The 218,044-nt window shown below is 64.9% G+C and carries 235 protein-coding genes, 3 tRNA genes, 3 pseudogenes and 1 CRISPR repeat array (1 of these 242 cut by a window edge); of the genes and pseudogenes, 119 read left to right on the top strand and 122 right to left on the bottom strand.

Annotation, left to right across the window (positions count from 1 at the left end; genetic code table 11):
• Positions 1 to 370, top strand: the 3' portion of a protein-coding gene (gene mobA, locus P2G62_RS05560; protein WP_275733886.1) for a molybdenum cofactor guanylyltransferase MobA. The gene continues 221 nt to the left of window position 1, outside the view; the window shows 370 of its 591 coding nt (coding positions 222–591); its start codon lies beyond the left edge, outside the window; the stop codon is at positions 368 to 370.
• Positions 367 to 951 (top strand): GNAT family N-acetyltransferase, encoded by a 585-nt coding sequence (locus tag P2G62_RS05555; RefSeq protein WP_275733885.1) that lies wholly within the window; start codon positions 367 to 369, stop codon positions 949 to 951. The genes mobA and P2G62_RS05555 overlap by 4 nt, the downstream gene beginning before the upstream one ends.
• A gap of 1 nt (position 952) precedes the next feature.
• Here the strand turns inward: P2G62_RS05555 and P2G62_RS05550 are convergent, their stop codons facing one another.
• Together P2G62_RS05550 and greA are read right to left on the bottom strand one after the other, a co-directional pair.
• A complete protein-coding gene (locus tag P2G62_RS05550; protein WP_275733884.1) occupies positions 953 to 1,933 on the bottom strand; it encodes a hypothetical protein in 981 nt (326 codons plus the stop codon).
• A gap of 87 nt (positions 1,934 to 2,020) precedes the next feature.
• Positions 2,021 to 2,491 carry a transcription elongation factor GreA gene (gene greA / locus P2G62_RS05545; RefSeq protein ID WP_275733883.1) on the bottom strand — a complete coding sequence of 157 codons (471 nt, stop codon included), beginning with the start codon at positions 2,489 to 2,491 and terminating at the stop codon, positions 2,021 to 2,023.
• 222 nt (positions 2,492 to 2,713) lie between these two features.
• Between greA and P2G62_RS05540 the strand changes: the two genes are divergently transcribed.
• From P2G62_RS05540 to P2G62_RS05530, 3 genes are all read left to right on the top strand, one after another.
• Positions 2,714 to 4,360, top strand: coding sequence for an electron transfer flavoprotein-ubiquinone oxidoreductase (locus P2G62_RS05540; protein ID WP_275733882.1), 1,647 nt, complete (start codon positions 2,714 to 2,716; stop codon positions 4,358 to 4,360).
• A 134-nt stretch (positions 4,361 to 4,494) separates the two neighbouring features.
• Complete coding sequence (locus P2G62_RS05535; protein ID WP_275733881.1) at positions 4,495 to 6,207, top strand: tetratricopeptide repeat protein; 1,713 nt, start codon at positions 4,495 to 4,497, stop codon at positions 6,205 to 6,207.
• Positions 6,194 to 7,072 (top strand): 4-(cytidine 5'-diphospho)-2-C-methyl-D-erythritol kinase, encoded by an 879-nt coding sequence (locus tag P2G62_RS05530; RefSeq protein ID WP_275733880.1) that lies wholly within the window; start codon positions 6,194 to 6,196, stop codon positions 7,070 to 7,072. The genes P2G62_RS05535 and P2G62_RS05530 overlap by 14 nt, the downstream gene beginning before the upstream one ends.
• Positions 7,073 to 7,142: 70 nt before the next feature.
• Here the strand turns inward: P2G62_RS05530 and P2G62_RS05525 are convergent, their stop codons facing one another.
• A complete protein-coding gene (locus P2G62_RS05525; protein WP_275733879.1) occupies positions 7,143 to 8,144 on the bottom strand; it encodes a polyprenyl synthetase family protein in 1,002 nt (333 codons plus the stop codon).
• Positions 8,145 to 8,206: 62 nt separating this feature from the next.
• On the opposite strand from P2G62_RS05525, the gene P2G62_RS05520 reads away from it, so the two are divergent.
• The 3 genes from P2G62_RS05520 to P2G62_RS05510 all read left to right on the top strand — a co-directional run bounded on the left by P2G62_RS05520 (position 8,207) and on the right by P2G62_RS05510 (position 9,479).
• Positions 8,207 to 8,419, top strand: coding sequence for a DUF2007 domain-containing protein (locus P2G62_RS05520; protein ID WP_275733878.1), 213 nt, complete (start codon positions 8,207 to 8,209; stop codon positions 8,417 to 8,419).
• Entirely contained in the window at positions 8,419 to 9,192 is a 774-nt protein-coding gene (locus P2G62_RS05515; RefSeq protein WP_275733877.1) for a methyltransferase, read from the top strand. Before P2G62_RS05520 ends, P2G62_RS05515 begins: the two co-directional genes overlap by 1 nt.
• 119 nt (positions 9,193 to 9,311) lie before the next feature.
• The gene (locus P2G62_RS05510) at positions 9,312 to 9,479 is read left to right on the top strand and encodes a DUF465 domain-containing protein (protein WP_275733876.1); all 168 of its coding nucleotides are present in this window, start codon (positions 9,312 to 9,314) and stop codon (positions 9,477 to 9,479) included.
• Positions 9,480 to 9,516: 37 nt separating this feature from the next.
• Here the strand turns inward: P2G62_RS05510 and P2G62_RS05505 are convergent, their stop codons facing one another.
• From P2G62_RS05505 to P2G62_RS05485, 5 genes are all read right to left on the bottom strand, one after another.
• Entirely contained in the window at positions 9,517 to 10,395 is an 879-nt protein-coding gene (locus tag P2G62_RS05505) for an EamA family transporter (RefSeq protein ID WP_275733875.1), read from the bottom strand.
• Positions 10,373 to 11,314 carry a transcriptional regulator GcvA gene (gene gcvA / locus P2G62_RS05500; protein WP_275733874.1) on the bottom strand — a complete coding sequence of 314 codons (942 nt, stop codon included), beginning with the start codon at positions 11,312 to 11,314 and terminating at the stop codon, positions 10,373 to 10,375. Before gcvA ends, P2G62_RS05505 begins: the two co-directional genes overlap by 23 nt.
• Before the next feature lie 282 nt (positions 11,315 to 11,596).
• A complete protein-coding gene (locus tag P2G62_RS05495) occupies positions 11,597 to 12,319 on the bottom strand; it encodes a beta-ketoacyl-ACP reductase (RefSeq protein WP_275733873.1) in 723 nt (240 codons plus the stop codon).
• A gap of 107 nt (positions 12,320 to 12,426) precedes the next feature.
• Positions 12,427 to 13,602 (bottom strand): acetyl-CoA C-acetyltransferase, encoded by a 1,176-nt coding sequence (locus P2G62_RS05490; protein WP_275733872.1) that lies wholly within the window; start codon positions 13,600 to 13,602, stop codon positions 12,427 to 12,429.
• A gap of 289 nt (positions 13,603 to 13,891) precedes the next feature.
• The gene (locus tag P2G62_RS05485) at positions 13,892 to 14,731 is read right to left on the bottom strand and encodes an EAL domain-containing protein (protein ID WP_275733871.1); all 840 of its coding nucleotides are present in this window, start codon (positions 14,729 to 14,731) and stop codon (positions 13,892 to 13,894) included.
• Positions 14,732 to 14,911: 180 nt separating this feature from the next.
• Between P2G62_RS05485 and P2G62_RS05480 the strand changes: the two genes are divergently transcribed.
• Complete coding sequence (locus P2G62_RS05480; protein ID WP_275733870.1) at positions 14,912 to 16,147, top strand: PAS domain-containing protein; 1,236 nt, start codon at positions 14,912 to 14,914, stop codon at positions 16,145 to 16,147.
• Between the two features lie 6 nt (positions 16,148 to 16,153).
• Here P2G62_RS05480 and P2G62_RS05475 read toward each other — a convergent pair whose 3' ends face one another.
• Complete coding sequence (locus tag P2G62_RS05475; protein ID WP_275733869.1) at positions 16,154 to 16,696, bottom strand: TlpA disulfide reductase family protein; 543 nt, start codon at positions 16,694 to 16,696, stop codon at positions 16,154 to 16,156.
• 25 nt (positions 16,697 to 16,721) lie between these two features.
• Here P2G62_RS05475 and argH point away from each other — a divergent pair, with 25 nt between their 5' ends.
• From argH to P2G62_RS05450, 5 genes are all read left to right on the top strand, one after another.
• A complete protein-coding gene (argH, locus tag P2G62_RS05470) occupies positions 16,722 to 18,122 on the top strand; it encodes an argininosuccinate lyase (protein ID WP_275733868.1) in 1,401 nt (466 codons plus the stop codon).
• The gene (locus P2G62_RS05465) at positions 18,119 to 18,271 is read left to right on the top strand and encodes a hypothetical protein (protein ID WP_275733867.1); all 153 of its coding nucleotides are present in this window, start codon (positions 18,119 to 18,121) and stop codon (positions 18,269 to 18,271) included. Before argH ends, P2G62_RS05465 begins: the two co-directional genes overlap by 4 nt.
• A gap of 96 nt (positions 18,272 to 18,367) precedes the next feature.
• The gene (locus tag P2G62_RS05460) at positions 18,368 to 18,634 is read left to right on the top strand and encodes a DUF2834 domain-containing protein (protein WP_275733866.1); all 267 of its coding nucleotides are present in this window, start codon (positions 18,368 to 18,370) and stop codon (positions 18,632 to 18,634) included.
• A complete protein-coding gene (gene lysA / locus P2G62_RS05455) occupies positions 18,634 to 19,899 on the top strand; it encodes a diaminopimelate decarboxylase (RefSeq protein ID WP_275733865.1) in 1,266 nt (421 codons plus the stop codon). Before P2G62_RS05460 ends, lysA begins: the two co-directional genes overlap by 1 nt.
• 33 nt (positions 19,900 to 19,932) lie before the next feature.
• The gene (locus P2G62_RS05450; protein WP_275733864.1) at positions 19,933 to 22,455 is read left to right on the top strand and encodes a DUF4175 domain-containing protein; all 2,523 of its coding nucleotides are present in this window, start codon (positions 19,933 to 19,935) and stop codon (positions 22,453 to 22,455) included.
• Positions 22,456 to 22,476: 21 nt separating this feature from the next.
• Here P2G62_RS05450 and P2G62_RS05445 read toward each other — a convergent pair whose 3' ends face one another.
• Positions 22,477 to 23,568, bottom strand: a complete 1,092-nt coding sequence (locus tag P2G62_RS05445; protein ID WP_275733863.1) for a zinc-ribbon domain-containing protein — start codon at positions 23,566 to 23,568, stop codon at positions 22,477 to 22,479.
• 146 nt (positions 23,569 to 23,714) lie between these two features.
• On the opposite strand from P2G62_RS05445, the gene P2G62_RS05440 reads away from it, so the two are divergent.
• The 3 genes from P2G62_RS05440 to P2G62_RS05430 are packed head-to-tail and all read left to right on the top strand — an operon-like array spanning position 23,715 to position 26,037.
• The gene (locus P2G62_RS05440) at positions 23,715 to 24,386 is read left to right on the top strand and encodes an ATP-binding cassette domain-containing protein (RefSeq protein ID WP_275733862.1); all 672 of its coding nucleotides are present in this window, start codon (positions 23,715 to 23,717) and stop codon (positions 24,384 to 24,386) included.
• Complete coding sequence (locus tag P2G62_RS05435; RefSeq protein ID WP_275733861.1) at positions 24,386 to 25,282, top strand: cell division protein FtsX; 897 nt, start codon at positions 24,386 to 24,388, stop codon at positions 25,280 to 25,282. Before P2G62_RS05440 ends, P2G62_RS05435 begins: the two co-directional genes overlap by 1 nt.
• The gene (locus tag P2G62_RS05430; protein ID WP_345799263.1) at positions 25,282 to 26,037 is read left to right on the top strand and encodes a lysophospholipid acyltransferase family protein; all 756 of its coding nucleotides are present in this window, start codon (positions 25,282 to 25,284) and stop codon (positions 26,035 to 26,037) included. Before P2G62_RS05435 ends, P2G62_RS05430 begins: the two co-directional genes overlap by 1 nt.
• 12 nt (positions 26,038 to 26,049) lie before the next feature.
• Here the strand turns inward: P2G62_RS05430 and P2G62_RS05425 are convergent, their stop codons facing one another.
• The 3 genes from P2G62_RS05425 to P2G62_RS05415 all read right to left on the bottom strand — a co-directional run bounded on the left by P2G62_RS05425 (position 26,050) and on the right by P2G62_RS05415 (position 28,459).
• A complete protein-coding gene (locus tag P2G62_RS05425) occupies positions 26,050 to 26,364 on the bottom strand; it encodes a multidrug efflux SMR transporter (RefSeq protein ID WP_275733860.1) in 315 nt (104 codons plus the stop codon).
• Positions 26,361 to 27,323 (bottom strand): acetyl-CoA carboxylase carboxyltransferase subunit alpha, encoded by a 963-nt coding sequence (locus tag P2G62_RS05420; RefSeq protein WP_275733859.1) that lies wholly within the window; start codon positions 27,321 to 27,323, stop codon positions 26,361 to 26,363. Before P2G62_RS05420 ends, P2G62_RS05425 begins: the two co-directional genes overlap by 4 nt.
• Before the next feature lie 179 nt (positions 27,324 to 27,502).
• The gene (locus P2G62_RS05415) at positions 27,503 to 28,459 is read right to left on the bottom strand and encodes an L-malyl-CoA/beta-methylmalyl-CoA lyase (RefSeq protein ID WP_275733858.1); all 957 of its coding nucleotides are present in this window, start codon (positions 28,457 to 28,459) and stop codon (positions 27,503 to 27,505) included.
• A 269-nt stretch (positions 28,460 to 28,728) separates the two neighbouring features.
• Between P2G62_RS05415 and dgcN the strand changes: the two genes are divergently transcribed.
• The 3 genes from dgcN to P2G62_RS05400 all read left to right on the top strand — a co-directional run bounded on the left by dgcN (position 28,729) and on the right by P2G62_RS05400 (position 31,633).
• Positions 28,729 to 29,730, top strand: coding sequence for an N-acetyltransferase DgcN (dgcN, locus tag P2G62_RS05410; RefSeq protein ID WP_275734091.1), 1,002 nt, complete (start codon positions 28,729 to 28,731; stop codon positions 29,728 to 29,730).
• A gap of 66 nt (positions 29,731 to 29,796) precedes the next feature.
• The gene (dgcA, locus tag P2G62_RS05405) at positions 29,797 to 30,759 is read left to right on the top strand and encodes an N-acetyl-D-Glu racemase DgcA (RefSeq protein WP_275733857.1); all 963 of its coding nucleotides are present in this window, start codon (positions 29,797 to 29,799) and stop codon (positions 30,757 to 30,759) included.
• A gap of 13 nt (positions 30,760 to 30,772) precedes the next feature.
• Positions 30,773 to 31,633: a D-amino-acid transaminase gene (locus tag P2G62_RS05400; RefSeq protein WP_275733856.1), complete on the top strand. Its 861-nt coding sequence runs from the start codon at positions 30,773 to 30,775 to the stop codon at positions 31,631 to 31,633.
• A 72-nt stretch (positions 31,634 to 31,705) separates the two neighbouring features.
• Here P2G62_RS05400 and P2G62_RS05395 read toward each other — a convergent pair whose 3' ends face one another.
• The 3 genes from P2G62_RS05395 to P2G62_RS05385 all read right to left on the bottom strand — a co-directional run bounded on the left by P2G62_RS05395 (position 31,706) and on the right by P2G62_RS05385 (position 34,920).
• On the bottom strand, positions 31,706 to 32,077 hold the full coding sequence (locus P2G62_RS05395) for a hypothetical protein (RefSeq protein WP_275733855.1): 372 nt from the start codon (positions 32,075 to 32,077) through the stop codon (positions 31,706 to 31,708).
• Positions 32,078 to 32,306: 229 nt separating this feature from the next.
• The gene (locus P2G62_RS05390) at positions 32,307 to 34,019 is read right to left on the bottom strand and encodes a calcium-binding protein (protein WP_275733854.1); all 1,713 of its coding nucleotides are present in this window, start codon (positions 34,017 to 34,019) and stop codon (positions 32,307 to 32,309) included.
• Positions 34,020 to 34,176: 157 nt separating this feature from the next.
• Positions 34,177 to 34,920, bottom strand: coding sequence for an N-formylglutamate amidohydrolase (locus P2G62_RS05385; RefSeq protein WP_275733853.1), 744 nt, complete (start codon positions 34,918 to 34,920; stop codon positions 34,177 to 34,179).
• Positions 34,921 to 35,054: 134 nt separating this feature from the next.
• On the opposite strand from P2G62_RS05385, the gene pyk reads away from it, so the two are divergent.
• The 8 genes from pyk to P2G62_RS05345 all read left to right on the top strand — a co-directional run bounded on the left by pyk (position 35,055) and on the right by P2G62_RS05345 (position 43,328).
• Positions 35,055 to 36,500 (top strand): pyruvate kinase, encoded by a 1,446-nt coding sequence (pyk, locus tag P2G62_RS05380; RefSeq protein ID WP_275733852.1) that lies wholly within the window; start codon positions 35,055 to 35,057, stop codon positions 36,498 to 36,500.
• 39 nt (positions 36,501 to 36,539) lie between these two features.
• Positions 36,540 to 36,773 (top strand): hypothetical protein, encoded by a 234-nt coding sequence (locus P2G62_RS05375; protein ID WP_345799262.1) that lies wholly within the window; start codon positions 36,540 to 36,542, stop codon positions 36,771 to 36,773.
• Between the two features lie 133 nt (positions 36,774 to 36,906).
• Positions 36,907 to 37,107 (top strand): 50S ribosomal protein L35, encoded by a 201-nt coding sequence (rpmI, locus tag P2G62_RS05370; protein ID WP_275733851.1) that lies wholly within the window; start codon positions 36,907 to 36,909, stop codon positions 37,105 to 37,107.
• Between the two features lie 16 nt (positions 37,108 to 37,123).
• Positions 37,124 to 37,489 (top strand): 50S ribosomal protein L20, encoded by a 366-nt coding sequence (gene rplT, locus P2G62_RS05365; protein WP_275733850.1) that lies wholly within the window; start codon positions 37,124 to 37,126, stop codon positions 37,487 to 37,489.
• Between the two features lie 157 nt (positions 37,490 to 37,646).
• Positions 37,647 to 38,729 (top strand): phenylalanine--tRNA ligase subunit alpha, encoded by a 1,083-nt coding sequence (gene pheS, locus P2G62_RS05360; RefSeq protein ID WP_275733849.1) that lies wholly within the window; start codon positions 37,647 to 37,649, stop codon positions 38,727 to 38,729.
• Complete coding sequence (locus P2G62_RS05355; RefSeq protein ID WP_275733848.1) at positions 38,729 to 39,241, top strand: hypothetical protein; 513 nt, start codon at positions 38,729 to 38,731, stop codon at positions 39,239 to 39,241. Before pheS ends, P2G62_RS05355 begins: the two co-directional genes overlap by 1 nt.
• A complete protein-coding gene (gene pheT, locus P2G62_RS05350; protein ID WP_275733846.1) occupies positions 39,238 to 41,646 on the top strand; it encodes a phenylalanine--tRNA ligase subunit beta in 2,409 nt (802 codons plus the stop codon). The genes P2G62_RS05355 and pheT overlap by 4 nt, the downstream gene beginning before the upstream one ends.
• A gap of 68 nt (positions 41,647 to 41,714) precedes the next feature.
• Positions 41,715 to 43,328 carry a GMC family oxidoreductase N-terminal domain-containing protein gene (locus P2G62_RS05345; RefSeq protein WP_275733845.1) on the top strand — a complete coding sequence of 538 codons (1,614 nt, stop codon included), beginning with the start codon at positions 41,715 to 41,717 and terminating at the stop codon, positions 43,326 to 43,328.
• On the opposite strand, the gene P2G62_RS05340 is transcribed toward P2G62_RS05345, so the two are convergent.
• Positions 43,325 to 44,056 (bottom strand): rhomboid family intramembrane serine protease, encoded by a 732-nt coding sequence (locus tag P2G62_RS05340; protein ID WP_275733844.1) that lies wholly within the window; start codon positions 44,054 to 44,056, stop codon positions 43,325 to 43,327. The genes P2G62_RS05345 and P2G62_RS05340 overlap by 4 nt on opposite strands.
• Before the next feature lie 30 nt (positions 44,057 to 44,086).
• Positions 44,087 to 47,446: a bifunctional proline dehydrogenase/L-glutamate gamma-semialdehyde dehydrogenase PutA gene (gene putA, locus P2G62_RS05335; RefSeq protein WP_275733843.1), complete on the bottom strand. Its 3,360-nt coding sequence runs from the start codon at positions 47,444 to 47,446 to the stop codon at positions 44,087 to 44,089.
• A gap of 115 nt (positions 47,447 to 47,561) precedes the next feature.
• On the opposite strand from putA, the gene P2G62_RS05330 reads away from it, so the two are divergent.
• Positions 47,562 to 48,041 (top strand): Lrp/AsnC ligand binding domain-containing protein, encoded by a 480-nt coding sequence (locus P2G62_RS05330; protein ID WP_275733842.1) that lies wholly within the window; start codon positions 47,562 to 47,564, stop codon positions 48,039 to 48,041.
• On the opposite strand, the gene P2G62_RS05325 is transcribed toward P2G62_RS05330, so the two are convergent.
• The gene (locus tag P2G62_RS05325; protein WP_275733841.1) at positions 48,025 to 48,432 is read right to left on the bottom strand and encodes an META domain-containing protein; all 408 of its coding nucleotides are present in this window, start codon (positions 48,430 to 48,432) and stop codon (positions 48,025 to 48,027) included. The genes P2G62_RS05330 and P2G62_RS05325 overlap by 17 nt on opposite strands.
• A gap of 72 nt (positions 48,433 to 48,504) precedes the next feature.
• Positions 48,505 to 49,332 (bottom strand): MerR family transcriptional regulator, encoded by an 828-nt coding sequence (locus P2G62_RS05320; RefSeq protein ID WP_275733840.1) that lies wholly within the window; start codon positions 49,330 to 49,332, stop codon positions 48,505 to 48,507.
• 110 nt (positions 49,333 to 49,442) lie between these two features.
• Here P2G62_RS05320 and P2G62_RS05315 point away from each other — a divergent pair, with 110 nt between their 5' ends.
• The 12 genes from P2G62_RS05315 (at position 49,443) to P2G62_RS05260 (ending at position 61,954) form a co-directional block, all read left to right on the top strand.
• Complete coding sequence (locus P2G62_RS05315) at positions 49,443 to 50,726, top strand: 4-aminobutyrate--2-oxoglutarate transaminase (RefSeq protein WP_275733839.1); 1,284 nt, start codon at positions 49,443 to 49,445, stop codon at positions 50,724 to 50,726.
• A gap of 3 nt (positions 50,727 to 50,729) precedes the next feature.
• Entirely contained in the window at positions 50,730 to 51,194 is a 465-nt protein-coding gene (locus P2G62_RS05310; protein WP_275733838.1) for an Lrp/AsnC family transcriptional regulator, read from the top strand.
• Between the two features lie 225 nt (positions 51,195 to 51,419).
• A complete protein-coding gene (locus P2G62_RS05305) occupies positions 51,420 to 53,384 on the top strand; it encodes a heme lyase CcmF/NrfE family subunit (protein WP_275733837.1) in 1,965 nt (654 codons plus the stop codon).
• Between the two features lie 4 nt (positions 53,385 to 53,388).
• Complete coding sequence (locus P2G62_RS05300) at positions 53,389 to 53,850, top strand: cytochrome c-type biogenesis protein (protein WP_275733836.1); 462 nt, start codon at positions 53,389 to 53,391, stop codon at positions 53,848 to 53,850.
• Between the two features lie 93 nt (positions 53,851 to 53,943).
• A complete protein-coding gene (locus tag P2G62_RS05295; protein ID WP_275733835.1) occupies positions 53,944 to 54,720 on the top strand; it encodes an enoyl-CoA hydratase-related protein in 777 nt (258 codons plus the stop codon).
• Between the two features lie 46 nt (positions 54,721 to 54,766).
• Positions 54,767 to 54,852 (top strand) — tRNA-Leu (locus P2G62_RS05290).
• Positions 54,853 to 54,954: 102 nt separating this feature from the next.
• The gene (locus tag P2G62_RS05285) at positions 54,955 to 56,742 is read left to right on the top strand and encodes an ABC transporter transmembrane domain-containing protein (protein ID WP_275733834.1); all 1,788 of its coding nucleotides are present in this window, start codon (positions 54,955 to 54,957) and stop codon (positions 56,740 to 56,742) included.
• 145 nt (positions 56,743 to 56,887) lie between these two features.
• Entirely contained in the window at positions 56,888 to 57,331 is a 444-nt protein-coding gene (gene lysM / locus P2G62_RS05280) for a peptidoglycan-binding protein LysM (RefSeq protein ID WP_275733833.1), read from the top strand.
• A gap of 200 nt (positions 57,332 to 57,531) precedes the next feature.
• On the top strand, positions 57,532 to 59,421 hold the full coding sequence (locus P2G62_RS05275; RefSeq protein ID WP_275733832.1) for an acyl-CoA synthetase: 1,890 nt from the start codon (positions 57,532 to 57,534) through the stop codon (positions 59,419 to 59,421).
• A 96-nt stretch (positions 59,422 to 59,517) separates the two neighbouring features.
• Complete coding sequence (locus P2G62_RS05270; protein WP_275733831.1) at positions 59,518 to 60,051, top strand: alkylphosphonate utilization protein; 534 nt, start codon at positions 59,518 to 59,520, stop codon at positions 60,049 to 60,051.
• Between the two features lie 140 nt (positions 60,052 to 60,191).
• Complete coding sequence (locus P2G62_RS05265; protein ID WP_275733830.1) at positions 60,192 to 61,127, top strand: methyltransferase domain-containing protein; 936 nt, start codon at positions 60,192 to 60,194, stop codon at positions 61,125 to 61,127.
• 68 nt (positions 61,128 to 61,195) lie between these two features.
• Positions 61,196 to 61,954 (top strand): DUF4239 domain-containing protein, encoded by a 759-nt coding sequence (locus P2G62_RS05260; protein WP_275733829.1) that lies wholly within the window; start codon positions 61,196 to 61,198, stop codon positions 61,952 to 61,954.
• Positions 61,955 to 62,130: 176 nt separating this feature from the next.
• Here the strand turns inward: P2G62_RS05260 and ettA are convergent, their stop codons facing one another.
• Entirely contained in the window at positions 62,131 to 63,786 is a 1,656-nt protein-coding gene (ettA, locus tag P2G62_RS05255) for an energy-dependent translational throttle protein EttA (RefSeq protein ID WP_275733828.1), read from the bottom strand.
• A gap of 558 nt (positions 63,787 to 64,344) precedes the next feature.
• On the opposite strand from ettA, the gene P2G62_RS05250 reads away from it, so the two are divergent.
• Entirely contained in the window at positions 64,345 to 64,824 is a 480-nt protein-coding gene (locus tag P2G62_RS05250) for a hypothetical protein (protein WP_275733827.1), read from the top strand.
• 72 nt (positions 64,825 to 64,896) lie between these two features.
• Here the strand turns inward: P2G62_RS05250 and P2G62_RS05245 are convergent, their stop codons facing one another.
• On the bottom strand, positions 64,897 to 65,103 hold the full coding sequence (locus tag P2G62_RS05245; protein ID WP_275733826.1) for a cold-shock protein: 207 nt from the start codon (positions 65,101 to 65,103) through the stop codon (positions 64,897 to 64,899).
• Between the two features lie 201 nt (positions 65,104 to 65,304).
• On the opposite strand from P2G62_RS05245, the gene P2G62_RS05240 reads away from it, so the two are divergent.
• Positions 65,305 to 66,066: an ion transporter gene (locus P2G62_RS05240; RefSeq protein ID WP_275733825.1), complete on the top strand. Its 762-nt coding sequence runs from the start codon at positions 65,305 to 65,307 to the stop codon at positions 66,064 to 66,066.
• A 13-nt stretch (positions 66,067 to 66,079) separates the two neighbouring features.
• On the opposite strand, the gene rimO is transcribed toward P2G62_RS05240, so the two are convergent.
• The 3 genes from rimO to P2G62_RS05225 are packed head-to-tail and all read right to left on the bottom strand — an operon-like array spanning position 66,080 to position 68,764.
• Positions 66,080 to 67,474 (bottom strand): 30S ribosomal protein S12 methylthiotransferase RimO, encoded by a 1,395-nt coding sequence (gene rimO, locus P2G62_RS05235; RefSeq protein WP_275733824.1) that lies wholly within the window; start codon positions 67,472 to 67,474, stop codon positions 66,080 to 66,082.
• Positions 67,475 to 67,528: 54 nt separating this feature from the next.
• Positions 67,529 to 68,101 carry a hypothetical protein gene (locus P2G62_RS05230; RefSeq protein ID WP_275733823.1) on the bottom strand — a complete coding sequence of 191 codons (573 nt, stop codon included), beginning with the start codon at positions 68,099 to 68,101 and terminating at the stop codon, positions 67,529 to 67,531.
• Positions 68,102 to 68,122: 21 nt separating this feature from the next.
• Positions 68,123 to 68,764, bottom strand: coding sequence for a GcrA family cell cycle regulator (locus P2G62_RS05225; protein ID WP_275733822.1), 642 nt, complete (start codon positions 68,762 to 68,764; stop codon positions 68,123 to 68,125).
• Positions 68,765 to 69,100: 336 nt separating this feature from the next.
• On the opposite strand from P2G62_RS05225, the gene P2G62_RS05220 reads away from it, so the two are divergent.
• Entirely contained in the window at positions 69,101 to 70,279 is a 1,179-nt protein-coding gene (locus P2G62_RS05220) for an aspartate aminotransferase family protein (protein ID WP_275733821.1), read from the top strand.
• A gap of 66 nt (positions 70,280 to 70,345) precedes the next feature.
• Entirely contained in the window at positions 70,346 to 71,272 is a 927-nt protein-coding gene (gene argF, locus P2G62_RS05215) for an ornithine carbamoyltransferase (RefSeq protein ID WP_275733820.1), read from the top strand.
• Positions 71,273 to 71,563: 291 nt separating this feature from the next.
• Here argF and hrpB read toward each other — a convergent pair whose 3' ends face one another.
• A complete protein-coding gene (gene hrpB, locus P2G62_RS05210; RefSeq protein WP_275733819.1) occupies positions 71,564 to 74,020 on the bottom strand; it encodes an ATP-dependent helicase HrpB in 2,457 nt (818 codons plus the stop codon).
• A gap of 6 nt (positions 74,021 to 74,026) precedes the next feature.
• Positions 74,027 to 74,767, bottom strand: a complete 741-nt coding sequence (locus P2G62_RS05205) for a DUF3108 domain-containing protein (RefSeq protein WP_275733818.1) — start codon at positions 74,765 to 74,767, stop codon at positions 74,027 to 74,029.
• A gap of 122 nt (positions 74,768 to 74,889) precedes the next feature.
• Between P2G62_RS05205 and meaB the strand changes: the two genes are divergently transcribed.
• Positions 74,890 to 75,879 (top strand): methylmalonyl Co-A mutase-associated GTPase MeaB, encoded by a 990-nt coding sequence (gene meaB / locus P2G62_RS05200; RefSeq protein WP_275733817.1) that lies wholly within the window; start codon positions 74,890 to 74,892, stop codon positions 75,877 to 75,879.
• Positions 75,880 to 76,163: 284 nt separating this feature from the next.
• Here meaB and P2G62_RS05195 read toward each other — a convergent pair whose 3' ends face one another.
• The 4 genes from P2G62_RS05195 to P2G62_RS05180 all read right to left on the bottom strand — a co-directional run bounded on the left by P2G62_RS05195 (position 76,164) and on the right by P2G62_RS05180 (position 78,364).
• Positions 76,164 to 76,691: a copper chaperone PCu(A)C gene (locus tag P2G62_RS05195; RefSeq protein ID WP_275733816.1), complete on the bottom strand. Its 528-nt coding sequence runs from the start codon at positions 76,689 to 76,691 to the stop codon at positions 76,164 to 76,166.
• A gap of 38 nt (positions 76,692 to 76,729) precedes the next feature.
• Entirely contained in the window at positions 76,730 to 77,080 is a 351-nt protein-coding gene (locus P2G62_RS05190) for a hypothetical protein (RefSeq protein WP_275733814.1), read from the bottom strand.
• Positions 77,081 to 77,230: 150 nt separating this feature from the next.
• Positions 77,231 to 77,518, bottom strand: coding sequence for a 50S ribosomal protein L28 (gene rpmB / locus P2G62_RS05185; RefSeq protein ID WP_275733813.1), 288 nt, complete (start codon positions 77,516 to 77,518; stop codon positions 77,231 to 77,233).
• Positions 77,519 to 77,674: 156 nt separating this feature from the next.
• Positions 77,675 to 78,364 carry an NAD-dependent deacylase gene (locus P2G62_RS05180; protein WP_275733812.1) on the bottom strand — a complete coding sequence of 230 codons (690 nt, stop codon included), beginning with the start codon at positions 78,362 to 78,364 and terminating at the stop codon, positions 77,675 to 77,677.
• Between the two features lie 27 nt (positions 78,365 to 78,391).
• Between P2G62_RS05180 and P2G62_RS05175 the strand changes: the two genes are divergently transcribed.
• Positions 78,392 to 78,841: a low molecular weight protein-tyrosine-phosphatase gene (locus tag P2G62_RS05175; protein ID WP_275733811.1), complete on the top strand. Its 450-nt coding sequence runs from the start codon at positions 78,392 to 78,394 to the stop codon at positions 78,839 to 78,841.
• Here the strand turns inward: P2G62_RS05175 and P2G62_RS05170 are convergent.
• Positions 78,826 to 79,128 carry a hypothetical protein gene (locus tag P2G62_RS05170; protein WP_275733810.1) on the bottom strand — a complete coding sequence of 101 codons (303 nt, stop codon included), beginning with the start codon at positions 79,126 to 79,128 and terminating at the stop codon, positions 78,826 to 78,828. The two genes, P2G62_RS05175 and P2G62_RS05170, sit on opposite strands and share 16 nt — an antisense overlap.
• 177 nt (positions 79,129 to 79,305) lie before the next feature.
• Positions 79,306 to 79,494 carry a heavy-metal-associated domain-containing protein gene (locus P2G62_RS05165; RefSeq protein WP_275733809.1) on the bottom strand — a complete coding sequence of 63 codons (189 nt, stop codon included), beginning with the start codon at positions 79,492 to 79,494 and terminating at the stop codon, positions 79,306 to 79,308.
• 277 nt (positions 79,495 to 79,771) lie between these two features.
• Between P2G62_RS05165 and lepA the strand changes: the two genes are divergently transcribed.
• From lepA to P2G62_RS05145, 4 genes are all read left to right on the top strand, one after another.
• Complete coding sequence (gene lepA, locus P2G62_RS05160; protein ID WP_275733808.1) at positions 79,772 to 81,571, top strand: translation elongation factor 4; 1,800 nt, start codon at positions 79,772 to 79,774, stop codon at positions 81,569 to 81,571.
• A gap of 188 nt (positions 81,572 to 81,759) precedes the next feature.
• The gene (locus P2G62_RS05155; RefSeq protein WP_275733807.1) at positions 81,760 to 82,377 is read left to right on the top strand and encodes an XRE family transcriptional regulator; all 618 of its coding nucleotides are present in this window, start codon (positions 81,760 to 81,762) and stop codon (positions 82,375 to 82,377) included.
• Positions 82,378 to 82,387: 10 nt separating this feature from the next.
• Complete coding sequence (locus P2G62_RS05150) at positions 82,388 to 83,647, top strand: FAD-dependent oxidoreductase (protein WP_275733806.1); 1,260 nt, start codon at positions 82,388 to 82,390, stop codon at positions 83,645 to 83,647.
• 6 nt (positions 83,648 to 83,653) lie between these two features.
• A complete protein-coding gene (locus tag P2G62_RS05145) occupies positions 83,654 to 84,589 on the top strand; it encodes an ornithine cyclodeaminase family protein (protein WP_275733805.1) in 936 nt (311 codons plus the stop codon).
• Between the two features lie 3 nt (positions 84,590 to 84,592).
• Here P2G62_RS05145 and P2G62_RS05140 read toward each other — a convergent pair whose 3' ends face one another.
• From P2G62_RS05140 to P2G62_RS05120, 5 genes are all read right to left on the bottom strand, one after another.
• Positions 84,593 to 85,507, bottom strand: a complete 915-nt coding sequence (locus P2G62_RS05140) for a LysR family transcriptional regulator (RefSeq protein ID WP_275733804.1) — start codon at positions 85,505 to 85,507, stop codon at positions 84,593 to 84,595.
• Positions 85,508 to 85,582: 75 nt separating this feature from the next.
• A complete protein-coding gene (locus P2G62_RS05135; protein WP_275733803.1) occupies positions 85,583 to 86,248 on the bottom strand; it encodes an amino acid ABC transporter permease in 666 nt (221 codons plus the stop codon).
• Positions 86,249 to 86,258: 10 nt separating this feature from the next.
• Positions 86,259 to 86,927 carry an amino acid ABC transporter permease gene (locus P2G62_RS05130; RefSeq protein WP_275733802.1) on the bottom strand — a complete coding sequence of 223 codons (669 nt, stop codon included), beginning with the start codon at positions 86,925 to 86,927 and terminating at the stop codon, positions 86,259 to 86,261.
• Between the two features lie 3 nt (positions 86,928 to 86,930).
• Positions 86,931 to 87,692: an amino acid ABC transporter ATP-binding protein gene (locus tag P2G62_RS05125; protein ID WP_275733801.1), complete on the bottom strand. Its 762-nt coding sequence runs from the start codon at positions 87,690 to 87,692 to the stop codon at positions 86,931 to 86,933.
• A 57-nt stretch (positions 87,693 to 87,749) separates the two neighbouring features.
• Positions 87,750 to 88,583 (bottom strand): transporter substrate-binding domain-containing protein, encoded by an 834-nt coding sequence (locus P2G62_RS05120; RefSeq protein WP_275733800.1) that lies wholly within the window; start codon positions 88,581 to 88,583, stop codon positions 87,750 to 87,752.
• A gap of 526 nt (positions 88,584 to 89,109) precedes the next feature.
• Here P2G62_RS05120 and P2G62_RS05115 point away from each other — a divergent pair.
• Genes P2G62_RS05115 through P2G62_RS05100 form a run of 4 tightly spaced genes read left to right on the top strand, consistent with a single transcriptional unit; the run spans position 89,110 to position 94,591 of the window.
• Positions 89,110 to 90,393 carry an FAD-binding oxidoreductase gene (locus tag P2G62_RS05115; protein WP_275733799.1) on the top strand — a complete coding sequence of 428 codons (1,284 nt, stop codon included), beginning with the start codon at positions 89,110 to 89,112 and terminating at the stop codon, positions 90,391 to 90,393.
• Positions 90,394 to 90,400: 7 nt separating this feature from the next.
• Positions 90,401 to 91,825, top strand: a complete 1,425-nt coding sequence (locus P2G62_RS05110; RefSeq protein WP_275733798.1) for a hypothetical protein — start codon at positions 90,401 to 90,403, stop codon at positions 91,823 to 91,825.
• Positions 91,826 to 91,845: 20 nt separating this feature from the next.
• Complete coding sequence (locus P2G62_RS05105; RefSeq protein ID WP_275733797.1) at positions 91,846 to 93,357, top strand: aldehyde dehydrogenase family protein; 1,512 nt, start codon at positions 91,846 to 91,848, stop codon at positions 93,355 to 93,357.
• 7 nt (positions 93,358 to 93,364) lie between these two features.
• Positions 93,365 to 94,591 (top strand): pyridoxal phosphate-dependent aminotransferase, encoded by a 1,227-nt coding sequence (locus P2G62_RS05100; protein WP_275733796.1) that lies wholly within the window; start codon positions 93,365 to 93,367, stop codon positions 94,589 to 94,591.
• Between the two features lie 69 nt (positions 94,592 to 94,660).
• Here the strand turns inward: P2G62_RS05100 and P2G62_RS05095 are convergent, their stop codons facing one another.
• The 4 genes from P2G62_RS05095 to P2G62_RS05080 are packed head-to-tail and all read right to left on the bottom strand — an operon-like array spanning position 94,661 to position 97,770.
• The gene (locus P2G62_RS05095; RefSeq protein WP_275733795.1) at positions 94,661 to 94,900 is read right to left on the bottom strand and encodes a FeoC-like transcriptional regulator; all 240 of its coding nucleotides are present in this window, start codon (positions 94,898 to 94,900) and stop codon (positions 94,661 to 94,663) included.
• A gap of 9 nt (positions 94,901 to 94,909) precedes the next feature.
• Positions 94,910 to 97,240 (bottom strand): Fe(2+) transporter permease subunit FeoB, encoded by a 2,331-nt coding sequence (gene feoB / locus P2G62_RS05090; protein WP_275733794.1) that lies wholly within the window; start codon positions 97,238 to 97,240, stop codon positions 94,910 to 94,912.
• Positions 97,240 to 97,488 (bottom strand): FeoA family protein, encoded by a 249-nt coding sequence (locus tag P2G62_RS05085; RefSeq protein WP_275733793.1) that lies wholly within the window; start codon positions 97,486 to 97,488, stop codon positions 97,240 to 97,242. The genes feoB and P2G62_RS05085 overlap by 1 nt, the downstream gene beginning before the upstream one ends.
• A 27-nt stretch (positions 97,489 to 97,515) precedes the next feature.
• On the bottom strand, positions 97,516 to 97,770 hold the full coding sequence (locus P2G62_RS05080) for a FeoA family protein (protein WP_275733792.1): 255 nt from the start codon (positions 97,768 to 97,770) through the stop codon (positions 97,516 to 97,518).
• Between the two features lie 243 nt (positions 97,771 to 98,013).
• Between P2G62_RS05080 and P2G62_RS05075 the strand changes: the two genes are divergently transcribed.
• The 5 genes from P2G62_RS05075 (at position 98,014) to P2G62_RS05055 (ending at position 101,739) form a co-directional block, all read left to right on the top strand.
• Positions 98,014 to 98,481, top strand: a complete 468-nt coding sequence (locus P2G62_RS05075) for a hypothetical protein (RefSeq protein ID WP_275733791.1) — start codon at positions 98,014 to 98,016, stop codon at positions 98,479 to 98,481.
• Position 98,482: 1 nt separating this feature from the next.
• Positions 98,483 to 98,839, top strand: coding sequence for a hypothetical protein (locus tag P2G62_RS05070; RefSeq protein WP_275733790.1), 357 nt, complete (start codon positions 98,483 to 98,485; stop codon positions 98,837 to 98,839).
• On the top strand, positions 98,836 to 99,084 hold the full coding sequence (locus tag P2G62_RS05065; RefSeq protein WP_275733789.1) for a hypothetical protein: 249 nt from the start codon (positions 98,836 to 98,838) through the stop codon (positions 99,082 to 99,084). The genes P2G62_RS05070 and P2G62_RS05065 overlap by 4 nt, the downstream gene beginning before the upstream one ends.
• 3 nt (positions 99,085 to 99,087) lie before the next feature.
• Entirely contained in the window at positions 99,088 to 101,256 is a 2,169-nt protein-coding gene (locus P2G62_RS05060) for a heavy metal translocating P-type ATPase (RefSeq protein WP_275733788.1), read from the top strand.
• Between the two features lie 78 nt (positions 101,257 to 101,334).
• Positions 101,335 to 101,739, top strand: coding sequence for an HMA2 domain-containing protein (locus P2G62_RS05055; protein ID WP_275733787.1), 405 nt, complete (start codon positions 101,335 to 101,337; stop codon positions 101,737 to 101,739).
• A 60-nt stretch (positions 101,740 to 101,799) separates the two neighbouring features.
• Here the strand turns inward: P2G62_RS05055 and P2G62_RS05050 are convergent, their stop codons facing one another.
• Positions 101,800 to 102,468: a hypothetical protein gene (locus P2G62_RS05050; protein ID WP_275733786.1), complete on the bottom strand. Its 669-nt coding sequence runs from the start codon at positions 102,466 to 102,468 to the stop codon at positions 101,800 to 101,802.
• Between the two features lie 296 nt (positions 102,469 to 102,764).
• Here P2G62_RS05050 and P2G62_RS17780 point away from each other — a divergent pair.
• The 8 genes and pseudogenes from P2G62_RS17780 to cas2 all read left to right on the top strand — a co-directional run.
• Positions 102,765 to 103,496: pseudogene (locus P2G62_RS17780) on the top strand (CRISPR-associated endonuclease Cas3''); the annotation flags it as partial.
• 237 nt (positions 103,497 to 103,733) lie between these two features.
• On the top strand, positions 103,734 to 105,269 hold the full coding sequence (gene cas3, locus P2G62_RS05040; RefSeq protein ID WP_275734089.1) for a CRISPR-associated helicase Cas3': 1,536 nt from the start codon (positions 103,734 to 103,736) through the stop codon (positions 105,267 to 105,269).
• Positions 105,270 to 105,503: 234 nt separating this feature from the next.
• Positions 105,504 to 106,202: a type I-C CRISPR-associated protein Cas5c gene (gene cas5c, locus P2G62_RS05035; RefSeq protein WP_275733785.1), complete on the top strand. Its 699-nt coding sequence runs from the start codon at positions 105,504 to 105,506 to the stop codon at positions 106,200 to 106,202.
• Positions 106,199 to 107,998 (top strand): type I-C CRISPR-associated protein Cas8c/Csd1, encoded by a 1,800-nt coding sequence (cas8c, locus tag P2G62_RS05030; protein ID WP_275733784.1) that lies wholly within the window; start codon positions 106,199 to 106,201, stop codon positions 107,996 to 107,998. The genes cas5c and cas8c overlap by 4 nt, the downstream gene beginning before the upstream one ends.
• The gene (gene cas7c, locus P2G62_RS05025; protein WP_275733783.1) at positions 107,995 to 108,945 is read left to right on the top strand and encodes a type I-C CRISPR-associated protein Cas7/Csd2; all 951 of its coding nucleotides are present in this window, start codon (positions 107,995 to 107,997) and stop codon (positions 108,943 to 108,945) included. Before cas8c ends, cas7c begins: the two co-directional genes overlap by 4 nt.
• Positions 108,945 to 109,595 (top strand): CRISPR-associated protein Cas4, encoded by a 651-nt coding sequence (gene cas4, locus P2G62_RS05020; protein WP_275733782.1) that lies wholly within the window; start codon positions 108,945 to 108,947, stop codon positions 109,593 to 109,595. Before cas7c ends, cas4 begins: the two co-directional genes overlap by 1 nt.
• Positions 109,592 to 110,626 (top strand): type I-C CRISPR-associated endonuclease Cas1c, encoded by a 1,035-nt coding sequence (gene cas1c / locus P2G62_RS05015; RefSeq protein WP_275733781.1) that lies wholly within the window; start codon positions 109,592 to 109,594, stop codon positions 110,624 to 110,626. Before cas4 ends, cas1c begins: the two co-directional genes overlap by 4 nt.
• Before the next feature lies 1 nt (position 110,627).
• A complete protein-coding gene (gene cas2, locus P2G62_RS05010; protein WP_275733780.1) occupies positions 110,628 to 110,918 on the top strand; it encodes a CRISPR-associated endonuclease Cas2 in 291 nt (96 codons plus the stop codon).
• Between the two features lie 178 nt (positions 110,919 to 111,096).
• A CRISPR array of direct repeats spans positions 111,097 to 112,879; the repeat unit is 32 nt; unit sequence GTCGCCCTCCCCACGAGGGCGCGGATCGAAAC.
• A gap of 281 nt (positions 112,880 to 113,160) precedes the next feature.
• Here the strand turns inward: cas2 and P2G62_RS05005 are convergent.
• Positions 113,161 to 113,234, bottom strand: a tRNA-Cys gene (locus P2G62_RS05005).
• Between the two features lie 309 nt (positions 113,235 to 113,543).
• Between P2G62_RS05005 and P2G62_RS05000 the strand changes: the two genes are divergently transcribed.
• A complete protein-coding gene (locus tag P2G62_RS05000; protein ID WP_275733779.1) occupies positions 113,544 to 113,795 on the top strand; it encodes a hypothetical protein in 252 nt (83 codons plus the stop codon).
• Positions 113,792 to 114,013, top strand: a complete 222-nt coding sequence (locus tag P2G62_RS04995; protein ID WP_275733778.1) for a helix-turn-helix transcriptional regulator — start codon at positions 113,792 to 113,794, stop codon at positions 114,011 to 114,013. The genes P2G62_RS05000 and P2G62_RS04995 overlap by 4 nt, the downstream gene beginning before the upstream one ends.
• A gap of 268 nt (positions 114,014 to 114,281) precedes the next feature.
• Here the strand turns inward: P2G62_RS04995 and P2G62_RS04990 are convergent, their stop codons facing one another.
• From P2G62_RS04990 to P2G62_RS04800, 38 genes are all read right to left on the bottom strand, one after another.
• Positions 114,282 to 114,527 (bottom strand): hypothetical protein, encoded by a 246-nt coding sequence (locus tag P2G62_RS04990; protein WP_275733777.1) that lies wholly within the window; start codon positions 114,525 to 114,527, stop codon positions 114,282 to 114,284.
• Complete coding sequence (locus P2G62_RS04985) at positions 114,524 to 114,724, bottom strand: hypothetical protein (RefSeq protein ID WP_275733776.1); 201 nt, start codon at positions 114,722 to 114,724, stop codon at positions 114,524 to 114,526. The genes P2G62_RS04990 and P2G62_RS04985 overlap by 4 nt, the downstream gene beginning before the upstream one ends.
• Entirely contained in the window at positions 114,721 to 115,434 is a 714-nt protein-coding gene (locus tag P2G62_RS04980) for a glycoside hydrolase family 19 protein (protein WP_275733775.1), read from the bottom strand. Before P2G62_RS04980 ends, P2G62_RS04985 begins: the two co-directional genes overlap by 4 nt.
• Entirely contained in the window at positions 115,431 to 115,934 is a 504-nt protein-coding gene (locus P2G62_RS04975) for a hypothetical protein (protein WP_275733774.1), read from the bottom strand. Before P2G62_RS04975 ends, P2G62_RS04980 begins: the two co-directional genes overlap by 4 nt.
• Complete coding sequence (locus P2G62_RS04970; protein ID WP_275733773.1) at positions 115,921 to 116,289, bottom strand: hypothetical protein; 369 nt, start codon at positions 116,287 to 116,289, stop codon at positions 115,921 to 115,923. Before P2G62_RS04970 ends, P2G62_RS04975 begins: the two co-directional genes overlap by 14 nt.
• Before the next feature lie 168 nt (positions 116,290 to 116,457).
• Positions 116,458 to 117,954: a hypothetical protein gene (locus tag P2G62_RS04965; RefSeq protein ID WP_275733772.1), complete on the bottom strand. Its 1,497-nt coding sequence runs from the start codon at positions 117,952 to 117,954 to the stop codon at positions 116,458 to 116,460.
• Positions 117,955 to 117,960: 6 nt separating this feature from the next.
• Complete coding sequence (locus P2G62_RS04960) at positions 117,961 to 118,173, bottom strand: hypothetical protein (protein ID WP_275733771.1); 213 nt, start codon at positions 118,171 to 118,173, stop codon at positions 117,961 to 117,963.
• Between the two features lie 4 nt (positions 118,174 to 118,177).
• The gene (locus tag P2G62_RS04955; RefSeq protein WP_275733770.1) at positions 118,178 to 118,435 is read right to left on the bottom strand and encodes a hypothetical protein; all 258 of its coding nucleotides are present in this window, start codon (positions 118,433 to 118,435) and stop codon (positions 118,178 to 118,180) included.
• A 40-nt stretch (positions 118,436 to 118,475) separates the two neighbouring features.
• Entirely contained in the window at positions 118,476 to 118,952 is a 477-nt protein-coding gene (locus tag P2G62_RS04950) for a hypothetical protein (protein WP_275733769.1), read from the bottom strand.
• Positions 118,953 to 118,963: 11 nt separating this feature from the next.
• A complete protein-coding gene (locus P2G62_RS04945) occupies positions 118,964 to 120,124 on the bottom strand; it encodes a hypothetical protein (protein ID WP_275733768.1) in 1,161 nt (386 codons plus the stop codon).
• On the bottom strand, positions 120,124 to 122,775 hold the full coding sequence (locus tag P2G62_RS04940; protein ID WP_275733767.1) for a hypothetical protein: 2,652 nt from the start codon (positions 122,773 to 122,775) through the stop codon (positions 120,124 to 120,126). The genes P2G62_RS04945 and P2G62_RS04940 overlap by 1 nt, the downstream gene beginning before the upstream one ends.
• Positions 122,772 to 123,173: an NlpC/P60 family protein gene (locus tag P2G62_RS04935; protein ID WP_275733766.1), complete on the bottom strand. Its 402-nt coding sequence runs from the start codon at positions 123,171 to 123,173 to the stop codon at positions 122,772 to 122,774. The genes P2G62_RS04940 and P2G62_RS04935 overlap by 4 nt, the downstream gene beginning before the upstream one ends.
• Positions 123,173 to 123,679, bottom strand: coding sequence for a DUF1833 family protein (locus P2G62_RS04930; RefSeq protein ID WP_275733765.1), 507 nt, complete (start codon positions 123,677 to 123,679; stop codon positions 123,173 to 123,175). The genes P2G62_RS04935 and P2G62_RS04930 overlap by 1 nt, the downstream gene beginning before the upstream one ends.
• Positions 123,676 to 124,314, bottom strand: a complete 639-nt coding sequence (locus P2G62_RS04925) for a hypothetical protein (protein ID WP_275733764.1) — start codon at positions 124,312 to 124,314, stop codon at positions 123,676 to 123,678. The genes P2G62_RS04930 and P2G62_RS04925 overlap by 4 nt, the downstream gene beginning before the upstream one ends.
• Positions 124,311 to 126,566, bottom strand: a complete 2,256-nt coding sequence (locus tag P2G62_RS17775; protein WP_345799261.1) for a phage tail length tape measure family protein — start codon at positions 126,564 to 126,566, stop codon at positions 124,311 to 124,313. The genes P2G62_RS04925 and P2G62_RS17775 overlap by 4 nt, the downstream gene beginning before the upstream one ends.
• Position 126,567: 1 nt before the next feature.
• Positions 126,568 to 126,759, bottom strand: coding sequence for a hypothetical protein (locus P2G62_RS04910; protein WP_275733763.1), 192 nt, complete (start codon positions 126,757 to 126,759; stop codon positions 126,568 to 126,570).
• Positions 126,760 to 126,779: 20 nt separating this feature from the next.
• The gene (locus tag P2G62_RS04905; RefSeq protein WP_275733762.1) at positions 126,780 to 127,301 is read right to left on the bottom strand and encodes a hypothetical protein; all 522 of its coding nucleotides are present in this window, start codon (positions 127,299 to 127,301) and stop codon (positions 126,780 to 126,782) included.
• Between the two features lie 10 nt (positions 127,302 to 127,311).
• Complete coding sequence (locus P2G62_RS04900) at positions 127,312 to 128,268, bottom strand: phage tail tube protein (protein ID WP_275733761.1); 957 nt, start codon at positions 128,266 to 128,268, stop codon at positions 127,312 to 127,314.
• A 24-nt stretch (positions 128,269 to 128,292) separates the two neighbouring features.
• Positions 128,293 to 128,751, bottom strand: a complete 459-nt coding sequence (locus P2G62_RS04895; protein ID WP_275733760.1) for an acyl-CoA transferase — start codon at positions 128,749 to 128,751, stop codon at positions 128,293 to 128,295.
• Positions 128,744 to 129,400 carry a DUF6441 family protein gene (locus P2G62_RS04890; protein ID WP_275733759.1) on the bottom strand — a complete coding sequence of 219 codons (657 nt, stop codon included), beginning with the start codon at positions 129,398 to 129,400 and terminating at the stop codon, positions 128,744 to 128,746. Before P2G62_RS04890 ends, P2G62_RS04895 begins: the two co-directional genes overlap by 8 nt.
• Positions 129,390 to 129,707 (bottom strand): hypothetical protein, encoded by a 318-nt coding sequence (locus tag P2G62_RS04885; RefSeq protein ID WP_275733758.1) that lies wholly within the window; start codon positions 129,705 to 129,707, stop codon positions 129,390 to 129,392. Before P2G62_RS04885 ends, P2G62_RS04890 begins: the two co-directional genes overlap by 11 nt.
• 4 nt (positions 129,708 to 129,711) lie before the next feature.
• Positions 129,712 to 130,041, bottom strand: a complete 330-nt coding sequence (locus P2G62_RS04880; protein WP_275733757.1) for a DUF2190 family protein — start codon at positions 130,039 to 130,041, stop codon at positions 129,712 to 129,714.
• Between the two features lie 73 nt (positions 130,042 to 130,114).
• Positions 130,115 to 132,082: a prohead protease/major capsid protein fusion protein gene (locus P2G62_RS04875; protein ID WP_275733756.1), complete on the bottom strand. Its 1,968-nt coding sequence runs from the start codon at positions 132,080 to 132,082 to the stop codon at positions 130,115 to 130,117.
• Positions 132,069 to 133,592, bottom strand: coding sequence for a phage portal protein (locus P2G62_RS04870; protein ID WP_275733755.1), 1,524 nt, complete (start codon positions 133,590 to 133,592; stop codon positions 132,069 to 132,071). The genes P2G62_RS04875 and P2G62_RS04870 overlap by 14 nt, the downstream gene beginning before the upstream one ends.
• Before the next feature lies 1 nt (position 133,593).
• Positions 133,594 to 133,800, bottom strand: a complete 207-nt coding sequence (locus P2G62_RS04865; protein WP_275733754.1) for a hypothetical protein — start codon at positions 133,798 to 133,800, stop codon at positions 133,594 to 133,596.
• The gene (locus P2G62_RS04860) at positions 133,797 to 135,824 is read right to left on the bottom strand and encodes a terminase gpA endonuclease subunit (protein ID WP_275733753.1); all 2,028 of its coding nucleotides are present in this window, start codon (positions 135,822 to 135,824) and stop codon (positions 133,797 to 133,799) included. The genes P2G62_RS04865 and P2G62_RS04860 overlap by 4 nt, the downstream gene beginning before the upstream one ends.
• A complete protein-coding gene (locus P2G62_RS04855) occupies positions 135,824 to 136,459 on the bottom strand; it encodes a hypothetical protein (RefSeq protein WP_275733752.1) in 636 nt (211 codons plus the stop codon). The genes P2G62_RS04860 and P2G62_RS04855 overlap by 1 nt, the downstream gene beginning before the upstream one ends.
• A gap of 237 nt (positions 136,460 to 136,696) precedes the next feature.
• The gene (locus P2G62_RS04850) at positions 136,697 to 137,407 is read right to left on the bottom strand and encodes a hypothetical protein (RefSeq protein WP_275733751.1); all 711 of its coding nucleotides are present in this window, start codon (positions 137,405 to 137,407) and stop codon (positions 136,697 to 136,699) included.
• 412 nt (positions 137,408 to 137,819) lie between these two features.
• A complete protein-coding gene (locus tag P2G62_RS04845; protein WP_275733750.1) occupies positions 137,820 to 139,631 on the bottom strand; it encodes a DNA primase family protein in 1,812 nt (603 codons plus the stop codon).
• Complete coding sequence (locus P2G62_RS04840) at positions 139,624 to 140,748, bottom strand: hypothetical protein (RefSeq protein ID WP_275733749.1); 1,125 nt, start codon at positions 140,746 to 140,748, stop codon at positions 139,624 to 139,626. The genes P2G62_RS04845 and P2G62_RS04840 overlap by 8 nt, the downstream gene beginning before the upstream one ends.
• Positions 140,745 to 141,065 carry a hypothetical protein gene (locus P2G62_RS04835; protein ID WP_275733748.1) on the bottom strand — a complete coding sequence of 107 codons (321 nt, stop codon included), beginning with the start codon at positions 141,063 to 141,065 and terminating at the stop codon, positions 140,745 to 140,747. Before P2G62_RS04835 ends, P2G62_RS04840 begins: the two co-directional genes overlap by 4 nt.
• Positions 141,062 to 141,751, bottom strand: a complete 690-nt coding sequence (locus P2G62_RS04830; protein ID WP_275733747.1) for a hypothetical protein — start codon at positions 141,749 to 141,751, stop codon at positions 141,062 to 141,064. Before P2G62_RS04830 ends, P2G62_RS04835 begins: the two co-directional genes overlap by 4 nt.
• Positions 141,751 to 141,990, bottom strand: a complete 240-nt coding sequence (locus tag P2G62_RS04825; protein WP_275733746.1) for a hypothetical protein — start codon at positions 141,988 to 141,990, stop codon at positions 141,751 to 141,753. Before P2G62_RS04825 ends, P2G62_RS04830 begins: the two co-directional genes overlap by 1 nt.
• Positions 141,990 to 142,439, bottom strand: a complete 450-nt coding sequence (locus P2G62_RS04820) for a DUF1937 family protein (RefSeq protein ID WP_275733745.1) — start codon at positions 142,437 to 142,439, stop codon at positions 141,990 to 141,992. The genes P2G62_RS04825 and P2G62_RS04820 overlap by 1 nt, the downstream gene beginning before the upstream one ends.
• Positions 142,436 to 142,777, bottom strand: coding sequence for a hypothetical protein (locus tag P2G62_RS04815; protein ID WP_275733744.1), 342 nt, complete (start codon positions 142,775 to 142,777; stop codon positions 142,436 to 142,438). The genes P2G62_RS04820 and P2G62_RS04815 overlap by 4 nt, the downstream gene beginning before the upstream one ends.
• A gap of 270 nt (positions 142,778 to 143,047) precedes the next feature.
• Positions 143,048 to 143,374, bottom strand: coding sequence for a hypothetical protein (locus P2G62_RS04810; RefSeq protein WP_275733743.1), 327 nt, complete (start codon positions 143,372 to 143,374; stop codon positions 143,048 to 143,050).
• Positions 143,364 to 143,723, bottom strand: a complete 360-nt coding sequence (locus tag P2G62_RS04805) for a hypothetical protein (protein WP_275733742.1) — start codon at positions 143,721 to 143,723, stop codon at positions 143,364 to 143,366. Before P2G62_RS04805 ends, P2G62_RS04810 begins: the two co-directional genes overlap by 11 nt.
• Position 143,724: 1 nt before the next feature.
• Complete coding sequence (locus P2G62_RS04800) at positions 143,725 to 143,937, bottom strand: hypothetical protein (protein WP_275733741.1); 213 nt, start codon at positions 143,935 to 143,937, stop codon at positions 143,725 to 143,727.
• Positions 143,938 to 144,020: 83 nt separating this feature from the next.
• Between P2G62_RS04800 and P2G62_RS04795 the strand changes: the two genes are divergently transcribed.
• From P2G62_RS04795 to P2G62_RS04695, 21 genes are all read left to right on the top strand, one after another.
• On the top strand, positions 144,021 to 144,650 hold the full coding sequence (locus P2G62_RS04795) for a S24 family peptidase (RefSeq protein WP_275733740.1): 630 nt from the start codon (positions 144,021 to 144,023) through the stop codon (positions 144,648 to 144,650).
• 22 nt (positions 144,651 to 144,672) lie between these two features.
• On the top strand, positions 144,673 to 145,131 hold the full coding sequence (locus P2G62_RS04790) for a hypothetical protein (protein ID WP_275733739.1): 459 nt from the start codon (positions 144,673 to 144,675) through the stop codon (positions 145,129 to 145,131).
• Positions 145,132 to 145,181: 50 nt separating this feature from the next.
• Positions 145,182 to 145,604, top strand: a complete 423-nt coding sequence (locus P2G62_RS04785; RefSeq protein WP_275733738.1) for a hypothetical protein — start codon at positions 145,182 to 145,184, stop codon at positions 145,602 to 145,604.
• 43 nt (positions 145,605 to 145,647) lie between these two features.
• Positions 145,648 to 145,974, top strand: a complete 327-nt coding sequence (locus P2G62_RS04780; protein WP_275733737.1) for a DUF2628 domain-containing protein — start codon at positions 145,648 to 145,650, stop codon at positions 145,972 to 145,974.
• Positions 145,975 to 146,190: 216 nt separating this feature from the next.
• A complete protein-coding gene (locus P2G62_RS04775) occupies positions 146,191 to 146,397 on the top strand; it encodes a hypothetical protein (protein WP_275733736.1) in 207 nt (68 codons plus the stop codon).
• Positions 146,394 to 146,900 carry a helix-turn-helix domain-containing protein gene (locus P2G62_RS04770; protein ID WP_275733735.1) on the top strand — a complete coding sequence of 169 codons (507 nt, stop codon included), beginning with the start codon at positions 146,394 to 146,396 and terminating at the stop codon, positions 146,898 to 146,900. The genes P2G62_RS04775 and P2G62_RS04770 overlap by 4 nt, the downstream gene beginning before the upstream one ends.
• Positions 146,887 to 147,318, top strand: coding sequence for a hypothetical protein (locus tag P2G62_RS04765; RefSeq protein ID WP_275733734.1), 432 nt, complete (start codon positions 146,887 to 146,889; stop codon positions 147,316 to 147,318). Before P2G62_RS04770 ends, P2G62_RS04765 begins: the two co-directional genes overlap by 14 nt.
• A 182-nt stretch (positions 147,319 to 147,500) precedes the next feature.
• Positions 147,501 to 147,668: a hypothetical protein gene (locus P2G62_RS04760; RefSeq protein WP_275733733.1), complete on the top strand. Its 168-nt coding sequence runs from the start codon at positions 147,501 to 147,503 to the stop codon at positions 147,666 to 147,668.
• A gap of 6 nt (positions 147,669 to 147,674) precedes the next feature.
• Positions 147,675 to 147,752 (top strand) — tRNA-Met (locus P2G62_RS04755).
• Positions 147,753 to 147,804: 52 nt separating this feature from the next.
• Positions 147,805 to 148,026 carry a hypothetical protein gene (locus P2G62_RS04750; protein ID WP_275733732.1) on the top strand — a complete coding sequence of 74 codons (222 nt, stop codon included), beginning with the start codon at positions 147,805 to 147,807 and terminating at the stop codon, positions 148,024 to 148,026.
• Positions 148,027 to 148,084: 58 nt separating this feature from the next.
• Positions 148,085 to 148,993, top strand: coding sequence for a DHHA1 domain-containing protein (locus P2G62_RS04745; protein WP_275733731.1), 909 nt, complete (start codon positions 148,085 to 148,087; stop codon positions 148,991 to 148,993).
• Positions 148,990 to 149,373 (top strand): DUF2312 domain-containing protein, encoded by a 384-nt coding sequence (locus tag P2G62_RS04740; protein ID WP_275733730.1) that lies wholly within the window; start codon positions 148,990 to 148,992, stop codon positions 149,371 to 149,373. The genes P2G62_RS04745 and P2G62_RS04740 overlap by 4 nt, the downstream gene beginning before the upstream one ends.
• Complete coding sequence (locus P2G62_RS04735) at positions 149,373 to 150,215, top strand: phosphoadenosine phosphosulfate reductase family protein (RefSeq protein WP_275733729.1); 843 nt, start codon at positions 149,373 to 149,375, stop codon at positions 150,213 to 150,215. Before P2G62_RS04740 ends, P2G62_RS04735 begins: the two co-directional genes overlap by 1 nt.
• Complete coding sequence (locus P2G62_RS04730; protein ID WP_275733728.1) at positions 150,215 to 150,925, top strand: hypothetical protein; 711 nt, start codon at positions 150,215 to 150,217, stop codon at positions 150,923 to 150,925. Before P2G62_RS04735 ends, P2G62_RS04730 begins: the two co-directional genes overlap by 1 nt.
• Positions 150,918 to 152,000, top strand: a complete 1,083-nt coding sequence (locus P2G62_RS04725) for a phage Gp37/Gp68 family protein (RefSeq protein WP_275733727.1) — start codon at positions 150,918 to 150,920, stop codon at positions 151,998 to 152,000. Before P2G62_RS04730 ends, P2G62_RS04725 begins: the two co-directional genes overlap by 8 nt.
• The gene (locus P2G62_RS04720) at positions 151,993 to 152,205 is read left to right on the top strand and encodes a hypothetical protein (protein WP_275733726.1); all 213 of its coding nucleotides are present in this window, start codon (positions 151,993 to 151,995) and stop codon (positions 152,203 to 152,205) included. Before P2G62_RS04725 ends, P2G62_RS04720 begins: the two co-directional genes overlap by 8 nt.
• 2 nt (positions 152,206 to 152,207) lie before the next feature.
• A complete protein-coding gene (locus P2G62_RS04715) occupies positions 152,208 to 152,540 on the top strand; it encodes a hypothetical protein (protein WP_275733725.1) in 333 nt (110 codons plus the stop codon).
• Positions 152,537 to 152,920 carry a hypothetical protein gene (locus P2G62_RS04710; protein WP_275733724.1) on the top strand — a complete coding sequence of 128 codons (384 nt, stop codon included), beginning with the start codon at positions 152,537 to 152,539 and terminating at the stop codon, positions 152,918 to 152,920. The genes P2G62_RS04715 and P2G62_RS04710 overlap by 4 nt, the downstream gene beginning before the upstream one ends.
• Entirely contained in the window at positions 152,917 to 153,210 is a 294-nt protein-coding gene (locus P2G62_RS04705; protein WP_275733723.1) for a hypothetical protein, read from the top strand. The genes P2G62_RS04710 and P2G62_RS04705 overlap by 4 nt, the downstream gene beginning before the upstream one ends.
• On the top strand, positions 153,207 to 153,383 hold the full coding sequence (locus P2G62_RS04700) for a hypothetical protein (RefSeq protein WP_275733722.1): 177 nt from the start codon (positions 153,207 to 153,209) through the stop codon (positions 153,381 to 153,383). Before P2G62_RS04705 ends, P2G62_RS04700 begins: the two co-directional genes overlap by 4 nt.
• Entirely contained in the window at positions 153,373 to 154,353 is a 981-nt protein-coding gene (locus tag P2G62_RS04695; protein WP_275733721.1) for a site-specific integrase, read from the top strand. The genes P2G62_RS04700 and P2G62_RS04695 overlap by 11 nt, the downstream gene beginning before the upstream one ends.
• Positions 154,354 to 154,564: 211 nt before the next feature.
• On the opposite strand, the gene P2G62_RS04690 is transcribed toward P2G62_RS04695, so the two are convergent.
• Genes P2G62_RS04690 through P2G62_RS04650 form a run of 9 tightly spaced genes read right to left on the bottom strand, consistent with a single transcriptional unit; the run spans position 154,565 to position 158,046 of the window.
• The gene (locus P2G62_RS04690) at positions 154,565 to 155,578 is read right to left on the bottom strand and encodes a tyrosine-type recombinase/integrase (protein ID WP_275733719.1); all 1,014 of its coding nucleotides are present in this window, start codon (positions 155,576 to 155,578) and stop codon (positions 154,565 to 154,567) included.
• Positions 155,572 to 155,775: a hypothetical protein gene (locus P2G62_RS04685; protein WP_275733718.1), complete on the bottom strand. Its 204-nt coding sequence runs from the start codon at positions 155,773 to 155,775 to the stop codon at positions 155,572 to 155,574. The genes P2G62_RS04690 and P2G62_RS04685 overlap by 7 nt, the downstream gene beginning before the upstream one ends.
• Positions 155,776 to 155,781: 6 nt before the next feature.
• On the bottom strand, positions 155,782 to 156,330 hold the full coding sequence (locus P2G62_RS04680) for a hypothetical protein (protein ID WP_275733717.1): 549 nt from the start codon (positions 156,328 to 156,330) through the stop codon (positions 155,782 to 155,784).
• A 50-nt stretch (positions 156,331 to 156,380) separates the two neighbouring features.
• Positions 156,381 to 156,605, bottom strand: a complete 225-nt coding sequence (locus P2G62_RS04675; protein WP_275733716.1) for a hypothetical protein — start codon at positions 156,603 to 156,605, stop codon at positions 156,381 to 156,383.
• Entirely contained in the window at positions 156,602 to 156,814 is a 213-nt protein-coding gene (locus P2G62_RS04670) for a hypothetical protein (protein WP_275733715.1), read from the bottom strand. Before P2G62_RS04670 ends, P2G62_RS04675 begins: the two co-directional genes overlap by 4 nt.
• A complete protein-coding gene (locus P2G62_RS04665) occupies positions 156,811 to 157,005 on the bottom strand; it encodes a hypothetical protein (protein ID WP_275733714.1) in 195 nt (64 codons plus the stop codon). The genes P2G62_RS04670 and P2G62_RS04665 overlap by 4 nt, the downstream gene beginning before the upstream one ends.
• Positions 157,002 to 157,241, bottom strand: coding sequence for a hypothetical protein (locus P2G62_RS04660; protein ID WP_275733713.1), 240 nt, complete (start codon positions 157,239 to 157,241; stop codon positions 157,002 to 157,004). The genes P2G62_RS04665 and P2G62_RS04660 overlap by 4 nt, the downstream gene beginning before the upstream one ends.
• A gap of 18 nt (positions 157,242 to 157,259) precedes the next feature.
• Positions 157,260 to 157,412 (bottom strand): Arc family DNA-binding protein, encoded by a 153-nt coding sequence (locus P2G62_RS04655; RefSeq protein ID WP_275733712.1) that lies wholly within the window; start codon positions 157,410 to 157,412, stop codon positions 157,260 to 157,262.
• Positions 157,413 to 157,422: 10 nt separating this feature from the next.
• Entirely contained in the window at positions 157,423 to 158,046 is a 624-nt protein-coding gene (locus P2G62_RS04650; RefSeq protein ID WP_275733711.1) for a hypothetical protein, read from the bottom strand.
• Positions 158,047 to 158,200: 154 nt separating this feature from the next.
• On the opposite strand from P2G62_RS04650, the gene P2G62_RS04645 reads away from it, so the two are divergent.
• Together P2G62_RS04645 and P2G62_RS04640 are read left to right on the top strand one after the other, a co-directional pair.
• Entirely contained in the window at positions 158,201 to 158,395 is a 195-nt protein-coding gene (locus tag P2G62_RS04645) for a hypothetical protein (RefSeq protein WP_275733710.1), read from the top strand.
• Entirely contained in the window at positions 158,385 to 158,681 is a 297-nt protein-coding gene (locus P2G62_RS04640; protein WP_275733709.1) for a type II toxin-antitoxin system RelE/ParE family toxin, read from the top strand. Before P2G62_RS04645 ends, P2G62_RS04640 begins: the two co-directional genes overlap by 11 nt.
• A 316-nt stretch (positions 158,682 to 158,997) precedes the next feature.
• Here the strand turns inward: P2G62_RS04640 and P2G62_RS04635 are convergent, their stop codons facing one another.
• The 5 genes from P2G62_RS04635 to P2G62_RS04615 all read right to left on the bottom strand — a co-directional run bounded on the left by P2G62_RS04635 (position 158,998) and on the right by P2G62_RS04615 (position 162,684).
• Positions 158,998 to 160,260, bottom strand: coding sequence for a phage major capsid protein (locus tag P2G62_RS04635; protein ID WP_275733708.1), 1,263 nt, complete (start codon positions 160,258 to 160,260; stop codon positions 158,998 to 159,000).
• Positions 160,250 to 160,522 (bottom strand): hypothetical protein, encoded by a 273-nt coding sequence (locus tag P2G62_RS04630; RefSeq protein WP_275733707.1) that lies wholly within the window; start codon positions 160,520 to 160,522, stop codon positions 160,250 to 160,252. The genes P2G62_RS04635 and P2G62_RS04630 overlap by 11 nt, the downstream gene beginning before the upstream one ends.
• Positions 160,523 to 160,525: 3 nt before the next feature.
• Positions 160,526 to 160,873, bottom strand: a complete 348-nt coding sequence (locus tag P2G62_RS04625; protein WP_275733706.1) for a head-tail connector protein — start codon at positions 160,871 to 160,873, stop codon at positions 160,526 to 160,528.
• Positions 160,874 to 161,058: 185 nt separating this feature from the next.
• Entirely contained in the window at positions 161,059 to 162,336 is a 1,278-nt protein-coding gene (locus tag P2G62_RS04620) for an AAA family ATPase (protein WP_275733705.1), read from the bottom strand.
• A gap of 153 nt (positions 162,337 to 162,489) precedes the next feature.
• Positions 162,490 to 162,684, bottom strand: a complete 195-nt coding sequence (locus tag P2G62_RS04615; protein ID WP_275733704.1) for a hypothetical protein — start codon at positions 162,682 to 162,684, stop codon at positions 162,490 to 162,492.
• Between the two features lie 541 nt (positions 162,685 to 163,225).
• On the opposite strand from P2G62_RS04615, the gene P2G62_RS04610 reads away from it, so the two are divergent.
• The 3 genes from P2G62_RS04610 (at position 163,226) to P2G62_RS04600 (ending at position 166,600) form a co-directional block, all read left to right on the top strand.
• Positions 163,226 to 163,876, top strand: a complete 651-nt coding sequence (locus P2G62_RS04610) for a protein-L-isoaspartate O-methyltransferase (RefSeq protein WP_275733703.1) — start codon at positions 163,226 to 163,228, stop codon at positions 163,874 to 163,876.
• Between the two features lie 120 nt (positions 163,877 to 163,996).
• The gene (locus P2G62_RS04605) at positions 163,997 to 165,373 is read left to right on the top strand and encodes a TolC family outer membrane protein (RefSeq protein ID WP_275733702.1); all 1,377 of its coding nucleotides are present in this window, start codon (positions 163,997 to 163,999) and stop codon (positions 165,371 to 165,373) included.
• Positions 165,374 to 165,508: 135 nt separating this feature from the next.
• Positions 165,509 to 166,600: a hypothetical protein gene (locus P2G62_RS04600; protein WP_275733701.1), complete on the top strand. Its 1,092-nt coding sequence runs from the start codon at positions 165,509 to 165,511 to the stop codon at positions 166,598 to 166,600.
• Between the two features lie 74 nt (positions 166,601 to 166,674).
• On the opposite strand, the gene P2G62_RS04595 is transcribed toward P2G62_RS04600, so the two are convergent.
• Positions 166,675 to 166,995, bottom strand: a complete 321-nt coding sequence (locus P2G62_RS04595; protein ID WP_068765522.1) for a DUF6280 family protein — start codon at positions 166,993 to 166,995, stop codon at positions 166,675 to 166,677.
• A 214-nt stretch (positions 166,996 to 167,209) separates the two neighbouring features.
• Here P2G62_RS04595 and efp point away from each other — a divergent pair, with 214 nt between their 5' ends.
• Positions 167,210 to 167,773 carry an elongation factor P gene (gene efp, locus P2G62_RS04590; RefSeq protein ID WP_275733700.1) on the top strand — a complete coding sequence of 188 codons (564 nt, stop codon included), beginning with the start codon at positions 167,210 to 167,212 and terminating at the stop codon, positions 167,771 to 167,773.
• A 55-nt stretch (positions 167,774 to 167,828) separates the two neighbouring features.
• On the opposite strand, the gene P2G62_RS04585 is transcribed toward efp, so the two are convergent.
• Entirely contained in the window at positions 167,829 to 168,560 is a 732-nt protein-coding gene (locus P2G62_RS04585) for a folate-binding protein (protein WP_275733699.1), read from the bottom strand.
• A gap of 33 nt (positions 168,561 to 168,593) precedes the next feature.
• Positions 168,594 to 170,294: an ABC transporter ATP-binding protein gene (locus P2G62_RS04580; RefSeq protein ID WP_275734088.1), complete on the bottom strand. Its 1,701-nt coding sequence runs from the start codon at positions 170,292 to 170,294 to the stop codon at positions 168,594 to 168,596.
• 332 nt (positions 170,295 to 170,626) lie between these two features.
• Between P2G62_RS04580 and P2G62_RS04575 the strand changes: the two genes are divergently transcribed.
• Positions 170,627 to 171,838, top strand: coding sequence for an aminotransferase class V-fold PLP-dependent enzyme (locus P2G62_RS04575; protein ID WP_275733698.1), 1,212 nt, complete (start codon positions 170,627 to 170,629; stop codon positions 171,836 to 171,838).
• Between the two features lie 18 nt (positions 171,839 to 171,856).
• Here P2G62_RS04575 and P2G62_RS04570 read toward each other — a convergent pair whose 3' ends face one another.
• The 3 genes from P2G62_RS04570 to P2G62_RS04560 all read right to left on the bottom strand — a co-directional run bounded on the left by P2G62_RS04570 (position 171,857) and on the right by P2G62_RS04560 (position 173,936).
• Complete coding sequence (locus P2G62_RS04570) at positions 171,857 to 172,150, bottom strand: DUF305 domain-containing protein (protein WP_275734087.1); 294 nt, start codon at positions 172,148 to 172,150, stop codon at positions 171,857 to 171,859.
• Between the two features lie 212 nt (positions 172,151 to 172,362).
• Positions 172,363 to 172,755 (bottom strand): DUF6858 family protein, encoded by a 393-nt coding sequence (locus tag P2G62_RS04565; RefSeq protein ID WP_275733697.1) that lies wholly within the window; start codon positions 172,753 to 172,755, stop codon positions 172,363 to 172,365.
• 62 nt (positions 172,756 to 172,817) lie between these two features.
• A complete protein-coding gene (locus P2G62_RS04560) occupies positions 172,818 to 173,936 on the bottom strand; it encodes a pyridoxal phosphate-dependent aminotransferase (protein WP_275733696.1) in 1,119 nt (372 codons plus the stop codon).
• Positions 173,937 to 174,055: 119 nt separating this feature from the next.
• Between P2G62_RS04560 and P2G62_RS04555 the strand changes: the two genes are divergently transcribed.
• Entirely contained in the window at positions 174,056 to 174,841 is a 786-nt protein-coding gene (locus P2G62_RS04555; RefSeq protein WP_275733695.1) for a crotonase/enoyl-CoA hydratase family protein, read from the top strand.
• Positions 174,842 to 174,990: 149 nt separating this feature from the next.
• On the opposite strand, the gene P2G62_RS04550 is transcribed toward P2G62_RS04555, so the two are convergent.
• Positions 174,991 to 178,047 carry a valine--tRNA ligase gene (locus P2G62_RS04550; protein ID WP_275733694.1) on the bottom strand — a complete coding sequence of 1,019 codons (3,057 nt, stop codon included), beginning with the start codon at positions 178,045 to 178,047 and terminating at the stop codon, positions 174,991 to 174,993.
• A gap of 204 nt (positions 178,048 to 178,251) precedes the next feature.
• A complete protein-coding gene (locus P2G62_RS04545; RefSeq protein ID WP_275733693.1) occupies positions 178,252 to 178,683 on the bottom strand; it encodes an Lrp/AsnC family transcriptional regulator in 432 nt (143 codons plus the stop codon).
• 222 nt (positions 178,684 to 178,905) lie between these two features.
• On the opposite strand from P2G62_RS04545, the gene P2G62_RS04540 reads away from it, so the two are divergent.
• Positions 178,906 to 180,051 carry a type III PLP-dependent enzyme gene (locus tag P2G62_RS04540; RefSeq protein ID WP_275733692.1) on the top strand — a complete coding sequence of 382 codons (1,146 nt, stop codon included), beginning with the start codon at positions 178,906 to 178,908 and terminating at the stop codon, positions 180,049 to 180,051.
• 118 nt (positions 180,052 to 180,169) lie between these two features.
• Positions 180,170 to 181,357 carry a DUF2235 domain-containing protein gene (locus tag P2G62_RS04535; RefSeq protein ID WP_275733691.1) on the top strand — a complete coding sequence of 396 codons (1,188 nt, stop codon included), beginning with the start codon at positions 180,170 to 180,172 and terminating at the stop codon, positions 181,355 to 181,357.
• On the opposite strand, the gene P2G62_RS04530 is transcribed toward P2G62_RS04535, so the two are convergent.
• A complete protein-coding gene (locus tag P2G62_RS04530; protein WP_275733690.1) occupies positions 181,259 to 181,750 on the bottom strand; it encodes a PaaI family thioesterase in 492 nt (163 codons plus the stop codon). The two genes, P2G62_RS04535 and P2G62_RS04530, sit on opposite strands and share 99 nt — an antisense overlap.
• A gap of 151 nt (positions 181,751 to 181,901) precedes the next feature.
• The gene (gene metF / locus P2G62_RS04525) at positions 181,902 to 182,768 is read right to left on the bottom strand and encodes a methylenetetrahydrofolate reductase [NAD(P)H] (protein ID WP_275733689.1); all 867 of its coding nucleotides are present in this window, start codon (positions 182,766 to 182,768) and stop codon (positions 181,902 to 181,904) included.
• Positions 182,769 to 182,860: 92 nt separating this feature from the next.
• Here metF and P2G62_RS04520 point away from each other — a divergent pair, with 92 nt between their 5' ends.
• The 3 genes from P2G62_RS04520 (at position 182,861) to P2G62_RS04510 (ending at position 185,423) form a co-directional block, all read left to right on the top strand.
• Positions 182,861 to 183,766 (top strand): LysR family transcriptional regulator, encoded by a 906-nt coding sequence (locus tag P2G62_RS04520; protein ID WP_275733688.1) that lies wholly within the window; start codon positions 182,861 to 182,863, stop codon positions 183,764 to 183,766.
• Positions 183,767 to 183,858: 92 nt separating this feature from the next.
• Positions 183,859 to 184,650, top strand: coding sequence for an inositol monophosphatase family protein (locus tag P2G62_RS04515; protein WP_275733687.1), 792 nt, complete (start codon positions 183,859 to 183,861; stop codon positions 184,648 to 184,650).
• Between the two features lie 137 nt (positions 184,651 to 184,787).
• A complete protein-coding gene (locus P2G62_RS04510) occupies positions 184,788 to 185,423 on the top strand; it encodes a hypothetical protein (RefSeq protein ID WP_275733686.1) in 636 nt (211 codons plus the stop codon).
• 13 nt (positions 185,424 to 185,436) lie between these two features.
• Here the strand turns inward: P2G62_RS04510 and P2G62_RS04505 are convergent, their stop codons facing one another.
• Complete coding sequence (locus P2G62_RS04505) at positions 185,437 to 186,132, bottom strand: glutathione S-transferase N-terminal domain-containing protein (protein ID WP_275733685.1); 696 nt, start codon at positions 186,130 to 186,132, stop codon at positions 185,437 to 185,439.
• A gap of 131 nt (positions 186,133 to 186,263) precedes the next feature.
• Between P2G62_RS04505 and P2G62_RS04500 the strand changes: the two are divergent.
• A pseudogene (locus P2G62_RS04500) lies at positions 186,264 to 186,350 on the top strand (MscL family protein); the annotation flags it as partial.
• 52 nt (positions 186,351 to 186,402) lie between these two features.
• Here the strand turns inward: P2G62_RS04500 and P2G62_RS04495 are convergent.
• Positions 186,403 to 187,335: an IS5 family transposase gene (locus P2G62_RS04495; protein ID WP_096807325.1), complete on the bottom strand. Its 933-nt coding sequence runs from the start codon at positions 187,333 to 187,335 to the stop codon at positions 186,403 to 186,405.
• A gap of 68 nt (positions 187,336 to 187,403) precedes the next feature.
• Here P2G62_RS04495 and mscL point away from each other — a divergent pair.
• Positions 187,404 to 187,748 (top strand): annotated as a pseudogene (mscL, locus tag P2G62_RS04490) (large conductance mechanosensitive channel protein MscL); the annotation flags it as partial.
• 47 nt (positions 187,749 to 187,795) lie between these two features.
• Here the strand turns inward: mscL and ald are convergent.
• Positions 187,796 to 188,914 carry an alanine dehydrogenase gene (gene ald, locus P2G62_RS04485; RefSeq protein WP_275733684.1) on the bottom strand — a complete coding sequence of 373 codons (1,119 nt, stop codon included), beginning with the start codon at positions 188,912 to 188,914 and terminating at the stop codon, positions 187,796 to 187,798.
• Between the two features lie 149 nt (positions 188,915 to 189,063).
• Between ald and P2G62_RS04480 the strand changes: the two genes are divergently transcribed.
• Positions 189,064 to 189,522, top strand: a complete 459-nt coding sequence (locus tag P2G62_RS04480) for an Lrp/AsnC family transcriptional regulator (RefSeq protein WP_275733683.1) — start codon at positions 189,064 to 189,066, stop codon at positions 189,520 to 189,522.
• On the opposite strand, the gene P2G62_RS04475 is transcribed toward P2G62_RS04480, so the two are convergent.
• Positions 189,519 to 190,967, bottom strand: a complete 1,449-nt coding sequence (locus P2G62_RS04475) for a TrkH family potassium uptake protein (protein WP_275733682.1) — start codon at positions 190,965 to 190,967, stop codon at positions 189,519 to 189,521. The two genes, P2G62_RS04480 and P2G62_RS04475, sit on opposite strands and share 4 nt — an antisense overlap.
• A 124-nt stretch (positions 190,968 to 191,091) precedes the next feature.
• Positions 191,092 to 191,298, bottom strand: a complete 207-nt coding sequence (gene rpsU, locus P2G62_RS04470; protein ID WP_011748553.1) for a 30S ribosomal protein S21 — start codon at positions 191,296 to 191,298, stop codon at positions 191,092 to 191,094.
• Positions 191,299 to 191,403: 105 nt separating this feature from the next.
• On the opposite strand from rpsU, the gene P2G62_RS04465 reads away from it, so the two are divergent.
• Positions 191,404 to 192,075 carry a COQ9 family protein gene (locus tag P2G62_RS04465; protein WP_275733681.1) on the top strand — a complete coding sequence of 224 codons (672 nt, stop codon included), beginning with the start codon at positions 191,404 to 191,406 and terminating at the stop codon, positions 192,073 to 192,075.
• Positions 192,072 to 193,064: an NAD(P)H-quinone oxidoreductase gene (locus P2G62_RS04460; RefSeq protein ID WP_275733680.1), complete on the top strand. Its 993-nt coding sequence runs from the start codon at positions 192,072 to 192,074 to the stop codon at positions 193,062 to 193,064. The genes P2G62_RS04465 and P2G62_RS04460 overlap by 4 nt, the downstream gene beginning before the upstream one ends.
• Positions 193,065 to 193,152: 88 nt before the next feature.
• Here P2G62_RS04460 and P2G62_RS04455 read toward each other — a convergent pair whose 3' ends face one another.
• The gene (locus P2G62_RS04455) at positions 193,153 to 193,788 is read right to left on the bottom strand and encodes a ribonuclease T2 (RefSeq protein ID WP_275733679.1); all 636 of its coding nucleotides are present in this window, start codon (positions 193,786 to 193,788) and stop codon (positions 193,153 to 193,155) included.
• A gap of 132 nt (positions 193,789 to 193,920) precedes the next feature.
• On the opposite strand from P2G62_RS04455, the gene P2G62_RS04450 reads away from it, so the two are divergent.
• Entirely contained in the window at positions 193,921 to 194,673 is a 753-nt protein-coding gene (locus tag P2G62_RS04450; protein ID WP_275733678.1) for a cell cycle transcriptional regulator TrcR, read from the top strand.
• Between the two features lie 93 nt (positions 194,674 to 194,766).
• Here the strand turns inward: P2G62_RS04450 and P2G62_RS04445 are convergent, their stop codons facing one another.
• The 7 genes from P2G62_RS04445 to P2G62_RS04415 form a co-directional block, all read right to left on the bottom strand.
• A complete protein-coding gene (locus P2G62_RS04445; RefSeq protein ID WP_275733677.1) occupies positions 194,767 to 196,245 on the bottom strand; it encodes an NAD-dependent succinate-semialdehyde dehydrogenase in 1,479 nt (492 codons plus the stop codon).
• A gap of 130 nt (positions 196,246 to 196,375) precedes the next feature.
• Positions 196,376 to 197,368 (bottom strand): P1 family peptidase, encoded by a 993-nt coding sequence (locus P2G62_RS04440; RefSeq protein WP_275733676.1) that lies wholly within the window; start codon positions 197,366 to 197,368, stop codon positions 196,376 to 196,378.
• Positions 197,369 to 197,446: 78 nt separating this feature from the next.
• Positions 197,447 to 198,187, bottom strand: coding sequence for an SDR family oxidoreductase (locus P2G62_RS04435; RefSeq protein WP_275733675.1), 741 nt, complete (start codon positions 198,185 to 198,187; stop codon positions 197,447 to 197,449).
• Between the two features lie 20 nt (positions 198,188 to 198,207).
• Complete coding sequence (locus P2G62_RS04430; protein ID WP_275733674.1) at positions 198,208 to 199,650, bottom strand: aldehyde dehydrogenase family protein; 1,443 nt, start codon at positions 199,648 to 199,650, stop codon at positions 198,208 to 198,210.
• On the bottom strand, positions 199,631 to 201,310 hold the full coding sequence (locus P2G62_RS04425) for a dipeptide ABC transporter ATP-binding protein (protein WP_275733673.1): 1,680 nt from the start codon (positions 201,308 to 201,310) through the stop codon (positions 199,631 to 199,633). Before P2G62_RS04425 ends, P2G62_RS04430 begins: the two co-directional genes overlap by 20 nt.
• On the bottom strand, positions 201,307 to 202,122 hold the full coding sequence (locus P2G62_RS04420) for an ABC transporter permease (RefSeq protein WP_275733672.1): 816 nt from the start codon (positions 202,120 to 202,122) through the stop codon (positions 201,307 to 201,309). The genes P2G62_RS04425 and P2G62_RS04420 overlap by 4 nt, the downstream gene beginning before the upstream one ends.
• A complete protein-coding gene (locus P2G62_RS04415; RefSeq protein WP_275733671.1) occupies positions 202,119 to 203,063 on the bottom strand; it encodes an ABC transporter permease in 945 nt (314 codons plus the stop codon). Before P2G62_RS04415 ends, P2G62_RS04420 begins: the two co-directional genes overlap by 4 nt.
• Positions 203,064 to 203,351: 288 nt before the next feature.
• Here P2G62_RS04415 and P2G62_RS04410 point away from each other — a divergent pair, with 288 nt between their 5' ends.
• The 3 genes from P2G62_RS04410 (at position 203,352) to P2G62_RS04400 (ending at position 207,988) form a co-directional block, all read left to right on the top strand.
• Complete coding sequence (locus P2G62_RS04410) at positions 203,352 to 204,557, top strand: aminopeptidase P family protein (protein WP_275733670.1); 1,206 nt, start codon at positions 203,352 to 203,354, stop codon at positions 204,555 to 204,557.
• Between the two features lie 219 nt (positions 204,558 to 204,776).
• Positions 204,777 to 206,942 (top strand): esterase-like activity of phytase family protein, encoded by a 2,166-nt coding sequence (locus P2G62_RS04405; protein ID WP_275733669.1) that lies wholly within the window; start codon positions 204,777 to 204,779, stop codon positions 206,940 to 206,942.
• Positions 206,943 to 207,124: 182 nt separating this feature from the next.
• The gene (locus P2G62_RS04400; protein ID WP_275733668.1) at positions 207,125 to 207,988 is read left to right on the top strand and encodes a L,D-transpeptidase; all 864 of its coding nucleotides are present in this window, start codon (positions 207,125 to 207,127) and stop codon (positions 207,986 to 207,988) included.
• 80 nt (positions 207,989 to 208,068) lie between these two features.
• Here P2G62_RS04400 and P2G62_RS04395 read toward each other — a convergent pair whose 3' ends face one another.
• Together P2G62_RS04395 and P2G62_RS04390 are read right to left on the bottom strand one after the other, a co-directional pair.
• On the bottom strand, positions 208,069 to 208,410 hold the full coding sequence (locus P2G62_RS04395) for a cupin domain-containing protein (protein WP_275733667.1): 342 nt from the start codon (positions 208,408 to 208,410) through the stop codon (positions 208,069 to 208,071).
• A 98-nt stretch (positions 208,411 to 208,508) separates the two neighbouring features.
• A complete protein-coding gene (locus P2G62_RS04390) occupies positions 208,509 to 209,981 on the bottom strand; it encodes an ABC transporter substrate-binding protein (RefSeq protein ID WP_275733666.1) in 1,473 nt (490 codons plus the stop codon).
• A 198-nt stretch (positions 209,982 to 210,179) separates the two neighbouring features.
• Here P2G62_RS04390 and panB point away from each other — a divergent pair, with 198 nt between their 5' ends.
• Together panB and panC are read left to right on the top strand one after the other, a co-directional pair.
• Entirely contained in the window at positions 210,180 to 211,004 is an 825-nt protein-coding gene (panB, locus tag P2G62_RS04385; RefSeq protein ID WP_275733665.1) for a 3-methyl-2-oxobutanoate hydroxymethyltransferase, read from the top strand.
• The gene (gene panC / locus P2G62_RS04380; RefSeq protein WP_275733664.1) at positions 211,001 to 211,840 is read left to right on the top strand and encodes a pantoate--beta-alanine ligase; all 840 of its coding nucleotides are present in this window, start codon (positions 211,001 to 211,003) and stop codon (positions 211,838 to 211,840) included. The genes panB and panC overlap by 4 nt, the downstream gene beginning before the upstream one ends.
• 117 nt (positions 211,841 to 211,957) lie before the next feature.
• Here the strand turns inward: panC and P2G62_RS04375 are convergent, their stop codons facing one another.
• On the bottom strand, positions 211,958 to 213,244 hold the full coding sequence (locus P2G62_RS04375; protein WP_275733663.1) for an acetylornithine deacetylase/succinyl-diaminopimelate desuccinylase family protein: 1,287 nt from the start codon (positions 213,242 to 213,244) through the stop codon (positions 211,958 to 211,960).
• Between the two features lie 148 nt (positions 213,245 to 213,392).
• Between P2G62_RS04375 and P2G62_RS04370 the strand changes: the two genes are divergently transcribed.
• The 4 genes from P2G62_RS04370 (at position 213,393) to P2G62_RS04355 (ending at position 217,920) form a co-directional block, all read left to right on the top strand.
• Complete coding sequence (locus P2G62_RS04370) at positions 213,393 to 214,469, top strand: hypothetical protein (protein ID WP_275733662.1); 1,077 nt, start codon at positions 213,393 to 213,395, stop codon at positions 214,467 to 214,469.
• A gap of 33 nt (positions 214,470 to 214,502) precedes the next feature.
• Entirely contained in the window at positions 214,503 to 215,615 is a 1,113-nt protein-coding gene (locus P2G62_RS04365) for a hypothetical protein (RefSeq protein WP_275734086.1), read from the top strand.
• 62 nt (positions 215,616 to 215,677) lie between these two features.
• Positions 215,678 to 217,612: an ATP-binding protein gene (locus tag P2G62_RS04360; RefSeq protein ID WP_275733661.1), complete on the top strand. Its 1,935-nt coding sequence runs from the start codon at positions 215,678 to 215,680 to the stop codon at positions 217,610 to 217,612.
• Positions 217,609 to 217,920 (top strand): hypothetical protein, encoded by a 312-nt coding sequence (locus tag P2G62_RS04355; protein ID WP_275733660.1) that lies wholly within the window; start codon positions 217,609 to 217,611, stop codon positions 217,918 to 217,920. The genes P2G62_RS04360 and P2G62_RS04355 overlap by 4 nt, the downstream gene beginning before the upstream one ends.
• The last annotated feature ends 124 nt before the right edge of the window (positions 217,921 to 218,044 follow it).

Genomic DNA, 218,044 nt, shown 5'->3' with positions numbered 1-218,044 from the left:
GGGGCCGCTGGCCGGGGTTCTGGCCGGGCTCGACTGGGCGGCGGGGCAGGGGGCCGCGGCGCTGGTCACCGCTTCGGTCGATACGCCGTTCCTGCCGCGCGATCTGGTGGCCCGGCTGCGCGATGCCGCGCAGGGGGGCATGGCGCTGGCGGTCTCGGGCGGGCGTCTCCATCCGACTGCGGCGCTTTGGCCGGTGGCGGGGTGCGATCGGCTGCGGGATCTGTTCGACACGGGCGAGCGGCGGATGCGTCTGGCCTTGCAGGGCGCGGCAGAGGCCGTCTTCGACGCTGCCCCCGATCCGTTCTTCAACATCAACACGCCCGAAGATCTGGCTCGGGCCGAAACCCTGTTTGCGGGGCGCGCGTCATGAGCATCTGGGTCGGCCACGGGCTGCGCCCCGAACATCGCGCCCCGGCCGCGCAGCTTTACTGGCAGGCGTTCGGCGGCAAGCTGGGGCGGGTCATGGGCCCCGAAGCCAAGGCGCTGCGCTTCATCGAGCGGGTGATGTCGGACCGTCACGTCATCAGCGCCTTCGACAGCACGGGGCAACTGGTGGGGGTGATCGGATTTCGCACCCATGGCGGGTCTTTCGTGGGGGGCGATCGCAGCGATCTGGTCGCGGTCTATGGCCGTTTCGGTGCGGTCTGGCGCAACGCCTGTCTGGCGGTGTTGGCAACCGATCAGGAGGCCAGCGTGATGATCGTCGATGGTCTGGCGGTCAGTTCCGCAGCCCGCGGCGCGGGCGTCGGTGCCGCGCTGATCGAGGCCCTGTGCATCGAGGCCCGGGCCCGCGGCTTTCGCGAACTGCGGCTGGATGTGGTCGGGGAAAACCTGCGGGCGCGGGCGCTGTATGAGCGGATGGGCTTTCAGGTGCAAAACCGCAGCACCAGCCGCCTGACCGCGCTGATCTTTGGCTTTCACACGGCTTTCGTGATGGCGCGCGTGCTGTGACTCAGTCGAAGGTGCCGGTCACGCGGCCCAGCAGCATGAAGGCGCGCGCGGTGCGGGTTTCAGCCAGTTCGGCCACTTCCTGATCGGAGGCGTTCTTTTCGAATTCGGCAAAGGTCTTGTCGAACTGCCGCAGGAAGTGGTGCGCGGCATCGCGGAAGATCGTGTCGTTGCGCATCCGCCCGGCGGTCAGCGCCAGCGAGGAACGGTCACGCACCCCGCCCAGGGCCGCCACCTCGCGGCCGCGTTCACCCTGCGCAAAGCGGCGCCACAGCTCGGGGCGGGCGCGGTCGGGTTTCAGATCGTCCATATAGATGCCGTCCTGCGCCAGCAGGTTCAGCACGTCCTGCGCGGCGCGGATCAGTTTGGCCATGGTGCGATCTTCCAGCGCGCGGCGCAGCGCGCGGAAGCCGTCGCGATCTTCGGCATTGTCGGGGAAGTTCATCGCGCGCACGAAATCGGCGACCGAGACCGGCATGGCCAGCGCATCGGCGGGCGTGCCCAGGGCCAGCGCGGGCTGATCCTCGCCCGCAGGGGCGGGGCGCGGCGCGGCCAGCGCGGCCTTGCGGTCGGCCGAGGGCTGCGTGGCCTGCACATCGCGGCGCGAGGTGAAGGTGGCAATCGCGGTTTCCGCTTGTCGCGCCGCCTGCGCGATCTCGTCCAGCTTCTTTTCGACGTTCTGCCCGCTGCGCACCTGGTTCTGGTTCAGCCAGGCGCTGCGCATCGCCTCGACCGAGGCTTTCAGCGCCTGCGCTTCGGCGCGCATCTCGCGCGCGGTGCGGGCGGTGACCGCCGCGACCCAGATCATCACGACGGGCAAGATGATGCCCACCACGGTCATCACGGATGACAGCGCACTGCCGCCAGAGGCATCGCCCGGTATCAGCGCCCAGAACACCGCCACCAGCACCAGCCAGGCCGCGCTGAGCGTCAACGCGATCGCCTCGGTCCGGCTCAGGCGCGGGGCGCCGCCGGCGGGGGGCACCAGGCCGCCCGTCGCTGCAGTATCTGTCTTGGTCCGGTCCGGTCTTGCCACGCGCATTCCGGGGGGAACCTTTCTGGCCATGGCCCGTCAGAGATAGCGGACCGAAAGAATTTCGTAGGCTTTCGAACCGCCGGGGGTGCGCACTTCGACGCTGTCGCCTTCGTCCTTGCCGATCAGCGCGCGCGCCAGCGGCGCCTTCATGTTCAGCAGGCCACGCTCCAGATCGGCTTCGGCCTCGCCGACGATCTGATAGGTGCGCTCTTCCTCGGTGTCCTCGTCGACCAGCGTCACGGTCGCGCCGAACTTGACCGAGCCAGACAGCCGCGCGGTGTCGATCACCTCGGCCCGGCCCAGAATCGACTCCAGTTCCTTGATCCGGCCTTCCACGAAGCTCTGTTTCTCGCGGGCGGCATGATATTCGGCATTTTCCGACAGGTCGCCATGTTCGCGCGCCTCGGCGATCGCCTTGATAACGGTCGGACGTTCGACCGATTTCAGGGTTTTGAGTTCTTCGTCGAGCACATCATACCCGGCGCGCGTCATCGGTATCTTTTCCATGGGAGGCCCTGGTCTGAACGGATCTTGTTTCTTCGTGTAAATCCGCGATGCAGGGCAGGTGTCAAGGGTCGGCCGCATTTTCGCACGGATCGGCGCCGCCTGATTTGCTGCAAAGGCGAAAGAATATTGCGCCGGATCGCTGCGTCACAATTGCTTCGTTCCGTCAGGTAAGCTAGTCACGAGGCCGAGAGCACGCGCGACGCAAGCCGAAGGAGCCGAGGGATGTCCGAGATCGAACGCGAGTCGATGGATTATGATGTTGTGATCGTGGGGGGCGGGCCTTCGGGGTTGTCCGCGGCGATCCGGCTGAAACAGATCGACCCCGATCTGAACGTCGTGGTGCTGGAAAAAGGGTCCGAGATCGGGGCGCATATCCTGTCGGGTGCGGTGCTTGATCCCTGTGGTCTGGATGCGCTGATCCCCGACTGGAAAGAGAAGGGCGCACCGGTCAAGACCGAAGTCAAGACAGACAACTTCTATATCCTCGGGCCGGCGGGTCACATCCGTATTCCGAACTGGCCGATGCCGCCCCTGATGTCGAACCACGGCAAATACATCGTCTCGATGGCGAATGTCTGCCGCTGGATGGCCGAACAGGCCGAGGAACTGGGCGTCGAGATCTTCCCGGGCATGGCCGCCAGCCAGATCGTCTGGGACGGCAATCGCGTGGCGGGCGTCGTCGCGGGCGAGATGGGGCTTGAATCCGACGGCACCCCGGGCCCGAACTACGAGCCGGGGATGGAGCTGCGCGGCAAATATGTCTTCCTGTCCGAAGGCGTGCGCGGCTCGCTGGCCAAGGAAGTGATGGCGAAATTCGATCTGTCGAAAGGCCATTGCCCGCAGAAATTCGGCCTGGGCATGAAGGAAATCTGGGAAATCGACCCCGCGAAACACCGCGAGGGCACGGTGACCCACACGATGGGCTGGCCGCTTGGTGGCAATGCTGGTGGTGGCAGCTTTATCTACCACCTTGAAAACAATCAGGTTTTCATCGGTTTCGTGGTGCACCTGAACTACGAGAACCCCTATCTCTATCCCTATATGGAATTCCAGCGCTTCAAGCATCACCCGATGGTGGCCGAGCTGCTGGAAGGCGGCAAGCGCGTGGCCTATGGCGCGCGTGCGATTTCCGAGGGCGGCTGGCAGTCGATCCCGAAACTGGTGGCGCCGGGTGTGGCGTTGCTGGGCTGCTCGGCCGGTCTGGTGAACGTGCCGCGGATCAAGGGCAACCACAACGCGATGCTGTCGGGGATTGCCGCGGCCGAAGCGGCGGCGGCGGCGATCAAGGCCGGGCGCGAGGGCGACGAGCTGACGGCCTATGAGGCCGATCTGCGCTCGGGCCCGATCGCGAAAGATCTGAAGAAGGTGCGCAACGTCAAGCCGATGTGGTCGCATTGGGGGATGATCCCCTCGCTGATCCTGGGCGGTCTGGACATGTGGACCAACAACCTGTTCGGCTTCTCGTTGTTCGGCACGCTCAAGCACGGCAAGAACGACGCCGCGCATACCGGCGAGGCCAAGAATTTCAAGCCGATCGACTATCCCAAACCCGATGGCAAGATCAGCTTCGACCGGCTGACCAACGTCGCGTTTTCCTTCACCAACCATGAGGAAAGCCAGCCCTGTCACCTGAAGCTGAAAGATCCTTCGATTCCGATCTCGGTCAACCTGGCGAAATATGCCGAACCGGCGCAGCGCTATTGCCCGGCAGGGGTTTACGAGGTGCTGGAGGGCGACAATGGCCCGCGCTTCCAGATCAACTTCCAGAACTGCGTGCATTGCAAGACCTGCGACATCAAGGACCCGAGCCAGAACATCACCTGGACGACCCCGCAGGGCGGCGACGGCCCGAACTATCCGAACATGTGATCGGTGGTCCGGCGCGAAGTCTTGCGTCAAATCAGCGTGTAAAGCGATCTGCGGGGGGTGCTTGGGGCGCCCCCCGCATTGCTTTGGCCGGACGCGGCGGATAGTTTCGACGAAACGACAAGAAGGAACAGCCCGTGCCGCTTCGCCTCACGACCGTCCGCCCCGCCTTGCTGGCCGTTTTGCTGGGGACTGCGCTGGCCGCACCCGCAGCGGCGGATCTGGCGGGCCCCTATCTGGCGGCGCGCATCGCGTCCGGTCTGAACGACTATACGGCGGCTGCGGGCTATTATGCGCGGCTGTTGCAGTCGGACCCCGACAATCTGGGCGTTCAGGAATCCGCGTTGATTGCGGATCTGGCACAGGCCGATTTCGAAACGGCGGTGGCATTGGCGGCGAAGATGGGCGCGCCTGCGGGTGGCAGCCAGGTCGCGGCGTTGACGCTGCTTGCCGATGCCGCGCAGCGCGAGGATTTTGCCGCTGTCGTCAAGCTGCTGGACGACGGGGCAGAGCCGGGCCCCCTGGTCGCGGGTCTGGCACGTGCCTGGGCGCTGGCCGGGCTTGGCCAGATGTCCGAGGCCACGCGCGCCTTTGACGAGATGGCGAAGGAACCGGGCGTGGCGGCCTTTGCGGCCTATCACAAGGCGCTCGCGCTGGCCTCGGTCGGTGATTACGAGGGCGCGGATCAGATCTTTTCGGGCGCAACCGGACAGGTCTTGCGGGCATCGCGGCGCGGCGTTCTGGCCCATGCGCAGATCTTGTCGCAGCTGGAACGCGATGTCGACGCCGTGGCGCTGATCGACGCGGTGTTCGGTGCCGATCTCGACCCCGAACTGAGCGCCCTGCGGGCGCGGCTGGAGGCGGGAGAGGCCCTGCCTTTCTCGTTGATCGGCGGCGCGCGCGACGGCATTGCCGAAGTCTATTTCACGCTGGCCTCGGCGCTGTCGAACGATGCCCCCGACACGTTCACGCTGATCCACGCGCGTCTGGCGCATTACCTGCGCCCCGATCATGCCGATGCCATCCTTCTGACCGCTGCGATCTTCGAGAAGCAGGAGCAATACGATCTGGCCATCGAAACCTATACGCTGATCGCCCCCGACAGCCCGGTTTTCACCGCTGCCGCCCTAGGGCGCGCCGAGGCGATGGTGCAGGCCGGCCGGACCGAAGCCGCGATCGAGGCGCTGGAGCAGATCACCCGCGCCGCCCCGGATCAGCAGGGCGGCTGGGTTGCCTTGGGCGATACCCTGCGGCGGGAAAACCGTTTCAAAGAAGCCGCCGCCGCCTATGACAAGGCGATCGCACTGGCAGGCACGCCGCAGCCGCGCGACTGGTTCGTATGGTATGCCCGCGCGATCGCTCAGGAACGCTCTGACCAGTGGGACAAGGCCGAGCCGGGGTTCCGCAAGGCGCTCGAACTCAGCCCCGATCAGCCTGCGGTGCTGAATTATCTTGGCTATTCCTATGTCGAGAAGGGCACCAATCTGGACGAGGCGCTGGACATGATCCAGCGTGCCGTCCTTGCGCGTCCCGATTCCGGCTATATCGTCGACAGTCTGGGTTGGGCGCTCTATCGGCTTGGGCGCTATGAAGAGGCCGCCGTGCAGATGGAGCATGCGGTCGAGCTGGAAGCCGTGGATCCGCTGGTGAACGACCACCTGGGCGATGTCTACTGGGCCGTGGGGCGCAAGCGCGAGGCGGAATTCCAGTGGCGTCGGGCGCTGAGCTTCGGCCCCGGCGACGATCTGGATATGGAGCGGGTGCGGCGCAAGCTGGACGTCGGGCTCGATCAGGTGCTGAAAGAGGAAGGCGCGCCGCCGCTGAAGGCCAAAGGCGATGCCGGAAATTGAGGTTCTGGCCCCGGCCAAGATCAACCTGACGCTGCATGTCACGGGCCAGCGGGCCGATGGCTACCATCTGCTCGACAGTCTGGTGACCTTCGCGCCGGTGGGCGACCGGCTGCGGATCGCCCCGGCTGATGCGCTGTCGCTTGCCGTCGACGGCCCCGAAGCTGCCGGTGTGCCCGCGGATGCGCGCAACCTGGTGCTGAAGATGGCGGCCCTGTTGCCGGCAGGGCGCGGCGCGGCGCTGCACCTGACCAAGACCCTGCCCGCGGCCTCGGGGATCGGCGGCGGATCGTCCGATGCTGCGGCGGCCTTGCGCGGGCTGGCCGCCTTCTGTCGCCTCGGCCCCGGCGATCTGCCGACCGCCGGACAGCTTGCCGCGCTGGGGGCCGATGTTCCGATGTGTCTGACGCCCGAACCGTTGCGCGCGCAGGGTATCGGCGCCGATTTGTCCCCGGTTGCCCTGCCGCCCTTGCCCGCGATCCTGGTCAATCCGCGGGTCGAGGTGCCGACGCCCGCGGTGTTCAAGGCGCTGACACAGAAGGAAAATCCGCCGATGCCCCCGGCGCTGCCGCATTTTGCAGATGCCGCTGCACTGATCGGATGGCTGGCACAGCAACGCAACGATCTGCAACCCCCGGCCCAGACTGTTCAGCCGCTCATCACCACTGCACTGGCTGCGCTGCAGGCTTTGCCCGGGGCGCGTCTGGCGCGGATGTCAGGCTCGGGCGCAACCTGCTTTGCGCTCTTCGCCACCCTGCCCGAGGCCGAGGCCGCGCATCGCATCCTTAGCGCCGCCCATCCCGACTGGTGGAGCGCCTGCACCTGTCTGGGCGATCAGCGTGCTGCCGCCGTCCCGCAGGCGATCTGATCTTCACTTTGGCAGAAATATCCTCGGGGGTCCGGGGGCAGACAGCCCCCGGCGCCGGTCTCTGGCGCGCTCAGCGCACCCGCGCGACGACGAAATCCGCCAGATCGTCCAGCATGCCGCGCAGAGGATGCGCGGGCAGGGGCGCCAGCGCGGCGCGGGCACGATCGGCCCAGGCAATTGCCTCGGCGCGCGTCGCTTCCAGCGTGCCATGCGCCCGCATCAGCGCCATTGCCTGTTCCAGATCGCCCTCGGCCTGCTGGCCCTTCTCGATCGTGCGGGTCCAGAAGGCGCGCTCTGTGGCATCGGCCCGGGCGATCGCCTTGATCACCGGCAGCGTCAGCTTGCGTTCGCGGAAGTCATCGCCAACGTTCTTGCCGATCACCTCGGTCGCGCCGCCATAATCCAGCAGGTCATCGACCATCTGGAACGCAATGCCCAACGCATCGCCATAGTCGAACAGCGCGCGTACCTGATCCTCGGGTGCCCCTGCGATCACGCCGCCCACTTCGGTTGCGGCGGAAAACAGCGCGGCGGTCTTGCCGCGGATCACCTTGAGGTAGATCTCTTCGGTGGTGCCCAGATCCTGCGCCGCGGTCAGTTGCAGCACCTCGCCTTCGGCAATCACCGCCGAGGCATTGGCCAGGATATTCAGCACCCGCATGTTGTCGGTTTCGGTCATCAGCTGGAAGCTGCGGGCAAACAGATAATCGCCCACCAGCACGCTGGATTTGTTGTCCCACAGCAGGTTTGCCGTGGGGCGCCCGCGGCGCTGCTTGCTTTCATCGACCACGTCGTCATGCAACAGCGTCGCCGTGTGGATGAATTCGACCGTGGCGGCCAGGTGCACATGATAGGGGCCGTCGTAGCCCAGCAGGCGGGCCGCGGCCAGCGTCAGCATCGGGCGCAGGCGTTTGCCGCCCGCTTCGACCAGATGCGCGGTGACTTCGGGAATGCGCGGCGCATGTTCCGAGGCCATCCGGTCCCGGATCAATGCGTTCACGGCATCCATGTCGGTGGCCAGTGCAGCGGCCAGGCGGTCGTGCGGTTTTGCGGCCTTGTCGTCGAGGCTCATCATTCTTCCTTCCCGATCCCCTCATCTCGACAGAGCGTCAGCTTGCCCCTAAGTGAAGGATTATGAAAGAGCTTCTGCGCACCACCGACCCGGTCAAAATGGCCTTCGCAACCGCCCTTCTTGCGGGCGAGGGTATAACGGCCTTTCAGATGGACGTCCACATGAGCGTGCTGGAAGGCAGCATCGGCATATTGCCGCGCCGCCTGATGGTGCATCCGCGCGACATGTTCATGGCGCAGGCGATTCTGGCTGACAATGAAATCGGGTCCGACTGATGTTCGGGCCCGGGGATCTGACGCTGGACAAGTTTCTGGACGGGCGGCTGATGGTGGCACAACCGCGGCATGGCTATCGTGCGGCGATGGACCCGGTTTTGCTGGGTGCGGCCTGTCCTGCACGGCCGGGCGAAAGCGTGCTGGAGCTGGGCTGTGGCGCGGGGGTTGCCAGTCTGTGTCTGGGCTGGCGCGTGCCGGATCTGGCGCTGACGGGGCTGGAATTGCAGCCCGCCTATGCCCAACTGGCGCGCGACAACGCGGCGCGCAACGGGATCGCGTTGCAGGTGGTCGAGGGCGATCTGGCGCAGATGCCCGCGGGGCTGCGGGCGCAGAGTTTTGATCATGTCATTGCCAACCCCCCCTATTTCGCGGCGGGCGGTGGCACGGCGTCCACCGATCCCGGACGGGAAATCGCGCAGCGCGAGGCCACGCCGCTGGCGCTTTGGGTGCAGCAGGGGTTGCGGCGGTTGCGGCCCGGCGGCTGGATCACGCTGATCCAGAATGCCGATCGGCTGCCGGATTTGCTGGCCGGGCTGGCGCAGGGCGGTGACAAGGCCGGCGGCAGCATTTCCGTCCTGCCGATCACGCCGCGTGCCGGGCGCCCGGCGGGCCGGGTGCTGGTGCAGGCGCGCAAAGGGGGGCGTGGGCCGTTCAGATTGCTGGCGCCGCTTGTGCTGCATTCTGCCCCGGATCATGCTGCGGATGCCGAAGACCTGACGGATATTGCGCAAAGCGTGCTGCGGCGCGGCGGAAACTTGCGCATATCAAATTAAATGTTTCGCAATATTTCGTGCGCCAATCTGAAATTGTGACTCTGGTTTGCGACAAACCCGTGACACGACTCAAAAACTGTGCTGCAATCAGCTTATTCGAAACAGGAGAGGAGACTGCCATGTCGCTGAGTTCGCATATCACCGAACTTCGCAAGAAACATGAGGCATTGTCGGTCGAGGTCGAAAAGGCGACCCGTAGCCCCGGCTTTAGCGATCTTCAGATCTCGAGTCTGAAGAAGCAGAAACTCCGCATCAAGGAAGAAATCAGCCGTCTGCAACAGGCCTGAATCGCCAATCTTCGCCCTGCCTGAAGGCAGTCGTTCATTAGCGCGATCTGCTTGCCATGGCGGCAAGAAAGGCCCCGGCAGCAATCATCGCGGCCGCCAGCGCCAGTTTCAGGCTGGCGGTCGCCACGCCCGCTCCGACCAGAGCCAGGGTCGAGAGCAACGGCGCGGCATAAGAGGCCGTGCCCAGCATCTGGATATCGCCGCGTTTGACGCCAATATCCCAGGTGTAGAAGGCGAGCCCGACCGGCCCCATTCCCAAAGCCAGAACCGACAGCCAACCCAGGGTGTCTTGCGGCCAGATCGTCGGCTCCAGCGCGACATGGGCGATGGCTGACAGTAACGCGGTGGCCAGGCAATAAACCGCGACCGCCGCCGTGGGCACCGTGCCCAGCCGCCGTGAAATCAGCGAATAGCCTGACCAGGTCAGCGCGCACAGAAACGCCAGCCCATAGCCGGGCAGGGCCTCGGCCTGGGCGTTCAGCCCGCTGCCCGCAACGATCAGCGCAGCCCCGCCAAAGGCCAGCAGCGCGCCCAGAATGTGCAGCGGGCGCAGATGTTCGCCCGGCAAGAGCCCGGAAAACAGCACGATCAGCAGCGGCCAGAGATAGGCGATCAGCCCGGCTTCGGCCGGAGGGGCCAGCCGCAGCGCCGAGAAATACAGCAGGTGATAGCCGAAAAGCCCTGCCGTGCCAAAGGTATAGACTTTCCACGACACAGCGCGCAGCGCGCCGAACTCACCCGTGCGCACGACCCAGATCACCCCGATCGTGCCGCCGATCGCAAAGCACAGCGCATTAAGCAAGAGCGGCGGCACAGGGGCCGAGCCCACCGTGAACAGGGCCAGCAGCGACCAGAGCGCGACGGCGGAAAAGCCGATCAGTGTTGCGCGCAGCCTACCATTCGGTTCTGAAGTCACGCCCGGCCTCCTGTTCGGCCAGCGGTGCGGCCTCGTCTTGCAACCAATCCAGAAATGCGCGCACGGGCGGGCGGGTTTCTGCCCCCGGCGCGCACAGAAATCTGTAGCTTTCCCGTGGCATGAGCGAAAGCGCAAAAGGCGCGATAAGCCGCCCGCTGCGCAGGGCGTCCTGGGCCAGCGTATAACGCCCCAAAACCACGCCAGCGCCGCTTATCGCCGCATCAAGCGCATGATCGGCTTGTGAAAACTGCACCCCGGCGGCGGGTGGGGGCGGCAGTCCGGCGGTGCGAAACCACGCCGCCCAAACCACAGGGGGATGCATGAACGCGGTTTCATCGTGATGCAGCAGGGGCGCCTGGAGCAGGCTTTCCGGCGTCGGATAGGCGGTGGCGAGTTCGGGCGTCATCATCGGGGTCAGCCATTCGCGCAGCAAGACCCCGCTGAAAAAGCCTTCCGCGCGATCCGGGCCGAAGCGCAACGCAACGTCGACATCGTCATGGCGCAGATCCAGCAATCGCAGCGTCGCGGTGAAACGCAACTCGATGTCCGGGTGGGCACGGGCGAAGTTGAACAACCGCGGCGCCAGCCATTTCGAGGTGAAGGCCGGGCCCGCAGTGATGCTGACGGCGCGATCCTGTGCCTGCCGCTGCGCCGCCCGCCAGGCGCTGCGCAGGCTGTCGATCCCGTCGCGCACCCCGGGCAGTAGGCGCCGGCCTGCATCGCTGAGGCTGACGGTCCGGTGCGCGCGTATGAAAACCTGCTCTCCCAGGGCCTGTTCCAGTTGCCGGATCTGAAAGGACAACGCGGCTGGTGTGACGTTCAGCTCCGCCGCCGCCTGCTGGAAGGACAGGTGGCGGGCGGCGGCCTCGAAGGCGCGCAGGGCGGTCAGGGGCAGGTGATCGGCCATCTTTTCAGACAAGTATTTCTTTTTATTCTGCGAAATATTACGCGTTTGTCGCGCAAATAGATAGCTGCGATCCTTTATGGGAAAGAAATTCAAAAGACAGGTGTGCCATGCTGCAAATCCCCACCTCGGCCCGTCAGGAACAGGCTTTCGCACGGGCGCATGCCCTGCGGCGCGCGGCTTTCGCCCAGCTCTGGCGACAACTGATGCACCCGCTCCGCTGGCGCGGGCATAAAAGCGGGCATAAAAAAAGGGCCGCCCCCCTGCGGGAACGGCCCGGATGCTGTTAGGCGCCGATCAGGTCAGATACTGGCCGCCGTTCGCGGTGATGGTCGAGCCGGTGATGAAGCTCGCCGCGTCCGAGGCCAGGAAGACGACGCAGCGTGCGATGTCTTCGGGCTCGCCCAGGCGGCCGACCGGGATCGTGGCGATGATCGATTCGCGCACCTTTTCCGGCACCGCCATGACCATTTCCGTGGCGATGTAGCCCGGGCAGATCACGTTCACGGTGATGCCCGCGCGCGCGCCTTCCTGCGCCAGCGCCTTGGTGAAGCCGATGTCGCCCGCTTTCGCCGCCGAGTAGTTGGCCTGACCGAACTGGCCCTTCTGCCCGTTGATCGACGAGATGTTGATGATGCGGCCGAATTTGCGTTCGCGCATGCCGGGCCACAGCGGGTGGGTCATGTTGAACACGCCCGACAGGTTGGTGTCCATGACCTGTTGCCACTGCTCGCGGGTCATCTTGTGGAACGGCGCGTCGCGGGTGATGCCGGCGTTGTTGACCAGCACGTCGACCGGGCCCAGCTCGGCCTCGACCTGCGCGATGCCGGCGGCGCAGGCGTCGTAATCGGCAACCGACCATTTGAAGGTCTTGATGCCGGTTTCGGCGGTGAATTTTGCTGCCGCTTCATCATTGCCAGCGTAGTTCGCGGCCACGGTGTAACCCGCGTCTTTCAGGGCCATCGAAATGGCGGCGCCAATACCGCGGGTGCCGCCGGTGACGAGTGCAATTCTGGACATGATTCCTCCTCTGGATCGGATGTCTTTGAAATCCTGTTACCGAAAAGAACAAGGGCGAGCAACATTGTTGCGCGCCCCTTTTTTGCTTTTGCAGAAAAAAGCGCGCGTCAGAGCCCTTCGAGGCACATCGCAACGCCCATGCCGCCGCCGATGCACAGCGTTGCCAGGCCTTTTTTCGCGCCCGAGCGTTTCATCTCGAACAGCAGGGTGTTCAGGATGCGCGCGCCCGAGGCGCCGATCGGGTGACCGATGGCGATGGCGCCGCCGTTCACGTTAACCTTCGAGGTATCCCAACCCATGTCCTTGTTCACGGCGCAGGCCTGCGCGGCGAAGGCTTCGTTGGCTTCGATCAGGTCCAGATCGGTGGCTTTCCAGCCGGCCTTTTCCAGCGCCTTGCGCGAGGACGGGATCGGGCCGCAGCCCATGATCGACGGGTCAAGCCCGGCGGTCGCATAGGAGGCGATCCGCGCCAGCGGCGTCAGCCCGCGCTTGGCGGCCTCTTCTTCCGTCATCAGCAGCACGGCAGCGGCGCCGTCGTTGATGCCGCTGGCATTGCCCGCCGTGACCGAGCCGTCCTTGGTGAAGGCCGGGCGCAGTTTTTGCATCGATTCCAGCGTTGCGCCATGACGGATGTATTCGTCGGCATCGACCACGGTCTCGCCCTTGCGGGTCTTGATGACGAAGGGCACGATCTCATCGGCGAACTTGCCGGCTTTCTGGGCGGCTTCGGCCTTGTTTTGCGAGGCCAGCGCGAATTCGTCCTGCATCTCGCGCGAGATCTGCCACTGGTTGGCGACGTTTTCGGCCGTGATCCCCATGTGATAGCCGTTGAAGGCATCCCACAGACCGTCCTTGATCATCGAGTCGATCATCTTCATGTCGCCCATTTTCTGCCCGGCGCGCAGATGTGCGACATGGGGGCTCAGCGACATGCTTTCCTGACCGCCCGCGATGACGATACCCGCATCGCCGCAAATGATGTGTTGAGCGGCCAGCGCGACCGAGCGCAGACCCGAGCCGCACACCTGGTTGATCGACCAGGCTGCGGATTCAATCGGCAGACCGGCGTTGATATGCGCCTGACGCGCCGGGTTCTGGCCTTGGCCCGCAGTCAGAACCTGCCCGAGAATGGTTTCAGAGACCTCCGCCTTGTCGATCCCGGCACGCGCGACGACCGCTTCCAGCACAGCGGCGCCCAGCTCGTGAGCGGGCGTATTGGCGAACGCTCCGTTGAAACTGCCGACAGCCGTGCGAGCTGCCGAAACGATCACAACATTGGTCATGGGGTCCTCTCCTCATAGGGTTCTGGGGCGTCAAGCCGCCCCTATGCCGCTGGGCAGCATGCCCTAAGGAAAGGTCAGGTCAAGCACAATCGCCAAGGCCATAACGAATGTGGCGCAATTATCTTTCGTGTCGAAGGCGGTATGATCCGCTGCACGACCCGGCGCTGAATTCCGCGTCAAAGATGCTGTCCGGGGCATCTGATTGCATGGGGAAGTGTCGGTTTTTGCCGCGCCGCAGCATGACGCCATGGCTGTTTTTGCCAGGCAAGCCGCACCTTTGTCGTGCTGTTCAGGCGCGCAGGGCGGTTTGCGGGGTTTTCCAGGGGGGCATGATCGTGGGTGCCCCGAAATAGAACCCCTGCATGCAATCCACGCCCAGACCGGTCAGGAAGGCCGCGTCTTCGGCGTTTTCGATGCCCTCGGCGACGGTATACATGTCAAAATGCCGCGCCACCGACAGCAGGGCCTGGGTCAGCACCTGATTGTCGGGGTTGCTGGCGATGCCGCTGATGAACTGGCTGTCGATCTTGAGGATGTCGAAAAAGAATTCGCGCAGATAGCGGAACGAGGTGTAACCCGCCCCAAAATCGTCCAGCGCGAAACTGACCCCGCGGGCCTGCAGATCCTGCATGAACACGATGACGAGTTCGGGCATCATCATGGCGGAGCTTTCGGTGATTTCGAGAATCAGCCGTTCCCCGATCGTGTCGTCCAGCGCCAGCCCCCTGTTCAGGGTCGTGAGCCAGTGCGGATAACCGATCGAACGCGCCGACATGTTGATGGCCAGACGTAAAGTGGGGTCTTCGGCAAGTGAGGTCAGCCCCATTTCCAGGGCCAGGCAATCCAGCTGACGGCCAAGTTCGCTGGTTTCGGTCGTCTGGATGAAGTCTTTCGCCGGAATGATCCGTCCGTTTTCATCCAGAACCCGGATCAGCCCCTCGTAAAATGCGGGGCGTTCGGGCCGTGCTGTCTGCATCACCGGCTGGAAGGCCAGAACCACGTCGTGCCGTGCCACCGCACGCCGCACCATCGACATGGTTTCGCGGTCACGCTGAGCGACGGCGAAATCAAGCGGGCTGGCCATGTCGCGATCAACCGGCTCCGCCTTGGGAAATTGGCGTTTCGACATCTCTCTTCTCTCCTGCACGGACATCCCGAGAATGCGGCAAAGCAGCTAAGAAGCGGTAAAGCGTGCCAATTTCTTGCAGGAATGGTTAACGCGCCGCGGTGCAAATTCAGGATCGGCGTAAACCTTGAAGTAAGATTGAGTCCGTAGCCTGCGCACTGCCAATTCCGCTATGGAGTCACGATGAACGCGCAGCTTGGGTTCGCCCGTCAACAAAGCGGTGAAGCCGCCTTCTCCTTCGAGGAGCTGTTTTATTCCCGCACCGACGACCGGGGCGTGATTCGCGCGGGTAATGATGTGTTCCAGCGTATCTCGGGCTTCGACTGGGCCGAGCTGATCGGCGCGCCGCACAGGATCGTGCGCCACCCCGATACGCCGCGGGCGGTGTTCCGTATCCTGTGGGATGCGTTGAAAAAGGGCAATCCGATGGGGGCCTATGTCAAGAATCGCACGAAGTCTGGCGAATTCTACTGGGTGTTCGCGGTCGTTCTGCCGGTGGAGGACGGTTATCTTTCGGTGCGGATCAAACCCTCCAGCCCGCTGTTCGAACGTGTGCGCGGCTATTACGAAAGCTTCAGCGAGCGGGAACGTGTCGAAAAGATCGAGCTGGAACAGGGCGCCGACGAGTTGCGCGGGCTCGCGGCGGCGAGCGGATTTTCAAGCTACACCAGCTTCATGGCTTTCGCGCTAGGCCAGGAACTCGCGGCCCGGGATGCCCGCTTGCGCCGCCCGGCCGACGGGCGGACGGGGATGCTTGTCGAGATGAACGGGGCGCTGGAAAAGGCCACCAGGGAACAGGTCGGCCTGCTGCGCAGCTTCGAGGCGCTGCAATCGATCCCCAACAACATGCGCATCGTCGCTTCGCGACTCGAACCCTCGGGCGGCCCCGTCTCGGCGATTTCCGAGAACTACAAGGCGTCGTCGCTGGTCATCTCGGATCGGTTGCGCAGCTTTGTCGCGGGCAAGGGAAACCTGTGCGATCAGATGTCACGAGAGGTTGCGCGGGCGTTGTTTCTGCTGGGCTGTGGCCGGGTGATCGCCGAGATGAACCGCAACTTCGTCCAGGTGCGACCCGTCGAAGGCATCGACTGGGAGGTGGAGCGCGAATTGCTGGCGCGGCTGGAAAGCTCGTGTGCGGCAATGGCGCGCGATGCGATGCTGCAGGCGGCGGAACTTGCAACCGCCCTCAACCGTGCCAGTGCGGAAATTCGACGTCAGATGCTGGGGCTCGACACGATCCGCGTTCTGGGCCGGGTGGAATGCGGCCGTATGCGCGACACCAACGGCGGGCTTTCTGCCACGATCGACCAGCTGGATTCGTTCCATGCCGACATCAAGGCGCGCCTCGAAGCGATCATGCGCCTGTCTGAAGTGATCGGCACCGCGATGACGAACTATCTGCGGGTCGAATTGCGCTGAACGCACTCACCCGTCGATCACGGCCTGCAGCAGAGCTTTCGCCTCGGGGGCATCCCAGGCCGCCTCGCCGATCAGCCGGGCGACCTCGTTTCCGTCGGCATCCAGAATCACGCTGACCGGCAGGCCGACCACGCCCATCGCGCGGGCGATATTCTGGCGTTCGTCCTTGAATTTCGGCAGGCTGCTCACGCCGGCCTCGGCAAAGAACTTCTCGATTTTCGGCAACGGGTTACGCCCGGTCGCCAGGGTAACCACCTGAAACGCCTCGCCGCCCATATCGGCCTGCAACCGTTCCAGCGCGGGCATCTCTGCGCGGCAGGGGGCGCACCAGGTGGCCCAGAAGTTCAGCAGCACGACCTTGCCGCGAAACTCGGTCAGGCTGCGTTCGGCGCCGGTTTCATCGACGAACGGCAGGGCGGGTGTCGGCAGCGGTTCTTCGTAGACCACCAGCTTGCGCATGTCGCCCGCCTTCAGCGCCTCCAGATCGGCGGCGGCGGCGGTATTTGCACTGAGCCCAAGGGCCGTATAAAGGACGAGAAACCGTAGCATTTTGCCTCCGACAAAGGGCCAGACCATGACCGACAGCAAGGATAAAGCCTCCAACGCGATGTGGGGCGGGCGTTTCGCCGCAGGACCGGACGCGATCATGGAGGCGATCAATGCCTCGATCGGATTCGACAAGCGGCTTTACGCCCAGGATATCCGCGGCAGCCGGGCCCATGCGGCGATGCTTGCTGCACAAGGCATCATCAGGGATAGCGACGCCGAGGCGATCCGGGAAGGGCTTCTCACGGTCTTGTCAGAGATCGAGGCCGGAAACTTCCCGTTCCGCACCGCGCTGGAAGACATCCACATGAATGTCGAGGCGCGGCTGAAGGAAATCATCGGCGAACCGGCGGGCCGGCTGCACACGGCGCGCTCGCGCAACGATCAGGTGGCGACCGATTTCCGGCTGTGGGTGCGTGACCAGTGCGATGCGGCGATTGCGGGGCTTGACGCGCTGATCCGGGCGATGCTGGGCCAGGCCGAGGCGGGCGCCGATTGGGTGATGCCGGGCTTCACCCATCTGCAGACCGCGCAGCCGGTGACCTGGGGCCACCACATGATGGCCTATGTGGAAATGTTCGCGCGCGACAAGTCGCGCTTCGAGGATGCGCGCAAGCGGATGAACGAATGCCCGCTGGGCGCGGCCGCGCTGGCCGGCACCGGCTTTGCCATCGACCGTTTTGCCACCGCCGCGGCGCTGGATTTCGACCGCCCGATGGCCAACAGCCTTGATGCCGTGTCGGATCGCGATTTCGCGCTGGAATTCCTGTCGTCGTCGTCGATCTGCGCGGTGCACCTGAGCCGCCTGGCCGAAGAGCTGGTGATCTGGTCCTCGGCGCAGTTCCGCTTCGTCGCGATGTCGGACAAGTGGTCGACTGGCTCCTCGATCATGCCGCAAAAACGCAACCCCGATGCAGCCGAGCTGATCCGCGCGAAAATCGGCCGGATTCTGGGGGCGACGGTGGCGCTGTTCACGGTGATGAAGGGGCTGCCGCTGGCCTATTCCAAGGACATGCAGGAAGACAAGGAACAGGTCTTCGATGCGGCCGACAGCCTGATGCTGGCGCTGGCCGCGATGGCGGGGATGATCGGCGATCTGACCGTCAACACCGACAAGCTGGAAGCCGCAGCCTCGAGCGGCTTTTCCACCGCGACCGATCTGGCCGACTGGCTGGTGCGCGAGGCGGGCCTGCCGTTCCGCGATGCCCACCACGTTACCGGCACGCTGGTGGCGATGGCCGAAGCGAAGGGCTGCGATCTGCCCGATCTGAGCCTGACCGAGATGCAATCGGTCAATCCGGCGATCAACCAGGAAATCTATTCGGTTCTGGGGGTTCACAACTCGGTCGCCTCGCGGCAATCTTACGGCGGCACCGCACCCGATCAGGTGCGCGCCCAGATCGCCCGCTGGAAGGAACGCCTTGCGTGAAACTCGTCCCGTTGCTTGCCCTGGCCCTGATGGCCGCCTGCACGAACCCCAGCCTGAATGCCGGCATCGGGATTTCGGAATCCGGTGTGCGGGTCTATCCGTCGGTTTCGGGCACGGTCGGCGGCGCGACCGTTTCGGTGTCGCCATGATCCGCGCGGCATTGATCGCGGGTCTGCTGGCGCTGGCGGCCTGCGGGGTCGACGGGCCGCCGGTGCCGCCCGATCAGGTTCAGGCGCGCTGACGCCGTGTCCGGGCTGCGCCTGAGCTACCTTTTGGCCGCTTTGCTTGCTGCGGGGTTTGCGGTTGCCGACGGAGGCTTGCCCGCTTGGGCAGGGCTGACGGCGGCACCCGAGCTGGTCTGCGCGGGTGTGGCCTTCGTGCTGTGGGTGCTGGCCGAAGTCATGGTGCGGCGCAACTGGATTGCGCTTGTGGTCTTGCCCGTCGGCCTGTTACTTGGGCTCGGCCCGGCCTTGCCGCTTTACCTTTTCATTCGCACCCGGAAGATCAGCTGATGGACCATTTTCTGTATCGTGACGGCGTCCTGCATGCCGAAGACGTGGCGATCCCCGAGATTGCCGCCGCCGTCGGCACGCCGTTCTATGTCTATTCGACCGCCACGCTGGAACGCCATTTCAAGCTGTTCGACGAGGCACTTGCGGGGACCGATCATCTGGTCTGCTTCGCGATCAAGTCGAATTCCAACCTGGCCGTGTTGCGGGTGCTGGGCAATCTTGGCGCGGGCATGGATGTGGTTTCGGGCGGCGAATACCTGCGCGCGAAAGCCGCCGGTGTGCCGGGCGATCGCATCGTGTTTTCGGGCGTGGGCAAGACCCGCGACGAAATCCGCATGGTGCTGCAAGGCGGTATCCGGCAGTTCAACGTCGAGAGCGAGCCGGAACTGCGCGCGATTTCCGAAATCGCCAGCGAGCTGGGCCTGAGCGCGCCGATCGCGCTGCGCGTCAACCCGGACGTCGATGCCAAGACGCACGAGAAAATCGCGACCGGAAAATCCGAAAACAAGTTCGGCATTCCGATTGCCAAGGCCCGCGCGGTCTATGCCGAGGCGGCCGCGCTGCCCGGTATCGCGGTGGTCGGTGTCGACGTGCATATCGGCAGCCAGTTGACCGAACTGGCGCCGTTCGAGGCCGCCTTCACCAAAGTGCGCGAACTGACGCTGGCGCTGCGCGCGGACGGCCACGCCATTACCCGCCTCGATCTGGGCGGGGGCTTGGGCATTCCCTACGAACGTTCGAACTCGGCGCCGCCGCTGCCGGTGGAATATGCCGGGGTCATCAAATCCGTGCTGGGCGATCTGGGCTGCGAGATCGAGATCGAGCCGGGGCGCCTGATTTCGGGCAATGCCGGGATCATGGTCAGCTCGGTGATCTGGGTAAAAGAGGGCGAGGGCCGCGATTTCCTGATCCTCGATGCGGCGATGAACGATCTGGTGCGCCCCTCGATGTATGGCGCGCATCACGACATCATCCCGGTGATCGAACCCGCGCCGGGGACCGAGGGGCAGCCGTTCGACATCGTGGGCCCGGTCTGCGAAACCGGCGATACCTTTGCCAAGGCGCGCGTGATGCCACCGGTCGGCCAGGGCGATCTGGTGGCGTTCCGCTCGGCCGGGGCCTATGGCGCGGTGATGTCGTCGGAATATAACTCGCGCCCGCTGATCCCCGAAGTTCTGGTCAACGGGGATCAATTCGCTGTCATTCGGGCACGTCCGAGCTTTGAGGAAATGCTGGGCCGCGATAGCATCCCGGAATGGCTCTGACGCATATGCCGCGCCCGGGGCCGGAAAGGACCGATGCTGCATCGCACGCGCCCCCAACCTGCCACGCCGCTTGACGCGCTGGCCCGTCCGATCGCGCTGACCCGGGCGGGGATGGTGCTGGAACGGGCCTTGCGCGCGTTCTGGCCTGCGCTGTCGGTGCTGGCGCTGATGTTGGCGGCGCTTGCCTTCCGGTTGCCAGATGTGATGCCGCAGCTTTGGCTGCGGGGCGCAGCGGCGGGCGTGCTGCTGGTGCTGATCGTCACGCTGGGGCTGGGTCTGCGGCGGTTCCGCTGGCCTGCACGGGCCGAGGCAATCGCGCGTCTGGACATGACCCTGCCGGGCCGTCCGCTGACCGCGCTGACCGATCAAATGGCCCTTGGCGGGCAAGACCCTGCCACGCAGGCCCTGTGGGCCGCGCATTTGCGCCGCATGGCCGAGCGTGCCGCGGGCGCGCGCCCTGTTGCCCCCACCCCCGACCTGTCGCGCCGCGATCCCTTTGCCCTGCGGCTGAGCGCGCTGACCGCGCTGGTGGTTGCGCTGCTGTTCGGCGCGCCTGCGCGGATGCTCGACCCGGGGGCGAGCGTGGGCGGCGCTGGCCCGGCCGAGGCGGCGATGGGCCCCAGTTGGGAAGGCTGGGCCGAGCCGCCGCGCTATACCGGCAAGCCGGGGATCTATCTCAACAGTCTGACATCGGATGACCTGGCCGTGCCCGAGGGCACGCGCCTTGCCTTCCGCTTCTACGGTGCCCCGGGTGCGATAGATTTCGACGAAACGGTGTCGAGCCCGGCGGCACAGCCCCTAGCCGAGGCCGCAGCGGATGTGCAGCGGCGCGATTTCGATGCCGTGCGATCCGGCGTGATCGAGATCGGCGGCGCGGCGGGGCGGCGCTTTGCGGTGACGATCCTGCCCGATGATGCGCCAGCCGTGGAACTGGTCGGTCTGGCCGAGCGGCGCGCCGACGGCAAGCTGAGCCAGCCGTTCCATGCCACCGACGATTACGCAGTCACGGCGGGGCGGGCCCGGATCACGCTGGATCTGGCCGCCGTGCCGCGCCGCTACGGGTTGGCCCTGTCGCCCGAACCGCGCGACGATCTGGTGTTCGACCTGCCGCTGCCGATTTCGGGCAATCGCGCGGATTTCACCGATGCGCTGGCCGAAGACGCCGCAAAACACCCCTGGGCCAACCTGCCCGTCCGCCTGACGCTGGAGGTCGAGGACGGGCGCGGCCAGACCGGCACGACGGGGGCGCAAAGCCTTGATCTGCCGGGGCGGCGGTTCTTCGACCCGCTGGCGGCCAGCCTGATCGAGGCGCGGCGCGATCTGCTGTGGTCGCGCGAGAACGGCCCGCGCGTGGCGCAATGGCTGCGCGCCGTGGTCAACCGCCCCGAGGGCTTTGTCACGCGCCCCGGGATGGCGGGTCTGATCACGCTGGTGTCGCGCCGGATCGAGGCGGCGTCGCTGACGCCCGAAGTGCGCGATGAGCTGGCCGAAGACCTGTGGCAGATGGCCGAGATGCTGGAAGATGGCGGGCTGGCAGATGCGCTGGCCGCGATGCAGCAGGCGCAGCAACGGCTGTCCGAGGCGATCCGCAACGGCGCCTCGAAGGACGAGATCGCCAAGCTGATGGCCGAGTTGAAAGAGGCCACCGACCGCTACATCCAGATGCTGGCCGAACGCGCAGAGGCACAAGAGGAAGGCCCGCAATTCGGGCGCGAACAGCAAAGCCAGCAGATCACCGGCGACCAGATCCAGCAGATGATGGATGAGATCCAGAGGCTGATGGAAGAGGGCCGGATGGCCGAGGCGCAAGAGTTGCTCGATCAACTGGCGCGGATGATGGAAAATCTGCAGGTTCAGCAGGGGCAGGGCGGTCAGGGCGACACGCCCGGCGGCAAGACGATGCAGGATCTGGCCGACACGCTGCGCGACCAGCAGCAACTGTCAGATGACGCCTTCCGTGACATGCAGGAAGGTCCTTCGCAGCGCGGCAATCAGGGCGGCGCGCAAGATCAGGCGCAAGAGCCGCAGGACGGCGGCCAAAGTCTGGCGGATCGTCAGCGCGCGCTGCGCAAGGAGCTTGGGCGCCAGCAGGGGCTGATGCCGCGTCTGGGCAACGAGGCGGGCGATGCCGCGCGCCAGCGGCTGGACGATGCAGGCCGTGCGATGGACGAGGCTGAGCAGGCGTTGCGCGACGGGGACACCGGGCGCGCGATCGACCGGCAGGCCGATGCGATCGAAGCGCTGCGCGAGGGCATGCGCAATCTGGGCGAGGCCTTCGCACGCGAACAGGGGCGTCAGCAGGGCCAGCCGGGGCAACAGGGCGCCGAGCAGCAAGGCCAGGCCGGCGGTCGCGGATCGCGCGAGCTGCCGCGTGACCCGCTGGGCCGCAATCTTGGCGATGGCGGGCGTCTTGGCGCGACCCAGAACATGCTGCAGGGCGAAGACATCTATCGCCGGGCGCGCGATCTGCTTGATGAAATCCGGCGCCGTTCGGCCGAACGGCTGCGCCCCGAGGCGGAACTGGACTATCTGCGCCGTCTGTTGGATCAGTTCTGACCGAACCCCGCAATCCGCGCGTCAGGTGTCGGGTTTTTCCTGCACGCTGACGATGATCGCCTGCAATTGCGCGTCCAGCCAGATCCGGCCACGGTCCACCGTGTTGACATAGGACGACAGGGCAGGCGTCAGCGCGGGGGCGATCTGAACCAGCCGCGGCGCGGTTGCATAGACGGTCATCGCCGCGATCCCCAGCGTCAACACCGACACGAACCCGAGCCGGAACCCCGAGCGTTGCCGCGCAAGCGTCTGCGGCGCATCCTTGGCGGCGGCATGCTCTGCCCGGTCCGAGGTGGCACGCAGGGTCGAGTTGATCTCTTCGATGTCCGGCAGCCGTTCGCGGCGCGACACCTGCGGTGCGGCGGGTTCGTCCTCGCCATCGTCATGCAGATGGGCGACGCGGTCGGCGGCTGGCGCGTCCTCGGTCGTTTCGGAGGCACGTTGCAATGCGGCCAGCTTGGCGGCGGCACGGCTTGCGGCACGGCTGGCCGCAGGCTCCAGGTTCAACTCTTCCTGGGTTTCAAGCGTGCTGCCCTCGGCCCGGCGGGCCGAGGCCTCGCGCTCGGCCTCTTCACGCAGGATTGCGAGCAGGCTGTCGTCGAGCGCGCGGCGCGGTGTGCTGCCCGCAGCCGGTGCGGGAGCAAGGCCGGGGCCGTCGTCACTGGCCTGCGTGGACGGTGGCTGAACCGGCGCCGGGGGGGCTTGGGCGGCCACCATCGCCGCCACAGTGGCGGTGATCGTGTCATCTTTGCCGTCGTCTTCCGCGTCTTCCTGCTCTGCGGTCGGGGGCTCCGCCGGTGGAGTTGCGGGGGCGGTTTCCTCGGTCAGGTTCTGAGCGGGCGGGGGGGCTTCTGCCACCGCCTCCTCGGTCTCGGGCGATGTCTCGTCCGGGGTTGCGTCGGCAAAGGCGGTCGTGAGCGCGTCGGCGGGAACTTCCCACTCCTGCGGGTCGGGGGCGATCGTCTGTGCGGCGGCTTCGGCCTGCAGCATCAGGGCACTGGGCTGAAACCATGTCTGCCCGCAGTTCGAACATTGCACATCGCGGCCTGCGTCGGGGATGACGCTTGCATCAACCTCGTATTGCGCGGCGCAATTCGGGCAGATCAGCCGCATCCCATTCCTCACCCTCAGACCCTCGATCGCCGATCTGGCAATTCTCTTGCACATGTTGTAGCAAGCGCCAAACCAATATCCAAGGGTTTGCGTTGTCCGGGCGGGGTCTGTCTGCTCAAACACTCACCAGATGAAGGGGCTGCGCAGTGATTGAGCTGCAAAATGTCGCAATGAGCTACGGCGGGAGCGAGTTGCTTTCGGAAATGACGCTCAAGCTGGTGCCGGGGTCGTTCCATTTCCTGACGGGGCCGTCGGGTGCGGGCAAGACCACGTTTCTCAAGCTGTGCTATGCCGAACTGCTGCCCTCGGCGGGGCATCTTGCGCTGTTCGGGCGTGATGTGCGGGGGCTGGGGCGCGACGATATTGCCGGACTGCGGCAGAAAATCGGCGTCGTGCATCAGGATTGCCAGTTTCTGGACCATCTGCCCGTGGCCGAGAATGTCGCCCTGCCGCTGAGCGTGGCGCATCGCCCGGTCGATCCTGCCGAACTGCGCGAATTGCTGGGCTGGGTCGGGCTGAAGACGCAGGCCGGGGCCTTGCCGCCGCAGCTGTCGGGGGGCGAACGGCAACGCGCCGCGCTGGCCCGTGCGGTGATGATGTCGCCCGACGTGATCCTGGCCGACGAGCCGACCGGCAACCTGGATTGGGAAATGTCGCTGCGGCTGCTGTCGCTGCTGGTCGAGCTGAACAAGATGGGCAAGACGGTGGTGATCGCGACGCATGACCTGAACCTGATCCGCACGGCGAAAAGTCAGGTCGCGGCGCGGGTGCTGCGGATTGCGAACCGGCGGCTGCAACTGGCGGGGGCGGATCTGTGATGCGCGCGCTGCTGGCCCTGTTTCCCGCCGATCTGAGCGGTGCCGACCGGGTGGTGCCGCCCACCGGCTTCACCGCGCGGCTGACCTTGCTGACCGCGGCGGCGATGGCGTTTCTGGCGGTGTTTGCGCTGTCGCTGTCGCTGGCGACCGGGCGGCTGGCTGAGCGCTGGTCCGAGGCGCTGGCACGCTCTGCCACGATCCGCATTTCCGCGCCCGCCGAGCAGATGCAGGGGCAGACCCGCGCGGTGCTGGAGGTGTTGGCGACGACGCCTGGCGTGGCCAGCTATCGCGCGCTGGAAAGTGCCGAGATGGAGGCCCTGCTGCAGCCGTGGTTCGGCCCCGATCTGCCGATCGACAGCCTGCCGCTGCCGCAACTGATCGAACTGACCGAGACCAGCGCCGGAATGGATGCCGAGGGGCTGCGGCTGCGGCTGTCGGCCGAGGCGCCCGGCGCGGTGCTGGACGATCACACGCGCTGGCGGCGTCCGCTGGTGTCGGCCGCGGGGCGGCTGCGGCTGCTGGGGCTGTTGTCGCTGGTGCTGATCGGCGGCGCGATGGCGGGAATGATCACACTGGCCGCGCAGGCAGCGCTGGCCGCCAATGTGCAGGTGATCCGGGTGCTGCGACTGGTCGGGGCGCGCGACGATTTCATTGCCGGGGCCTTCGTGCGCCGGTTCACGGTGCGCGGCCTGGCGGGCGCGGCCCTAGGCACGGTGCTGGCGATGCTCGCAGTCGCCGCGCTGCCTGCGACGGATGAGGCCGGCGGTTTTCTGACGGGTCTGGGCTTTGCCGGTGCCGGCTGGCTCTGGCCTCTGGTTGTTCCGCCGCTTGCGGCTGCCGTGGCCTGGCTGGCCACCCGCGCGGCTGCGCTGCGCATGTTGAAGGGAATTCGCTGATGTCGGTTCTGCAATTTATCCGGTCCTATATCTTCGTCGCGCAGATGTATCTGATGCTGGCGGTCATCGCGATCGGCTTCCTGCCCGTGGGCGTATTGGGCGGGCGTGCCGGGGCGGTCTGGGTGTGCCGGCTGTATTGCCACTGGGTGCGCTTCTCGGCGCGCTGGATCATCGGGCTGCGCAGCGAAATTCGCGGCACGCCGCCCACCGGCGATGTGCTGATCGCGGCCAAGCATCAAAGCTTCTTCGACATCCTGATGATCTATTCGGCGGTGCCGCGGGGCAAGTTCATCATGAAGAAGGAACTGGTCTGGACCCCCTTCGTCGGCTGGTATGCTTGGCTGATCGGGTGCATTCCGGTCGACCGCGCCAAACGCGGGCAGGCGATCAAGGGCATGGTCGAGCAGGCCCGGAGCGAGCGTCAGCACGGCGGTCAGCTGATCATCTTCGCGCAGGGCACGCGCGTAGCACCGGGCGCAAAGCCGCCCTACAAGATCGGTCCGGCGATGCTGTATCGGGATCTGGGTTTGCCCTGTGTGCCTGCGGCAACCAATGTTGGTGTGTTCTGGCCGCGCCGCTCGATGCTGCGCAAGCCCGGGCTGGCGGTGGTGGAATTCCTTGATCCGATTGCGCCGGGTCTGGAAACCGCCGAGTTCATGGCGCAGGTGCCCGCGTTGATCGAATCCCATTCCGACAAGCTGATGGCCGAGGCGGGGTTCGACGTGAACGATCCGGCCAACCGCGTGGGGGGCTGAGGCGGCGGCGCCTCAGGCCAGTTTCAGCGCCGCGATCCCGGCCACGATCAGCGCAACCCCGGAAACGCGCAGCGCGCTCACCGGCTCCGCGAACAGGAAGATGGCCAGAATGGCCGTGCCAAGCGCGCCAATCCCCGTCCAGACCGCATAGGCGGTGCCTACCGGCAGGCTGCGCATCGCCTGCGCCAGCAGGAAGAAGCTGGCCGTGGCGCCGATCAGTGTCAGCGCCGAGGCCAGCGGTTTGGTGAAGCCTTCGGAATATTTCAGCCCCAGTGCCCAGGCGACTTCGAGCAGGCCCGCCAGCGTCAGCAAGACCCAGGGGTTCAAGCCGCCAGCCCTTTCGAGCCCATATCGAGGTATTTCTTGCGGCGATCCTTGATCAGCTCGGCGGGTTTCCGGCCCGACAGCTCACCCAGCATCAGCGCGATTTCCGACCCGACCGAGGCAATCGCCGCGGCGCGGTCGCGCTGCGCGCCGCCCAGCGGTTCCTTGATGATGCGGTCGATCACGCCCAGCTTCTTGAGGTCTTGCGCGGTCAGGCGCAGTGCCTCGGCGGCCTCGCGCATCTTTTCGGCGTCTTTCCACAGGATCGAGGCGCAGCCCTCGGGCGAGATCACCGAATAGACCGAATGTTCCAGCATCGCGATGCGGTCGCCCGTGGCGAACGCGACCGCGCCGCCCGAACCGCCCTCGCCGATGATGACCGAGATCAGCGGAACGCCGATCGTCAGGCATTTCTGGGTCGAGCGGGCGATCGCCTCGGACTGGCCGCGTTCTTCCGCGCCCTTGCCCGGATAGGCGCCGGGCGTGTCGATCAGCGTCACCACCGGCAGGCCGAAGCGGTCGGCCATGTCCATCAGCCGGATCGCCTTGCGATACCCTTCGGGGCGCGCCATGCCGAAATTGCGCGCGATACGCGAGGTGGTGTCATGGCCCTTTTCATGGCCGATCACCATCACCGGCTGATCGTTCAGCCGCGCGATCCCGCCCATCACGGCGTGGTCGTCGGCGAAATTGCGATCCCCCGCCAGCGGCGTGAATTCGGTGAACAGCGCTTCGATGTAATCCTTGCAATGCGGCCGGTCGGGATGGCGTGCCACCAGACATTTGCGCCAGGGCGACAGATCCTTGTACAGATCCTTCAGCAGTTGCGCGGCCTTCTTGTCCAGCGCGGCGGCTTCCTTTTCGACATCCATCTCTTCGTTGGTGCGCGCCAGGGCACGCAGTTCTTCGGCCTTGCCTTCGATTTCGGCGAGCGGCTTTTCGAATTCGAGATAGGTCGTCATCGGAACCCTCCGTTGCGGAATGCTGCCTATATGAATGCGGCGGCGCGGAAATGCAACTGACCCAAGGGGACGGGGCGGCGCAAATGGAAACGCCCCGATCCGTGATCGGGGCGTCCCTGTTCCCTCATGCCGCCGGGCCTCCCCTCCCTGCCGCTCCGGGATTCGATTCTGCCGGAAATTTAACCCTTAATCATTTCCGACTGTCTGACAATAACTTCGGCTTGTTTGATCGACGCAATATCGACCAGACGGCCCTTGTAGACGGTTGCGCCTTCGCCGCGGGCCTTGGCATCTTCCATCGCGGCCAGAATTTCGCGGGCTTCGGCGACGGCGGCGTCCGAGGGGGTGAAGACCTCGTTCGCGAGCGCGATCTGCTTCGGGTGGATCGCCCATTTCCCGACCATGCCCAGCGTGGCCGAGCGCAGCGCCTGTGCGCGGAAGCCCTCGTCATCGCTGAAATCGCCGAACGGGCCGTCGACCGGCAGGATGCCATGGGTGCGGCAGGCCGCGACGATGGCGGTCTGCGCCCAGTGCCACGGGTCCGACCAGTATTTCGCGCCCTCGCGCAGCATGTAATAGTTTTCCTGCGTGCCGCCGATGCCGGTGGTCTGCATCCCCATCGAGGCGGCGAAATCCGCGGCGCCTAGGCTCATCGCCTGCAGGCGCGGGCTCGACGCGGCGATTTCCTCGACATGGGCGATGCCGGCGGCGGATTCGATGATGACCTCGAGCGAGACCTTCTTGGTGCGGCCCTTGGCGGTCTCGATCGCGGTGATCAGCGCGTCGACGGCATAAACGTCGGCGGCGCAACCCACTTTCGGGATCATGATCTGGTCGATGCGCTCGCTGCCTTCTTCCAGCAGTTCGACGACATCACGATACCAATAGGGCGTGTCCAAGCCGTTGATCCGCACCGACAGGTATTTGGTGTTCCAGTCGATCTCGTGGCTGGCCTGAATGATGTTGCGGCGGGCCTGCGCCTTGTCATTCGGCGCGACCGAGTCTTCGAGGTCGAGGTTGATGACATCGGCCGCCGAGGCGGCCATTTTCGCGAACAGCTTGGTATTCGAGCCGGGGCCGAACAGCTGGCAGCGATTGGGACGGGCGGCGGGGGTCGGCTGGACGCGGAAGCTCATGGTTGTCTCGCAATGATGTTTCGAGTTTTGCTGCTGGCGGGATATAATATTGCGCACTTCCTTTCAAGTCCATTTCGCGCCCGCAGAATCGGTGCCCGGCGGCGCGCGATCATGCTGCACTTGCAGCGTGATGCGCACATTTCTGCGGAAAATTTCTGCATATGGCGAAGAATCGCCTGATATGTCTATTTTGAAGGCATGAATTCCCCAGAAAATCCTCTGCGGGCGCTGTAATCTACGGGAAAATCCAACAGGAGGCCCCCATGGCGCTGATCGAGACCCCCTATCTGCTGTTTCTGGGCGATGCGCCCGACCAACTGGCCGCCAAGGTGGCGCAGGGCATCAAGGATTGGCGCCCGGAATTTGCCGTGGGCCAATACCGGATGGAGGGCTGCAAGGCCGATATGGGGCTGGTTGACATGAACCTTGCGACCGCCAAGGCGGCGGGCTGCAAGACGCTGGTGATCGGCGTGGCGAACCGTGGCGGGATCATCAGCCCGGCCTGGAAGAAGGTTCTGGTGCAGGCGCTGGAAGAGGGGTTCGATCTGGCCTCGGGGCTGCACAACCTGCTGCGTGACGAGCCCGATCTGGTCGCCGTCGCCGCCGCCTGCGGGCGCCAGCTGCACGACGTGCGCGTGCCCAGCGTCGACTACCCGATCGCCAACGGGATCAAGCGCACCGGCAAGCGGATGCTGGCGGTGGGCACCGATTGTTCGGTCGGCAAGATGTACACCGCGCTGTGCATGGAACGCGAGATGCGCGAGCGCGGCCTGAAGGCCACGTTCCGCGCCACCGGCCAGACCGGCATCCTGATCACCGGAGACGGCGTGCCGCTGGATGCGGTGATCGCCGATTTCATGGCCGGCTCGATCGAATGGCTGACGCCCGACAATGACGCCGATCACTGGGATCTGATCGAGGGGCAGGGCAGCCTGTTCCACGTTTCGTATTCCGGGGTGACGCTGGCGCTGGTGCATGGCGGTCAGCCCGACGCGCTGGTGCTGTGCCACGAACCGACCCGCCCGCACATGCGCGGCCTGCCGGGCTATACCGCGCCCAGCCTGGAAGCGCTGCGCGATGTGGCGCTGACGCTGGCGCGGGTGGGCAACCCGGCCTGTCAGGTGGTCGGCATCTCGGTCAACACCCAACACATGCCCGAACCCGAAGCGCGCGCCTATCTGGCCAAGCTGGAGGCCGATATGGGCCTGCCCGCCACCGACCCGTTCCGCTTTGGCGCGGGCAAGCTGGTGGACGCGCTCGCCGCGATCTGATTGCATGAGCCCGCCGGGGGATGCCTCCGGCGGGAGTATTTTTGCCAAGAAGAAACGGGGGCGCGGATGATTTCTGTGCAGGCAGATGTGTTCCGGCTGGCCGAGGTGTTCACCATCTCGCGCGGGTCGCGGACAGAGGCGAAGGTTCTGACCGTGACGGTCAGCCGGGGCGGTTACACAGGCTGGGGCGAATGTGTGCCCTATGCGCGCTATGGCGAAAGCCTGGACAGCGTGACTGCGCAGATCGAGGCCCTGCCCGCCGGCATCTCCCGCGCCGAGCTGCAAGAGGCGCTGGAGCCCGGCGCGGCCCGCAATGCGGTGGATTGCGCACTGTGGGATCTGGAGGCCAAGGCCGCAGGCAAACGCGTGTGGGAGATGGCCGGGCTGGCCGCACCGGGGCCGATGGTCACGGCCTATACGCTCTCGCTCGATACGCCCGAGCGGATGCAGGCGGCGGCGGCAAAAAATGCGCATCGTCCGTTGCTGAAGATCAAGCTGGGCACGCCGGACGACATGGCGCGGCTGGAAGCGGTGCGTGCGGGCGCGCCGAAAGCGCGGATCATCGTCGACGCCAACGAGGGGTGGAGCGCCGAAGTCTATGCCGATCTGGCGCCGCATCTGGTGCGGCTGGGCGTTGCGCTGGTGGAACAGCCGTTACCCGCTGCGGATGACGCGGCCCTGATCGGGATCGACCGTCCGGTGCCGGTTTGTGCCGATGAAAGCTGCCATGACCGCGCGAGCCTGCCGCATCTGGTGGGCAAGTATGACATGGTCAATATCAAGCTGGACAAGACCGGCGGGCTGACCGAGGCGCTGGCGCTGCGCAACGCGGCGCGGGCGGCGGGCTATCAGGTGATGGTCGGCTGCATGGTCGGGTCGAGCCTGGCGATGGCGCCTGCGGTGCTGCTGGCGCAGGGCGCGGAATATGTGGATCTTGACGGGCCGCTTTTGTTGGCAGAAGACCGCAGCACGCCCTTGGCCTATGCCGATGGCATGGTTTACCCCCCCGAAGCGGGGCTTTGGGGCTGAGAAGGAGAGACGAATGAGCCGGATTGTCTATCTGAATGGTCAGTATCTGCCCGAGGAAGAGGCCAGCGTCTCGATCTTCGACCGTGGCTTCGTGATGGGCGACGCGGTGTACGAGGTGACCTCGATCCTGGACGGCAAGATCCTGGAATTCGAAGGCCATATCGCGCGGCTGAACCGTTCGCTGTCCGAGCTGGAAATCACCTGCGACATCACCCCCGAAGAATGGCTGGAAATCCACCGCGAGCTGATCGCGCGTAACGATCTGGTCGAAGGGATGATCTATCTGCAGGTCAGCCGCGGCAATGCGGGGGATCGCGATTTCCACTATCCGCCCGCCGGCACGCCGCCGACCGTGGTTCTTTATACCCAGTCGAAGCCCGGGCTGGCGGACGACCCGAAGGCGAAAAAGGGTATCACCGTGATTTCGGTGCCCGATCTGCGCTGGCACCGCCGCGACATCAAGACCGTGCAGCTGCTTTATGCGTCGATGGTCAAGATGGCGGCCGAAAAGGCGGGCAAGAACGATGCCTGGTTCGTCGAGGATGGCTTCGTCACCGAGGGATCGTCGAACAACGTCTATATCGTCAAGAACGGCAAGATCATCACGCGGCAGCTGTCGAATGACATCCTGCACGGGATCACCCGCGCCTCGCTGCTGAAATACGCCGCGGAATCGCAGATGGAGATCGAAGAACGGCTGTTCACCATCGAAGAGGCGCAGGGCGCGGATGAGGCGTTCTATACCTCGGCCTCGGCTTTCGTGATGCCGGTCGTCGAAGTGGATGGCGTGGCAGTGGGCAGCGGCAAGCCCGGTCCGGTCGCCACCCGCCTGCGCGAAATCTATCTGGAAGAAAGCCGCAAGGCCGCGATCTGATCGTTCAGACAGGACGCGCAAAAGCCCCGGTCCGGTTCGGCCCGGGGCTTTTTGTTGCGCCGCGTGTCGGGGTCATGCGGTGGGCAGGCGGCGGAAACGGAAGATTGCGGGCGAGAGGGTCGCGGCATCCACGCCGGAAAGGATCAGCACATCCTCTCCGGCGATCTGAACCCGGGTATCGCCGCTGGGCAGGGGCATGAAACGGATGTCTTCCGGGTGCGGGGCGGGGCCGGGCAGCTCCAGCTCGATCAGATCCCCGGGGGTGAAATCGGTCAGGCGCAGCGGCGGTTCGGAAGGGGTGTGCCTGCGACCCGGGCGCCGCAAGGGCGCCGGTGCGGGCATCTGGGGTGGGGCCGGAGCCACGGTCACCGGGCGCGGGGTGTCGATCTCGCCCCAGACCAGCAGGGCAAGCGCCACGCTCAGAGTGAGAAACAGGGCAAGCATCAGGACATCCTTTTCATTGGTGACAAGATGCGGGGCATGCGGGCCTTGTGCAACGGGTTTGAGCGGGGTCGACGGTGGCACTGTCCGGGCTTTGCGGACCAATCCGGCGCCGGGGCGCGGATTGGTTCGAGCAAGCGGAAAGTGGACAGTAACACATTGTCAAGAAAGGCAAAACATCGACTGTTCATCGGGGTTTCGTCATCTCGGCCCACAGGTGATTCGGGTGCGGTCAGGCCGCGCTCAGGGTGATCGCGCTGAGTGGCACATCGGCGGGTTTCACGCCTTGCAACACCATCACGTTGAGCCCGTCGACCAGGATCTGGCTGCCCAGACCGTCGGCCGTTGCCGTCACCGACACCGTCGCGCTGGTATTGGCGATGATCTCGATCATGTCTTCGCCCGGGGTGAAGTCGAGCACGACGACCGCCTCAGAGGTGGTGTCGTAGCTCGTCGCGAACAGATCCGCACCGGTGCCGCCGGTCAGTTCGTTCCCGTCGGAGCCATAGATCACGTCATCGCCCGCGCCACCATCGACCGTGGTGATCAGATCGTCGTCGAGCGTGTTCGAGGCGACGATCGTGTCGTTGCCATCGCCACCATAGACGGTGTCGAGCGTGCCGCCCGCCGCGATGATGTCATCGCCTGCACCGCCGTCGATCAGGTTGCGCCCGAGGCCGCCGGACAGGCTGTCATTGCCATCCTCGCCCAACAGCGTGTCGTTGCCCGCGCCGCCCAGCATCATATCGTTGCCGGCCCCGCCGATCAGGTGGTCGTAGCCCGCGCCGCCATCCATTACGTCGTTCTGCGCCCCGCCGACCAGCGAGTCGTCGCCGTCATTGCCCATCAGCGTATCGGCGCCATAGCCGCCCAGAAGGGTGTCGTCGCCCTCGTTGCCGGTCAGGCTGTCGGCGCCAAGGCTGCCATACAGCCGGTCATCGCCTTCGCGCCCGGTCAGCACGTCATTGCCGTCCGTGCCGATCTGGGTATAGCCCGGATAGGTGGGGATGTAAGACGTATCGGTCGCGACATCATACAGATAGACGCCGTCGCCATTCAGATCGACCAGCTTCAGCCCCTCCAGCACGGCCGCGGTTTCGCCGTTAATCAGAACATTCAGCCCGGTGTCGGTCTGTTCCATCGAGAAGGTCGACCCTTCCGGCCAGTTCTCGACCTGGATCACGAGCGCCTCTTGGTCATATTCGGTCGAGGTCGGGTCCGCGGTCACGTCCTTGTTCATATCGGTAATGACCACCGGGTCGTCGCCCGGCTGCCAGTTGATCGCGAACATATCAATGCCCGCCCCGCCGGTCATCGTGTCGCCGTCGTCGCCCCACAGCGCATCATCGCCGACGCTGCCATCCATCACATCGGCCCAGGGGCTGTCGTCTTCGTCCAGCGCGATCAGCTGGTCATCGCCATAGCCGCCGTGCATGCTGTTGGCGCCGCGGGTGTCGATCAGCAGATCGTCGCCCAAGTTGCCGCGCAGCGTGTCGTTGCCCGGTCCGCCGGTGATCGCGTCATCGCCGTGGCCACCGTCGATATAGTCGTCGCCGGTGCCGCCCTCGGCACCAAACAGCCCCTCGTCCGAGAAGGTCTGCATCATCGCGCCCAGATCGCCGAACGTGCCCATCGCACCCGTGGCGACGGCGATGTCTTCGGTGAGCGGGCCGCGGTCATCGCCAGCGCCCAGCCAGATCCTGTCTTCGCCCGCGCCGCCCGAAACGGTGTCGTTGCCGTCGGTGCCATAGATCGTGTCATCGCCCGAGGTGCCCTCGGTCGCGGCGCCGTCGCCGGTCAGGGTGATGCTGGCGCCTTCGCCGCTTTCCGGGTCTGCATCGCGTTCGGGTTCGTCGGATTTGTCGTCGTCGTCATCATGGTTGTTCTGGTAGATGCCGACCATCAGGGCCAAGGGCAAAAACGACATCATCAACAGCGTAAACATGGGACCCTCGACTCGGATAACGGGATTAAGAATAGTTAACCAAAGTCCCAAAGCTCGGCGGCTGTCAAACGCTTTGGCGGGGCGTCATGGCGGCTTTGCGATGCGATTGAAACAATCGCACCCCACTAGCCCGGATTGTTTCCGGTCCGCCCCGGGCTCACAGCCCGCTTTGCATCAGCACCCGCTCCAGCACCGGCGCGATTCGATCCGCCCAGGCAATTTGCCCATCCGCCTGTGCAATCAAATCGTTACGCAATTCGATCAACACATTCGGGCGGCCCGGCACAAGGGCGTGCCGGTCGATACTGTCACCATCAAGATGGCCAGAATAAGGCTCGTTGTCGCCAACACAAAGGCCCTCGGCGGCCAGTGCGGCAACCAACGGCTTTCCAAGACGTTCGTCGCGGTGCGAATACAGCACGCCGACCTGCCACGGCCGCGGCGGGCGCCCGCGCAGGCAGGGCGTGAACGAATGCATCGCGCAGATCACCGTATCGGGCCTGCGCCCGGCCAGATCGGCCAGTGCGCCGTGATAGGGGCGGTAAAGCCGCGCCAGACGATGTTCGACCTCGGCGGCATCGACATGGCGGTTGGCCGGAATGATCGTGCCGTCATACAGCTTCATCACCAGTGTCGGGTCGTCCTCGCCGCGGTTCGGGTCGATCACCAGCCGCGAGAAATCGGTCGCGATCAGCGGCGCATCCAGCCGTTCGGCCAGCCGCTGCGCCAGTCCCAGAGCGCCCACGTCATAGGCGATGTGGCGGGCCATATCCGCAGGCGCGATCCCCAGATCGCCGCCGGCCACCCAGTCGGGCACGGTATTAGTCGCATGATCGACAGTCACCAGCCAGCGCGAGGGCCGGTCGGCGCCGATAATCTGATAGGCAGGGTGGTGCGTCATGGTGTCGTTGCTCAGTGCGGTCACAACAGGTTTACGCCACCGGCCGCGGTTGTGCCAGTTGCTCTGAGCGACATTTTGCGTCATAGCTGACGGCGGCCCATATATAATGAACCAACAGGGGGGAACGAGGACGTATGAGACGCCTTCGCAACGTCAAGATCGTGGCCACACTGGGCCCGTCTTCCTCGGATTATACGACGATCCGCGCCTTGTTCGAAGCCGGGGCCGACGTGTTCCGCCTGAACATGAGCCATGGCACCCATGAGGAACAGCAGGCGCGCTACGACATTCTGCGTCAGGTCGAGGCCGACACCGGGCGCCCGGTCGCCGTGCTGGCCGACCTGCAGGGGCCCAAGCTGCGCGTGGGGGTATTTTCCGCCGGCGCCGCCGATCTGGAAGAGGGCGATCTGTTCCGGCTGGATCTGGACCCGACCGAAGGCGACGGGCACCGTGTCTGCCTACCCCATCCCGAGATTTTCGCGGCGCTGGAGCCGGGCGCGCGTCTGCTGGTCAATGACGGCAAGATCCGCCTGCGGGTCGACCGCTGCGGCCCCGATTTCGCAGATTGCATCGTCACCACCGGCGGCACGATTTCCAACCGCAAGGGCGTGAATGTGCCCGATGTGGTGCTGCCGCTGGCGGCGCTGTCGCAAAAGGACCGCAAGGATCTGGAATTCGCCTGCGAGCTGGGCGTCGACTGGCTGGCGCTGAGCTTCGTGCAGCGCCCCGAAGACGTGCTTGAGGCGCGCGATCTGGCGCGCGGGCGGGCGCAGGTCCTGTCCAAGATCGAAAAACCCGCCGCGGTCAGCGCCTTTGACGAGATCCTCAAGGTTTCCGACGGGATCATGGTGGCGCGCGGCGATCTGGGGGTCGAATTGCCGGTGCATGCGGTGCCGCCGATCCAGAAGCGGTTGATCCGCAAATGTCGCGCGGCGGGCAAGCCGGTGATCGTGGCGACGCAGATGCTCGAAAGCATGATCGAAAGCCCGATGCCGACCCGCGCCGAAGTGTCCGACGTGGCCACCGCGATCTATGAAGGCGCCGATGCGGTGATGCTGTCGGCGGAATCCGCCGCAGGCCGCTATCCGGTCGAGGCGGTGGCGACGATGAACAACGTCGCCGAAAGCGTCGAAAGCGACCCGACCTATCGCGACATCATCGAGGCCTCGCGCACCGCGCAGCGCCAGACCATTGCCGATGGCATCGTGGCAGCGGCGCGCGAAATTGCCGAAACTACCGATATTTCCGCGATCTGCTGCTACACCCAGACCGGCAAGACCGTGGCGCTGGTGGCGCGCGAACGGCCCCGCGTGCCGATTGTCGCGCTGTCGCCGATCACCACCACGCTGCGCAAGATCTGCCTGTACTGGGGCGTGCATTCGGTGCGCTGCGAAAAGGTCGAGCGGTTCAAGATGGCGGTGGTCAACGCCGCCCGTGCCGCGCGCGACTATGGTTTTGCCGATGAAACCAACCAGATCGTCGTGACCGCGGGTGTGCCCTTCAACGTGCAGGGCACAACCAACATCCTGCGGGTGGCGCCCTGTGACGAAAGGTTGATCTTCCGCACCGACCCGGAGTAATCTTGCCGTGGGGTAACCTTTCGCCGAGGAGGCAAAGGTATGATGGTGATAGACAGCGATCTGTTTCTGGTGATGGGCATCATCGTCGGTGCCTTCGCCGTGCCCGCCGTCATTGCGGCCTTCGCGGATTCGCGCCCGCCCCGGGCCGCCGCGATCGCGGTGCTGGTGGGGGGCGGGCTGATCCTGCTGGCCTTCCTGTCGAAACCCGGCGGCTATGTGCCCGGCCAGATCCCCGAGGTCTTTGCCCGCGTTCTGGCCCGGATTCTGAACTGACGCCCCGGTTTTTTGCCGCTTCCCCCCTTGCCAATTGTCCGGGGCGCGTCTATCAGGCGCGCTCTATCAACCGCGCGGCCGGCCTCGAGGCATGCCGAGTCGCGTGAATACCCACTCGAAAGAGGAGATGGAAATGCCCAAGATGAAGACGAAATCCGCTGCGAAAAAGCGGTTCACCTTCACCGCGTCCGGTAAGGTGAAGTCGGGTGCCGCTGGCAAACGCCACGGCATGATCAAGCGCTCGACGAAGTTCATCCGCGACGCCGCGGGCACGATGGTTCTGGCTGATTGCGATGCCAAAATCATCAAGAAATACATGCCCTACAATCGCTGAACTGGAGGCTTGAAACATGTCCCGCGTTAAATCCGGCAAGGTTACCCACGCCTCGCACAAGAAAATCCTGAAGGCAGCGAAAGGCTACTACTCGGCCCGTTCGCGCAACTTCCGCACCGCCACCCAGGCCGTCGACAAGGCCAACCAGTACGCGACCCGCGACCGCAAGGCCCGCAAGCGCAGCTTCCGCGCGCTGTGGATCCAGCGGATCAACGCCGCTGTGCGCGCCTTCGACGCCGAAATGACCTATTCGCGTTTCATCAACGGTCTGGCGCTGGCCGGGATCGAGGTGGACCGCAAGGTTCTGGCCGATCTGGCCATCCACGAGCCCGAAGCCTTTGGCGCGATCGTCGAACAGGCGAAAGCCGCCGCGGCTGCGTAATTCCCGCAAGGGACTGCACTTCAGACCCCCGCGACGGTTTCGCCCGTCGCGGGGGTTTTTCTTTGACCCGTCCCGGACCGGGGCGCTTGAAATCGGGGCGGGCGGCGGCTAGCACAGGCCCAATCGGCTTTGGCCCGACCAGACAGGAGACACAGGCATGAACGCGCTCGACGTGCTCAAGGCAAACTATCTCGACCGGATCGCGGGCGCCGCCGATGAGGCGAGCCTGGAAGAGATCCGCCTCGCGGCGCTTGGCAAGAAGGGCGAAATCAGCCTGAAGATGCGCGAGCTGGGCCAGATGTCGCCCGAGGAACGCCAGACCACGGGCGCCGCGCTGAACCTGCTGAAAACCGAAATCGACGCGGCGCTGCGCGCGAAAAAGGAAGGCCTGGCCGATGCGGCGCTGGATGCGCGGCTGAAATCGGAATGGCTGGACGTGACGCTGCCGGGCCGCCCGCGCCGCATGGGCACCATCCACCCGGTCAGTCAGGTGATGGATGAGGTCACCGCGATCTTCGCCGACATGGGCTTTGCCGTGGCCGAGGGGCCGCAGGTGGAATCCGACTGGTATAACTTCGACGCGCTGAACATCGCGCCCGAACACCCCGCGCGGCAGGAGCATGACACCTTCTTCATGGCCCGCGATGCCGCCGATCCGCGCCCGCCGCATGTGCTGCGCACCCATACCAGCCCCGTGCAGATCCGCGCGATGCAGGAACGTGGCGCGCCGATCCGCGTGATCGCGCCGGGCCGCGTGTATCGGATGGACATGGACCAGACCCACGCGCCGATGTTCCATCAGGTCGAGGGCATGGCGATCGGCCGCGACATTTCCATGGCCAACCTGAAATGGGTGCTGGAAGAATTCTGCAAGGCCTTCTTCGAGGTGCCGAACGTCGAGCTGCGCTTCCGCGCCAGCCACTTCCCCTTTACCGAACCTTCGGCCGAAGTGGACATCCGCTGTTCGTGGGAAGGCGGCCAGCTGAAGATCGGCGAGGGCAATTCCTGGCTGGAAATCCTCGGCTCCGGCATGATGCAGCCCAAGGTTCTGGCCGCGGGCGGGATCGACCCGAACGAATGGCAAGGCTTTGCCTTCGGCATGGGCATCGACCGGATCGCGATGCTGAAATACGGCATCCCGGATCTGCGCGCGTTCTTCGAGAGCGACCTGCGCTGGCTGAAACACTACGGCTTCGCGCCGCTGGACCTGCCTACGGTGTTCGGGGGGTTGAGTAAGTAATGGGTGATGGCTGGCAGCTGGCGGCCACCTTTTTGGTCCCGCTTCTGACAATCGTCGGAGGTGGCTTTGTCTATGCTTGGCAAAGAAAGACGGATCGAATTTCTGAGTTGCTCCGTGCAAGGCAAGAGCTCTATCGCGCCTATCTCTTTTCACAGCAAAGAGTTCTTACGAGTTGTGTCCGCACAGATCATGAAATGCGGAGGGCAGCGATTGACGAATTTCGGTCAGTTGAAGCAATGCTCTATGTTGCGGCCCCGCACAGTGTTGCTACACGGCTTGCTGAACTCCACGCGGCATTCTTTTCGTACACAAGATGTGTGCGATGTATCTACGAGCCGCGGCACAACCAGAAGTTTGGCGACGAATATCCTCCAACTCGCTTGCTCGAATTTGAGACAGAGTTTGAGGACAAATATCAAAATATGCTGCGCGTAATGCGGGCAGACACCCTCGGGCGCGACGACGACATCAAAGTTGAAATCAGTCTCGCGAGTAAGGAGATTCACCAATGAAATTCACCCTCTCCTGGCTGAAAGACCATCTTGACACCGACGCCTCGGTGGACGAGATCGCTGACGCGCTCACCGACCTTGGCCTTGAGGTCGAGGAAATCGTGAACCCGGCGGCCAAGCTCGCGCCCTTCACGCTGGCCAAGGTCCTGCATGCCGAAAAGCACCCCGATGCCGACAAGCTGCGGGTCTGCAATGTGCTGACCGACGAGGGCGAAAAGACCATCGTCTGCGGTGCGCCCAATGCCCGCGAAGGCATCACCGTGGTGCTGTGCAAGCCGGGCGATTATGTGCCGGGCATCGACGTGACGCTGGGCGTGGGCAAGATCCGCGGTGTCGAAAGCCACGGCATGATGGCCTCGGAACGCGAGCTGGAACTGAGCGACGAACATAACGGCATCATCGAGCTGCCCTCGGGCGAGGTCGGGCAGAAGTTCATCGACTGGCTGGCCGAAAACCGCCCCGAGGCGGTGGACCCGATGATCCACATCAAGATCACCCCGAACCGCCCCGATGCGCTGGGCGTGCGCGGCGTTGCGCGCGATCTGGCCGCGCGGGGCCTGGGGCGGTTGAAACCGCTGGAAATCGAGCCCGTGCCGGGCGGGTTTGATTGCCCGATCAAGGTCAGCATCGACGCGGGGCTCAAGGAAAAGGGCTGCCCGCTGTTCGCCGGGCGCCTGATCCGCGGCGTGACCAACGGGCCCAGCCCCGCCTGGCTGCAAAGCCGGCTGATGGCGATCGGTCTGCGGCCGATCTCGGCGCTGGTCGATATCACCAACTTCTTCACCTATGATCTGAACCGCCCGCTGCACGTCTTCGACGCGGCCAAGGTCAAGGGCGATCTGCGGATCGTGCCCGCGCAGGGCGGCGAGGAGCTGCTGGCGCTGGATGGCAAGACCTACGCCCTGCGGGCGGGTCAGATGGTGATCGTCGACGATCAGGGGCCCGAAAGCCTGGCCGGTATCATGGGCGGCGAGCTGTCGGGTTGCACCGAGGAGACCGTCGATGTCTTCGTTGAAAGCGCCTATTGGGACCCGATCACCATTGCCGCCACGGGCCGCGCGCTGAAGATCAACTCGGACGCGCGCTATCGGTTCGAACGCGGCGTGGACCCGGAATTCACCCTGCCCGGGCTGGAACTGGCCACGCAGATGGTGCTGGACCTGTGCGGCGGCGAGGCCTCGAACGTGGTGATGGATGGTGCGGTGCCCGACACGACGCGCGCCTATAAACTGGACCCGGCGCGGGTGATTTCGCTCGTGGGCATGGACATTCCCGAAGCCACGCAGCGCGAAACGCTGGCCGCGCTTGGGTTCACGCTCGACGGCGACATGGTCACCCCGCCCAGCTGGCGCCCCGATGTGCTGGGCGAGGCCGATCTGGTCGAGGAAGTGGCGCGGATCGCCTCGTTGACGAAGCTGGTGGGCCGCCCGATGGCGCGCGAAACCAGCGGCGTGCCCGGTCCGGTGCTGACGCCGATGCAGGTGCGCGAACGCATGGCGCGGCGCACGGCGGCGAGCCTTGGGTACAACGAATGCGTGACCTACAGCTTCATCGACGCGAAATCGGCCACGCTGTTTGGCGGCGGGGCCGAGGCGACGCGGATCGAAAACCCGATCTCGAGCGAGATGACGCATCTGCGCCCCGATCTGCTGCCCGGTCTGTTGCAGGCCGCGGCGCGCAATCAGGCGCGCGGCTTTGCCGATATGGCACTGTTCGAGGTGGGCCCGGCCTTCCACGGCGGCGAGCCGGGCGATCAGCATCTGCAACTGGCGGGCCTGCTGGTCGGGGCCAGCGCGCCGCGTGATCCCTGGGGGTCGCGCCGCCCGGTCGATCTGTATGATGCCAAGGCCGATGCCGAGGCGGTGCTGGCGGCGATCGGCGCGCCGGCGAAGACGCAGATCAACCGCAAGCTGGCAGGCTGGTGGCATCCGGGCCGCGCAGGCGTGATGGCGCTGGGGCCCAAGGCGCTGTGCGCCTTTGGCGAGGTGCATCCCAAGGTGCTGCGCGAAATGGGCGTGAAGGGCCCGGCGGTGGCCTATACGATCTGGCTGGAAAACGTGCCCTTCCCGAAGGCCAAGACGCCTACGCGCCCGGCACTGGCAACCTCGGATCTGCATGCGGTCGAACGCGATTTCGCCTTCGTGGTGGATGCGGGCACCGAGTCGCTGGTGGCGGTGAATGCCGCGATGGGGGCCGACAAGGCGCTGATCGAGGCGGTTACGGTGTTCGATCAGTTCACTGGTCCCAAGGCCGAGGAACAGATGGGCGCGGGCAAGAAGTCGATCGCGCTGGCGGTCCGGCTGCAACCCAGCGGCAAGTCGCTGACCGATGCCGAGATCGAGGCGGTTTCCGCCAAGATCGTCGAAAAGGTCACCAAGGCGACCGGCGGCAGCCTGCGCAGCTGACCTGACACCACGTCACGCTTTGCGGGTGGCGGAAAACGGATAGGCTCCTCCCAAACGGGGGGAGCCGTATGATTTTCGACTATGTGATCCTGGGCGGGGGCTCCGCCGGGGCCGTGCTGGCCGCACGGTTGAGCGCGGATGCGCGGGTGCGGGTGTGCCTGGTCGAGGCGGGCGATCAGGCGCGCGATATTCTGGTGCGCGCGCCCGCGATGGTGGCGGCGATGGTGCCGGGGCGCCCGCCGGTGCACAATTGGGCGCTGCACACCGTGCCGCAGCCGGGCCTGAACGGGCGGCGCGGGTTTCAGCCGCGCGGGCGCGGGCTGGGCGGCAGTTCGGCGATCAATGCGATGCTGTATGTGCGCGGTCACCCTGCCGATTACGACGATTGGGCCGATCAGGGCGCCGAGGGCTGGGACTGGGCCAGCTGCCTGCCGCATTTCATCGCGGCCGAGCGGAACATGTGCGGCGCGGATGCGCTGCATGGCGCGGCAGGGCCCCTGCAGGTCGGCGATCAGCGCCGCCCGCGCCCGATTTCGCGCGCCTTTGTCGAGGCCTGCGGTGCGGTGGGCTGCGCGCCTAACGGCGATTTCAACGGGGCCGAGCAAGAGGGCGCGGGGCTTTATCAGGTCACGCAATTCTGGGACGGGCCGCGCAAGGGCGAGCGGTGTTCGGCGGCGGCGGCCTATCTGCATCCGCTGATGAACCGCCCCAATCTGACCGTGCTGACCCGCACCCGGGCCGAGCGCGTGCTGATTGCGGACGGGCGCGCGACCGGGGCGCTGGTGGCGCGCGGGCGGCGGCAGATCCGGCTGGAAGCGCGGCGCGAGGTGATCGTGTCGGGCGGGGCCTTCGGCTCGCCGCAGTTGTTGTTGCTGTCAGGGGTGGGGCCGGCCGATCACCTGCGCGATCTGGGTATACCGGTGCGCCACGATCTGCCGGGCGTGGGTGGCAATCTGCACGACCATCTGGATTACACGATCAGCTACACCTCGCCGCGGCGCGATGTGGTGGGGCTCAATCCGCGTGGCCTGCTGCGGATGGCGCGGGCGGCGGCGGGTTGGCGGCGTCATGGCGAGGGGCTGTTTGCCTCGCCCATGGCCGAGGGGGGCGCGTTCCTGCGCTCTGACCCCGGGCTTGCGCGGCCGGACCTGCAGATCCATTTCGTCGTCGGTATCGTCGATCAGCACATGCGCCGCCCGCATCTGGCCGATGGCTGGTCGGCGCATATCTGCGTGCTGCGGCCCTGGTCGCGCGGCACCGTGCGGCTGGCGGGGACGGACCCGTTCGCCGCGCCGCTGATTGACCCGGGGTTTCTGGCCGATCCGCGCGATGCCGATCTTCTGTTCAAGGGCGCGCGCCTGCTGGAGCGGATCACCGAGGCCCCCGCGCTTGCGCCCTGGCGCGGGCGGCGGCTTTATGCGCCCGACGGCAGCGATGCGGGGCTGATGGCCGATATTCGCGCGCGCGCGGACACGATCTATCACCCGGTGGGCACCTGCCGGATGGGGCAGGACGATCTGGCCGTGGTCGATCCGCAGCTGCGGGTGCGGGGTGTGGCGGGGCTGCGGGTGGTCGATGCCTCGGTCATGCCCACGCTGATTGGCGGCAACACCAATGCGCCCACCATCATGATTGCCGAACGCGCGGCGCAGATGATCCTGCGCGATGCGGACGCGGCTTAGCGGCGGCGGCGGCGCACGACGGGGATATTAGAGCGGGAATAGTCGATTTCGGGATGGGGCGGGCGGCCATGGGTTTGGCCCCAGAACAGCACACCGCCCATTCGCCGCCAGTGCGGCACCATCAGCAACAGTCCGGCGACGAAGCCGCCCGCATGCGCCCAATAGGCCACGCCGTCAGCCATGCCCGCGGTGGTGCCGTTCAGCAGTTGCAATGCGAACCAGATCCCCAGAACGACCCAGGCCGGGATCGGCAGAACCTTGAAGAACACGATGAAGATCAGTAGCACATCGACCCGCGCGCGCGGAAACATCAGCATGTAGCCGCCCATCACGCCCGCGATCGCGCCCGAGGCGCCGACCATGGGCACCGTGCTGGACGGATCGGTCAGGATCTGCGCCGCCGCCGCCGCCAGCCCCGCCGCCAGATAGAACAGCGCAAAGCCGATGTGCCCAAGCTGGTCTTCCAGATTGTCGCCAAAAACCCACAAAAACAGCATGTTGCCCGCGATATGCAGCAGGCCTGCATGCAGGAACATATGCGTCACCAACCCCTGCAGATAGGCGCCATGCGTGATCGCGGCGGGATACAGGGCCCAATCCGCCCAAAGTGACTCCATCCCGCCGACGCCGGGCATGGTCAGCACGAACAGGATGACGTTCAGCGCAATGATCCCCCAGGTGACATAGGGGGTGCGGCTGGACGGGTTATGGTCGCGGATTGGAAACATGGCGCGAGTGTGCCGATCCGCGCCGGGGCGTCAAGCGCTGCCTGCACCGGCCAGCAGCTGGGCGTTGCCGCCCGCAGCCGTGGTGTCGATGCAGATATGGCGTTCGTGGAAGCAATGCGCGGCATCGGGCAGGCCGGTAATCAGCGGCAGGATCGGACCCGACCGTGCCGCCAGGGCACAGGCATAGGCGCGGGCTGCCGCGGCTTCTCCCCAGTAAAGTGCGGCCGAAAAATCCTGACTTTGGGTCAGGCTTTCGGGCGCGGCATCCGGGGCCAGCCGGGCCGTTCCGCCAAGCGCCTGCACGGCGGCGGCCTGTGCTGCGGCCTGTTCGGCGCCCGGCCCAAGGCACAGGATCGGCGCGCGCGGATGCAGCGTCAGACGGTTCGATTCGCCGGTGGGACCGGGCAGGCTGCGCTGCGGGGCGGGGGCATGTGTCGGCGGTGTGGCGCCGAAACGCACCAGATATTCCGGACCGCCCGCCTTTGGCCCGGTGCCCGACAGCCCCTCGCCGCCGAAGGGCTGCGCGCCCACGACCGCGCCGATCTGGTTGCGGTTGACGTAGATATTGCCGACATGCAGCGCCTCTGTCACCGCCTGCACGCGGCTGTCGATCCGGCTGTGCAACCCGAAGGTCAGGCCATAGCCGGTGGCGTTGATGTCGGCGATCACCTGGCCCAGATCCTCGGCGGCGAAGGTCGCGACATGCAGCACGGGGCCGAAGATCTCGCGCCCGAGCGCGGCGATGCCCGGCACGCGGATCAGGGTGGGCGGGATGAACAGGCCGTCCTTCGGCGCCGCGATCTGGTGGATCACCTCTGTGCCCGCTGCCGCGATATAGTCGGCGATGTTGCCGAAGGCCTCGGCGTCGATCACCGGGCCCACATCGGTGGTCAGATCCCAAGGCGTGCCCAGCCGCAATTCATCCATCGCGCCGATCAGCATCTCGATCACATGCGGCGCGATATCTTCTTGCAGATAGAGGCAACGCAGGGCCGAGCAGCGCTGGCCCGCCGACTGGAAGGCCGAAGCCAGAATGTCGCGCACCGCCTGTTCGGGCAGGGCGGTGGAATCGACCACCATCGCATTCAGCCCGCCGGTTTCCGCGATCAGCGGCGCGCCCGGGTCCAGATGTTCGGCCATCGCGCGGCGGATCGCCTGCGCGGTCTCGGTCGCGCCGGTGAAGGCCACGCCCGCGACCCGCGGATCGGAGGTCAGCGCGGCGCCCACCGTCGGCCCGTCGCCCGGCAGCAATTGCAACGCAGTCGCGGGCACGCCCGCCTGATGCAGCAGCCGCACCGCCAGCGTGGCGATCAGCGGTGTCTGTTCGGCCGGCTTGGCCAGCACGCCGTTGCCCGCCGCCAGCGCCGCCGCGATCTGCCCGGTGAAGATCGCCAGCGGGAAATTCCACGGGCTGATGCAGGTGAAAATGCCGCGCGGCTGGGCGGCCTCGGGGGCCTGCGCCGCATAGTAGCGCAGGAAATCCACCGCCTCGCGCAATTCACCCACCGCATCGGGCAGGTTTTTGCCCGCCTCGCGTGCCAGTGTCGCGAAGATCTGGCCGAAGTTTTCCTCATACAGATCGGCGGCGCGGTCCAGCGTGGCGGCGCGGGTCGCGGCATCGGCGGCCCAAGGGCGCGCGGCATCCAGCGCTGCGGCGACGTCGACGCCCGAGGCCATGCGCACCTCGCCCACCGGCGCGCCGCTGGCCGGGTCGGTCACCGGCACGGGCGGGCAGGGGGCACAGGGCGCGGCCAGCAGCGGTTCGGCCCCGGGCAGCAGGCCTGTGGCGAAGGGGGCGCGTGCGGTCTCGATCATGGCCAGCGTGCCGGCATCGGTCAGGTCGAACCCGCGCGAATTGACTCGCCCGGGGAACAGCGCGACTGGGCGCGCCAGCGCGGGGTTTTCGATCTGCGCGCAGGTCTCGATCGCGGCAAAGGGGCAGGCGGCCACCAGTTCGGGCGGCACGGTTTCATCGACGATCTGGTTGACGAAGCTGGAATTGGCGCCGTTTTCCAGCAGCCGCCGCACCAGATAGGCCAGCAGGTCGCGATGTGCGCCCACCGGCGCATAAATCCGGCAGCGCGTGCCATTGCCCCGCAGCACCAGATCGTGCAGCGCCTCGCCCATGCCATGCAGGCGCTGGAATTCGAAACCGCGCAGATCGGGCGCCATTTCCAGGATGGCGGCGACGGTATGGGCATTGTGGCCGGCAAATTGCGGATAGATCCGGTCGCTCATCCCCAGCAGCTTGCGCGCCAGCGCGATATAGCTGACATCGGTCGCCTGCTTGCGGGTGAACACCGGGAAATCGGCCAGCCCCAACACCTGCGCGCGCTTGATCTCGGCATCCCAATAGGCGCCCTTGACCAGCCGCAGCATGATCTTGCGATCCAGCCGCGTGGCCAGCGCATGCAGCCAGTCGATCACCGCGCCAGCGCGTCGCCCATAGGCCTGCACCACCACCGCAAATCCGTCCCAGCCGGCCAGATCGGGGCAAGCCAGCACCGCCTCGATCACCCGCAGCGACAGGGTCAGGCGGTCGGCTTCCTCGGCGTCGATGGTGAAGCTCATGTCGGCCGCCGCCGCCATCCGCGCCAGCCGGGTGACCACGGGCACGAGTTCCGCCATCACGCGGGCCTCTTGCGCCACCTCATAGCGCGGATGCAGCGCCGAGAGTTTCACCGAAATGCCCGGGTTGTCGCGCAGCGCGCCCGGTTTGCAGCGCGCCGAAATCGCGGTGATCGCCGCGGCATAGGCGGCCTCATACCGCTGCGCATCGGCGGCGGTGCGCGCGGCTTCACCCAGCATGTCATAGCTGTAGGAATAACCCTGCGCCTCGCGTTTCGCGGCGCGCGTCATCGCGGCGGAAATGGTTTCGCCCAGCACGAACTGGCGCCCCATTTCCTTCATCGCGCGGCCCACCGCCTTGCGGATCACCGGCTCTCCCAACCGCCGGATTGCGGCGCGCAGATGGCCCGCCATGCCCGGCGCGCGCGGGTCCAGCACCCGACCCGTCAGCATCAGCGCCCATGTCGAGGCATTGACCAGCGAACTGGCCGATTGCCCCAGATGCCGACCCCAGTCCGAGGGCGCGATCTTGTCCTCGATCAGCGCATCCATCGTCTCGGCGTCGGGCACGCGCAGCAGCGCCTCGGCCAGGCACATCAGCGCGATGCCCTCGTCGGTCGACAGCCCGTATTCGGCCAGAAACACCTCCATCAACCCGGGGCGGGCATCGGCGCGGATCGCGCGCACCAGATCGGCGCCCCGCGCTGCGATGCGGGCGCGGGTGGGTGCATCCAGCGCCGCCTCGGCGATCAGGCGGTGCAGCAGCGGCGCCTCGGGCTGCAGGGTCTGCGCGTCGATTTGGGCAAGCGTGGGGGCGGGCATCTGGGAACTCCTTGCCAGATTGGGGCGATTGCACCAGATTACGCCAGGCCTGCGCGGCGTTTCGCCCGATTATCACGACAAGGCAGGCGATTCGACCAAAGAATGGATAATATTCATGCCAAACGACCTTCCCGAGCTGGACCGCTATGACCGCAAGATTCTGGCCGAGCTGGTCGATGAGGGGCGGCTGAGCATGGCCGAACTCGCCCGCCGCGTCGGGCTGACGAAAACCCCGGTGCAGGCGCGGGTGAAACGGCTGGAGGAGCTGGGCGTCATCATCGGCTATCGCGCGGTGCTCAGCCCGATCCGCATGGGTCTGGCGCATGTGGCCTTTGTCGAGCTGCGCCTGTCAGACACCCGCGAGGCGGCGCTCAAGGCGTTCAACCGCGCGGTGCGCGCCCTGCCCGAGGTTGAGGAATGCCACATGATCGCGGGTGGTTTCGATTATCTGCTGAAGGTGCGCACCCGCGACATCGCCGATTATCGGCGGGTGATGGGCGAGAAGATTTCCGCCCTGCCGCATGTCGCCGCCACCTCGACCTATGTCGCGATGGAGGCGGTGGTCGAGGCGGTGGGGGCTATTTCCGTGCCGTGATCAGCACGGCGCCGGCCTGCGTCAGTTCCAGCGTGTCGCCGGAAATCCGCACGCCATCGACCCGACCGATGGTCGAATGGAAGGCCTGTTCGACCCGCATCACCTCGGGCGCGCACATCATCCGCGTGCCCGCCAGCGCGCCGATCTTCAACCGCGTACCCGCCGGTTCGATCCGCGCGTTATAGCGGTTGCAGCCCGACGACCCGGCCAGCAGCGCCTCTTGCGCGCGGGCGACCGTCACGCTGACCTCGGCGGGCACCGGCGTTTTGGCGATCTGCGTCACACGCCATTCTTCCCCCAGCGGCAGCGCGGCCAGCGGGTTCGCGGTGTTTTCCTCGCGGCAGGCGGTCAGGGCCAGCAGGGCAAGGGCGACAAGGGGCAGACGAGGCATGAAGCATCCTTTCAGGTTGGCGCCACCTTGCGCCGGGGGGCGGGGCAGGGCAACGCACCTCACGCAAGCGTGTCAGAAGCTGGGCGGCGTGTTGACCCAGATCAGGACGGTCTGGCCATCGGCGGCATTGGCCCAGGCATGCGGACGGCGGCTTTCGAAATAGATGGAATCGCCGGGGCCCAGCTCGTGCATTTCGTCGGTATCCAGCGTGATGCGGAAGCGCCCCTCAAGCACGGTGATGAATTCCTCGCCCTCGTGGTCATAGCCCCCCTGCGAGGTGGCGCCGGGCGACAGGATGAAACGGTGACAGTCCATCTGCCGGCGGCCCTCGGCCAGCACCTCGACGCGCACGCCTTCGACGGGCATCGGCCAGATCCTCGCGGCGCCTGCGCGCACCACCGCCCCCCCGGGTTCGTCCTGCCCTGACAGCCGCGAGACGGTCGTGCCGTAATATTGTGCCAGATCGGCCAGCACCTTGAAGCTGACGCCGGCGCCGGTGCGTTCCAGCGTGGACAGGGCCGAGGCCGAAATCCCCATCGCCAGCGCCACATCGTCCAGCCGCTCGCCCCGGGCCTGCCGGATCTGACGCAGCGCGGCGCCCAGCGGTTCGTTGGTGATGGCTTCGGCAGCCGGGGTCGTGCCCTCGGATTCCAGTGTGGCACGGATCGCCGCCGGGTTCAGACCCGCTTCGCGGCGCAGGAAGGCCACGCGCTGCAACCGCGCGACATCCGCCGCCGAATAGAGCCGCTGCCCCGAGGCACGCCGGGCCGGGCTGACCAGGCCCTGCGTCTCCCACAGGCGCAGGGTCGACGGCGCCACACCCGCCGCGCGCGCAGCTTCGGTCACCCGGAACAGCGGTTCGGGCTCTGCCTGCGGGATCGGTTCGGGTGAGTCGCTCATATTTTCAGCCATATACCGACAGGCTGCATCTTGCCACGCGCCGGGTAAAGAAATTTCTTGCAGAAAAAATGCAAAGTGCGATGGTGAAGCATCTCGAATCGGAGCATCCCATGACCGTGCAAACCTCGCCTGAGCTGACCACCCGCAAGAATACCGCCATCGCCAAGGGTGTCGGCATGTCCACCCAGATCTACGCCGCGCGCGCGGAAAATGCCGAGATCTGGGACAAGAACGGCACCCGTTACATCGACTTCGCGGCGGGGATCGCGGTGGTGAACACGGGGCACCGCCACCCCAAGGTGATCGAGGCGGTCAAGAAGCAGCTCGACAGCTTCACCCACACCTGCCACCAGGTCGTGCCCTATGAAAACTATGTCGAACTGGCCGAGCGGCTGAATGCCAAGGTGCCGGGCGATTTCGCGAAGAAGACGATCTTCACCACCACCGGCGCCGAAGCCGTTGAAAACGCAATCAAGATCGCGCGCCACTACACCAGCCGCGCGGGCGTCGTGGCCTTCGCGGGCGGCTTCCATGGCCGGACCTTCATGACCATGACGATGACCGGCAAGGTGCAGCCCTACAAGGCCGGCTTCGGCCCGATGATGAACGACGTGTGGCACCTGCCCTATCCGAACGCGCTGCACGGCGTGTCGATGGATGACGCGATTGCCGCGCTTGACCGTCTGTTCAAGGCCGATATCGAGCCGACCCGCGTCGCCGCGATCATTCTGGAGCCGGTGCAGGGCGAAGGCGGCTTCGTGCCCGCGCCCGATGGCTTCATGCAGAAGATCCGCGAGGTCTGCGACCAGCATGGCATCGTGATGATCGCCGACGAGGTGCAGACCGGCTTTGCCCGCACCGGCAAGCTGTTCGCGATGGAACATCACGGCGTGGCCGCCGACATCACCACCATGGCCAAGGGGCTGGGCGGCGGTCTGCCGATTTCGGCGGTGACCGGCCGTGCCGAGATCATGGACAGCCCGAACCCCGGCGGTCTGGGCGGCACCTATGCGGGCAACCCGCTGGGTGTGGCGGCGGCGCATGCCGTGCTGGACGTGATCGAGGAAGAAGGTCTGTGTGCCCGCGCCGAACGCATGGGCGCGCGGCTGAAGCAGCGTCTGGCGGCGATCGCCGACAGCGTGCCGGAAATCGCCGAGATCCGCGGCCCGGGCTTTATGAACGCGGTCGAGTTCAACGTCGCGGGCAGCGCCACGCCGAACCCCGAGTTCGTCAAGCGCGTGCTGGCCGAGGCGCTGGACCGCGGGCTGATCCTGCTCAGCTGCGGTGTCTATGGCAACGTCATCCGCTTCCTGGCGCCGCTGACGATCCCCGAGCCGGTGTTCGAAGAGGCGCTCGACATCATCGAGGCGTCGATCCTCGCCGCGAAGGGCTGAACCATGTGGGGCGAGGGGCCGCGGGCCGAGCGACTGGATGACACCGATCAACGTCTGATCGCGGCCCTGCGCCGCGACGGGCGGGCGGCGGTGTCGGATCTGGCTGCCCAGCTCGGCCTCTCGCGGGCCACGGTGCGGGCGCGGATCGAACGGCTGATGACCCGGGGCGAAATCTCGGGCTTCACGGTTCTGACGCGCTCGGATGTCACCGCGGCGCCGGTGCGCGGGCTGATGATGCTGACCATCGAAGGCCGGGGCACCGAACGGATCGTGCAGCGCCTGCTGGGCTTGCCCGCGGTGCAGGCGGTGCACACCACCAACGGCCAATGGGATCTGATCGTCGAGCTGGGCACGCGCAGCCTGCCCGAGCTGGACGAGATCCTGTTGCAGATCCGGCGGATCGAGGGCGTGCTGCGGTCAGAGACCAACCTGCAACTGTCGAGCCGCCGCCCCTCGGCACGGCTGTAGCCGGGGCGCCATAACAGGCGGGGCAGGGGGCGCTGCCCCCTCTTTCCCTGCGGGAAATTCACCCCCGGGATATTTTTGCCAGAAAGAAGGCCGGGTTGCCCGTTCCGGCCTGTGAGGGCGGGCGTTTGCATCACCATCGCGTGCCCCCCGCGACAATGGCGCGCATCCACCTTGGCCCGGGGCGTTTCCCCCTCTATGATCGCGCCGCGAACAGGAGGACCCCCAATGATTGCAGAGCTTGGCCATTTTGCCCTGATCCTCGCCTTTTTCGTGGCGATCGTTCAGGCAAGCGTGCCGTTGATCGGTGCCCAGAAAGGCTGGCGTGGCTGGATGGCGGTGGGGGAACCCGCGGCGACGGCGCAGTTCCTGCTGATTGCGGTGTCCTTCGCGGCGGTGACACATGCCTTTGTCACCTCGGATTTCTCGTTGCAGCTGGTCTACGAGAATTCGCATACCGACAAGCCGATGCTTTACAAGGTCTCGGGGGTGTGGGGCAACCACGAGGGGTCGATGCTGTTGTGGGTGCTGATCCTGTCGCTGTTCGGCGCGGCGGCGGCCTGGTTCGGGCAGGCCCTGCCGCCGACCTTGCGGGCGCGGGTGCTGAGCGTGCAGGCCTGGATCGGCGTGGCCTTCCTGGGCTTCATCCTGTTCACCTCGAACCCGTTTACCCGTCTGGCTGAGGCGCCGTTCAACGGGCGCGACCTGAACCCGCTGCTGCAAGACCCCGGTCTGGCCTTCCATCCGCCGTTCCTTTACCTCGGCTATGTCGGGCTTTCGATGGCGTTTTCCTTCGCCGTGGCCGCGCTGATCGAGGGCCGCGTCGATGCGGCCTGGGCCCGCTGGGTCCGGCCCTGGACGCTGGCCGCCTGGATCTTTCTGACCATCGGTATCGCGCTGGGGTCGTGGTGGGCCTATTACGAGCTGGGCTGGGGCGGGTTCTGGTTCTGGGACCCGGTCGAGAACGCGTCCTTCATGCCCTGGCTTCTGGCTGCGGCGCTGCTGCATTCCGCGATCGTCGTGGAAAAGCGCGAGGCGCTGAAAAGCTGGACGATCCTGCTGGCGATCATGGCTTTCGGTTTCTCGCTGATCGGCACGTTCATCGTGCGCTCGGGCGTCATCACCTCGGTGCACAGCTTTGCCAACGATCCCGAACGCGGCGTGTTCATCCTGGCGATTCTGGCGTTCTTCGTGGGCGGTGCGCTGACGCTGTTCACGGCGCGCGCGGCGTCGATGCAGGCCAAGGGCGTGTTTTCGATGGTCTCGCGCGAGACGGCGCTGGTGATCAACAACATCCTGCTGGCGGTGGCGGCGCTGGTGGTCTTCGTCGGCACCGTCTGGCCGCTGGTGGCCGAGATGCTGTGGGGGCGCAAGCTGTCGGTCGGCGCGCCGTTCTTTGAAAAGGCCTTCACGCCCTTCATGGTGCTACTGGCGATCTTGCTGCCGATCGGCGCGATGATGCCGTGGAAGCGCGCGCGGCTGGGGGCGCTGGTGCGGCCGCTGGCGCCGGCGCTGGTGCTGGCACTGGCCTGTGCGGGGTTGGCCTGGACGCTGGAAACCGGGCGTTCGCTGCTGGCTATGGTGGCCTCGGGGCTGGGCGCCTGGCTGGTCTTTGGCGCGATGGCCGAGCTGTGGGTGCGCGCCGGGCGCACGCCCGCACGTCTGACGCGCCTGCCGCGGGCCGACTGGGGCAAGGCCTGTGCGCATTCCGGGCTTGGCATCGTCTTTGCCGGGATCGGATTGTTGATGGCGGGGCAGGTCGAGGATATTCGCGTGGCCCAGGTGGGCGTGCCTTTCGAGGTCGCGGGATACGAGATCACGCTCGACAAGGTCGAGGAAGTGCAGGGGCCGAACTATGTGTCCAACACCGGCACGATGAGCGTGCGCCGTGACGGCAAGCTGATCGCCACGCTGCACCCCGAGAAACGCGCCTATCCGGTGCAGGCGATGCCCACGACCGAGGCCGACATCGACAACGGTTTCCTGCGTGACATCTATCTGGTGATCGGCGACGCACAACAAGGCGGCGGCTGGGCGGTGCGCACCTATATCAAACCCTTCGCGAACTGGATCTGGGCGGGCTGTCTGCTGATGGCCTTCGGCGGTCTGCTGAGCCTGACCGACCGGCGTTATCGTGTGGCCGCGGGGGCGCGCAAGGCGGTTGCCCCGGCGGTGGCCACCCCTGCGGAGTAAGAGCATGCTGAAACATCTGATCCTGTGCGCGGCGCTGCTGCTGCCGCTTGGCCCGGCCTTCGCCGTGCAACCCGACGAGGTATTGCCCGATCCGGCGATGGAAGCGCGCGCCCGCACGATCAGTCAGGTGCTGCGCTGCCCGGTCTGCCAGGGCGAGAATATCGACGAATCGAATGCCGAAGTGTCGCGCGATCTGCGGCTTCTGGTGCGCGAACGGCTGGTTGCGGGCGACAGCGACAGCGAGGTGCTGGACTACATCACCAACCGTTACGGCGAATATGTGCTGTTCGAGCCGGAAAAGACCGGCGCCAATCTGGTGCTGTGGTATTTGGGGCCGGCGGCGCTGATCGTCGCGCTTGGCGGTGCGCTGATCTATCTGCGCAGCCGCAGGCGGGATCTGAACACCCCCGTCGCGGGGTTGAGCGCCGATGAAGAGGCGCGGCTCAAGGAACTGATGGGCGACTGATCCTCTCACCGCGTTTCGCGTGACGCACGGTTTTGCTTCCGTCGCCGCGCAGGCGCGGTAATCTGGTGCGAATGCATCAGGGAGGAACCAACCATGCCGTATCAGGCGATCCGCTACGAAATTTCCGAAGGCATGGCGGTGATTACGCTCAATCGCCCCGAGGTGATGAACGCGCTCAGCAGTCAGATGCGCGCCGAGTTGCTGGAGGCGTTGAAGCGCGCTGCGGGCGAGGCGCGGGTGATCGTGCTGACCGGGGCAGGGCGGGCGTTCTGTTCGGGGCAGGATCTGGGGGATGGCGCGATGGCGGCGGGCCTGGATCTGGAGCGGGTGCTGCGCGACGAATACGAACCGATGCTGAAGGCGATCTACGAATGCCCGATTCCGGTGATCGCAGCGGTCAATGGCGCGGCGGCGGGGGCGGGGGCGAACCTTGCGCTGGCGGCGGATGTGGTGATCGCGGCGCAATCGGCGGCCTTCATGCAGGCCTTCACCCGGATCGGGCTGATGCCGGATGCGGGCGGCACCTACTGGCTGCCGCGTCAGGTCGGATTTGCGCGGGCGATGGGGCTGGCGCTGTTTGCCGACAAGATCGGCGCCGAACAGGCCGCGCAATGGGGTCTGATCTGGGAAGCGGTGGCCGATGTCGATTTCGAACATCACTGGCGCGCCCGGGCCGCGCATCTGGCCAAGGGGCCGACGGCGGCCTACGGGGCGGTGAAGCGGGCCCTGCGCGATGGCTATGGCAATGATCTGTCGCAGCAACTGGAACTTGAAGCGCAGCTGCAGGGCGGGCTGGGCGCCACCCGCGATTTCCGCGAAGGCGTGATGGCCTTCCTGGAAAAACGCGCGCCGCATTTCGAGGGGCGCTGAGCCGCCCCCTTGCCCCGCGCGGTCCTGCGCGCTAGCCAAGGGCTGTGCGGGCGTGGCGAAATGGTAGACGCATGGGACTTAAACTCCCTCGGGCGCAAGCCCATGCCGGTTCGAGTCCGGCCGCCCGCACCAACTTGCCGGCTCTGTGATGATCGTGCTGCGGTGCGGGCGGATTCCACCCTTGCCCCAGCCCGAGCCTGCCCCTAAACCCGTGGGCAACGAAGGGGGGACCGTATGGCACGCAGACCGCAGGCACCGATCGAGGATCGGCCGACGACCAAACGCATCGGCGCACTCAAGGGTCTGGCGCCGTTTGTCGCGCCCTACAAGCTGACCGCGATCGCCGCGCTGGCGGCGCTGGCGCTGACCGCCTCGATCAGCCTGATCCTGCCGCTGGCGGTGCGCCGCGTGGTCGACGGTTTCCAGCAAGGCGCGCAGCTGCTGGACGAATATTTCACCGCGGCGCTGGTGATCGCAGGCCTGCTGGCCCTGGGCACGGGTGCGCGCTACTACCTTGTCACCCGGTTCGGCGAACGGGTCGTGGCCGACATTCGCAAGGCCGTCTTCGACCGCGTTCTGGGCATGAGCCCCGCCTTTTTCGAACGCATCCTGACCGGCGAGATCATCAGCCGGATCACCACCGACACCACGCTGATCCTGTCGGTGATCGGCTCGTCGGTGTCGGTGGCGCTGCGCAACGTGCTGATCCTGCTGGGGGGCATGACGATGTTGCTCATCACCTCGGCCAAGCTGACCGGGCTGGTGCTGCTGGTGGTGCCTGCTGTCGTCGTGCCGATCATTGTGCTGGGCCGCCGCCTGCGGGTTCTGTCGCGGGAAAACCAGGACTGGATCGCCAATTCCTCGGGCGCGGCGTCCGAGGCGCTGTTGTCGGCGCAGACCGTGCAGGCCTTCACCCATGAACCGCAGACCCGCGCGGCCTTTGCCGATGTGACCGAGAAAAGCTTTGCCTCGGCGCACAAGCGGATTTCGACGCGCGCGGTGATGACGGTGATCGTGATCTTCCTGGTCTTTGCAGGGGTCGTGGGGGTGCTGTGGGTCGGCGCGCGCGATGTGCGCATGGGCCAGATGTCGGTGGGCGAGCTGGTGCAGTTCGTGATCTATGCGGTGATGGTTGCGGGTTCGGTGGGCGCGCTGTCGGAAATCTGGGGCGAGATCCAGCGCGCCGCCGGGGCGACCGAACGTCTGGTCGAACTGCTGTCGGCCGCGGACAGCGTGAAGGACCCCACGCATCCGGTGCCGCTGCCGATGCCCGCGCGCGGCGAGCTGCGCTTCGAAGATGTCAGCTTCCACTATCCCTCGCGGCCGGAAACCTCGGCGCTGGATCATGTCACGCTACATATCGCGCCGGGCGAGACGGTGGCGCTGGTCGGGCCTTCGGGCGCGGGCAAGACCACGGTCATTCAACTGATCCAGCGGTTCTGGGACCCGGAGACGGGCCGCGTGACGCTGGACGGCTACGACCTGCGCGATCTGGCGCGGCACGATTTCCGCCATGCCATCGCGCTGGTGCCGCAAGACCCGGTGATCTTTGCCGCCTCGGCGCGCGAAAATATCCGCTTCGGCCGCCCCGATGCGACCGATCATCAGGTCGAAGAGGCCGCGCGCGCCGCGCATGCCTATGACTTCCTGGCGGCGCTGCCGCAGGGGTTTGATACCTATGTCGGCGAGCGCGGCGTGATGCTGTCGGGCGGGCAAAAGCAACGTATCGCGATTGCGCGGGCGATCCTGCGCGATGCGCCCGTTCTGCTGCTGGACGAGGCGACCTCGGCGCTGGATGCGGCGTCCGAACGCGAAGTGCAGGCGGCGGTCGAGCGGCTGGCCGTGGGGCGCACCACGATCATCGTCGCACACCGCCTGGCCACGGTGAAGAAGGCCGACCGCATCGTCGTCTTCGACGAAGGCCGCATCATCGCGCAGGGCACGCATGATGCGCTGGTTGCCGAAGGCGGGCTTTACGCCGAACTCGCGCGGCTGCAATTCACCGACGGCGCCGCCGTCTGAGCGGCGTCGGCACGACAGGACGCAGGAGGGAAAGCCCGAAGATTTTCCCCTGTCCCATGTCATTCGAATGATGCACCCTGTGCCTATGGTGTCGCTGGCCCGCCCGGGCCGGTCGCACGATCTGGTGCATTGGAAGGAGTGAAACATGGGTCTGTGGAATTTCGTCAAGGGTGCGGGCAAATCTTTGTTCGGCTCGAAAGCCGAAGCCGCCGAGGCGCCGAAGGAAGAGGTGCTGAAAGCCGAGCTGAAAGACCTTGGTCTGAACACCGAAGGGGTCGAGCTGACGGTCGAGGGCGACAAGGTCGTCGTATCGGGCAAGGCGGTCGACGCCGAGACCAAGGAAAAGATCATTCTTGCGGTGGGCAACGTCGATGGCGTGGCCTCGGTCGAAACCTCGCATGACGACGACACTGCCGATGCGGTGTTCCATACCGTCGAAAAGGGCGACACGCTTTCGGCGATTGCGAAAAAGACGCTGGGCAATGCCAACCGCTACATGGAAATCTTTGAAGCCAACAAGCCGATGCTGACCCACCCGGACAAGATCTATCCGGGGCAGGTGCTGCGCATCCCCGGTGGCAAGGCCTGATCCGTCGGCCATAGAAGTTTGCAGGGCGGCACGTATCCCGGGCCGCCCTGTGCATTTCCGGGGGGCGCGGCGGTCCCCTTTCCAAACGTCAACCGGGCTGTGACGTGACGTTTCAGCTCTGCCCTACCCTTGCCGCCACGGGGCCTTTTGCCGCATGGTGAGGGCCAGGTTCGCGGAGGAACGAGCCGAGGGAGGGACTTATGCCGACATTTGCATCCATCGCGGATCGCGATGCTGTTGAAGCTGAAATGCCGTGGGAAGCGCGCGAGCGGGCAACCACGATGTATGATTTTCTGTCGCGGGCCAAGGCCGCGCATGGTGCCCGTCCGGCACTGTCCTTCCAGATCACCTCGGGGCCCAAGGACCGGGCCGAGACCCTGACCTGGGCGCAGCTGCATGCGCGGGTCACGCAGGTTGCGAACCTGCTGCGCAAGCTGGGGGTGGGCGAGACCGACACGGTCGCCTATCTGCTGCCGAACTGCCTGGAAACGGCGGTCACGCTGTTGGCCGGGTCGGTCGCGGGCATCGTCAATCCGGTCAACCCCTTGCTGGAAGCCGAACAGATCGCCGCGATCCTGCGCGAAACCAAGACCAAGGTTCTGGTCACGCTGAAAAGCTTTCCCAAAAGCGATATCGCCCAGAAGGCGGCCGAGGCGGTCAAGCACGCACCCAATGTGCAGACCGTGCTGGAAATCGACCTCAACCGCTATCTGAGCCCGCCGAAAAGCCTGATCGTGCCCTTCATCCGGCCGAAAACGCCGCTGAAGCATCATGCCGATGTGTTCAACTTCAACACCGAAGCGGCCAAGATGCCGGGCGACAAGCTGATGTTCGCGGATTCGACGGGCGACCGTGTGGCCGCCTATTTCCACACCGGCGGCACCACCGGCATGCCGAAGGTGGCGCAGCACAAATATTCGGGGATGATCTATAACGGCTGGCTGGGCGGCAAGCTGCTGTTCGACGAGAGCGACGTTATGATCTGTCCGCTGCCGCTGTTCCATGTGTTCGCGGCCTATCCGATCCTGATGTCGGCGATCGACGCGGGCGCGCATGTGGTGTTGCCGACGCCCGCGGGCTATCGCGGCGAAGGGGTGTTCGACAATTTCTGGAAACTGGTCGAGCGCTGGCAGGTCACCTTCCTGATTACCGTGCCCACCGCGATTGCCGCGCTGATGCAGCGCAAGGTCGATGCAGACATCTCCAGCCTGCGCACGGCGATTTCCGGTTCTGCGCCGCTGCCGGTCGAGCTTTACAACCGCTTCAAAGAGGCGACCGGGGTCGAGATCTGCGAGGGCTACGGGTTGACCGAGGCGACCTGTCTGGTCGCGGTGAACCCGGTCGACGGGCATAAGAAAGTGGGCTCGGTCGGGATTCCGCTGCCCTACACCCATGTCCGCATCCTGCGCAAAACCAATGGCGCCTTTATCGAATGCGACGTCGACGAGGTGGGCGAGATTTGCGTGGCCAACCCCGGTGTGTTCGAAGGGTCGACCTATACCGAGGCTGACAAGAACCACGACCTGTTCGCCGAAGACCGCTTCCTGCGCACCGGCGATCTGGGGCGGATCGACCCGGACGGCTATTTGTGGATCACCGGGCGCGCCAAGGATCTGATCATCCGCGGCGGGCATAACATCGACCCCGCCGAAATCGAAGAGGCGCTGCTGATCCATCCGGCGGTGGCCTTCGCAGGTGCCATCGGCCAGCCCGACAGCTTCGCGGGCGAATTGCCCTGCGTCTATGTTGAACTGATCGCAGGGGCCACGGTCAGCAGCGAAGAGCTGGCCGCCCATGCGAAACGGCACATCCATGAACGCGCCGCGATCCCCAAGCATATCGAGGTGATGGACGAATTGCCGAAAACCGCGGTTGGCAAGATCTTCAAGCCCGATCTGCGCAAGCGTGCCATCACCCGGGTGCTGGATGCGGCGCTGGCCGAAGCGGGTATTCCGGCGCATGTCGTGTCCGTGGTCGAGGACAAGAAACGCGGTCTGGTTGCGCAACTCGCGACCACCGGCACGGTGGATGACGATGCGCTCAAGCACAAGCTGGGCGAGTTCACCGTGGCATGGGACTGGGCGAAGTAAGCTGCGGGCCGCGCCCTTATGGGCGCGGCTTGTGCTGACGCGCGGCTTGCCTTTCCCTCTGCCGGCTCCTAAGCCGGAGCAAAGATGGAGGGACCGATGGCGGTAATTGATGATCTGAAAGCCCGCGCGGGCGGCGTTTGCGAATTCTGTGGCGCGACCGAGGGGCTGGCGGCGCAGGATCTGGCGGGCACGGACGAGCAGCTTCTGCTGTGCGAAACCTGCCGCTCGGACGACGCCCCCGAGGCGCATTGGCGCTGCCTTGAAGGGGCGGCGTGGTCGGCGATCCCTGCCGTTCAGGCCGCTGTCTGGCGCAAGCTTGGGCAGATCGACGCGCCCTGGGCGCAAGAGGCGCGCGACGGCATGATGCTGGAGCCCGAGGTGCAGGCTCTGGCCGAAACCGGACAGGCGGCGGCAGGCGTGGTGCATCGCGACAGCAACGGTGCCATTCTGGCGCAGGGCGATACCGTCACGCTGATCAAGGATCTGCCGGTCAAGGGCGCAGGCTTCACCGCCAAGCGCGGCACCGCTGTGCGCGGGATTTCCCTTGTGACCGACAATCCCGCGCATATCGAAGGCCGTGTCGAAGGCCAGCGCATCGTGATCCTGACCGAGTTCGTCAAGAAACGGTGATCTGGTCAGGCACGCAGGGGGATTGACGAAACCGTTGCCACGGATCATCTGGCAACGGTTCCCTAGTCTGGTCAATCATGCGTCAACCTCTGTCGTAACCCGCTCCTGAACGGCGGCATTTCTCCAGTTCAGGACATCACATGATACCCCTTCAGTTTTCTTCCGGCGATCTGATCGCCGATCGTCGCGCCGACTATGCCGAGGGCCTGTTGGCGGCGGGCGAGGCGGCGGCTGCCGCCGATCTTTATGCGCAGGCGCTGGAAATCGCACCGCAGTGGGGCGCCGGCTGGTATCGGCTGGGCGAGATCCGGGCCGATCACGGGCTGGATGGGGCGGCGGACGCGCTGGAGCGCGCGCTGCAGCTTGATCCCGCCGATCCGTTCGGGGCGGCGCTGCGCCGCGATCTGCTGCGCGGTCAGCCCCTGGCCGACACCATGCCCGCAGCCTTCGTCGAGGCGCTGTTCGACCAATATGCCGCGCATTTCGATCATGCGCTGGTCGAGACGCTGGACTACCGCGCGCCACAACTGCTGCGTGCCGGGCTGGCGGGGCGGTTCGCCCGGGTGCTGGATCTGGGCTGCGGCACCGGGCTGATGGGGGCGGCATTGCGCGATCTGGCCGACCATCTGGAAGGGTGGGACATCTCGGCCGAGATGCTGCGCGAGGCCGGGGCCAAGCAGATCTACGACCGGCTGGCGAAGGCCGATCTGGGGCGCCTCGATCTGCCCGTGGAAAGCTGGGATCTGGTCACTGCGGCGGATGTGTTCCTGTATCTGGGCGCGCTGGAGCAGATCGTGGGCTGGGTCGCGCAGGCGCTGGTGCCGGGCGGCATTTTCGCCTTCACGGTGGAGCTGAGCGAGGACGCCCCCGTCCTCCTGCGCGAAAGCCGCCGTTACGCCCATTCCGAGGCCTATATCCGCGATCTGCTGGCGCAGGCCGGGTTCACCCCGCAGATCACGCGCGCGGTGCTGCGGATGGACCGGGGCGCCGCAATCGAAGGGCTGGTGGTGCAGGCCACCCGCAGCGCACCGGGCCTGCGGCGCCAATCGGATGGCGAGGATATGGCGGTGGCGTGAGGCAACACGCGCGGTTTTCCTGACCGGAGTTTGCGCTATGCTGGGGCATCGCGACAACGGGGGCAGGGATGAACTGGCTGGCTTATGAGCATTATTCCTATGCGGCGCTGGCAGTTCTGGGCACGCTGGCGGCCGTGTGGCTGGTACATTGGCTTGCGCATCACGGCATGCTGGCCGGGCGGCTGGAGCGGTTCCGGGGCGTGGCACCGCCGTTTCTGAACGTGAATGCGATGCTGTTTGGCCTGACGCTGGCCTTCATTGCGAATGATACCTGGTCGGCGCGCGACCGGGCGATGGATGCGGTGCTGCGCGAAGCTGACAATCTGCGCAGTTTGCTGGTGCTGGCCGAGGTGCTGCCCGCGCCGCAGCAGGCTGCGCTGACGGGGGCGGTGTGCGACTATGGCACACAGGTGGCGGCGGAGTTCGGCGCATTGCGCACGCGCGAGGTGGCGCCTGGTGCGTCGGTGGCTGCGGATGCCATGCTGCGACTGGTCGCGGGGCCCGGGTTGGCGCAAGCGGCGGGCGACGTGCTGCAGGCCGAGATGCTGCGCAAGGTGATGGTGCTGCGCGACGACCGCGATCTGCGGGTCTCGTTGTCGCGCACGCATCTGAACCCGTTGAAATGGCTGGGAATGGCGGCGCTGGGGTTTCTGACCATCCTGTCAATCGCGGTGGTGCATCTGGAGACGCCCCGCGCCGGGATGCTGGCGATTGCGCTTTTTGCACTCGCCGCCGCACCATCCGCGGCAATCGTTCTGGTGCAGGGAAATCCGTTTCAGCAACCTGCCGCGATTTCAGCCGAGGCGATTGTAGAGGCGGTGCGCTAGGGGCGCTGCCCCTCTTGGCCTGCGGCCAATTCACCCCGGGATATTTTTGCCAAAGAGAAAGCGGACGGGGGCCGTGACCTGCGGAGCGGCGGCCGGGGCTGGCGGGCGGAGGCGTTGATCACGCAGACATGGCCGTGTCGGAAAAAGAAAGGCCGGGGAAGCCCCGGCCTTTTGCTTTACCGCGTGAACTTCTTGTATTTCACGCGCTTGGGTTCGACCGCATCCGGGCCCAGACGGCGGATCTTGTCTTTTTCGTAATCCTCGAAGTTGCCCTCGAAGAATTCGACATGGGCGTCGCCCTCAAACGCCAAGATATGCGTGCACAGGCGGTCGAGGAAGAAGCGGTCGTGCGAGATGATGATCGCGCAGCCGGCGAAATCTTCGATCGCGGCTTCCAGCGCCTGCAGGGTTTCGACGTCCAGGTCGTTGGTCGGTTCGTCGAGCAGCAGCAGGTTGCCGCCGGATTTCAGCAGCTTGGCCATATGCACGCGGTTGCGTTCACCGCCCGACAGCAGGCCCACTTTCTTCTGCTGGTCGCTGCCCTTGAAGTTGAACGCGCCGACATAGCTGCGGCTGGCGATGGTCGCGTCGCCCAGCGTGATCAGTTCGGCCCCGCCCGAGATTTCTTCCCAGACGTTCTTGTCCGGGTCGAGCGCGTCGCGCGACTGGTCGACGAAGGACATCTTCACGGTGTCGCCCACCTCGATGGTGCCTTCATCGGGTTTCTCGTCGCCGACGATCATCTTGAACAGCGTCGATTTGCCGGCGCCGTTCGGGCCGATCACGCCGATGATGCCGCCCGGCGGCAGGCTGAACGACAGGTTCTCGATCAGCAGCTTGTCACCCATATGCTTCTTCAGCCCGTTGACCTCGAGCACCTTGGAGCCAAGGCGCGGGCCGTTCGGAATGACGATCTGGGCCTTGCCGACCCGGTCCTTGACGCTTTCGTCGGCCATTTTCTCGTAGGCCGAGATCCGGGCCTTGGATTTCGCCTGACGGGCCTTGGCCCCGGCGCGGATCCATTCGAGTTCCTTTTCCATGACCTTCTGCTTGGCCTTGTCTTCGCGGGCCTCTTGCTCCAGCCGCTTGGCCTTCTGTTCCAGCCAGGCGGAATAGTTGCCCTCGTAGGGGATGCCGCGGCCGCGTTCGAGTTCGAGAATCCAGCTGGTGATGTCATCCAGGAAGTAACGGTCGTGGGTGACGCACAGGATCGTGCCCTTGTAGTCGATCAGGTGCTTTTGCAGCCAGGCGATGGTTTCGGCGTCCAGGTGGTTGGTCGGTTCGTCCAGCAGCAGCATGTCGGGCGCTTCCAGCAGCAGCTTGCACAGTGCGACGCGGCGGCGTTCGCCCCCCGACAGGCTGGCGACGTTCGCGTCGTCGGGCGGGCAGCGCAGCGCTTCGAGCGCGATGTCGACCTGGCTGTCCAGATCCCACAGGTTTTCGGCGTCGATCTCGTCCTGCAGGCGGGCCATTTCCTCGGCGGTTTCATCCGAGTAGTTCATCGCCAGTTCGTTATAGCGTTCCAGCTTGGCCGTCTTGTCGGCCACGCCTTCCATGACGTTTTCGCGCACGGTCTTGCTGTCGTCCAGGTTCGGTTCCTGCGCGAGGTAGCCGACCTTGGCGCCCTTGGCGGCCCAGGCTTCGCCCTGAAAATCCTTGTCGATCCCGGCCATGATCTTGAGCAGGGTGGACTTACCCGCGCCGTTGACGCCGACAACACCGATCTTCACGCCGGGCAGGAAGTTCAGCCGGATATTTTCAAAGCACTTCTTGCCGCCGGGATAGGTCTTCGAGACACCATCCATGTGGTAGACATATTGATAGGACGCCATCGGAAAACCTCGTTCGCGGATATGTGGAGTTGGCGCCTATGTAGGCGAATTAGGGGGGCAGGGGAAGGGGCGGGCGGCACAGTTCGGGCCGGATCGGGCCGTGGCGGCAGGGTTGCGGGGCCTTCGGCGTTCGGGCACGGCGGCATGGGGGCGCAAAGCGACAGGTAACGCCGGGTGCCGCAATGGCGATTCTGTGCCGGTGCCTGCTGTGCGAGGCTGATTCCCGCTTGCGGCACCTGTCTTCGGTCGGTTGGTGTTCACGCACCCCCCCCCCCGATCCTCACGGTTGATCGCAAACATCTGATCGGAGGGTCCGTGGCGACGGCGGGCATGCGTGGTTCCCCGGGGTGGCGGGGACGGTTTCAGGGCCAATGCTGCTTGGCTAAAAGTGAACGCTATAGCGCCCAGATGAATTTCAACACTGCAAAAATGCACAATAACAGGATAATTCTGGGGGATGTCTTATCTGAGCGCGCAGGTCTAACTCTGCCTCATCGAAGGTCGAACGGGCCCGATGCCCGGACCACGAACCAGATACCAAGTGCATAGGAGATAGACATGCGTAACCCGACCATCACCCTGAGCCTGATTGCCCTGCTTGCCGGGGGCGCCGCTTCGGCGCAGGCCATCAGCCCCGCGCAACTGCAACTGGCGGCCCGCCTGGGCGTCGATGCCTCGCAGTATTCGACCAGCCAGCTTGTCGCGCTCGAAGCCGTCAAGAGTGACAATGAAAGTGCCGCCCCGTTCAGCCTGGTTCCGGTCGGCAAGGTGGCAGGTCCGACCGCGGGCGACCGTCAGCTGGCTGCACAGGCTGGTGTGAATGCCGAAGACTACACCACCGCCGAGCTGGTTTCGCTGAACGAGGCGCTGCGGGCGGGCAAGTTCGAAGTGGCCGAGGCGATCATCTCGCATGGTGGCAAGAACCGCACCGATGCGATCACCGCCGGGCGGGCACAGCTGGCCGCACAAGCCGGTGTGAATCCCGCCGACTATACGGTGCCTCAGCTGGTTGCGCTGAACAATCGCAGCGACGACTGATCGAGACATGACCGGAAACGGAAAAAGGCGGCCTTTCGGCCGCCTTTCAACCATTCGAAAATCCGAAAAGGATCAGGCCAGCGCCAGGTTGGTCGCCGACTCGCGGCCGTCACGGCCTTTTTCCAGATCGAAGGTCACAGCTTGACCGTCGTTCAGGCCACGCAGGCCCGCACGCTCAACCGCCGAGATGTGAACGAAGATGTCTTTGCCGCCGTTTTCCGGGGCGATAAAGCCGAAGCCTTTGGTGGTGTTGAACCATTTCACGGTGCCGTTGGCCATCGTGTGTCTCCTTTGATATGCTGCCCGCGAGAGTGCGGCAGCCCGGCTCAGTCACGTCAAAATCGCGAACTGAAGCCCAAAGGAGCAGATCGTCGAAAGATAGCGTCTCGCGCCACTCATATGCCCCCGAATGACGCAAATTGCAAGGGTGAGCTTGGCCGGAGCCTGGAAAAGCGGTAAATCGAACAAAAAGGGTTCGTGATGTTACAGCGGCTGCGGCATTTTTACGAAGGCGACAGCAGGGACGCGCAGATTTTTCGTTATGCGATCCTGGTTTTCGATCTGATGACGATCGGATTCGTCATCGTGACCTCGTTTTTCGCGCGCCACGACTGGATCGAGGTGGTCGATGCGCTGATCGGTCTGGTGATCGTGGCCGATTTCACCGCCCGCTTCGCCATAGCCGGGCGCAAGCTGAAGTTCTGGACCCGTCCGGCCACGCTGGCCGATGTGGTGGCGATGGTGTCGTTTCTGGCGCCGATCACGGGCGAAAGTTTTGGCTTCCTGCGGATATTGCGCACGCTGCGGCTGTTGCACACCTATCAACTGATGGCCCGGCTGCGGCAGGATTTCACGCTGTTTCGCAAGCATGAAGAGATCATACTGGCGGCGATCAATCTGGGCGTGTTCCTGTTCATCATGACCGGGCTGATCTATGCCACGCAATACGGCCATAATGCCGACATCCGCAATTATGCCGACGCGCTCTATTTCACGGTGACGACACTGACGACCACCGGCTTTGGCGACATCACGCTGCAGGGCACGACCGGGCGGCTGTTGTCGGTCGCTGTAATGATCTTTGGGGTGACGCTGTTTTTGCGGCTGGCGCAGGTGCTGTTTCGCCCCACCAAGGTGCGCTACGAATGCCCCAAATGCGGGCTGAGCCTGCATGACGCCGACGCGGTGCATTGCAAGCACTGCGGCGAGGTGGTGCATATCGACACCGAGGGGCTGTATTAAGCCCCTGCGGCGGTCAGACGATGCGGCCCCAAAGATCGTATTCGCTGGCCTCTTCGACCTCGACGGTCAGCATGTCGCCCGGCGCCAGCCCCTCGAACCCTTCGTCGATGAACAGGTTGCCGTCGATTTCGGGCGCATCGGCGCGGGTGCGGCAGGTGGCGCCCTGATCGTCGACCTCGTCCACGATCACCTGTTGCAGGCTGCCGACCTTGGCCGCAAGCTTCGCCTCGGAAATCGCCTGCGCCTTTTCCATGAACCGGTCCCAGCGTTCCTGCTTCAGTTCGGCGGGCACATGGTCGGGCAGGTCGTTGCTGCGCGCGCCGGCCACGTTTTCATACTGGAAGCAGCCGACGCGATCGAGCTGCGCCTCGTCCATCCAGTCCAGCAGGGTCTGGAACTCGGCCTCGGTCTCGCCGGGATAGCCCACGATGAAGGTCGAGCGCAGCACGATGTCCGGGCAGGCCGCGCGCCAGGCCGCGATTTCGTCCAGCGTCTTTGCCGCCGCCGCAGGCCGCGCCATGCGCTTGAGCGTATCGGGGTGGGCGTGCTGGAACGGGATGTCCAGGTAAGGCAGGATCAGCCCGTCGGCCATCAGCGGGATCAGATCGCGCACATGCGGGTAGGGGTAGACGTAATGCAGCCGCACCCAGGCGTCGGTGCCCTGCGCCAGCTTGCCCATCTCGCGCGCGAGGTCCGTGATATGGGCGCGCACCTCGCCGCCCTTCCAGGGGCTCAGGTCATGCTTGCGGTCGACGCCGTAAGCCGAGGTATCCTGCGAAATCACCAGCAGTTCGCGCACGCCGGCATCCAGCAGCTTTTCCGCCTCGCGCAGCACGGCATGGGCCGGACGGCTGACAAGTTTGCCGCGCATGTCGGGGATGATGCAGAACTTGCAGTGGTGATTGCAGCCTTCGGAAATCTTCAGATAGCTGAAGTGGCGGGGCGTCAGCTTGACCCCGGTCGCGGGCATCAGGTCGATGAACGGATCGGGCGCGGGCGGCACCGCGCCATGCACCGCGTCCAGCACCTGTTCGTATTGGTGCGGGCCGGTGACGGCCAGAACCTTGGGGTGGACCCCGGTGATGAATTCGGGTTCGGCGCCCAGACAGCCGGTCACGATGACCCGGCCGTTTTCCTGCAAGGCCTCGCCGATCGCCTCCAGACTTTCGGCCTTGGCGCTGTCCAGAAAGCCGCAGGTGTTCACGATCACCGCATCGGCGCCGGTGTAATCGGGGCTGATCGCGTAGCCTTCGGCGCGCAGCCGCGTCAAGATCCGCTCGCTGTCGACCAGCGCCTTGGGGCAGCCCAGACTGACCATGCCGATGGTCGGCTGGCCGGGGCGCGGCGCATCATCAAAGCGCGCCTTGGGCGCGAGATCGGGGCGGAGGGAGGGCGGATTCTGGCTCATGGGGCGCATATACACTGCGGGCAGGCGGCGGGGAAGGTGGGGAATCGAGGCCGCCTAGTTCAGATCCAGCCACAGCTGCCCGTTGCGAAAGCCGCCGCGGATCAGGTGCCCGGGGTTGTTTATCTCGGGATAGGTCTCGATCCAGTCGCGGTAGCGGTCATTGGTGACGATCCGCGCGTTCAGATCGCGCGCTGCGGTCAGGATCATCGGATCGGCGGGCGTGCCCCGGGGCACCACCATCACCCGGTCCTTCGGCAGGCCAAGTTGCCGGCCCAAGGCACCGTCATGCAAATATTGCCCGGCCAGCTTATAGCCTGCATTCGCATCGAACATCACGCCGGGGCTGAACCCCAGCTCCCGCAGATGCGCCAGCACTGCGCGCAGCGTGCCCAGATCCGCCGTGCCGTCTTTCCAGTGCATCACGTTGGAGCCATCGACCACGATCCAGCGTTTGCTTTTGCCGGGCTTGCCCCCCGACGGGCCGCGCAGCCATTCGCGCAGCAGCAAGAACAGGCTGGCCAGCGCCGCGGGGCCGGCCAGAAGGATCAGGTCGGCCGATGCGGGCCAGACCAAGGCACCGCCCAGACCGAGCAGTGAAATCACCAGCAGGATCAGCGGCGTGCGCATGGATCAGCGGGCAGGCGGTGCTTACCGGCGCCGGTCGCGCCGCGCGCTCATCGGCTGGAAGGCCACGCCGACATGGGCCTCGCAATAGGGTTTGCCGGGCTGGCTCGGCAGGCCGCAGAACCAGAAATGTTCGGTCGCGGGGTCGCCGATCGGCCATTTGCAGGTGCGCTCGGTCAGTTCCATCAGGCTGATCTTGCGGGCGCGTTTCTCCACCTCGCCGACCTTGGCCAACGCCTCGGGGCTGATTTCATTGGCCGAGGGCTGCGGCGGCAGCGGCTGGCCCGCGGGGATGATCTGCTTGCGCAGCGCAGGCGCGGCCGGGGTTGCGGGCGCCGGCGCAGGTTCGGGGCGCGGCGCGGCGCTGGCGGCGGGGGCCGCAGGCGCTGCGGCGGCCGGTTGCGGCGCGGGTTTCGGGGCCGGGGCGGGTTCCGGCTCGACGCGCGTGGCGGTGGTGGTGGCAGGTTGCGGCGCGGCGGCCGCGGGTTCGGGCCGCTCGGCCGGGGCGTCGCCGCCGGTGGCCCGGTTCGACAGGCCCAGACGATGCACCTTGCCGATCACCGCATTGCGGGTCACCCCGCCCAGTTCCTTGGCGATCTGGCTGGCGGACTGGCCCTCAGACCACATCTTTTTCAAAGTCTCGACGCGTTCATCGGTCCAGGACATGGGCCATCCTTCCACTAAGCGCCGCGGTGCCCCGCGCGCAGGTTCTGCTTGCCCCTATTCTAATCGGGACGGGCCGAGATACAAGCTCCGCCCCCTGATTTCAAGCGCTGACGCAAGAAGGCTTTGACAGAAAACCGCGCCCGGGCTAAAGCGCGGGCATGATCACCCGGACCGCCCTTATTGCCCGTCCCCGACGTCGCCGCACCCTGCGCTGACGACCGATCACCCGTGGCTTCGTGCCACATCCTGCCAAAACCCCCGCGTCACACCGCCCAAAACCGTTGACAGCCCTCTGGGCCTGTTGCACCCCTTGGCCTTCCCTATTGGAGACATGCGATGATCGCTTCCATTCTGCCGACCTACAACCGCGCCCCTCTCGCCTTCGTCAAAGGCGCAGGCTCCTGGCTCGAGACGGCGGATGGCAGCCGATACCTGGACATGGGCGCGGGCATCGCGGTGAACGCCCTGGGCCACGCCAACCCCGAGCTGACCGCGGCGCTGACCGAACAGGCCGGCAAGCTGTGGCATGTCTCGAACCTGTATCAGATCCCTGAACAGCAAAAGCTGGCCGATCTGCTGGTCGAACATACCTTCGCCGATACCGTTTTCTTCACCAACTCGGGCACCGAGGCCTGCGAGCTGGCGGTGAAGATGGCGCGCAAATACTGGTATGACAAAGGCGAGGACCGGACCGAGATCGTCACCTTCGAAGGCGCCTTCCATGGCCGGTCTTCGGCGGCGATCGCCGCGGCCGGGTCGGAAAAGATGGTCAAGGGCTTCGGCCCGCTGCTGCCGGGCTTCACCCATGTGAAATGGGCCGATCACGAAGGCCTGCGCGCCGCGGTGACCGACAAGACCGCCGCGGTCCTGATCGAGCCGGTGCAGGGCGAAGGCGGTATCCGCCCGGTGCCCGACCAATGCCTGAAGGGGCTGCGCGATCTGTGCGACGAAACCGGCGCGCTTTTGATCTTCGACGAGGTGCAATGCGGCGTGGGCCGCACCGGCAAGCTGTTCGCGCATGAATGGGCGGGTGTCACCCCCGACATCATGATGGTGGCCAAGGGCATCGGCGGCGGCTTCCCGATCGGTGCCGTGCTGGCGACCGAGGACGCGGCCTCGGGCATGGTCGCGGGCACCCATGGCTCGACCTATGGCGGCAACCCGCTGGGCTGTGCTGTGGGCGCCAAGGTGATGGAAATCGTCGCCGACCCCGCCTTCCTGGACGCGGTGAACGCCAAGGCGGGCTTCCTGCGGCAAAAGCTCGAAGGTCTGGTCGCCGCCCATCCCGATGTGTTCGAGTCGGTGCGCGGCCAGGGGCTGATGCTGGGGCTGAAATGCAAGATCGCCCCCGCCGATGTGGTCAAGGCCGCCTATGCGCAGAACCTGCTGACCGTGCCCGCCGCCGACAATGTGCTGCGCCTTCTGCCCGCGCTGAACATTTCCGAGGCTGACATGGCCGAGGCTGTCACCCGCCTCGATGCCGCCGCCACGCAGCTTGAAAACGCCAAGGCCTGAGTTTCCCGGGCAAAAATATTCCGGGGATCAGGGCACGCCCCTGACCCGGATACGAAAGACAAACCGATGAACCATTTTCTCGACATCCATAAAACCAGCCCCGAAGCCCTGCGCGGCATGATCGACAACGCCCGCGCGATGAAAGACGCGCGCGCCGGTCGCCCCAAGGGTGCGCTGGATGACGACCAGCCGCTCAAGGGGCACATGGTTGCGCTGATTTTCGAAAAACCCTCGACCCGGACGCGGGTGTCCTTTGATGTGGGCGTGCGGCAGATGGGCGGGCAGACGATGGTGCTGTCGGGCTCCGACATGCAACTGGGCCATGGCGAGACGATTGCCGACACGGCCCGGGTGCTGTCGCGCTATGTCGATCTGATCATGATCCGCACCTTCGAGGAAGAAACCCTGCTGGAGATGGCCGAACACGCCACCGTGCCGGTGATCAACGGGCTGACCAACCGCACCCATCCCTGCCAGATCATGGCCGATGTGATGACCTATGAAGAACACCGCGGCCCGATCGCCGGCAAGAAGGTGGTCTGGTCGGGCGACGGCAACAATGTCTGCGCCAGCTTCCTGCATGCCGCCGGACAGTTCGGGTTCGATCTGACCTTCACCGGCCCGCCGACGCTCGACCCCGAGCGGGAGTGGATCGAATTTGCGCGCTCCAAGGGCGTGAAAGCCGAGATCGAGCGTGACCCGTTCAAGGCCGTGCAGGGCGCCGATCTGGTGGTCACCGATACCTGGGTCAGCATGCATGACCCGGAATCCGCCAAGGAACGCCGCCACAACCAGCTGCGCGGCTATCAGGTGAACGAGGCGCTGATGGCCGAGGCGAACCCCGATGCGCTGTTCATGCACTGCCTGCCCGCGCATCGCAATGACGAGGCGACAAGCGCGGTGATGGATGGCCCGCATTCGGTGATCTTCGACGAGGCCGAAAACCGCCTGCACGCGCAGAAGGCGGTGATGCGCTGGTGTCTGGGCAAGTAAGCCTGGGCCGCCGTGGGGAAGGGGGCGCTCGCGCCCCCTCTGGCCTGCGGCCATTCACCCCCTGAGGATATTTTTGCCAGAAAGAATGGCAAGGGGGGGCAAACAGACGCCCGGCTCGGGCCGCAGAGGGGCGGATAAGCCGGGCGCCTGTGACGGGGACGGGAGGACGCGTCCACGCCTGCACCTGGCCTCCAGACTGACATCTTCTGGTTAACAGAAGCTTTCCATCTTTCTGTCTGGCTGAAATATCCCGGGGGTGAGGCCCGTTCGGGCCGAGGGGGCAGCGCCCCCTTATGTGCCGCGGGGCTTGGCGCGGGTCGTGGGGTCGGCCTCGCGCGGGTTTTCCGGCCAGGGGTGGCGCGGGTAGCGGCCGCGCATTTCCTTGCGCACCTCGGCATAGCTTCCATCCCAGAAGCCCGGCAGATCCATCGTCACCTGGATCGGCTTCATCCCGGGGCTGAGCAGGCTGATCCGCAGCGGGTGGCGTTTGGGGCCTACGGTCGGGTGCGTGGTCACGCCATACATCTCGGGCAGCTTGACCTCGATCGCCGGGGCCTCGCCGTCATAATCAATCGGCACGCGGCGGCCCAGCGGGGTTTCGAAATGGCTGGGCGCCAGACGGTCAAGCAGGCTCATCTGCTCCCAGTCGAGTTGCGCGCGCAGCGCCTCGGTCAGGTCCATGCCGCGCAGATCGGCCTCGCTCCGCTTGCCGCGCAGGAAGGGCAGCAGGGCCTCGCCCGCCAATAGGGCCGCATCCGACAGGTCGGGCAGATCGGCGCCATCGGCGCGCAGGATGTCGACGCGGGCCCGGAACCGGCGCGCAGCGGGGGTGAGCGTCAGGCCGATCTGGCGCAGCCCGTCGAGCGCGCCACGAGCCAGTGCCTCGGGCGGGGCATCGGGCCAGTGCCGGTCGTCCAGCACCAGCGCGCCAAAGCGTTCCTGCCGGCGCGCCACCACGCGGCCCTCGCGCCGCGACCATTCGCAGACATCGACCCAGCCGATCTGATCGCCATAAAGCGCGCGCAATTCCGCATCGGCCAGCGCGATGCCCTGCCGCACCCGCGCCTCGCGCGGGTCGCCATCCAGATCACTCGCCACGATCAGCCGCGATTTGCCCAGCGGGTCGGCGGCATCCACCACCGCGCCCTTGCCGCCCGACAGCACATAGCGCGCGTCATCCCCCTTGCGGCGCAGCCCGATCCGGTCGGGATAGGCCAGCGCGGCCATTTCGGCCAGGCTGAAGCGGCGCGCGGCGGGCTGCACCATCCGCGCCAGGCGCTTGGCTTCGGTGCGGATGCGCTCGACCGTGCTGCGATGCACGGCGTGCGGATGCTCGGCTTCATAGCGGCCCGGGTTGGCCACAGCGGCGATGCGCAGCCCCAGATCGGCGGGCGCGCCGCGGATCGGGTCGCGTTCGGCCAGGGTGGCGGCCAGGGTCGCGGCCTCGGGGCCTGCGGTGACCAGCATGTGCCCCAGTCGCGGGTGCAGCGGCAGCGCGGCCAACGCTCGCCCATGGGCGGTGATCCGGCCCTGCGCATCCAGCGCGCCAAGCCCCGTCAGCAGTGCGCGCGCTTCTGCCAGTGCCGGCGCGGGGGGCGGCGTCAGAAAGGCCAGATCGGCCCCGTCCGACCCCCAGAGCGCCAGTTCCAGCGCCAGCCCGGCCAGATCGGCCACGGCGATTTCGGGCGGCGCAAAGGCGGGCAGCGCGCCCTCTTCGCCCTTGGTCCAGAGCCGGTAGCACAGGCCTTCGGCGACGCGCCCGGCGCGACCGCGGCGTTGTTCGGCCTCGGCCCGGCTGACCCGTTCGGTCACCAGCCGCGCCATGCCAGAGCCGGGATCGAAGCGCAGGCGCCGGGCGCGGCCGGCATCCACCACCACGCGAATATCCTGAATCGTCAGCGAGGTTTCGGCAATCGAGGTGGCCAGAACGATCTTGCGTCCGGCGGGGGCGGGGGCGATGGCGGCACGTTGCGCGGCGAAATCCATTGCACCGAACAGTGGACGGATCGCCACCCCGGGTGGCAGCCGTCCGCTGAGCAGGGCCTCGACCCGGCGGATCTCGCCTTCGCCGGGCAGGAACACCAAAACCCCGCCGCCAAGGCCGGTTTCGGCGCTTTCAAGAACGGCCTGTTCGATCAGAGCGGCCACGGCGGGTTCCAGCCGCATCCCCGCAGGGACAGGACGGGGCAGCCAGCGGGTTTCGACCGGATAGGCGCGCCCTTCCGAACGCACCACCGGCGCGTCCCCCAGCAGGGCGGCCACGGGTTCGGCATCGAGGGTGGCGGACATCACCAGGATCTGCAGATCCTCGCGCAGCGCGCCGCGCGCCTCCCATACCAGCGCCAGGCCCAGATCGGCGTTCAGGCTGCGTTCGTGGAATTCGTCGAAGATCACCAGTCCGATGCCGGTCAGTTCGGGGTCGGACTGGATCATCCGGGTCAGGATACCCTCGGTCACCACCTCGATCCGGGTTGCGCGCGAGGTTTTCGCCTCGCCCCGGATGCGGTAGCCGACGGTCTGCCCTACCGGCTCGCCCAGGGTTTCGGCCATCCGTTCGGCTGCGGCGCGGGCGGCCAGACGGCGCGGTTCGAGCATCACGATCCGCCCCGTCACCTGCCCCAGCAGCGCCAGCGGCACGCGCGTCGTCTTGCCCGCGCCGGGGGGCGCCATCAGCACGGCACGACCCGCCGCAGCCAGGGCGGTTTTCAGCGCGGGCAGCGCGTCATCTATGGGCAAGCGGTCGGTCACACCGCCTTATCGCCGTTTCAGCCGACCTTTTCCATAGATCGTGTCGGTCGAAATCTCGACCACGCGCAGGCGGCCATCGCCGGTGGGCGCATAGGTCAGAACGAAGGGGAAGCGCGTCTTTTCGGCCATGTCCTTTTCCGAGAACCCTTCGAGGCGGCGGTATTCGCCTGCGCATTTCACGCCCTCGCCCGCCGATTGCGGTGCGGCCAGCGCGACCTGCGAACGCCGCGCGCCGTCATACATCGTGACCTTGAGCTTGCAGGCTTCTTCACGCGGCACATCGCGCAACACCGCATAAAGCGCGGTCAGCGGGTCGATCGTGCCGCCTTGCTGGTCGGGGGCCACGTCGCGGTCGCGCGGGGTGCGCGGTGGGTTCCGGGTAACGGAAACCGGCTTGCCGTTCTTGTAGACAATGCCATGTTCGACCGTATTGCCCGAGCGCAGCGCGGTTTCTGCAAATTGCAGCGGCGTGAAAACCCCGTCCACATAGCCACCCGAAACGCGGGCATCATAGCGGATGGTTTTCAACGCGCCGACAAGACCTGCGGTCTTCATCACGCCGTTGGCACCGTAGGAATTGCCTTCGATCTTGCCGTCGATGGTCAGGCGCCCGGCGGTGATCCCCTTGAGCACCACGTCAAAGTCGATCCGGTCGGTCTGATCGGCGTGCAACGGCTGCGCAAGCGACAGCGCGGCAGCAAGGGCCAGTGGCAGGCTCCGGCGCAGGGTTTGGGTCAGCGAAACCATGTTACTCCTCACGAATTCTGCCTTCGCTCTGGACATACACTGCCGCGAGGGGGCAAGAAACCGAAACCGTTTCACGTTTTCTGACGGTTTCGTCAGAAGCCCCCGACCCGAAGGCCTTTTCGATGACCGCTCAGACGCCCGCCGCCGATCTTGCTCCGAAAATCCTGCAAGGCGACCGCCGCGCTTTGGCCCGGGCGATCACGCTGGTCGAATCCGGTCGGGCCGATCATCGCGCGCAGGCTGCGGCGCTGCTGGAGGCGCTGGCGCCCTGTGGCCGTCAGGCGTTGCGCATCGGTCTGTCGGGCACGCCGGGCGTCGGCAAGTCGACGTTCATCGAAAGTTTCGGGATGATGCTGACGGCGCAGGGGCTCAAGGTCGCGGTGCTGGCGGTCGATCCCAGTTCGGCGCGCTCGGGTGGCTCGATCCTTGGTGACAAGACCCGGATGGAGCGGCTGTCGCGCGATCCGATGGCCTTCATCCGGCCGTCGCCCAGTCAGGCGCAGCTGGGCGGCGTGGCGCGCCGCACCCGCGAGGCCGTGTCGCTGTGCGAGGCCGCGGGCTTCGACGTGGTGCTGATCGAGACCGTGGGGGTGGGCCAGTCCGAAACGCTGGTGGCCGAGATGACCGATCTGTTCATCCTGCTGATGGCGCCCGCAGGCGGCGATGAACTGCAGGGCGTCAAACGCGGGATCATGGAAATGGCCGACATGATTCTGGTGAACAAGGCCGATGGCGATCTGAAGCCCGCGGCGATGCGCACGGTTTCGGATTATGCCGGCGCCTTGCGCCTGTTGCGCAAGCGCCCGCAGGACCCCGAAGGTTTTCCCAAGGCGCTGCCGGTGTCGGCGCTGGCCGAGGACGGGTTGGCGAAGGCCTGGGACGAGATGAGGACGCTGGCCGAATGGCGGCGCGAAAACAGTCATTTCGCACGACGCCGGGCCGAGCAGTCGCGCCATTGGTTCGAAACCGAGGTGCGCGAAGGGTTGCTGGCACGGTTGACCGCCGATGCGGCGGTGCGCGCGAAGTTGCAGGCGCTGGGCGATGCGGTGGCGGCGGGGCAGGCGGCCCCTGCGGCCGCGGCGGCCGAGATGCTGGCGGTGCTGAACGGCTGAGCCGCACGCGGGTTCATCCAAAATGACAAAGCCCCGGCCATCTGCCGGGGCTTTTGTTATCCGGGTCAGGTCTCTGTCCCCGCCGACCCGCAAGGGCATGTGGGCGGCAGGGACAGACCTTGACCTGCGGGCGGACCATCAGGGAGAGCGGCCACCCTCATTTCAAGACACCGCATCCAAGCTCGGGAAAACCTGATGGCGGTGGCCCACCCCGCGGCAAGGGACGCGTTACGGGGTGGGAGAGATTTCGAAGACGCGCAGTCGGGAAACCCGCGCGGCCCCGCTCAGTTGTTCGGCATATGCATCGGCATCGTGCCGTCCGGGGCGCCATGCATCATCTGCATTCCGCCCATCGGCATGTTCGCCATGCCTTGCCCGTCACGTTTCAGATCGACGGGCACGTCGACAGCCACATCGCCCGCATGTTCGAAATGCAGCACCAGGTGCAGCACGTCGCCATCGGCAACGGCGTCTTTCAGGCCAAGGAACATCACATGATCGCCGCCACGCTGCAGCGCGTGCGTGCCATGCATCGGGATCGAGAAACCCTCGGGCACTTCGACCATCTGCATCACCCCATTGCCATCGGAAATATGGGTGTGCAGCTCGGTCCGGTCCGCCACATCCGAGCTGACGCTCACCAGCCGGTCGGCCTGGGCGCCATGGTTTTCGATCACCATGAACGCCGCACCCGATTTCGACATCGTGGTAGAGACCCGTGCATAGGGATCGGTGATCACGATATCACCGGCCACTGCAGGGAGCGCAAACGCAACCGCAGTCGCGGCGAGAATCAATTTGAAGGGGGACATGCCGTCTCCTGTCTGGTCTGAAATCTGAAACGAAGGAATCAGACCAGGGCAGGCGGCCCGCGCGCCCGCGCGACCGGCGCGGACTGAGCGCTCAGGCGGACAGGCTCCGGCGTCTCGATCCGCTCCACCCGTCCTTCGGGACGCGTGACGACAGGCGGAGGGGTATCGAGCGCGGCCATCAGGCCAAGCACCATGTCGGGGCACAAATGAACCGGGCCAACGGGGTTGCCGTTCGCATCTACCGAGATCGTTGTCACCCCGTAGCCGGTGCAGATCACGACCTCTCCGGCCACACGCGTCTGTCCCCGGGCAACGGCCATGGTCAGGCTCGTCGCCGCAAGGATTGCCGCCAGAACAACGGCGGCCACGATGCGAAGGTTCCGGTTCATGCCGCAAATCTAGCGCGGCGATTCGGGTCGCGCCAGTACTTAGGTCAAGTCGGGCGGGGTGCAGCGAGAAATAATTCGGCGCGTCGAAACGGGCGCCAGATATGCAAAAGCCCCGCAAAAGCGGGGCCTTTTCATCAGCTTGCGCTAGAATCAGGCGGCAGCCTGAGCCTTGGCGATCGCTTTTTTGATTTTCAGCGCCGAAGCCGACAGCTCTTCGTCCTTGGCTTTCGCCAAGAAGGCGTCGAGCCCGCCACGGTGGTCGACCGAGCGCAGGCCAGCGGCCGAAATACGCAGTTTGAACGACTGACCCAGCACGTCCGAGATCAGGGTCACTTCGTTCAGGTTCGGCAGGAAGCGGCGACGCGACTTGTTGTTCGCGTGGCTCACGTTGTTGCCCGTCATCGGGCCTTTGCCGGTCAGTTCGCAGACGCGCGACATGGCATCAATCCTTCGTTTCCTCGGGGCGTGATCGCCCGTCTTTCCTAACACCAACGGGCGCCGTCAAGCAGCGCCCGGAAATCCGTTTGCGGGGGATAGGGGCAAACGGGCCCTTCGTCAAGCGATTCATTGCGCCCTTGTGGCGGGTTTTGCGCCTCAGGCCAGCATCTCGCGCACCCAGGCGGGCACGATTTCCGTGGCCGGGCCGTGGCGGGCCGTGTCGAACCAGCGCGTGCCCGACGAACGCTCGAGGTTCAGTTCCAGCGTTTCGACACCGGCGCGCACCGCATCCTGCACGAAACCCGCCGCCGGATAGACATTGCCCGAGGTGCCGATGGACACAAACAGGTCGGCCGCGCGCAGGGCGGTCCAAATCTCTTCCATCCGATAGGGCATTTCGCCGAACCAGACGATGTCGGGGCGCGTCGCAGGCACGCCGCAGGACGGGCAGGAATCGGTTCGGTGCATCACGGCAGGGGCGGGCCAGCGGTGCCCGCACGCCGCGCAGAGTGCCCCGTTCAATGTGCCGTGCATGTGGATGACGTGGCGCGAACCGCCCCGTTCGTGCAGATCATCGACGTTTTGCGTGACCACCAGCACCTCGTGGCGGCCGTCCGCTTCCAGATCGGCCAGGGCGCAATGGGCGGCATTGGGTTCGGCGGCGGTGACGGCGGCCCGGCGCGCGTTGTAGAAACGGTGCACCAGATCGGGGTCGGCGGCAAAGCCCTCGGGCGTGGCCACATCTTCGACCCTGTGTTCCTCCCACAGCCCGTCCTCGGCGCGGAAGGTGCGAATCCCGCTTTCCGCAGAAATCCCCGCGCCGGTCAGTATCACGATCTTGGCCATCGCCGCCCCCTTCGTTATTACCGCCCTATGCGTATCCTGTTTCTCTGCCTTGGCAATATCTGCCGGTCCCCCGCCGCCGAAGGTGTGTTTCGCAAACTGGCCGCCGAGGCGGGCCTGCGGGCCGAGGCCGACAGTGCGGGCACCGGCGGCTGGCACGCGGGCGAACCGCCCTATGGCCCGATACAGGCCGCCGCGCGGGCACGGGGCTATGACCTGAGCGCGCTACGCGCGCGGCAACTGATGCGCGCCGACTTCGCGGCTTTCGATCTGATTTTGGCGATGGACGGGCAGAACCTGCGCGATGCGGCGCGGCTGGCGCCAGCGGGCGCGCGCGCCGAATTGCGGCTGTTTCTGGATGGGGCGCCGGGCACGCAGGATGTGCCCGACCCCTATTACACGCGCGACTTCGACGGGTGCCTGCGTCTGATCGAACAGGGCGCGCAGGCGCTGATCGCCCGGCTTCAGCCGCCGCAGTAGGCCTCGGCCGTGCTGGCGAAGGATTTGTAGCGCAGCCAGAAATCCTCGTCCGATTTGCGGTCGGACTGGCGCACTTCCTGGGCCTTGTGCGGGTCTTTGAAGAAACCCGAGGCCCGGCGTTGATCGGCCCGCGACAGGGTCATGTCGGCGACCTGCTGGATGCAGCCGCACAGCTGGCGGTTCGCGGCCGAGCGCCCGGCGTTCAGACAGGCGTTGTCGATCGGGCCGGCATGGGATTGGGTTGCGCCCAAGGCCACGAACGCCACCGCAAGGAGGGAAGTCTTCATTGCTCTGCCTCTTTGATTCCGGCGGGGTCATGGCCCCGGCCTGTTATTTGCACCGCATTATACGAAAAATCGCAAGAATTCACAATGTCGCGCGCGAAAATCCGCCGGTCCAGGCGCCCGGGGCATGCGGCCCACCATGGCTGGTGGGCGGCAAAATCAGGCCCGCAAGCTCTGGCGTCAGGCGATGACCTCGGCTTCATACCCTGCGGCTTTCAGAGCGGCCAGCACCGTCGCTTCGGGCAGGCCGTTCACCTCGATTTCGCGGTCTTCGAGACTCACCAGCGCCTTGCCGCCGACCTCGGTGATCGCGGCTTCGACGGCGGCCTTGCAGTGGCCGCAGGTCATGTTGGGAACGGACAGGATCATGGCATCTTCCGGATTGAGTGTGGGAATCGATGGCGCATATTCCTACCATCTCGGTGCGGGGGCAATCGCAGATGGACGAGGGGGCCGGAAAGGGACGCGGTTTCATCGCCGGCGTTCCCCGGGGGATGATTGGCATGCCATGCGCGTGGCGCAGGCCGGTTTTCTGGAAGATGCGATAAGGGCCTGTGCCGGGCGCGCCATTGATGTCTTTCTCAAGGCGTAGCACGCCCCTTCAATCCCCCTTCCCGGCCTCTGTTTTTATCGCTATATCGCGCCCATGACCCAGCTCGATCACATCCGCAATTTCTCCATCGTGGCGCATATCGACCACGGCAAATCCACCCTCGCCGACCGGCTGATCCAGCTCACCGGCACGGTGGCTGCGCGCGACATGAAGGCGCAGATGCTCGACTCGATGGATATCGAGCGCGAGCGGGGCATCACCATCAAGGCCAACACGGTGCGGATCGAATATCCCGCCAAGGATGGCCAGACCTATATCCTGAACCTGATCGACACCCCCGGTCACGTCGACTTTGCCTATGAGGTCAGCCGCAGCATGCGCGCGGTCGAAGGCAGCCTGCTGGTGGTGGATGCCAGCCAAGGCGTCGAGGCGCAGACCTTGGCCAACGTCTATCAGGCGATCGACGCGGGCCATGAAATCGTGCCGGTGCTGAACAAGATCGACCTGCCCGCGGCCGAGCCCGACCGGGTGAAGGAACAGATCGAGGATGTGATCGGCATCGACGCCAGCGATGCGATTCCGATTTCGGCGAAATCGGGCTTGGGCATTCCCGATGTGCTGGAGGCCATCGTCACCCGCCTGCCGCCGCCGAAAGGCGACCGCGACGCCCCCCTGAAGGCGATGCTCGTGGACAGCTGGTATGACAGCTATCTGGGCGTCGTCGTGATGATCCGGGTGATGGATGGCGTCATCCGCAAGGGCGACAAGATCAAGATGATGCAGACCGGCGCGGTCTATGGCATCGACAAGCTGTCGGTGCTGAAACCGCAGATGGTCGATATTGCCGAACTGGGGCCCGGCGAGATCGGTGTGTTCACCGCCTCGATCAAGCAGGTGCGCGACACCCGCGTCGGCGACACGATCACGCATGAGAAGAAACCCTGCGCCGCCGCGCTGCCGGGGTTCAAACCGGCGCAGCCGGTGGTGTTCTGCGGGCTGTTTCCGGTCGATGCGAATGATTTCGAACCGCTGCGCGACGCGATCGAGAAGCTGGCGCTGAACGATGCCTCGTTCAGCTATGAAATGGAAACCTCGGCCGCGCTTGGCTTCGGCTTCCGCTGTGGCTTCCTTGGCCTGCTGCACCTCGAGGTGATCCGCGACCGTCTGGAACGCGAATATGACCTTGATCTGATCACCACTGCGCCGTCGGTCGTGTTCAAGCTGCATATGAAGGACGGCGAGGTGCGCGACCTGCACAACCCCGCCGACATGCCCGACCTGACGCTGGTCGACCATATCGAAGAGCCGCGGATCAAGGCCACGATCATGGTGCCCGACGAATATCTGGGCGATGTTCTGAAACTGTGTCAGGACCGGCGCGGCATCCAGATGGACCTGACCTATGCGGGCAGCCGCGCGATGGTGGTCTATGACCTGCCGCTGGCCGAAGTGGTGTTCGACTTCTACGACCGGCTGAAATCGGTCACCAAGGGCTATGCCAGCTTCGATTACCAGATCTCGGGCTATCGCGAGGATTTCCTGGTGAAAATGTCGATTCTGGTAAACGACGAGCCGGTCGATGCGCTGTCGATCATGGTGCACCGCGACCGGGCCGAGGCCCGGGGCCGCGCGATGGTCGAGAAGCTGAAAGAGCTGATCCCGCGGCACATGTTCAAGATCCCGATTCAGGCCGCCATCGGCGCCCGCGTGATCGCGCGTGAAACGCTGTCGGCGATGCGCAAGGACGTGACCGCGAAATGCTATGGCGGTGACGCGACCCGGAAGAAGAAGCTGCTGGAAAAGCAAAAGGCCGGGAAGAAGAAGATGCGCCAGTTCGGCAAGGTCGAGATCCCGCAGACCGCGTTCATCTCGGCGCTGAAAATGGATAACTGAGACTTTCGCCCCGCCGTTGTGCGGGGCGATTTCTTTCTTGCCTGTGTATTGTGCAGGGCAAGGCATCCCCCTGAAATCTTGCGTAAGTTTGTGGCGCCGCTGGTTTTCCGGCGCGCTTTGGCTGAAATTAATTTGCGTATACGCAAATTTTCCTCACATCTGCTGGAAACCCCGGAGCGGAGCCCGCCATGTGGAAGACGATCCAGCAAGACATACCCGACAGCCTGCCTGGCCCCGCGGAGCCGTTGGCGCTCGGCGATAACCTACGGGCGATCCGGCTTGACCGGGGCCTGACGCTGACTGCACTTGCCGCGCAAAGCGGGGTGTCGGCGGCCAGCCTGTCGCGGATCGAGGGGGCGCAGTTGTCGCCGACTTTCGATGTGCTGGTGAAGATCTGCAAAGGTCTGGATTTGGCGATCCCGGAACTGCTGAACTACCGCCGGATGCAACGGCTTTCGGGCTGGCGTTCGCTTGCGCGGGCGGGGCAGGGGCGGGTGATCGAAACCCCGCAGTATCGGCTTGAACCGCTGTGCGACGACGTTGCGGCCAAGCCCTATCTGGTGTTTCGCGCCACAATTCTGGCGCGCAGCCTTGAGGCTTTCGAAGCGCTGCAAAGCCACCCGGGCCAGGAACAGATCGTCGTGCAAAGCGGGCGTGTGCGGGTTCACACCGAACATTACGCCCCCGTCGATCTGGGCCCCGGCGACAGTTTCGCCTTTGACAGTGCGATGGGCCATGCGCTGATTTCCCTCAGCGATGCCCCGGCCGAAGTTCTGTGGGTCTGCGACCTGCACGAGACCCCCTGAGGAGAGACAGATGCAAGACGATCCGATCGTGGTGATCGGCGCGGGGGTCATCGGCACGATGACAGCGCGCGCCTTGGCGAAACGGGGCAGGCGGGTGACCGTGATCGAGCGGTTGCCGGGCCCCGCGCAGCTGTGTTCGCGCGGCAATGCCGGGATCATGGCGGTGGGCCATGCCAAGGCCTGGGCCGAGCCCGCGGCGATTCCGGCACTGGGGCAGGCGCTGCTGGGGCGGGCGCCGGGCATTCGGGTGACGCGGCTGATGGACCCGGCACTGTGGCGCTGGGGGGTGGAATTCCTGCGCCACTGCACCACCGCTGCGAACAAGGTGAATACCGACAAGGAGCGGCGGCTGAGCCGCTATAGCCGCGACATGTTGCAGGCCGCCGAGGCCGAGATGGGCCTGCCTGCCGCAACCTGGCATGCGGGCGCGCTTTATCTGTTTCAGGATGCCGCGCAGTTTCGCAACTATGCCGCCAAGGTCGGCGCGGGGGCCGAAATCACTGCGCTGAGCCGCGACGATCTGATTGCGCGCGAACCCGGGCTGGCGGCGATGCGCGACCGGTTGGCGGGGGGCTTGCTCAGCCGGATCGATTCTGTCGGCGATTGCCATCTGTTCACTGGGCGCACCGCGGCTTGGGCGGCCGAAAACGGCGTCGAGTTTCGCTATGACACCGATGTCACCGGGTTTGCCCGCGCGAATGGCCGGATCACGGCGGTGCAGACCGATGCGGGGCCGATTGCCTGCGCGGGGGTGGTGCTGGCGACCGGGGTCGAGACGCCGGATCTGACCCGGCCGCTGGGCTTTGCGCCGGCGATCTATCCGGTCAAGGGGTATTCGGGCACCTGGCGGATCACCGACCCCGCGGGCGTGCCGAAGCTGCCCTTCGTCGATGAAACCGAATTGCTGGCAGTGGCCAATTATGGCGACCGGCTGCGGGTCACGGCGATTGCCGAATTCGCCGGGCGCGACCGCAGCCTGCCTGCCGACCGCGTGAAGCTGCTGGATGCGTATGTGCGGCGCAGTTTTGGCGCGGCGGTCGATCTGGACCACCCGGAATTCTGGACGGGCCTGCGCCCGACCACGCCCGCCGGACCGCCCTATCTGGGGCGGGTGCGTCGGTTCGAAAATCTTTGGATCAATGCCGGTCATGGCCAGCTTGGCTGGACGATGAGCCTGGGCGCCGCAGAAACTCTGGCGCAGGCGATGGCTGGTGAACCCCCGGCGCTGCGCGATGTGTCGTCGCGCGCGCGCTGGCTTGAGGCTCTGTGAGGTGACATGCAGGTTTTGACGCTGGAAGAGACACGCGCCGCGCTGCCGTTCGGGCCGCTGATCGACGCGCTGGATGCAGGATTTCGCGCGGGCGCGGAGGTGCCGCTGCGCCACCATCACCCGATGGTCAACCCCGGTGCCGCCGATGACATGCTGCTGCTGATGCCCGCGTGGCAGGCGGCGGGCTGGGGCGGGGTGAAAATCGTCAATGTCCATCCCGGCAACGCCGGGCGCGGGCTGCCCGCGATCGCGTCGAGCTATATCCTGTTCGATCGGGTGACCGGCGCGCACAAATTGCTGCTCGATGGTGGCGAATTGACCGCGCGGCGCACGGCGGCGGCTTCGGCGCTGGCGGCGCGCAGGCTGGCGCGACCCGACAGCCGGCGTCACCTGATCGTGGGGGCGGGGCGTGTCGGCGCCAATCTGGCACAGGCCTATCGCGCCGCGCTGCCCATCGAGGCGGTGGAAGTCTGGAGCCGCACCGCGGCTTCGGCCGAAGCGCTTGCCGCCGATCTGCGTGCGCAGGGTATTCCCGCGGTGGCCGCGCCCGATCTGCAAGCCGCCGTGGGCCGCGCCGATATCGTGTCCTGTGCGACGTTGTCGAGAACGCCGCTGATCCATGGTGACTGGCTGCATCCGGGTCAGCATATCGACCTGATCGGATCGTTCACCCCCGAGATGCGCGAGGCCGACGACAGGGCGCTGCAACGTGCGCGGATCTTTCTGGATACCGATCATGCGCGCATCGAAAGCGGCGATATCGCGCTGCCGCTGGCCGCGGGCGCGATCACCGAGGCGGATATCGAAGGCACGCTTGAAGCGTTGTGCCGTGACAACAGGCACCCGCGCCGCGGCCCCGGCGAGATAACGCTGTTCAAGGGGGTAGGCTCGGCCGTCGAGGACCTGAGCGCGGCCATTCTGGCCTGGAACAGTCTGGCGTGAAGATCAGCCTGCCGCCCGCGCCGCTTCGAAGGCGCGGGTCTCGGCGCTGAGCCAGGTGCAGAACAACCGCAGCGGTTCATAACTTTCCTGATCGCGGGGCCAGCACAGGTAATAGGCCTCGTCCGAGCGCATCGGCGCATCAAGCGCGCGCACCAGACGCCCGGCCGCGATTTCATCTTCGATCAGAAAGGTCGGCAGCAGAGCCACGCCCATGCCCGCCGCGGCCGCTTGTGCGGCGGTGGCAAACTGGTCGAACAGCATGCCGTGGACATTTTGCGCATCGACACCGTTGCGCAGGAAATACTTCTCCCACGCGTCCGGGCGCGAGGTCAGGTGCAACAGCGGTGCGGCGCGCAGATCGGCCGGTGTGGCAAAACCAAACCGCGCGGCCATTTCCGGCGCACAGGCCGGCACCACATCTTCGCCCATCAGATAGGCGGAATCGGCACCGGGCCAGTCGGTGCGGCCGAAATGGATTGCCGCATCCACCGCCTCGGTCGAGAAGTCGAACTGCGTCAGCCGGGTCACCAGATTGATCGTGATGCCCGGATTTTCGGCCAGAAACGCGGGCAGCCGCGGCGCCAGCCAGCGCGTGCCGAAGGTGGGCAGGATCGCCAGCGACAGCGTGCCGCCATGGGGATTGGCGCGCAGGTTCATCGACGCCTGCGAGATTTTCTGCAACGCCTCGCGCACCTCTCGGGCGTAAGACACGCCGCCCAGCGTCAGCCGGATCGTCTGTTTCTCGCGGTGGAACAGGGTTGTGCCCAGCTGTTCCTCCAGCGCGCGGATCTGCCGTGACACCGCGCTTTGCGTCAGCGACAGCTCTTGCGCGGCGCCGGTGATGGATTGCAGGCGCGCCGCCGCCTCGAACGCCTGCAACAGCGACAGCGAAGGCAGAAAGCGACGCGGGGTTTTCATCAGCAGGGCTCCGATCTGGTCGCGCCTGATGTCGCCCGGGTGTCGCGCCGAGACAAGCATTTTCTGTGCCTCTTTTCAGACCGCCAGCCGCCGCAGGATGCGGGTTTCGACACGGCCGACGATGCGGGTCAGCGGGAAGGCCACGGTGAAATAGATGATCGCGATGGCGGTCAGCATCTCGACCGGGCGCCCGGTGCGGTTGGCGATCGACGAGCCGATGAACATCAGATCCGCCATCCCCACCGCCGAGATCAGCGCGCTTTCCTTGAACAGCGCAACCGCATTCGACAGGAGCGTGGGGATCGCCCGCAGCAGGGCCTGCGGCAGCACCACCCAGATCGCAAGCCGCAGTCCGGTGATCCCCAAGGCACGACAGGTGTCATATTGCTCGCGCGGGATGGATTTCAGCGCCGCACGGAAGGTCTCGGACGTGATCGCCCCGGCATAGAGCGACAGGCTCAGCACGGCCGAAATGAAGTTCCCGGGTTCGGCCCCGATCAGCATCGGCAGGCAGTAGAAGATCCAGAACAGTTGAATCAGAACCGGGGTGCCGCGGAACAGTTCGACATAGAAAATCGCCACCGCGCGCACCGGCATCAACCGCGAGCGCCGCGCCTGCGAGGTCACGAACCCAAGTGCGACGCCGATGGCCAGACAGATCAGCGTCAGCCGCAGGCTGGTGCCCAGCCCGATCAGCAGTGCATCCCAGTATTTGAACGGGATCGTCGGATCGAAATGCATGCTGCTCTCCTCAGGCCTGAACGCGGTCGAACCGCGCCTCGATACGTTGCACGATCAGCGAGATCGGCGCCGAAATCGCGAAATAGATCGCCGCGACCACGGTATAGGTCTCGATCGGGCGGTAGGTTTCGGTGGCCAGCATCTTGCCCTCGTACATCAGGTCCGGGATCGCCACGAGCGCGACCAGCGCGCTTTGCTGAAAGATGGTGATGCCGTTGGTCATCAGCACCGGCAGGGCCGCGCGCAGGGCATGGGGCAGCACGACGTGGCGCACCCGGGTCCAGCCACCAAGCCCCAGCGCCGCGCAGGCATCATATTGTTCGCGCGGCACCGACTGGATCGCGGCACGGTATCCTTCGGCATTGAACGCCGCCAGGTTCAGCCCCAGAGCCAGCACGCCCATCACCATCGGATCGACGAACAGGTTGAACAGGATCGGCACGCAGTAAAAGAACCAGACGACCTGGATCAGCACCGGCGTGCAGCGGAACAGCTCGACCAAGGCCGTGGCAGGCACACGCAGCACCGGCATCCGGGCGCGCAGCATCAGCGCAATCGCGAACCCTGCGGTCAGCCCGATCAGATTGGCCAGCCCGGTCAGCTCCAGCGAGACCAGCAAGCCTTGCCCCAGCTTGTCGAGATTTTGCCAGACATAGAAAAACTGCAGCTCGTAACCCATGGCTCATTTCTTCCTGGCAAAGACGCGCTCGACGAATTCGCGGGTGCGGGCGACCTGCGGATTGTCCAGCACCTGTTCGGGCGGGCCATCCTCGACCACCACGCCACCCGCAGCAAACACCACGCGGCTGGCGATGTTGCGGGCGAAATGCATATCGTGGGTCACGATCATCATCGGCATGCCCTGATCGGCCAGTTCCATCATCACCGCCTCGACCTCGGCCACCAGTTCGGGGTCGAGCGCCGAGGTCACTTCGTCGAACAGCAGCAGGTCGGGGTCGAGCATCAGTGCCCGGGCAATCGCCACGCGCTGTTTCTGGCCGCCCGACAGCTGCGCGGGATAGGCGCGCGCTTTCGCCGCCAGCCCGAACCGTTCCAGCAGCGCCATCGCCTTGGCCTCGGCCTCGGCGCGGGGTGTGCCGCGGGTCTTCACCGGCGCCAGCGTCAGGTTGCGCAGGATGTCCAGATGCGGAAAGAGCGTATAGTGCTGAAACACCATGCCGACCCGGGCCTGCAATTTGTGGTCGATCTTGGTCTTGCCGCCATCGCGCAGAATATAGGGTTTGCCATCCAGATAGACATCGCCGCCGGTGATGTCCTCCAGGCCCATCACGATGCGCAGAAGCGTCGATTTGCCCCCGCCCGAGGGGCCGATGATGACCAGCCGGTCGCCCCGGTCCATCGCAAGGCTGAGCCCCTTGAAGATGTCCAGATCGCCATAGGATTTGTGCAGATTGTGAATTTTAAGGAGCTTGTCCTGAACCATCGTCTTCGTCGCTTTGCGCCAAGGGTGAAGGCGGGGGGCAGGCCCCCGCCGCCGGGATCACTGGCCCTCGGCCAGAACCTGTTGCACGGCCTTGTCGACCAGCCGGTCGACCTGACCTGTCGCCACCTTCTCTTCGATGAAGATGTTCAGCGCGGCCACGTCCTTGGCCGGGAAGGCCGCGTTCAGGCCAAAACCCACGCCCTGTTTGGCAATTGCGGGCGTCGGCGCCATTGCCACGGCCCAATCCTTGTTCGCCTCGACGAACAGGCGGTTGGTGTCGGACGGATCGGCCAGCACATCGGCGCGACGCGACATCACCGCAAGGCGCGCCTCGTCCGAAGACGGCAGGCGCAGGATCGTGGCGTTCTGGATCAGCGGCGAAACCGATTTGTCCATCGCGGTGCCCGACGCCACGGCGATCGTCATGCCTGCGACATCGAAATCGGCCAGGCCCTTGGCATCGGCGGGCACTTTCGGATTGGCCTTGTTGTAGACCAGCGTGACCTCATAGGGCACGGCAGGCTCCGAAAAGGTGACGGCCAGCGCGCGGGTCGGCGTGCGGTTCAGCGCCAGCGACATATCCCATTTGCCCGCCTGCAGCCCGGCCACGATGTTGTCCCAGGTGGTGTCGACGAATTCGACCGGGACATTCAGCACCTCTTCGCCGAACTGGCGGCACAGGTCGGCGAAGAAGCCGGAATAGTCGCCCGTCACAGGGTCGCGCATGACATAGGGCGGATAGACGGCGGCGCCGCAGCGCAGCTTGCCCGCAGCCTGCACACCACCCCAGCCGTCCTCGGGCGATCCGGCGATGGCGGGGGTTTGCAGGGCTGCGGCAAGGGCCAGCCCAAGGGCAAGGCTGCGAAGCGGGAATTGGAACGGGTTGATCACGGGCGGTCTCCCTGTTGGGGTGTTATGGGTCTCGCCCGGGCCGGTGGGCGGCGGGCTTGGCATCAGAACGGGGCCGGAAAAGGGGTGGGGACAATCAACCGATAGGCAAAAGATCATTCTTTTTTGGAATGATCTTTTGGCGGTCCCTTGAAAGGCAGAGGTTTTTTGCTGCGTTGCGGCGTTCCGCGCGCAGGCATTGTTTTCATGGATTTTCCCGGCGCATGATTTTTGGGCGGATTTTGCGCGGGAATGATTGTTTCCCGATCTCTTGCTGAAAACCGATGTTTTGCATGGGTATGGGCGTCCGAGGGGCCTGTGCATGGCTGGTGTCCCCGTTTCTGGGCATGTTGCGGGGAGGCGTGCGCGCGGGAAGGCCCTCTCGGTTTCTGCGGGTCTGGCACGGGGCGTCTTCGCATTCCGCAATGGAATGATGTCAGGCGCACACGGAACTGGCCTTCCTGCGCGTTTTGGGGCACTTCAAAAAGGCGCGGCACTGTCGCCGCATATTTCTTGTCGGAGCCCGATGATGCGCAACGATCCCCGCAGCCATGGTCTTTGGGAGCTGTCCGCCCCCGCCGCCCCCTCGCTGCCGCCGCTGAATGGCGCGGCGGAAACCGAGGTGGCGATCATCGGTGCAGGCTATACCGGGCTGTCGGCGGCGCTGCATCTGGCCGAGGCCGGCGTTTCGGTGACGGTGCTGGAGGCGGTCGAGCCGGGGTTCGGCGGCGCAGGGCGCAACGTCGGGCTGGTGAACGCCGGCATGTGGGTGATGCCGCAGGAATTGCCCAACGTGCTGGGCGCCGACTATGGCGCGCGGCTGCTCGACTTTCTGGGCAACGCCCCTGCCGAGGTCTTCGGGATCGTGCGCCGCCACGGGCTCGACTGTCAGGCGGTGCATAACGGCACGCTGCATCTGGCCGTCGGCGCGTCCGGTTTGCGGGAAATCACCGACCGCATGACGCAGTGGCAAGCCTGCGGTGCGCCTGTCGAGTTGCTGGATGCCGCGCAGACCCGGGCGCGGGTGGGCGGCGGGCGCTATACCGGCGCGTTGCTGGACCATCGCGCGGGCACGATCCAGCCGCTGGCCTATGTGCGGGGGCTGGCCCGCGCGGCGCTGCAGGCCGGGGCGGTGATCCATGCCAATTCGCCGGTGACCTCGGTCGCGCGCGATGGCAATGACTGGCGGTTGCGCACCGAGGCCGGCACGCTTCGGGCGAAATGGCTGATCCCGGCCTCGGACGCCTACACTCAGGCGGTATTCCCAGAAATCGTGCGCGAACAGGTGATCCTGCCCTATTTCAACATGTCCACCCCGGTTCTGCCCGACGATGTCCGCGCGACGATTCTGCCCGGGGGCGAAGGGTGCTGGGATACGCCCGAGGTGTTGTCGTCCTACCGGATGGATGCGGCGGGGCGGCTGATTTTCGGGTCGGTCGGGCGGCTGGGCGGGATCGACCGCGCCACGCACCGGGCCTGGGCGCTGCGCGCGATGCACCGGATCTTCCCGCAGTTGCGCGGGATCGGGTTCGAAACCGAATGGTGGGGCCGGATCGGCATGACCTCGGACAACTTGCCGCGTCTGCATGTCTTTGGCGAGCGCGCGCTGGGATTTTGCGGCTATAACGGGCGAGGCATTGCGCCGGGCACGGTGTTCGGCAAGGCATTGGCACGACATATTCTGGGCGATCTGCCGCCGGATGCGATGCCGCTGCCGGTGACGCGCTCTGAAGCGGCCAGTCTGCGCGACGCGAAATTCGCCTGGTATGCGGCGGGTGCGGGGCTGGTGCATTTCGTGTCGGATCGGATCTGAGGCGGGAATGACGGACAGGCATGTGAATGGCGGCATGGGGCTGACGCGCGGGGATGTCATCGCGCGTGTGGCCGGGCTGCTGGCGGTGGTGATGATCGGGGCGCTGGTCGCCGGGCAGATCGGCATGCGCATCGCGCCGGGCTGGGGCGCGTTGAACTGGGTCGCGGCGGCGGCGGCGGTGATGCTGGCGCTGATCCGGCTGCCGCATGTGCAGCGGATCGCGCGGATCTTTGCCATCGCGGCCCTGGGGGTGGCGGCGCTGGTCGCGCTGGCCGCGCCCGAGGCACTGCCCGCGATGACCCGGGCGTTGTTTCAGGGCACTGCGTTTTCCGCCTTTCTGACCACGCTCGGGCTGATCCGGGCGCCGGTGCGCGCCTCGCGCGTGATCGGCGTGGCGGCGGCACGCCTGTTTGCCTACCCCGCCCGGATGCGCAGTGCGGCGATGACCTTCGGCGCGCAGTTCCTGTCGGTGTTGTTCAATATCGGCACGATCGGGATGATGTCCGACATCGCGACCGACCATGCCGCCCGCGCCCGGGCCGAGGGCAAGCCGGGCATCGACCCGGCGCCGGTGACGCTGGCGGCGCTGCGCGGCACGATCCTGATGACGGTCTGGAACCCGATCGGCGTGGGCTTTGCCATCGTCACCTCGGCGATCCCGGGGCTGGACCCGGTGCGTTTTCTGGCGCTGAGCTTCGGTGCCGCGATGCTGGTGTCGGCGGGCAGCCTGCTGATCGGGCGCACCGCGGCCACCGCCGACCCGGAAAGCACCGCCACCGTGCAGGGCGGTCGGGCGCTGGCGGCAATTCTGGCCGCCGTGGCCGGGCTGATCGCGGTGACGCTGGCGCTGCATCGCGGGCTCGACATCAGCTTTCTGGTCGCGGCCTGTCTGGTGCTGCCGCTTCTGGCCGTTCTGTGGCCGCGGATCGAACCTGCCGCACGCGCCCCCAAGGGCACCAGCCCGCTGGCCGCGCTGTCCGAGGCCTCGGCCGTGATGGCGAACGAGGCGACGATCTTTCTGGCGGCCGCTGTGATCGGTGCCGGGGCGTCGGTGGCGCTCAATGCACTGGGCATCGGTGCGCTGATCGAAAGCGGCGCATTGCCGGCGCTGGCGATCATTCTGGGTTGCCTGGTGCTGATCCCGCTGGCGGGTGCGCTGATGATCCCGCATTCGATTGTCATGGTGATGGCCGCGCAACTGTTCGGTGCGGGGCCGGTGGGTGCGGCCCATCCCTTTGCGCTGGCGCTGGCGCTGTGCTTCGCCTGGGCGCTGGCGATTTCGGCCTCGCCGATTTCGGCCATGTCGATCATCACCGGACGGCATCTGCACATGCCGCCGACCCGCGTCACTTTCGCTGTCAACCGCGCCTTCACCCTATATGGGCTGGCCGCGTCGGCGGCGCTGATCACCCTCATCTATTTTCTCGAATAAGCCCCAAGGAAGGACACTCCATGTCGCTTGCAACCGAAACCCGCACCCTGCTTGACACGCTTGGCGTCGATGCGGCCCGTTATACCAGCGGCACAATGGCCAGCTTCAGCCCGGTGACCGGCGAGCAGATCGGTGCGCTGGTCGCGGACACGCCCGACACCGCCGCTGCCGCCATTGCCCGCGCGAAAACCGCGTTCAAGGCCTGGCGCATGGTGCCCGCGCCCAAACGTGGCGAACTGGTGCGCCTGCTGGGTGAAGAGTTGCGCGCCTCGAAAGAGGCATTGGGCAAACTTGTGTCGATCGAGGCCGGCAAAAGCCCGTCCGAAGGCCTGGGCGAAGTGCAGGAAATGATCGACATCTGCGATTTCGCCGTCGGCCTGTCGCGGCAGCTTTACGGCCTGACCATCGCCACCGAACGCCCCGGGCACCGGATGATGGAAACCTGGCATCCGCTGGGCGTCGTGGGCGTGATCTCGGCCTTCAACTTCCCGGTTGCGGTCTGGTCGTGGAATACGGCGCTGGCCCTTGTCTGCGGCGATCCCGTGATCTGGAAGCCGTCGGAAAAAACCCCGCTGACCGCGCTTGCGAGCCAGGCGATCCTGGAGCGGGCACTGGCGCGCTTCGGTGCCGCGCCCGCGGATCTGTGCCAGGTGCTGATCGGCGCGGGGGATGTCGGCAATGTGCTGGTCGAAAGCCCGGATGTGGCGCTGATCTCGGCCACCGGCTCGACCCGGATGGGGCGGATCGTCGGGCCCAAGGTGGCGGCGCGCTTCGGGCGCACGATCCTGGAGCTTGGCGGCAACAATGCGGGCATCGTCTGCCCCTCGGCCGATCTGGACATGGTGCTGCGCGCGGTCGCATTCGGGGCGATGGGCACGGCGGGGCAGCGCTGCACCACGATGCGGCGGCTGTTCGTGCATGACAGCGTCTATGACGCGCTGGTGCCGCGGCTGATCAAGGCCTATGCGAGCGTTTCGGTGGGCAACCCGCTGGAAACCCAGGCGCTGGTCGGGCCGCTGGTCGACAAGCTGGCCTTCGACGCGATGCAGGATGCGCTGGCCGCCGCGCGCGCCGCGGGCGGCACGGTGCATGGCGGCGAACGCGAGGCTGTCGCCTCGAACGCGGCCTATTATGTGCGCCCGGCGCTTGTCGAGATGCCCGCGCAGCTGGGCCCGGTGCTGGAGGAAACCTTCGCGCCGATCCTTTATGTGATGAAATACGGTGATTTCGATGCGGTGATCGAAGACCACAACGCGGTCGGCGCGGGCCTGTCCTCGTCGATCTTCACGCTGGACATGCGCGAGATGGAAACCTTCCTGTCGGCGCGCGGGTCTGATTGCGGGATCGCCAACGTCAATATCGGCACCTCGGGCGCGGAAATCGGCGGCGCCTTCGGGGGCGAGAAGGAAACCGGCGGCGGGCGTGAAAGCGGCTCGGATGCGTGGAAAGGCTACATGCGGCGGGCGACCAACACGATCAACTTCTCGCGCGAGCTGCCGCTGGCGCAGGGCGTGACCTTCGACATCGACTGAGGCGAACATGACCGCAGATCTTCCTGAAACGGCCGGGTTCGTCCCGGCCGACCGGATCGCCGCGCTTGGCGTGTCCGAAATCCTGCAGATCGGTGCGCGGGCCGCGGCGATGAAGCGTGCAGGCAAGCCGGTGATCATTCTGGGCGCGGGCGAGCCCGATTTCGACACGCCCGACTGGGTGAAGAATGCCGCCACGCAGGCCATGGCTGCAGGGCAGACGAAATACACCGCGCTGGATGGCACGCCCGAACTGAAGGCGGCGATTGCCGGGAAATTCCGGCGCGAAAATGGCGTGGACTATACGCCGGCCGAAATCACCGTGGCGACGGGTGCCAAGCAGGTTTTGTTCAACGCGCTGATGGCGACGCTGAACCCCGGGGACGAGGTCATCATTCCGACGCCCTGCTGGACGTCCTATTTCGACATCGTGCGGATTGCGGGGGGTGTGCCGGTCGCGGTGGCCTGTGACGGTGCGCAGGGCTTCCGCCTGAGCGCCGCCGACTTGGCTGCGGCGATCACCCCGCGCAGCCGCTGGGTGATCCTGAACTCGCCCTCGAACCCCACGGGTGCGGCCTATTCCGAGGCCGAGTATCGCCCGTTGCTCGAGGTGCTGCTGGCCCATCCGCAGTTGTGGCTGATGGTCGACGACATGTATGAACATATTGTCTATGACGATTTCCGGTTCGTCACGCCCGCCGCGTTGGAACCACGGCTGAAATCGCGCATCCTGACGGTGAACGGCGTGTCCAAGGCCTATGCGATGACCGGCTGGCGGATCGGTTACGCCGGCGGACCCGAGGCGCTGATCCGGGCGATGGCGGTGGTGCAAAGCCAGTCGACCTCCTGCCCCAGCTCGATTTCTCAGGCGGCGGCGCTGGCCGCGCTGAACGGGCCGCAGGATTTTCTGGCCGCCCGGACCGAAAGCTTCCGCCGTCGCCGCGATCTGGTGGTCGCCGCGCTGAACGCGATCCCGGGGATCAGTTGCCGGGTGCCGGAAGGTGCGTTCTATACCTTCGCCTCCTGCGCGGGGCTGATCGGCAAGACTACGCCCTCGGGCCGGGTGATCGGATCGGATCGCGACTTCTGCGCCTGGCTGCTGGACGAGGCCGATGTGGCGATGGTGCCGGGCGCGGCCTTCGGCCTGTCGCCGTATTTCCGCATCTCCTATGCGACCTCCGAGGCGGAACTGACCGAGGCGCTGGCCCGGATCGCGACGGCCTGCGCGACGCTTTGAAACCAATGTGCCCGGCCTGCAATCGGGCCGGGCACATCCGTTCGCCTGTGGGGCGCCTGCCCCGGTTGGTTACTGTGCTGCGGGCGTGGCCTGTGGCGTCGTATAATACTCGGCCAGTGCGCAGGCCGTGGCCGCGCCGCATTTGGTGCATTGCGCCCGCAAGACATGCCGTTCAAGCCGCCCCTTACGCACCAGCCGGTCGGTCATGTCGCGCATCGTATCGAGCGAGGTGTCGAAGCGCAGGCTCAGATCGCTCAGCGTCACCCGGCCATGGGTTTCGACATAGGCCTGCACGTCGCGAAGTGCCATCTGCGCCTCCTATTCGGCGATCTGCATCACAAGCGCGTCGCGCCGCCGCGCCGACCACATGCGCAGCGCAAGCAGCATCAGCACGAGCGTGGCCGCCATCGCGGCAAGCCAAGCGCCCGAGCTGGCCGGATGCATCGGCAGCCGCGCGCCCTGATAGAAGAGTGTCGCCGCGATATAGGCCACCGATGTCGTCCAGCCCGCCACAAACAGCGTCCAGCCACGCCCGGCCTCGCGGTAGATCGCCGCCAGCGCCGCCGTGCAGGGGAAGTAGAGCAGGATGAACAGCAGATAGGCAAAGGCGCCTGCCGCACCGTCGAAGCGCGCCTGCATGGCCTGCCCGGTCGGGGTCAGTTCTGCGCCCGCCGCGCCCTCGATCTCGCTTTCGAACCCGAGCGGGTCGGCCCAGCCGCCCAAGGCGTCGGCAAGGTTCGCGGGGATGGTGGCCAGCGCTTCGGAAAGCGCGGCGCCAAGGCTGAACGCCGCGGCGTCCTCTTGCGCGGCCTCGGTGCCGGCATCGGCACGCCCGGCCTCGGCATAGAGCGCGTCGAGTGTGCCGACCACCGCCTCTTTCGCCAGAACGCCGGTGAAGATGCCCACCGCGGCGGGCCAGTTCTCTTCGGTCATGCCCATCGGTGCGAAGGCGGGCGTGATCGTGCGCCCGATGGCGCTGAGCACGGAATTGCGGCTGTCGCTGTGGCCATAGCTGCCGTCGGTGCCCAGAGAGTTGAGCACGTTGAGCACCAGAACCATCGGCACGATCACCCGGCCTGCGCGCAGGATGAAGCCGCGGGTGCGTTCCCAGGTCAGGGTCAGGATGCCGCGCAATGTGGGCAGGTGATAGGGCGGCAGCTCCATCACGAAGGGCGTCACCGGCCCCGCCAGCAACGAGGATTTCAGCGCAAGCCCGGTCAGCACCGCCACTGCGATGCCGATCAGGTAAAGCGCGAACACCACCAGATGCCCGCTTGCGGGGAAGAACACCGCCGCAAACAGCGCATAAACCGGCAGCCGCGCGCCGCAGGACATGAAGGGCGCCATCACGATCGTCAGGATGCGGTCGCGGTGCCGTTCGATTGTGCGCGTCGCCATCACGGCGGGCACGGTGCAGCCGAAGCCCACGATCAGCGGCACGAAGGCCTTGCCGGGCAGGCCGATCGCGCGCATCGCCCGGTCCATCACGAAGGCCGCGCGCGCCATGTAGCCCGAATCCTCCAACACCGAGAGGAACAGGAACAGGAAGGCGATCACCGGAATGAAGGTCGCCACGACCTGCACCCCCCCGCCAAGACCGCCCGCCACGATCTCATGCAGCCAGGCGGGGGCGCCCAGCCGGTCCAGCACCTGGCCAAGCCCGTCCACCATGATTGCGCCCGTGGCCATGTCGAAGAAGTCGATCAGCGCGCCGCCGATGCTGATGGTGAACAGGAACATCAGATAGATCACGGCCAGGAAGATCGGGACGCCCAGCACCCGGTTCAGCACCACGCGGTCAAGCCGGTCGGACAGGGTTTCGGACAGGCGGCGGCTGTCGTGCATCGCTGCCGCCATCACCCTGGCCACGAAACGATAGCGTGCATCGGCAAAAGCGATGTCGATATCCTCGTCGAGTTCGGCCATCAGAGCCGCGCGCAGCGGCTTCAGCTCTGCCGCGATTGCCTTGCGTTGCTCGGGGTCGGCGCCGGTGAGCAGGCTGTCGCTTTCGAGTAATGACAGGGCCGCCCAGTCCGCATCGACCCGGCGTGCCTGCGCCAGCGGCGTGATTGACGGGCGCAGCGTGGCGACAGCGCGGCGCACGGCGGCATCCTGCAACAGATCGACCCGGGGCAGTGCCGGCGCGGCCGCCTGCGCCGCAAGCGCCGCCTTCAGTGTGGCGACGCCCCGCCCTTCGGAGGCGACGACGGCAAAGACCGGACAGCCGAGTGCGCGGCCGAGCGCATCCAGATCGAGCTTCATCCCCCGGCTGGCGGCGATATCGACCATGTTGACCGCCACCACCATCGGCACCTTCATCTCCAGCAACTGCGTCGTGAGATAGAGGTTGCGTTCCAGGTTGGAGCCATCGACGATGTTGAGCACCAGATCCGCCTCGCGCGCGGCGACGAAATCCCGCGCGATCCGCTCGTCGGGGGACAGATCGCCCTCGGCCGCGTCAAGCGAATAGGTGCCCGGCAGGTCGATCAGTTCGATCGTCGTTTCGCCCAGCCGGAACCGGCCGCTTTTGCGTTCGACGGTCACGCCGGGCCAGTTGCCGACCTGCTGGCGCGATCCGGTCAGCGCGTTGAACAATGTGGTCTTGCCGCAGTTCGGGTTGCCGACGACCCCGATCACGAAATGGCGCATCAGTTCCGCTCCTCGTTCAGGCGCTCGACGTCAAGCGCGTCTGCCTCGGCCTTGCGCAGCGTCAGGCGAAAGCCCCGCAGCGTGATCTCGACGGGGTCGCCCATCGGCGCCACCCGCTGCACCGCGAATTCGACCCCCGGGGTCAGCCCCATCGAAAGCAATTTCGCCCGATACCCCCCGGAACCCGGGCGCAGGCTGACGACGCGGCCGCGCTCTCCGATCTTCATGTCCTTCAGCAACACCGGCATCGGCGCCTCCTTCTTCGCGAATTCCGTCTATCCGACCGCAGCCACCAAGATTTTCTGGGCGATCCCCCGGCCCAGGGCGAGGCGGGTTTCCCCGACGATCACCACCATCTGGCCGCCCTCGCGCTGGGATACGCGCAACCGCCGCCCCGGCCCGAGCCCCATGGCCAGCATGCGGCGCTCGAAATCTCCGCCGCCGCGCAGCTGGCGCACCTCGCATTCGGTCCCGGGCGAGGCCATCGCCAGTGGCATCTGCGGAAGGCCGGGGGGGAGCGGGAAGCTCATGATTTGCTGCGCCACTTATTCCTGATAAATATTGTCGCCTTTATACAGGGGGGCCGCCTCCGCACAAGGGGTCAGATTGTCCCGGCCCTCGTTTTTCGCGCGAACTGGCCGCTCGAAATATTTTTTGACAAAAATAGTCAATTAATGCCTTGACCCGAAAACGGGCACGATGTGAAAGTCGGCCGCGTCAAACGGGCGGCCCATTTTGAACCGGGCCGCTAGGATCGTCGGAAGGAAGTGCAGATGAGCAAATGCAAGCACGGCAGGGGCGGTGAGGCGCAGGAGTCCGAAGGCGGACGCCGCGATTCGTCGGTCGAAACTGCTGCGCCGCCGGTGGGTTGGTACTATTTCGGCCCCGAGCCGCCCTGGGCCACGCCCGCTGGGACGCCGCAGCAGGCGGACCCGCAGGCAGGGTATGGTGCGCAAATGCAGGGCGGGGCCGACAACGCCGATCTGATGCAGGCCTTCGACCGGCTTGCGCGGGGCGATCTGAGCGCCGAGACCCTTGGTGCGCTGTTCAATATCCGGGATCGCGATTTCTGGAAGGGCGCCGTCGCGGGGTCGATCGCCGCGCTGGCATTGGCCAACCTGCCCACGATCAAGGCTTTCGCGTCGATGGTCGGGGCGCAGGCTTTCGCTGCGGCACGCCCTGCGCCGCCCGCCGCGGCCGCCGAAGCGTCAGGCGACGCGCAGAACGACAAGGAGATCTGAGATGAGCCAGAACCAGAACAAGACCTTCTCCGCCACGGCCCCGCAGGCGGGCATGTTTCCCGCGACCGACACGATCGTGCGCGCGGGTCTGAACGGCGCCGCGATCACCGGGGCCTGGACCGCGATCAACGAGGTCATCCGCCTGCGCAACAACGAGATCACCGCCGACGAAGCGCTGCGCAGCACCGGCAACAGCGCGGCAATCGGCGCGGGGGCGGGCGCAGTGGCGACGATCGCCTCGCATGTGGCGCGCAACGCCCCCGTGCTGGGGCTGGCGCTGCTTGCCGCCGGGGTGTTCTTTTTCGCCAATAGCGCGAAGAAGGCCGCCGAAGCGCCCGCCGAGGGAGGTGCGAAATGACGCCCGATCCGCGCAATTCCGGCCCCGGCCTGCAACCCGTGTCCGGCCTTCTGGGCAATCCGCGTTTCGTGACCGGCGCGGCGATCGGCGGGCTTGTCACCTATCTGATGACCAACGAGCGCGCACAGCGTGCGGTTATCAACGGGCTTGCCCATGTCTGGCTGAGTCTGCAGGGCGGCGTGGAGGAGGCCAAGGAACGCTTCCGCGACGCTGAATCAGAGATCCGATCCGCGCGTGGCAAGTGATCCATGCGTGCAGAACTTCCCGTTCCGGCCGCGCAGGTGCCCCTACCCGAGGGGCGTGCGGCCAGGCGGTCGCAGATCGCGCATGAAATCCCCGGGCGGCTGCGGCTGCGGTTGCCGCTGCTGGGGTTGCCCGGTCTTGACACCGATCATCTGAACCGGCTGTTGCGCGCCACGCGGGGGGTGTCTTCGGTGCGGATCAACCCGGCGGCGATTTCGGTGGTGGTCTGCCATGATGGCCTGCCCGGAACGCGGAAACGGGTTCTTGATCGGCTTGCGGGGCTCGACCACGGACAGTTGCGCCTGCGTCGCCCCGGCGAGGTTTCGGCCCCTTCGGTCCTGCCGCTGGCGGGGCGGCTTGCGCTGCTGGCCGCAATGCCGATCCTTCCTGCGCGCGTGGCGCAGGCGGCGACCCTGGCCGCGATTGCGCCGCGCATTTTGCGCGGGGCGCGGTCGCTGCTGACCGAGGGCGTCACCGTCGAGGTGCTGGATTCCCTGGCGGTCTCGCTTGGGGTGGCGCGCGGCAGCTTTGCCACCGCGCTGACCACCGACATGATGATGGAGACCGGAGAATATCTGGAGGAAACGACGATCCGGCAGTCCGGCGCGTTGCTGCAGGAATTGCTGATGCCGAACCCCGACACCGCCTGGGTCGAGCGCGGGGGGGAGGTTGTCGAACTGCCCTTTGCGCAGGTGTGTGAGGGTGACATCGTTGTCGTCCATGCCGGTGAACTCGTTCCCGTCGATGGTGTGGTGCGTGCGGGTCACGCGCAGATCAACCAGGCGTCGATCACCGGCGAAAGCCTGCCCGAGGCAAAGGCGCCCGGCGATCCGGTCATTGCCGGCAGCCTGATCGAAAGTGGCACGCTACGCATCGAGGCGCAGCAGGTCGGTCCCGAAACCACCACGGCGCGCATCGCCGCGCTGATCCGTGACGCGCTTGACCAGCCTTCCGAGACCGAGAAGCGGGCCGAGCGTCACGCCGACCGGCAGGTTTACATGACGCTGGGTCTGGGGGCCGCGACACTTGCCGCCACGCGCGACCTGCGTCGGTTGAGTTCGGTTTTCCTTGTCGATTATGCGTGCCCGATCAAGCTTTCGGCGCCTGTTGCGGTGCGCGCGACGATGTCCAGGGCGGCGGCGCGGGGCATCCTCATCAAGGGCGGGCCGAGCATCGAGAAGCTGTCAGAGGTGGACACGTTCGTCTTCGACAAGACCGGCACGCTGACCCGCGGCGAGGTGATGGTGACCGATGTGGTGCCGCTGGGGCGGGGCGGATCGGACGCGGGGTTGCTGGCGCTGGCGGCGTCGGTCGAGGAACACTCGCAACACCCGCTTGCCCGTGCCATCGCGGCCGAGGGCCGGTTGCGCGGGATGCCGCATGTTGCCCATGGCGATGTCAGTTTCGAGACCGGCCACGGCCTGCGCGCCGAGGTGGACGGGCAAACGGTGATGATTGGCAGCCGCCATTTCCTGGAAGATCTGGCGGGGGTGGGGTTCGCGCGTCACGAGGATCGGATTGAAACCCTCGTCAACGAGGGCAAGATGGTGCTGTTCGTCGCGATTGGGGGGCGGCCCGCTGGCTTGATCGCGTTGCGCGATGAGTTGCGTGCTGACGCACGCTGCACTGTCGACCGGCTGCGCAACGCGGGGGTGCGTCGGCTGGTGATGCTGACCGGGGATCGCCGCAATCGTGCCGAGGGCTTCGGGGACGTGCTCGGGTTCGACGAGGTCCACGCAGAACTGCGCCCCGAAGACAAGGCAGGTATCCTGCGCGGATTGCAGGCGCAGGGATGCAAGGTCGCCTTCGTGGGGGATGGCATCAACGACGCCCCGGCGCTTGCCACGGCCAATGTCGGCTTCTCTATGGCACAGGGCGCCGACATCGCCCGCGCCGCGGCCGACATCACCCTGCTGGAGGACCGGATCGGCGCCGTTGCCGATGCGCGGGATGCCGCAGATCGCGCGATGCAGATCATTCGCACCAACACCGATCTGGCACTCGGCATCAACACCGGGCTTTTTGTGGCCGCTTCGACCGGGTATCTGCCGCCGGTCGCCGCCTCGGTGATGCACAATGGCACGACATTCGGGCTGTTGCTTGCGGCATTGGCGCGCGCGGGGTTGCCTCGGTCTGCTGCGCGTCCGCTGTCTGCGCCTGTCGACGCTTCGTGAATGGAAAAGATGCGAGAAGTGCGCAGGATATTCTTGACTGAAAAGCTAAGTTTATAGAAGGTCACGCCTGAAGACCCCATGACGGAGCCCGATGACATGGTTTGCTGCGTGCATCACATTCCCGGCCGCGCCCGGTTCAAGATCGAAGCGCTGCGTCGCGACGCCGTGTTGGCCGAGACCATCGAGGTGAAGGTAACCGCCCTGCCGGGCGTGCGCGCGGTCGAAATCAACCGCCGCGCCGCCTCGGTCATCGTGCATTACCAGACCGGGCAGGGCGAGGTCGGGGCGATCATGGATCACATCTGCATCCATTGCCCGAAAGCGGCGCTCAGCGGGCGGGGGGCGGTCGGTTTTCCGGCGGTGCCGAGAACCGGGGCTCCGCGCAGGCCGATCTCGCCGGAATTTGCGCATGCGATGACCACCGCGATGAGCAAGGCGGTGCTGAACACCTTCATCAATCGCCTCGTGGCCGCTGCGATCTGATCCGCCCCTGCCGGAAGGGCCGTGCCGCCGCGCCAGCAGGCGCGGCGTCGTTTTGGGCGCTCAGCCGCGGCGGCGCGTCAGGAGCCAGACCAGCGCGGCCCCTGCCGCGACCCCGAGCAGCAGCGGTGCAAGCGCCGCTACGGAAGACCCCGCGCGTGCCGTACGCAAGGCTGCAACGCCAGTCGTGGCGACAAGCGGGGTACCCGCCGGGGGGACGGGGCGTCCTGTGCCGGGCCGCATCGTAAAGGTGGCATGACCTGCCGCGCGCCGGGCGCCCCCGGCATGGGCGGCTGCGACAGGGGCGGTTGCCGTGGATGTGGTGCCGGTTGTCCCCGCGCAGGATTGGAACGCCGCGAGGTGATTGTCGCCCGAGGCCGAAGCCAGCCTGGCGAAGACCGCACGCGCATCCGGGTCCTGCACGTTTGCGCTCAGGCGTTCATACATGGCGGCGTTGCGGATCTCGGCGTCCACACCCAACTGGCAGGTTGCCTCAATCGTCTCGGGGATCTGCACCTGCCCGGCGAAACGGTCGGCGGGCACGGGCAGCCCGTGTTTTGCGAACAGGGGCACCAGCGCCGCCGCATGCCGGGCCTCGGCGTCGGCGATGCGGCTGAAGGGGGCGATCGGACCGAACTTCGCGATTGCCGCCTGATAGACCGCCTTTGCACGATATTCGTCTTCGATGGCCTCGATCAGGGCGGCTTCGATCCCTTGGGGCGTCCGGGTCATCCAGTCTTCTCCATGCGTGATATATGTCTTGTCCTGCGGCTGCTGCCCCCGCGCCAGGCGCGCTTTTGCCCTCTGGGATTGAGAATGGAGCGTGCCATGGTCTGCGCACCAGAACCCGCCGGACGGCGGTGCCTGAATCTGTGACGGGACGGAAAACGCACAGGCGACCTCTTGCGATGGGGCGATTGGCTGGCGTGTGCGGCTGGCTAGGTTCTGTCTAACAGCTGAACCGCGCGGGTAAAGTGCGCACGCCGCCGCAGGGGCATTCAGCCACGCCTGATGTGGCGGGGCGCGGAATGCCCGGTCATCGGGTCGACCGCAGGCGCGTAGGGCAATGCCGTGAAGTGGCGTTTTCGGCCTTGGCCCTTTGCCGAAACACAGATCGCGACGGCGGGCGGCTTCTGATGGGATCGCAGCCAAGGGATATGCCGAAAGCGGAGATTGCCGTCATGGTGCAATTTGCAGCGCCAATGGCCATTGCCAGCAGCTTCCATAATTCCGTTGAATGTGACCAGAATGCGGAACTGGAAATCAGGAGCGTTGATTTGCCTCGCTACGCACATTCCGGGACACAGGCTGACCGGGCGGACTGGCAGCTTCTGGGGGACCATCTGGAAGCGGTCGAAAAAATGGCGCGTGACCGGGCTGCGCCCTTCGGTCTGGCCGCTGCGGCAGGTGTTGCCGGACGCTTCCATGATCTTGGAAAATACGACCCCGAGTTCGACAGGGTGCTGCGCGGCGAGGCCGTGCGGGTCGATCATTCGACGGCAGGGGCGCGCGTCCTGAGCGAGCACGCACCGCCGGGAATGGCGCCGGTCGCGCAGGCGCTTGCCTATGCGGTCCTTGGGCATCACGCCGGCCTGCCGGACAAATCCGGTGCCGAGCCCGGCTGCCTTGAGCGGCGCCTCGAACGACCGCTCCCACCGCTGGACCCGGCGTGGCAGGCGCATCTTCCGGTCGACTACCAGGGGGTAGGCGCGGAATTGATTGCGCGCATGCGCCGCGATCCGCAAAAGCAGGCGTTTGACCTTTCCGTGGCGGTGCGGATGCTGTTCTCGAGCCTGGTCGATGCCGATTTTCGGGACACAGAGGCCTTTTACAGCGCGCTTGAAGGCCGCAATCCCGACCGTGTCTGGCCTGACTTGCAACATCATCTTGCAGATCTGCGCGCGCGGTTCGAGGCATATATGGCGGGGCTCGACGCCTCTTCTGAGCTGAACGCGTTGCGCCGCGATATCCTGGATCATGTGCGGGGGAAGGCGCAGATGCCTGCCGGTCTGTTCACGCTTTCGGTGCCCACGGGCGGTGGCAAGACCCTCGCATCGCTGGGCTTCGCGCTGGATCATGCCGCGCGACACGGGCATCGCCGGATCATCTATGCCATCCCCTACACCTCGATCATCGATCAGACCGCCGAGACGTTTCGCAGGGTGCTGGGGGACGAGATGGTCCTGGAACATCACAGCGCGATGGATGTCGAACCCCGGGGCGAGGCGGGTGTCGACCGCAAGGACGCAAGCCGTGACAAGGTGCGTCTGGCGATGGAGGATTGGGCCGCGCCTGTGGTGGTGACGACCAATGTCCAGTTGTTCGAAAGCCTGTTCGCGGCGCGCCCGTCACGGTGCCGCAAGCTGCATCATATCGCCGGGGCGGTGATTGTTCTCGACGAGGCGCAATGCCTGCCGCGCAAGCTTTTGATGCCGACGCTGGCGATGATCGACACGCTGGCGGCGCAGTATGGCTGCACGATTGTCCTGTGCACGGCGACGCAGCCTGCCTTCGACAGTGGAAACCTGAAGGACGGGGGGCTTGCGCTTGCTGGCCGCGAGTTGGCGCCCGATCTGGACGTGCTCAGCGCGCGCTTGCGACGGGTGCGGATCGTGCAGGGAGGGGAGATGGCGGATGCGGGCTTGCTGGATGCGCTGGGGGCAGAGCCACAGGCCTTCGTGATCGTCAACAGCCGCAAGCATGCCCTGGCACTGTATCGTGCGGGGCAGGCGGGCGCGCTGGATGGACTGGTCCACTTGACGACCCGGCAATATCCCGCGCACCGCCGCAGGGTCCTTGCGCAGATCAGGGAGCGGCTCGCATCCGGCGCGCCTTGCCGTCTGATCGCGACCAGTCTGATCGAGGCGGGGGTCGATCTGGATTTTCCCTGTGGCTGGCGCGCGGCGGCGGGACTCGACAGCGTCATTCAGGCGGCGGGCCGGGTTAACCGCGAAGGCAAGCGGGGGCTGGAGCGATCGGTTCTGACGGTGTTCACCGCGCCGGATGACCCGCCGCCGGCCGAGATCGGTTTGTTGGCCCAGGCGATGCAATCGACGGCCGCGCGGTTCGAGGATCTGTTTGCGCCCGCCGCGATCCGCGACTGGTTCGAGGCTGTGTATTGGCGCGCGGGTGTCAAACGGCTCGACCCGCTGGGTCTGAAGCGGCGGTTCCAATTCGACGGGATTAGCACGGATTTCGCGTTCCGCGACGTGGCGACCAAATATCGGATGGTCGACAGCCTGATGGTGCCGGTGATTATCGCCCGCGAGACTGCCGCGCGCGATCTGGTCGATCAGCTTGAGGCGCCCTGGGTTCCCTCCGGCAAGCTGGCGCGGGCCTTGCAGGTCTATACGGTGCAAATCCCGATGCAGGCGCGCGAGTTGTTGCGCGTCAATGGCAAGGGTGACTTCCGTGCCCGCGAATTGCGCGGAGATCAGTTCTTCGTTCTCGATGATCTGTCACTCTACCATGACGTGTTTGGGTTGTGGTGGGAGCAGGCGGACTATCTGAGCGCGGATCAGGAGGTGATTTGAAAGGCCGTCCCTCGGTAGTGGAGGTGATTGCGGCCAGCCAATTCCGTCTGAATCTCGCAATGCTATCAAGACAGAAGTTTTTCAAAGGGCGTTCCGAAGAAAATGCGAGGAGGGCGTAAACAGCCCTGCACGCCGGTGCAATCGCCGCCCGATTTTCAGGGGATCGCCAGGCTAAGCTTTTCCTTGCACGACACAACCCAAGGCGTAGTCTGGCTGTGATTTGGGGGAATTGATATGTCGTATGGCATTAAACTGCTGGTCTGGGGCGAGAATGGGCTTTTTACCCGCCCTGAACTGAAGGTAGAGCGCGTCACCTATGATGTGATGACCCCATCCGCCGCGCGTGGCATTTTGGAAGCGATCCATTGGAAGCCTGCAATCCGTTGGGTGGTCGACCGGATTCATGTTCTGGAACCGATCCGGTTTCAGCAGATCCGCCGCAACGAGGTGGGGCACAAGGCGCCCGCAGGCACCATCAAATCGGCGATGAAGCGGGGCGATCTGGGCGGGCTGCAACTGCTGGTTGACGAAGACCGCCAGCAGCGCGCCTCGACCGTTCTGGTGCGTCCGCGATATCTGATCGAGGCGCATTTCGAGTTGACTGCCCGAGCCGGGGCCGATGAAAGCGAAGGCAAGCATCTGGACATTTTCAACCGGCGTGCCGCCCGGGGGCAGTGCTTTCACCAGCCCTGTCTTGGAACCCGCGAATTTGCGGCGCATTTCGAACTGGTGCCGCCCGACGCGCCCTTGCCCCAGTGCGCGCCCGAGGCGCAGACGGCTGATCTGGGCTTCGGTGCGCCGCGCGATCTGGGGCTGATGCTGTGGGACATTGACCACGCCGCAGCGGGGCGTCCGTCGATGTTCTTCCGGGCAAGGCTGGTGGATGGGGTGATGGAGGTGCCGGCGCCGGGCAGCGCAGGGGTGTTGCGATGAGCCTGCTTGCCGCGCTGGTCCGGGCCTGTGAGCGGCTGCCCGATGCGCCGCCTCCCGGCTATTCCACCGAAAAGATCGGCTTTTGTCTGGTGCTCGACCTCGATGGCTCTGTGGTTGAGGTGATCGACCTGCGCGACACGGATAAAAAGCGCAGCCCGCGGCTGCTGGAAGTGCCGCAGGCGGTGAAGCGCACGGTAGGGGTCGCCCCGAATTTCCTGTGGGACAAAAGCTCTTATGTGCTTGGTGTCACCTCGCAAAAAGACATTGCCGTGCGGGACGAGGACAGCCCCGAAGAGGCCACGGCGCGGGCCCGCGCGCGGGCCAAGCGCCTGGCGCGGGTCGCCGACGAGCATGCCGTATTCCGAAGCCGTCATCAGGCCTGGCTGGAGGCATCGCAGGACGCGGGGCTGATCGCGCTGCGCCGGTTCCTTGAAACCTGGAGCGCCGAGGCCGTTCCCCTTCCGTCCTGGGTTGAGGAGGTTCTGGACCAGAACATTGTGTTCCGGCTCGTCGGGGAACAGGTGTTCTTGCATGACCGCCCGGCAGCGCAGAAGCTGTGGGCGCAGCTTGGCAAAGAGGGTGGGTCTGATCCGCAAATTTGCCTCGTGACGGGGCGGGCGGCCCCCGTCGCAAGGCTGCACCCGTCGATCAAGGGTGTCTGGGATGCGCAATCCTCCGGTGCCAGCCTGATATCGTTCAATCTCGATTCCTTCACCTCTTACGGCCATGCCCAGGGCGATAACGCCCCAGTCTCCGAGGCGGCGGCCTTCGCCTACACGACGGTGCTCAATCGGTTTTTGGAAAAGGACAGCGGCCACCGCATCCAGATCGGCGATGCATCGACGGTGTTCTGGGCGGACGCGTCGGACGCCGCCGCCCGCGCCGCAGAGGCGTTCTTCGGGGCATTCTTCGATCCCGCCAATGCGGAAGCTCTGGAAGGGACAAGGCTGGCCTCGCAACTGGAGCGCATCCGGCAGGGGCAGCGGCTGGAACAGGTCGCCCCCGAGCTTGCGCAGGGGGTGCGGTTTTGCGTTCTGGGGCTGGCCCCCAATGCGGCGCGCCTGTCGGTGCGGTTCTGGTGGGAGAACGATTTCGGCACGCTGACCACCAATTATCAGCGCTACCTTGATGACATGCGCCTTGATCCCCCGCCGCGTGAAGGGTGGCCGCCGCTGTGGCGCTATCTGGGGGAACTCGCTAGTCAGGGCAAGCGCGAGAATGTGCCGCCGCTGGTCGCGGGGGAATGGATGCGTTCGATCCTGACCGGCGCGCGCTATCCGATGACACTGCTGTCGACCGTGCTCATGCGCATCCGCGCCGATGGTCAGATCAACGCCCTGCGTGTGGCGATGCTCAAATCCGTTCTTGTCCGCAATTTTGGGAAGGAGGTTCCCGTGGCGCTCGACCCGGAAAATACCAACAAAGGTTATATCCTCGGGCGGCTTTTTGCCGTCTACGAAGAGGTGCAGCGCGCGGCCCTCGGGGGCAATATCAACGCGACGATCAAGGACAAGTTTTATGGCGCGGCTTCGGCCGCCCCGCAAAAGGTGTTCCGCACGCTGGATGCGGGGGCGCAAAATCACTTCTCCAAGCTGCGCAAACAGAACATTGGCCGCGCGGTGAACCTTGAAAAGCTGCTGTCCGGCATCATCGACCTGATGGACCCGGGCAGCGACCCGATCCCCGCGTCGCTCAATTCCGCAGAGCAGGCGCTGTTCGGCATCGGCTATTACCACCAGCGCAGCGACTTTTTCCGCAAGCATGACGATGCGCCCCACACGGAGATTTCCGAATGACCACGCTTTCCCGCCGCCACGATTTCGTGCTGATTTTCGATGTGACCGATGGCAACCCCAACGGCGACCCGGATGCCGGCAATCTGCCGCGGCTTGATCCCGAAACGAACCATGGTCTTGTGTCCGATGTCAGCCTCAAGCGGAAGATCCGCAACTATGTGGATCTGGCGCGGACGGGGCAGGAGGGGCATCATATCTATGTGCAGGAAGGCGCGATCCTGAATGAAAAGCACCGGCAGGCCTATGTCGCGCTACGCGGGGACGAGAAGTCGAAGAAAGATGCCAAGCTGAACCCCAAGAACGACGATGAGGCGAAAGCTCTGCGCGACTTCATGTGCGCGAACTTTTTTGACGTGCGCACCTTCGGGGCGGTGATGTCCACCGGCATCAATTGCGGGCAGGTCAAGGGGCCGGTGCAGATGACCTTCTCGCGCTCGGTCGAGCCGATCCTGCCGGTTGAGGTGTCGATCACGCGAATGGCGGCGACCAACGAGGCCGAGCAGAAGAAACGGGCCGAGGGCGACGACAGCGACGCGCGCACCGAGAACCGCACCATGGGGCGCAAGCATATCGTGCCCTATGGCCTTTATGTTGCGCATGGCTTCGTCTCTGCCAAGTTCGCCGAGCAGACAGGGTTTTCCGAAGCGGACCTCGATCTGCTGTTCGAGGCGCTTTCGACGATGTTCGAGCATGACCGCTCTGCGGCGCGCGGCGAGATGACCACGCGCAAGCTGATCGTCTTTGCGCATGACAATGCGCTTGGGAATGCGCCCTCGCACAAGCTGTTCGAGCGGGTTCGGATCGGGCGGAATGTCGACGGGGAGTTGCGTGACCTTGACGACAAGGGGCTGGGCAATCTTGGCCCGGCCCGGAAATTCTCGGACTATCTGATCGAGATCGACCGGGCGGACCTGCCCGCAGGGGTCGAGATCCGCGAGATCGTCTGATGCCGGATGCGCCCGCCGAGGACGAGGCGATCCCGCTCTCGGCGGTGCAGCATGCCGTCTATTGCCTGCGTCAGGCGGCGCTGATCCATCTTGAACGTCTGTGGGCGGAAAACCGGTTTACCGCCGAGGGCGATGTGTTCCATGCGGTCGCCGACAAGGGCGGGACACGCAGGGGCAGGGGTGTTCGGCGGGTGCTGTCCCTGCCTTTGGGGTCGGCGCGGCTGGGGCTGTCGGGGATCGCCGATCTGGTCGAATTTCATCCGCTGGCCGGGGGCGGTGAACGCCCCTTTCCGGTAGAATACAAGCGCGGCAAACCCAAGTTGCATCGCGCGGACGAGGCACAGCTCTGCGCGCAGGCGCTGTGCCTTGAAGAGATGACCGGCCAGCCGGTGCCCGAGGGCGCATTGTTCTATGCGCAGACGAAGCGACGCGTGAATGTGCCCTTCGACGCCGAATTGCGCGCGCTGACCGAGGCGACCATTGCCGATCTTTCAGCGGTTCTGCGCGCCCGCATCACGCCCCCGCCGACACCGCATAGATCCCGGTGCCGGGCGTGTTCGCTTCTGGATCTGTGCCGCCCCGAAACCGTTGCGCGGCCGGTGCGTCGCTGGCGGGATCAGATGCTGGACCGGATGCTGGAGGCGCCATGAGGAAACTTCTCAACACGGTCTATGTCACCACCGAAGGCGCGGCGCTGCGCAAAGAGGGCGAAACGCTTCTGGTCGAGTTGGACGGGGCTGAAAAGACCCGTGTGCCGCTGCACATGCTGTCCTCGATCGTGGTGTTCGGCGCGGTTCTGGTGACCCCGGCGCTGATGGCCGCCTGTGCAGAGCGGGGCGTGGCCCTGGCCTTCATGGGGCGCAACGGGCGTTTCCAGGCCAGGGTCGAGGGCCCGGTTTCAGGCAACGTTCTGTTGCGGCGTGAACAGTATCGTCGCGCCGATACGGCAGAGGATATTGTGCGTTCGATCGTGATCGGCAAGATCGCCAATCAGCGCGCCGTCATCCGCCGCGCCCAGCGTGACTATGGCAGCGAGATGGAGCCGCCCGCGCGTGCGGCACTGCAGGCCGCCACGGATCGCATGGCACAGATCCTGCGCCGGGTGCAGCTTTCCGATGCCGGTGTCGACGAGATGCGCGGGTTCGAGGGCGAGGCGGCCACGCTGTATTTTTCGGTTTTTGACCATCTGATCCGCACGCCGGATGCGGAATTGCGCTGGACCTCCAGATCGCGGCGTCCGCCGCGCGATGCGATGAATGCGCTGCTGTCATTCCTTTACACCTTGCTCACGCATGACTGCCGCGCGGCCTGCGAGGCGGTTGGTCTGGATCCTGCGGTTGGTTTCCTACACCGTGATCGCCCCGGTCGCCCCAGCCTCGCCCTTGATCTGATGGAGGAGTTGCGCGCACCACTCGCGGATCGTCTGGCGCTTTCGCTGGTCAATCGGCGTCAGCTGCGGGCCCGCGATTTCCAGCAGATGGAGGGAGGCGCGGTCCTGTTGGGCGACGAGGCGCGCCGCACCGTGCTGACCGCGTGGCAAGAGCGCAAACGCGAAGAGCGCTTGCATCCGTTCCTTCAGGAAAAAGCCCCCTTCGGTCTGGTCCCGTTCCTTCAGGCGCAACTGCTGGCGCGCCATCTGCGCGGCGACATTGATGCCTATCCACCCTGGTTCTGGAGCTGAAATGCTGGTCCTGGTCACCTATGACGTGAATACACTTGAAGCGGGCGGGCGAAAACGCTTGCGGCAGGTGGCGAAAGCCTGTGAAGATTTCGGCCAGCGGGTGCAGTTCTCGGTCTTCGAGATCGAGGTGGATCCGGCGCAATGGACCAAGCTGAAGGCACGCCTGGAGGCGATCATCCATCTCGATCACGACAGCCTGCGGTATTATTATCTGGGGTCGAACTGGGAGCGGAAAGTCGAGCAGGTAGGTGCAAAGCCCGCGATGGATCTGAACGGACCGCTGATTTTGTGACCCTGCGAAGGCCAAGCGTGCCCCTGAACCCCGCAGGGTTCGCAGATCTGTAGCTCTTTGAAATTGTTTGGAAAGGAATATACCTGACGCTTGGGCGGGCCGGTGTGCGTGTCATTCTGCGCGCCTTCGCAGATCCGGGGCAATTTACTCATTGTTCCGATAGGTCTACGAGTTGGGAGTCGCCCTCCCCACGAGGGCGCGGATCGAAACCCCATCCCGGTTCCCAATGGCGATTTTTCCGAAGGGTCGCCCTCCCCACGAGGGCGCGGATCGAAACAGCGCATCACCAATCCTGCGGCCTGTCGTGTGCGTCGCCCTCCCCACGAGGGCGCGGATCGAAACCTACTCCTTGCGCCTCCGTAGATGAGCCGCAGGATAGTCGCCCTCCCCACGAGGGCGCGGATCGAAACAGCATATGCATTGCCATGCAGAAGCTTGGAAGCGGTGGTCGCCCTCCCCACGAGGGCGCGGATCGAAACAACAGAAGACCTATTTGAGACAGATGCGCGAGAGGTCGCCCTCCCCACGAGGGCGCGGATCGAAACACCAGTTACGGCATCGGGCACAGGATGTGCGATGCCGTCGCCCTCCCCACGAGGGCGCGGATCGAAACCTGCCGCTATGCACCAGCGTCAAAACGCCGGTAATAGCTGGTCGCCCTCCCCACGAGGGCGCGGATCGAAACGGCTTGAGGCGCGCGAGATCGGCGCGAATATGGCGCGAGTCGCCCTCCCCACGAGGGCGCGGATCGAAACAACAGACATACCAGAACGCGCTAACCCGCTACCTGTGGTCGCCCTCCCCACGAGGGCGCGGATCGAAACAATAACTTAGATGATTTTTGCAGATATTTTCAGTGTCGCCCTCCCCACGAGGGCGCGGATCGAAACGATGCACCATCAGTGAAGCGCGCCACATCCACCCCGGTCGCCCTCCCCACGAGGGCGCGGATCGAAACATGGGCGGTATCCAGCAATTCCTGGAACAGCATCGCGTCGCCCTCCCCACGAGGGCGCGGATCGAAACGCCTTGGCTTGCGCCTGGATCACGGCATACCCGACGGTCGCCCTCCCCACGAGGGCGCGGATCGAAACTTGATCCAAAACCCCTACTTGGCGGCAGATCAGGGGTCGCCCTCCCCACGAGGGCGCGGATCGAAACAAATGAAACATGGCGAAATAATTCGCCTCGGAAAACGTCGCCCTCCCCACGAGGGCGCGGATCGAAACAGCAAAATAAGGCGCGCAGTCTCGGGGGTGAGAGTCGCCCTCCCCACGAGGGCGCGGATCGAAACTGGCCACATCAATCCGCGCCTCGCTCACCGCCTGCGTCGCCCTCCCCACGAGGGCGCGGATCGAAACTCCGTGGAATACGCTATCCATCAGCGCGCCTCCATGTCGCCCTCCCCACGAGGGCGCGGATCGAAACGCAGAGCCACCTCCCACCCATCAATCCCGCCACACGTCGCCCTCCCCACGAGGGCGCGGATCGAAACGTGGAGTTGTCGATAAGCATGCCGCGAACGCACGGTCGCCCTCCCCACGAGGGCGCGGATCGAAACGTCGGGGTTGATTGCAGCAGGTGATACCCATTGCCGTCGCCCTCCCCACGAGGGCGCGGATCGAAACGCAGCGATCGCTCACCTGCCAGTTGCGCGCACCGGGTGTCGCCCTCCCCACGAGGGCGCGGATCGAAACAGCGCTGGCGCGATGAGGGCCTGCTGATCCAGACGGTCGCCCTCCCCACGAGGGCGCGGATCGAAACTACCATGCCAGAGGCTGGCGGCGGAGGCGGAACGTCGCCCTCCCCACGAGGGCGCGGATCGAAACCACAGCAAGGTCGCGAACGTGCGCGACCGCTCGCGTCGCCCTCTCCACGAGGGCGCGGATCGAAACCACGAGATCGGCCGCGCCTACCATTGCGCGCGCTGTCGCCCTCCCCACGAGGGCGTGGATCGAAACAAAGTGGTGAAGCGATCAGGTGTACCCGAGCCGGGACGGCTGTAACGCGGCTGCTCAATGCGGACCTTTCGCTGCGTCAGATTGCGACACTGATGGGGGGGCGGTGCGCTATGCCTCTCAAATCATCGAAATCCACGCGCGGGTCCGTGCGGACGAAAGCGATACGGTCCTTGCGCGGCTGGAAGCCGCGAAGCGGCGCCCGGAAGGCTGAGAATGTAAACGCAACTGTAAACGGTCAAACCGTTACACTGAGGAGGATCACTTAAGTGCTTGGAAAGATCTGGAGGCGGGTACCGGAATCGAACCGGTCTTCACGGATTTGCAATCCGCTGCGTAACCTCTCCGCCAACCCGCCTCGCTGTTGGGTTTATTAGGTTTTTCGCGATGATCGGTCAAGCGCGTTTTTCGCTCTCAGCGCACTTCTCAACATTCGCGATTCGTGCTTTGTTCGTTCCGAGCGCCACCTGATGGGCAGCGCGTCAATCAACAGCGGCAATCAGCGCCTCGAGATGACCACCACACGGACGAGACGTGGCGCGTCGTCGATCGCGGCCGAAAATAAAGTGCGCTTACCGCACATTTTATCCTTGCGCACAATGTGCGGTAACGCTACATTTATCACATGAGGCGAGGCGATCATGCCAGCCAAGATGGAGATACAGAGATGAGCCGCAACTACGAAACTCCCGCCGTCGCTGCAGAATGGTTCCAAACCCGTGAGACTGATGAGGCGGTCGCGATGGCGATCCACGCGATCGCCGACACCGCTCGCTCGGCCGATGCGATCTGGGAAGCCCCGACCGCTGCAGAGTGGGATCATGTCCTGATGGCTCTGAATGAATACTGCGCCTGCGGCGACATCGAGCCTGGCACCTATTGCTGGGGCCAAGAGACGGTTGAGGTTGCGGGCAAATGACCCCCGCCAAATTCCGCGCGGCCCGGCAGACGCTGGGCCTGCGTCAAGATCAGCTCGGTGACGCGCTAGGATTATCTCGCACGACGATCAGCCGTATCGAGAGCGGATCGCACCCGATCGAACCGCGCACGGCGCTGACCCTGCGCGCGATGGTGATTCTCGGCGCCGACCCTGATCACTGGCCTGACCGAATAGACCCAGCCAGCCCCATAATCTGACCGCCACACGCCCGCAGCGCTGACCGATCCCGGCCCCACAACACCTCGACTTCGGCGCCAGTCAGATCCCGCGCCGGGAGCGCCACCGGGTCAGCGCACAGCACCAGCAGAGAGGCTGGAGGGGTGGGAGGCGGCAGTTCGACTTTTGCAGCATCACCACCCGCAGATGCGAGCTCCAGTCTCGTTATGCGCCAATATCTGCCGCGCCGTGCCGTCCGTCAGCACATCGGCGCGGCTTGGCGAGATTGGCTGCGCCCAGCTGCACGGGTCAGTCACGCATCCAGCGGTCAAGAGCAGACCGAACATCAGCGTCAGATTTCTGATCCACCTCATTGCGCACCTCCAGTGCATCCTGTTTTGCCTCGGCGTCTTTTCGCAGAGCCTCAGATTTCGCCGCCTGACGCCCGTCCTTTCGGCCAGCAACCCACGCGCCAAGAAGCGCGAGAACGGCAGCAGCGGACCATGCCAGAGCGCGCTTGATTGGCTCCGGGATGATGGTGAGAAGCCAACTCACGTCATCCACCCCTTGCGCTTTGCCAGCGCATAGGCGCCCTCGACTGCGGCAGAGATTGCAACGGCAAGAAGCGTGACCAGGTCAGGGTCAACACCGATCTGCGCGGCAGTATCCGGCGAGAGAGTGCCGACTGCGATCATGGCGCCGGACAGATACCGCAGGATGATCCGGGCGATGACGGGGGAAAGAGTGCTCATTTGCGTTCTCCGAAGATTGCCTTAAGGATTGCTGCGAGTGCTGCGATCATGGCAGCAAAAAGCCCGCTCTGGGCGGGCTGCGTGACTTCCGGCTGTTGCACAGGTGGCAGCGGTCCAGAACCCCACCTGCCTGCGGTCAGCGCCGCCTCGAACTGGCGCGCATATCCGGCGATCAGCGCGGCCCGGTCAGTGCCATTGATGATCCGGCGCGCGCCTGCGTAATCACCGGGAAGATAGTCAGCAAGACTCTTTCCAGTGAATATGCCGCGCACCGACCCTTCGACCAGCACCTTCGCGGCGATGCTTGGCTGCATGGCGAGGCTTGGATCTGCCACCAGATCGACGCCGACCAGATCAGACGCTTTGGCATAGTTGTCGCGGTGTGTGAGTTGAACATAGCCACGCCCAATCCACGTCTTTCCAGTCGCATCAAAGCGCCAGTAAGGCGTGCGCACCCATTTCAGACGGCCAGCCTTCCACGCCGATTCCAAGCGGTTCACTGCACTTTCATCGCTCTCTGCCAGCGTCTCGCGCACGGGCTGCATTGTGCTTGCTGTTTCGTGCAGAGCGGTGGCCAGCAGATATGCGACCCAGCTGATCGGAAGGCCTCTGCACGCTGCCATAATGACTTCGCACCCATCAACCTGCGCCTGCGTCATGCGCCCGCCGAACAGATTTCTGGCGCCGTCATAGAATGCCTGCTTGTTCATTCATTGCCCTCCTTCGGCCACGGGATATCGAAAACGCGGCTGGTGAAAATCTTGCCGTCGCAGTTGTGCCTGCGATACATCACGGCGCGGTCTGGCCACGGCTCTGGTGACGTGATTATCCACCCATCGAAAGCCTGCGGTAGGTTTGAAGCCGGGCGGCTATCCGGCGTGCCTAATGGCTCGTCTGCGCGGAAATCAGCCGCCAGAACGATGCCGTCCATCACCACCTGCGCCAGTGGTGCGCCTACCGTCTGGCAGTCTCTGGGCTTGACCAGAGTGCCGGAGACGCGGATTTCCAGCGCCGTTGCGCTGACCGTCAGCACACGCACATCGCGCACCGGGCTTTGCATGGTGATGTCGCGCCACCACTGCGTGCCACCGATCACACCCATGATGGGCGCGATCACGGCGACATAGAGCAGGATCAGCGGCACGGCGGATTTCCAGATCTCGACCTCTCCACGCAGCGCGCAGGCGACACGAGCTTTAACCGTTGTCATCGTCGCCACCCCAACGCTGCACGCGGCTCTCAAATGCCGCGATGGCAATTTTCGCCGTGCTCATTCCAAGCATCCCGGTCGTAAACGTGGCAGCGTCCTGTGCGCCGTCTCCAAGCTGGCCCAGCATTTTTTCCAGCAGTGCCAGCGTGACCGGGGCGAAATAGGCAGCAAACACCGCGCCACCGATGGCGGCCGTGATTCCATCCACGACCCGCCGTCTCCCGCGCCCGATCAGCCACCAGCGCACCAGTCCGCCGGTGGCCCCGGCGACATACGCCCGACCCGCCTCGCCGCCGAGCCATACCAGCCCGGCGGTGGCATAGAGGATCAGAGACCCCCAGAAATTGTCAGACATTTGATACCACCGCCCACACTACAGCAGGTGTTTCAGGCTCCGGCCGGCATAACGCAGGCAGGGCCTCGATTGCGGCCATCACCTCTGGATTTCCGGTCATGACGTTCCCTCTCTGATCGGCATGAAAAAGCCGCCCTCAGTGGGGCGGCTGTGGGTTTTTGGAGGATATTATAATGATGCCACAAACCGCTGCGCGAGCAGGTCATATCCTGCTCCGAGCGTGTTAACGAGATGCAGGCCGTCGATATACGATGATGTCGATGATAGCTCGGCCTCCGACACCAGCGCGGCGGAATCGACCACGGATGTGCGGGGCAGCGCCGCCCCGAGCGTCGTCATGATTTGACGATACCCTGTCATTTCGGCGTCATCGCCGCCCTGCGGAGGATGATCAACCCAGAACAGATAGGTCACCTCTCTCACATCCCACCCCTGAGAGCGCCACAGATCGTCAATGTGCCGCTGCAAAGCCTCGAAGTTGTCCAGCAGTGCAAGCGGCCCGTCAGAATCAGTGATCGCGCGTCGCCCGAGAGACGGTTGCAGCGTCTCGTTGCGCTGGTTGTGCCCCTCGTTGCACCCGATAACGATGTTCGGGGTCTGCCCGCGCGCAATTTGCAGCCGCCGCAACTCCGCGAAGTAGTTGATCTCCGCATTGTCGTCTTTGGCCAGCACCGAGGTCACGATGTAATAGAGGCTATAGCCGCCAGCCGTAAACCCGGTGTTGAAACTGACGCCGTGCGTCGCGTCACGGTCCTCGACCCGCAGCATCGTGGCCATAAACGGCCCGGTGATGGTCTGTCCGCTGGGGTTGATCATCACCCCATAGTAGCCCGTGCGCCCGGCTGATGCGGCCAGATCGTAGTGACCCATCAGCATAGTATCGCCAGCGGCAGAGACGGTCGAAATGGCGTCGCTCGTGAAAATCGGCGTCCACGGGCTCTCTTGTTGTCTCATCCCGATCTTGAAAGACCCCGCTCCAGCGGCAAACCCGGCATACTGATAGTGCACCCGAAGGTTGTGCGTCGGGTCAACAAAACTGCGGGTCGCAGCGGCATTATCCACAATAGTGCCAGGGGCCAGAAAAGTTGCGCCACTGGTCCACGATCCGGCCAGCGTTGCTCCGTTAGCAACATAGGCCGCCGGGAATGTGTCAATTACAAATTTCCCGAGGTCTGCGGACCATCCTGACGCGCCGATACCTGACTGATTAAAGTAAACATCAATCGGCGTTGCCCACCCACCAAATTGCTGCGCCAGCCTCGCGGCCAGAGCCTTGCGCAATCCCTTTCCGTCCTTGACCACATGGCTGTTGCCATACCACACCACATCCATCACCTGCGACGCAGCGCGCTTTATCGCATCGAGACCGTTTTTCGGGTAGCTGTCAATTGCTGCCACCGCCGCCGCAGTCGGAAACCTCCCAACCTCAGTCGCGACATCACCCGTGTCATGGCGATAGCGGATAAATTCATCGCCGGACAGAACCTGAAACTGATCGCCCTCTGCCGTTGCAGCAAGACCGGCAGCCGTGTCTGCATAGATGTCAGCATTCACAAATGCCGCATCGCGCGCAGCCTCAGCACCAGCCTGCGCGGCCTGCGCGTCAGCGACCTTCGAGTTAATCTCTGCGAGAGACGCGCCTTTAACGAGTGTGAAATTCGCCATGTTGTTTTATGCCTCCAGCGTGACGCTCTCGGCGTCGGTTGAGATGATTTGATCGGGCGGCAAGTCCAGCGTTACGGCCCATGCCGATTGATCAACGATCAGGGTTGGGTCTATGCGGAAGTCAGCTGTGTCGTCTGTCTGTGCCCCGGCGTAGGACAGGCCAGGTGGGAACGCACCGTTGCGCAAATGGGTAATGCCAATTCCAAGACCGATCCGCATCACGTCACTCCAACCCGATGACGGTTGCAGTGGTGCCGGTGGCCAGCACGCGCACGACGCGGATCGGGATGAATGCGCCCTGGATGACGTAAATCACTACCTCGGTCCCTGCAGCATCACGGATCGCCAGATCACCACTTGCCTGCACCCACAGCGCGCGCGGGATGACCGGCAGATCTGCGTCATCATTCGGCGTGATCAGGTGCATACGCGATGCCGGAGATTCCAGACTTTCCGGGTGGTTTTTGAACTTGTCCGCCATGATTGGCTCCTGTTTTCATGGTGTTTCGAAATCTGACGGGTTAGGCGCCTGCGCCGATCCCGAACAGCGTGTCGGCCTGCGCCTCAGTCACAACGCCCATTGAGATCATCGACAGGATCAGCCAGTGCATGCGCTCGACATTCGCGCAGGACGCCCACTCGATCCGCGCGGCCCTGGCCTGTGCAGCGGTCAGGTAGCCCAGGAAAAACTCCATGGACGCTGGCCATTCACCGCGCGCTGCCGCAATGGCCTCATCGTCCGACAGGATCGCCAGATCGGCCAGACCGTTGCAGAAATCGCCGCGCCACAGCCGCGCCGATGTGCGACGCGCCGCCAGCACATCAGCCGGGTCAGGATCGGCCTGCGCGGGCGGCACGAATGCCTGCCCGTCATAGGCCCACCCCGGCCCGGCATCGTCTGCCAGCATGGGCCATCCGCGCGCCCAGTCCGGGATATTGTCAGGATCAACCGCGATGACATTCGCCACCACGCCGCCCTCGATCTGCGCCAGTTTCATTGTCACCTCCATCAGCACGACACGATGACACGACCGGCGGCGCCCGGTGCGTTGCGCCCGCCGCCACCGCCCGGGGCAATCCCGGGCATGTTCTGGTCACCGCCATTGCCGCCGTATTTGGATTCGCCGCCATAGTTGGTGCCGGTGCCTGATTTCCCGCCGCCACCGCCGCCGCCATAGACGGAGCGGCCGCCGTTAAGGCCGGTCGTGTTTGCGCCGGTCCCACCACCGCCGCCGCCGCCGCCATAGTAACTGTCGCCGCCACGATATTTCGACGCTGTCAGGTTGCCTGATCCACCGCCGCCGCCCGCCTCTGGCAGTCCGGCATCTTCACCAGCCAGCCCGCCACCGCCGTTGTCATTCTCGCCGCCAGCATTCGCGCCAGCGCCAAACTGACCGCCGCCCTGCCCGGCATAGTCTCCGCTCGTCGAGGGTGACGCATTGCCACCGACGCCACCACTGCCACCCCCGCCGCCACCGTTGTAGGTGCGCCCGAATCCGCCGCCATAGGCCGCCGCCAGCGTGCCAAACCATGACGCGCCGCCAGCCGCGTTGACGCCGCCGCCTGCGCCGACCGTGATCGACACGCTGGATGCGAGGTCACCAAGACGGAAAAAGCGGCGGACATATGCCCCGCCGCCACCGCCGCCTGCATAGGTGTCGCTGCCACCGCCGCCGCCACCGCCCCAGATGTCAACCATGACGATTGTGTCCGGGTCCAGATCGGTTGGTTTTGTCCACGTCCCGGAAGCGTCGAATTGCTGTCGATAGCGCGCCGCGATGCCACCGCCAGACCCGCTCGACGCATTCAGCAGGCGCCACGACCCGCCGACATATTCCAGCAGCGCGCGCTGCCCGGTATCGACCGATGCCGCCGCCATGGCATCGCCGTTTACATCGACAATCGGCGTCGCAGCGCCGCCATTCAGCGCCAGCGTCATCGCGCCCGTGTTGGCGGCAGGCCACGACAACGTGACCTTCATGCCATCGACAAGGCCCGCCAGAAGCACCGGGTCCAGTGTGGCGGTCACGTCATTGACGCCAGCGACAGAGGTCAGCGCAAACGCGGCCGCATCATAGAGGCGCCCGATATGCGCGCCCACATTGTCCATGAAATCATCGCCAGTGATCGCGCCAACCGTCGCGCTGCCATAGGTCACCCGATCCGCCATTATGCAAACAACTCCTGTCCCTCATCGACCAGCGTCAGGCTGGCCTGAAAATCTGCCCGCGGCGTCACGCCGAACACGATCAACCGCAAGAACTCGCGCCCGAGCGCGCCGACCGTGACCAGCACGCCGTCATCGATCCCACTGTCCGAAATCGGTGGCGAGAACTCGATGCGGTCTGTCTCACCCGATGCATTGGCGACCGGATGCACGGTGATCGACCCGGTCTCGCGACGGATCGCCACGCCGGTCTTGCGCCCGACCAGGTGCATGTCGGTGATCGCATGCATGTTGGTGACCGCGTGCATGTCGCCCTCGGCCCAGACCGGAACGGGGCTGTCGAGGCTGAGCGCCGACACATCGCTTCCGTCATATTCGACCCACACCACGCGCCCGGCCCCCGCCTGATCGGTCAGCATGTCGTGCTGCACGCCGACCAGATCACCGCGGCGGCAGACGATGGCCTCGGCGGGCATATCGAGGTTATAGAACACCCCGCGCACGTCCGGCTGCGCTAGGTCATAGCGCGCCTTGGTCACCACATCCGCCTCGTGGACAGGGCCGTCATATGCCACCTGCTCTATCAGCCCGGAATCGTCGGAATAGCCGGGCCGCATGACCGTGATCTGCCTGGTGTCATAGTCGCGATCGGCATCGCGAAAACTGACGCGGAACCCCTCTGGCAGGCGCGGGAACGCCTTGGTCCACTGGAACCCGCTGGAATTGCGCGGCGTGAATATCTGCACCGGCGCCTCAGCCGATCGGTCATAATCCCGCGCAACGCCCCAGGTGTCCGTCATGCGCGGCTTGGCATATCCGCACGACGCCACGATCTGTGCGGCATCCTCGACGGTCTGGCCTTCCATGATGGCGTTGCAGGTATAGCCCGCCGCGATGCAGGCCGCGCGCCATGCCACCAACTCTGCATCGTCGATCAGATCCACAGGCACCGGGTCGCGGTTTTGCTCTGCCGTCCAGATTGCGCGCAGATGCGGGGCAGGGTTGTCCGTGACGGTCCATTCCGCCCAGGATGATCCGTCCCAATCGCGCACCCAGCCCGACGCCATGCAGGACACCGCGTCCAGCGCCCGGTTGCGCGCCCGCACCGCGACGATGGCCAGCGCATCGCTCGGCACCGGATGTGCGTTCCAGATGCTGACGGACCGCAGCAGATAGAGGCTGTCAACGACGCCGTTGCGGCTCATAACGATCTGATCCGCGCCCTGATATCCGAACAGATCCCAAACCGTGCCGCTATAGGTATAGGCCGAGGACGACCAGTTCGCATCGCGGACCGCCGCGCCGCGCTGCACCTCGATCTCGTAGCGCCCGCGCGGGAATTGCGACGCATCCAGATAGATCTCGGCCTTGTAGCGGTTCAGGATGACATGCTGCACCCCGGTCGATCCGATGTTGGCCGCAGACAGGTATTGGTCTGAGCTGCCATCGTAGAAATACGAATCCGCCACCCAATCGTCTGTTGCTGGCGCCGCGGTCTGACCTGGGCTCAGCGTGCGCGCCTCGCACCAACCCTCACTGGCCGCAGCACCAGGGGCCGTGGTCGCGTCGTCCGTCCAGATCAGGCGGATCGTGCTGCGCAGCTGGCGCAGGTTCGCGCCCCGGAAGTGCAGTTCCGGCAGGTTGATCCAGTCGCCGCCGATCTGCCGGATGCGCAGCCGCACAGGCACGCGCAGCAGGTCTGTATCGCTGCCGTTTTTATGCAGGCCCTGCGCGAAAATGACCTGCAACTGGTGTTCGTCCGGCTCGTCGCGCGTGGCAAACGTCTGGATCTGCGGCAGGGCCAGTGTCTGTTCACCAAGGCTCGTGTCCAGCGTAACGCCGTCATCGGCCACCAGATGCGCGCGCAGCTCTGTCTGCACGGATTCCGTGCGCGATTGACGCGACAGCAGACCGATCCGGCTATCCCCGGGCCATCCCTCGCGCGTCTCGAATTCCACATCGCGCAGGCTGCCGATTGCCGCGGCCCCGATGCGGATATCCCCGATCTTATGCGGGCCTGCCAGCACATAGGCGGCTTCAACCACCTCGTCCGGCCCGTCAAAATAGGTCAGCGGTTCGCAGGCCAGTGGCGGATAGATTTTCATCGTGCCGACGACGCGCGGCACAGATCCGTTCGGTTCCAGCACGTTGCCTTCGGCCGAGGCCGTGCCAAGGTTGTTGACGCTGTCACTGCCACCAATCGTGGTCGGCGGCGGCACCAGCGCGGACAGCAGCAGCGATCCGGTCAGCGAGACGCCAGCGGCCAGCAGTGAGGCCGACATGGACCCAGCCCTGAACAGCCCGCCAGCAGTCGCGAATTTCCCGGCGCCGATGAAACCTGTAACCGCGACAAGCGCGATTGAGGCTACCAGCGCCAAAACGTTCTTGCCGCCGTTGTCACCGCCACCGCGGGGCGCGGCATGGAAGGTAACCTCTACAGGCACGCCATTTGCCACTGGCTTAGGCTTGACCATGCCCCATGCCGCGCGCGGCACCACATGGCCGTTGATGCAGATCACCCCCATCGCGTCAAAATCATCCGGCAGGCCATGCATCTGCGCACGCATCGCGGCCAGCGTCACGCCCGGCGCCATCCTCTGCACGCGCGGCTCGAATCCGAACGGCTCGCGATAGGTCGCAATGATCTGCGTCATGCGCAGCGCCTCCGATATCCCAAAATCCGCCCTGCCACGCTGAAATGCGTGATCGGAATCACCGTGACGCCCGTCGCCAGCTCGGCGTGCATCATCCGATGCGCATCGACCATCACGCCGACATGCACCGTGCGCTCACCGCCGCCACGCCCGGACCGCATCAGCACAACGTCAAAAGCCTGCGGCGCCGCCACTGCGGCCCAGCCGTCATCCTGCGCGGCCCCCATCGCGCGGGCCACGCGCACCAGATCGCGCGCGCTGATCTCGCCGTAGCTGGGCAGGTCGATGCCCAGATGATCGGCATAGACAGCCCGCACCAGACCCCAGCAGTCATAGGCATCAGGGCCCCGCCCGCCGTCACGAAACGGCAGGCCGACATAGCGCGACCACCAGTCCATCAGCGGAACAGCCCCGGGCAGACAGATTGCGTGGCAGACTGCCCGGGCCACGGCTCCTGACTGTAATCGCGCAGCATCAGCGTCCCGGTGATCTCTGTCACCGTCGCGGTCACGTCGATCAGCTGGAAATGCCGGATCGCATAGATCGGCGCCAACGCGCCAAGCGGAACGCGCGGATTGGCGCTCAGGTCGAAATCAGCGCTCGACAGCACCTCAAGCTGCACCGTGGCGCGGTCCGGCATCGTGCGAAGGGCCTCACCGATCCGGCGATCCACGTTTTGCACCGTCAGCTGGGTGACGGGCGCGCGCTCCTCGTCCGTCACCGCGACGAATCCGAACGGCAGTCCGACGAACGTCTGCCCATCGCGCAGATAGTCGAACACGTCCGACACCAGCCTGATCGGCTCGACCAGCCGCGGATGCGTCACGGTCAGAAACGCCAGCAGGGCATCCGGGGATGCCTCGCGCTCCAGACCGGCGCGAACGGCAGCGCTGATCGGTCTCATGGCGTGAATGCCAGGATGCGCGAGACATCAACAGGCGCCGTCGCCGGGATATCTCCGGCCAGCACGGTATGCGCCAGCTCCCAGGTCTCGACACCAAGATCAGACACCGTCAGCACGTCATAGGTTCCAGCGATGGCTGCGACGCTGGACGCAGGAACACTCACCCCGTCGATCAGGAAAACGCCAGCGTCGTAATCCGCGACAACATATGGCGCACGCAGGCTGCCGTCTGCCTGCACAATGACATATGGCGCAACGGCGGCATTGCCCGGCATCCGCAGCAGCGTCATCGACAGGTCATGCAGATCCGCACCGTTCGCCCGATAGCTATAGGGCCGACCGTTTCCACCCGGGATCATCCAGCGCGCAACGTCGCCGCGCACCGGGTCTCGGAACAGAAACGGCAGCGATCCATTCGCCAGATCGTCCTGAAACCACGCCTCAAATGCAGCGACCTGGGCCGCGCGCAGTTTCGGAAATGTCGCCGAGAACTCCGATGTGACACCAGTTACGCGGCGACGCAGGATTGGCGGCCCGGACTCTGGCTCGAAAATGGCCCGATCGTCGCGCGGGCCACCATCCCAATCGCCGCGCTGCGGCAGTTGCCGGATGGATGTAGGCCAGATCGCAATCATCGCTTCACAATCCGATCCTTGGTGGCATATCGACTCGCCATTTGCTTCGAGAATGCCCCCTTTCCGATCTCTTCACCGACAATCATGCGCACGATCTCTCGCCCATCAGCTCCGGTCTGACGCTCCTCGCGCACGGGCTGGCCGGTCTTGTTGATGACCTGCACCACAGTTCCGCCGCCACCCTTTGCATGCACGCCCAGCTTTCCACCGATGCGTGTCAATGGCAGGATTCCCTCGGGCCCGGCCTCGCCCATCAGACCGGCCCCGTTCGCCATCGGAAACAGCGTCGGGCTCGATACGACGCCGCCTGTCGCAAATGCGGTCACACGCCCACCAGAGAAGGCATTACCGACAGCATTGGCCGTCAGATCGATGAACCCGCCAGCGCCGAATGTGCCCGGCATGAACCTTGCCAACATCTGAAACACCGACTGTTGCAGCGCCATGGACGCAAGTTTTTTGCCCAGGTTTCCAAGCGCCTCTGCTGCTTTTCCGCCACCCTCCCAGATCGTATCGAACAGGCCGCTCATCGCGTCCTTGATCGTGCCTGCCATAGATGCGGCGAACTTTCCTGCCTGCGTATACTGCTCTTTCAGCTGCACCATCTTTCGATCATAGATTTCCTGATCGATCACGCCCGCCTTCAGCAGCTCATTCAGATGCGCCTGTTCGATGGCGTATTTCTCGGCCGCCGTGCGGGTTTCGTCATAAAGCTTCTGACGTTCGCGTAGCTGATCGTTCGTCCGGGCCCCGCCGCCCCCAACATCCTTGTCCTCTTTTTCTTGCCGCTTTTTGGCATTCGCCCGCGCGCGCCCCGTGACTGCATCGAAATAGTCCCCCATCTGGTCCTGCGCTGCGATGCGCGCAGCCTCCGACCCGAACGCGTCCATTGCGCCGCGGACGGCATCCTTGGCAGCCATGATCTTTGCGCTGGCGGCCGCGACGGCAGCATCAGCCGAGGCGCCCATACGATCCGCAGCGACATCATTCGCGCTGGCCTGGGCGACGTTCGACATGCCGGCACCCATCAGGTAGCCGGACACTTCGTCCCCGATGCCGGGGATCTTGCTGGCCTGACCCGCAATCGAGATCAGGAATTCGCCCCACTTGTTCTGCATCCAGGACAGCGCTGACCAGAACCCGCTCTTGATCCGCTCCCAGATTCCGGTCAACGCGTCTGGCAGGGCCGATGCCATTGTCGGAATCGCGGAAAATGCCGCCCCACCTACCGTTGTGACCGCCTCGAAGGCGATCGTGAACCCATTGACGATCATGTTTCCAGCCCACTTAACGCCATCGACAACGGCGTCCCATGCACCAGAAAACCACTCTCCAAACTTTTCCGTGACCGGTGCCAGAAGCGCAGACAGGCCATCAATAAAGCCCTGCCAAACTGCCAGAGCTGTGTCACCGAAGCTGACCTGAGCGCCACCGAGCCCATTTATTTCATTCGTAAGGCCTCCAATCGCGACAGCACCAATTCCAGCTGCGATGCCAACAGCCTTCAGTGGCCCAGGAATCCGCATGATCATCCCGAAGACATCCTTGAATGCCCCGGCCACGCCACCATTCCCGAAGCCATAGATCTGCTGGATCTGCGTTCCTTGCTGGGCCATGACCATCAGCGGGTTCATTCCGCCGGCCAGCGAAACCCCGATATCATTCAACTGGAACGCCATCATCTGCATGCGCCGCGCCGATCCATCAGCCGAGCGCGCAAATTGCGTGACCTGGCCATTCATGGCCTTGTAAGCCGTGATGCTGCCAAGCGCCGCCTGCCGCGACCGGCTGATTGCAGACGCCATCTCATTGGCCGAGATCGCACCTTCCAGGTGCGCCGAACGGATTGACGCAACCTCTTGCCGATACTGCCGGATCACACCGAAGACCGGGTTGTATTTTGCGCGAAGCGTATCGAGTGCCTGCCCCTGCCGCAGGATCTCGGCTGCGGACTGTCCGGCGGAAACACCCGTTGCTGCGTTGATCTGCGCCTGCAGCGGCGTCACAGATGTAGCGGCAGAGCGAAGGGCCGCAGCAGAGTTAGCCGCCTTAGCGGCCATGGCCTCAAGCGCCATACGGGTGCGATCGACGCTTTGTCCGACAGTTTCCATGCCCGCGGACGCAGGCGCCGTGCTGGCGGCCACCTGGTTCATCGCATCGCGACCGGCCACACCGATGCCCCGCATCTCGCCCTTGACCGCATCACCGCCAACCGCGGCAAAACGCACAGCGATGCTTTTTTCGCGCCCCATCTCAATCCTGCCTGTTCTGATCGTTTATCTTCTGGACGGCGACTGCCTCGATCGCCGGCAGAAAGACGGCGACGGCCATTCGGTCGATCCCAAGGGCCTCCGCCATCGCAAAGGCCGCGTTCATGTCGATCCCGGTAACGACCGCCCCGAGGCCAGACGAAACCCGGAACTGGCCGCCAAGCTGCTTGACCAACGACCAGACCTGTTTTCCCTCTATACTTTCCGGGCGGTTTTTCCGCTGCGGGCACTCCGGGCAGGTCTTCCCGCAGGCACGGCAGTATTCCGCGCCGCCGCCGAAGTGCCATTCGGCGAGGGCGCAGAGCCTTTTTTTTCGGTTTGCACGGTCAGCCAGCGCGACAGATACTGCGCCGTGAATGCATCGTAGATCACCGGGATATCCAGAAAGGCATCGACGCGATCGGGGGTCACGGGCGCAACGCTCCCGTCAGGATCTTCGACGCCATCCCAGCCTTCGATCACCAGACGCGCAATGGCCTTGGTGAAAAGCAGCCCGAACTTGCCCTTGGCCTTCAGCAGCGCCGGGGTGATGTCATGATCGTCGGATGCCTCCATTGCGCGCAGGTCATCCACGAACCCAAGCATTGCCGCATCGGCCTTGGCCTCCTCCAGCACCTCGGAAAGTGCCGGGCGCGCCATGATGGCGATACCGGCATCTTGATCCTGACCCTGAATGAGAACGTAACGTTCGGTCTTTGGCGAAAGGTTCAGACGCATGGGCGCTCCGTTATGCCGGGTTGTTGAAGTCTGCCATGTCGTTGACCAGCGTCACGGTCGCCATGCGACCGGTGACGCTGTCAAGCGCGGCCTGCCAGGCAAACGTTGCCTGCATCCCGCCGGGCCCCTCGATCGGCAGCCGCGGCTTTGGCAGGAACACCGAATGCGCGGTCAGGATCAGGCTGTTGTTTGCGTCGAGCGGATAGCCGAAAGACAGCTCGCAATCCGTTCCGGCCGTGGCCTGGTCAAGCAGCGTGGTGTTCGCGAAGCGCACCACGATCTCGCCGGACAGCGCCGCGATCGACGGGTCCGCATCCTCGATCTTGCCATCCGAACGGATCGTCTCCACACGGTCGAGGTTGTTCGTATAGGTCACACTGCCAGAGACCACGGACCCGAGAAGCGACCCGTTCCGCTTGATCTCGCCATTGAACGACCCGAAGCGCGTCAGCGCCAGCTCATCCATGGTGCCAACTGCGCTCGATCCCGCCGGAGTTTCCCCCTGAGCGATGCAGTTCACCGTGGCCGTGACAAGGCCCGAGCGCTGCATGTTCCAGCTGATGCTGTTGACACGAACACCTGCCACCATGCGATAGGACGGCACATCCGGGTTGCCAAGTTCGATCGCCATGCTGGGCAGCGTCCAGCCGCCGGACCGGAATTCATGGCTGTAAGGCGCGCTCGCGCCAGTGGTGACGGGATCGCCAAACAGGCCCTTGAGCCAGAGGCCGAGGTAGCGGCTATCCAGCGGGATGACCACATCACCATCCGTGGTGATCGCATCCTTGATCGGCGCCAGCGGATCGCGGCCGAAGCCCAGCAGATCCGAGTTCAGCAGCGGCTGTTCGCTGCCAAGCGTCGACGATACGAACGGCACCTTCCAGAAGTTGCCGGATGCAGGTGGGGTGCCATAGACCGACTCGAAGCCCAGAGCCATCTGGGCGCGGGCGCCTTGCGCGCGTGCCATGCTGATATCCTTTCGTGATGAGGGTCAGGCCAGAGGGTCGCTCGAGCCGTAGGTAAGAACGATGCCGATGGTGGCCGCCTTCAGGTATTCGGCCCCATCGACGGGGATTTCGACAGGCGTCGGCGCTTCACCGATGACATAGTCGCACAGACCGCCAAGCGTGCGATCCGCGGCAATGGCAGTGCCGATGGCCCGCTTGATTTCGTCAAAGCGTGCCTCGCGCACATCCGTGCCGAAATTTTCCAGCGCCGACCCCATTTCGACGACAACATCAACTTCGGCGCGGTGCTCATAGATGTAGAGCGGCGGCGACAGCAGAACCTCTGGCTGGCCAGGGTCTCCATCGCGCAGGCATATCCAGCCACCATCAGGGATGCGCGTCGGAAGTGTGGCATTGCGCACGACAGATGCACCAACCGGGGCGCCATCCTCGATCACGGAAAGCAGGGCCTTGATGACCTCTTCGCTCTTGCTGTCAGGCACGACCAGATTCCTTCCAGTTGTCGACGATCAGCCCCGGCAGGCGCTCCGACCAGGCAGTGGCAGCCTTGTTCAGATCGAGGCGCTTGCGCAGCCTGACCTGCGGCACCAAGATGAAGGCCACGACATTTGCCTCGCCAGTAAGGATGCCGTCCTTGCGGCGACGGCCCCGCTTCATGGCAGCCGTCCCCTTCGTGTTGACGCGCGCCTGGTCGGCCACCAGCAGACCGCTTTTTCCGGGTCGATAGACAAAACGCAGCCGAAGGCCTGTTCTTTGCTCGAAGATGTGCGGCGTGACGCGCTTGTTTCCAGCGCCACGCAACCGCGCTGCGGCCTCGGTCGGGATCGCCAGCCAGAACCCGTTTTTGGATCGGATCAAGGAGCCGCGATCATGCGCATCCAGAATTTCCGATGCATTGCTGAACACGAGCGAAGCCGCCCCGATGCTCTCACCGGTTCCAGGGTAATTGCGGGCCCGGATGCTGTTCGCAAGACGCTTTCCAAGACCCGATCCGATCACGTCTGCGCGCCATTGCGCCTTGAGGCCAGCACCAGCCGCCCGGACGCCGCGCGTTACAGCAACCTCGGCAGACCGAACCTCGGCTTCCATCATGGCCTCTGGATCACCGGTTGATCCGAAATCAAACCGCAAGTTTGACCTCCGCCGACCAGACAAGGCGCTGGCTATCTCGCTCCGGAGCCCCGATCACCACATATGTGTCGGTCCCGATGATGAACATGTCATCGACGGCCAGCTCGGGCGCGTCCGCGACGCGGACCTCAAGCCCGACGCTATCGACCACGAACCGCCCGGACGAAAACTGCGCGACCCGATCCGGAGAACTCAGGATCACGCGCACATTCGTTTGCAGCCCCGCGCCGCCGACCTGGTAGATGGCATCCGATGCGATATCCACATTGCGGAAGGCCGCATCGACGGCACGGGAAAAGGCGCTCATTGGATCAGATCGACCCGTTCAGGCGCAGACGGCCGGTCGCGTCCGCCGCGCCCGCCGCGGCAACCGCAACACCGACCTTGGTGTTGTCGGTCGCGGTGGTGGTGGCGACCTTGGCCGTATCGTCCCAGTAGATGTCAGCGCCCACCGTCCAGGCTTCGGAACCGGCCTTCGCCAGATCGATGACACCGGTCGTGACCAGCACGAGACTGTCGCCGATCGCAGCCGTGTTCTGCGCCACACCGAAAAGCGATCCGATCTTCACGCCAGCGCCGGATGCTACGGCAGCCGCAGCCGTCACGGCGATCAGATCGCCGCCTTGCACATAGTTCTTCATCTGATTTCTCCTGAATCAGGGAATGGAAACGGCCAGCTCCCGCAGGCCGTCAGTTCACCATGCCAGCGGCGGATTACGCGCCGGGGTTCTTGTAAAGGGTGCGGAAATCGAGCGGGGCAACCCCGGCATCGATGCGCACCTTCAGCTCGGCACCATCGGTCGTCCAGGCGTCCTTCTGCTCGATGTAGGGTTCCTTGATGCCATCGAGGTAGGCCACTTCGATGGTATCGAAGATGTTGCCGTTCGCAGCCAGATACCACGACACCGCCGAAGCCGCATCGAGACGCGCATCGGTGACGACTTCGGCCATGCCGGCCACCGGGTTGGTGGCGTGGCCCTTGTTGGCAGTGGGGTCCACGATCGAGTTCATCAGCTGCACCGCCATGGTTTCCAGCGCGGACGGCACAACCAGGTAGGCCGGGGCGATATTCAGCGCCGGGCTGTCAGCCTTGGTCGGGTCTTCCTTCTGGGTCCGCATAGCCGTGCGCGCAGCCGACAGGCTGGTGACGCTCAGCGCCGCCCCGGATGCAGCCAGGTTTTTGTGATTGGAATGGAACAGGGCCGTTCCGTCCGACATGGTCGGGTTGCCGGTCAGGATCGCATAGACCAGGTTTCCGATCGTGCGCTTGGCCGCCATGCCCATCTTGCGCGGCACCTCGGTAAGCAGCGACAGATCGTCGTTGATGATCGCCTGGCGGGTGATTTTCAGCATCTTGCCATAGGTCGCAAGCGCGATGGTCTCGCCGCGATCACCGATGGTGCCGTAGCTGTAGTTGGCGCCCTCGGCGACGCTCGGCAGCGACTCGATCAGACCAAGGCCAACGCGCTTGGTCGCCTTGAAGTCGGTCAGGGTGCCGGAACGGGTCCATTTTTCGAAGGTCTCCACAGCGGCTTCCCAGCCCTGCAGCGCACCCTTGCCCATGACATTCGCCAGGATATTGGCAAAGTCGCTGGTGGTATGCGAACCGGCCTGGGTGAAAGCAAGGCCGATCATCTGCATCCGGTCGGCGCCGGGCTTAGCCCCGCGCAGAACCAGCGACTGGCGCGCCAGTTCGGCCATGGTCATGCCCGAGAACTCGTTGCGCTCGCCATTCTTCAGCCCGCCCTTGGCCATCAGGGCAAGCGTCGCCCCCTGCACGAAGCGCTCGGTGGCATCCGCCGTCACCACAGCAGCCGCCGTCGCACCGCCGATCCCGGCCGTTGCGGCCTGACCACGTGCTGCGAACTGCTTGATGGCGTCAGCGCGGAACGCATCGACGGTCACGTCGCTCTTTTCAGCCGCCTGGATAACCGACTCTTCGATCCCAAGCGACGTTCCCGCCTCACGGATTGCAGCAACGCGCTCGCGCTCCTGCCTCAGGATGGCCGAGGCGTCGGGCGCCTGAACCAGCGTGGTCTGGGCCGCAACCGTCGACGAAGCGGCACCCTGCGTGTTTTCCTTCGACATGGAATTCTCCTCTGCGTCGATGGTTACATTTTGGCCGGCGTCGCGCGCCTGCACCTTCGCACCGGAATCTGCACCGATCGGCACCATCGAAATTTCGAAGGGCTCGACTTTGGTCAGGTTCCAGATCTCAACCGGGCCATTCGGCCCGTCCTCCATCACGGCCTCTGCCGCGCGGATCGCAAACCCCAGCGAACAGTTCCGCAGGATCTTCTCTTCGATGCGCTTCCAGGTTGTCGCGACATCATCCGCAGCGCTGAAGCGCAGGCGGGCGAAGCCCTTGCCATCCTTGACCCACGCCTCTTCGATGACGCCGATCACCTGGCGCGCCGAATAGTCCATGTGCGAATCCAGCACCGGCTGGCCCGGCATCTTGTCAAGCATGATGGTGTCTTCGCCCACCATGATGCGGGTCAGCACGCGCTCGCATCCGCGCGGCGTCTGGATGTAGTGCGGGATGATCTCGCCCGTGGTGAACACGACCTCGATCGTGCGCGCCTCCACATCGATTGAGTTCACGGTATTCAGATCGACCCGCTGGACGATCCGCGCACTCTCCAGATCAGCCGCAGTCAGCGCGCGCTCATGCTTTGCCATTGTTCTCTCCGTTGCTATCGAGGCGGCGTTCAGAACGGGCCTCTTTCCATGCCGCTTGTTCATCCAGCACGGCCATCGGGTCGCGCCCCTTGCGGGCAATCACTTCCTGATGGCTGGAAAGGCCTGCCTCGATCTCCTTGATCGATGCGGTCACGTCCTTCTGCGGATCGACCCACGGACGCTTCGGGCGCGTCCATTCCGTCGCAACCATCGGCATGTCTTGAACCGTGCCGTTCTGCTGACCCGCAAACATCACGCGGCGCCACGCCGGTCGCCCCATCTGCATGATCATCAGATCGTCCTGCCAGACATCGACAAGTCGTTCGAACTCGATCCGGCCTTCGCGCATGGATGAATAATTCGCCTGCGAAACATCGCCCGTGATCTGCATGTAGGTTGCGCCGATCCCCGCCGCGATCGCGTGCAGCCGCTCGCGCATATGTTCCGTCAGACCGGGCGATGCAGGCGGCGCGTTGAACTCGACGCCCCAACCGGGCCGTGCCTCGACGATCATGCCGGGCTGCATCCGCTCGATCGGGTTTCCGGATGCGTCCTTGACGATCGCCCCGGCATCGTCCGTCATTGGCGACAGGCTGCCGCCAGTGCCTTCGCCATCATCGTGCGAATTATTGATGACCATGCTGATGCAGGCTTCCAGCTTCTTGCGCACCAGCTCGGCCTCGGCCAGCCCTTCGACATCGTGCATCAGCGTCGCGACCGGTGCGAACCACGGAATTCCGCGCGCCTGCCCGGGCCGCATCATCTCGAAGATATGATCCACGAACTGCGCCGGAACACGACGCGATTCCAGGCCGCGCATCCCGGTGAAACGCTCTCCCGGGTGACCGTTGAACAGCCAGTAGGCGACGCGCTCGCCCCACTTGTTGAACTCGACACCCTGGACGATCCGACCACCTCCGGTCACGTCGCCGTTGCGGTTGTGGTCGAGGTAGTCGCCCTCAACCACGGTGCAGCGCCAGCGCATCCGACCGCCAATTTCCCGCGGCGTCCAGATCACCAGCGCCTCGCCGCCTTCCACCACGGATTTTGTCACCAGCCGCTGCAGCCCGTAGAAATCCGTTCTGCCGGTCGGATCGCAGTTCTCGACGAACTGGTCCCACTGTTCCTTGGTCTGCAGCGATACGGCCTTGCGGTCCCTCTCTTCCAGCCGCGACAGGTCTGCACGCGGACGAACGCCAGTGCCGGCCACATGCGCCGAAAGAACACGCAGCGCGCGGGAGGCGAACGGATTGTTGCGCGACAGATCCCGCGACGTTGCGCGCAGGAAAGGAAGTGCTGCCTGCAATTCTGTATTGGCCGATGTCTGAGGCCGTGACCATGCTGCGAACCGCCCACCAGTTGCTGCCGCATTGAACTTGTCGCGCCGCACATCACCAAGCAGGCGCTGCACATGAACAGATCGCGCTTCTGCGATCTGCAGGCGAAGCATGTCTTCAGCGCGCGTGGCGGCGACGCCAGGCGCGATTGCCTTCATCAATTGCTGGAACACATCAGCCCCCGAATGCGCCGATGCTCACGCGCACACTCGTGCCACGAGACTGGCTGCTCTTTACCCCGCGAAAATAGTTCAACGAGGTCATCAGCTCCTGCGTGCTGCGGTAGGTGATCCGCTTCCCGTCATACTCGACGGTCAGCTCCCCACTCGCCAACGCCTCCTCAAGGGCTGCGATTTTCTCATCTATGGTCGTTGCCATCACCAATCGCTCCCTCGTCCACCAAGCCAATCATCCGCTTGTGATTTGCGTTGTTTCTCTACCGTCACATTCCGGGCTGCTGGCACGGTCTCGGCCTTAACAGCAACGACCTGCGCCGTTGCGTCGAACAGGTCACCCTGCGGCTCTTGCGGCGCCGCTCCGCGCTCAGCCGCCAGCTGATCCCAAGCCGCATCCGTCATGTGCGACCAGCCTTTGCGACGCGCCGCAGCTTCGGCGTAAAGCATGGTGTCCAGGCCTTCGTTGCGCCTGGTGGGCTCGACCAGTTCCCAGGAACTTGTCACCACCCCGGATCGCGAGCGCTTCAGGACACGGACCTCCGAACTGATCATCCGGAAATACTCGTCCCCAAGCCCTTTCGCAAAGCTGCAGAACCCGCGCTCAGCAGGGTCCTCCTTCGGCAACCAGCCGTAGAAATCTGCCTTCAGCTGCGACACGTTCAGCATGTAAGCCCGCTTCTGCGAGCGCTTCGCCTTGCCGTCCTTGCGCCGCTCGAATTTCATCGGCGCCATCACCGGCCCAGATTGGCTTGGACTGCCCTTTACCAGGATCACCCGTGACCACGGATGACGCTTCGCAAATGACCAGACATCATCCGTGAACGTGCCGACGTCGATCGCCATCACGTCGAGCGGAAGCTTCAATCCAAGCTCTGTCCGCCACGTCGCCTTGAGTAGCGCATCGAGCGCTTCCCAGCACTCCCGTTCGCCAATGTGATGCGGGATCACGATGTAATCTACGCCCCACCGACGCATGTTCCGACCGAAAGCGGCGATATGAACTTCGGTTCGATCAGCCTGGCAGTCTACGCCGGCCGTCACGATCACGCCCGTCGCCGGAAGAACCGAACGCGGAAGGATCTCTCCATCTGGCGCATTCTCGACGCGATCGCGCAGCAGCTCCCAGTCAGGGCCCTTGGTCGCCTGTTCATATGGCAGCCCAAGGACATCGTTCCAGAATGTCTGTTCCGTCTCGGCTTCGACCTGCGCCTTGACCGCCTCTTCCGACTGCTGCGACACTTCCAGCCGCGTCCACCCCATCACCTGCGCATACTCAACCGCGATCGATGCCCAGTCCCGCTGCGGGGCATAGGCGCGCCACAGGTGAAACCCGGGATGGTCACCACGCGGATTGCGCGGCACCCATTTCCCGGCGCGCACTATGCGCTCCTTGTCGGAGTGCTCTATGGCAGTTCCGCAGGCCTCGCAGGTGAAATGCGCCGCGTGCAACCGCTCAGGGTCGATCGAGGCCTTGAAGTTCTCCCAGGTCAGCGGCGCCATGTTGCCACAATGCGGGCACGGAACATGGTAATATCTCTGGTCTGATCGCATGAATGCCCGCGTGATGCGGCATGTTCCCTTGATCAGTGATGTCGAGACCCGGAATATCTTGGCATCCTCGAAACCGGATGCACGGCTGACAGCAAGAGCCTCCGGGTCGCCCTTGTCTGTCATCTCGTACTTTGAAAGGTCGTCCATGACGACCAGGCGCCGCGACGTTCCAGTCAGGTCTGCCGGGGAACCGGCCGAAGCGACCTTGAGAGAACCATTCCGGTTCAGCGTCTCCTGGTTGAACTTCGCGTCCTTGTTGTCTCCTCCACGGCCATCGCCAAAGATCGCACGCAATCCAGGCGCCTGACGACGCATCGGTAACCACTTGTTATCGACCCATTCCGTCGCCGACGACATCGTGGGATGCACGACCAGAGAGTCGAGCGGCGTGTATTCATGCCACGCTCCGATGGTCGGCTGTATCAGCGAAACCGTCTTGCCCCACTGCGCAGATCCGCGAACTGTCACTTCCCGGCTCGGATGCTCCGGGCTCAGGCATTCGTGGATCTCGCGCAGGAACGCGAACCGGTCGATGTTGAACTCCCCAGGCATTGGCGAGCGCTCGTCGAAGACGATGTTCTCTTCGCACCAGCGCGTGATGTCAGGCGGCGGTGGCGGAAACATCGCGGCCGCCGCGGCGCGGGCCACGACAGCAGATGCCGATGACAGGAACCCCATCAGATATCCGCGTCACGCTCTACATCAGACATTTCCGATGCGTCTGCCTGATGACCAAGAACCACAGAGCGCTTTGTCCGGTGATCACGCCATGCATCGACCATGATCTTCCTGACAGCCTTGAAGTCCACACCCAGGCGATCTGCTACCATGCGCGATCCATCCCGCAGAACGACCTCGAATTCCGCAATCTCTTGCGCAAGTATTTTTGCAACATTGCGCTCCACCTCTGAGGCCAGAACATAGTTGCCTTCTTCCAGTTCATTTCGTCGACGAAGCGAACGCGCCTCTTCCTCGGCCTTGAGCGTCCGAGCCATCTCGTAACGATCTGGATCGTTCGTCAGCAGTTCTGTTGCTCCGGCGCCAGTCCTGCGCGCATCATCCCTAATCTGTTTCGACTGGTTGTTCTCGACGATCTCTGAAATGGCCTTCCGGGTATCTGCCCCGTTTCCAAGCATCTGCCCCTTATCGAGGACGCGACCAAGAGCATTTGCCACGCGCGCCAGGTCGAACCGACGGGCACGGCCATCACCAGAATAACACCCGTCCAGTTTGCCCTCCGAAACATACTGGCTGACCCGCCCCTTGCTGACGCCCAGATGGTTCGCAAGCTCGGTGGTGGTTAGGTTAGGCATGGCCTCAGCTTTGTTTAGGTTTTCGGTTTAGGCTTCCCAATTGGTTTAGAGATGCGAAACACATGCCCTTTGCGCCCCCGCATAGACTCGAATTTCAGGAAGGACCCAATTCATATGGGCTGGCATGATGCACCAATTTAAAGCGCCCGGTCGGGTCTGTTCCCGCCGGGCGCTATTCGTGATCATGGCAATGAATGTGCCCGAGACGGACTTAAGCGTCAATACCCTTTGTCCACATCACCGCAAATTCCCCTGCATCCGATCAAGGGCCGCACTCAGCGCGCCGCGCAGGGAATCTCTGTGCTCACCCTTGCATGCCCATCCATAGGATCTCAGCACCTCACTGAACGTCAGCCCACCAAGGCAAACGGCGTCGACCAACGCGCGATCCATGATGATGCCGCGCGCCGCACCGCCACGCTTTGATGGCCGCACACGCCTGACCTCCATTGCCACGCCAGCACCGATCCGCTTGCGCAGCGTGTCCAGCTCGCGCGCTTCGCTCAGCCGCACATCCATGATATCGCGCGCACCTCCACCACTGCCACTGCGCCCGGCTTCAAGCGATGACAGCTTGATGCCACCGGAATCGTGTCGCTCGACCAGGTTGCGATAGTGCCGCCCGATGGCGATCTGGCCCGGCGTGAGCGGAGGCACCTTGTCACCACGACGCCGCGCACTCTCCATCATGGCATCGAACACGTCAGCCGCGGCAAGCGCATCGCGGCCACGATATCCGGCAGGGTGCGCCTCCCAACCATCCACCCCCTTCGGCATCAATTCGACCGGCTGGAACACCCAAAACGCACCTCGCGCTGGCGCAGGCTGGATCGCAGGGCCACAAGATGCAGGCGGCATCGCTGCAGCCTTCAGGTCTGCAACGCGCTGATCCTCTGCTCTCAGTCGCTCAGAACCGAGTTCAAAAGTTTTTGACCGCCAGTTTTCCATGATATTGTGCCCTATGCTCTCTTTCCGCCTACATGTTGAATTTAGATCGTCTTGCGTGGGAGGATAGGGAGGATAGCCGTCAGAAATGGGAGGATAATCAACCAAAACTGCGCTAATCCTTTTCCCGTTATTTCAATGACTTGCTTTCCTATTTGGGAGGATAGGGAGGATAGGGAGGATGATTTCATACTATCGCATATGAGAGTGTCAAAACCCTCCGCCGCCTCTGTCTCGCGCGCGCATATGCGTAGGTCGGATTTATCCTCCCTATCCTCCCTATCCTCCCAAATTGCACCGCAACCATCTGACAACACAGCATTTCCCCCGAACCCCCAGAGACGCGCCATCCTCCCACGCAGCGCTGTTATCCTCCCTATCCTCCCGATAATGACGACACAGAGGGCGTGGGAGATCATGCCTCATCCTCCACGCGCGCGCGCAGAACACGCCCCTGGCTGTCGCGCGGGGCTTCCCTGAACCGCTTTCCGAACACATCATTGAACCTGACGCCGTCGTAACTCATAGTGCTGGATTTTCGCTGCGTGAACCCCTTTCCCGTCGTCGGGCTCTTCCACCGCTTCGACTTGTCCTTGAGTTTGAGCGAGATCGTCCGAGGTTGCCATTGACCCTCGCCGCGATCGTCCAGCCAGACGTTGAAGGCCTCACCCAGATCGCGCGCGCTTACGGTGTCATAAGGCTCGCCACTGACGACGCAGCAGGCTTCAAGGAAGGCACCGACAGGGTCGCTCTCTTCCCGGAACTCGCGCGTGGCATTCAGGACGGCCGCCGGTTCCTGAAGCCCACCTTCAAGGTAGGCCAGCAGCCCCTCTATCAGCCAGTTCAGAATGCCGGACCGTTCCTGTTCGAACAGCTTTCGCCCGAGGTTCGGGTCGCGCTCCGCCTCCGGGATCTGCACATCGAAAGGCACCAGCATGACCCGGCGCCAGATGCCGTCATCCGTGCCCCGGATCTCTGGCTTGTGGTTGCCGCTGATCGTCAGCTTGAACTGCGGTCGTACCTCGACAAAATCGCTGTGCAGGGCGCGCACGAGGATCGGCTCACCACCCGTTAGTTCCTTGATCAGACCTTCCTGGAAACGCTCACCTTCTTCCGGCTCTGACGCCCGCACCATGCGCGCGCCGATCAGCGGCACCAGATCAGGCGTGGCGTCAGACCCGCCACGCTTGTTCTTTCCGGTCAGGCTCTCGATCTTGGCTGTAGCTGAGTAGTCACCCATGAGCCGGGCTATCAGATCGACCAGAACAGACTTACCGTTCGCGCCGGACCCGTAGAAGAAAGCCAGCTTCTGCACGAGGATCGAGGTCATCGACATGCCAAGCCATCGCTGCAGGAAGGCACGCATCTCGGCGTCTGGCTGGATCTGGCGCAGGAACTTGTCGAACCTCGGCGCCTTGGCCGCAGGATCATAGACCACCGGCATCATCTTGGTGAAACGATCAGCGCGATCGTGCGGCACCAGCTGCACGTCAGCGACGATTCCTCCACCATCCTCCCGACAATCAACGCGGGTAAAACGCAGCACGCCGCTTTCCGTGTTCACGTCCAGAGGCGCCGCATCCAGATCGTCGATATGGACCGCCATGCCGATTCCGCCCTCAGTCAATGTCGCATCGATCCGCGCCTTGTTGCCCGAGCTGCGGGCGAAACTGCGATGCTCTCTGCGCTTCGACGCCAGCGTCTTCTTGATCCCGTCGATCGAGCGCAGCTTGGCCTCGATCTTGTCGATCTGACCGGCTGCCTCCGCATCCGGATCGTCTGGATCATTCGCCTTGCCATCCAGATCGCGGCGCGCCGCCCGCAAACTGTCCTCTTGTGCCAGAAGGTCCATCTGACGCTGATCCAGCGTCAGCCACGGAATCTCTGCCTCTATCAGCCCGCTGATGCGCTGCGAATACTTCCGCACCTCGATGTCGTCTGCATCCTTGCGCCAGACGCGACCTGTCCATGTAAACCACCCAACGCGAGGCACCCACATGACATCCTGGCCGAAATGCGTGATGAAACGCTGCCCGTTTCCGTAATCATTCAGCGGAAAGGCTGCACATGCCTGCACGATGGGAGGATCAGCTTCACCTGAAACAGGGGGGGCGGGGGGAATCTCACCATCCTGATCACCATCGGCATCGGCGCGCAGATCCTCTGGCAGGTCCACATCCTCGGCTTGAGCCATCACAGCGCGCACATGGTCAACACCATCATTCATTCCCCACCCCCATAAGCACGTCATTCAGGTCTTGGCCCTCAGCAACCGGAACGATCTGTCCGCGCAGCCCGGGCCGCAGCGCCATCGCGCGGCGCAGCCCGCTTTCCAGCTTGGCCCGCGTCAGCCGCGGTTCGCTGTCGCCATCCTGAATGAAAATCAGCCGCCGCACCCAGGCGGGCGGCACAAAAGCCTCAGCATCGTCCATGTCCGGGATGCCAGCGTATTTCAGACCTTTTCCGAGCTTGCGCTGGCCGGCCATGTTGCCCAGATCGACGCCACACCAGTAGGCAGCACCAGGCACGGAATCCGCGACCATCGCAGACAGCGTCGTCTCGATCCCTTCGGCCATGATCAGCGTATCGGCGCCTTCGGGTGTGCGCAGGCGGATCGCACCACCCTTCTTGACGCCCAGAACCTTCTTGGACGGCCATGCCTCACCGGCCTTGCCCTCGACAGGCAGGACGAGCTTTCCCTTCGGTCGCGACAGGTCGATCCAGGTGCGATGCACCGCGCTCAGACATCCTTCGCGATCCAGAACACCGGCAACCATGGCCGGGCCACGATAAATTTCGCGCCATCCAGATCCATCCGGCACCATGTAGCGCGCATCCGGCTGGTAGCGAAGCGCTGGCGGCATTACCGGCATCATGCCCGGAGCGATCCCACGGCGCTCCAGATAGCGGGTGACATCGGTTCCATCGGCCCGGTAACACCCACCCCAGATTGCAGCCGCCGTCCGCCGCACCTCAGCGCGGTGACGCTCAGCCTCAGCCGCGCGACGGCGTTTGTGTTCCGCTGCCTTTTCAGCCCGATACGCCTGTTCCGTGGCGGTCAGTTCCTGGCGCGGCCCGCACAGCCAATCCAGAGCCTGCGGGAAGGTCACGCCCCGCACGAACATGACGAGATCCAGGGGACCGCCCTTTCCACCGCATCGGCGGCAGTTGAACACGTTCTTGCGGCTGTTGATCGAGAACCGATCTGTCCCGCCGCAGACGGGGCACGGCCCGCAGCGCTCGACATGGCCTCGCCCCAGATCCAGCTCCAGCATGTCTGCCACGTCGAAGATGGGATTGGCATTCGCTTCGGCCGGCCTTGGATCATCCGGGAACCTGCTCATAGCCTGCCACCAGACGTCTTGCGCATGATATCCCATGCACTTGCCATCCTGGACTGATGCATGCGCTCCAGGACAAACTGCGCGCGCCGCCGCGCTGCAGCGTGATCTGTGCTGTTCTGCGCGGCGATCAAGTCACGCGCCACGTCGACGAAATCTCCCATCATGGGAACAGCTATCGTCGCCTTCGGCAGCGTTTCACGCAGGACACCAAGCGCCAACTGGCAGCGGTCATCGCTTGACCAGATGTGCGATAGCAAACCGACACCATGCACGATGACCTGATCCGCCGCAGTTTGCTGCGTTGGCATCATACTCATAGCAGCACCCCCTGACCCGGATCGCTGACCTCACGATAAAGACGGCGGCGCGCCCAGGTGTTCGGCCCAAGCGCCGGGCGGTTGCCGTCCCAGACAAACCATGAATTGCGCTGCGGCGGCGCACCGTGGCCCCGGAAGTCGATTTTCCAGCAGCACAGATATTCGATCGACGGCGGGTGATCGTGCAGCAGCTGGTCAAAGCCATTAATCCGTGCGGCCGGCCAATCCGCGTTGAGCAACAGCGCCACATATCCGGCGCCAAGATCCAGCGCATGGCGCAACCACCGACCATGACCATGCGCGGCATTGATCTGGTTATAGGGCGGATTGGTGATCTGGACGGGCGCCCGGGGCACCGCATAATCGAGGAAGCTGCGCAGCTCGACATCCGGCCAGCCGCGGTCGACCACATCACTGCCAAGAACATCGAAGCCGAACTCAGCCAGAACCCGGGCGATGTGTCCCGCGCCCACCGCTGTTTCCCAGACCAGCTCGCCATGGGCGCGGATGAAGTCGATCTCGGCAGCGATGAAGGGCCGCGTGGCGCTTTCGGGCGTCGGGTCGAAATCCAACGGATCGCGCTGATCAGCAGAAGGCGCCGCAGCGAAATCTCCAAGGCCGAGCTGGCGCACATCGCGCTTAGCCCGCATCGCCTGAAACAGCGGCTTTGCAGATGGCGCGGCCATCACCGATACTCCCTCCACTCGCTGTTACTGATAAGCCCGGCTGTGTACGCCTTGCGTGCCAGATTTAGCCACGTCAGGCCGAGCGCCCGCGCCCGCAGCACAACGGCCCATCGCGTGGCAGAGTCACCAATTCCACGGTGGAAATGCACCCACCACACCTCTGCCAGCTCGCCTTCGCCCATGCGGGCGATCTCTGCGGCGCGGTCATCGACATCACGCATCTCGGCGCCACCGGCCATCACAGCGCCTCCCCGATCAGCACCGGAACCTGATGCGCCATCGCCCACTCGATCTCGGCACACACACCGCGCGACCGCGCCCACCCTGGCAACGGCGGCACATAGACCAGCCCGCAGGCCGAAAGCAGCGGCATGCACCATGCGCTCCAGAATGCCTGATCCAGAGGGTCCAGTGCGCGATCGGCGTGGCACGCATCCGCCGCCATCACGATTGGCGAAATCGCTGTCACACCGGCCCGCGCCAGCCGCCCGATCTGGGCCGCGGCAACGACTGATGCGCGCATCGAAAGCCCCCAATCCAAGGAACCCGCCACCACGACCTCACGGCTGTATGGCGTGGCCAGATAGACGGCCCGCCCACCGCAGCGCGCGGCCACATCCTCGACCGTCGCGCCGATCAGCACGCCATCCGACCCAAATGCACCCATCCAGTCCGGCCGATCCGTCATGGCGCACCCCCATTGCCACGCGCGGCCCGGTCCATGCGCTCGATTTCGGCAATCAGCAGCGCCGCCGCCTTTACCAGCATGCGGCGCGGCGCGCAGGGCTTCCACCAGCGCGCAGACCACGGCCACGACCCGGACGCGCGCAGATTGCACGGGTTTATCTCCGGGTGCCGCGCACAGGTCACAGCCGCCCGCAGGTATTCATCCGCCGCCTGCGACAGCTGAAACCCGGTATGGCGGTCATCGTGCGTGTGGAAAAACCCCTCCCGCGTGCGCTGGCCGCGGCGCTCGTCCAGAATATCCATCTCTGCGGCACTCAGGCGATAGGGAAGCTTGGTCATGTCCGCACCACGCTGTCAGCCATCACAAAACCCTCACGGAAAAAACGGGCGAGGCGCACCCCGCCCGAGGTCCAACAGGAAGGCGCGCATGACCCGGCGCGGGCGGGATAGTTGCGCGGCGGCAAGGGGAGGAGTGATGCGCCGCCGCGCCATGACCGGCATAGGGGTGGTGCCGGCCAAACCGAATAAAATCGGCGCGACGGTCGAGCAGACCCGCCGCGCCAGGTGCCGGGCCCGCAATCGAGCAGGAATCAGACCCGGAGAAATCCATCACGCGCACCTTGCGCCGATCTGCGCAGACGTGGCGCCACGACCGCATGTTGCCGCATGACGCGCCCACGCGGCCTCGGCCATCCGCGCGCCAATCGTGGTGACCTCATAGATCCGATCGCGATCTTTCCGGCCGCTCTCCACCAGCAGCTGGTCACCGATCAGACGGCTGATCCATGCGAAAACGGCGCCATGATCGGCCCGCGGGAACAGATTGTCGATCTCGGCGCGCGTGCGCGGCACCGCACATCCACGCGCGCCATGCCAGAAGATGCGCAGATCTGATGCGCGCGGGTTGGCACTGGAAATCACGGCCTCACGCACCATCCCGCACCCCCAGAAACTGCGCGAACTCCACAGGCCAGGTGATCGCGGCCAGCGCCACGCGGTCCCCGCTGGGGCGACACGACCCGTCCCACCAGTTGCAGGCGGTCTGGAACGTCACCCCGAATGCCGCCGCGCAATCCTCGCGCGACCCGAACAGATGCACCATCAGCGCCCGCCAGCGGTTGGCGAAATCCGCGCGATAGATCGCCGGATCGGCCAGCCAGCCATGGGCCCGCCGATGCGCCGCACGCCCCCGCCCACGACCGTCCAGAACATTGGCGCAGGACATTTGCGCCCGCGGCGCCGCAGGTTGCGGCGAGGAAGTCGAAATCAGGAAGGGTTTTTTCATGTCAGGCCACATCTTGCTGGGCCGCCGTCTCGGGCGGCGGGTTGTTTTCCATGAATTTCCGCAGCCGCTCGGCATCCTCGGAAATTTTGTCTGCCTTGCGCTGCAGGCGATCAAAGAAACGACTGTTTCCAAGCGCCCGAACACCAAGCGTCGAAGGGCTGATGCCAGCCCTCTCGCAATACTGTCTGATCTCGTCGAGAAGTGCGTTGTCCATGCCTATGCATATGGCCAATTGGCAATACCCGTCAAGGCCAATTGGCCAATAGACACCAAGTGCGCATAAGGATTTTGTTGGGCATGACCAAAAAAGCCTTTGCCACCATAGTAGTAGAAGCCATGGAGAGGCGCGGGATCAGCGCCATGGATCTGCATCGAATGTCCGGCGTCAGCTATGACGTTATCAACAAACTCAAACACCGACCGGAGTCATCCACCAAGGCGGAGAATGCGCGCAGATTGGCTGCCGCGCTTGATCTGGAATGGTCAGATGGCGACAACAGTGTTGATAACAAAAACGAAATACAGATGGTCGACGTCTATGACGTTTCAGCCAGCGCCGGGCACGGCCAGATTGTCGATAGCGAATATGTCATCGACCGGCTGTCATTCCCGCCGGACTACCTGGCGCGCCTGACGCGCACCGATCCGCGCCACCTGAAAATCATCGGCGTCAAGGGTGACAGCATGGAACCCACGCTGAAGGATGACGACGTGGTCATGCTGGACACGTCAAAGACCAGCTTGGATTTTGACGGCCTGTTTGTGCTACGCTGGGGCGACGCCCTGCACGTCAAACGCATCGGGCGCGGCAGCAATGGCAGCGTGCGCATCATCTCGGACAACCGCGATGCCTACCCAGCGATCGAAATGCAGCGCGCAGAGATCGAGGTCGTCGGCAAGGTGATCTGGATGGGCAAGAAAGTATGATACATCAGCCAAAGGAATCACAATGAAATTCATTCGCGGAACGATCAGAACAATCATAGGCGCCATGTTTGGCTTTCTGGCAATGCTTGCCATGATGCCGGCCTTTGCGGCATTCGACACCGGAAACGGGAAAGCATCATCCGCCGCGTGGGCAGTCGCGATCATCGGTGCCATTCTCGGTATGCTGGCACCCAACATTCGGCGCAGCTTCGGGCGCGGGTTCCTGCTGGTTGGTGCTGCCGTTTTTGCCCTTCCGATCAGCACTCTCATCCTTTCCGGTCGCGTTGCCAACGACACTATTGCACAGGCATCTACTGCAGATCATGGGGCCGCGGTGGCCGGGGCAGGACTTGCGGGGATCGCAATGACAGGTGCAGCAACATTCATCGGCCTGATCGTCGGGTCTATCCTATTGATAATCGGCTTGATCCTATCTTTGGGCGGGCGCCGAGAGGTCATCATTGTCGAAAAGGCGAAATGACCATAGATAGCGCCGCCCGCTGAACAGCCCCCAAAACAAAGGACTGATCAATGCCCGATGAGGAGAAAGACGTAATCGAACAAATCGACGCGACTTTTGATGACGTTGCAGAGGCCATCACGCCGAGGGCAACGCCATCAGACGTGATCCCCGGGGGGATGCCCTTCGCCAAGTGGCGCGGCAAGATTGATCTCGGTGGAGATGAACTGGACGTTTACGTGCTTGACACAGAAGACCGTGTCATCGCTCTGCGCAGTGCGGTGAAATCCATCGCCAATGCAGACAGTGTGGACCTGGCCAAGTTCATAGGGGTAAATAGCCTAAAACCCTTTATAAACAGTGACTTAATCCTGGCCGAATTGGTGGGGTTTTCGATCCCCGGAACGCAGTTCACAGGGCGTGGAATGACCACCGAACACTTTGAACTTATCTGCCGTGGCTACGTGCAGAGATCGATGTCGTCGGCAAAGTGATCTGGATAGGGAAGAAAATATAACCGCAGCAAAGGGGCGCTACATGAACGATACACACACCACCATACCGCGATACCAACGCAGCGATGCCGACAACCTGGCATCAAGTATCGCGACGGCAGATGACCTGACTCGCAGATATGATGAATCAACTGGGCTGAGCTGGCTCTGGGCCTTTCTGTTCGGTCCGATCTATTTTGCAGTGCATGGCTTCTGGGGGCGCGCCGCGATCGTGCTGATCCTGAACTTTTTTATCATCGGTTTCTTCGTCGCCCCATTCATGGCCTACCCGGCGTGGCGAAAACGCGCAGAAGAACGCGCCGACCGCGCAATGATGACCGCAGCGCTGCTGAACAACGCCGCCCGCTGAACAGCCCCCAAAACAGATGATCAGCCCCGCCTGGCGCGGGGCTTTTTCATGCGCGCAGGTTAGGTGATTCTCTACGCAAAAATCTCCACAAATCAACAATTGGCCAATTGTCCACTTTTCGGCTTGACGAAGTTTGCCAATTGGCCATAACTTGCCACCCATCACCACCGCCGAAGACGCCACCCGGCAGATCGCGGTCAACCGATGGAGGCAACCTTGATCACCAACTCCCTGACGACCCCCTGGGCCCTGGCCATTGTCACCAATCCCGCCCGCGCCGCTGCCGTCGGTATCATGCGCCGCCGCGCCGCATGGCACGCGCTGATGGCCGCCCGCGGCAAGCGCTGCCATTTTCCCGGGCCGCTCTGCGGGGCCACGATGGCGCAGCCCGGCCACATCACCGATCCCGGGGCCGCGTCGTGACCGGCGCGCAGAATGATATTCCCAGTTGCGACCTGACGCGCGACGATCCTGCGGAAATCCTGCACGAGTTCCTGTCGTTCTGGCGCGCCCCGACGCGGGTCGAGCTTGGCCTGTGGGTCGCGGCCACCGCACAGATTGACCGCGACCTGCCAGCGACTCTGGGGGAGTGGCTCAGAAGCGCCGACTGGCGCCCGCAACCGCGGGAAATCATCGCGCTTCACGACGCCATGAAAAACCCTCACAGCATGCGGTCCATACTTGTGCGTGCAGCAATGGAGTATGGCGTCGCAGTATCCGACATCACCGGACCCAGCATGACGCAACATGTGTCCAGTATCCGGCAGCAGGTGATGAGTGACATGCGCGCCGCAGGATACACGCTTGGCCAGATCGGGCGGGTGCTGCAGCGCGACACCAGCACGGTGCAGCACGGCATCAAAGCGCACACCTCCAGGGTACGCACCACCAGCAGCAATACGAGGTCCAGCAATGACCTGCATTGATGCGACACAAACGATCCGAAACCTGCTTGCGCGCCTGTCCGCGGCGCATCCGTCGCAGCGTGCAGACATGATCCGGGCCGAGATCATTGCACATGGCGGCGACGCAACGCTGTGGCCGACTGGCGATCAGACAAACCTGCCGATGGCTATCGCACTCCACGGCATCAGCGAAACCGGGCCGACGATGGACATCGCCGTCTGCCGCTGGATCACCGCCGCATTCGAGGCGACGCTGCGCAGCCGTCACACCACCATGGCCAGCGCCGTCCTGCGCAGCGCAGACGCCAGCACCGCGGATTGCGCCAGGGCGTGCCATGACATCATCGCGGGCGCGCGCGACCACGCCGAGGTCATGCTGGCAACCGAAATCCTGCGCGCGATGCGGCCCGACGAAACGGCGCGGCCCGGCGCCCCCTGATCAAGACACCCTGCGCGCGATCTAAAACGGGGTCGCAGCTCCCAGCAGCCGGTGCTGACAGAGGCGCGACAGGGGTGAGAGGAAGGCTCTGAAGCACCGGAAACGGGCCCGCCCCGGGCCAGAGCGGCGCCAACGCCGCAGGGGAACAGCCAATGACGCAACATGACAACCACGAGGACACCATGACGATACTGCTGATCTTCTTTCTCGTGATCTGGGCCGCCGCGACCGCAGCCTATGTCTCGGTCGGGTTTCAGGTCGCGCTCGCAATTTTTGACATAGGTCTCAGCGTCATATGGGCAGGCCTGACGATCTGGATCATATGGCTGCTCTATCGCGACCGCAACTGACAACCACCGTGCGTAGCGCAGCCAGGTAGCGCGGGGCGCTCATAACGCCGCAGGCCGCAGGTTCGAATCCTGCCGCACGGACCAAGACATAACCATCCGCGCCCGGCGGATCCGGGCAAAACGCAAGGAGACACCAATGATTAACAGCGAAGCTGACAACCGCACCGAAAACAACGCCGTGCGCCACAAATACCGCACCCTCACCGACCAAGAGAAAGCGCAGATGGTGGCGATCAAAGACCTTGGCGCGGCCTTCCTGGCGAAATGCGACGAGATCGGCACGAGCCGTGAGCTGGCGATCGCCAAGACGAACGCAGAGCAGGCGGTCATGTGGGCCGTGAAGCACGTCACCGCCTGACCTTCTGGTGACCGCCCGCGCGCCGGGCGGCATCCAGAGTGACATAGGATAGGACATTATGACAGATAACCGCACCATCTGCATCTACCACGCGCATTGTGCCGATGGCTTCACCGCCGCATGGGCCGTGCGCGAGGCGCTTGGTAATCGCGTCGAGTTCATCCCGGCAGGCTACGGCGATGTGCCTCCTGACGTGACCGGCGCAGACGTGATCATCGTGGATTTCAGCTACAAGCGACCGGTGATCGACGCCATGGCTGAACAGGCGCGCTCGATCCTTATCCTAGACCATCACAAGACCGCCGAGGGCGATCTGTCGCATCTGCTAGAGCCTCCAATTCAGGATCACCCGTCATTCAATTACGCGGATCTGCTGGCGCATATCGAGGCGGACCCGGTCGAGAATGTTTTCGCCATCTTCGACATGAACCGCAGCGGTGCGCAACTAGCTTGGGACTTTTTCAATGAAGGCGCCCGCCCTATGCTGGTCGAGTATGTTTCCGACCGCGACCTGTGGCGGTGGGCGATGGAGGACAGCCTCGAGATCAACGCCGTCATCGGGTCGCATGACCTGACGTGGCATGTGTGGGATGATCTATCCGCGCGGATGCAGGCCGATGAAGACATCTGGATGATGTCAGCTGAGGGCGCCGCGATCATTCGCTATCAGGACAAGTTGGTGCGTCAGATTATCGACACGTCAATGCGGCGCATGGAAATTGCAGGCCACTATGTCCCTGTAGCAGCCGCACCCTATGCGCTGGCCTCTGACGTGGCCGGAACTTTGGCCGACGGTGAGCCATTCGCCGCGACCTATGTCGATGGTCCAAAGGGCCGCGCATTCTCGTTGCGATCGCGCGGCGACGACGGCCTCGATGTCGCGCAGATCGCGGCGAAGTTCGGTGGCGGAGGGCATCGTAATGCTGCCGGATTCCGCGCACCGCATGACTGGGAGGGCGACGCATGACTGTCACCGCAATCACCCTGCACAGCAACGGCGGCAGCGTCACCGCCCCGCCCGCGGATTTCGAGGCCGCGCTGGAAGAGCTGCGCACCGCGGGCAAGCCGCCGATGAAGGAAACGTCCGAAGATCGGCAAGTGCGCGACGCGGCCTATGCCGTGGCCGCCGACGAGCTGCGCCAGTTTGTCGAACAGTTCGAACATCTGGAAGCCGAGAAGCGCGACATCGCCGACCATCAGAAGGACGTGATGGCCGAGGCCAAGGCCCGCGGCTACGATACCAAGGTGCTGCGCAAGATCATCGCGCTGCGCAAGCGCGACAAGGACGATCTGGCCGCGGAAGAGACGATCCTCGAGATCTACAAAGCCGCGTTGGGGATGGTGTGATGCGTGAGCACTTCATCTTGCCGCATGGAAATATACAGATTGCATTCAGCGGCGGCAGAACAAGCGCCTACATGCTTCACCACATCCTTGAGGCGAACGGCGACCTGCCGGATCGCGTCAAGGTCACGTTCCAAAACACCGGGCGCGAAATGCCTGAAACGCTGGACTTTGTGCAAGAGTGCGGCGGCAGGTGGGGTGTCAACATCGTGTGGCTTGAATACCGCGCCATGGCGCCATTCTTCGGGCGTGTAAGCCACAACAGCGCGGCCCGAAATGGCGAGCCTTTCGAGGCCCTGATCCGCAAGCGCAAGTTCCTTCCAAACCAGAACGCCCGCTTCTGCACGACGGAGCTAAAGGTCCGCACAGCAAAGCGCTACCTGCGCAGCCTTGGGTGGGACTACTGGACGAATTGTGTGGGCCTGCGTGCCGATGAGCAGCGCCGCATCAAGCCAGAAGGCGTGAATCTTGGAGACCGCTGGACGGTCTGGCAGCCGCTGAACAACGCAGGCGTGTCGAAGATGGATGTTTCCGCGTTCTGGACGCGCCAGCCGTTCGACCTGCGCCTGCCAAACGTCCGCGGAAACTGCTGGCTCGGAAACTGCGACGGATGCTTCCTCAAGAGCGAGGCAAATATTGCGGCGCTTGCGCGGGAATACCCAGATAGGGCCGTTTGGTGGGAGGACATGGAGGCCATTGCATCCGAGTTGACCAGCGGCACCGGAGGCAAATGGTCGAAGCGATACAGCCGCCGTGAGATGCGCGAATACATGGAGCGGCAGGGTGACTGGGCGCTCTCGACGGATGGCGCACTCTGCCAGGCTGACGGTGGGGAGTGTATGTGATGCGCGTCCTGATCTGCTGCGAAACCTCGGGCGTGATGCGCCGGGCATTTGCCGCGCGCGGGCACGATGCCTGGTCGGTGGATCTGCTGCCCGCCGAGGATGGCAGCAACCGCCACATCACCGGCGATCTGCGCGATCACCTGGCCGATGGCTGGGATCTGCTGACGGTCATGCATCCGCCCTGCACGCGCCTGTGCAACAGCGGTGTGCGCTGGCTGACCGAGCCCTCGAAACGGCTGCCCGAGACCTACGCCGCCCACGAACGCGCGGCCTTCGCCCGGATGAGCCGGGACGAACGGCTGGCCTTCCTCTGGTATGACCTGCAGCGCGGCGTCGATCTGTTCACCGCCTGCTGGCGCGCGCCGGTTCCGCGCGTGGCCATCGAGAACCCGGTGATGAACCCGCACGCCCGCGCGCGTCTGCCCGCGGATCTGCCGCGCCCGCAGATCGTGCAGCCGTGGTGGTTTGGTGAGCCGTTTTTCAAGGCGACCGGCTTCTATCTGCGCGGACTTCCCCGGCTGACGGAAACGAACCGCCTCACCCCGCCGTGCCCAGGCACCGAAGCGCACAAGCAGTGGTCGGCCGTCCACCGCGCCGCACCCGGGCCGGATCGCTGGAAGATCCGCAGCCGGACATTTGAGGGCGTGGCGAATGCCTGCGCAGATAAATGGGGCTGGCATGCACAGCAACAGGAGGCCAAGCATGGCTGACAACACCAACATCGAATGGACCGATGCGACCTGGAACCCGATCACCGGCTGCACGCTGGTGAGCGAGGGGTGCCGCCATTGCTACGCGGCGACATTGGCCGCGACACGACTTAAACACCACCCGAGCCGCGCCGGTCTGGCCCGTATCAACGCGGCTGGCGAGGCGAAGTTCACCGGAGAGGTGCGCTTCAACGCCAAATGGCTCGACCAGCCGCTGCGCTGGCGCAAGCCGCGCCGGATCTTCGTCTGCGCGCATGGCGATCTGTTTCACGAGTCAGTTCCAGATGAATGGATCGACAAGGTCTTTGCCGTGATGGCGCTCTGCCCGCAGCACACGTTTCAGGTGCTGACCAAGCGGCCGGATCGGATGCGGGAGTATGTTCTTGGGGCGCATTGTGATGGCGCTCGCAGGTTTGCAGTCGCCGACGCCGCAGAGCAAATCGCAAACAACTTTCCGGTCTGGGACGGGAACGGCTATCGGCTTTGGGATGGCTACGCTGGCAAGGCGTGGGACCAGAAAGTTACTGCCGTCTTGACTGGCCCGCAATGGCCCATGCCAAACGTCTGGCTCGGCGCCTCAATCGAGGATCAGACCACGGCAGACGAGCGCATTCCACTCCTGCTCACAACGCCCGCCGCCGTGCGGTTTGTCAGTGCGGAACCGCTGCTTGGGTCGGTTGATCTTCGCATTGTGCAGGCGCGCGGATCATCGCGTGTACAGAACTGCGTGACGGGAGGGTCATTCTCCGAAACGAGCTTGGAGCGTCTTCCAGATGGGCCCCGCATCGACTGGCTCATCGTCGGCGGCGAGAGCGGCCCGCACGCGCGCCCGATGCACCCGGATTGGGTGCGCAGCATGCGCGACCAATGCCAATCGGCTGGCGTGCCGTTCTTTTTCAAGCAGTGGGGCGAGTGGGTTGGTGCGGGCCCTGGACGCATCTCGCAGCAAGGCTGCACCGGCCTGCACGGATGGGGAGATGGGTGTTACTCTATGCGCACCGGCAAGCGCGCCGCAGGCCGCCTGCTTGATGGTCGCGAGTGGAACGAAATGCCGGAGGACAAAAGCAATGGCTGATCGCACCACCCTGACCATCCGTGACGACCGGGCGCCGGAAATGCGTATCACCCTGCCCGCACCGCCCTGCGGGATCGAGATCCGCCCAGGCGCGCGCAACGAGACCACGCCCCGCGGCCCGATGATCCGGGCCCATACCCCGCGCCCTGCGCGCCCGCGCCTGCACCCGCTACAGGTGGCGCTGCGCGCGATGATGGAGAACTGACGATGACTGACACAAAAACATACCTTGCTGCTGAGTTGCGCGCAGTGGCGCAGCGTGCCAGCCATGAAAACGCTGCAAAATATGAGGCGCTGGCACGACGTGCAGAGACCGGCGAATTCGATGATTACGGCGATGCGCATGTCTGTGGACCGACAGCGCTGCACAACGAGCTTTTGTCCGCAGGATTCACAAAATTCGCGGCACGGGTCGCAGGCGGAGAGTTCGACGCATCACCGGAAGAAAGCGAGGCATGGGCGCGCAGCCAAACAGATCCGCAGGTGATTGCACTGATGGATGTGCTCGGTATCGGGCCAGACAGGAGCAAAGATCAATGATCGATGAAATCACCGCCCTTCGCGTGGAGAATGAACGCCTTGCCGCCGAACTCGCAAAGGCCGAAGCGCTGTCCCGCGAACAGGTGGCAGGGGCGTATCTGGCGGCTGAGGAGAGATTGGCTATGGAGCAGGGGGCGCTTATCACCCGTCGCGTTATCAGTGCCATAAACTCCCTCACCCCCGCCGACGCCACCGCAGCGCTTGAGGCCCGTGACGCGCGGGTGCGGGAAGACGCAGCTTGGCACGTTTCCGTCATGGTTGAGTTGATGCTGGCGATCGGAGAGCGGTGGCCAGCGTCAACCGAGGCCAAGGCAAAGCTGATCCTTGATAGATCAGCCATCCACACCGACGCGATCCGCAAGGCAGGAGGTGACGCATGACCGCGCCTGAACATGTGACGCTGAATGAAAGCGGGACTATGGTAGTTTGTTCGCACTTCAACGTGTGGCCCAGTGATGTCGAATACACCCGCGCCGACCTCTGCATCCGCCGCGACGACCCGGCGCTGTTGGCCGTGGTGGAGGCGCTGAAATGGTATGAAAGCGCAGCGTGTGATTGTCGTAAAATCACCCGCGAGGGGGACGACGCACGTCATGCACTCCACGCCGACGGGGGAAAGCGTGCCAGCACCGCCATCGCAGCAATCACCGAAAGGATGGGCAGGAAATGACCACGCGCCAGCCGATATTTCGCCCATCAGATCTGCGCAAGGCCGTATCGGAATGGGCGGCTCAGGGGTTTGTTGTTCAGATTTCGCCAGATGGCAGCATGACCGTGACGCCTCCGCAGCAGCCTGATAAGCGAGACCCATTCGACCTCGTGGATTTCAGCCGTGAAACGTGACCTTCCAGCCTATGTCTACGCCAAGAACGGCGGCATCTGGTTTCAGCGCCGCGGCTATCGCACGACGAAGATCATCGCAGCACCGGGCACCAAGGAATTCGCGCTGGAATATGCCGCGCTTCTGAACGGCGCGCAGTCTGTTCCGACGACCGGAAAGACGTTCGCAGCGCTGGTGCGGTCATACACGCGCAGCCAGAAATACCGCGGCCTCGCAATCCGGACAGTGCGCGATTATGACAAGGTGCTGGATTGGGTGACGGCCAAGCTCGGGCCGCTGCCGGTGGCGGGACTGCAACGCAAGGACGTGATCCGCGCGCGCGATACCAACGCCGGAACCGTGCGGTTTGCGAATTACATCGTCCAGGTTCTGCGTATTCTGCTGGAACACTCAATCGACATTGGCTGGCGCACCGACAACCCTGCAAAGGGCGTTTCCATGCTGAAATCCGAGGCCTCACCGCGTGAGGCGTGGCCCGCCGACAAGATCGAGGCGTTCCGCGCCGCAGCAGATGGCCGGACGCTGCTGATATTTGAGCTGTGCCTCGGGACCGGGCAGCGGATTGGTGACGTGCTGCGGATGCGGTGGAGCGACATCGAAGGCGACGGCATCAACGTCACGCAGGGCAAGACCGGCGCCAAGCTGTGGGTGCCATTCACGCGCCACCTGCGCGCTGTGCTGGACGAAACACCGAAGGTCGGTGTGACGATCTGCGCGTGGGGCAGGGGGAAGCCGACAGCCTATCGCGGGGCCGCCGATCTGATCATGGCCGTGCGCCGCCAGATCGGAGCCGAGGCCTATGACATTCACGGGCTGCGCTACTCGGCGGCATCGGAGCTGGCCGCGCTCGGGTGCAGCGACGACGAGATAAAGGCCATCACCGGGCACACGACAAGCGCCATGGTGGCGAAATATGCCGGGGCAGCTCGGCAGCGGTCGAGAGCAGCGAAAGCGCAAGAGAAGCGTAAATGATGTTCTCAACATTCACGATGCGTTCAGCGCATGTTCCGCAGTTTTTCTCAACATGAAGTGTTGCAATTCAGCAGCTTGCGCGCGGCTTTGCAATCCGCTGCGTAACCTCTCCGCCAACCCGCCTCGCTGTTGTGTTCATTAGATTTTTCGAATGGCACGGTCAAGCGGTTATCACTCCGGTTATCACGTTCATGTTTCGGTTCCGTTCCGTTCACTTGCGCTTCTCCCGCGCTTGACGGGCGCGCATGATCTGCCGCGCCTCGCCCGCATACTTGACCACCATCTTTTTCGTTGAGTGGCCCGAGTAACTCATGATCTCGTCGTCATCACAGCCCGCCCATGCCAGCTCCATGACGCCGCGATAGCGCAGCGCGTGGAGGTCATAGGCTTCGAGACCAAGGCGCTGCCTCTCGCCCAGCATGACCTCTGCCAAGCGACGATAGGTCATGGCGCTGCCGTCCTGCTTGCCGATGATGAAGCGGTTAGGCATCGGGGCGTAGGGCAGGGCGGCTTTGGCCGCGTCGAGGGCGCGCTTGAGCGCGGCGGTGCACGGCAGCACAAGCGGCTTGTCGGTCTTGTTCTGGCGCAGGGTCAGCGAATCGCCGTCATAGTCGCCCCATTGGAAGCCAACCCAATCTCCGGGGCGCTGAACCGTTCCGACGCCGATCTCGAAAATCAGCCGCTCAAGCTGGCCAGCTTCTGCCCGAAACTTCTCGATCGCCGCATCCGGCCAAGGCACATGCGGCTGTTGCTTCGCCTTCGGCACCTTGAGGCGCTCGATCCCAACAGCCGGGTTGTCGGTCAACCAGCGCAGCCGCAGAACCTCTTTGGCGATCATCGAGACTGCCACCGGAATGTAGTTCGCGAATCGCACCCGGTGCTTGTTCGCATCCATCGCCGCGTAAATGTCCGCAGCCGTCAGCCGCCGCACATCGCGTTTTCCGATCTTGTCTTCGAGGTATTCGAGCACCGGCTCTAGGTCTTGGCGGTATCGCTGCGAATGTTCTGCCCAGCGGTCAGACGTGCGCAGGATCTTGATTGCAGCCGCCCAGGAGCGTTTCGCCTCTTGGGTCTTGCCGGTCATGACCTCCCAATACTGCCGGTCAAACTCGGCCGTGCCCTCGGGTGCCGTAAAACGGTGCAGGTATTTGCCGCCCCGGTAGAAATAGACGCAGCCCGGTTTCGTCTCGCGAACATAGGGCTTGCGGCCCGGCTTTCTCACCATTGAATGCCCCCGTCGATCGCATCGCCGCGTCCGATATGGCGCAGCGCCTCTGCCTCCCAGCGGATCACGCCGGGGGCGATCTCTCTGCCCTTCGGAAGGTGCCCCCCGTCCACCAGCGCGCGAAATTCTGTCACCGGCATGTCGAGCAGCGCGGCAGCAGTCTTTTCGTTCGCAAGGATGGGGGTAAGCTTCGTCATGCGTGGTTAGCCCTCCACCGCATCTGAATAGGCCTCGTCGAGCACCTTGCGGCCATCAAGCGCCATGCGATTGCAGACGCGCATAAAGATCTCCGACACGTTCGCCACAATGAGGCCGGTGAAGCGGTGATATTCCGGTGTGATGCCAGACAGGTTGACCTTGCCGCCATCGTCAACGAGCTTCACGGCGCTGCCGCCCTGATAGACAAAAAGCAGGGTCTGCCCGAGGGTGTGATGCCACGGCATCGCCGGAATACGGGGCGGCCCGATCGGTTCTTCCCCCACCCAATGGCTCGGGCTTTCACCGGAATGCGCGAACTTCTGTGAGGCCGCGAATGCGTCCTGAACCGACGACATTCCGATATTCATAAGCTCTGCGGCGATCGCGATTTCCATCAGATTGAACCAGGAGAATTTGCGGGAATGGCCGCGCCCGAGGGGTTCGCGCTGCCCGACCACGCGGCCAAGGTTGCACCAGTCGGTGATTTGCTTCGATGTGCAGCCGGTCGCCAGAGCAACCGACTGCGCCGTGAAAGTTTGGTTGAGAAGTTCCATGAGTGTATCGCCTCCAATTTCAGAAACGATAAACTCGTTACGCGGCGCAGTCAAGTCTGCGACACCTGGGCGCCGATGCTCTCCACATCGCCCGCAGTGAGTTTTTCTCCCGCGTCGTGGCGGGCAACGAGCGCCATCATGCGCGCCTCTGCGACTTCGGCCGGAACGGTCTTGTGAACGAATGCCGCCTCAAGAAAGCCGATGAACAGGAGCTGATGAACGCCGCCCATCCTCTCAACCGCATCTAGAATTTGCTGCTTTGCGTCGCTGCTCATGCTTCTGTCTCCTCGAAAATTGTTGAAAGAAATCGCGCGATGATCGGCAGAGACTCGATCATGTCCTCGGCGCGTTTGTGCCCGATGCAGACCATCCAATCCGGGTTTTCTGGGTCGGCGAATGCGCGGTGGGCGCGCTCTATCACATCGGCGTAGGCAGTAAGCGCCTGCGCCGCAGTCTGGGCAAATTCTCGCGGGTCGTTGCTCATTGCGCACCGCCTTTCAGAATTGCTTCGAGCTGATCCCCCAAGGCGATGATCGCGCCGCGCTTGCGGTTCGCCTCGCCATGCAGTTCGTCTTGGGCAAAATCCCACAGGACGATTTGCAGGGCCGTCACCATCGCCTCGGCCCGTTGGAGCGTCTCGGAAAGGCAGCGTTCACCGGGAATCGCGTTGCTCATTGCGCCACCCGCCGATCTGCCAGCGTCTCGCCCTCTCCGAACCACAACCAGTCGAGACTGAGGCCGGTGCGCAAGCAATACATCAACAGCTCGTCTGAAAAGGTCCGGTCCTCGCCCACGCCCTCGGTGAGGCATTCGGGCGCAGTGGTGCCGGTAGCTGCGGCGAAGGTGGCGAGGCGATCAAGCACTTCTTTCGGAAAGCCGGTATCGTTCGCGCAGGCGCGTTGTTCGGTCATTGTCGTGATCCTTTCGGGTTAGGCGGTGGTGGGTTCGGTGCGGGTCATGGCCGCCCGCAGCATCTGGACCACTTCCGAGTTTTGGGAACGCCCGTTCCGCTCGGCCTCGGCCTTGATCCAGTTCTTGAGGTCGGTCGGCAGGCGAAGCTGCATTTGGCTGCGGTCAGTCATGTGATTAGCCTCAATAAAGCACAATGCTATAAAGCAAGGTGCTTGCATTGCCGTCAAGGAAAAAATGTAGCAGACTGCTATGTGCAAGTTGAAAGGGCGAAAAATTATGGCGAAGACGCCTGTCGCAGATCAGGTTCAGGTGAACTTCCGAATGCCCGCCGATCTGCGGGACCGCATCAAGGCCGCAGCCGATGAAAACAGCCGCTCCATGAATGCCGAAATTGTTTTGCGTCTCGAACAGACATTCAAGGATCATCACCTTGAGGCGCTTGACGGTGTGCATCGGGATGAAAGCCCAGACGAAATGCGGCTTTTGGTTGCCAACCTCGTCAGCGGAATTGCGAAGTCGCTTAAGCATGGCGGAACACTTCAAGAGTTGGCCGAGCGTTTGAACGCGGATGCCAAGCCCACCAAAGACTAAGGCCGGGACAGCGCGCATCCTTCCAGACACTTTGGCGTTGCGAAGACAACGAGTCTGGTATGGTTCAATTACGCGGCAATATGGCCATACCAGACTCGGCCAAAGCTCTCGCATCGTGCGGGCCTCGTGGATCTCGTCGCGGCGAAGTCCGAGGTCGGCGGCTGTAGTGATGTTGTCTTTATCAACACCACTTTCCCATCCGCGTTTCGCCACCTCCCCACGCTCCTGCGCGGCGTCGTATTCGAAAGGCCGGAGCTGGATCCACAGCCCCGCTCCTGCGGAGGATCGTTGCACTATAGAGGACGTTAACCTCTGGTTGATATCGTGAGACCAAATTGCTATCTTCGAACCCTAGCGAGGAACAAGCATGACCGCACAAGCCAAGATCAGGACTGACGGCAAGGGCCGTTTCTCCGGCGCTTTCGTCAAGCGCCCGTCGGGGCATGCCGTCTTCGTCCGGGCCGAGGCCATGGACGAGTCGCTTGAAGACGCACGGTTGAACGCGATTGCCGACGAACGGGCCAGCGGTCCCTTCGTGCAGGTGTCGCTGGATGACCTTTAAGCTATTCTTCCACGAGAAGGCGCTGAAAGAGTTTCGGGCGCTGGATGCGGCGGTTCGGGATAGGCTCAAGCGCAAACTGGCAGAGCGCCTTGAGAACCCTCGGGTGAATGCCGACAGACTGAGCGGTGAGCGAGACCGCTACAAGATCAAGCTGAAAACGCCCGGCCTGCGCCTCGTCTATGAGGTCGTTGACGATGATCTAATCGTCTTCGTTCTGGCGGTGGACAAGCGCGAGCGCAGCACGGTCTACGAGAAGGCCTCGGGCCGCTTCTATCAACGCAAATGATCCGCTGCCAGATTGAGGGTGCGTGAAGACGTATGGGGGCGCCGATCATGCGCTACCTCCCCACAGGGGAGCTCGCATCTAATGTGAGAAGGCCGGAGCAACTGCGCGCAGCTCCGGCCCCATGATCGGCCCCGGTGCTATCCGTGCCGATCTGCGCCGCGCCCCTTGGAAATGGGCCGCGCCTTGACGGGGTTTTCGGCCATGAACAGCCGGGGCACTCGCCGTCTAATCCCAGATGCTTTGGCAAAGAGCACATCGCCCGGCGCATCCAGCCGTTTTGGTGCCGGGGCATAGTGATCGGCCCCGGCATTGATCATCAGGTGGGCGTGACGCCGGTCAGCGCATAGAACGCGCCGGGATGCTGCGCCGCCACATCGGCCCGAAGGTGGGCGATGAAGGCATATTGCAGGTTGCCCATGAACGCCTCGCGGATCACCTCGATCCGAATGTCAGACCGCACGCCGATCAGCAGATGCGCGAAGTTGCCAGCGAAGACGGCGCTTTCATTCGTTCCTGTGCCGCCATCCACGGGAATCGCGGTCGTCGTCAGCATCGGAATATTCGCCAGCACCGCCGGTTGATTGAGCGGCTGCCCGGTGCCGTCTGTGGCGCCGGTCAATGCGCCCTCGTCGCGGGGGTGCATGATGAACGCCGAAACCGGCCCCGCATTCGCCGTCAAGATCGCGGTGCGCGCCCGTGCCAGATCGCCGTATTTGATCGCCGCAGCAACCGCCGAAGTTCCGATGCCGCTCGTGTTGGCGATGCCGCGCGGCTCCGGTGCCGTGCCGCTGCCAAGAAGCGCCACGCGGTCCAGCTCGGACGCCAGAGACGCCGCAAGAATGCGCGGCAACTCGGCTTCGAGGTTGATGCTGTCCTGCAAAAGTTCGACGCTGACTTTCGTCATCACGGCCAACGAACGCGGAACGAGCTGCACATTGTCGAAGGTCGGATCGGACAGCGCGACGGCTGCCGATTCAGCGCGCCATGCGGGCGTCGGATCGGCGGCAAGGCGAGCGATGTTGTTCGTCATGCCGTCGAGCATCACGGTTTTCGCACCGGCCCGCGTCACAACCGAAGCGGCGCGGAGCGTGTCGATCAGCCGCGCGCTGAGGTGCGTCGGGACGGTGTAGCCGCCCGCGCTGTCGCTCCCTTCGGAGAGGGCGCGTTTTTCGAGGTCGGTTTCAGCACCCGTCACCATACTGCGAAGGTAGCGTCCGACCGGCAGGCGGCTGAACGCGTCTTGCCCGCGCGCCTCGGCCCATGCCACGCAGCGCTGTTCCGGGGCGATCTGAGCGCCGCTATCGCCATCGAAAGTGCCGTCGCCAAGGCCGTCATCCACGCCACGCGCTTCGGCATCGCCACCACGCGGGGCGCGGGGATCACCGGAACGGGTGCTGGCCGCATCTTTCGCGGCCTCGATCTTATCGCGCAGGTCATCGACTTCGGCCATGATCAGGTTGAATTCGCGCTCGATCCCGCGCGCCTCGGCCTCGGGCAGGTCGCCTTTGATCTTCTGATGCAGGGCGCGGGCCTCGGCCATTTTCGTCCGGTGCTGCGCTTGGAGTTGTTCAATGGTCATTATGTGTTCCTTCGTTTGCGGGCGCGAAGTAGAGAAAGCGCCCCTCTTGTGGGGTTTGTGCTTTCTCCGTCGCCTCGGGCGAAGGGTTGCCAGCCGGATTTTCGGCGGCGTGCTCCGATACAAGATCGGGCAAATCACACTGATGGAACAATACCGGAACATCTTTGGCGCTGTCAAGCATCGCGCGGCGCAGTCGGAGCTTGCGGCGGAACCGCGCAGCGTGGAAATTGCGCTTCCGTGTCTGCCAGTCGTCACGGCTCATTGGCTAGCCCTCGCGCACGCGCGCCGCGCGCGCATGAGGCCGAAAAACTGTGTTAGCGTTGAAGGTGTGCGGTGGGCTCCGGTCCCGTGTCCGAGACCACCAGAGATCGACATGCCCCCCCCGCCTTTTTTGGCTCAGTTTCGTCCGCGCAGAAAATTTACGGATGGCGCCAGTTCGGTATCCTACCCCATAGAGATCGACCCACCCCCCTGCTACCTCGCCAGCAGTGGCAGCGGCCAGCACATCGCCAAGAGCTGAGTCGATCATCAGCGACAGCGCCGCGTCTTCGTCGTCGTGGTCGATGCGGGCGTGGAGCTTGGCTTGGGAAAGCAGATCGGTTGCGAGGGTCATTGCTCGGCATCCTTCTTTGCGTGCACCGCGCCGCCAAGGGCGGGTGCAACGCATGGGGGGTATGGGGGTATGTGACAGAAGGGGGGATGAATGGGGGATGAAGGGGGGGATGAAGGCACTTGCGAAGGGGGTTCGCATGGGGGGATGAAGGGGGATGAAGGGGGTTGAAGTGGTGTGAAACGTGGTCATTTCCCGGCCTCCACAAGATAGGAAACTTGCCGCGATGCCGGGCCATCCTTGGCGATCTGCACCTTTCCAGATGCTAGAAGCCCCTCCATTGCTGCCTTGAAGGCCCGCTTTGTCATGCCCTCTCGGTCTGGGTGCTCAGAGAACAGCTTGGGTGCATAGGTCGCGCCGCCAGCTGAATTGACGCGCCGTCCTTGCTCAGTGAACAGGCGCAACAGCTTTAGGAACACACGCTCGGCCTTCGCGGATGCGGCCATCCGGTCGAGGCTCGTTTCCGCAGCATCAGGCACAAAGACGCCATCGCACCACGTCATGCTGATTTCTGCGCCGGTCTCGCCGTAGTTCTGTTTTTTGATCGACAAGACACGCTTGCGGGTGTCCGGCTCATAATTGTCCTCGACGATCCTCGACATGTAGAGGCGAGAGCGCACAGAGTTGTGCCAGGCGGTGCTGCCCGAGGTTCCAGATCCGCTGTTGAGGCCAGTCAAGGACGGATGCCCCAAGAGCATGACCGCGCATTTCTGCCGGATCGCCAGCCCGCGCAGGATGCCGACGAATTGGCGCACCTTGGCGCGGTCGTTCTCGTTCGCCGGGTAAACATCGGCCAGCGTGTCAATCACGATCAAGGCCGGGTCTTCCTGTTCAGCGCGGCTTTCCAGCTCCTTGAACAGCTCGGATTCGATCAGGGAAAGCTGCCCCTCGATCGCCAGAAGCGCATCCTCACCCGCAAGGCTGCGAAGTGTCAGGCCCTCAACATCGTCGTAGCTTCTGCCCTCAGATGCCAGAATGTCGTCGAGACGGCGGTGCAGCTCGTCCTCGTCGTCCTCGGCGGAAATGAAGATCACGCGGCCCTGTTTCACGCTCCTGCCAAGCCATGCCGTGCCAGCCGAAGCTGCAACGCCAAGCTGCAACGCCAAGAGGCTCTTGCCCGTGCCACCGTCGCCAGCAAAGAGCGTCACCGTGCGTTGCGGCACCATGCCGTGCACCAGCCATTCCCGCTGCGGCACCGGCTTTCCTTTGAGGTCTGCGGCGCTAAAAAAGGTGGAGTCGCGTTCGGTCGCAGGCGCAGCAGGCTTCTTGCCGTAGTTGAGCCATTGCGCATCGGTCATGCCCTTGTCGTCGTTGCACACGAACCAGCCCATCACCGTGCCGCCGTATTCTGCGCGCTTGCCATCGGGCCGGATCTTGCGATCACCTTCCTTCGGCGCAGCCGGTTTATTGCCGCTGCGCTTGGCGGTCCCGTTGATCTCGTCAGGCCATTTGTCGTTGTATCCCATCACGCAGACACCCCCATCAGCGCATCATTCCGGGTGATCTCGCCGGCGCCGGTCATTCGTCGCCCTCCCCATAGGCGAGTCGTGCGAGAACACCCGCCAAAGGACCAGATAGGCCACACAGAGCACGCAGGCGGGCTAGGCGTAGAGCAACCATCACGCGGCCCCCCGCTTCACGAAGGGCAGCACATGTGCAGACCAGATCGCTTCGCCGGTCAGATCCGAAAGCCCCTCGGCGTAGGCCAGCGCCTCATCCAAGGCCCAACAAGCGGCAACCTGCTCACCGTTGCGATACACCGCCCGGAAGTCGCGACTGGTTTTCTTGTCGTGGTGCAGCCGAATCCAGATCATTGCAGCACCCCGCTGAAAGCGAAGTCGCAGATCTCTGCTGCCTGTTCCGGCCGCAGTGAATGCAGCGCACACAGAAGGATAGCCGCTCGTTCATGCACCGGCAGCCTCAGCGCCCATAGGTGAGAAATGGTTTCCCAATTCTCTGGCGTGTCGAGGATCAGGCCGTAGCCTAGCAGCCGGGCCGCTCGTTTGTGGCGGTCCTGGGCGAATGCAGAGATTGCGTTCTTGTGGCGGTTATCACGTTCACCCGGTGTTCTGGGTTCGTCCTGATAACGATTTTCTGGGATGGCGTTGATTCTGCTTGGGATCCGCAGGGCTTTGCAATCCGCTGCGTAACCTCTCCGCCAACCCGCCTGCCTTGAGGTGGCTCTCCGATAAAGGATCGCGCGGGTCTGTGCAAGGGGGCAGTGCGCGCGTCCTTGCACAGCCCGAGCGATACCTCTGTGCAACAGCCCGGCTCGCAATGCTGCGGCATGTTGCCCCGCAGAAATATCTGTGGCAAAACCTCGAGCAGGCACATCCAGACTGAAGAGTTCAGAACATGCAAGATTTCGCCACGCGCCGCACCATGATGGTGGATACGCAGGTCCGCCCCAATGACGTGACGAAATTTCCGATCATCGAGGCCATGCTGAGCGTGCCGCGCGAGGAATTCGTGCCCGCCGCCCGCCGCGAGGCCGCCTATGTCGGCGAGAATGTCGAAATCGCGCCGGGCCGCGTTCTGCTGGAGCCGCGCAATTTCGCCAAGATGCTGGACGCGCTGGATATTCAGCCGACCGATCTGGTGCTCGATATCGGCTGTGGTCTGGGCTATTCGGCGGCGGTGATCGCGCGCATGGCCGAAGCCGTGGTCGCCCTTGAGGAAGAGGCGCTTGCCGCCCAGGCGGAGGCCACGCTGGCGCAGGCCGGCGCGGACAATGCCGCCGTGGTCGCCGGCGATCTGGCCGCGGGGTCGGCCAAGCACGGCCCTTATGACGTCATCATCATCGAAGGTGCGGTCGAGACCGTGCCCGAGGCGATTCTGGCCCAGCTGAAAGAGGGCGGGCGGATTGCGGCGCTGTTCATGGAAAATGCGCTCGGCACCGTGCGCATCGGCCACAAGATCGACGGGGAGCTGAGCTGGCGTTACGCGTTCAACGCCGCGGCCCCTTTGCTGCCCGGCTTCGCTGCGGCAAAAGGTTTCGTGCTCTGATCCGCAGGCTGCGGTATCAGGGTCATATCGACGGAAGTGAATGTTTGGGCCGTTAGACCGCGGCCCGGGCTGTGAGCCGCCACAGAAGCGGGGCAGCACAGAAACAATGAGGAACCAGGCATGACCCGCAAGACCCTGAAACCGTTTGTCTTCGCAGCCATGGCTGCGGTTGGTCTGTTGACCGCCCCGCTGGCCGCAAACGCCGAATCGCTCGCGGATGCGCTGGTCTCGGCCTATCGGAACTCCAACCTTCTTGAACAGAACCGCGCAACACTGCGCGCGGCGGACGAGGACGTGGCAACCGCCGTGGCCGCGCTGCGCCCGGTTCTGCAATGGAGCGCGGATTACAGCTATACCAAGGCCGACCAATACCCGACCGCCGATCGTCGCAGTGCCGCGCTGACGCTGGCGGCACAGATGACGCTGTTCGATTTCGGCCGTAACCGGCTGGCGATCGACATGCAGAAAGAGGCCGTGCTGGCCACCCGCGAAGCGCTGCGCTCGATCGAGCAGGATGTGCTGCTCTCGGCGATTTCGGCCTATACCAGCGTGAAAAGCACCGCCGAGCAGGTCAGCATCAACGATAACTCGGTGCGTGTCCTCAGCGAGGAGCTGAAGGCGACGCAGGACCGTTTCGATGTCGGTGAAGTGACCAAGACCGATGTCTCGCTGGCCGAGGCGCAACTGGCGTCAGCGCGGGCCTCTCTGGCGGCGGCGCGCGGCAATTATCAGATCGCGCGCGAAGCCTACAAGGCCGCGGTCGGGCACTATCCGACTTCGCTTGCCGCGCTGCCCAAGGCGCCGAAGCTGCCGAAATCGCTTGCCGAGGCGCAGTCGACCGCGCAGCGCAACCATCCGGCGATCAAGCAGGTGCAGCACAATGTGACCCTGGCGGAACTGGGCATCAAGGCCGCCGCCGCCGAACGGCTGCCCGAGGTGACCGGCTCGCTGGCGCTGAAAAACGCCGAGGCGGGGGTGACGACGCAAAGCGCCGGGGTGGAACTGACGCAGACGATCTATGCGGGGGGCGCGCTGTCGGCGGCGCACCGTCAGGCAATCGCCGGGCGCGACAAGGCGCGGGCGACGTTGCAGCAGACTGCGGTCGAACTGGCGCAGGGCGCCGCGCAGGCGTGGTCGCTGATCGACGTGTATCGCGCGCAGATCCGTGCCTATGACGAACAGGTTCAGGCGGCGCGGATCGCCTATCAGGGCGTCAAGGAAGAAGCGACGCTGGGCGCGCGCACCACGCTGGACGTGCTGGATGCCGAACAGGATCTGCTGGATGCACAAGCGGCCCGTATCGACGCCGAAGCCCAGTTGCAGGTAGGGTATTATCAACTTCTCTCGGCTATGGGTCTGTTGACGGTAGAAGACCTCAAGCTCGGAATCCCGACCTATGATCCGGCGGCCTATTACAATGCCGTGCGCAATGCGCCCTCGACCAGCGTGCAAGGCCAAAGCCTTGATCGCGTGCTGCGCACCATCGGCAAGCCCTGACAGGCGTGATCCGTTGCAGCATGTCTGCGGCGGATCAGGTTTTGTGACGCGTGTTGTGCTGTGTGCGACGGATGCGGGGTCGTGCGGGCTGGGGGCTGGACAGACTGGCCGCTGGGCCGCAGGATGGGGGGTATGATGTCCGAGCGCGGAACCCAAATCGAAATCGAAGATGTGCTGTCCTCGATTCGGCGTCTTGTCTCGCAAGACGCGCCGGTTCCGGCACGCCCAAGCGGCCCCCGTGCGCCGCAGATGGATGCCGTGCCGCCGCAGCCACGGCTTGATCCGCGTGTTCGGGCGCCGGAAGCTGAAACACCCCCCGCTGTGACCGAGGATGCCGAACAGGTGGCCGATGCAAGCTGCCTGCTGTTGACGCCCGCCTTGCGGATCGAAGACCCGGAGGAGGATGCGGCTTCCCTTGCGGACGCCGAGCCAGAAGAAGCGCCCCGTGCCGAGGACGCGCTTGACGCGGCTTGGGGGCAATCCGGGGAAGAGGCCGTGCAGACCGTGACTGGGCATGACGACGGGCCAGAGGCCGAAACCGCCGATCTGGGGGCCGAACTGGCGCGGCTGGAAAGCACCATCGCCGAGATGGAAGCGGCGGTGGCGGATAGCGGCATCGAATTCGAACCTGAGGAAGGCGATCCTTTCGAGGTAGAGGGGGGCGCGCCATTGCAGAGCCTGCCAGAAGACTATGCGCAGAATGCGCCGTCTGACGCAGATGGAAATTTGGCCGAGGGGAGCGCGGATGTGGACGACCTGAGCAAGAGCGAGGCCGCAGAGGCGCAAGAGCCCGCGCCCGAAGCGCTGCAGTCCGATGTCGACGTATCGGCCAGTGACGAGGGCGAAGACGAAGCCTGGGATGCGGGCGAGGCGCTCGACTGGTCCGATGCCGAGGCGCCGTCAGAGGGGCCGCGCCGCTTGCATCTGCACGATGCGCAAGAGGTTCACGAGGCGCCCGACACTCTGCGCTCCAGCTATGACACCCTGCGCGAAGAACTGGCCCGTGGCGACGCCCTGGAAGAAGAGGCGATGGCCGAACTGGACCGCGACCCCGATTTTTCGGGCGCAGAGGCAGGTCTGGTCGATGAAGAGGCGTTGCGCGCGCTGGTGGCCGAACTGATCCGCAAGGAATTGCAGGGCACGCTGGGCGAACGCATCACCCGCAATGTGCGCAAACTGGTGCGCCGCGAAATTCAGCGTGCGCTGATGTCGCGCGATTACGAATAAGCCTTGGCAGTTCTGAGGGACAAAACAAAAGGCGCGCCCCGGGGCGCGCCTTTTGTTTGAGCGGCATCTGAAACTCAGGCCGCCTCGGCTTCTTCCGCGGCCATCCGGCGTTCGCTTTCCTCGCGCGACAGTGCCACCGAGGTGCGCACGCCTTTCGAGACGAATTCCATCAGGCCTTTCACCACGCGCTCGTTCGGGTCGATGCCGGCGCAGGACAGCACCTCGCGCCCATCGCGCGAGCGTGCCCAACGAGCGATCTGCTCGGGGCCGTTACCGTATTTCTTGTCATCGGCAATCGCGTCATCCAAGGCAGCAAGCACAACAGCGGCGAACAGCTTGCGCGCCCTCTGGCCTTGCTCATAGTTGAATGCGGAGCCGTCAACGAAATCGCGCATTATTCCGTCCTTTTTTATTGCTCTTGCGTTTCCTGGCGTGCGGGCCATGTAGGGCGCTTCGTCCCCGATTCGATATGCCCCCCTAGTCATTGCAGCTATGCACTTAACGCATATCTTGTGCCGGAGCTACCGTATCTAGTCTGCTTGCCAGGGTACAGCCGCGCATATATAGGTGCGCAGCTTCTCCAATCAACCCAATCCGCAGGGAAATCCCATGCCCAAGATCAACGGCAATGAAATCAAACCGGGCTACATCATCGAGCATGACAAGGGCCTGTGGGCGGCGGTGAAGGTGAACCACGTCAAGCCGGGCAAGGGCGGGGCCTTCGCGCAGGTCGAGCTGAAGAACCTGCGTGACGGGCGCAAGCTGAACGAACGCTTCCGTTCCGAAGACAAGATCGACCAGGTCTCGCTAGAGACGAAAGACCAGCAATTCCTGTATGAAACCGACGGAAATCTGGTGTTCATGGACACCGAAACCTTCGAGCAGGTGGAAATCGACGCCGAATTGCTGGGCGAGCGCCGGGCCTTCCTGCAAGACGGGATGACCGCTGCGGTCGAATATTATGGCGACGAGGCGCTGAACGTGAAGCTGCCGCAGAAGGTGGTGTGCACCATCGTCGAGACCGAGCCGGTGGTGAACGGCCAGACCGCCGCCAAAAGCTTCAAGCCCGCGATCCTGGACAATGGCGTGCGCGTGATGGTGCCGCCCTTCGTGGGGCAAGGCGAACGGATCGTCGTGCATACCGAACTGATGGAATATTCCGAGCGCGCGTGACTCGCGCAATCGTGAACCGGTAGGGGCCGCGCAGATCGTCTTGCGCGGCCTTTTTCTAGGGCAGCGTGACCTGTGCCGCGCCCGCCTGCATCGGCCCTGTGGCGCGGTCGAGCCGCAGATGCGCGATCGCCTGACCGCCCGACTGGGTGAACAACGTCCCCACCGCGCGGCCCTCGGCGGTGATTTCGGTGCCCACCGGCGCCGTGCCGGTGATCGCCACGGTGACCAGCCCCTTGCGCAGGTCTGTCTTGTGCTTCATCCGCGCCGTGACCTCTTGGCCGACATAGCAGCCCTTGCGGAAATCGACACCGTGCAGCCGCTCGAACCCGGCCTCCAGGATATAGGTCTCGGGCGTCAGTTCGATCCCGGTTTCGGGGATGCAATGGGCCACGCGGATCGCGTCCCAGTCACTGCCGTCATCGCCCGCCTCGGCGCCATAGAGCCGCCAGCCAAGCGCCGGATGGCGCGGGTCGGCCACGGCGCCTTCGGGGGCGGGGCCGGTGCCGCGCTGGACCTGCAGATCCGACGGGCTGATCTGCACATCGGCGCGCAGCTTGTACATCGACAGCCGCCGGACCGTGGCCTCGGCAATCGGCGCGGCAATGTCGAGCAGGATTTTCTCGCCCAGCGGCACCAGCAGGAAATCGGCCAGATATTTGCCCTGCGGCGTCAGCAGCGCGGCATAGACCGGCCCATCGGCCAGCCGCCGCACGTCATTGCTGACCAGACCCTGCAGAAAATGTTCCCGGTCGGTGCCGGTAATCTCGAAAATGCTGCGTTCGTTCATCTGCCCTCCGTGAAACGATATGGGCGGCGGCCGTCATTCGACAAGTTGCATCCGGCACAGCGCGGCATAGGCGCCGCCCTTGGCCAGCAATTCGTCATGCGTGCCCTGTTCGGCGACCTGTCCTTCGACGATCACCACGATCTTGTCGGCATTGCGCACGGTCGACAGGCGATGCGCGATGACCAGCGTGGTGCGGCCCTGCGACAGCTCGTCCAGCGCCTGCGAGACCTTGGCCTCGGATTGCGTATCCAGCGCCGAGGTCGCCTCGTCCAGCAGAAGGATCGGCGCATCGCGCAGCACGGCGCGGGCAATCGCCACGCGCTGCCGCTGCCCCCCCGACAGGGCCGAGCCGCGCGGCCCCGCCGGCGTATCAAGGCCCGCGGGCAGGGGGGTGACGAATTCATTCACATGGGCGGCCCGCAGCGCCTGTTCCAGCGCGGTTGCGGGCACATCCTGCCGTCCCAGCAGGATGTTTTCGCGAAGCGTTTCGTCAAACAGCGTGGCTTCCTGAGAAACACTGGAAAACATCCCGCGCAGCGTCGCCAGATCGAGCGTGCGCACATCCGCGCCCCCGATCCGCACTGCGCCGCTGTCAGGGTCCACCATCCGGGTCAGCAGGTTGAAGACGGTGCTTTTGCCCGCGCCCGAAGGCCCGACCAGCGCGGTGGTGCGCCCGGCTTCGGCGGTAAAGCTCAGCCCGCGCAGGACCGGCGTGCCGCCATAGCTCAGCCACACATCCTCCAGCGCGATATCGGTGCTGGCGGGGCGCGGGGCGGGGCGGCTGGGCGTGGTGATCGTGGACTGGGTGTCGAACAACCGATACAGCCGCTCCAGACTGGTCGCAGCGGTCTGCCAGGTGCCCGACAGGCCTGCAAGGCGGCGCAGCGGCTGGAACGCCAGCGCCATTGCGGTGAAGAAGGACATAAATTCGCCCACCGTGCGCTCGCCCGCGATGATCTCGCGTCCGCCCAGCAGCAGCACCCCGAAGAAACCGAAGCCCGTCACGATGTCGACTAGCGCGGGGATCATGCTTTGCGAGGCGGCCATCTTCACCTGCGCGCGGCGGATACGATCGACCAGTTTGGCGAAACGGCCGATCTGGTAATCCTCCATCCGGTTCAGCTTGACCGCGGTGATGCCGTGGAACACCTCGTCCAGCCGGGTCGCGCGGGCGCCGGACTGTTCGCGCATCTGCCGGGATTTGCGCCGGATATAGCGCTGCGCCATGCTGGTGGGCAGCAACAGCAGCGGCGCGCCGATCACCGCGGCCAGGGTCCACATCGGATCGGTCGCGATCGCCACCCCGAACAGCGAGATCAGCGCGATCGCATCGCGCCCGGCCCCGGTGATGAAGATCGACCAGACATTCTGAACCGCTGCCGTGTCGCCCTGCACCCGCTCGATCAGCGCGCCGGGGGGATTGTTCTGGAAAAAGCTCTGGTCCAGCCGCAGCAGGTGGCGCACCAGATCGACCTGCATTGCGCTTGATGTTTTCAGCGCGACATTGGCCAGAAGTGTGCGCGAGGTGACAGAGGTGATGGCGCGTATCACGAACAGCGCAAAAATCGCGCCGCCGACCCACCAGATCATGCCCGGCTCGCCCGCAACGAAGGCGCGGTCGAACAGGGGTTCAAGCATCCAGCTCAGCACCCCCAGGGTCGATCCCTCGATCACCATCATGACCATCGCCCCGGCCATCCACGGCCAGTGCGGGCGCAGATAATCGCGCCACATCCGGCCAAAGAGTTTGCGAGAGCTGTAGGGGGATGCGTCGGCCAAGGTGCGCCTGCTCGGGTCAAGGGCGCGGGGGCTGCGCCGGTTTGTCGTGATCTAGCGCGAATGCGGCCCCCGGGCAAGCGGCCCCCGGTTTGCGGCCCACATGGCACCCCGGCCGCAGTCTGTTCCGCCTGGAACGCTTCTTTCTCTTTGGTTCAAATATCCCGGGGGTCCGGGGGCTGGCCCCCGGCTGCCCCTGCCCGCGCATGGCAGCTTGCCGGCCGTTGCCGATTGACCCTGCCAGAGGGCTTCTTTACCGATTGGTCCATTGCCCATTCACGGAGTTTCAGATGAGCCTCGCCCACGGTCGCCCCTATCTGGCCATTCCCGGCCCGTCCAGCATGCCCGACCGGGTGCTTGCCGCGATGCACCGCGCGGCGCCGAATATCTACGAGGGCGACATCGTCGACATGACGGCGGGGCTTCTGGCGGATCTGCGGCGGGTCGCGCTCAGCACCAGCCATGCGGCGATCTACATCTCGAACGGCCATGGCGCCTGGGAGGCGGCGATCGCCAACATGTTTTCGCGTGGCGACAAGGCGCTGGTGCTGGCCACAGGGCGCTTCGGCATCGGCTGGGCCACCCACGCCCGCGCGATGGGCGTCGAAGTCGAGGTGATCGACTTCGGCCTGAACACGCCCGCCGACCCGGCCCGGCTAGAGGCCGCATTGCGTGCCGACACCGGGCACAGCATCAAGGCCGTTCTGGTGACCCATATCGACACGGCCACCTCGATCCTGAACGACATTCCGGCGATGCGTGCGGCGATGGACGCGGCCGGGCATCCGGCGCTTTTGGCGGTGGATTGCATCGCGTCGCTGGGATGCAACGAGTTTCGCATGGATGACTGGGGCGTCGATGTGATGGTGTCGGCCAGCCAGAAAGGCCTGATGGTGCCGCCCGGTCTGGGCTTCGTCTGGGTCTCGGACAAGGCGGTGGCGGCGTGCCGGGGTTCGGATCTGGCCACGCCCTACTGGAATTGGGAAAAGCGCATCTTCGCCGATTACTATTACGAACATTTCGCGGGCACCGCGCCCACGCATCACCTGTTCGGGTTGCGGGAATCGCTGACCATGATCCTTGACGAAGAGGGACTGCCGCAGGTCTGGGCACGGCACAAGGCGCTGGCGGGCGCGGTCTGGGCGGCCTTCGATACCTGGGGGCTGGGCGGCGATCTGGCGCTGAACATCGCCGATCCGGCGCATCGCGGCCATTCGGTGACGGCGGCGAAGATCGGCAATGGCGGGGCCGGGCGGCTGCGGCAGTGGTGCGAAACGCAGGCGGGGGTCACCCTGGGCATCGGGCTGGGCATGGCAGAGCCGGGCTCGCCCAGCTATGGCGATTATCTGCGCGTGGCCCATATGGGCCATGTGAACGCCCATATGACGCTGGGCGTTCTGGCCGTGATGGAGGCCGGGATGCAGGCGCTTGCCATCCCGCACGGGCCGGGGGGCATTGCGGCGGCGGCTTCGGTCGTGGCGCAGGCCTGCAAATCGGCCTGATCCCGGGGGCGGCGGGCCTTACGGCTGGCCGTGCTTTTCCAGCCATTCCTCCATCCAGGCGATCTCGGCCTCTTGGGCCTTGATTACCTCGGCGGCGAGCTTGCGCACCTCGGGGTCGTCGCCGTGCTCCATCTCGATGCGCGCCATGTCGAGCGCACCCTGATGGTGCGGGATCATGCCCCGCACGAAGTCGACATCGGCGTCGCCGGTATAGTCGATGGCCATCGCGCCATGCATCCGGGCATTCGCATCGATGAAGGCCTGCGTCGAGGGCGCGGCCCCTGCGGTGGCCGAGGCGCTGACTGTCGGCATGCTATGGCCGGTGTGGGCCTCTTGGGCATAGGCGCCAAAGCCCAGGGCAAAGGCCAAGGGGCTGAGCATGGCGATACGGCGGTTGCGGTTGATTCTGCTCATCGCGGGTCTCCTGTCCTGTGACAGGAGCTTGTCCCGACCGCGGGGCTGCGGCAAATCACCACTGAGAGAGGGGCGCGTGAGCGCCCCCCGTCATTCTGCAACAGGCGGCTTCACGCCTTGTCGGCCAGCGCCTTGCACCAGGCTTCCATTTCCTTGGTCGCCACTTCCATCGGCGGTTCCAGGAAGGTCAGGTGGAAGCTGTCGCCCATGTCCGCCACGCCGATCGCGCGCGGACGCACCGCCAGAACATGCGGGTTGGGCAGCATCACGCCAAAGCAGAACACGATGTTCTTGGCGCCCTTGATCGTGTCGGCAATGGTGCCGCCGATCGCCGTGGTATGGGCGTAATGATCGAAGGTGGCGATATAGGCGACCTTGGGATGCGCGTCGATCTTGGCCTTCAGCGCGGCGATGATGTCATCGACCGAGGCACAGCTGGTTTCGGCCTTCGGCAGGGTCATGTCGAAAACCGGGTATTTCTCCATCAGCAGAGATTGTTTCATGGGATGTCCTTTCGCGTGCGCAGAACGCGCAGGCTCCGGGGTGCCGTGCGGGGGCGCTCAGGTCAACGCGACGAAGCGGCGCGGGCGGCGGCCAGCGCCCCGGGCAGCGCCGCGGCAAAGGCGGCCATCTCGGCCTCGGGGCCGCAGGAAACGCGGATGCAACGGTTGTGCGGCGCGACGAAGGGCATGCGCACGAAAATGTCGGCGTCGGTCAGCGCCTCCAGCACGGCGCGGGCAAAGGCGCCGTCGCCGCAGCAGTCGATGGTCACGAAATTCGTGGCCGAAGGCAGCGGCACCAGTCCGTTGTCGCGCGCGATCTGCGCCAGCCGGTCGCGCGAGGCGCCGATCAGGCGGCGCATAAAGGCCGCCCAGGTGGTATCTTGCAGCGCGGCCAGCGCGCCCGCCTGGCTGATTCGGCACATGCCGAAATGATTGCGGATCTTGTCAAAGGCGGCGATCAGATCGGGGTGGCCGATCGCATAACCAACCCGCGCCCCGGCCATGCCATGCGCCTTGGAAAAGGTGCGCATGCGGATCACGCGGGGATCGTTCGCGTCGATTGGCGCGGCGGTGCCTTCGGGGGCCAGCTCGACATAGGCTTCGTCCAGCACCAGAAGTGTGCCCTCGGGCACCCGCTCGACCATCGCCGCGATGGTGGCGCCGGAATGGTGGCTGCCCATCGGATTGTCGGGGTTGGCGATATAGATCAGCTTAGGCGCCACCTCGGCGGCGCGCGCCAGCAGTGCCTCTGGGTCTTCGTGATTGCCCGCATAGGGCACTTTGTGCAGCACGCCGCCAAAGCCCGCGACGTGGAAGTTGAAAGTCGGATAGGCCCCGTCCGAGGTTACCACCGCATCGCCCGGACCGACCAGCAGCCGCACCAGATACCCCAGCAGCCCGTCGATGCCTTCGCCTACCACGATATTCTCGGGGCGGCAGCCATGCGCGGTGGCCAAGGCGGCCTTCAGTTCAAAATTCTCGGGGTCGCCGTATTTCCAGACGTCACCTGCCGCTGCCGCCATCGCGGCAATCGCCCGCGGGCTCGGGCCGAAGCCATTCTCGTTCGCGCCCAGCCGCGCGGCAAAGGGGCGGGCGCGCAGACGCTCCTGCGTCTCGGGGCCGACGAAGGGCACGGTCGAGGGCAGGGTGGCGGCAAGCGGGGTGTAACGAGGTCCGGTCATGGCCAGAGAGCTATTGCCAAACCGGAATTCCCGCAAGGTGGTTTCGTTGCGTCACACCCCGCCCGGGGCCGTCGCACAGCACGGGGCGGGTGCTAGAGTGGCGCCAGATGGAGGAGCCAATGAACAAAGTCACGATCGAAGAACAGGGCCCGGTGGCGATTGTGCGCCTGAACCGACCCGACAAGATGAATGCGGTCGATATGCAGATGATCGACGAGGTGATCGCGGCGGGCGAAGCGCTGGCCGCGCGTGCCGATCTGCGCGCCGTGGTGCTGACGGGTGCGGGGCGGGCATTTTGCGCCGGGCTGGATGTGGCGAATTTCGCGGCACTTGCGATGGGCGACCCCGAGGCGCTGATCATGCCGCGCAGCCATGGCGCCGCGAACCGGTTTCAACAGTTTTCGCTGGTGTGGCGCGCGTTGCCGGTGCCGGTGATTGCCGCGCTGCACGGCGTGGCCTTCGGTGCAGGCTTCCAGCTGGCGCTGGGGGCCGACATGCGGGTGGCGGCGCCGGGCACCCGGCTGTCGGTGATGGAAATGAAGTGGGGCCTTGTGCCCGATATGGGCGGCATGGTCACGCTGCCGGAACTGACCCGCGCCGATGTTGTCCGCCGCCTGACCTATTCGGCCGAGGAAATCACCGCCGAACAGGCCGAACGCTGGGGACTGGTGAGCGAAATCGCCGCCGATCCGCTGGCGCGCGCGCTGGAGCTGGCGCAGGCCATCGCCGGGCGCAGCCCCTCGGCCATTCGTGCGGCGAAACGGCTGATCGCCACGGCCTATACCGCGCCCGAGGCCGCGGTTTTGCTGGCCGAAAGCCGCGAACAGACCGATCTGATCGGCAAGCCCGACCAGATGGAGGTGATCGCCGCCAACATGCAGGGCCGCGCGCCAAAGTTCGGCTGACCTGCCTGCTGGATAGGGTGGATTTGAGTATTTACCAAGAAGAAGACGGGTTTTCTTCTTGGCAAAAATACTCCCGCCGGAGGCATCCGCCGTACGAAAACGGCCCCGCAGCGGAAACTGCGGGGCCGCGATGTCAAAAGGCGCCGGGCTTAGCCCAGTTCGGCCAGACGCTTCACCGCGGCGGCGACCTTCTCGGCCTCTTCGCTGCGCGCGGCCAGGTTGTCGCGGCTTTCCTCGATCACCTCTTCCGCCGCATTGGCGATGAATTTCGGGTTTTCCAGCTTCGCGCGCAGGCCTGCGGCCTCTTTTTCCAGCTTGGCCAGCGCCTTTTCCAGCCGCGCCTTTTCGGCCTTCACGTCGATCACGCCTTCCAGCGGCAGCCCGAAAACCGCCCCCGGCGCCGCGATCGAGATCGAGCCTTTGGGGATCGCGGTTTCGGTCAGGCTGTCGATCCGGGCGAGTTTGAAGATCAGCGCCTCGTTGCGCGCCAGTGCCGCGCGCGCGGCCGTGTCGGCCTCGGCCAGAACCATCGGCAGCTTGAGCCCCACCGGCACGCCCATCTGTGCGCGGGACGAGCGGATATCCTCGATCAGGCCGATCACCCAGTTCATTTCGCGGTCGGCCTCGGCGTCGATCAGTTCGGCGCCATAGGTCGGCCAGTCGGCATGCACCAGCATCTTCGCGCGCCCGCCTTCGGGGGCGGTCAGGCCCCACAGCTCTTCGGTGATGAAGGGCATGATCGGGTGCAGCAGGATGAAGCACTGATCCAGCACCCAGGCCATGGTTTCGCGGGTTTCCGCCGCCTCGTCGCCATCGAACAGGGGCTTGGCGAATTCGACATACCAGTCGCAGACCTTGCCCCAGACAAAGCCATAAAGCGCCTGCGCCGCATCGTTGAACCGATAGGCCGCCAGCGCCGCATCCACGGTTTCACGCACGCGCGCGGTTTCGCCGATGATCCAGCGGTTCACGGTATGCGCGGGCTGCGGCACGCCCGCCGCACGCGGCGCCGCAAAGATGCCGTTCATTTCGGCAAAGCGGGTGGCGTTCCAGATTTTCGTGCCGAAGTTGCGATAGCCCGCGATCCGGTCTTTCGACAGTTTCAGAACGCCCCCCAAGGCCGCCATCGAGGCATTGGTGAAGCGCAGCGCGTCGGCGCCGAATTCGTCGATGATTTCCAGCGGGTCGATCACGTTGCCCGTGGTCTTCGACATCTTCTTGCCCTTCTCGTCGCGGACGAGCTGATGCAGATAGACGGTGTGGAAGGGCACCTCGCCGGTCACGGCAAGCTGCATCATCATCATCCGCGCCACCCAGAAGAACAGGATGTCGAAGCCGGTCACCAGCACATCGGTCGGGAAATACTTGCGCATTTCCGGCGTGTCCTCGGGCCAGCCCAGCGTGCCGATCGGCCAGAGGCCGGACGAGAACCAGGTGTCGAGCACGTCGGGGTCGCGGCGGATAGTAATTCGCCGGTCGGAGACGTTAGAATTGTCTATCTTCCAACCAGTTCCGTCGCCGTCGCATTCGACGGAGAAGTGTGCAGGGTAGAGAGCGCGGGCCTGTTCAAGGGCGTCGGCCTCATTTGCAGCGCAGAAGAAATGCGTTTGCTTATACTCTGGCTTGTCCCAATCCCCTTCCAGCGCGGGCCCATACCACACCGGGATCTGGTGCCCCCACCACAGTTGGCGGGAAATGCACCAGGGTTCGATGTTTTCCAGCCAGTGGTAATAGGTCTTCTCGCCGGCCTCGGGCATGATGACGGTGCGGCCTTCGCGCACCGCGTCCAGCGCGGGGCCGACGATCTTTGCGGCGTCCACATACCACTGGTCGGTCAGCATCGGCTCGATCACGACCTTGGAGCGGTCGCCGAAGGGTTGCATGATGGGCTTCGCCTCGACCAGAGGCACGAGGCTGGTTTCCTCGTCACGCTCATCGCCGCCCTCTTCGCTGTCGACGGGCGCCTTGCCGGCCTTCTTGCCCAGACGCGGGTCGTTTTCGGGGACCATCACGGCCAGCCCCTCGCGGGTGATCGCCTCGACCACCGCCTTGCGGGCCTCGAACCGGTCAAGGCCGCGCAGCTCTTCGGGGACAAGGTTCAGCGTGTCGACTTCGGCCTCGGTGAAGGCGGCGCCGCGCGAGATTTCCATAGCGCGGGCTGCGCAGGCTTCATAGCTCGCTCCATCGGCACGCATCGCGCCCTTGGTGTCCATCAGACGATACATCGGCAGGCCGGCGCGTTTGGCGACCTGATAGTCGTTGAAGTCATGCGCGCCGGTGATCTTGACCGCGCCCGAACCGAAACTCGGATCGGGGTATTCGTCGGTGATGATCGGGATCAGGCGGCGGTGTTCCTTGGGGCCCACCGGAATTTCGCACAGCATGCCGACGATCGGCGCATAGCGTTCGTCCGACGGATGCACCGCGACCGCGCCATCGCCCAGCATGGTTTCGGGGCGGGTGGTGGCGATCGAGATATAATCGCGCTCTTCAGTGAACAGGATGTTCCCGTCCTCGTCCTTCTCGACATAGGTATAGGTGGCACCGCCCGCCAGCGGGTATTTGAAGTGCCACATATGGCCCGCGACTTCGATATTCTCGACCTCGAGGTCCGAGATCGCGGTTTCGAAATGCGGGTCCCAGTTGACCAGCCGCTTGCCGCGGTAGATCAGGCCCTTGTTATACATGTCCACGAAGACCTTGATGACGGCATCGTGGAAATTGCCTTCCTCGCCCGCGGGCGCGCCCGGGGCGCCCGACATGGTGAAGGCATTGCGCGACCAGTCGCAGGAACTGCCCAGCCGCTGCAACTGGTTGATGATGGTCTGGCCGTATTGGCCCTTCCATTCCCAGACCTTTTCCAGAAACTTCTCGCGGCCCAGTTCGGTGCGCTTGGGTTGCTGGGTTTTCGCCAGCTCCTTTTCCACCATCAGCTGGGTCGCGATGCCTGCGTGGTCCTGGCCCGGCTGCCACAGTGTGTCGAAGCCGCGCATCCGGTGCCAGCGGATCAGGATGTCCTGGATCGTGTTGTTGAAGGCGTGGCCGACATGCAGGGCGCCGGTGACATTGGGCGGCGGGATCATGACAGTGAAACTCTTGGCCCCGGGGCGCGCATTGGCGCCCGCCTTGAAGGCCTCTGCCTCTTGCCATTTCGCATAGATCCGCGGCTCGGCTTCCTGCGCGTCGAACTTGGTTTCCATCGTCATCTGTCACGTCCTTTCCGGGCTTGGCGCTTCTTAGCGCGCAGGCCCTGCAAGGAAAAGCCTTTCCGGCATGGTCAAGGGGGCAGGGGGCGCTGCCCCCGCGCGCAGGCGCGCTCCCCCGGGATATTTTATCCAGAGTGAATGGGTGTCTTTCTCTTTGGTCGAAATATCCCGGGGGGCCGGGGGCTGGCCCCCGGGGCCTTTTGCTCAGACCGCGCGGTCGAGCTTGGTGGACAGGTGGATCATGCTTTCGGAATTGAGCACCCCGGGCAGCCCGCCGATCTCATCCAGCACCTTGTCCAGCTGCGCGGTCGAGTTGGCGGCGACCTGCAGCAACAAATCGACCCGCCCCGAGGTGGTCGAGATCCGCTCGACCTCGGGGATCGTCTTGAGCCGCCCCAGGATCGCCGGTTGCTGGCGCAGTTCGATTTCCAGCAAAACGGTGGCGCGCAAGCGGCCGGCCCGCGCTGCTTCACCCAGTTTCACGGTATAGCCCGCGATCACGCCCGAGGTTTCCAGCCGCTCCAGCCGTGCCTGCACGGTGGAGCGCGCGACCTTCAGCCGCCGCGCCATCGTCGACAGCGTGATCCGCGCGTCCCCCGACAGCAGCCCCAGAATGGCCTGATCCAGTTCATCCATGCGCCACCTGTCAATTTAACCGGAATTTTCGTCATTATAACGAAGTTTCGCAGCAAATATACTCTTTTGATCGGTGAAAATGTTCATCATATCGCGGAGCATGAGAAGACAGGAAAAGGGCGGCTCATACGCACCTGGCCTGGGTATGGTTGAAGCGCGCAAGCGTCTCCCGACCCGAGAAGCGGGGCAAGAGGTAGCTGCAACTATTGGCGGGGAGAGCCGATGGGACTGTCGAAAACGATCTGGGCGAAGCCCTCTGAAATCATTCGGGTGAAGGGGCCCGATCATCCGGTGCTGGTCTGCGCGCCCACGGTCTTGCAGGCCACCGCGCGTCGGTTTCTGCGCGGTTTTCCGGGACTGGTGACCTATGCGGTCAAGTCCAACCCCGAGGAAATGGTGATCCAGAATCTGGTCGCTGCGGGGATCAAGGGGTTCGATGTGGCCTCGCCCTTCGAGATCGACCTGATCCGCCGGTTGGCGCCGGGGGCGGCGCTGCATTACAACAATCCGGTGCGCGGCCGTGACGAGATCGCCCATGCGGTAAAGGCCGGGGTGAAAAGCTGGTCGGTCGATTCGGCGTCGGAACTGGACAAGCTGATCGCGTTGGTCCCGGCCGAGGGCTGCGAAATCTCGGTCCGGTTCAAATTGCCGGTGGCGGGCGCGGCCTATGATTTCGGCGCGAAATTCGGTGCCACGCCCGATCTGGCGGTGCAGCTGTTGGCACGGGTCGCGGCGGCGGGGTTCATTCCGTCGCTGACCTTCCACCCCGGCACGCAATGCACCGATCCGATGGCCTGGGATGCCTATATCCGCACCGCCGCCCGGATCTGTGAGGAGGCGGGCGTGCGCGCCCGGCGGCTGAACGTGGGCGGCGGCTTTCCGTCGCACCGCACCACGGGCGCCGCGCCCGCGCTGGAGCAGATCTTCACGCTGATCGACCGCGTCGCGACCGAGGCCTTCGGAGCCGACCGCCCCGCACTGGTGTGCGAGCCGGGCCGTGGCCTGGTTGGCGATGCCTTCAGCCTGATCACCCGCGTCAAGGCGCTGCGCGACGACAGCCATGTGTTCCTGAACGACGGGGTCTATGGCTGTCTGGCCGAATTGCCGCTGCTTGGCACTATCGACCGGATCGAGGTGTTCTCGCCCGAAGGCGTGGCGCGCAGTGCCGCGCCGGTGGAACGCGTGGTGTTTGGGCCGACCTGCGATTCGGTCGACCGGCTGCCGGGGCAGCTGGCGCTGCCGGGCGATCTGACCGAAGGCGATTTCATCGTGTTTCAGGGGATGGGCGCCTATTCTGCGGGGCTGAATACCCGGTTCAACGGCTTCGGGGCGGTCGAACTGGCCACCGTGATGGCGCTGCAGGGTTAATTCACTGCATCGTCAATGACCTGTTGAGGACCTTGCCCTATAGTTCAGGGCAAGGTCTTTTCAGTCGGGCGGCCCAGATGACACGGAAATCCCCCCTGCGCCGGAAAGCGGCGGGCTGATGCGCGGTCTGGTGGAGCGCATCTTCGCGCTGCTGCGGCGGCGCACGGCCAAGGCTCCGGGGGCGGGCCTGCCGGTTGCGCGTGCCGGTCGCGGGCCGGTGGATCATGTGGTGCTGCTGGATGGCACGATGGGCGCGCTTGACGGTCAGCGGATTACCTCGATCGGGCTGATCTGGCGGTTCCTGCGCCGGTCCAATCCGCGGATTTCCACCTATTACGGCAAGGGTCTGCAATGGCGCGACTGGCGCGATTTTTCCGAGGTCTGGCAGGGGTGGGGCGTCAATCGGCAGATCCTGCGCGCCTATGGCTGGCTGTCGATGCGCTATCGTCCGGGGGACCGGATCTTCCTGATCGGCTATTCCCGCGGCGGCTTTGCCGCGCGCTCGCTGGCCGGGCTGATCGAGCGGGTCGGCCTGCTGCGCCCCGAGGCCGCGACCGAACGCAACACGCGCCTTGCCTGGCGCTATTACGAGGCGGCGCAGACACCGCCCGTCGCAGCCGTGTTCCGCCGGCGCTTCTGCCATGACAGCGTGCGCATCGAAATGGTCGGCGCCTTCGACACAGTGCGCGGGATGGGACTGCAACTGCCATTCCTGTGGATGTTGAGCGAACCGCGCTACCGGTTTCACGATCATCATCTGGGCGCCTCGGTGCATCATGGCTATCAGGCGCTGGCACTGGACGAGACGCGGTCAGTGCTGGAACCGCTGATCTGGGATTGCGAGGGCACCGGCGCCACCCGGATCGAACAGGTCTGGTTTCGGGGCTGCCATGGCGACATCGGCGGTCAGTTGAGCGGGTTCGAGGCGGCGCGACCATTGGCAAATATTCCGCTGGTCTGGATGCTGGAGCGCGCCGCGGATCTGGGCCTTGACCTGCCGCCCGGCTGGCAGGATGCATTCCCGACCGACCCGGCGGCACCGCCTGTCGGCTCCTGGCGGCGCTGGGGCAAGTTTTTCATTTTGCGCGCGCCGCGCCTTGTCGGGCGCGACGCGTCGGAACGTATCCATGAAACTGCGCTCAGCCCGTCGCGCAACTGGCACCTGATCTTGCGGCCCTGGTTTGCGCGGCGCGACAGGCGGGCCGAACTATTGCGGCGTGCCCATGACGAAACAGGTGGCGGAGCCGGTGGCATAGAGCTTGCCGTCCGCCACCCCCCGGATCTCGCCCCGGGCGACCCCGGTTGAGCGGCCCAGATGCATCAGCTCGCCGATGCCCACGACCTCGGTGCCGACGGGGATCGCGCGCAGCATGTTGACCTTGTATTCCAGCGTGGTCTGATACTGCCCGCGCGGCAGGCCCGAAATCACCGCGCAGGTCAGGCAGGTGTCCAGGATCACCCCATACCAGCCGCCATGCACGCCGCCAAAGGCGTTGGTATGGGCGAATTGCGGGGTGCCGGTGACTTCGACGCGGCCCGCCTCGGCCTTGGTGACGCGATAATTCGTCACCTGCGCCAGCGTGGTCGAGGGCACTTCGCCCGTCAGCATCTTCTGCATGTATTCAAGCCCCGACATCTGCTGCAACGCCTCGAGCGGCAGGAAATCGGCGGGGCTTTCGGCGAATTTCTGTTCGGCCATCTGTCTCTCCCTTTTGGCGCAGATTAACGCTACGGCAGGGCAGGGAAAGGGGGAGGCCAAGTTCCGTAGCGTCACGAAAAAGGAGGCCGCAGCCCCCTTCTTCTTGGATCAAATACGCATTCGACGGCAGGGCGCGCGTGCCGCGGCGCCCTCAGGCGACGTTTTCCAGCACCGCATCCGGGGTGATGCCAAGCGCGTGGCACACGTCGCGGGTCATCTGCGGGCGGTTGAGCGTGTAGAAATGCAGGTCTTCGACCCCGCCCTCGATCAGCTTGTCGCACAGTTCGGTGCATAGCGCGGTGGCCAGCAATTGCTCGCGGTCGTCGCGCACGGCCGCCGTGAACGCCTCTTCGACCCAGGCCGGGACCGAGGTGCCGCAGCGCTGCGCGAAGTTCTTGGCGCCTTTCCACGACTGGATCGGCAGGATGCCCGGAATGATCTTGGCGGTGATCCCTTCCTTCACGCAGGCATCGCGGAACCGGAAGAACGTGTCTGCCTCGAAGAAGAACTGCGTGATCGCGCTGGTCGCGCCCGCATCGCATTTGCGTTTCAGCCAGCGCACATCGGCCAGCGCGTCGGCCGCTTCGGGGTGCGGTTCGGGATAGGCGCCGCAGCGGATGGTGAAGCGCCCGTCTTCGGCCAGCGCCTCGATCAGTTCGACCGAGCTGGCAAAGCCTTCGGGATGGGGCGTGAACCGCGCGGCGCCTTTCGGCGGGTCGCCCCGCAGCGCCACGATCTCGGTCACGCCGACCTCGGCATAGGAATTGACGATCTCCATCGTTTCGGCGCGGGTCGCATCGACACAGGTCAGATGCGCGGCGACGTTCAGGCCATAGTGCTTGTGGATCGTCGCGACCGCCTCGTGGGTCAGCTTGCGCGTGGTGCCGCCGGCACCATAGGTCACCGACACGAAGCCGGGCTTCAACGGCGCCAGCACCTGCGCCGTTTCCCACAGCCGGAACGACGCGTCGAGCGACTGCGGCGGGAAGAATTCGAAGGAAACATTCGGCGTGGTCATGGTGCTGTCCTCTTGGCTTGCCCCCTTGTGCCAGATTCTCGAATGTGAGACAAATTCATAATCCTCAAGATTGTTATGAGTTTGCCCGCAAGATGCACATCGAATTTCGCCACCTGCGCACGATCAAGGCCATTCACGATGCGGGTGGTCTGGCGCGGGCTGCGGATGTCCTGCATATCACTCAAAGCGCATTGTCCCATCAGGTCAAGGGGTTGGAGGATCAGGCCGGGGTGGAACTGTTCGTGCGCCGGTCGAAACCGCTGAAACTGTCGGCGGCCGGGATGAAGCTGCTGCGGCTGGCCGAACGCATCCTGCCCGAGATCGAGGCGATGGAAGAGGAATTCGACGCCCTGCGTCAGGGTCGCGCCGGGCGGCTGCACATCGCGATCGAATGCCACGCCTGTTTCGACTGGCTGTTCCCGGTGCTGGAACAGTTCCGCCGCGCCTGGCCCGACATCGACATCGACATCCGCCCCGGTCTGGCCTTCACCGCGCTGGCCGCGCTGGCGCGGGAAGAGGTCGATCTGGTGATCTCGTCCGACCCCGAAACGCTGGAAGGCATCACCTTCAACCCGCTGTTCGACTATTCGCCGACCTTCATTGCGGCGTCGACCAGCCCGCTGGCGCAAAAGCCCTTTGTCGTGGCCGAGGATTTTGCCGATCAGACGCTGATAACCTATCCGGTGGACCGGGCGCGCTCGGACGTGTTTTCGCAGCTGCTGACGCCTGCGCGGGTTGAACCGCGCGCGCATCGGCAGGTCGAACTGACGACGGTGATCCTGATGCTGGTGGCCTCGGGGCGCGGGGTGGCGGTGTTGCCCGACTGGGTGCTGCGCGAGGTGAAATATCAGCCCGATTACATCACCCGGCCGGTGACCGAACACGGGCTGACCAAGCGCCTGTATGCCGCGACCCGGACCGAAGACGTGACCGAGCCGTTCATGGCGCATTTCCTGCGGCTGGCCCGGACAGAGCCGGTCAAGCTGCAACGTGCCTGACCTGCCGTCCTGCGGGGCGTTTGGCGTGCCAAACCCCTTGGAATCCTGCGCCCGCCCGCGTATAGGCAGCGCTTGAACCGAAGGAGCATCGCATGCAAGGCAGCGCAAACCTCAACCTGATGATCAAAGCGGCCCGCAAGGCCGGTCGCGCGCTCGTGAAGGATTTCCGCGAGGTCGAGAACCTGCAGGTTTCGTCCAAGGGGCCGGGCGACTTCGTGTCGAAGGCCGATCGCGAGGCCGAGCGGATCATCAAGGAAGAGCTGCGCGGGGCGCGTCCCTCCTATGGCTGGCTGGGCGAGGAAACCGGCGAGGCCGCGGGCGAAGACCCGACGCGCCGCTGGATCGTCGACCCGCTGGACGGCACGACGAACTTCCTGCACGGCCTGCCGCATTGGGCGGTGTCGATTGCGCTGGAACACAAGGGCGAAGTGGTCGCCGGTGTGGTGTTCGACGCGGCCAAGGACGAACTTTATTACGCCGAAAAGGGCCTTGGCGCTTTCGTCAACGAAAGCCGTCTGCGTGTGTCGGGCCGTCGCAACATGATCGAGGCGATCTTCGCCACCGGCGTGCCCTTCGGCGGCAAGTCGACCTTGCCCGCGACGCTGCAGGATCTGGCCCGTTTGATGCCGGTGTGCGCCGGTGTGCGCCGCTTCGGTTCGGCGGCGCTGGATCTGGCCTATGTCGCCGCGGGCCGCTACGACGGCTATTGGGAGCGGGGCATTCAGCCCTGGGATATGGCTGCCGGGCTGATTCTGGTGAAAGAGGCGGGCGGTTTTGTCGGCCCGGTGCGCGAAGGCCGCGATATCCTCGAATCGGGCGCGGTGATCGCGGGCAATGCCGAGTTGTTCGATCCGCTGTGCAAGATCCTGCGTCAGCCGGCCTGATCTGTTCTAAATCTGTTCTCGCGGGCGGCCAAGGCTGCCCGACATGAACGAAATAAGAACATATGCGCGTTTCGTTCACGCCTTGTTCACCCTGTTGTGACAATCTTCCCGCATCAGCAAATCGCGGGATGTTCACCATGCTTCAAGACATTACCTGGACCCGGGCCGGTCAGATCTTTGCCAGCGCACGCCCCATCGGCGCGTTGTTTCCGCTGGAATCGGCCATGGATGAAATCGGTCGTGCGGCGCGCGATCTGGCCTTTTGCGAGGCGGCAGAAGCAATTGCCGACAACCGCATCGTGGCACTGCGCGAGATGATCGCGGCCTGCGACGCCGAGATGTCTGTGCAAAGCGATGCGGTTGCGGCCGAATTGCAGGCGGCGCGCGAGGGGCTGGGCGAGGAACTCGCGTCTTTCGAGGAAACCCGCCCGCTGGAGGCCGCCTTTCGCGCCGATCAGCGCGATGAGGCCTGCGCCCGGATCAGGGCGGCGCAAAAGCGGCTGCGCGGGTTTGTTGCCAACCCCTTGCAGGAGGCCGACCTGTTCGACCCCGCGCTGAGCCGGGAAGAGGCGGTCGAACTGGCCTGCGCGGCCCTGGCGCGCAGCCCCGAGGACATCGTTCTTGCCGCGCGTGCCGAGGCGCGGGCCCGTATCGCGGGCGCGCCGATCCCGGTGCCGGAGGAACAGAATTACCACTTCACCCAGCCCGAAGGCTGGACTGCCTGGCTCGCCACCCGGCTGGCGGCCCGCACGGGCGCGGCGATGCGCGGTTGACCCACCCCTGGGCTCAGTCGCGCTTCGGGATGGTCAGCCCACGCGCCACTGCCGGACGGGCCAGAAAACGATCCAGATAGGCGGGCACGGCGCCCAAATCGTCCCAGCCGGTAATATCGCCTGCCTTGTAAAAATCACGCAGCGTGCGCAGCCAGGGCGCAATCGCGATGTCGGCAATGGAATAGGCGCCCGCGATCCATTCGCGCCCCGTCAGCGCCCCATCAAGCACCTGCAGCAGCCGCGCCACTTCGGCGCGGTAGCGTTCCTTCGGGCGGGGATCTTCGATCTCTTTGCCGGCAAAGCTGTGGAAAAATCCGAGCTGACCGAACATCGGCCCGATGCCGCCCATCTGGAACATCAGCCATTGCAGCACTTCGTAGCGATTGGCCTGCGGCAGAAGCTGCCCGGTTTTTTCCGCCAGATAAATCAGGATCGCGCCGCTTTCGAACAGCGCCAGTGGCCGCCCATCCGGCCCGTTCGGATCAATGATCGCCGGGATCTTGTTATTGGGGTTGAGCGACAGGAATTCGGGCGTCATCTGGTCGTTTGTGTCGAACCGCACCAGATGCGGCTCGTAGGCAAGCCCGACCTCTTCAAGCATGATCGACACCTTCACCCCGTTGGGGGTGGGCAGCGAATAAAGCTGGATCACCGACGGATCGGCGGCGGGCCAGCGGCGGGTGATCGGAAAGGTGTTCAGATCGCTCATGGGTCGCTCCTGTTTTCGGGGGGAAACAGAGCAGAAAATCCCCCCAAGCAAAAGATGCGAGAAGGCAAAGAATGTGTTAATCGCTGCACTGACGCATATGCAGTTTTGCGGACTTAATCAGGGGACAGACAATGATCAACGAGTTCAAGAATTTCATCGCCAAGGGCAATGTCATGGACATGGCAGTCGGCATTATCATCGGGGCGGCCTTCACCGGGCGTTGTTGCAGAACGGCGTCCTGAGGCTTGAGGTCCCCTTTCCCCATAGGCGTTAGCCGGCGCGTACGATCTCGGCGGTGCCGAGGGCGTTGAAGCGGTTCATGAGGGCGACGCGGATGTGGATTTCGGCAGTCTGGCGGTCGGGGTCTCTGGCGGCGATGCGCTCGCCGAAGGCCTTCAGGCATCGCATCCTGGCCTCGGCGCGGCTGCGGATATGGTATCCGGTCCACCGCTTCCAGAACGCCCTGCCATAGTGACGTGTGGCGCGCAGGGTTTCGTTGCGCGCCCGGGCAGCTGGGCAGTCGTCTTTCCATGGCCGACCGTTCTTGCGGATAGGGATGATCGCAGTGCCACCGTGTGCGATGATGGCGCTATGGCAGCGGCGGGTGTCGTAGGCGCCGTCTGCGGTCACGGTGCCGATGTCTTCGTCGTCCGGGATCTGGTCCAGCAGGTCTGGCAGGACGGGGCTGTCGCCTTCCCGGCTGGGGGTAAACTCGACCGCGCGGATGTCGGAAGTGGCGGTGTCCATGGCCAGATGGACCTTGCGCCATTGGCGACGGCCTTGCGCAGCGTGCTTCCGGGCCTGCCACTCGCCATCGCCGAGGAACTTGATGCCGGTGCTGTCCACCAGCAGGTTCAGCGGCCCGCCGGCACGGCGATAGGGGATCTGCACCTTAAGAGTCTTCTGCCGGCGGCACAGCGTGGAGAAGTCTGGAACGGGCCAGTCCAGCCCGGCAAGGCGCAGGAGGCTGGCGACCATCCCGGCTGTCTGCCTGAGCGGCAGCTTGAATAGCACCTTGATCGACAGGCAGAACTGGATCGCCGCATCCGAGAAGACTGGCGGGCGTCCGGGGCGGCCCTCATGCGGCGCGTGCCAAGCCATCTCCTTGTCCAGCCAGATCAGCAGAGACCCGCGCTTCGTCAGCGCAGCGTTGTAGGCGGACCAGTTCGTCGTGCGGTAGCGGGCGGGCTTGGGCTTGTTCATGACGCCCGTCTAACCGGATGGATTCGTGATGGGAATCCTTCGCGGCCAGACTTCTGCAACAACGCCCCTTCACCGCGATCGTGACGTCACTGGTGTCCGATCTGATCAACCCGATCATCGGCGTCATCACCGGCGGGATCGATTTTTCGAATCTGTTCGTGAACCTGGGCGAGGGTGAATTCGCCTCGCTGGCCGCCGCCCGTGAAGCGGGCGCGCCCGTCTTCGCCTATGGCGCGTTCATCACGGCGGTCATCAATTTCCTGATTATCGCCTTTGTCGTGTTCTTGCTGGTCAAGCTGGTGAACCGGGTCGAGGAAGCGGCCGAAACCCCGGCCGAAGAGGCGCCCGCCGCGCCTGCGGGTCCGAGCGAGCTGGACGTTTTGCTGGAAATCCGCGACGCGCTGAAGAAATAAGCCGCACGGCAGGTGGAAAGGCCCGGTCGCAAGACCGGGCCGTTTGATTACAGCGCCAGCGCGTCGGTGCCGGTGATATAGGGCAGGTTCAGCGCCTGGCCCACCGCCGGATAGGTGATCTGGCCCGCATGCACGTTCAGCCCGTTCAACAGATGCGGATCGTCGGCGCAGGCCTTCTTCCAGCCCTTGTCGGCCAGCGCCAGCAGGAAGGGCAGGGTGGCATTGCCCAGGGCCTGTGTGGCGGTGCGGGCGGCCGCGCCCGGCATGTTGGCGACGCAGTAATGGATGATGCCATCGACCTCGTAGATCGGGTTTTCGTGGGTCGTGGCGCGCGAGGTTTCAAAGCAACCGCCCTGGTCGATCGCCACATCCACCAGAACGGCGCCGGGTTTCATCGTGGCCAGCATCTCGCGCGTCACCAGTTTGGGCGCGGCGGCCCCCGGGATCAGCACGGCGCCGATTACCATGTCGGCCTCGGTCACCAGTTGGGCGGTGGCTCTGCGCTCGGAATACTGGGTGGTCAGGCGGCCCATGAAGATGTCGTCCAGATAGCTGAGTCGCGCGACCGAACGATCCAGCACCGTCACATTCGCGCCCATGCCGCTGGCCACCCGCGCGGCCGCCGTGCCCACCACGCCGCCGCCGATCACGACGACATTGGCGGGCCGCACGCCCGGCACCCCGCCCATCAGCACACCGCGCCCGCCATTGGCCTTTTGCAGCGCCCAGGCCCCGACCTGCGGCGCCAGCCGGCCCGCCACCTCGGACATCGGCGCCAGCAGCGGCAGCCCCCCGTTGCGGTCGGTCACGGTTTCATAGGCGATGCAGGTCGCCCCCGAGGCGATCAGGTCGCGCGTCTGTGCCGGATCGGGCGCCAGATGCAGATAGGTGAACAGAACCTGCCCCTTGCGCAGCATCGCGCGTTCCGCGGCCTGCGGTTCCTTGACCTTCACCACCATCTCGGCTTCGGCAAAGACGGCGGCCGCATCGGGCGCAATCTGTGCCCCTGCGGCGGTATAATCCTCGTCCGAAAATCCCGATCCCACGCCTGCGCCGGCCTCGATCAGCACCTGATGGCCGCGCGCCACCGCCTCTTGTGCGGCGGCGGGCGTGATGCCGACCCGGAACTCCTGCGCCTTGATTTCGCGCACGCATCCGATTTTCATCTGGTCTCCTCCTCGATCCAGAAATCCCTTTATCGCCCCAGTCTGCGCGCCTTCGGCTGCAAATGTGTTGAAATCCGATTGCCATTTTGCGGAATATCCACGCATATCTTCGATCAAGAACCAAAAACAGCGAAGAAACTTGCGTAGAAATGACACTTGACGCCACAGATCGCCGCATCCTGACCGTGCTGCAAAAGCAGGGCCGGATGTCGAATGCCGAATTGTCCGAACGGGTGAACCTGTCGGCCTCGGCCTGCCACCGCCGGGTGCAGCGGTTGGAAGAAGACGGCTATATCCGGGATTATGTGGCGCTGCTGGATGCGCGCAAACTGGGCCGCCCGACCACGGTTTTCGTGGAAATCACCCTGTCGGGGCAGGCCGACGAGGTGTTGGAGGCCTTTGAGCGCGAGGTCAAGAAGATCCCCGATGTGCTGGAATGTCACCTGATGGCGGGCTCGGCCGATTACCTGCTGAAAGTGGTGGCCGAAGATACCGAGGATTTCGCCCGCATCCACCGCGCGAAACTGGCGCGGCTGCCCGGCGTGCAGGGCATGCAGTCGAGTTTCGCGCTGCGCACCGTGTTCAAGACAACGGCGCTGCCGGTCTAGTCGCGCCAGAACCGCGGCATCACCAGCACCAGGATCGCCAGAAGTCCCAGCCGCCCCAGCAGCATCGCCAGCGTCATCAGCCAAGTGGCCAGATCGTTGAAGTCGATCATCGTGCCGGTGCGTGCCACAAGCGGCCCGACGCCGAAGCCGATATTGCCCAGACAGCCCCAGATCGCAAACAGCGACGAGGTGAAATCGACCCCGGTCATCGACAGCGCCACCGACAAAACGCCCAGCGTCAGGATATAGCCCGAAACATGCAGCATCAGCGGACCCAGCGTGGTTTCGTCCAGCGCGGTGCCGCCATAGCGGGGCGGCACGATCCGGTGGGGCGCGTGCAACTGCAACACGGCAGCGCGGATTGCGGCCAGCGTGGCCTGCACGCGAAACACTGACAGCGCCCCCGAACTGGACCCGGTGCAACCGCCCACCATGCCGACCAGAAACGCCATCACCATCGCGAATGCGCCCCACGGCTCCACCGCGCTCACGCCGAACCCGGTGCCGGTCAGCAGCGAGGCGAAGTTGAACGTGGTCTCGCGCAGGATCTGCTCGACCGGCAGGGATTCCCGCGACAGTCGATAAAGGATCATCACCGCGCAGAAATAGCCATACCAGCGCAGGAAGGCGCGGACCTGCAGATCGCGCCACAGCGGCACGGGCTGGCCGTGCAGCAACTGGAAGAAGCGGATGTAAGGCATTGCCCCCAGCAGCATGAACACCGTGCCGGCATATTGCGCGGCGGGCGACCAGACTGCGAAATTCGCGTCATAGGTGCCAAATCCGCCCGTTGCGATCGCCGCCATCGCGTGGATCACCGCATCCAGGATCGACATGCCGCACAGCGTGAACACCAGCGCGCATAGAACCGTCAGCCCGGCATAGACCTGCAGCAGCGAGATCGCGATGTCGCCCGCGCGCGGCAGAACCTTGCCCAGCGTGTCGAAGCCCTCGGTCTGGAAATAGCGCATGCCGCCGATCCGCATCACCGGCAGGAAGATCATCGCGACGAAGGCGATGCCCAGCCCCCCCATCCAGTTCAGCATGCCGCGCCACAGCACCACCGATTTCGGCAGATCCTCCAGCCCGGAAAAGACGGTGTAGCCGGTGGTGGTGATCCCCGAGACCGCCTCGAAATAGGCGTCGGTGAAGCTCACGTCCGGGCGGCCGTGGATGAAGGGCAGCGCGCCGAAGAAGGGCACGAAGATCCAGATCGCCGCGGTCAGCAGGTAGGCCTGCTGCAACGTCAGCCCCTTGCGCTGCCCGCTTGCACTGGCCAGCGCCAAGAGCGCGCCGAACAGAATCGTCTCGATCGCGGCCTCGAAGACCTGCGCCCAGTTCGGATCGGCCAGCGCGAAATCCAATGCCACCGGACCCAGCATCGCCACCCCAAGCGCGAGCAGGATCAGGCCGAGATGGTGAAAGACAGGGCCGAAATCGGGCATGGGCAAGCCTTGTCGCGGTTCAGATCGGGGCACAATTCACGAAACTGCGAGGACCAAAAAACCCCCGATGGCCGGGCCATGGGGGTTGATCGGTGCGGATAAATCCGCCAGCAATTCCAGCCGCTTAGAGCGCGCCTTCACGCTGAGCTTTCTTCCGCGCCAGTTTACGGGCACGGCGAACGGCTTCAGCTTTCTCGCGCGCTTTCTTGACGGAAGGCTTCTCGAAATGTTGCTTGAGCTTCATTTCACGGAAAACCCCCTCGCGCTGAAGTTTCTTCTTCAGAGCACGAAGCGCCTGTTCGACGTTGTTGTCGCGAACGCTGACCTGCATGTGGTGTCACCACCTTCCTAAGTTAGAGTTGCATCAGATTGCAGGAAGCGGCCATATAGCAAAGGCTGGGCCACTTGTCTACTGCCGCACGCGAAGGAAAACGCCATGAAAAACGACCATTTGGATGTGGATCGGATGAAGGCCGAACTGCTGTCGGCGATCACGCCGCATGTGCCTTTCGACGGCTGGTCCGACCCCGCCTTTGCCGCCGCCGTGGCCGATCTGGGGCTTGATCCGGCGCTGGCACGGCTGGTCTGCCCGCGCGGTGCGCTGGATCTGGCCGTGGCCTATCATCGCGCGGGCGATGCCGCGATGGAGGCGGCGCTGGCCGAGGCGGATCTGGAGGGGATGAAATTCCGCGACAAGATCGCCACTGCAGTGCGGCTGCGTCTGCAGGCGGCCGACCCAGAACTGGTGCGCCGCGGGGCCGCGGTCTTTGCGCTGCCGCAGAACGCCGCCACCGGCAGCAAGCTGATCTGGGGCACCGCCGACCGGATCTGGACCGTGCTGGGCGACAGCAGCACCGATTACAACTGGTATTCCAAACGCCTGACGCTCTCGGGGGTCTATTCGGCGGTTGTGCTGTTCTGGATGGGCGACGACAGCGAGGGGCACGCGCAAAGCTGGGAATTCCTCGATCGCCGGATCGGGGACGTGATGCAATTCGAGAAGGTGAAGGGCAAGCTGATGAAACTGCCCTTCGTGAAGGACATGCTGGGCGCGGTGCAGGCCCCGCAGGACAGGCCGATGCCCGGCCGAATGGGAGAGACGCAATGACCCTGCCCTTGCAGATGACCGCCATCGAAATCAGCACGCCCGGCGGGCCCGAAGTGCTGCGCCCCGCCACCCGCGCGGTCCCTGTGCCGGGTCAGGGCGAGATCCTGATCGAGATCGCTTATGCCGGCGTGAACCGGCCCGATGCGCTGCAGCGCGCAGGCGCCTACAAGGCGCCTCCCGGTGCCTCCGATCTGCCGGGGCTGGAATGCGCGGGCCGGGTGGCGGCGCTGGGGCCTGGGGTGTCGGGCTGGGCGGTGGGCGATGCGGTCTGCGCGCTTTTGCCCGGGGGCGGCTATGCCGAATATGCTACCTGCCCGGCGGCCCATGCCCTGCCGGTGCCCGAAGGGATGGATCTGAAATCCGCCGCCTGCCTGCCCGAAACCTGCTTCACGGTCTGGTCCAATATCGTGATGCGCGGCGGGCTGAAAGCGGGCGAGAAATTCCTGGTGCATGGCGGATCAAGCGGCATCGGCACAACCGCGATCCAGATCGCGCGGGCGCTGGGCGCACGGGTCTTTGCCACCGCCGGCTCGGCCGAGAAATGCGCCGCCTGCACGGCGCTGGGCGCCACCGCGATCAACTATCGCGAGGCGGATTTCGTCGATGTCCTGCGCGCCGAAGGCGGCGCCGATCTGATCCTCGACATGGTCGGCGGCAGCTATATCGCACGCAATATCAAGGCACTGGCCGACGATGGCCGGATGGTCTTCATCGCCTTCCTCGAAGGCCCGAAGGCCGAAATCAATTTCGCCCAGGTCATGCTGCGCCGCCTGACGATCACCGGCGCCACGCTGCGCCCGCAATCGGATGCCGCCAAAGCCGAAATCGCGCGCCAGCTGCGCGAAAGGGTCTGGCCGATGATCGCCGCCGGCAAGCTGCGTCCGATCATCGACAGCACTTATCCGCTGACCGAGGCTGCGGCCGCGCATGCCCGGATGGAAACCAGCGCCCATATCGGCAAGATCGTGCTGGATCTGGGCCGCGGATGAGTATTTGGACCAAGAAGAAGCCCCCTTTTCTTCTTGGCAAAAATACTCCCGGGGGTGCGGGGGCAGGCAGCCCCCGCCGCGCGCAGGATCAGCGCACCCGTTCCATCAGCGCGTCGCGCATCGTGCAATCGCGGATCACGTCGGGGCCGCATTTGCGCGGTGTCAGACCCTTGCTCAGGCAGATCCGCGCTTCCTGAATGCGCCCCTGATCGCAGGTGATGGTGATCATCTCGCGGCGCAGCCCGGGGTTGGCCTCCAGAAATGCCTCTTCGACGACCGAGGCAGGCAGTTTCACATCCTTGTTCAGGGTCTCGAACACATCAGGGATGTCGATGCTGGCAAAGGCCGCGCGGGCCGTGGCGTAGTAGTCGCGGGCCGACATCCCTGCGCAGCGCCCGTGTTTTTTCCACTGATACCAGGCTGCGCCATCCGATCCCATGATGTCTTCCATCGCGGCCGATTGCATGCGCGAGGGATCGCGCGCGGTCGTGTAGCAATAGCTGGGATAGCCGCGTTCATATTGCGGCCAAAGCCCGTGCAGCACGAAGGCGGCGTCGGCCTGCGGGTCGCACTGTCGGGCATTGCGGCCCGCGCCATCGGTGGCGCACCAGCCGGGCGACCAGGACAGGGACAGGACGTAATAGTCGAAATCCCCCGCCCGTTCGCCCTCGGCCCAGACAGGGTTGGCCAGGCACAGCAGGGCGGCAAGGGCTGAAAGTCTCATTTTCTCTTTCCTCCGGCCGGATTCGGCACTATATACGGGCGCAATTCCCCCCAGAAATGGACCGCGGTCACGGGAAGCACCCGACCGCAGCCGATTTCACGGCCCGGGAGAGATTTGTAAAGGATGGCTCCGATGACGAACAAGCCCCTGATGGCCAAGGCGACCGCCGTGTGGCTGGTGGACAATACGACGCTGACCTTCAAGCAGATCGCGGATTTCTGCGGCATGCACGAGTTGGAGGTTCAGGGCATTGCCGACGGCGACGTGGCCGTGGGCGTGAAGGGTTTCGACCCGGTGGCCTCGAGCCAGCTGGATCCGAAAGAGATCGAGAAGGGCGAAGCCGATCCGATGTACAAGCTGCGCCTGAAGTTCAACGCGGCCTCGGTGGGCGAAGACAAGCGTCGTGGCCCGCGCTACACCCCGCTGTCGAAACGTCAGGACCGCCCGAACGCGATCCTGTGGCTGGTCAAGTTCCACCCGGAACTGGCCGATGCGCAGATCGCGCGTCTGGTGGGCACGACCAAACCGACGATCGCCTCGATCCGCGAGCGCACGCACTGGAACATCCAGAACATGACGGCGATCGACCCGGTCGCGCTTGGCCTGTGCCGTCAGTCCGAACTGGACAGCGAAGTGCAGAAAGCCGCCAAGAAGAAGGCCGCCGAGGGCGGGCTGATGAGCGATGACGAGCGTCGCAAGCTGGTCTCGACCGAGCAGTCGCTGGGCATGGCGCCCGAGCCGCGGCTGCCCTCGTCGATCGCCGGGCTGGAGAATTTCTCGCTCACTCAGGACGAAGAGAAGGCCGATCCGCGCGACTTCTCGGATGCCGACAGCTTCTTCAACCTCAGCGGTGGGGATGACGAGGACGACGAAGACGACAAGTAAGATCCCGTCCAGGGGACAAAAAGGCCGCGCTTTGCGCGGCCTTTTTCATGGGCGTCCCTGTCGTGGAAGGCGGGGTGGCCCCCGCCCGCCGTCTTAGATCGACAGGCAGATGTATTTCATTTCCAGGTAATCTTCGGTGCCATGGTGGCTGCCTTCGCGGCCCAGACCCGACTGCTTCACCCCGCCGAAAGGCGCCACCTCGGTCGAGATGATGCCGGTGTTCACGCCGACGATGCCATATTCCAGCCCTTCCTGAACGCGGGTAATCCGGCCGATGTCGCGGGCGTAGAAATAGCTGGCCAGACCGAAGATCGTGGCATTCGCCTTGGCGATCACCTCTTCCTCGGTGTCGAATTTGAACAGCGGCGCGACGGGGCCGAAGGTTTCGTCGGTCGCGACCTTCATGTCCTGCGTGACCCCGGTCAGCACGGTCGGCTGGAAGAAGGTGCCGCCCAGGTCATGGCGTTTGCCGCCGGTCACCACCTTGCCGCCGCCCTTGACCACATCGGCGATGTGCTCTTCGACCTTGGCCACGGCCTTGTCCGAAATCAGCGGGCCGGTGGTGACCCCTTCGTTCAGCCCGTCGCCGATGTTCAGCTTGGCAACCGCCGCAGCCAGTTTCTCGGCGAAGGCATCGTAGACCCCGGCCTGCACATAGATCCGGTTGGCGCAGACGCAGGTCTGACCGTTGTTGCGGAACTTCGACATCATCGCGCCGTCGACCGCCGCATCCAGATCGGCATCGTCGAACACGATGAAGGGCGCGTTGCCGCCCAGCTCCATCGAGCATTTCATCACCTGATCGGCGGCCTGACGCATCAGGATGCGGCCGACCTCGGTGCTACCGGTGAAGGTCAGCTTGCGCACCGCGTGGTTTTCGCAGAATTCCTTGCCGATGTCCGAGGCCTTGGTCGAGGTGATGACCGAGAAAATCCCCTTCGGCAGGCCCGCGCGTTCGCCCAGCACCGCCAGCGCCAGCGCCGAGAGCGGCGTTTCCGAAGCGGGGCGCGCGACGAAGCCACAGCCCACCGCCAGCGCCGGGCCGCATTTGCGGGTGATCATCGCATTGGGGAAGTTCCACGGCGTGATCGAGCCGACAACGCCGATCGGCTGCTTGATCACCTGAATGCGCTTGTCGCGCATGTGGCCGGGGATGGTTTCGCCGTAAATCCGCTTGGCCTCTTCGCCGAACCATTCGATGAAGCTTGCGCCATAGGCGATCTCGCCCTTTGCTTCGGGCAGCGGCTTGCCCATCTCGGCGGTCAGGATCGCGCCCAGATCGTCCTGGTTGGCCATCATCAGGTCGAACCACTTGCGCAGGACCTGCGCGCGTTCCTTGCCGGTACGCGCGGCCCAGTCTTTCATCGCCTCTTGTGCGGCGGCGATGGCGCGGGCGGTCTCGGCGCGGCCCAGATCGGGGACCGAGCAGATCACATCGCCCCGGGCGGGGTTGGTCACGTCAAAGCGCGCGCCGTCATCGGCTTCGACCCACTCGCCCGCCACGAAGGCGCGGGTTTCAAGCAGGCTCGGGTCCTTGAGCAGCGATTTCAGATCGGTAGTGGTGTCGAGCATGGGTCATCCTCCCGGGGTTTGGGCATTCCCGAAGGGAAGCACGCGGCGGCGGGCTTGTCCATCCGCCCGAATGGTCAGCGCAGGGCGCGTCATTTGCCGAAGCGGCGCATCGCCTTGCCAATCTGGCAGATCAGGCGCCGAAGCGCGCCTGCCAGCAGGGTTGCAGATCGCCGGGCATGGGCTGCGCGGCATGGATCGCGCGGGCGATCGCGCGCGCCAGACACGCGGCCGCGGCATGGCCCAGAACGAACGGGTCCGCCACCGGGGCGGGCAGGGCGCGCGCGCCGGTGGCCGCGGCAAAGACCAGATCGCCGTCAAAGGGCGTGTGGCTCGGCACCAGGGCGCGCGCCATCCCGTCATGCGCGGCCACGGCCATGCGCGTGGCCTGCGCCTGGGTCAGCGCGGCATCGGTGGCGACGATGGCAATCGTTGTGGCCTCGCCCATCCGCTTCATCGGCGCAGGCTCGGCCCCGGCGGGATAGGCGCGCGCGGCCCCCAGACCGCCAAACTCAGTGCCCAGCTCCCAGGGCGCGGCCCAGAATTCCGCGCCATCGCCCACGCAGGCCGATCCCAGGGCATTCACCGCCACCAGCGCCCCCACGGTGATGCCATTGTCCAGCACCGCCGAGGCAGAGCCCAAGCCCCCCTTCAGCGTGCCGGTCATCGCGCCATAGCCTGCGCCGGCCGTGCCGATTTCGAACGCGGGCCCCGCCTGCGCCAGCGCCGCGCGTCCCAAGGCGCCATAGGGGTTTACAGACCAGCCCTTGTCGCCGCCGTTGAGCAGATCGAACAGGATCGCACCGGGCACGATCGGCACCCGAATATCCCCCACGGCAAAGCCCCGTCCCGCGGCGCGTAAGCCGTCCGCCACGCCGCCTGCCGCATCCAGCCCGAAGGCCGATCCGCCCGACAGCACCAGCGCGTCCACTTCCTGCACCAGCTTGTCGGGCGCCAGCAGATCGGTCTCGCGGGTGCCGGGCGCACCGCCCATCACATGCACCGCGGCCACGAAGGGGCGATCCGCCGTCAGAACGGTGCAGCCAGACCGCAGCGCTGCGTCTTGGGCATTGCCCACCACCAGCCCCGCGACGTCGGTAATCAGGTTTCTTGGTCCGGCGCGCATCGGTCTCCCTTTCCTTTGGCCTTTCACTTTGGCTCAAATATCCCACGGGGGTCCGGGGGTGTGAAACCCCCGGGCGGCTCAGATACAGCGCCCGCCGTCCACTTCCATCGCGACGCCGGTCACCATCGCCGCCTCGTCCGAACACAGGAACAGTGCCGCGTTGGCCATATCCTCGGGGGTGGAAAACCGCCCCAGCGGGATCGTCGCCAGAAACCTGGCGCGCACCTCGGGCGTGTCTTCGCCCATGAAGCTTTTCAAAAGCGGCGTTTCGCCCGCAACCGGGTTGATCGCATTGACCCGCACCCCGAAGGGCGCGAGTTCCACCGCCATCGCCCGCGTGGCGGTGATCATCCAGCCTTTCGACGCATTATACCAGTTCAGCCGCGGGCGCGGACTGACCCCGGCGGTCGAGGCCACGTTCAGGATGGCGCCGCGCTCGGCCGCCTTCATCATCGGCACGATATGGCGCGCGGTCAGATAGACCGATTTCGCATTCACCGCAAAAACCCGGTCGAATTCGGCCTCGCTGACCTCTTCCATGAAGGCGGGCAGGTGGGTGGTTCCGGCGTTGTTCACCAGAATATCGACCCGTCCCCAGGTCGTGCTGGCCAGCCGCGCCATCTCGGTGACCGAGCCGTCGCGGCTCACATCCACCTCGCAGGCCAGCCCGCCGATCTCGTCGGCCAGCGCGCGGGCGGCGGTGTAGTTCATGTCGGCGATCATCACCTCGGCGCCCTCGGCCGCGAAGCGCCGTGCGATCCCCGCGCCAAACCCCGAGGCCGCGCCGGTGACAATCGCTGTTTTCCCCTCAAGTCTCATGTCGTCCTCCCATTTCACGCTCAGCCATGCCAGGCGGCCACGGTTTTCAGCGCAGAGAAGCCATAAAGTGCCTCGAACCCCTTTTCGCGGCCATGGCCGGATTTGCCGGTGCCGCCGAAGGGCAACTCGACCCCGCCACCCGCACCGTAATTGTTCAAGAACACCTGGCCTGCGCGCAGCCGCCGCGCCAGCCGCATCGTGCGGGGCCCGTCTTGCGACCAGATCGCGGCAACAAGCCCGTAGTCAGTGCCATTCGCGATTGCCACGGCCTCTTCCTCGGTATCGAAGGGGATCACCAGCTGCGCGGGGCCAAAGATTTCCTCTTGCGCCAGCCGGTGCGCCCCGCTGCCCCCGGCGATCAGCGTGGGCGCGATGTAATGGCCGGTCGCGGGCGCGTCGGGGTGGATCTGGCCTTGCGCCGCGATGGTCAGATCGGACGCGAGCCGCAGATAGCCCTCGACGATCTGCTTTTGCCGCGCCGAGATCAGCGGCCCCAGGTCCAGATCCGACAGCGCCGGCCCCACGCGCAGCGCGCCATAGCGGGCGGCCATCCGTGCCACCACCTCGTCATAGCGCCCGCGCTGCACCAGAATCCGCGAGGCAGCCGAGCAGGTCTGGCCCGCGTTCTGGATGCCCGCATTCACCAGAAGCGGCAGCGCGCGGTCCAGATTGGCGTCGTCGAACACGATCTGCGGTGACTTCCCCCCGAGTTCGAGCGTGACCGGCACCACATTCGCCGCCGCCTGCGCCTGGATCAGCTGCCCGACGCCGACCGAACCGGTGAAGCTCAGATGGTTGATGCCGGGGTGCGCCGAGAGCGCCGCGCCCGCCTCTTCGCCCAGACCCGGCACGATATTGAGCGCGCCCGCGGGCAGGCCGGCTTCGGCGGCGATGCGGGCGAAGGCCAGCGCGGTCAGGCTGGCCTCTTCGGCGGGTTTCAGCACCGCCGCATTGCCCATCGCCAGCGCCGCGCCGACCGATCGCCCGATGATCTGCATCGGGTAATTCCAGGGCACGATATGGCCGGTCACCCCATGCGGTTCGCGCAGCGTGTAAGCGGTGTAGCCGTTCAGATAGGGGATCGTCTCGCCCATCACCTTGTCGGCGGCGCCGCCGTAGAATTCCAGATAGCGTGCTAGCGCCACCACATCGGCGCGCGCCTGGGCCAGCGGCTTGCCGACATCCAGCGCTTCGATCATGGCCAGCGCCTCGGCGTTGTCCAGCACCAGCGCGCCCATCCGTGCCAGCACACGCCCGCGTTCGGTGGCGCTGAGCTGTCCCCAGTCGCCGTCCACCGCGGCGCGGGCGGCGGCCACGGCCTCGTCGATGTCGCTGGCGCTGCCGCGGGAGATCTGGGCCATCTCGGCCCCGGTCGAGGGGTTCTCGACCGGCAGCGTTTCGCGCGTCTTGCGCCACTGTCCGCCGATCAGGATTTCGGTTGGGTCAAACCAGAGGGGTAGCATGGGCACGGTCCTCCATCCATGCGGGGGGAATTTGTGGCGCGGCGGCCAGAAGCTCTGCGGTGTAGGGATGGCGGGGCGCGGTGAACAATGCCTCGGTCGGGCCCTGTTCGACGATCCGCCCGGCCTGCATCACCAGACAGCGGGTGGTGACATTGCGCACCACCGACAGGTCGTGCGAGATGAACAGATAGGCCAGATCGTGACTGGCCTGCAGCGTGGCCAGCAGATCCAGCACCTGCGCGCGCACCCGCACATCCAGCGCCGAGACCGCCTCGTCCAGCACGATCAGCTTCGGCCGGATGATCAGCGCGCGGGCAATCGCGATGCGCTGACGCTGGCCGCCGGAAAATTCGTGGATGAATTTCGCGCCGTCTTCGGGCGCAAGCTCCACCTCGGACAGCGCCGCCGCCACCCGGCCCTGCCAGTCGGCGGGGCGGCCGGTCAGGTGGAACGGTTCGGCCACCAGGGTTTCGACGCGCTGGCGCGGGTTGAAGCTGCCGTAAGGGTCCTGAAAAACCACCTGCACATCGGCGCGCGCGGCCTGTGGCATCCCGGGGCCCACCGGGTGCGCCCCCAAGGTGATGGACCCCGCCTGCAACGGATCGAGCCCGAGGATCGCGCGGGTCAATGTGCTTTTGCCGCAACCGGATTCCCCGACCAGCCCGACCGACTCCCCCGGGCCGATCTGGAAGCTGACATCGTCGACCGCCCGCAGTTCGGGGTGGGCCGCAAAGGGACGGGGCCGCGGCAGGCGGTAGATCCGCGTGGCCCCGGCGACCCGCAGCAGGGCCGCGTCGGATTTCGAGTATTTTTGCCAAGAAGAAGCGGCAGGGATTTCTTCTTGGCAAAAATACTCATGCTCCGGTGCGGGGGCCGGGCGGGCCGCCGCTTTGGGGCGATGGGTCGAGGCCGCCAGAAGCTGAGCGGTATAGGGGTGGCGTGGCGCGCGGAACAAGGGTTCCGTCGGGCCGGTTTCCACGATCTGCCCGTGCCGCATCACCGCGACCCGGTCGGCCATGCCCGCCACCACGGCCAGATCGTGGGTGATCAGGATCAGCGCCATATCCTCGGCGCGCGCCAGATCGCGCAGCAGGTTCAGCACTTCGGCCTGGGTCGTGACATCCAGTGCCGTGGTCGGTTCATCGGCGATCAGCAGGCGCGGCTGTAGCGCGATGGCCAGCGCAATCGCGACCCGCTGGCGCTGCCCGCCCGACAGCTCATGCGGATAAAGCGAGAGCGGAAAGCGCGGGCCGGGCAGGCCGACCCGGTCGAGCTTGGCGCGCGCGATCGCGCGCGCCTCGGCGCGGGGCATCTTGCGATGCACCATCAGCGTTTCGGCCACCTGATCGCCGATTGTCATCAGCGGGTTCAGGGCGGTCATCGGCTCTTGAAAGATCATGCCGATCTGATTGCCGCGCAGCGCGCACATCTGCCGTTCGGAAAGCGCCAGCAGATCCTGCCCGTCCAGCCAGATCCGCCCCGTGGCCCGCGCACCTTGCGGCAACAGCCCCATCACCGCCAGCGCCGTCATCGACTTGCCGGACCCGGATTCGCCCACCAGCCCCAGAATTTCGCCGGGCTCGAGGCCCAGCGTCACCCCGCGCAGGATTGGCGTCTTGGCAAAGCTCAGGTCCAGCGTGTCGATGTGCAGCAGGCTCATGCCATCCGCCCCCGCAACCGCGGATCGAGCGCATCGCGCAGCCCGTCGCCCAGCAGGTTCAGCCCCAGCACCGTGGCGACAATCGCCAGCCCCGGGGCCAGCGCGACATGCGGGGCCAGCGTCACCATCGTCTGCGCCTCGGCCAGCATCCGGCCCCAGCTGGCGGTGGGCGGCTGTGCGCCAAGGCCGACATAGCTCAGCCCCGCCTCGGCCAGAATGCCCAGGCTGAACTGGATCGTGCCCTGCACGATCAGCAGGTTGGCAATGTTGGGCAGGATATGTTCGGCCGAGATCCGCGCGCGCCCCTTGCCCGCCACCCGCGCCGCGCGGATGTAATCGAGCGTCCAGAGGCTGAGCGCGCCGGCGCGCGACACCCGCGCGAAAACCGGAATGTTGAAGATCCCGATGGCGATGATCGCATTGGTGGCCGAGGGGCCGAAGACCGCGGTGATCAGGATCGCGATTACCAGCGAGGGGAAGGCAAAGATCAGATCGTTGCCGCGCATGATCGCCTCATCCACCCAGGACCCGCGCAGCGCCGCAGCGCCCAGCCCCAGTGGCACGCCCACGCCCATGCCGATGCCCACCGCCACCAGCGCCACCGCCAGCGAGGTGCGCGCCCCCGCCATCAGCATCGAGGCGATGTCGCGCCCGAAATGATCGGTGCCCGCCCAATGCGCGAGGCTCGGCGGTTGCAGTTTTTGCGCAATCGCCAGCTGGGTGATGTCATAGGGCGTCCAGACCAGCGACAGCACTGCCGCGGCCAGCGCCGCCCCCGACAGCACGGCCCCTAGGGCAAGCGCGGGTTTCATGCGGGCCTCCGCAGCCGGGGGTCGACCAGCGCATAGGCCAGATCGGTCAGGAAGGTCACCGCGATCACCGCGAAGACAAGGATCATCACCACCGATTCCACCACGATCAGGTCGCGCTGCGTGATCGCCTGAAAGATCAGCCGCCCCAGTCCCGGGATGTAGAACACGTTTTCAATGATGATCGCGCCCGCCAGCAGGAAGGAAAACTGCATCCCCAGAATCGTCAACACCGGGATCAGCGCATTGCGCAGCGCATGCCGCGTCAGGGCGGCACCGCGCGACAGGCCCTTGGCGCGCGCGGTGCGGATGTAATCCTGCCCCAGCGTCTCGATCAGGGCCGAACGCAGCACCCGCGCCAGAATTGCCGCCTGCGGCAGCGCCAGCGCCAGCGCGGGCAGGCTCAGCGCGCGCAGCGCCGCCAACGGGTCAGACCAGCCCGGAAAGCCACCGGCGGGAAACAGCTGCCATTTGATCGCGAACACCAGCACCAGCAGCATCGCGAACCAGAAATTGGGCACCGCGATCCCCAGTTGCGTGGCCCCCATCACCAGCGCATCGCCCGCCCGCCCGCGGCGCGACGCGGCCCACAGGCCCGCAGGCAGCGCCAGTGCCGTGGACAGCGCCAGCGCGATCAGTGCCAGCGGCGCCGAGATTTCAAGGCGGTCGGCCACCAGATCGGCCACCGGCACCTTGTAGGTATAGCTCAGCCCGAAATCGCCCTGCAGCATCCCGCCGACCCACTGCAGATAGCGCAGCGGCAGTGCCTCATCCAGGCCCAGCTGATCGCGCAGGGCGGCTACGGTCTCGGGCGCGGCATTGAGCCCCAGCATGAAACTGGCCGGATCGCCGGGGGTGACCTCGATCAGCGCGAAAATCACCACACTGGCCAAAGCGAGGCTGGCGACAAGGGTGATCAGACGTTTGAGGATATAGCGGCCCATTGCCGCGAGGTTCGTTCGTGTTGCGGGCCGGGTCAAGGGGGCGCTGCCCCCTCGGGCCGGGCGGCCCTCACCCCCGGAGTATTTGTGCCAAGAAGAAAGCGCCGCATTTTCCCCGATCCGAGACGCCCGCCCGCAAGCATTGCAACGCCGCATGATTTGCGCCAGCATGGGGCCGAGCGGTGACGATGGCGTCGTCACGGGGCGGGCACGCCCAAGGCTTGCGGACCCTCCGCCTTCGTCCTGAACGCCGGGATCTTTCGGGGTCCGGGTGGCCCTATGGAGACGATGATGCAAAGACCCGAATTCTATACCTGCGAGAATGGCGAAAAAGCCCCGCTGCCCTTTGCGCCTGCGGAATACGAGGCGCGGCTGGAAGGCCTGCGCGATCTGATGGAGATGCACGATCTGGACGCGTGTCTTCTGACCTCGATGCACAATATCGCCTATTATTCCGGGTTTCTTTATTGCAGCTTCGGGCGGCCCTATGGGCTGGTGGTCACGCGTGACCGCGCGGTGGTGATTGCGGCAGGGATCGACGCGGGCCAGCCCTGGCGGCGCTGCCATGGCGAAAGCCTGACCTATACCGACTGGGCGCGCGATAATTACTGGCGCGCGGTGGCGCATGTGATCGGGACGGGCAAGTCGGTCGGTGTCGAGGCCGACCACCTGACCATGGTCAACGCCGAGAAGTTCAGCCATTTCATGGCGCCGAAGCGCGGCATGGATATATCCGCCGGCACGATGGCGCAGCGAATGGTCAAGAGCCCGGCCGAGATCGAGCTGATCCGGCACGGGGCCGCGGTGGCCGATGTCGGCGGCTATGCGATCCGCGACACGATCCGCGAAGGTCTGCGCGAGATCGACGTGGCAATGGCCGGGCGCGATGCGATGGAGGCCGAGATTGCCCGCCGCTTTCCCGACGCCGAATATCGCGACACCTGGGTCTGGTTCCAGTCCGGGCTGAACACCGACGGGGCGCACAACCCGGTCACCGGGCGCAAGCTGAAACGCGGCGATATCCTGAGCCTGAACTGTTTTCCGATGATTTCGGGCTATTACACCGCGCTGGAACGCACCTTGTTCGTGGGCGAGGCGGACGCCGCCAGCCTGAAGATCTGGGACGCTAACGTCGCTGCGCATGAATACGGCATGAGCCTGTTGAAACCCGGCGCACGCTGCGACGAGATTACCGCGCAAATCAACGCCTTCTTTGCCGATCGCGATCTGCTGCAATACCGCACTTTCGGCTATGGCCACAGCTTCGGCGTGCTTAGCCACTATTACGGCCGCGAGGCGGGGCTGGAACTGCGCGAGGATATCGACACCGTGCTGGAACCGGGCATGGTGATCAGTATGGAGCCGATGCTGACCCTGCCGCAGGGCCTGCCCGGTGCGGGGGGCTATCGCGAACACGATATCCTGGTGATCGGGGACGACGGGGCCGAGGATATCACGAAATACCCCTTCGGGCCGGGGTTCAATATCGTCGGCTGAAGCCGGCAGGGGGCGGCCCTTTCAATCTGTGACCGCGCTCCCCGGGATAGCCGGGCAAGAAAGAGAGGTCGTTCTCTCTGGTCAAATATCCCGGGGGAGCGCGGCACGCGCGGGGGCAGCGCCCCCTGAACACGGTCGCAAAACTGTCACGCCCCTGTTGTGGGGGCGTAACATCGCCGGGTCATGGGCAGGGGTAACCTGTATTGACCGGAGAGTCCCATGATCCTGCGCTTGTCGCTTGGTGCCGCCCTGGCGCTGACCACCGCTTGGCCCGCCCTGGCCGAAATGAATTTCAACCGCATCGCCAGCTTTGCCACGCCCGACAACATCGCCGAGGGCGAGGACCGGGGTCGCGAAACCTCGGCCGAGATCATTGCGGCCAGCGAAGACGGCATGACGCTGGTCTATACTGACAGCCCGCTGGGCGCGATCGGTCTGGTCGATATTTCGGCCGCAGGCGCGCCCAAACCGCTGGGCACGGTGGCGCTGGGCGGCGAACCGACGAGTGTGACGGTGATCGGCGCCAAGGCGCTGGTCGCGGTGAATACCTCGGCGGATTACATCAATACCTCGGGCCGACTGGCAGTGGTCGATCTGGCCACGAAAACCGAACTGGCCAGCTGCGATCTGGGCGGGCAACCCGACTCGGTCGCGCGCGCCAAGGATGGCAGCTTCGTCGTCGTGGCCATCGAGAACGAGCGCGACGAAGAGCTGAACGACGGCGATCTGCCGCAGATGCCCGCGGGTTTCGTGGTCAAGCTGCCGCTCAAGGACGGGATGCCCGATTGCGCCGCGGCCCGGCGGATCGAGATGACCGGGCTGGCCGATGTGGCGGGGGACGACCCGGAGCCCGAATTCGTCGATGTCAACGAGCTGGGCGAAATCGTCGTGACGATGCAGGAAAACAACCATCTGGTGGTGATCGGGGCCGACGGCACGGTGGCCAGCCATTTCAGCGCCGGTTCGGTCGATCTGCAGGGCGTGGACACCAAAAAAGACGGCAAGATTGATTTCAGCGGCACGCTGGAGGGCGTGGCGCGCGAGCCTGACGCGGTGCGCTGGATCGACGCCGATCACTTCGCCACCGCCAATGAAGGCGACTGGAAGGGTGGCTCGCGCGGCTGGACCATTTTCAACAAGGACGGCAGCGTCGTTTACGACAGCGGCATGAGCTTCGAGCGCGCGGTGGCCGAAATCGGCCATTTCCCGGACAAGCGCGCGGGCAAGAAAGGCGTCGAGCCGGAGTCGATCGAGGTGGGCCATTTCGACGGTCAGACGCTGGTCTTCGTCGGCTCTGAACGTGGGTCGGTTGTGGGGGTTTACGATGTGGCCGATCTGGCCGCGCCGAAGCTGCTGCAACTTCTGCCCTCGGGCATCGGGCCGGAAGGGTACACCACGATCCCGGCGCGCGGTCTGCTCGTGTCTGCCAACGAAACCGATCTGGGCGCCGACGGTGCCGCGCGGGCCCATGTCATGCTGTTCGAACGCAGCGCGGCCCCTGCCAGCTATCCGATGATCACCTCGGCAGGCAGCGACACGCTGATCGGCTGGGGCGCGCTGTCGGGTCTGGTGGCCGATGCCGAAAAGCCGGGCATCCTGTATGGCATCTCGGATAGCTTCTATTCCGCGGCGCCCGCGATCTTCACCATCGACGCGACGGCGAAACCCGCGCGGATCACCGCGGCGACGCCGGTCACCCGGGGCGGCGATGCGGCGCAACTGCTGGATCTGGAAGGCATCACGCTGGATGGCAAGGGCGGCTTCTGGCTGGCCAGCGAAGGCAACACCGCCAAGATGGTCCCGCATGGCCTGCTGCATGTGAACGCCAAGGGCGAGATCAAGGAGCAGATCGGCCTGCCGCCGGAACTGGCCGCCAATGAGGTCCGCTTCGGGTTTGAAGGCGTGGCGAAGGTCGGCGACATGCTGTGGATGGCGGTGCAGCGCGAATGGCGTGACGATCCGAAAGGCATGGTCAAGCTGGTCGCCTACAACACCGAAACCGGCGAATGGGGTGCGGTGCATTACCCGCTGGAGCCGAAGGGCGCGGGCTGGATGGGTCTGTCGGAAATCACCGTGGCGGGCGATCATGCCTATGTGATCGAACGCGACAACCAGATCGGCGCCGCTGCCGTGGTGAAAAAGATCTTCCGTGTGAAGCTGGCCGATCTGGTGCCCGCGAAACTGGGTGGCGATCTGCCCGTGGTTGCGAAGGAAGAGGTCCGCGATCTGATCCCCGATCTGAAGGCCACCGGCGGCTATGTGGTGGACAAGGTCGAGGGCTTTGCCATCGACGCCGCGGGCGAGGGCTTCGTGGTCACCGACAATGACGGTGTGGACGACAGCTCGGGCGAGACGCTGTTCTTCTCGATCGGCACGGTCGAATAAGCCCTTCGTCCGGGTAAATACGGCCAACCCGCGCAGGTTTCTGCGCGGGTTTTGCTTTGTCCGGGTCACAGTCGGGAACCGATGGCGTGTCGGGGGGTTGACGGAGAGGGGGCAGATTGGGCTGATACGCGACAGTCCGGGTTCTGCCGCCCGGGATTCGGAAAATCTGGGGGATTGGTATCGTGTGGTTGTCTATTTCCGGTCTGCGCCATGCTGCGCTGGCGCTTGGGGCTGTGGCGGTTCTGGCGGGCTGTGCGGGGGATCCGAATTCGCCGACCAGCACCTATTCGAGCGCGAATGTCCCGCCGGAATATCAGGCCCGGCCCGATGGTGACCGTCTGGTGCCTGCCGTCAATCCGGCCTATCTGACCGCGCGCAACCGTCGGCAATGGGTGGCCTATGACGGCCCCGAGGCGCCGGGCACCATCGTTGTCGACCCGTATGCGCGGCTGCTTTATCACGTCGTCGAGCCGGGCAAGGCGATGCGCTTCGGCATTGCGGTCGGCAAGGAAGGCCGCGGCTTCAAGGGCGAGGCCGTGGTGCGCCGCAAGGAGGAATACCCTTCCTGGACGCCGACCAAGAACATGATCCGCACCGACCCCGATCTGTATGGCCCTCTGGCGGGCGGTCTGCCGGGTGGGCTTGATAATCCGCTGGGCGCGCGGGCGCTCTACCTCTATCGCGGCGGCAAGGATACCTATTACCGCATTCATGGCACGATGGACCCCAGCTCGATCGGCAAGGCCACGTCGGCGGGCTGTATCCGGCTGTTCAACCAGGATGTCATCGACATGTATGACGAGATGGATCTGGGCACCCGCGTCAAGGTCCGCTCGCGCGAGGAAAGCCTGGCGATGGAAGGTCCGGTGGTCGAGCTGCACACCGGTTATCTGGTCTCGGCCTCGGACACCGCCGCGATCGAGGCGGATCAGGCGGCCTATGAGGCGGGGATCGTGCCCGATCTGGGCACCGTCGAGGCGCAGGAACACGCCGCCGCCGTGGCCTCTGCCGAGGCCCGCGAGGCCGAGCTGCGCGGGCTGAACTGAGCCTTCGGACAGGATGCACTGATGAAAAAGGCCGGGGCGCACAGACCCCGGCCTTTTTCACTGTGCTGCGCGTTCAGCGGTCAGCGAAACAGAATGACATAGTCCTTTCGGATCGTTTCCAGCACCTCCCAGCGGCCGCTGAACCCCGGGCGCAGGATGAAGCTGTCGCCGGGGCCGACCTCAAGCCGGCTGCCATCGTCGCCGGTGATGACCGCGCGCCCGGACAGGATGCGGCAATATTCCCATTCGTCATAGGAACAGCGCCAGGCGCCGGGTGTGGATTGCCAGATGCCGCAATACAGCCCGCGGTCGTCCTCGACGTTCCAGGTGGTATGGACCGGATCGCCCGAGATCAGTTTTTCGGGGTCCGGGCGGCTGGTTTCAGGGTCGGTGGCGGCGGGGGTGAGGGCTTGCAGCAGCATGATGTCCTTGAGTGGAGAGGCGTTGATGCGGAAAGGCCGGGGGCGCCGCCCCCGGACCCCCGGGATATTTGGGCCAGAAAGAAAGGGCGCGGCCTGGGTCAGTCGACCCAATGCACCGCGCTCAGGTCATTGGCCTGGGTCGGGGCGTTTTCCCACAGACCTTCGATCCTGGCATTGGCGACGCCTGTCTTGGCCAGCTGGAACAGATAGGCGTTGACGTAGTCTTTCGCGATCATCTCTTCGGCCTGATGGTTCAGTGCGCTGCGTTCGGCAGGGTCGGAGGCGGCGCTCAGCTGATCCATCAGCGCGACGAATTCGGGCTTGCCATAGCCGAAGTAATAATCCGGGCGGGCATAGATGTTGATATCGGCCGGTTCGGTATGGCTGACGATGGTCAGGTCGAAGTCATGCCCCTTGAACACCTGTTCCAGCCACTGCGCCCATTCCAGATTTCTGACCTCGGTCTTGATGCCGACCTGCGCCAGCTGCGCTGCGATGATCTCGCCGCCGCGGCGGGCATAGGTGGGCGGCGGCAGCGCAAGCCGCAGGGTCAGGTCGCCGACCCCCGCCTCGGCCAGCAGGGCCTTCGATTTTTCCGGGTCATAGGCCGACAGCGCGGTCAGATCCTGGTAATCTGGGTTATGCGGGGCGAAGTGCGTGCCGATCGGCGTGCCGTAGCCGAACATCGCGCCGTCGATCACGTCCTGACGGTTGATCGCATGGGCGATGGCCTCGCGCACCTTGATATTGTCGAGCGGCGGCTGGCGGTTGTTCATCGCGAGGATCGTCTCGCCCTCGGTCGAGCCGACGATCACCTTGAAGCGCGGGTCGGCCTGAAATTGTGCAAGCGTTTCGGGCGCGGGGAAGTTCGGGAAGGCATCGACATCGCCCGCCATCATTGCGGCAAAGGCCGCCGTCGGGTCCGAGATGAAGCGGAAGGTGGCCGTCGCCAGCGCCGGTTTCACCCCCCAATAGGCAGGGTTGGCAGTCAGCGTGACATGATCGCCCTGCACCCAGTCGGCAAAGACGAAGGGCCCGGTGCCGATGGGATGGGTCGCGGCCTCGGGCGCGGTTTCGGGCGCCAGGATCACCGCATCGCCCCAGGCGAGCTTGAACGGCAGTGCGCCATCGGGCGCGGCCAGCGTGACGCGCACCGTGGCCGGGTCGATCACCTCGACCGCCTCGATCCCGGTGAACAGTGCCTTTTGCGCATTGGCACTGTCCTCGGCGCGGGCGCGATCGAGGCTGAATTTCACATCCTCGGCGTCGAAGGCGCTGCCATCGTGGAAGGTGGCGCCGGTGACCAGATGGAAGGTGTAGGTGGTGCCGTCCTCGGACACATCCCAGCTTTGCGCAAGCGCGGGCAGCACCGCGCCATCGGGGCCGAACCGGGTCAGACCTTCGAAGACATTGGCATAGACCACCTCGTCGATCGCCGCGGCGGCGCCCGCGGTCGGGTCGAGGTTTGGCGGCTCCAGCACCATGCCAAGGGTGATCGCATCGGGCGCGGCCCAGGCCGCCGAGGCGCAAAGCGCGAAAGCGGCGGCAGGGATCAGCAGGCGGTGGGTCATTCGGCCCTCCTTCATGGTGGCGTGACGGTGCGGGCATGATTGACCCGATCCACCCCATGATCAAGGTATTTGGGCGCGGGCGATACTGGGGGGAAACGCGGCGGCGCCTTCCCCCGCGGCGCTGCGGCGCGGCATTTCTGTCTTTGCAATACATGCCGCGGGCCGTTATGTCTGCGCCTCAGGGAGAAGGAGGGCGCGATGAGTGCAACCGGAGCCGTGCGGCAGCTGATGCCGACTGATATCGCCGCGATGAAGGGGGGCGCGCCGATCGTGTGCCTGACCGCCTATACCACACCGATGGCGCGGATGATGGATGCCCATGTCGATCTGGTGCTGGTCGGGGATTCGGTGGGGATGGTGCTGCATGGCCTGCCCTCGACCCTGGGCGTCACGATGGAGATGATGGTGCTGCACGGGCAGGCGGTGGCACGCGGGCTCGACCGCGCCTGCATGGTCATCGACATGCCGTTTGGCAGTTACGAGGAAAGCCCGGAACAGGCGTTCCGCAACGCCGCCCGGCTGATGGCCGAAACCGGCGCGGGGGCGGTCAAGCTGGAAGGCGGCGTGCATATGGCGCAGACCATCGCCTTTCTGGTGACGCGCGGCATTCCGGTGATGGCGCATATCGGGCTGACGCCGCAATCGGTCAATGTGTTCGGCGGCTACAAGGTGCAGGGCCGGGGCGAGGATGGCGCGCGGCTGATGGCCGATGCGCAGGCGGTGGCCGCCGCGGGCGCCTTTGCCGTGGTGTTGGAGAAAGTGCCCGCCAGCCTGGCCGATCGGATCACCGCCGAAATCGCCATTCCGACCGTGGGCATCGGGGCCAGCGCGGGCTGCGATGGCCAGGTGCTGGTCGTCGATGACATGCTGGGCCTGTTCACCGCCTTCAAGCCGAAATTCGTCAAGCGCTTCGGCAGCCTCGGCACCGATGGCGAAGCCGCGATTGCCGCCTATGCCGCCGAGGTGCGCGGCCGCACCTTCCCGGCGCCCGAACATGTCTTTGCCGATGAGGTGAAAAAATGACGCAAGTGATCCGCACCTCGGCCGAGCTGCGCGAGAAGGTGGCCGCGTGGAAACGCTCTGGCATGCTAGTGGGGGTGGTGCCGACGATGGGGGCGCTGCATGACGGGCACCTCAGTCTGGCACGGGCTGCGCGCGAACAGTCGGACCGGGTGATCGTGACGATCTTCGTCAACCCGATGCAGTTCAATAACCCCGACGACCTGACCAAATACCCGCGCGACGAGGCGCATGATCTGGCACTGCTCGAGGCCGAGGGCGTCGACGTGCTGTTCGCACCGGGCGTGGACGAGGTCTATCCCGACGGGTTCGCCACCACGGTGTCGGTCTCGGGCGTGTCGGAGCCGCTGGAAGGCGCCTTCCGCCCGGGCCATTTCGACGGCGTGGCGACGGTGGTCGCCAAGCTTTTCGGCATGACCCAGGCGGGCCGCGCCTTTTTCGGCGAAAAGGATTGGCAGCAATTGCAGGTGGTGCGCCGCCTGGTCGAGGATCTGAACATCCCGATCCGGATCATCGGCTGCCCGACGATCCGCGAGGCCGACGGGCTGGCGATGTCGTCGCGCAATGTGCGGCTGTCGGCGGCGGAACGCGCGCAGGCACCGGCGCTGCATCAGATCATGCAGGCCGCCGCTGCCGAAATTCGCGATGGCGCGCCGGTGGGCGAGACGCTGATGAACGCGCAGGCGGCGATCCTGGAAGCGGGGTTCAGCGCGGTCGAATATCTGGAATTGCGCAGCGTCGAAGGGCTGCGCCCGATGGCAAACCTCAGCGAACCGGCGCGGATGCTGGTGGCCGCGCAGTTGGGCGATGTGCGCCTGATCGACAATATCGCGGTGTGATCCGCGCCGGGGGCGCCGCCCCCGGACCCCCGGGATATTTAGGCCAAGGTGAAGAGGAACCGCTTTTCATCTTGGCCTAAATATCCCGGGGGGAGCGAAGCGGGGGGCAGCGCCCCCCTAACCCGCCGGGGCCAGCAGTTCGGCCAGAACCAGTGCCATTACCTTGGCACTGTCGGTCATGTCGGTGACGCTGATCCATTCGTCGGGCTGATGCGCCAGCGCCAGTTCGCCCGGGCCATAGGCGATGCAGTTCTTCAGTCGCCCGATCCGGTCGATATGTTTCTGATCATAGGTGCCGGGGCTGACGACATAGGCGGCCTCGCGGCCCAGCACGGCGGCGATGGCGGTGGCGGTCGAACGCACCACCGGCGCGTCGCGGTCGGTCATCGTGGGCTGCACCTCGAACAGATCGCGGATTTCATAGGCAAAGCTCGGACGCTGCGCCTTGACGCGTTCCAGCAGCCGGGTGACCTCGGCCTTTACCTCGTCGATCTGTTCCTCGATCAGGAAGCGGCGGTCGATGATGATGCGGCAGCGGTCGGGCACGCAGGGGGCGGGCAGGGCTGTGGAGCCCGCTTCGGGTTCGGGTGCGCCGCCGTGGATCGAATTGATGTTGAGCGTGGATTGCCGCGCGCCGGGCGGGATGACCGGCATCGCGGTGTGTTTGCTGGCCAGAAGCGGCATCAGCGTCGCCTCGATCTCGGCCAGCACAGCGCCCATGTGACGCACCGCGCAATCGCCTAAGAAAGGCATCGAGCCATGGGCGATGCGGCCCTGCGTTTCGATCTCGGCCCACCAGACGCCGCGATGGCCAAGGCAGATCTGATCCTTGTGCAGCGGTTCGGGGATGATGACATGCTGCACCCGGCCCGGATCGAAATAGCCCTGCGCGGCCAGATAGGCCACGCCGCCATAGCCGCCCGATTCCTCGTCCGCGGTGGCGGAAATCTCGATGGCACCCCGGTAGTCGGGGCAGGCGGCGATGAAGGCTTCGGCGGCGATAACCGAGGCGGCAAGTCCACCTTTCATGTCGCAGGCCCCGCGGCCATAGATCCGGTCGCCTTCCAGTTCGCCACCGAACGGATCGCGGGTCCAGCCGTGGCCAACTTCGACCACGTCGTGATGGCTGTTGAAATGCACGCACTCGCCGGGGGATGCGCCCGCGCGTCGCGCGACAAGGTTCCAGCGCGGATAGGCGTCACAATCGCCCGGGGCGTCATGGGCGCGGATCAGCTCTATCGCAAAGCCGCGGTGGGCCAGGCGTTCGGCCAGATAGTCGCAAATCTCGCGGTAGTGGCGCCCGGGCGGGTTCAGCGTCGGAATACGGATCAGATCCTGCGTCAGCGCGATCAGATCGTCGCGGCGCCGGTCGATCTCGAAACGGATGCGTTGGGCCAGGTCCATGACACCACGCTAACCCCGGGATCGGCGCGCGTAAATGTGCAAAAGCGGTGGCGGCGCGGGAACGATTTCGCTAGCGTTTCGAGCGAAGGGGTCTTGCGCGGGGGCGGAGGGCTCCCATTTGTAAATGAGTTTAACATTGGAGGGTCGGATGGCCGGTTTTGAAACCCAGATCGCGGAAAGTCAGCGGCAGATGGCCGAGGCGCAGGCCAAGATGTCCGAGATCACAAGCCGGATCGAAACGGCGCGCGCCAAGCTGGGCACCGCCGAGGCCGAGACCTTCGACATTGAAAACGCCACGCTGGCCGATGTGCAGGCCCATGCGGACGCGATGAATGCCAATATCGCCGAGCTTATCATGGGGCTGGACGATGTGACGGCGGGGTTTTCCAAGGATTTCGACGAGATGCGGTCGAAAACCGGGTGGGAAAGCTTCGTCGGGGTCTTTGCGCGCGGCAAGTCGGAGGCGATGCGGCAGGAGCGGCTGCGGTCGGCCTCGATCGACGCGAAACTGCAGGACCTGATTGCGAAGTCCGACACCATCGTGAAGCTGCTGGATGGTCAGCTGGCGGTGCTGAACGAGCAGAAGGCCAAGGTCGAGGCGAACCTGACCGGAACGCTGGATGAGCGCGAGGCGACCGTCGCAGAACTGGAACAGATCCGTGCCGATATTCAGGCGATGGACCCCAAGATTATTGAACTGGAAAACAAGATCGCGGTCGAGCAGGACGCGGCGGCGCGCACCCGGTTGGAAACCGAGCTGGCCGATCTGAACGTGCGCTATAACGCGCTGGTGCAGGACGAGCAGGTCAAGCTGGCGAAATCCCAGACGCTGGAGCGCTATATCGAGAAGGGCAAGACCTGGGTCGACAGCCTGCAAAACCAGGCGGCGACGCAGATGGTGCTGATCAACAAGCTGCAGACCGACACCAAGCAGCGCGTGGTGCTGTATGATGCGCTGACCAAATCGTTGAAAACCGCGCAGCAGCAGGATGTGGCGCACCGGATCAACGAGATCGGCGTGAAAACCGATCAGGAGGCGCAAACCGCCATGGCGGGGATCGGCGTTGCGACCAATGCGCGGATGGCCGAGATGCTGGAGGCGCATGAGGATCACATGGTCTTTGCCCGCAAGGTGCTGGAACAGAAGGCCAAGGCCGACGAACGCTTTGCCCGCCGCTTTGCCGCGATTGTCGAGAAACACGACAAGAACCTGTATGGTGGCTAAGTGCCCGATCTTGACCCCACCCCCAAGCTTGACCTGACCCATGACCACAAGGTTCTGAACGACGATCTGGCCGCGCGGCGCTATTTCGCGAAATTCGCGCGGATCACGCGGATGATGGCCAGTGTCGCGCAGGAGATGGAGGCAGATCAAAGTCTGGCCACGCGCGAGACCGAGATCCTGAGCGGCTATGCCGGCGCGATTGCGGCCACGTTTCAGGCGCTGTCGCTGAAATACCTTGTGGCGGGGCGGATCACCGGGCCCGCGCGGCGGCATCTGACGATCGACCTGCATGAAAGCGGGTTTCCGATCTATCAGGAGCTGGTGGCGATGGCCAATGATGCCGCGCAGGCCGCGCAGCATCTGGCGGGAATGGCGCCCGAGGCCGATCTGAAGGACCGGATGATCCGGCAGATCGTGGGCGCGCGCACGATCCCCACCGATCTGCAATATGCGCTGAGCCAGCGGCTTTACTTCGAGGCGCTGGCGGCGGGCGGGCTGTTCTGGCCGCAGATGCATCCGGTGGCGGAATGGACCGGCGACCGGCCGCAGGGGCGGCGCGGCTATACGCTGCACTGGGCGGTCTATGACAGCCAGCTGAATGTGCCGGTGGTCTATATCCTGGATCTGGAAGACAGCGGCCGGACCGCGCTGCCCAAGGACGAGGGGCGATGGGCGCAGGTGCAGGCGCATCTGCTGGCGCAATCGGTGGGCGGGCTGAAGCTGGTGACGATTGCCAAGGGTTTCGATACGGATTTCGACGATCTGCACCCCAAACGTCTGCGGCGCATCCATCTGGGGCCGATGTATTCCACCGCTTTTACCCTGCAGACCGGCCCGATCCGCGAGGTTTTGGACGAGGCGCGCGCGCCCGCGGGCGAGGATTGGGCGCTGGCCTGGACGGTCGAGGATCTGGAATCGACGCGGGTCGAGTTGGAGAAGGGCTGGTTTTCGACGACCGAACGGCAGGTCTTTGCGCTCGATCCGTTTTCGGGGCGCGGGGCCGATCTGGGCGCAACCCGGATGAGCCGCGCGATCATCCTGCCGCAGCGCCCGTTTCAGGTGCTGGCCGAGAAAGACCCCGAGGGCTTTCGCGAGGTGCGCAAATTCGTGGTCGGGCACTCCGGCCGGGTAATGGTTTACGGCTGAGCGAGGCCGGGGGCCAGCCCCCGGACCCCCGGAGTATTTCAGCCAAGAAGAAGAGGTCAGGCATGTCGGCATTGCGCGACGAGATGGAACTGCGCGAAGAGGCGATCCGGGCGCATTACGGGGCCGCGGCGGCGATGCTGGCGGGGTTCGACCATGCGCCGCGCCTGGCGCGTGCGGCCGAGGTCGCTCCGGTAGAACGTTCGGCAGGCATCGTCACTGGCGCGCGCCGGTTCCGGTCAACCACGCCGGGGCTGGTGACGCGGCCCACCGCGCGCCCCGATGGCGTGCAACTGGCCGCACGGGTGCAGGCGGTGGGGGGCGACGATCTGCCCACGCCGGCGCAGGCGGCGGTGTTGCAGGCGCTGCGCCGCGCCCTGGCGATTGCGCTGGCCCTGGGTGAGGCCTTTGCCGAGGCGACCGGCCTGCGCGAGTTGAAACAGGCCAATCTGGAAGGTCGTCTGCCAGAGGCGCGGCGGGCCGAGTTTGGCGAATTGCTGGCGGCGGAATCGCTGGTGGTGTTGTCGGTCTTTGGCAATGCGACGGCATTTCTGCTGGCGCCGCAGGCGGGTGAGACCACGGTCGAGATCGGCGCGGTCGACGAGGTGCTGACCGATAACCCGAGCCTCGCGCTTTATGGTGCATTGTGGGAACTGGATCAGGACATCGCGCTGCATGGCACGGATGATGCGCGGCTGGTGGCGACCGTTCTGGCCTATGCCGAGGCGCTGATGGAAAAGGTCCGTGCGCGTGGCGAGGGGGCGGCGCGCACCGCGGCTTTCACCGGTGCGGCCTGGCGCATCGAGGCGGATGATCTGCCGATTGCGGGCTTTGCGCCCGCCCGCAAGGCGCGTGGCAGCACGCTGGTGATGCAGTTCAAGAAACCGCAGGAGGTGGTGGGCAACCACATCGCGAAATATCAGGCGATGCGTCTGGCCAAGATGCTGATGGCCTATGATTTCGAGCGCAAGCTGAACCCGTTTGCGGAACTCGGCGGCTTCATCTTCACCTTCATGGGCGATGGTGCGCCGGGCACCGGCAAGACGACGCTCATTCAGATGATGGCGGGTCTGCTGAACGAGTATTGCAAGGCGGCGGGCTATCCGTTCCGCTATCAGAATTTCGGCATCGACAATATCGACAGCTATCAGGGCAAGTCGGGGCAGAACGCCAAGGCCTTCATCCAGAACGTCATGGACCCTGCGGTGATCGGGTTTGGCACAGTCGACGACATTGACCAGATCGCGGGCAAGCGCGGCGACCGGCAATCGAGCGCGGGCCAGCAGGAGGTGACCGCCGTTCTGATGGAGGCTTTCGCCGGTGCCAACACGGTGGTGCGCGGCAATTGCACCTTCGGGATGTTTTCCAACTTCCCCGAGAATGTGGATGACGCGCTGCGTCAGCGGGCGGGGGCGCGGTTTCTGGTCGACGGGCCGCAGACGCGCGAGGATTACATCGACATCCTCGCGCTGCTTTTGGGCAAGAAGCACGACATCCCGCTGGGCAGCCACGAGCTGTTCGCCGCACAGGAAATCAAGCGCGCGGTGGCCAACAGTTTCGCCGCGCACAACCGACCCGCCGAGGCCGGGCTGGCCGAGGTGTTCGATGCCGTGCAAGAGCGGATCGGGCCGCTGGATACGCTTGCCAAGCTCGGCACCTATCTGAAGGCGATTCAAGAGTCCGATCCGCGCTTCACCGGGCGCGCGATCAAGAACATCACCGATGCGGTCAAGGTCCGGGCGATGGACTTCGAATTGCCCGACGAGTGGATGGAAAACCCCGATCTGTTCCTGTTCAAGGATTACGCCACCAAGGCCGCAATGATCGCCGATCTGCGCCGCCCCGTCACGGTCGAGATGGTGGTGCAGGAAATCAACCGCTATGCCGACAGCGAGTTTCGCTATGCCGATAAATCGGACGAGGTGGCGATCGAAGGCGCGGTGCGCGACATGCGCCGCATGGAAGAGGCGAAGCGGCGCTATCTGGAGGGCCGGGAATGACGATGTTTCTGATCTATTTTGCGATCGTGGCCCTGGGGGTCGCGTGGTTCCTGTCGCGCGCGGACTGGGCCAAGATGCTGGCACTGGTGCCGGTGGGGGCGCTGGTGCCTGCGTTTTTCGGCACGGCGTCGAACTGCGGGCCGAGCTTTGCGCTGCATCTGTTCGAACCGGGTGTCTGTGCCACCGGGCAAGAAGCGCAGCAGGTGTTTGCCGCCTATTTCGTGATGGGGATCATCGCCGTGCTGCCGCTTGGCGTGCTGGTCAAGCTGGGGCGGATGGCATTGGGTGTGCGGCGGGGCGGTGAATGAACCTGCATTCCCCAGGTGGCGTGTCGTTTGAGGTGAAGATCGCCTGTATCCGATCGCTAGACAAGGATTTTCTGCCGCAAGCGGCACCTGCGGTCGCGCAGACTGCTGGATCTGGACGGATCAG

This window comes from Paenirhodobacter sp. CAU 1674 (assembly GCF_029222945.1).
Lineage (GTDB): Bacteria > Pseudomonadota > Alphaproteobacteria > Rhodobacterales > Rhodobacteraceae > Rhodobacter.
Note: the sequence above shows the minus strand (reverse complement) of the source record. Positions and strands in the feature narration are given on the sequence as shown.

Excerpts from the sequence above, each read along its gene's own strand:
- P2G62_RS05555 (WP_275733885.1), top strand. The coding sequence starts at position 367 with ATGAGCATCTGGGTCGGCCACGGGCTGCGCCCCGAACATCGCGCCCCG.
- greA (WP_275733883.1), bottom strand. The coding sequence starts at position 2,491 with ATGGAAAAGATACCGATGACGCGCGCCGGGTATGATGTGCTCGACGAA.
- P2G62_RS05540 (WP_275733882.1), top strand. The coding sequence starts at position 2,714 with ATGTCCGAGATCGAACGCGAGTCGATGGATTATGATGTTGTGATCGTG.
- P2G62_RS05530 (WP_275733880.1), top strand. The coding sequence starts at position 6,194 with ATGCCGGAAATTGAGGTTCTGGCCCCGGCCAAGATCAACCTGACGCTG.
- P2G62_RS05525 (WP_275733879.1), bottom strand. The coding sequence starts at position 8,144 with ATGAGCCTCGACGACAAGGCCGCAAAACCGCACGACCGCCTGGCCGCT.
- P2G62_RS05520 (WP_275733878.1), top strand. The coding sequence starts at position 8,207 with ATGAAAGAGCTTCTGCGCACCACCGACCCGGTCAAAATGGCCTTCGCA.
- P2G62_RS05515 (WP_275733877.1), top strand. The coding sequence starts at position 8,419 with ATGTTCGGGCCCGGGGATCTGACGCTGGACAAGTTTCTGGACGGGCGG.
- P2G62_RS05510 (WP_275733876.1), top strand. The coding sequence starts at position 9,312 with ATGTCGCTGAGTTCGCATATCACCGAACTTCGCAAGAAACATGAGGCA.
- P2G62_RS05495 (WP_275733873.1), bottom strand. The coding sequence starts at position 12,319 with ATGTCCAGAATTGCACTCGTCACCGGCGGCACCCGCGGTATTGGCGCC.
- P2G62_RS05490 (WP_275733872.1), bottom strand. The coding sequence starts at position 13,602 with ATGACCAATGTTGTGATCGTTTCGGCAGCTCGCACGGCTGTCGGCAGT.
- P2G62_RS05485 (WP_275733871.1), bottom strand. The coding sequence starts at position 14,731 with ATGTCGAAACGCCAATTTCCCAAGGCGGAGCCGGTTGATCGCGACATG.
- P2G62_RS05480 (WP_275733870.1), top strand. The coding sequence starts at position 14,912 with ATGAACGCGCAGCTTGGGTTCGCCCGTCAACAAAGCGGTGAAGCCGCC.
- P2G62_RS05475 (WP_275733869.1), bottom strand. The coding sequence starts at position 16,696 with ATGCTACGGTTTCTCGTCCTTTATACGGCCCTTGGGCTCAGTGCAAAT.
- argH (WP_275733868.1), top strand. The coding sequence starts at position 16,722 with ATGACCGACAGCAAGGATAAAGCCTCCAACGCGATGTGGGGCGGGCGT.
- lysA (WP_275733865.1), top strand. The coding sequence starts at position 18,634 with ATGGACCATTTTCTGTATCGTGACGGCGTCCTGCATGCCGAAGACGTG.
- P2G62_RS05450 (WP_275733864.1), top strand. The coding sequence starts at position 19,933 with ATGCTGCATCGCACGCGCCCCCAACCTGCCACGCCGCTTGACGCGCTG.
- P2G62_RS05445 (WP_275733863.1), bottom strand. The coding sequence starts at position 23,568 with ATGCGGCTGATCTGCCCGAATTGCGCCGCGCAATACGAGGTTGATGCA.
- P2G62_RS05435 (WP_275733861.1), top strand. The coding sequence starts at position 24,386 with ATGCGCGCGCTGCTGGCCCTGTTTCCCGCCGATCTGAGCGGTGCCGAC.
- P2G62_RS05430 (WP_345799263.1), top strand. The coding sequence starts at position 25,282 with ATGTCGGTTCTGCAATTTATCCGGTCCTATATCTTCGTCGCGCAGATG.
- P2G62_RS05420 (WP_275733859.1), bottom strand. The coding sequence starts at position 27,323 with ATGACGACCTATCTCGAATTCGAAAAGCCGCTCGCCGAAATCGAAGGC.
- P2G62_RS05415 (WP_275733858.1), bottom strand. The coding sequence starts at position 28,459 with ATGAGCTTCCGCGTCCAGCCGACCCCCGCCGCCCGTCCCAATCGCTGC.
- dgcA (WP_275733857.1), top strand. The coding sequence starts at position 29,797 with ATGATTTCTGTGCAGGCAGATGTGTTCCGGCTGGCCGAGGTGTTCACC.
- P2G62_RS05400 (WP_275733856.1), top strand. The coding sequence starts at position 30,773 with ATGAGCCGGATTGTCTATCTGAATGGTCAGTATCTGCCCGAGGAAGAG.
- P2G62_RS05395 (WP_275733855.1), bottom strand. The coding sequence starts at position 32,077 with ATGCTTGCCCTGTTTCTCACTCTGAGCGTGGCGCTTGCCCTGCTGGTC.
- P2G62_RS05390 (WP_275733854.1), bottom strand. The coding sequence starts at position 34,019 with ATGTTTACGCTGTTGATGATGTCGTTTTTGCCCTTGGCCCTGATGGTC.
- P2G62_RS05385 (WP_275733853.1), bottom strand. The coding sequence starts at position 34,920 with ATGACGCACCACCCTGCCTATCAGATTATCGGCGCCGACCGGCCCTCG.
- pyk (WP_275733852.1), top strand. The coding sequence starts at position 35,055 with ATGAGACGCCTTCGCAACGTCAAGATCGTGGCCACACTGGGCCCGTCT.
- P2G62_RS05375 (WP_345799262.1), top strand. The coding sequence starts at position 36,540 with ATGATGGTGATAGACAGCGATCTGTTTCTGGTGATGGGCATCATCGTC.
- rpmI (WP_275733851.1), top strand. The coding sequence starts at position 36,907 with ATGCCCAAGATGAAGACGAAATCCGCTGCGAAAAAGCGGTTCACCTTC.
- rplT (WP_275733850.1), top strand. The coding sequence starts at position 37,124 with ATGTCCCGCGTTAAATCCGGCAAGGTTACCCACGCCTCGCACAAGAAA.
- pheS (WP_275733849.1), top strand. The coding sequence starts at position 37,647 with ATGAACGCGCTCGACGTGCTCAAGGCAAACTATCTCGACCGGATCGCG.
- P2G62_RS05355 (WP_275733848.1), top strand. The coding sequence starts at position 38,729 with ATGGGTGATGGCTGGCAGCTGGCGGCCACCTTTTTGGTCCCGCTTCTG.
- pheT (WP_275733846.1), top strand. The coding sequence starts at position 39,238 with ATGAAATTCACCCTCTCCTGGCTGAAAGACCATCTTGACACCGACGCC.
- P2G62_RS05345 (WP_275733845.1), top strand. The coding sequence starts at position 41,715 with ATGATTTTCGACTATGTGATCCTGGGCGGGGGCTCCGCCGGGGCCGTG.
- P2G62_RS05340 (WP_275733844.1), bottom strand. The coding sequence starts at position 44,056 with ATGTTTCCAATCCGCGACCATAACCCGTCCAGCCGCACCCCCTATGTC.
- putA (WP_275733843.1), bottom strand. The coding sequence starts at position 47,446 with ATGCCCGCCCCCACGCTTGCCCAAATCGACGCGCAGACCCTGCAGCCC.
- P2G62_RS05330 (WP_275733842.1), top strand. The coding sequence starts at position 47,562 with ATGCCAAACGACCTTCCCGAGCTGGACCGCTATGACCGCAAGATTCTG.
- P2G62_RS05325 (WP_275733841.1), bottom strand. The coding sequence starts at position 48,432 with ATGCCTCGTCTGCCCCTTGTCGCCCTTGCCCTGCTGGCCCTGACCGCC.
- P2G62_RS05320 (WP_275733840.1), bottom strand. The coding sequence starts at position 49,332 with ATGAGCGACTCACCCGAACCGATCCCGCAGGCAGAGCCCGAACCGCTG.
- P2G62_RS05315 (WP_275733839.1), top strand. The coding sequence starts at position 49,443 with ATGACCGTGCAAACCTCGCCTGAGCTGACCACCCGCAAGAATACCGCC.
- P2G62_RS05310 (WP_275733838.1), top strand. The coding sequence starts at position 50,730 with ATGTGGGGCGAGGGGCCGCGGGCCGAGCGACTGGATGACACCGATCAA.
- P2G62_RS05305 (WP_275733837.1), top strand. The coding sequence starts at position 51,420 with ATGATTGCAGAGCTTGGCCATTTTGCCCTGATCCTCGCCTTTTTCGTG.
- P2G62_RS05300 (WP_275733836.1), top strand. The coding sequence starts at position 53,389 with ATGCTGAAACATCTGATCCTGTGCGCGGCGCTGCTGCTGCCGCTTGGC.
- P2G62_RS05295 (WP_275733835.1), top strand. The coding sequence starts at position 53,944 with ATGCCGTATCAGGCGATCCGCTACGAAATTTCCGAAGGCATGGCGGTG.
- P2G62_RS05285 (WP_275733834.1), top strand. The coding sequence starts at position 54,955 with ATGGCACGCAGACCGCAGGCACCGATCGAGGATCGGCCGACGACCAAA.
- lysM (WP_275733833.1), top strand. The coding sequence starts at position 56,888 with ATGGGTCTGTGGAATTTCGTCAAGGGTGCGGGCAAATCTTTGTTCGGC.
- P2G62_RS05275 (WP_275733832.1), top strand. The coding sequence starts at position 57,532 with ATGCCGACATTTGCATCCATCGCGGATCGCGATGCTGTTGAAGCTGAA.
- P2G62_RS05270 (WP_275733831.1), top strand. The coding sequence starts at position 59,518 with ATGGCGGTAATTGATGATCTGAAAGCCCGCGCGGGCGGCGTTTGCGAA.
- P2G62_RS05265 (WP_275733830.1), top strand. The coding sequence starts at position 60,192 with ATGATACCCCTTCAGTTTTCTTCCGGCGATCTGATCGCCGATCGTCGC.
- P2G62_RS05260 (WP_275733829.1), top strand. The coding sequence starts at position 61,196 with ATGAACTGGCTGGCTTATGAGCATTATTCCTATGCGGCGCTGGCAGTT.
- ettA (WP_275733828.1), bottom strand. The coding sequence starts at position 63,786 with ATGGCGTCCTATCAATATGTCTACCACATGGATGGTGTCTCGAAGACC.
- P2G62_RS05250 (WP_275733827.1), top strand. The coding sequence starts at position 64,345 with ATGCGTAACCCGACCATCACCCTGAGCCTGATTGCCCTGCTTGCCGGG.
- P2G62_RS05245 (WP_275733826.1), bottom strand. The coding sequence starts at position 65,103 with ATGGCCAACGGCACCGTGAAATGGTTCAACACCACCAAAGGCTTCGGC.
- P2G62_RS05240 (WP_275733825.1), top strand. The coding sequence starts at position 65,305 with ATGTTACAGCGGCTGCGGCATTTTTACGAAGGCGACAGCAGGGACGCG.
- rimO (WP_275733824.1), bottom strand. The coding sequence starts at position 67,474 with ATGAGCCAGAATCCGCCCTCCCTCCGCCCCGATCTCGCGCCCAAGGCG.
- P2G62_RS05230 (WP_275733823.1), bottom strand. The coding sequence starts at position 68,101 with ATGCGCACGCCGCTGATCCTGCTGGTGATTTCACTGCTCGGTCTGGGC.
- P2G62_RS05225 (WP_275733822.1), bottom strand. The coding sequence starts at position 68,764 with ATGTCCTGGACCGATGAACGCGTCGAGACTTTGAAAAAGATGTGGTCT.
- P2G62_RS05220 (WP_275733821.1), top strand. The coding sequence starts at position 69,101 with ATGATCGCTTCCATTCTGCCGACCTACAACCGCGCCCCTCTCGCCTTC.
- argF (WP_275733820.1), top strand. The coding sequence starts at position 70,346 with ATGAACCATTTTCTCGACATCCATAAAACCAGCCCCGAAGCCCTGCGC.
- P2G62_RS05205 (WP_275733818.1), bottom strand. The coding sequence starts at position 74,767 with ATGGTTTCGCTGACCCAAACCCTGCGCCGGAGCCTGCCACTGGCCCTT.
- meaB (WP_275733817.1), top strand. The coding sequence starts at position 74,890 with ATGACCGCTCAGACGCCCGCCGCCGATCTTGCTCCGAAAATCCTGCAA.
- P2G62_RS05195 (WP_275733816.1), bottom strand. The coding sequence starts at position 76,691 with ATGTCCCCCTTCAAATTGATTCTCGCCGCGACTGCGGTTGCGTTTGCG.
- P2G62_RS05190 (WP_275733814.1), bottom strand. The coding sequence starts at position 77,080 with ATGAACCGGAACCTTCGCATCGTGGCCGCCGTTGTTCTGGCGGCAATC.
- rpmB (WP_275733813.1), bottom strand. The coding sequence starts at position 77,518 with ATGTCGCGCGTCTGCGAACTGACCGGCAAAGGCCCGATGACGGGCAAC.
- P2G62_RS05180 (WP_275733812.1), bottom strand. The coding sequence starts at position 78,364 with ATGGCCAAGATCGTGATACTGACCGGCGCGGGGATTTCTGCGGAAAGC.
- P2G62_RS05175 (WP_275733811.1), top strand. The coding sequence starts at position 78,392 with ATGCGTATCCTGTTTCTCTGCCTTGGCAATATCTGCCGGTCCCCCGCC.
- P2G62_RS05170 (WP_275733810.1), bottom strand. The coding sequence starts at position 79,128 with ATGAAGACTTCCCTCCTTGCGGTGGCGTTCGTGGCCTTGGGCGCAACC.
- P2G62_RS05165 (WP_275733809.1), bottom strand. The coding sequence starts at position 79,494 with ATGATCCTGTCCGTTCCCAACATGACCTGCGGCCACTGCAAGGCCGCC.
- lepA (WP_275733808.1), top strand. The coding sequence starts at position 79,772 with ATGACCCAGCTCGATCACATCCGCAATTTCTCCATCGTGGCGCATATC.
- P2G62_RS05155 (WP_275733807.1), top strand. The coding sequence starts at position 81,760 with ATGTGGAAGACGATCCAGCAAGACATACCCGACAGCCTGCCTGGCCCC.
- P2G62_RS05150 (WP_275733806.1), top strand. The coding sequence starts at position 82,388 with ATGCAAGACGATCCGATCGTGGTGATCGGCGCGGGGGTCATCGGCACG.
- P2G62_RS05145 (WP_275733805.1), top strand. The coding sequence starts at position 83,654 with ATGCAGGTTTTGACGCTGGAAGAGACACGCGCCGCGCTGCCGTTCGGG.
- P2G62_RS05140 (WP_275733804.1), bottom strand. The coding sequence starts at position 85,507 with ATGAAAACCCCGCGTCGCTTTCTGCCTTCGCTGTCGCTGTTGCAGGCG.
- P2G62_RS05135 (WP_275733803.1), bottom strand. The coding sequence starts at position 86,248 with ATGCATTTCGATCCGACGATCCCGTTCAAATACTGGGATGCACTGCTG.
- P2G62_RS05130 (WP_275733802.1), bottom strand. The coding sequence starts at position 86,927 with ATGGGTTACGAGCTGCAGTTTTTCTATGTCTGGCAAAATCTCGACAAG.
- P2G62_RS05125 (WP_275733801.1), bottom strand. The coding sequence starts at position 87,692 with ATGGTTCAGGACAAGCTCCTTAAAATTCACAATCTGCACAAATCCTAT.
- P2G62_RS05115 (WP_275733799.1), top strand. The coding sequence starts at position 89,110 with ATGCGCAACGATCCCCGCAGCCATGGTCTTTGGGAGCTGTCCGCCCCC.
- P2G62_RS05110 (WP_275733798.1), top strand. The coding sequence starts at position 90,401 with ATGACGGACAGGCATGTGAATGGCGGCATGGGGCTGACGCGCGGGGAT.
- P2G62_RS05105 (WP_275733797.1), top strand. The coding sequence starts at position 91,846 with ATGTCGCTTGCAACCGAAACCCGCACCCTGCTTGACACGCTTGGCGTC.
- P2G62_RS05100 (WP_275733796.1), top strand. The coding sequence starts at position 93,365 with ATGACCGCAGATCTTCCTGAAACGGCCGGGTTCGTCCCGGCCGACCGG.
- P2G62_RS05095 (WP_275733795.1), bottom strand. The coding sequence starts at position 94,900 with ATGGCACTTCGCGACGTGCAGGCCTATGTCGAAACCCATGGCCGGGTG.
- feoB (WP_275733794.1), bottom strand. The coding sequence starts at position 97,240 with ATGCGCCATTTCGTGATCGGGGTCGTCGGCAACCCGAACTGCGGCAAG.
- P2G62_RS05085 (WP_275733793.1), bottom strand. The coding sequence starts at position 97,488 with ATGCCGGTGTTGCTGAAGGACATGAAGATCGGAGAGCGCGGCCGCGTC.
- P2G62_RS05080 (WP_275733792.1), bottom strand. The coding sequence starts at position 97,770 with ATGAGCTTCCCGCTCCCCCCCGGCCTTCCGCAGATGCCACTGGCGATG.
- P2G62_RS05075 (WP_275733791.1), top strand. The coding sequence starts at position 98,014 with ATGAGCAAATGCAAGCACGGCAGGGGCGGTGAGGCGCAGGAGTCCGAA.
- P2G62_RS05070 (WP_275733790.1), top strand. The coding sequence starts at position 98,483 with ATGAGCCAGAACCAGAACAAGACCTTCTCCGCCACGGCCCCGCAGGCG.
- P2G62_RS05065 (WP_275733789.1), top strand. The coding sequence starts at position 98,836 with ATGACGCCCGATCCGCGCAATTCCGGCCCCGGCCTGCAACCCGTGTCC.
- P2G62_RS05060 (WP_275733788.1), top strand. The coding sequence starts at position 99,088 with ATGCGTGCAGAACTTCCCGTTCCGGCCGCGCAGGTGCCCCTACCCGAG.
- P2G62_RS05055 (WP_275733787.1), top strand. The coding sequence starts at position 101,335 with ATGACGGAGCCCGATGACATGGTTTGCTGCGTGCATCACATTCCCGGC.
- P2G62_RS05050 (WP_275733786.1), bottom strand. The coding sequence starts at position 102,468 with ATGACCCGGACGCCCCAAGGGATCGAAGCCGCCCTGATCGAGGCCATC.
- cas3 (WP_275734089.1), top strand. The coding sequence starts at position 103,734 with ATGCCTGCCGGTCTGTTCACGCTTTCGGTGCCCACGGGCGGTGGCAAG.
- cas5c (WP_275733785.1), top strand. The coding sequence starts at position 105,504 with ATGTCGTATGGCATTAAACTGCTGGTCTGGGGCGAGAATGGGCTTTTT.
- cas8c (WP_275733784.1), top strand. The coding sequence starts at position 106,199 with ATGAGCCTGCTTGCCGCGCTGGTCCGGGCCTGTGAGCGGCTGCCCGAT.
- cas7c (WP_275733783.1), top strand. The coding sequence starts at position 107,995 with ATGACCACGCTTTCCCGCCGCCACGATTTCGTGCTGATTTTCGATGTG.
- cas4 (WP_275733782.1), top strand. The coding sequence starts at position 108,945 with ATGCCGGATGCGCCCGCCGAGGACGAGGCGATCCCGCTCTCGGCGGTG.
- cas1c (WP_275733781.1), top strand. The coding sequence starts at position 109,592 with ATGAGGAAACTTCTCAACACGGTCTATGTCACCACCGAAGGCGCGGCG.
- cas2 (WP_275733780.1), top strand. The coding sequence starts at position 110,628 with ATGCTGGTCCTGGTCACCTATGACGTGAATACACTTGAAGCGGGCGGG.
- P2G62_RS05000 (WP_275733779.1), top strand. The coding sequence starts at position 113,544 with ATGAGCCGCAACTACGAAACTCCCGCCGTCGCTGCAGAATGGTTCCAA.
- P2G62_RS04995 (WP_275733778.1), top strand. The coding sequence starts at position 113,792 with ATGACCCCCGCCAAATTCCGCGCGGCCCGGCAGACGCTGGGCCTGCGT.
- P2G62_RS04985 (WP_275733776.1), bottom strand. The coding sequence starts at position 114,724 with ATGAGCACTCTTTCCCCCGTCATCGCCCGGATCATCCTGCGGTATCTG.
- P2G62_RS04980 (WP_275733775.1), bottom strand. The coding sequence starts at position 115,434 with ATGAACAAGCAGGCATTCTATGACGGCGCCAGAAATCTGTTCGGCGGG.
- P2G62_RS04975 (WP_275733774.1), bottom strand. The coding sequence starts at position 115,934 with ATGACAACGGTTAAAGCTCGTGTCGCCTGCGCGCTGCGTGGAGAGGTC.
- P2G62_RS04970 (WP_275733773.1), bottom strand. The coding sequence starts at position 116,289 with ATGTCTGACAATTTCTGGGGGTCTCTGATCCTCTATGCCACCGCCGGG.
- P2G62_RS04965 (WP_275733772.1), bottom strand. The coding sequence starts at position 117,954 with ATGGCGAATTTCACACTCGTTAAAGGCGCGTCTCTCGCAGAGATTAAC.
- P2G62_RS04960 (WP_275733771.1), bottom strand. The coding sequence starts at position 118,173 with ATGCGGATCGGTCTTGGAATTGGCATTACCCATTTGCGCAACGGTGCG.
- P2G62_RS04955 (WP_275733770.1), bottom strand. The coding sequence starts at position 118,435 with ATGGCGGACAAGTTCAAAAACCACCCGGAAAGTCTGGAATCTCCGGCA.
- P2G62_RS04950 (WP_275733769.1), bottom strand. The coding sequence starts at position 118,952 with ATGAAACTGGCGCAGATCGAGGGCGGCGTGGTGGCGAATGTCATCGCG.
- P2G62_RS04945 (WP_275733768.1), bottom strand. The coding sequence starts at position 120,124 with ATGGCGGATCGGGTGACCTATGGCAGCGCGACGGTTGGCGCGATCACT.
- P2G62_RS04940 (WP_275733767.1), bottom strand. The coding sequence starts at position 122,775 with ATGACGCAGATCATTGCGACCTATCGCGAGCCGTTCGGATTCGAGCCG.
- P2G62_RS04935 (WP_275733766.1), bottom strand. The coding sequence starts at position 123,173 with ATGGACTGGTGGTCGCGCTATGTCGGCCTGCCGTTTCGTGACGGCGGG.
- P2G62_RS04930 (WP_275733765.1), bottom strand. The coding sequence starts at position 123,679 with ATGAGACCGATCAGCGCTGCCGTTCGCGCCGGTCTGGAGCGCGAGGCA.
- P2G62_RS04925 (WP_275733764.1), bottom strand. The coding sequence starts at position 124,314 with ATGATTGCGATCTGGCCTACATCCATCCGGCAACTGCCGCAGCGCGGC.
- P2G62_RS17775 (WP_345799261.1), bottom strand. The coding sequence starts at position 126,566 with ATGGGGCGCGAAAAAAGCATCGCTGTGCGTTTTGCCGCGGTTGGCGGT.
- P2G62_RS04905 (WP_275733762.1), bottom strand. The coding sequence starts at position 127,301 with ATGCGTCTGAACCTTTCGCCAAAGACCGAACGTTACGTTCTCATTCAG.
- P2G62_RS04900 (WP_275733761.1), bottom strand. The coding sequence starts at position 128,268 with ATGGCACGCGCGCAAGGCGCCCGCGCCCAGATGGCTCTGGGCTTCGAG.
- P2G62_RS04885 (WP_275733758.1), bottom strand. The coding sequence starts at position 129,707 with ATGAGCGCCTTTTCCCGTGCCGTCGATGCGGCCTTCCGCAATGTGGAT.
- P2G62_RS04880 (WP_275733757.1), bottom strand. The coding sequence starts at position 130,041 with ATGAAGAACTATGTGCAAGGCGGCGATCTGATCGCCGTGACGGCTGCG.
- P2G62_RS04875 (WP_275733756.1), bottom strand. The coding sequence starts at position 132,082 with ATGGCAAAGCATGAGCGCGCGCTGACTGCGGCTGATCTGGAGAGTGCG.
- P2G62_RS04860 (WP_275733753.1), bottom strand. The coding sequence starts at position 135,824 with ATGGGGTTCCTGTCATCGGCATCTGCTGTCGTGGCCCGCGCCGCGGCG.
- P2G62_RS04855 (WP_275733752.1), bottom strand. The coding sequence starts at position 136,459 with ATGCCTAACCTAACCACCACCGAGCTTGCGAACCATCTGGGCGTCAGC.
- P2G62_RS04850 (WP_275733751.1), bottom strand. The coding sequence starts at position 137,407 with ATGGAAAACTGGCGGTCAAAAACTTTTGAACTCGGTTCTGAGCGACTG.
- P2G62_RS04845 (WP_275733750.1), bottom strand. The coding sequence starts at position 139,631 with ATGAATGATGGTGTTGACCATGTGCGCGCTGTGATGGCTCAAGCCGAG.
- P2G62_RS04840 (WP_275733749.1), bottom strand. The coding sequence starts at position 140,748 with ATGAGCAGGTTCCCGGATGATCCAAGGCCGGCCGAAGCGAATGCCAAT.
- P2G62_RS04835 (WP_275733748.1), bottom strand. The coding sequence starts at position 141,065 with ATGAGTATGATGCCAACGCAGCAAACTGCGGCGGATCAGGTCATCGTG.
- P2G62_RS04830 (WP_275733747.1), bottom strand. The coding sequence starts at position 141,751 with ATGGCCGCGCCATCTGCAAAGCCGCTGTTTCAGGCGATGCGGGCTAAG.
- P2G62_RS04825 (WP_275733746.1), bottom strand. The coding sequence starts at position 141,990 with ATGGCCGGTGGCGCCGAGATGCGTGATGTCGATGACCGCGCCGCAGAG.
- P2G62_RS04820 (WP_275733745.1), bottom strand. The coding sequence starts at position 142,439 with ATGACGGATCGGCCGGACTGGATGGGTGCATTTGGGTCGGATGGCGTG.
- P2G62_RS04815 (WP_275733744.1), bottom strand. The coding sequence starts at position 142,777 with ATGACCAAGCTTCCCTATCGCCTGAGTGCCGCAGAGATGGATATTCTG.
- P2G62_RS04810 (WP_275733743.1), bottom strand. The coding sequence starts at position 143,374 with ATGGTGCGTGAGGCCGTGATTTCCAGTGCCAACCCGCGCGCATCAGAT.
- P2G62_RS04805 (WP_275733742.1), bottom strand. The coding sequence starts at position 143,723 with ATGAAAAAACCCTTCCTGATTTCGACTTCCTCGCCGCAACCTGCGGCG.
- P2G62_RS04800 (WP_275733741.1), bottom strand. The coding sequence starts at position 143,937 with ATGGACAACGCACTTCTCGACGAGATCAGACAGTATTGCGAGAGGGCT.
- P2G62_RS04795 (WP_275733740.1), top strand. The coding sequence starts at position 144,021 with ATGACCAAAAAAGCCTTTGCCACCATAGTAGTAGAAGCCATGGAGAGG.
- P2G62_RS04790 (WP_275733739.1), top strand. The coding sequence starts at position 144,673 with ATGAAATTCATTCGCGGAACGATCAGAACAATCATAGGCGCCATGTTT.
- P2G62_RS04785 (WP_275733738.1), top strand. The coding sequence starts at position 145,182 with ATGCCCGATGAGGAGAAAGACGTAATCGAACAAATCGACGCGACTTTT.
- P2G62_RS04780 (WP_275733737.1), top strand. The coding sequence starts at position 145,648 with ATGAACGATACACACACCACCATACCGCGATACCAACGCAGCGATGCC.
- P2G62_RS04765 (WP_275733734.1), top strand. The coding sequence starts at position 146,887 with ATGACCTGCATTGATGCGACACAAACGATCCGAAACCTGCTTGCGCGC.
- P2G62_RS04760 (WP_275733733.1), top strand. The coding sequence starts at position 147,501 with ATGACGATACTGCTGATCTTCTTTCTCGTGATCTGGGCCGCCGCGACC.
- P2G62_RS04750 (WP_275733732.1), top strand. The coding sequence starts at position 147,805 with ATGATTAACAGCGAAGCTGACAACCGCACCGAAAACAACGCCGTGCGC.
- P2G62_RS04745 (WP_275733731.1), top strand. The coding sequence starts at position 148,085 with ATGACAGATAACCGCACCATCTGCATCTACCACGCGCATTGTGCCGAT.
- P2G62_RS04740 (WP_275733730.1), top strand. The coding sequence starts at position 148,990 with ATGACTGTCACCGCAATCACCCTGCACAGCAACGGCGGCAGCGTCACC.
- P2G62_RS04735 (WP_275733729.1), top strand. The coding sequence starts at position 149,373 with ATGCGTGAGCACTTCATCTTGCCGCATGGAAATATACAGATTGCATTC.
- P2G62_RS04730 (WP_275733728.1), top strand. The coding sequence starts at position 150,215 with ATGCGCGTCCTGATCTGCTGCGAAACCTCGGGCGTGATGCGCCGGGCA.
- P2G62_RS04725 (WP_275733727.1), top strand. The coding sequence starts at position 150,918 with ATGGCTGACAACACCAACATCGAATGGACCGATGCGACCTGGAACCCG.
- P2G62_RS04720 (WP_275733726.1), top strand. The coding sequence starts at position 151,993 with ATGGCTGATCGCACCACCCTGACCATCCGTGACGACCGGGCGCCGGAA.
- P2G62_RS04715 (WP_275733725.1), top strand. The coding sequence starts at position 152,208 with ATGACTGACACAAAAACATACCTTGCTGCTGAGTTGCGCGCAGTGGCG.
- P2G62_RS04710 (WP_275733724.1), top strand. The coding sequence starts at position 152,537 with ATGATCGATGAAATCACCGCCCTTCGCGTGGAGAATGAACGCCTTGCC.
- P2G62_RS04705 (WP_275733723.1), top strand. The coding sequence starts at position 152,917 with ATGACCGCGCCTGAACATGTGACGCTGAATGAAAGCGGGACTATGGTA.
- P2G62_RS04700 (WP_275733722.1), top strand. The coding sequence starts at position 153,207 with ATGACCACGCGCCAGCCGATATTTCGCCCATCAGATCTGCGCAAGGCC.
- P2G62_RS04690 (WP_275733719.1), bottom strand. The coding sequence starts at position 155,578 with ATGGTGAGAAAGCCGGGCCGCAAGCCCTATGTTCGCGAGACGAAACCG.
- P2G62_RS04685 (WP_275733718.1), bottom strand. The coding sequence starts at position 155,775 with ATGACGAAGCTTACCCCCATCCTTGCGAACGAAAAGACTGCTGCCGCG.
- P2G62_RS04680 (WP_275733717.1), bottom strand. The coding sequence starts at position 156,330 with ATGGAACTTCTCAACCAAACTTTCACGGCGCAGTCGGTTGCTCTGGCG.
- P2G62_RS04675 (WP_275733716.1), bottom strand. The coding sequence starts at position 156,605 with ATGAGCAGCGACGCAAAGCAGCAAATTCTAGATGCGGTTGAGAGGATG.
- P2G62_RS04670 (WP_275733715.1), bottom strand. The coding sequence starts at position 156,814 with ATGAGCAACGACCCGCGAGAATTTGCCCAGACTGCGGCGCAGGCGCTT.
- P2G62_RS04665 (WP_275733714.1), bottom strand. The coding sequence starts at position 157,005 with ATGAGCAACGCGATTCCCGGTGAACGCTGCCTTTCCGAGACGCTCCAA.
- P2G62_RS04660 (WP_275733713.1), bottom strand. The coding sequence starts at position 157,241 with ATGACCGAACAACGCGCCTGCGCGAACGATACCGGCTTTCCGAAAGAA.
- P2G62_RS04655 (WP_275733712.1), bottom strand. The coding sequence starts at position 157,412 with ATGACTGACCGCAGCCAAATGCAGCTTCGCCTGCCGACCGACCTCAAG.
- P2G62_RS04645 (WP_275733710.1), top strand. The coding sequence starts at position 158,201 with ATGACCGCACAAGCCAAGATCAGGACTGACGGCAAGGGCCGTTTCTCC.
- P2G62_RS04640 (WP_275733709.1), top strand. The coding sequence starts at position 158,385 with ATGACCTTTAAGCTATTCTTCCACGAGAAGGCGCTGAAAGAGTTTCGG.
- P2G62_RS04635 (WP_275733708.1), bottom strand. The coding sequence starts at position 160,260 with ATGACCATTGAACAACTCCAAGCGCAGCACCGGACGAAAATGGCCGAG.
- P2G62_RS04630 (WP_275733707.1), bottom strand. The coding sequence starts at position 160,522 with ATGAGCCGTGACGACTGGCAGACACGGAAGCGCAATTTCCACGCTGCG.
- P2G62_RS04625 (WP_275733706.1), bottom strand. The coding sequence starts at position 160,873 with ATGACCCTCGCAACCGATCTGCTTTCCCAAGCCAAGCTCCACGCCCGC.
- P2G62_RS04620 (WP_275733705.1), bottom strand. The coding sequence starts at position 162,336 with ATGGGATACAACGACAAATGGCCTGACGAGATCAACGGGACCGCCAAG.
- P2G62_RS04615 (WP_275733704.1), bottom strand. The coding sequence starts at position 162,684 with ATGATCTGGATTCGGCTGCACCACGACAAGAAAACCAGTCGCGACTTC.
- P2G62_RS04610 (WP_275733703.1), top strand. The coding sequence starts at position 163,226 with ATGCAAGATTTCGCCACGCGCCGCACCATGATGGTGGATACGCAGGTC.
- P2G62_RS04605 (WP_275733702.1), top strand. The coding sequence starts at position 163,997 with ATGACCCGCAAGACCCTGAAACCGTTTGTCTTCGCAGCCATGGCTGCG.
- P2G62_RS04600 (WP_275733701.1), top strand. The coding sequence starts at position 165,509 with ATGTCCGAGCGCGGAACCCAAATCGAAATCGAAGATGTGCTGTCCTCG.
- P2G62_RS04595 (WP_068765522.1), bottom strand. The coding sequence starts at position 166,995 with ATGCGCGATTTCGTTGACGGCTCCGCATTCAACTATGAGCAAGGCCAG.
- efp (WP_275733700.1), top strand. The coding sequence starts at position 167,210 with ATGCCCAAGATCAACGGCAATGAAATCAAACCGGGCTACATCATCGAG.
- P2G62_RS04585 (WP_275733699.1), bottom strand. The coding sequence starts at position 168,560 with ATGAACGAACGCAGCATTTTCGAGATTACCGGCACCGACCGGGAACAT.
- P2G62_RS04580 (WP_275734088.1), bottom strand. The coding sequence starts at position 170,294 with ATGTGGCGCGATTATCTGCGCCCGCACTGGCCGTGGATGGCCGGGGCG.
- P2G62_RS04575 (WP_275733698.1), top strand. The coding sequence starts at position 170,627 with ATGAGCCTCGCCCACGGTCGCCCCTATCTGGCCATTCCCGGCCCGTCC.
- P2G62_RS04570 (WP_275734087.1), bottom strand. The coding sequence starts at position 172,150 with ATGCCGACAGTCAGCGCCTCGGCCACCGCAGGGGCCGCGCCCTCGACG.
- P2G62_RS04565 (WP_275733697.1), bottom strand. The coding sequence starts at position 172,755 with ATGAAACAATCTCTGCTGATGGAGAAATACCCGGTTTTCGACATGACC.
- P2G62_RS04560 (WP_275733696.1), bottom strand. The coding sequence starts at position 173,936 with ATGACCGGACCTCGTTACACCCCGCTTGCCGCCACCCTGCCCTCGACC.
- P2G62_RS04555 (WP_275733695.1), top strand. The coding sequence starts at position 174,056 with ATGAACAAAGTCACGATCGAAGAACAGGGCCCGGTGGCGATTGTGCGC.
- P2G62_RS04550 (WP_275733694.1), bottom strand. The coding sequence starts at position 178,047 with ATGACGATGGAAACCAAGTTCGACGCGCAGGAAGCCGAGCCGCGGATC.
- P2G62_RS04545 (WP_275733693.1), bottom strand. The coding sequence starts at position 178,683 with ATGGATGAACTGGATCAGGCCATTCTGGGGCTGCTGTCGGGGGACGCG.
- P2G62_RS04540 (WP_275733692.1), top strand. The coding sequence starts at position 178,906 with ATGGGACTGTCGAAAACGATCTGGGCGAAGCCCTCTGAAATCATTCGG.
- P2G62_RS04535 (WP_275733691.1), top strand. The coding sequence starts at position 180,170 with ATGCGCGGTCTGGTGGAGCGCATCTTCGCGCTGCTGCGGCGGCGCACG.
- P2G62_RS04530 (WP_275733690.1), bottom strand. The coding sequence starts at position 181,750 with ATGGCCGAACAGAAATTCGCCGAAAGCCCCGCCGATTTCCTGCCGCTC.
- metF (WP_275733689.1), bottom strand. The coding sequence starts at position 182,768 with ATGACCACGCCGAATGTTTCCTTCGAATTCTTCCCGCCGCAGTCGCTC.
- P2G62_RS04520 (WP_275733688.1), top strand. The coding sequence starts at position 182,861 with ATGCACATCGAATTTCGCCACCTGCGCACGATCAAGGCCATTCACGAT.
- P2G62_RS04515 (WP_275733687.1), top strand. The coding sequence starts at position 183,859 with ATGCAAGGCAGCGCAAACCTCAACCTGATGATCAAAGCGGCCCGCAAG.
- P2G62_RS04510 (WP_275733686.1), top strand. The coding sequence starts at position 184,788 with ATGCTTCAAGACATTACCTGGACCCGGGCCGGTCAGATCTTTGCCAGC.
- P2G62_RS04505 (WP_275733685.1), bottom strand. The coding sequence starts at position 186,132 with ATGAGCGATCTGAACACCTTTCCGATCACCCGCCGCTGGCCCGCCGCC.
- P2G62_RS04495 (WP_096807325.1), bottom strand. The coding sequence starts at position 187,335 with ATGAACAAGCCCAAGCCCGCCCGCTACCGCACGACGAACTGGTCCGCC.
- ald (WP_275733684.1), bottom strand. The coding sequence starts at position 188,914 with ATGAAAATCGGATGCGTGCGCGAAATCAAGGCGCAGGAGTTCCGGGTC.
- P2G62_RS04480 (WP_275733683.1), top strand. The coding sequence starts at position 189,064 with ATGACACTTGACGCCACAGATCGCCGCATCCTGACCGTGCTGCAAAAG.
- P2G62_RS04475 (WP_275733682.1), bottom strand. The coding sequence starts at position 190,967 with ATGCCCGATTTCGGCCCTGTCTTTCACCATCTCGGCCTGATCCTGCTC.
- rpsU (WP_011748553.1), bottom strand. The coding sequence starts at position 191,298 with ATGCAGGTCAGCGTTCGCGACAACAACGTCGAACAGGCGCTTCGTGCT.
- P2G62_RS04465 (WP_275733681.1), top strand. The coding sequence starts at position 191,404 with ATGAAAAACGACCATTTGGATGTGGATCGGATGAAGGCCGAACTGCTG.
- P2G62_RS04460 (WP_275733680.1), top strand. The coding sequence starts at position 192,072 with ATGACCCTGCCCTTGCAGATGACCGCCATCGAAATCAGCACGCCCGGC.
- P2G62_RS04455 (WP_275733679.1), bottom strand. The coding sequence starts at position 193,788 with ATGAGACTTTCAGCCCTTGCCGCCCTGCTGTGCCTGGCCAACCCTGTC.
- P2G62_RS04450 (WP_275733678.1), top strand. The coding sequence starts at position 193,921 with ATGACGAACAAGCCCCTGATGGCCAAGGCGACCGCCGTGTGGCTGGTG.
- P2G62_RS04445 (WP_275733677.1), bottom strand. The coding sequence starts at position 196,245 with ATGCTCGACACCACTACCGATCTGAAATCGCTGCTCAAGGACCCGAGC.
- P2G62_RS04440 (WP_275733676.1), bottom strand. The coding sequence starts at position 197,368 with ATGCGCGCCGGACCAAGAAACCTGATTACCGACGTCGCGGGGCTGGTG.
- P2G62_RS04435 (WP_275733675.1), bottom strand. The coding sequence starts at position 198,187 with ATGAGACTTGAGGGGAAAACAGCGATTGTCACCGGCGCGGCCTCGGGG.
- P2G62_RS04430 (WP_275733674.1), bottom strand. The coding sequence starts at position 199,650 with ATGCTACCCCTCTGGTTTGACCCAACCGAAATCCTGATCGGCGGACAG.
- P2G62_RS04425 (WP_275733673.1), bottom strand. The coding sequence starts at position 201,310 with ATGAGCCTGCTGCACATCGACACGCTGGACCTGAGCTTTGCCAAGACG.
- P2G62_RS04420 (WP_275733672.1), bottom strand. The coding sequence starts at position 202,122 with ATGAAACCCGCGCTTGCCCTAGGGGCCGTGCTGTCGGGGGCGGCGCTG.
- P2G62_RS04415 (WP_275733671.1), bottom strand. The coding sequence starts at position 203,063 with ATGGGCCGCTATATCCTCAAACGTCTGATCACCCTTGTCGCCAGCCTC.
- P2G62_RS04410 (WP_275733670.1), top strand. The coding sequence starts at position 203,352 with ATGCAAAGACCCGAATTCTATACCTGCGAGAATGGCGAAAAAGCCCCG.
- P2G62_RS04405 (WP_275733669.1), top strand. The coding sequence starts at position 204,777 with ATGATCCTGCGCTTGTCGCTTGGTGCCGCCCTGGCGCTGACCACCGCT.
- P2G62_RS04395 (WP_275733667.1), bottom strand. The coding sequence starts at position 208,410 with ATGCTGCTGCAAGCCCTCACCCCCGCCGCCACCGACCCTGAAACCAGC.
- P2G62_RS04390 (WP_275733666.1), bottom strand. The coding sequence starts at position 209,981 with ATGACCCACCGCCTGCTGATCCCTGCCGCCGCTTTCGCGCTTTGCGCC.
- panB (WP_275733665.1), top strand. The coding sequence starts at position 210,180 with ATGAGTGCAACCGGAGCCGTGCGGCAGCTGATGCCGACTGATATCGCC.
- panC (WP_275733664.1), top strand. The coding sequence starts at position 211,001 with ATGACGCAAGTGATCCGCACCTCGGCCGAGCTGCGCGAGAAGGTGGCC.
- P2G62_RS04375 (WP_275733663.1), bottom strand. The coding sequence starts at position 213,244 with ATGGACCTGGCCCAACGCATCCGTTTCGAGATCGACCGGCGCCGCGAC.
- P2G62_RS04370 (WP_275733662.1), top strand. The coding sequence starts at position 213,393 with ATGGCCGGTTTTGAAACCCAGATCGCGGAAAGTCAGCGGCAGATGGCC.
- P2G62_RS04360 (WP_275733661.1), top strand. The coding sequence starts at position 215,678 with ATGTCGGCATTGCGCGACGAGATGGAACTGCGCGAAGAGGCGATCCGG.
- P2G62_RS04355 (WP_275733660.1), top strand. The coding sequence starts at position 217,609 with ATGACGATGTTTCTGATCTATTTTGCGATCGTGGCCCTGGGGGTCGCG.